General features: G+C 44.2%; 222 protein-coding genes and 1 pseudogene (1 of these 223 cut by a window edge). 126 read left to right on the plus strand and 97 right to left on the minus strand.

Annotation, left to right across the window (positions count from 1 at the left end; genetic code table 11):
- The 10 genes from EHO57_RS07890 to EHO57_RS07935 all read right to left on the minus strand — a co-directional run.
- The coding region (locus EHO57_RS07890) for a protoporphyrinogen/coproporphyrinogen oxidase (protein WP_135698313.1) at nucleotides 1-1246 on the minus strand (1246 nt) is incomplete at its 3' end.
- Between the two features lie 87 nt (nucleotides 1247-1333).
- Entirely contained in the window at nucleotides 1334-2332 is a 999-nt protein-coding gene (locus EHO57_RS07895) for an LA_0442/LA_0875 N-terminal domain-containing protein (protein ID WP_246050601.1), read from the minus strand.
- A gap of 124 nt (nucleotides 2333-2456) precedes the next feature.
- Nucleotides 2457-3806, minus strand: coding sequence for an oxygen-independent coproporphyrinogen III oxidase (gene hemN / locus EHO57_RS07900; protein ID WP_135646528.1), 1350 nt, complete (start codon nucleotides 3804-3806; stop codon nucleotides 2457-2459).
- The gene (locus EHO57_RS07905; protein ID WP_135646529.1) at nucleotides 3803-4825 is read right to left on the minus strand and encodes a uroporphyrinogen decarboxylase family protein; all 1023 of its coding nucleotides are present in this window, start codon (nucleotides 4823-4825) and stop codon (nucleotides 3803-3805) included. The genes hemN and EHO57_RS07905 overlap by 4 nt, the downstream gene beginning before the upstream one ends.
- A complete protein-coding gene (locus EHO57_RS07910) occupies nucleotides 4818-5510 on the minus strand; it encodes a response regulator transcription factor (RefSeq protein ID WP_135646530.1) in 693 nt (230 codons plus the stop codon). Before EHO57_RS07910 ends, EHO57_RS07905 begins: the two co-directional genes overlap by 8 nt.
- On the minus strand, nucleotides 5507-6436 hold the full coding sequence (locus tag EHO57_RS07915; protein ID WP_135646531.1) for a sensor histidine kinase: 930 nt from the start codon (nucleotides 6434-6436) through the stop codon (nucleotides 5507-5509). The genes EHO57_RS07910 and EHO57_RS07915 overlap by 4 nt, the downstream gene beginning before the upstream one ends.
- Nucleotide 6437: 1 nt before the next feature.
- On the minus strand, nucleotides 6438-7733 hold the full coding sequence (gene hemL / locus EHO57_RS07920; RefSeq protein ID WP_135646532.1) for a glutamate-1-semialdehyde 2,1-aminomutase: 1296 nt from the start codon (nucleotides 7731-7733) through the stop codon (nucleotides 6438-6440).
- Nucleotides 7733-8698: a porphobilinogen synthase gene (gene hemB / locus EHO57_RS07925; RefSeq protein ID WP_135646533.1), complete on the minus strand. Its 966-nt coding sequence runs from the start codon at nucleotides 8696-8698 to the stop codon at nucleotides 7733-7735. The genes hemL and hemB overlap by 1 nt, the downstream gene beginning before the upstream one ends.
- Nucleotides 8695-10257 carry a hydroxymethylbilane synthase gene (gene hemC / locus EHO57_RS07930; protein ID WP_135646534.1) on the minus strand — a complete coding sequence of 521 codons (1563 nt, stop codon included), beginning with the start codon at nucleotides 10255-10257 and terminating at the stop codon, nucleotides 8695-8697. Before hemC ends, hemB begins: the two co-directional genes overlap by 4 nt.
- Nucleotides 10242-11129 carry a glutamyl-tRNA reductase gene (locus tag EHO57_RS07935; protein WP_135646535.1) on the minus strand — a complete coding sequence of 296 codons (888 nt, stop codon included), beginning with the start codon at nucleotides 11127-11129 and terminating at the stop codon, nucleotides 10242-10244. The genes hemC and EHO57_RS07935 overlap by 16 nt, the downstream gene beginning before the upstream one ends.
- A gap of 101 nt (nucleotides 11130-11230) precedes the next feature.
- Between EHO57_RS07935 and EHO57_RS07940 the strand changes: the two genes are divergently transcribed.
- Nucleotides 11231-11458 (plus strand): hypothetical protein, encoded by a 228-nt coding sequence (locus tag EHO57_RS07940; RefSeq protein ID WP_246050603.1) that lies wholly within the window; start codon nucleotides 11231-11233, stop codon nucleotides 11456-11458.
- Here EHO57_RS07940 and EHO57_RS07945 read toward each other — a convergent pair.
- Nucleotides 11435-12262, minus strand: a complete 828-nt coding sequence (locus EHO57_RS07945) for a Cof-type HAD-IIB family hydrolase (RefSeq protein WP_135646721.1) — start codon at nucleotides 12260-12262, stop codon at nucleotides 11435-11437. The genes EHO57_RS07940 and EHO57_RS07945 overlap by 24 nt on opposite strands.
- Nucleotides 12263-12423: 161 nt before the next feature.
- Between EHO57_RS07945 and EHO57_RS07950 the strand changes: the two genes are divergently transcribed.
- Nucleotides 12424-13251, plus strand: coding sequence for a 1,4-dihydroxy-6-naphtoate synthase (locus tag EHO57_RS07950; RefSeq protein WP_167882309.1), 828 nt, complete (start codon nucleotides 12424-12426; stop codon nucleotides 13249-13251).
- Nucleotides 13252-13352: 101 nt separating this feature from the next.
- Here the strand turns inward: EHO57_RS07950 and metF are convergent, their stop codons facing one another.
- From metF to EHO57_RS07980, 5 genes are all read right to left on the minus strand, one after another.
- Nucleotides 13353-14225, minus strand: coding sequence for a methylenetetrahydrofolate reductase [NAD(P)H] (gene metF / locus EHO57_RS07955; RefSeq protein ID WP_135646537.1), 873 nt, complete (start codon nucleotides 14223-14225; stop codon nucleotides 13353-13355).
- Nucleotides 14226-14259: 34 nt separating this feature from the next.
- Entirely contained in the window at nucleotides 14260-16767 is a 2508-nt protein-coding gene (locus EHO57_RS07960; RefSeq protein WP_135646538.1) for a discoidin domain-containing protein, read from the minus strand.
- 18 nt (nucleotides 16768-16785) lie between these two features.
- The gene (locus tag EHO57_RS07965; RefSeq protein ID WP_135646539.1) at nucleotides 16786-17667 is read right to left on the minus strand and encodes a helix-turn-helix domain-containing protein; all 882 of its coding nucleotides are present in this window, start codon (nucleotides 17665-17667) and stop codon (nucleotides 16786-16788) included.
- 386 nt (nucleotides 17668-18053) lie between these two features.
- Nucleotides 18054-18893: a ParB/RepB/Spo0J family partition protein gene (locus tag EHO57_RS07975; RefSeq protein WP_135646540.1), complete on the minus strand. Its 840-nt coding sequence runs from the start codon at nucleotides 18891-18893 to the stop codon at nucleotides 18054-18056.
- Nucleotides 18877-19629, minus strand: coding sequence for a ParA family protein (locus tag EHO57_RS07980; protein ID WP_135646541.1), 753 nt, complete (start codon nucleotides 19627-19629; stop codon nucleotides 18877-18879). Before EHO57_RS07980 ends, EHO57_RS07975 begins: the two co-directional genes overlap by 17 nt.
- Nucleotides 19630-19899: 270 nt before the next feature.
- On the opposite strand from EHO57_RS07980, the gene EHO57_RS07985 reads away from it, so the two are divergent.
- The 6 genes from EHO57_RS07985 to EHO57_RS08010 all read left to right on the plus strand — a co-directional run bounded on the left by EHO57_RS07985 (nucleotide 19900) and on the right by EHO57_RS08010 (nucleotide 26308).
- The gene (locus EHO57_RS07985) at nucleotides 19900-21255 is read left to right on the plus strand and encodes a helix-turn-helix domain-containing protein (protein WP_246050605.1); all 1356 of its coding nucleotides are present in this window, start codon (nucleotides 19900-19902) and stop codon (nucleotides 21253-21255) included.
- A gap of 4 nt (nucleotides 21256-21259) precedes the next feature.
- The gene (locus EHO57_RS07990; RefSeq protein ID WP_135646542.1) at nucleotides 21260-22294 is read left to right on the plus strand and encodes a hypothetical protein; all 1035 of its coding nucleotides are present in this window, start codon (nucleotides 21260-21262) and stop codon (nucleotides 22292-22294) included.
- Nucleotides 22295-22389: 95 nt separating this feature from the next.
- Nucleotides 22390-23286, plus strand: a complete 897-nt coding sequence (locus EHO57_RS18885) for a hypothetical protein (RefSeq protein WP_210410055.1) — start codon at nucleotides 22390-22392, stop codon at nucleotides 23284-23286.
- A 44-nt stretch (nucleotides 23287-23330) separates the two neighbouring features.
- Nucleotides 23331-23708 (plus strand): phosphatidylinositol phospholipase, encoded by a 378-nt coding sequence (locus EHO57_RS08000; protein WP_210410056.1) that lies wholly within the window; start codon nucleotides 23331-23333, stop codon nucleotides 23706-23708.
- An 825-nt stretch (nucleotides 23709-24533) separates the two neighbouring features.
- The gene (locus tag EHO57_RS08005) at nucleotides 24534-24749 is read left to right on the plus strand and encodes a hypothetical protein (protein ID WP_100707384.1); all 216 of its coding nucleotides are present in this window, start codon (nucleotides 24534-24536) and stop codon (nucleotides 24747-24749) included.
- 110 nt (nucleotides 24750-24859) lie between these two features.
- Nucleotides 24860-26308 (plus strand): MBOAT family O-acyltransferase, encoded by a 1449-nt coding sequence (locus tag EHO57_RS08010; RefSeq protein WP_135646544.1) that lies wholly within the window; start codon nucleotides 24860-24862, stop codon nucleotides 26306-26308.
- On the opposite strand, the gene EHO57_RS08015 is transcribed toward EHO57_RS08010, so the two are convergent.
- Complete coding sequence (locus tag EHO57_RS08015; RefSeq protein ID WP_246050607.1) at nucleotides 26293-27834, minus strand: hypothetical protein; 1542 nt, start codon at nucleotides 27832-27834, stop codon at nucleotides 26293-26295. The two genes, EHO57_RS08010 and EHO57_RS08015, sit on opposite strands and share 16 nt — an antisense overlap.
- Before the next feature lie 37 nt (nucleotides 27835-27871).
- Here EHO57_RS08015 and EHO57_RS08020 point away from each other — a divergent pair, with 37 nt between their 5' ends.
- The 4 genes from EHO57_RS08020 to pyk all read left to right on the plus strand — a co-directional run bounded on the left by EHO57_RS08020 (nucleotide 27872) and on the right by pyk (nucleotide 34008).
- Nucleotides 27872-29428, plus strand: coding sequence for a hypothetical protein (locus tag EHO57_RS08020; protein WP_135646546.1), 1557 nt, complete (start codon nucleotides 27872-27874; stop codon nucleotides 29426-29428).
- 75 nt (nucleotides 29429-29503) lie between these two features.
- The gene (asd, locus tag EHO57_RS08025; protein ID WP_135646547.1) at nucleotides 29504-30550 is read left to right on the plus strand and encodes an aspartate-semialdehyde dehydrogenase; all 1047 of its coding nucleotides are present in this window, start codon (nucleotides 29504-29506) and stop codon (nucleotides 30548-30550) included.
- Nucleotides 30551-30564: 14 nt separating this feature from the next.
- Nucleotides 30565-32535 carry a hypothetical protein gene (locus EHO57_RS08030; RefSeq protein WP_135646548.1) on the plus strand — a complete coding sequence of 657 codons (1971 nt, stop codon included), beginning with the start codon at nucleotides 30565-30567 and terminating at the stop codon, nucleotides 32533-32535.
- Nucleotides 32536-32577: 42 nt separating this feature from the next.
- Nucleotides 32578-34008, plus strand: a complete 1431-nt coding sequence (pyk, locus tag EHO57_RS08035) for a pyruvate kinase (RefSeq protein WP_135646549.1) — start codon at nucleotides 32578-32580, stop codon at nucleotides 34006-34008.
- Nucleotides 34009-34018: 10 nt separating this feature from the next.
- On the opposite strand, the gene EHO57_RS08040 is transcribed toward pyk, so the two are convergent.
- Genes EHO57_RS08040 through EHO57_RS08050 form a run of 3 tightly spaced genes read right to left on the minus strand, consistent with a single transcriptional unit; the run spans nucleotide 34019 to nucleotide 34991 of the window.
- Complete coding sequence (locus EHO57_RS08040; protein ID WP_135646550.1) at nucleotides 34019-34291, minus strand: hypothetical protein; 273 nt, start codon at nucleotides 34289-34291, stop codon at nucleotides 34019-34021.
- A 25-nt stretch (nucleotides 34292-34316) separates the two neighbouring features.
- Complete coding sequence (locus tag EHO57_RS08045; RefSeq protein WP_135646551.1) at nucleotides 34317-34700, minus strand: LBF_4227 family protein; 384 nt, start codon at nucleotides 34698-34700, stop codon at nucleotides 34317-34319.
- A 12-nt stretch (nucleotides 34701-34712) separates the two neighbouring features.
- A complete protein-coding gene (locus tag EHO57_RS08050) occupies nucleotides 34713-34991 on the minus strand; it encodes an ElaB/YgaM/YqjD family protein (protein ID WP_135646552.1) in 279 nt (92 codons plus the stop codon).
- Between the two features lie 235 nt (nucleotides 34992-35226).
- Here EHO57_RS08050 and EHO57_RS08055 point away from each other — a divergent pair, with 235 nt between their 5' ends.
- Together EHO57_RS08055 and EHO57_RS08060 are read left to right on the plus strand one after the other, a co-directional pair.
- Nucleotides 35227-35640 (plus strand): TraB/GumN family protein, encoded by a 414-nt coding sequence (locus EHO57_RS08055; protein WP_135646724.1) that lies wholly within the window; start codon nucleotides 35227-35229, stop codon nucleotides 35638-35640.
- A 15-nt stretch (nucleotides 35641-35655) separates the two neighbouring features.
- Nucleotides 35656-35964: a 4a-hydroxytetrahydrobiopterin dehydratase gene (locus EHO57_RS08060; protein ID WP_135646553.1), complete on the plus strand. Its 309-nt coding sequence runs from the start codon at nucleotides 35656-35658 to the stop codon at nucleotides 35962-35964.
- Between the two features lie 16 nt (nucleotides 35965-35980).
- Here the strand turns inward: EHO57_RS08060 and EHO57_RS08065 are convergent, their stop codons facing one another.
- Both EHO57_RS08065 and EHO57_RS08070 read right to left on the minus strand, forming a co-directional pair.
- Complete coding sequence (locus EHO57_RS08065; protein WP_135646554.1) at nucleotides 35981-36538, minus strand: DUF1564 family protein; 558 nt, start codon at nucleotides 36536-36538, stop codon at nucleotides 35981-35983.
- 118 nt (nucleotides 36539-36656) lie between these two features.
- Nucleotides 36657-37382 (minus strand): response regulator transcription factor, encoded by a 726-nt coding sequence (locus tag EHO57_RS08070; RefSeq protein ID WP_135587437.1) that lies wholly within the window; start codon nucleotides 37380-37382, stop codon nucleotides 36657-36659.
- A gap of 226 nt (nucleotides 37383-37608) precedes the next feature.
- On the opposite strand from EHO57_RS08070, the gene EHO57_RS08075 reads away from it, so the two are divergent.
- Complete coding sequence (locus EHO57_RS08075) at nucleotides 37609-38049, plus strand: DUF4279 domain-containing protein (RefSeq protein WP_135646555.1); 441 nt, start codon at nucleotides 37609-37611, stop codon at nucleotides 38047-38049.
- Here EHO57_RS08075 and EHO57_RS08080 read toward each other — a convergent pair.
- Nucleotides 38032-38358 carry an STAS domain-containing protein gene (locus EHO57_RS08080; protein ID WP_135646556.1) on the minus strand — a complete coding sequence of 109 codons (327 nt, stop codon included), beginning with the start codon at nucleotides 38356-38358 and terminating at the stop codon, nucleotides 38032-38034. The genes EHO57_RS08075 and EHO57_RS08080 overlap by 18 nt on opposite strands.
- Before the next feature lie 67 nt (nucleotides 38359-38425).
- Between EHO57_RS08080 and epmA the strand changes: the two genes are divergently transcribed.
- From epmA to EHO57_RS08100, 3 genes are all read left to right on the plus strand, one after another.
- Nucleotides 38426-39370: an EF-P lysine aminoacylase EpmA gene (epmA, locus tag EHO57_RS08085; protein ID WP_135646557.1), complete on the plus strand. Its 945-nt coding sequence runs from the start codon at nucleotides 38426-38428 to the stop codon at nucleotides 39368-39370.
- Nucleotides 39371-39557: 187 nt separating this feature from the next.
- Nucleotides 39558-40580 (plus strand): OmpA family protein, encoded by a 1023-nt coding sequence (locus tag EHO57_RS08090; RefSeq protein WP_135646558.1) that lies wholly within the window; start codon nucleotides 39558-39560, stop codon nucleotides 40578-40580.
- Nucleotides 40581-40753: 173 nt separating this feature from the next.
- Nucleotides 40754-43015, plus strand: coding sequence for an aconitate hydratase (locus EHO57_RS08100; protein ID WP_135646559.1), 2262 nt, complete (start codon nucleotides 40754-40756; stop codon nucleotides 43013-43015).
- 69 nt (nucleotides 43016-43084) lie between these two features.
- Here EHO57_RS08100 and EHO57_RS08105 read toward each other — a convergent pair whose 3' ends face one another.
- Nucleotides 43085-43774 (minus strand): TetR/AcrR family transcriptional regulator, encoded by a 690-nt coding sequence (locus tag EHO57_RS08105; RefSeq protein WP_135646560.1) that lies wholly within the window; start codon nucleotides 43772-43774, stop codon nucleotides 43085-43087.
- 233 nt (nucleotides 43775-44007) lie between these two features.
- On the opposite strand from EHO57_RS08105, the gene EHO57_RS08110 reads away from it, so the two are divergent.
- Nucleotides 44008-45684 carry an ArnT family glycosyltransferase gene (locus EHO57_RS08110; protein WP_246050608.1) on the plus strand — a complete coding sequence of 559 codons (1677 nt, stop codon included), beginning with the start codon at nucleotides 44008-44010 and terminating at the stop codon, nucleotides 45682-45684.
- Nucleotides 45681-46031: a Cys-rich protein gene (locus EHO57_RS08115; RefSeq protein ID WP_135646562.1), complete on the plus strand. Its 351-nt coding sequence runs from the start codon at nucleotides 45681-45683 to the stop codon at nucleotides 46029-46031. Before EHO57_RS08110 ends, EHO57_RS08115 begins: the two co-directional genes overlap by 4 nt.
- 3 nt (nucleotides 46032-46034) lie before the next feature.
- Here EHO57_RS08115 and EHO57_RS08120 read toward each other — a convergent pair whose 3' ends face one another.
- Complete coding sequence (locus EHO57_RS08120; RefSeq protein WP_135646563.1) at nucleotides 46035-46604, minus strand: lytic transglycosylase domain-containing protein; 570 nt, start codon at nucleotides 46602-46604, stop codon at nucleotides 46035-46037.
- A gap of 159 nt (nucleotides 46605-46763) precedes the next feature.
- On the opposite strand from EHO57_RS08120, the gene EHO57_RS08125 reads away from it, so the two are divergent.
- Nucleotides 46764-49067, plus strand: coding sequence for a sensor histidine kinase (locus EHO57_RS08125; protein WP_135646725.1), 2304 nt, complete (start codon nucleotides 46764-46766; stop codon nucleotides 49065-49067).
- Nucleotides 49064-49741, plus strand: coding sequence for an LIC_20245 family lipoprotein (locus EHO57_RS08130; RefSeq protein WP_135646564.1), 678 nt, complete (start codon nucleotides 49064-49066; stop codon nucleotides 49739-49741). The genes EHO57_RS08125 and EHO57_RS08130 overlap by 4 nt, the downstream gene beginning before the upstream one ends.
- Here the strand turns inward: EHO57_RS08130 and EHO57_RS08135 are convergent.
- From EHO57_RS08135 to alr, 4 genes are read right to left on the minus strand one after another with little or no spacing between them, the layout of a single operon-like run.
- Nucleotides 49738-50505, minus strand: a complete 768-nt coding sequence (locus EHO57_RS08135; RefSeq protein WP_135646565.1) for a hypothetical protein — start codon at nucleotides 50503-50505, stop codon at nucleotides 49738-49740. The two genes, EHO57_RS08130 and EHO57_RS08135, sit on opposite strands and share 4 nt — an antisense overlap.
- Nucleotides 50502-51401: a hypothetical protein gene (locus EHO57_RS08140; protein ID WP_135646566.1), complete on the minus strand. Its 900-nt coding sequence runs from the start codon at nucleotides 51399-51401 to the stop codon at nucleotides 50502-50504. The genes EHO57_RS08135 and EHO57_RS08140 overlap by 4 nt, the downstream gene beginning before the upstream one ends.
- Nucleotides 51402-51410: 9 nt before the next feature.
- Nucleotides 51411-52559, minus strand: a complete 1149-nt coding sequence (locus EHO57_RS08145; RefSeq protein WP_135646567.1) for a 1-acyl-sn-glycerol-3-phosphate acyltransferase — start codon at nucleotides 52557-52559, stop codon at nucleotides 51411-51413.
- 9 nt (nucleotides 52560-52568) lie between these two features.
- Complete coding sequence (gene alr / locus EHO57_RS08150; protein ID WP_135646568.1) at nucleotides 52569-53702, minus strand: alanine racemase; 1134 nt, start codon at nucleotides 53700-53702, stop codon at nucleotides 52569-52571.
- 147 nt (nucleotides 53703-53849) lie between these two features.
- Here alr and EHO57_RS08155 point away from each other — a divergent pair, with 147 nt between their 5' ends.
- Entirely contained in the window at nucleotides 53850-54338 is a 489-nt protein-coding gene (locus tag EHO57_RS08155; protein WP_135646569.1) for a DUF2505 family protein, read from the plus strand.
- 74 nt (nucleotides 54339-54412) lie between these two features.
- Here the strand turns inward: EHO57_RS08155 and EHO57_RS08160 are convergent, their stop codons facing one another.
- Complete coding sequence (locus tag EHO57_RS08160; protein WP_246050610.1) at nucleotides 54413-54808, minus strand: hypothetical protein; 396 nt, start codon at nucleotides 54806-54808, stop codon at nucleotides 54413-54415.
- 279 nt (nucleotides 54809-55087) lie between these two features.
- On the opposite strand from EHO57_RS08160, the gene speD reads away from it, so the two are divergent.
- The 4 genes from speD to pyrF all read left to right on the plus strand — a co-directional run bounded on the left by speD (nucleotide 55088) and on the right by pyrF (nucleotide 58124).
- The gene (gene speD, locus EHO57_RS08165) at nucleotides 55088-55474 is read left to right on the plus strand and encodes an adenosylmethionine decarboxylase (protein ID WP_008596834.1); all 387 of its coding nucleotides are present in this window, start codon (nucleotides 55088-55090) and stop codon (nucleotides 55472-55474) included.
- Nucleotides 55475-55591: 117 nt separating this feature from the next.
- Nucleotides 55592-56458, plus strand: a complete 867-nt coding sequence (locus EHO57_RS08170; protein WP_135646571.1) for an S-adenosylmethionine decarboxylase — start codon at nucleotides 55592-55594, stop codon at nucleotides 56456-56458.
- A gap of 9 nt (nucleotides 56459-56467) precedes the next feature.
- Entirely contained in the window at nucleotides 56468-57310 is an 843-nt protein-coding gene (gene speE, locus EHO57_RS08175) for a polyamine aminopropyltransferase (RefSeq protein WP_135646572.1), read from the plus strand.
- 1 nt (nucleotide 57311) lies between these two features.
- The gene (pyrF, locus tag EHO57_RS08180; RefSeq protein ID WP_135646573.1) at nucleotides 57312-58124 is read left to right on the plus strand and encodes an orotidine-5'-phosphate decarboxylase; all 813 of its coding nucleotides are present in this window, start codon (nucleotides 57312-57314) and stop codon (nucleotides 58122-58124) included.
- 41 nt (nucleotides 58125-58165) lie between these two features.
- On the opposite strand, the gene EHO57_RS08185 is transcribed toward pyrF, so the two are convergent.
- Both EHO57_RS08185 and EHO57_RS08190 read right to left on the minus strand, forming a co-directional pair.
- Nucleotides 58166-58867 (minus strand): hypothetical protein, encoded by a 702-nt coding sequence (locus EHO57_RS08185; RefSeq protein ID WP_135646574.1) that lies wholly within the window; start codon nucleotides 58865-58867, stop codon nucleotides 58166-58168.
- Between the two features lie 445 nt (nucleotides 58868-59312).
- Nucleotides 59313-60137 (minus strand): hypothetical protein, encoded by an 825-nt coding sequence (locus tag EHO57_RS08190; protein WP_135646575.1) that lies wholly within the window; start codon nucleotides 60135-60137, stop codon nucleotides 59313-59315.
- A 125-nt stretch (nucleotides 60138-60262) separates the two neighbouring features.
- Between EHO57_RS08190 and EHO57_RS08195 the strand changes: the two genes are divergently transcribed.
- The 7 genes from EHO57_RS08195 (at nucleotide 60263) to EHO57_RS08225 (ending at nucleotide 66668) form a co-directional block, all read left to right on the plus strand.
- On the plus strand, nucleotides 60263-60718 hold the full coding sequence (locus EHO57_RS08195) for a YqaA family protein (protein WP_135646576.1): 456 nt from the start codon (nucleotides 60263-60265) through the stop codon (nucleotides 60716-60718).
- 215 nt (nucleotides 60719-60933) lie between these two features.
- Nucleotides 60934-62253, plus strand: coding sequence for an NAD(P)/FAD-dependent oxidoreductase (locus tag EHO57_RS08200; RefSeq protein WP_135646577.1), 1320 nt, complete (start codon nucleotides 60934-60936; stop codon nucleotides 62251-62253).
- Nucleotides 62244-63026, plus strand: coding sequence for a DUF1365 domain-containing protein (locus tag EHO57_RS08205; protein WP_135646578.1), 783 nt, complete (start codon nucleotides 62244-62246; stop codon nucleotides 63024-63026). Before EHO57_RS08200 ends, EHO57_RS08205 begins: the two co-directional genes overlap by 10 nt.
- Nucleotides 63013-64311: an SAM-dependent methyltransferase gene (locus EHO57_RS08210; protein WP_135646726.1), complete on the plus strand. Its 1299-nt coding sequence runs from the start codon at nucleotides 63013-63015 to the stop codon at nucleotides 64309-64311. The genes EHO57_RS08205 and EHO57_RS08210 overlap by 14 nt, the downstream gene beginning before the upstream one ends.
- Nucleotides 64308-64796: a DUF2062 domain-containing protein gene (locus EHO57_RS08215; RefSeq protein WP_246050611.1), complete on the plus strand. Its 489-nt coding sequence runs from the start codon at nucleotides 64308-64310 to the stop codon at nucleotides 64794-64796. Before EHO57_RS08210 ends, EHO57_RS08215 begins: the two co-directional genes overlap by 4 nt.
- Before the next feature lie 18 nt (nucleotides 64797-64814).
- Nucleotides 64815-65606, plus strand: coding sequence for a DUF1295 domain-containing protein (locus EHO57_RS08220; RefSeq protein ID WP_135646579.1), 792 nt, complete (start codon nucleotides 64815-64817; stop codon nucleotides 65604-65606).
- Nucleotides 65607-65636: 30 nt separating this feature from the next.
- Nucleotides 65637-66668 (plus strand): SAM-dependent methyltransferase, encoded by a 1032-nt coding sequence (locus EHO57_RS08225; RefSeq protein ID WP_135646580.1) that lies wholly within the window; start codon nucleotides 65637-65639, stop codon nucleotides 66666-66668.
- Between the two features lie 70 nt (nucleotides 66669-66738).
- Here EHO57_RS08225 and EHO57_RS08230 read toward each other — a convergent pair whose 3' ends face one another.
- Nucleotides 66739-67359: a TetR/AcrR family transcriptional regulator gene (locus EHO57_RS08230; RefSeq protein WP_135646581.1), complete on the minus strand. Its 621-nt coding sequence runs from the start codon at nucleotides 67357-67359 to the stop codon at nucleotides 66739-66741.
- Between the two features lie 84 nt (nucleotides 67360-67443).
- Here EHO57_RS08230 and EHO57_RS08235 point away from each other — a divergent pair, with 84 nt between their 5' ends.
- Nucleotides 67444-69027, plus strand: a complete 1584-nt coding sequence (locus tag EHO57_RS08235; RefSeq protein WP_135646582.1) for a phytoene desaturase family protein — start codon at nucleotides 67444-67446, stop codon at nucleotides 69025-69027.
- A gap of 9 nt (nucleotides 69028-69036) precedes the next feature.
- A complete protein-coding gene (locus tag EHO57_RS08240; RefSeq protein WP_135646583.1) occupies nucleotides 69037-69780 on the plus strand; it encodes an SGNH/GDSL hydrolase family protein in 744 nt (247 codons plus the stop codon).
- Between the two features lie 202 nt (nucleotides 69781-69982).
- Here the strand turns inward: EHO57_RS08240 and EHO57_RS08245 are convergent, their stop codons facing one another.
- From EHO57_RS08245 to EHO57_RS08270, 6 genes are all read right to left on the minus strand, one after another.
- Nucleotides 69983-70738 (minus strand): hypothetical protein, encoded by a 756-nt coding sequence (locus tag EHO57_RS08245; RefSeq protein ID WP_135646584.1) that lies wholly within the window; start codon nucleotides 70736-70738, stop codon nucleotides 69983-69985.
- Nucleotides 70739-70781: 43 nt separating this feature from the next.
- Nucleotides 70782-70988: a hypothetical protein gene (locus EHO57_RS08250; RefSeq protein WP_135587370.1), complete on the minus strand. Its 207-nt coding sequence runs from the start codon at nucleotides 70986-70988 to the stop codon at nucleotides 70782-70784.
- A gap of 77 nt (nucleotides 70989-71065) precedes the next feature.
- Nucleotides 71066-71605 (minus strand): hypothetical protein, encoded by a 540-nt coding sequence (locus EHO57_RS08255; protein WP_135646585.1) that lies wholly within the window; start codon nucleotides 71603-71605, stop codon nucleotides 71066-71068.
- Nucleotides 71589-72698: a KamA family radical SAM protein gene (locus tag EHO57_RS08260; RefSeq protein ID WP_135646728.1), complete on the minus strand. Its 1110-nt coding sequence runs from the start codon at nucleotides 72696-72698 to the stop codon at nucleotides 71589-71591. Before EHO57_RS08260 ends, EHO57_RS08255 begins: the two co-directional genes overlap by 17 nt.
- 260 nt (nucleotides 72699-72958) lie before the next feature.
- The gene (locus EHO57_RS08265) at nucleotides 72959-73279 is read right to left on the minus strand and encodes a hypothetical protein (protein ID WP_135646586.1); all 321 of its coding nucleotides are present in this window, start codon (nucleotides 73277-73279) and stop codon (nucleotides 72959-72961) included.
- A 65-nt stretch (nucleotides 73280-73344) separates the two neighbouring features.
- A complete protein-coding gene (locus EHO57_RS08270; RefSeq protein WP_135646587.1) occupies nucleotides 73345-74253 on the minus strand; it encodes a phosphate ABC transporter substrate-binding protein in 909 nt (302 codons plus the stop codon).
- Nucleotides 74254-74426: 173 nt separating this feature from the next.
- Between EHO57_RS08270 and efp the strand changes: the two genes are divergently transcribed.
- From efp to EHO57_RS08290, 4 genes are read left to right on the plus strand one after another with little or no spacing between them, the layout of a single operon-like run.
- Complete coding sequence (gene efp / locus EHO57_RS08275) at nucleotides 74427-74993, plus strand: elongation factor P (RefSeq protein WP_135646588.1); 567 nt, start codon at nucleotides 74427-74429, stop codon at nucleotides 74991-74993.
- A gap of 27 nt (nucleotides 74994-75020) precedes the next feature.
- Entirely contained in the window at nucleotides 75021-75554 is a 534-nt protein-coding gene (locus EHO57_RS08280; protein WP_135646589.1) for a 1,2-dihydroxy-3-keto-5-methylthiopentene dioxygenase, read from the plus strand.
- Between the two features lie 3 nt (nucleotides 75555-75557).
- On the plus strand, nucleotides 75558-76193 hold the full coding sequence (gene mtnB / locus EHO57_RS08285) for a methylthioribulose 1-phosphate dehydratase (protein ID WP_135646590.1): 636 nt from the start codon (nucleotides 75558-75560) through the stop codon (nucleotides 76191-76193).
- A gap of 4 nt (nucleotides 76194-76197) precedes the next feature.
- Complete coding sequence (locus EHO57_RS08290) at nucleotides 76198-76881, plus strand: SDR family oxidoreductase (protein WP_135646591.1); 684 nt, start codon at nucleotides 76198-76200, stop codon at nucleotides 76879-76881.
- A gap of 105 nt (nucleotides 76882-76986) precedes the next feature.
- Here the strand turns inward: EHO57_RS08290 and EHO57_RS08295 are convergent, their stop codons facing one another.
- The 4 genes from EHO57_RS08295 to EHO57_RS08310 all read right to left on the minus strand — a co-directional run bounded on the left by EHO57_RS08295 (nucleotide 76987) and on the right by EHO57_RS08310 (nucleotide 86025).
- Nucleotides 76987-77982 carry a response regulator gene (locus EHO57_RS08295; RefSeq protein WP_135646592.1) on the minus strand — a complete coding sequence of 332 codons (996 nt, stop codon included), beginning with the start codon at nucleotides 77980-77982 and terminating at the stop codon, nucleotides 76987-76989.
- A gap of 6 nt (nucleotides 77983-77988) precedes the next feature.
- Entirely contained in the window at nucleotides 77989-80973 is a 2985-nt protein-coding gene (locus tag EHO57_RS08300; protein WP_135646593.1) for an MHYT domain-containing protein, read from the minus strand.
- 5 nt (nucleotides 80974-80978) lie between these two features.
- Nucleotides 80979-83495: a histidine kinase N-terminal 7TM domain-containing protein gene (locus tag EHO57_RS08305; RefSeq protein ID WP_135646594.1), complete on the minus strand. Its 2517-nt coding sequence runs from the start codon at nucleotides 83493-83495 to the stop codon at nucleotides 80979-80981.
- Nucleotides 83496-83556: 61 nt separating this feature from the next.
- Nucleotides 83557-86025 (minus strand): ATP-binding protein, encoded by a 2469-nt coding sequence (locus EHO57_RS08310; RefSeq protein WP_135646595.1) that lies wholly within the window; start codon nucleotides 86023-86025, stop codon nucleotides 83557-83559.
- Nucleotides 86026-86785: 760 nt separating this feature from the next.
- Here EHO57_RS08310 and EHO57_RS08315 point away from each other — a divergent pair.
- The 13 genes from EHO57_RS08315 (at nucleotide 86786) to EHO57_RS08380 (ending at nucleotide 98189) form a co-directional block, all read left to right on the plus strand.
- A complete protein-coding gene (locus tag EHO57_RS08315) occupies nucleotides 86786-87820 on the plus strand; it encodes a hypothetical protein (protein ID WP_135646596.1) in 1035 nt (344 codons plus the stop codon).
- 64 nt (nucleotides 87821-87884) lie between these two features.
- Nucleotides 87885-88340: a hypothetical protein gene (locus EHO57_RS08320; protein ID WP_246050612.1), complete on the plus strand. Its 456-nt coding sequence runs from the start codon at nucleotides 87885-87887 to the stop codon at nucleotides 88338-88340.
- A gap of 99 nt (nucleotides 88341-88439) precedes the next feature.
- Complete coding sequence (locus EHO57_RS08325) at nucleotides 88440-89117, plus strand: hypothetical protein (protein ID WP_135646598.1); 678 nt, start codon at nucleotides 88440-88442, stop codon at nucleotides 89115-89117.
- Nucleotides 89118-89269: 152 nt separating this feature from the next.
- Complete coding sequence (locus EHO57_RS08330; protein ID WP_135646599.1) at nucleotides 89270-89899, plus strand: hypothetical protein; 630 nt, start codon at nucleotides 89270-89272, stop codon at nucleotides 89897-89899.
- A gap of 194 nt (nucleotides 89900-90093) precedes the next feature.
- Nucleotides 90094-90711, plus strand: a complete 618-nt coding sequence (locus EHO57_RS08335) for a DUF4145 domain-containing protein (protein ID WP_135646600.1) — start codon at nucleotides 90094-90096, stop codon at nucleotides 90709-90711.
- Between the two features lie 202 nt (nucleotides 90712-90913).
- Nucleotides 90914-91360, plus strand: a complete 447-nt coding sequence (locus EHO57_RS08340; RefSeq protein ID WP_135646601.1) for a hypothetical protein — start codon at nucleotides 90914-90916, stop codon at nucleotides 91358-91360.
- Between the two features lie 257 nt (nucleotides 91361-91617).
- Nucleotides 91618-92928: a hypothetical protein gene (locus tag EHO57_RS08345; protein WP_135646602.1), complete on the plus strand. Its 1311-nt coding sequence runs from the start codon at nucleotides 91618-91620 to the stop codon at nucleotides 92926-92928.
- A 629-nt stretch (nucleotides 92929-93557) separates the two neighbouring features.
- Nucleotides 93558-94448, plus strand: coding sequence for a hypothetical protein (locus EHO57_RS08350; protein ID WP_135646603.1), 891 nt, complete (start codon nucleotides 93558-93560; stop codon nucleotides 94446-94448).
- A gap of 747 nt (nucleotides 94449-95195) precedes the next feature.
- A complete protein-coding gene (locus EHO57_RS08360; protein WP_135646604.1) occupies nucleotides 95196-95438 on the plus strand; it encodes a CopG family transcriptional regulator in 243 nt (80 codons plus the stop codon).
- On the plus strand, nucleotides 95428-95703 hold the full coding sequence (locus EHO57_RS08365; protein WP_135646605.1) for a type II toxin-antitoxin system RelE family toxin: 276 nt from the start codon (nucleotides 95428-95430) through the stop codon (nucleotides 95701-95703). The genes EHO57_RS08360 and EHO57_RS08365 overlap by 11 nt, the downstream gene beginning before the upstream one ends.
- Before the next feature lie 434 nt (nucleotides 95704-96137).
- Complete coding sequence (locus EHO57_RS08370) at nucleotides 96138-96839, plus strand: hypothetical protein (RefSeq protein WP_135646606.1); 702 nt, start codon at nucleotides 96138-96140, stop codon at nucleotides 96837-96839.
- A gap of 742 nt (nucleotides 96840-97581) precedes the next feature.
- A complete protein-coding gene (locus EHO57_RS08375) occupies nucleotides 97582-97797 on the plus strand; it encodes a DUF2191 domain-containing protein (protein ID WP_024864045.1) in 216 nt (71 codons plus the stop codon).
- Nucleotides 97794-98189: a PIN domain-containing protein gene (locus tag EHO57_RS08380; protein ID WP_135646607.1), complete on the plus strand. Its 396-nt coding sequence runs from the start codon at nucleotides 97794-97796 to the stop codon at nucleotides 98187-98189. Before EHO57_RS08375 ends, EHO57_RS08380 begins: the two co-directional genes overlap by 4 nt.
- A gap of 32 nt (nucleotides 98190-98221) precedes the next feature.
- Here EHO57_RS08380 and EHO57_RS19070 read toward each other — a convergent pair whose 3' ends face one another.
- On the minus strand, nucleotides 98222-98281 hold the full coding sequence (locus tag EHO57_RS19070) for a TraY domain-containing protein (RefSeq protein ID WP_135625875.1): 60 nt from the start codon (nucleotides 98279-98281) through the stop codon (nucleotides 98222-98224).
- A gap of 74 nt (nucleotides 98282-98355) precedes the next feature.
- Here EHO57_RS19070 and EHO57_RS08390 point away from each other — a divergent pair, with 74 nt between their 5' ends.
- From EHO57_RS08390 to EHO57_RS08440, 12 genes are all read left to right on the plus strand, one after another.
- A complete protein-coding gene (locus EHO57_RS08390; RefSeq protein ID WP_135646608.1) occupies nucleotides 98356-99084 on the plus strand; it encodes a hypothetical protein in 729 nt (242 codons plus the stop codon).
- Between the two features lie 169 nt (nucleotides 99085-99253).
- Entirely contained in the window at nucleotides 99254-99796 is a 543-nt protein-coding gene (locus EHO57_RS08395; RefSeq protein ID WP_135646729.1) for an SH3 domain-containing protein, read from the plus strand.
- A 204-nt stretch (nucleotides 99797-100000) separates the two neighbouring features.
- Complete coding sequence (locus tag EHO57_RS08400) at nucleotides 100001-100861, plus strand: PIN domain-containing protein (protein WP_135646609.1); 861 nt, start codon at nucleotides 100001-100003, stop codon at nucleotides 100859-100861.
- Between the two features lie 191 nt (nucleotides 100862-101052).
- Nucleotides 101053-101562, plus strand: a complete 510-nt coding sequence (locus tag EHO57_RS08405) for a DUF4365 domain-containing protein (RefSeq protein WP_135646610.1) — start codon at nucleotides 101053-101055, stop codon at nucleotides 101560-101562.
- Nucleotides 101559-102692: a hypothetical protein gene (locus tag EHO57_RS08410; RefSeq protein ID WP_135646611.1), complete on the plus strand. Its 1134-nt coding sequence runs from the start codon at nucleotides 101559-101561 to the stop codon at nucleotides 102690-102692. Before EHO57_RS08405 ends, EHO57_RS08410 begins: the two co-directional genes overlap by 4 nt.
- Before the next feature lie 259 nt (nucleotides 102693-102951).
- Entirely contained in the window at nucleotides 102952-103212 is a 261-nt protein-coding gene (locus tag EHO57_RS08415; RefSeq protein ID WP_135646612.1) for a ribbon-helix-helix protein, CopG family, read from the plus strand.
- Complete coding sequence (locus EHO57_RS08420; RefSeq protein WP_135646613.1) at nucleotides 103190-103606, plus strand: type II toxin-antitoxin system VapC family toxin; 417 nt, start codon at nucleotides 103190-103192, stop codon at nucleotides 103604-103606. Before EHO57_RS08415 ends, EHO57_RS08420 begins: the two co-directional genes overlap by 23 nt.
- A 248-nt stretch (nucleotides 103607-103854) precedes the next feature.
- Nucleotides 103855-104310, plus strand: a complete 456-nt coding sequence (locus EHO57_RS08425) for a hypothetical protein (RefSeq protein WP_135646614.1) — start codon at nucleotides 103855-103857, stop codon at nucleotides 104308-104310.
- A gap of 354 nt (nucleotides 104311-104664) precedes the next feature.
- On the plus strand, nucleotides 104665-104973 hold the full coding sequence (locus EHO57_RS08430) for an RNA recognition motif domain-containing protein (RefSeq protein ID WP_135646615.1): 309 nt from the start codon (nucleotides 104665-104667) through the stop codon (nucleotides 104971-104973).
- Nucleotides 104974-105207: 234 nt separating this feature from the next.
- Nucleotides 105208-105363: a hypothetical protein gene (locus EHO57_RS18775; protein WP_167882310.1), complete on the plus strand. Its 156-nt coding sequence runs from the start codon at nucleotides 105208-105210 to the stop codon at nucleotides 105361-105363.
- Nucleotides 105364-105433: 70 nt separating this feature from the next.
- Nucleotides 105434-106039, plus strand: a complete 606-nt coding sequence (locus tag EHO57_RS08435; RefSeq protein ID WP_425460776.1) for a YdeI/OmpD-associated family protein — start codon at nucleotides 105434-105436, stop codon at nucleotides 106037-106039.
- Between the two features lie 153 nt (nucleotides 106040-106192).
- The gene (locus tag EHO57_RS08440) at nucleotides 106193-106555 is read left to right on the plus strand and encodes a DUF6547 family protein (protein WP_135646616.1); all 363 of its coding nucleotides are present in this window, start codon (nucleotides 106193-106195) and stop codon (nucleotides 106553-106555) included.
- Between the two features lie 9 nt (nucleotides 106556-106564).
- Here EHO57_RS08440 and EHO57_RS08445 read toward each other — a convergent pair whose 3' ends face one another.
- Together EHO57_RS08445 and EHO57_RS08450 are read right to left on the minus strand one after the other, a co-directional pair.
- Nucleotides 106565-107161, minus strand: coding sequence for a dihydrofolate reductase family protein (locus EHO57_RS08445; RefSeq protein ID WP_135646617.1), 597 nt, complete (start codon nucleotides 107159-107161; stop codon nucleotides 106565-106567).
- A gap of 27 nt (nucleotides 107162-107188) precedes the next feature.
- Nucleotides 107189-107605 carry an SRPBCC family protein gene (locus EHO57_RS08450; protein ID WP_135646618.1) on the minus strand — a complete coding sequence of 139 codons (417 nt, stop codon included), beginning with the start codon at nucleotides 107603-107605 and terminating at the stop codon, nucleotides 107189-107191.
- A 166-nt stretch (nucleotides 107606-107771) separates the two neighbouring features.
- Here EHO57_RS08450 and EHO57_RS08455 point away from each other — a divergent pair, with 166 nt between their 5' ends.
- Nucleotides 107772-108347, plus strand: coding sequence for a DUF4256 domain-containing protein (locus EHO57_RS08455; RefSeq protein WP_135646619.1), 576 nt, complete (start codon nucleotides 107772-107774; stop codon nucleotides 108345-108347).
- A 53-nt stretch (nucleotides 108348-108400) separates the two neighbouring features.
- On the opposite strand, the gene EHO57_RS08460 is transcribed toward EHO57_RS08455, so the two are convergent.
- The 3 genes from EHO57_RS08460 to EHO57_RS08470 are packed head-to-tail and all read right to left on the minus strand — an operon-like array spanning nucleotide 108401 to nucleotide 109741.
- Nucleotides 108401-108868, minus strand: coding sequence for an SH3 domain-containing protein (locus EHO57_RS08460; RefSeq protein ID WP_135646620.1), 468 nt, complete (start codon nucleotides 108866-108868; stop codon nucleotides 108401-108403).
- 56 nt (nucleotides 108869-108924) lie between these two features.
- Entirely contained in the window at nucleotides 108925-109398 is a 474-nt protein-coding gene (locus EHO57_RS08465) for an SRPBCC family protein (RefSeq protein ID WP_135646621.1), read from the minus strand.
- Nucleotides 109358-109741 (minus strand): ArsR/SmtB family transcription factor, encoded by a 384-nt coding sequence (locus EHO57_RS08470; protein WP_135646622.1) that lies wholly within the window; start codon nucleotides 109739-109741, stop codon nucleotides 109358-109360. Before EHO57_RS08470 ends, EHO57_RS08465 begins: the two co-directional genes overlap by 41 nt.
- Before the next feature lie 117 nt (nucleotides 109742-109858).
- Between EHO57_RS08470 and EHO57_RS08475 the strand changes: the two genes are divergently transcribed.
- From EHO57_RS08475 to EHO57_RS08495, 5 genes are all read left to right on the plus strand, one after another.
- Entirely contained in the window at nucleotides 109859-110632 is a 774-nt protein-coding gene (locus EHO57_RS08475) for a Pr6Pr family membrane protein (protein WP_246050613.1), read from the plus strand.
- A gap of 3 nt (nucleotides 110633-110635) precedes the next feature.
- A complete protein-coding gene (locus EHO57_RS08480) occupies nucleotides 110636-111007 on the plus strand; it encodes a hypothetical protein (protein ID WP_246050614.1) in 372 nt (123 codons plus the stop codon).
- A 130-nt stretch (nucleotides 111008-111137) separates the two neighbouring features.
- The gene (locus EHO57_RS08485) at nucleotides 111138-111509 is read left to right on the plus strand and encodes a DUF4345 domain-containing protein (protein ID WP_246050615.1); all 372 of its coding nucleotides are present in this window, start codon (nucleotides 111138-111140) and stop codon (nucleotides 111507-111509) included.
- A 23-nt stretch (nucleotides 111510-111532) separates the two neighbouring features.
- A complete protein-coding gene (locus EHO57_RS08490; protein ID WP_135646624.1) occupies nucleotides 111533-112558 on the plus strand; it encodes an alpha/beta fold hydrolase in 1026 nt (341 codons plus the stop codon).
- Between the two features lie 42 nt (nucleotides 112559-112600).
- Entirely contained in the window at nucleotides 112601-112978 is a 378-nt protein-coding gene (locus EHO57_RS08495) for a nuclear transport factor 2 family protein (protein ID WP_135646625.1), read from the plus strand.
- A gap of 6 nt (nucleotides 112979-112984) precedes the next feature.
- Here EHO57_RS08495 and EHO57_RS08500 read toward each other — a convergent pair whose 3' ends face one another.
- From EHO57_RS08500 to EHO57_RS08510, 3 genes are read right to left on the minus strand one after another with little or no spacing between them, the layout of a single operon-like run.
- Complete coding sequence (locus EHO57_RS08500) at nucleotides 112985-113395, minus strand: hypothetical protein (protein WP_135646626.1); 411 nt, start codon at nucleotides 113393-113395, stop codon at nucleotides 112985-112987.
- Nucleotides 113396-113408: 13 nt separating this feature from the next.
- Nucleotides 113409-113906 (minus strand): SRPBCC family protein, encoded by a 498-nt coding sequence (locus tag EHO57_RS08505; RefSeq protein WP_135646627.1) that lies wholly within the window; start codon nucleotides 113904-113906, stop codon nucleotides 113409-113411.
- A gap of 2 nt (nucleotides 113907-113908) precedes the next feature.
- Nucleotides 113909-114277 (minus strand): ArsR/SmtB family transcription factor, encoded by a 369-nt coding sequence (locus EHO57_RS08510; protein ID WP_135646628.1) that lies wholly within the window; start codon nucleotides 114275-114277, stop codon nucleotides 113909-113911.
- A 215-nt stretch (nucleotides 114278-114492) separates the two neighbouring features.
- Between EHO57_RS08510 and EHO57_RS08515 the strand changes: the two genes are divergently transcribed.
- Together EHO57_RS08515 and EHO57_RS08520 are read left to right on the plus strand one after the other, a co-directional pair.
- Nucleotides 114493-114876 carry a VOC family protein gene (locus EHO57_RS08515; RefSeq protein WP_135646629.1) on the plus strand — a complete coding sequence of 128 codons (384 nt, stop codon included), beginning with the start codon at nucleotides 114493-114495 and terminating at the stop codon, nucleotides 114874-114876.
- A 12-nt stretch (nucleotides 114877-114888) separates the two neighbouring features.
- Entirely contained in the window at nucleotides 114889-116445 is a 1557-nt protein-coding gene (locus EHO57_RS08520) for an NAD(P)/FAD-dependent oxidoreductase (protein ID WP_135646630.1), read from the plus strand.
- 32 nt (nucleotides 116446-116477) lie between these two features.
- Here the strand turns inward: EHO57_RS08520 and EHO57_RS08525 are convergent, their stop codons facing one another.
- From EHO57_RS08525 to EHO57_RS08560, 8 genes are all read right to left on the minus strand, one after another.
- Nucleotides 116478-117197, minus strand: coding sequence for a hypothetical protein (locus EHO57_RS08525; protein ID WP_135646631.1), 720 nt, complete (start codon nucleotides 117195-117197; stop codon nucleotides 116478-116480).
- Between the two features lie 67 nt (nucleotides 117198-117264).
- On the minus strand, nucleotides 117265-118833 hold the full coding sequence (locus EHO57_RS08530; protein ID WP_135646632.1) for an FMN-binding glutamate synthase family protein: 1569 nt from the start codon (nucleotides 118831-118833) through the stop codon (nucleotides 117265-117267).
- Nucleotides 118834-118926: 93 nt separating this feature from the next.
- Nucleotides 118927-119724, minus strand: coding sequence for a UDP-2,3-diacylglucosamine diphosphatase (locus tag EHO57_RS08535; RefSeq protein WP_135646633.1), 798 nt, complete (start codon nucleotides 119722-119724; stop codon nucleotides 118927-118929).
- Between the two features lie 180 nt (nucleotides 119725-119904).
- A complete protein-coding gene (locus EHO57_RS08540) occupies nucleotides 119905-120300 on the minus strand; it encodes a DoxX family protein (protein ID WP_135646634.1) in 396 nt (131 codons plus the stop codon).
- A gap of 61 nt (nucleotides 120301-120361) precedes the next feature.
- The gene (locus tag EHO57_RS08545; protein WP_135646635.1) at nucleotides 120362-122296 is read right to left on the minus strand and encodes an AMP-dependent synthetase/ligase; all 1935 of its coding nucleotides are present in this window, start codon (nucleotides 122294-122296) and stop codon (nucleotides 120362-120364) included.
- A 100-nt stretch (nucleotides 122297-122396) separates the two neighbouring features.
- Entirely contained in the window at nucleotides 122397-124193 is a 1797-nt protein-coding gene (locus EHO57_RS08550) for a diguanylate cyclase (RefSeq protein ID WP_135646636.1), read from the minus strand.
- A gap of 132 nt (nucleotides 124194-124325) precedes the next feature.
- Nucleotides 124326-125771: a polysaccharide deacetylase family protein gene (locus EHO57_RS08555; RefSeq protein WP_135646637.1), complete on the minus strand. Its 1446-nt coding sequence runs from the start codon at nucleotides 125769-125771 to the stop codon at nucleotides 124326-124328.
- A 179-nt stretch (nucleotides 125772-125950) separates the two neighbouring features.
- Nucleotides 125951-126463, minus strand: a complete 513-nt coding sequence (locus EHO57_RS08560) for an LB099 family protein (RefSeq protein ID WP_135646638.1) — start codon at nucleotides 126461-126463, stop codon at nucleotides 125951-125953.
- A 698-nt stretch (nucleotides 126464-127161) separates the two neighbouring features.
- On the opposite strand from EHO57_RS08560, the gene EHO57_RS08565 reads away from it, so the two are divergent.
- The 4 genes from EHO57_RS08565 to recD all read left to right on the plus strand — a co-directional run bounded on the left by EHO57_RS08565 (nucleotide 127162) and on the right by recD (nucleotide 137197).
- Entirely contained in the window at nucleotides 127162-128004 is an 843-nt protein-coding gene (locus tag EHO57_RS08565; protein ID WP_135646639.1) for an SDR family oxidoreductase, read from the plus strand.
- Nucleotides 128005-128335: 331 nt separating this feature from the next.
- Nucleotides 128336-131728 (plus strand): exodeoxyribonuclease V subunit gamma, encoded by a 3393-nt coding sequence (locus tag EHO57_RS08570; RefSeq protein ID WP_135646640.1) that lies wholly within the window; start codon nucleotides 128336-128338, stop codon nucleotides 131726-131728.
- The gene (locus EHO57_RS08575; protein WP_135646641.1) at nucleotides 131715-135413 is read left to right on the plus strand and encodes a UvrD-helicase domain-containing protein; all 3699 of its coding nucleotides are present in this window, start codon (nucleotides 131715-131717) and stop codon (nucleotides 135411-135413) included. The genes EHO57_RS08570 and EHO57_RS08575 overlap by 14 nt, the downstream gene beginning before the upstream one ends.
- Complete coding sequence (recD, locus tag EHO57_RS08580) at nucleotides 135410-137197, plus strand: exodeoxyribonuclease V subunit alpha (RefSeq protein WP_135646642.1); 1788 nt, start codon at nucleotides 135410-135412, stop codon at nucleotides 137195-137197. The genes EHO57_RS08575 and recD overlap by 4 nt, the downstream gene beginning before the upstream one ends.
- Before the next feature lie 49 nt (nucleotides 137198-137246).
- Here the strand turns inward: recD and EHO57_RS08585 are convergent, their stop codons facing one another.
- Nucleotides 137247-140090, minus strand: coding sequence for an adenylate/guanylate cyclase domain-containing protein (locus EHO57_RS08585; RefSeq protein ID WP_135646643.1), 2844 nt, complete (start codon nucleotides 140088-140090; stop codon nucleotides 137247-137249).
- A gap of 73 nt (nucleotides 140091-140163) precedes the next feature.
- Nucleotides 140164-140640 carry an STAS domain-containing protein gene (locus EHO57_RS08590; RefSeq protein WP_135646644.1) on the minus strand — a complete coding sequence of 159 codons (477 nt, stop codon included), beginning with the start codon at nucleotides 140638-140640 and terminating at the stop codon, nucleotides 140164-140166.
- 105 nt (nucleotides 140641-140745) lie between these two features.
- On the opposite strand from EHO57_RS08590, the gene EHO57_RS08595 reads away from it, so the two are divergent.
- From EHO57_RS08595 to EHO57_RS08630, 8 genes are all read left to right on the plus strand, one after another.
- A complete protein-coding gene (locus EHO57_RS08595) occupies nucleotides 140746-142632 on the plus strand; it encodes a polysaccharide biosynthesis protein (protein WP_135646645.1) in 1887 nt (628 codons plus the stop codon).
- Entirely contained in the window at nucleotides 142625-143110 is a 486-nt protein-coding gene (locus tag EHO57_RS08600; RefSeq protein ID WP_135646646.1) for a ClpXP protease specificity-enhancing factor SspB, read from the plus strand. The genes EHO57_RS08595 and EHO57_RS08600 overlap by 8 nt, the downstream gene beginning before the upstream one ends.
- Nucleotides 143107-144714, plus strand: a complete 1608-nt coding sequence (locus EHO57_RS08605; RefSeq protein ID WP_135646647.1) for an NCS2 family permease — start codon at nucleotides 143107-143109, stop codon at nucleotides 144712-144714. Before EHO57_RS08600 ends, EHO57_RS08605 begins: the two co-directional genes overlap by 4 nt.
- An 81-nt stretch (nucleotides 144715-144795) precedes the next feature.
- Entirely contained in the window at nucleotides 144796-145710 is a 915-nt protein-coding gene (gene htpX, locus EHO57_RS08610) for a protease HtpX (protein ID WP_135646648.1), read from the plus strand.
- A 93-nt stretch (nucleotides 145711-145803) separates the two neighbouring features.
- Nucleotides 145804-146337, plus strand: coding sequence for an adenine phosphoribosyltransferase (locus EHO57_RS08615; RefSeq protein WP_135646649.1), 534 nt, complete (start codon nucleotides 145804-145806; stop codon nucleotides 146335-146337).
- Nucleotides 146338-146344: 7 nt separating this feature from the next.
- Nucleotides 146345-147805 carry a S1C family serine protease gene (locus EHO57_RS08620; protein ID WP_135646650.1) on the plus strand — a complete coding sequence of 487 codons (1461 nt, stop codon included), beginning with the start codon at nucleotides 146345-146347 and terminating at the stop codon, nucleotides 147803-147805.
- A gap of 4 nt (nucleotides 147806-147809) precedes the next feature.
- On the plus strand, nucleotides 147810-149348 hold the full coding sequence (locus EHO57_RS08625) for a S1C family serine protease (RefSeq protein WP_135646651.1): 1539 nt from the start codon (nucleotides 147810-147812) through the stop codon (nucleotides 149346-149348).
- A 301-nt stretch (nucleotides 149349-149649) separates the two neighbouring features.
- Entirely contained in the window at nucleotides 149650-150003 is a 354-nt protein-coding gene (locus EHO57_RS08630; protein WP_135646652.1) for an LB_289 family protein, read from the plus strand.
- 62 nt (nucleotides 150004-150065) lie between these two features.
- Here the strand turns inward: EHO57_RS08630 and EHO57_RS08635 are convergent, their stop codons facing one another.
- The 4 genes from EHO57_RS08635 to EHO57_RS08650 all read right to left on the minus strand — a co-directional run bounded on the left by EHO57_RS08635 (nucleotide 150066) and on the right by EHO57_RS08650 (nucleotide 153846).
- Entirely contained in the window at nucleotides 150066-150338 is a 273-nt protein-coding gene (locus tag EHO57_RS08635) for an RNA recognition motif domain-containing protein (RefSeq protein ID WP_135646653.1), read from the minus strand.
- A 283-nt stretch (nucleotides 150339-150621) separates the two neighbouring features.
- Nucleotides 150622-151863, minus strand: a complete 1242-nt coding sequence (locus tag EHO57_RS08640; RefSeq protein ID WP_246050616.1) for an AZOBR_p60025 family cell surface glycopolymer formation protein — start codon at nucleotides 151861-151863, stop codon at nucleotides 150622-150624.
- A 1-nt stretch (nucleotide 151864) separates the two neighbouring features.
- Nucleotides 151865-153454 (minus strand): hypothetical protein, encoded by a 1590-nt coding sequence (locus EHO57_RS08645; RefSeq protein ID WP_135646654.1) that lies wholly within the window; start codon nucleotides 153452-153454, stop codon nucleotides 151865-151867.
- Nucleotides 153451-153846, minus strand: a complete 396-nt coding sequence (locus tag EHO57_RS08650) for a Fur family transcriptional regulator (RefSeq protein ID WP_135646655.1) — start codon at nucleotides 153844-153846, stop codon at nucleotides 153451-153453. Before EHO57_RS08650 ends, EHO57_RS08645 begins: the two co-directional genes overlap by 4 nt.
- A 70-nt stretch (nucleotides 153847-153916) precedes the next feature.
- Here EHO57_RS08650 and EHO57_RS08655 point away from each other — a divergent pair, with 70 nt between their 5' ends.
- The gene (locus tag EHO57_RS08655; RefSeq protein WP_246050617.1) at nucleotides 153917-154720 is read left to right on the plus strand and encodes a leucine-rich repeat domain-containing protein; all 804 of its coding nucleotides are present in this window, start codon (nucleotides 153917-153919) and stop codon (nucleotides 154718-154720) included.
- Here the strand turns inward: EHO57_RS08655 and EHO57_RS08660 are convergent, their stop codons facing one another.
- Entirely contained in the window at nucleotides 154721-155464 is a 744-nt protein-coding gene (locus EHO57_RS08660; RefSeq protein ID WP_246050618.1) for a hypothetical protein, read from the minus strand.
- A gap of 137 nt (nucleotides 155465-155601) precedes the next feature.
- Here EHO57_RS08660 and EHO57_RS08665 point away from each other — a divergent pair, with 137 nt between their 5' ends.
- Nucleotides 155602-157200 (plus strand): peptidase M30, encoded by a 1599-nt coding sequence (locus EHO57_RS08665; RefSeq protein ID WP_135646657.1) that lies wholly within the window; start codon nucleotides 155602-155604, stop codon nucleotides 157198-157200.
- Here EHO57_RS08665 and EHO57_RS08670 read toward each other — a convergent pair whose 3' ends face one another.
- The 4 genes from EHO57_RS08670 to queA all read right to left on the minus strand — a co-directional run bounded on the left by EHO57_RS08670 (nucleotide 157201) and on the right by queA (nucleotide 160645).
- The gene (locus tag EHO57_RS08670; protein ID WP_135646735.1) at nucleotides 157201-157509 is read right to left on the minus strand and encodes a YbaB/EbfC family nucleoid-associated protein; all 309 of its coding nucleotides are present in this window, start codon (nucleotides 157507-157509) and stop codon (nucleotides 157201-157203) included.
- Nucleotides 157510-157593: 84 nt separating this feature from the next.
- The gene (locus EHO57_RS08675; protein ID WP_135646658.1) at nucleotides 157594-157830 is read right to left on the minus strand and encodes a hypothetical protein; all 237 of its coding nucleotides are present in this window, start codon (nucleotides 157828-157830) and stop codon (nucleotides 157594-157596) included.
- Between the two features lie 92 nt (nucleotides 157831-157922).
- Nucleotides 157923-159539, minus strand: coding sequence for a S16 family serine protease (locus EHO57_RS08680; RefSeq protein WP_135646736.1), 1617 nt, complete (start codon nucleotides 159537-159539; stop codon nucleotides 157923-157925).
- Nucleotides 159540-159601: 62 nt separating this feature from the next.
- Nucleotides 159602-160645, minus strand: coding sequence for a tRNA preQ1(34) S-adenosylmethionine ribosyltransferase-isomerase QueA (gene queA / locus EHO57_RS08685; RefSeq protein ID WP_135646659.1), 1044 nt, complete (start codon nucleotides 160643-160645; stop codon nucleotides 159602-159604).
- A 135-nt stretch (nucleotides 160646-160780) separates the two neighbouring features.
- Here queA and EHO57_RS08690 point away from each other — a divergent pair, with 135 nt between their 5' ends.
- The 9 genes from EHO57_RS08690 (at nucleotide 160781) to EHO57_RS08730 (ending at nucleotide 170809) form a co-directional block, all read left to right on the plus strand.
- Entirely contained in the window at nucleotides 160781-162094 is a 1314-nt protein-coding gene (locus tag EHO57_RS08690) for a glycosyltransferase family 87 protein (protein WP_135646660.1), read from the plus strand.
- 17 nt (nucleotides 162095-162111) lie between these two features.
- Nucleotides 162112-163233, plus strand: coding sequence for a glycosyltransferase family 4 protein (locus EHO57_RS08695; protein ID WP_135646737.1), 1122 nt, complete (start codon nucleotides 162112-162114; stop codon nucleotides 163231-163233).
- Nucleotides 163234-163250: 17 nt separating this feature from the next.
- Nucleotides 163251-163859, plus strand: a complete 609-nt coding sequence (locus tag EHO57_RS08700) for an LIC20162 family protein (protein WP_135646661.1) — start codon at nucleotides 163251-163253, stop codon at nucleotides 163857-163859.
- Nucleotides 163859-165244, plus strand: coding sequence for a hypothetical protein (locus tag EHO57_RS08705; RefSeq protein ID WP_135646662.1), 1386 nt, complete (start codon nucleotides 163859-163861; stop codon nucleotides 165242-165244). Before EHO57_RS08700 ends, EHO57_RS08705 begins: the two co-directional genes overlap by 1 nt.
- An 88-nt stretch (nucleotides 165245-165332) precedes the next feature.
- The gene (locus tag EHO57_RS08710; RefSeq protein WP_135646663.1) at nucleotides 165333-166832 is read left to right on the plus strand and encodes an MBOAT family O-acyltransferase; all 1500 of its coding nucleotides are present in this window, start codon (nucleotides 165333-165335) and stop codon (nucleotides 166830-166832) included.
- A 7-nt stretch (nucleotides 166833-166839) separates the two neighbouring features.
- A complete protein-coding gene (locus EHO57_RS08715; protein ID WP_135646664.1) occupies nucleotides 166840-168006 on the plus strand; it encodes an SGNH/GDSL hydrolase family protein in 1167 nt (388 codons plus the stop codon).
- Nucleotides 168003-169400, plus strand: coding sequence for an MBOAT family O-acyltransferase (locus tag EHO57_RS08720; protein ID WP_135646665.1), 1398 nt, complete (start codon nucleotides 168003-168005; stop codon nucleotides 169398-169400). Before EHO57_RS08715 ends, EHO57_RS08720 begins: the two co-directional genes overlap by 4 nt.
- A 6-nt stretch (nucleotides 169401-169406) precedes the next feature.
- A complete protein-coding gene (locus EHO57_RS08725; RefSeq protein WP_135646666.1) occupies nucleotides 169407-170480 on the plus strand; it encodes a DUF1574 family protein in 1074 nt (357 codons plus the stop codon).
- Complete coding sequence (locus tag EHO57_RS08730) at nucleotides 170477-170809, plus strand: nucleotide pyrophosphohydrolase (RefSeq protein ID WP_135646667.1); 333 nt, start codon at nucleotides 170477-170479, stop codon at nucleotides 170807-170809. Before EHO57_RS08725 ends, EHO57_RS08730 begins: the two co-directional genes overlap by 4 nt.
- A gap of 5 nt (nucleotides 170810-170814) precedes the next feature.
- Here the strand turns inward: EHO57_RS08730 and EHO57_RS08735 are convergent, their stop codons facing one another.
- Nucleotides 170815-171213: an ExbD/TolR family protein gene (locus EHO57_RS08735; protein WP_135646668.1), complete on the minus strand. Its 399-nt coding sequence runs from the start codon at nucleotides 171211-171213 to the stop codon at nucleotides 170815-170817.
- Nucleotides 171210-171692, minus strand: a complete 483-nt coding sequence (locus EHO57_RS08740) for a MotA/TolQ/ExbB proton channel family protein (RefSeq protein ID WP_135646669.1) — start codon at nucleotides 171690-171692, stop codon at nucleotides 171210-171212. The genes EHO57_RS08735 and EHO57_RS08740 overlap by 4 nt, the downstream gene beginning before the upstream one ends.
- A gap of 135 nt (nucleotides 171693-171827) precedes the next feature.
- Here EHO57_RS08740 and EHO57_RS08745 point away from each other — a divergent pair, with 135 nt between their 5' ends.
- From EHO57_RS08745 to EHO57_RS08765, 5 genes and pseudogenes are all read left to right on the plus strand, one after another.
- On the plus strand, nucleotides 171828-172559 hold the full coding sequence (locus EHO57_RS08745) for a ubiquinone/menaquinone biosynthesis methyltransferase (protein WP_135646738.1): 732 nt from the start codon (nucleotides 171828-171830) through the stop codon (nucleotides 172557-172559).
- 56 nt (nucleotides 172560-172615) lie between these two features.
- A complete protein-coding gene (locus tag EHO57_RS08750; RefSeq protein WP_135646670.1) occupies nucleotides 172616-174559 on the plus strand; it encodes an LruC domain-containing protein in 1944 nt (647 codons plus the stop codon).
- Nucleotides 174560-174633: 74 nt separating this feature from the next.
- Nucleotides 174634-175977 (plus strand): PrsW family glutamic-type intramembrane protease, encoded by a 1344-nt coding sequence (locus EHO57_RS08755; protein ID WP_135646671.1) that lies wholly within the window; start codon nucleotides 174634-174636, stop codon nucleotides 175975-175977.
- A 51-nt stretch (nucleotides 175978-176028) separates the two neighbouring features.
- Nucleotides 176029-176277 carry an AbrB/MazE/SpoVT family DNA-binding domain-containing protein gene (locus tag EHO57_RS08760; protein ID WP_135646672.1) on the plus strand — a complete coding sequence of 83 codons (249 nt, stop codon included), beginning with the start codon at nucleotides 176029-176031 and terminating at the stop codon, nucleotides 176275-176277.
- Nucleotides 176271-176450: pseudogene (locus EHO57_RS08765) on the plus strand (type II toxin-antitoxin system PemK/MazF family toxin); the annotation flags it as partial. The gene EHO57_RS08760 and the pseudogene EHO57_RS08765, both read left to right, overlap by 7 nt.
- Here the strand turns inward: EHO57_RS08765 and EHO57_RS08770 are convergent.
- From EHO57_RS08770 to EHO57_RS08800, 7 genes are all read right to left on the minus strand, one after another.
- On the minus strand, nucleotides 176448-178415 hold the full coding sequence (locus EHO57_RS08770) for a hypothetical protein (protein WP_135646739.1): 1968 nt from the start codon (nucleotides 178413-178415) through the stop codon (nucleotides 176448-176450). The pseudogene EHO57_RS08765 and the gene EHO57_RS08770 sit on opposite strands and share 3 nt — an antisense overlap.
- A 154-nt stretch (nucleotides 178416-178569) precedes the next feature.
- Nucleotides 178570-179022: a TraR/DksA family transcriptional regulator gene (locus EHO57_RS08775; protein WP_135646674.1), complete on the minus strand. Its 453-nt coding sequence runs from the start codon at nucleotides 179020-179022 to the stop codon at nucleotides 178570-178572.
- Nucleotides 179023-179033: 11 nt separating this feature from the next.
- Nucleotides 179034-179186, minus strand: coding sequence for a 50S ribosomal protein L33 (gene rpmG, locus EHO57_RS08780; protein WP_010514486.1), 153 nt, complete (start codon nucleotides 179184-179186; stop codon nucleotides 179034-179036).
- A 126-nt stretch (nucleotides 179187-179312) separates the two neighbouring features.
- A complete protein-coding gene (locus EHO57_RS08785) occupies nucleotides 179313-180278 on the minus strand; it encodes a bile acid:sodium symporter family protein (RefSeq protein ID WP_135646675.1) in 966 nt (321 codons plus the stop codon).
- Between the two features lie 2 nt (nucleotides 180279-180280).
- On the minus strand, nucleotides 180281-181426 hold the full coding sequence (locus EHO57_RS08790) for an aminotransferase class V-fold PLP-dependent enzyme (protein WP_135646676.1): 1146 nt from the start codon (nucleotides 181424-181426) through the stop codon (nucleotides 180281-180283).
- 87 nt (nucleotides 181427-181513) lie between these two features.
- Entirely contained in the window at nucleotides 181514-182242 is a 729-nt protein-coding gene (locus EHO57_RS08795) for a ferritin-like domain-containing protein (protein ID WP_135646677.1), read from the minus strand.
- Between the two features lie 65 nt (nucleotides 182243-182307).
- Nucleotides 182308-182934: a lysoplasmalogenase gene (locus tag EHO57_RS08800; RefSeq protein WP_135646678.1), complete on the minus strand. Its 627-nt coding sequence runs from the start codon at nucleotides 182932-182934 to the stop codon at nucleotides 182308-182310.
- A 104-nt stretch (nucleotides 182935-183038) separates the two neighbouring features.
- On the opposite strand from EHO57_RS08800, the gene EHO57_RS08805 reads away from it, so the two are divergent.
- The 15 genes from EHO57_RS08805 to EHO57_RS08875 all read left to right on the plus strand — a co-directional run bounded on the left by EHO57_RS08805 (nucleotide 183039) and on the right by EHO57_RS08875 (nucleotide 199177).
- Nucleotides 183039-184034 (plus strand): TerC/Alx family metal homeostasis membrane protein, encoded by a 996-nt coding sequence (locus EHO57_RS08805; RefSeq protein WP_135646679.1) that lies wholly within the window; start codon nucleotides 183039-183041, stop codon nucleotides 184032-184034.
- Nucleotides 184035-184044: 10 nt separating this feature from the next.
- Nucleotides 184045-185928 (plus strand): methylmalonyl-CoA mutase family protein, encoded by a 1884-nt coding sequence (locus tag EHO57_RS08810; RefSeq protein WP_135646680.1) that lies wholly within the window; start codon nucleotides 184045-184047, stop codon nucleotides 185926-185928.
- Nucleotides 185925-188105, plus strand: coding sequence for a methylmalonyl-CoA mutase (scpA, locus tag EHO57_RS08815; protein WP_135646681.1), 2181 nt, complete (start codon nucleotides 185925-185927; stop codon nucleotides 188103-188105). Before EHO57_RS08810 ends, scpA begins: the two co-directional genes overlap by 4 nt.
- A gap of 4 nt (nucleotides 188106-188109) precedes the next feature.
- Nucleotides 188110-189153, plus strand: a complete 1044-nt coding sequence (gene meaB / locus EHO57_RS08820; RefSeq protein ID WP_135646682.1) for a methylmalonyl Co-A mutase-associated GTPase MeaB — start codon at nucleotides 188110-188112, stop codon at nucleotides 189151-189153.
- A 241-nt stretch (nucleotides 189154-189394) separates the two neighbouring features.
- Complete coding sequence (locus EHO57_RS08825; protein ID WP_135646683.1) at nucleotides 189395-189781, plus strand: LIC20211 family lipoprotein; 387 nt, start codon at nucleotides 189395-189397, stop codon at nucleotides 189779-189781.
- Nucleotides 189782-189795: 14 nt separating this feature from the next.
- Nucleotides 189796-190212, plus strand: coding sequence for a hypothetical protein (locus EHO57_RS08830; protein ID WP_135646684.1), 417 nt, complete (start codon nucleotides 189796-189798; stop codon nucleotides 190210-190212).
- On the plus strand, nucleotides 190209-190550 hold the full coding sequence (locus tag EHO57_RS08835) for a hypothetical protein (RefSeq protein ID WP_135646685.1): 342 nt from the start codon (nucleotides 190209-190211) through the stop codon (nucleotides 190548-190550). Before EHO57_RS08830 ends, EHO57_RS08835 begins: the two co-directional genes overlap by 4 nt.
- Nucleotides 190547-193096: a TonB-dependent receptor plug domain-containing protein gene (locus EHO57_RS08840; RefSeq protein WP_135646686.1), complete on the plus strand. Its 2550-nt coding sequence runs from the start codon at nucleotides 190547-190549 to the stop codon at nucleotides 193094-193096. Before EHO57_RS08835 ends, EHO57_RS08840 begins: the two co-directional genes overlap by 4 nt.
- Nucleotides 193096-193602 carry a hypothetical protein gene (locus EHO57_RS08845; RefSeq protein ID WP_135646687.1) on the plus strand — a complete coding sequence of 169 codons (507 nt, stop codon included), beginning with the start codon at nucleotides 193096-193098 and terminating at the stop codon, nucleotides 193600-193602. The genes EHO57_RS08840 and EHO57_RS08845 overlap by 1 nt, the downstream gene beginning before the upstream one ends.
- Nucleotides 193603-193668: 66 nt before the next feature.
- Complete coding sequence (locus tag EHO57_RS08850; RefSeq protein WP_135646688.1) at nucleotides 193669-194283, plus strand: MotA/TolQ/ExbB proton channel family protein; 615 nt, start codon at nucleotides 193669-193671, stop codon at nucleotides 194281-194283.
- Nucleotides 194284-194309: 26 nt separating this feature from the next.
- A complete protein-coding gene (locus EHO57_RS08855) occupies nucleotides 194310-194714 on the plus strand; it encodes an ExbD/TolR family protein (RefSeq protein WP_135646689.1) in 405 nt (134 codons plus the stop codon).
- A gap of 14 nt (nucleotides 194715-194728) precedes the next feature.
- Nucleotides 194729-195385 (plus strand): energy transducer TonB, encoded by a 657-nt coding sequence (locus EHO57_RS08860; RefSeq protein ID WP_135646690.1) that lies wholly within the window; start codon nucleotides 194729-194731, stop codon nucleotides 195383-195385.
- A 146-nt stretch (nucleotides 195386-195531) separates the two neighbouring features.
- On the plus strand, nucleotides 195532-196110 hold the full coding sequence (locus EHO57_RS08865; protein ID WP_135646691.1) for a thioredoxin domain-containing protein: 579 nt from the start codon (nucleotides 195532-195534) through the stop codon (nucleotides 196108-196110).
- Between the two features lie 156 nt (nucleotides 196111-196266).
- Nucleotides 196267-196719, plus strand: coding sequence for an LIC_20196 family exoprotein (locus tag EHO57_RS08870; protein ID WP_135646692.1), 453 nt, complete (start codon nucleotides 196267-196269; stop codon nucleotides 196717-196719).
- Nucleotides 196720-196732: 13 nt separating this feature from the next.
- Nucleotides 196733-199177, plus strand: coding sequence for a C1 family peptidase (locus EHO57_RS08875; RefSeq protein WP_135646693.1), 2445 nt, complete (start codon nucleotides 196733-196735; stop codon nucleotides 199175-199177).
- 163 nt (nucleotides 199178-199340) lie between these two features.
- Here EHO57_RS08875 and EHO57_RS08880 read toward each other — a convergent pair whose 3' ends face one another.
- The 6 genes from EHO57_RS08880 to EHO57_RS08905 form a co-directional block, all read right to left on the minus strand.
- On the minus strand, nucleotides 199341-200690 hold the full coding sequence (locus EHO57_RS08880; RefSeq protein WP_135646694.1) for an EAL domain-containing protein: 1350 nt from the start codon (nucleotides 200688-200690) through the stop codon (nucleotides 199341-199343).
- A gap of 78 nt (nucleotides 200691-200768) precedes the next feature.
- Nucleotides 200769-202199, minus strand: a complete 1431-nt coding sequence (locus tag EHO57_RS08885; RefSeq protein WP_135646695.1) for a UTP--glucose-1-phosphate uridylyltransferase — start codon at nucleotides 202197-202199, stop codon at nucleotides 200769-200771.
- Nucleotides 202187-202591 (minus strand): hypothetical protein, encoded by a 405-nt coding sequence (locus EHO57_RS08890; RefSeq protein ID WP_135646696.1) that lies wholly within the window; start codon nucleotides 202589-202591, stop codon nucleotides 202187-202189. Before EHO57_RS08890 ends, EHO57_RS08885 begins: the two co-directional genes overlap by 13 nt.
- A gap of 42 nt (nucleotides 202592-202633) precedes the next feature.
- Nucleotides 202634-203173 (minus strand): CsgG/HfaB family protein, encoded by a 540-nt coding sequence (locus tag EHO57_RS08895; RefSeq protein WP_135646697.1) that lies wholly within the window; start codon nucleotides 203171-203173, stop codon nucleotides 202634-202636.
- Nucleotides 203174-203199: 26 nt separating this feature from the next.
- A complete protein-coding gene (locus EHO57_RS08900; protein ID WP_135646698.1) occupies nucleotides 203200-205341 on the minus strand; it encodes a 7TM diverse intracellular signaling domain-containing protein in 2142 nt (713 codons plus the stop codon).
- A gap of 17 nt (nucleotides 205342-205358) precedes the next feature.
- On the minus strand, nucleotides 205359-206561 hold the full coding sequence (locus EHO57_RS08905; protein WP_135646699.1) for a TraB/GumN family protein: 1203 nt from the start codon (nucleotides 206559-206561) through the stop codon (nucleotides 205359-205361).
- 236 nt (nucleotides 206562-206797) lie between these two features.
- Between EHO57_RS08905 and EHO57_RS08910 the strand changes: the two genes are divergently transcribed.
- The 4 genes from EHO57_RS08910 (at nucleotide 206798) to EHO57_RS08925 (ending at nucleotide 209728) form a co-directional block, all read left to right on the plus strand.
- Nucleotides 206798-207304, plus strand: a complete 507-nt coding sequence (locus EHO57_RS08910) for a chemotaxis protein CheD (protein WP_135646700.1) — start codon at nucleotides 206798-206800, stop codon at nucleotides 207302-207304.
- Nucleotides 207305-207310: 6 nt separating this feature from the next.
- On the plus strand, nucleotides 207311-208162 hold the full coding sequence (locus tag EHO57_RS08915) for an HDOD domain-containing protein (RefSeq protein ID WP_135646701.1): 852 nt from the start codon (nucleotides 207311-207313) through the stop codon (nucleotides 208160-208162).
- Nucleotides 208159-208698 carry a shikimate kinase gene (locus tag EHO57_RS08920; protein ID WP_135646702.1) on the plus strand — a complete coding sequence of 180 codons (540 nt, stop codon included), beginning with the start codon at nucleotides 208159-208161 and terminating at the stop codon, nucleotides 208696-208698. Before EHO57_RS08915 ends, EHO57_RS08920 begins: the two co-directional genes overlap by 4 nt.
- A 136-nt stretch (nucleotides 208699-208834) precedes the next feature.
- The gene (locus EHO57_RS08925; RefSeq protein ID WP_135646703.1) at nucleotides 208835-209728 is read left to right on the plus strand and encodes a tyrosine-type recombinase/integrase; all 894 of its coding nucleotides are present in this window, start codon (nucleotides 208835-208837) and stop codon (nucleotides 209726-209728) included.
- 4 nt (nucleotides 209729-209732) lie between these two features.
- On the opposite strand, the gene EHO57_RS08930 is transcribed toward EHO57_RS08925, so the two are convergent.
- The 7 genes from EHO57_RS08930 to EHO57_RS08960 form a co-directional block, all read right to left on the minus strand.
- Entirely contained in the window at nucleotides 209733-211133 is a 1401-nt protein-coding gene (locus tag EHO57_RS08930) for an MFS transporter (protein ID WP_135646704.1), read from the minus strand.
- 1 nt (nucleotide 211134) lies between these two features.
- A complete protein-coding gene (locus tag EHO57_RS08935; protein WP_425460777.1) occupies nucleotides 211135-212364 on the minus strand; it encodes an alanine racemase in 1230 nt (409 codons plus the stop codon).
- Nucleotides 212365-212468: 104 nt separating this feature from the next.
- Entirely contained in the window at nucleotides 212469-213089 is a 621-nt protein-coding gene (locus EHO57_RS08940; RefSeq protein WP_135646706.1) for a trimeric intracellular cation channel family protein, read from the minus strand.
- A gap of 2 nt (nucleotides 213090-213091) precedes the next feature.
- Nucleotides 213092-213895, minus strand: a complete 804-nt coding sequence (locus EHO57_RS08945) for an SDR family oxidoreductase (protein ID WP_135646707.1) — start codon at nucleotides 213893-213895, stop codon at nucleotides 213092-213094.
- Nucleotides 213896-213916: 21 nt separating this feature from the next.
- The gene (locus EHO57_RS08950) at nucleotides 213917-215026 is read right to left on the minus strand and encodes an MBL fold metallo-hydrolase (protein WP_135646708.1); all 1110 of its coding nucleotides are present in this window, start codon (nucleotides 215024-215026) and stop codon (nucleotides 213917-213919) included.
- Nucleotides 215027-215075: 49 nt separating this feature from the next.
- Nucleotides 215076-215444, minus strand: a complete 369-nt coding sequence (locus EHO57_RS08955) for a hypothetical protein (RefSeq protein WP_135646709.1) — start codon at nucleotides 215442-215444, stop codon at nucleotides 215076-215078.
- 51 nt (nucleotides 215445-215495) lie between these two features.
- A complete protein-coding gene (locus EHO57_RS08960; RefSeq protein ID WP_425460778.1) occupies nucleotides 215496-217706 on the minus strand; it encodes an adenylate/guanylate cyclase domain-containing protein in 2211 nt (736 codons plus the stop codon).
- Between the two features lie 244 nt (nucleotides 217707-217950).
- Here EHO57_RS08960 and EHO57_RS08965 point away from each other — a divergent pair, with 244 nt between their 5' ends.
- Nucleotides 217951-218430: a peroxiredoxin gene (locus EHO57_RS08965; protein ID WP_135646711.1), complete on the plus strand. Its 480-nt coding sequence runs from the start codon at nucleotides 217951-217953 to the stop codon at nucleotides 218428-218430.
- Nucleotides 218431-218433: 3 nt separating this feature from the next.
- Nucleotides 218434-220230 carry a M61 family metallopeptidase gene (locus tag EHO57_RS08970; RefSeq protein ID WP_135646712.1) on the plus strand — a complete coding sequence of 599 codons (1797 nt, stop codon included), beginning with the start codon at nucleotides 218434-218436 and terminating at the stop codon, nucleotides 220228-220230.
- On the opposite strand, the gene EHO57_RS08975 is transcribed toward EHO57_RS08970, so the two are convergent.
- On the minus strand, nucleotides 220217-220981 hold the full coding sequence (locus EHO57_RS08975) for an SDR family NAD(P)-dependent oxidoreductase (protein ID WP_135646713.1): 765 nt from the start codon (nucleotides 220979-220981) through the stop codon (nucleotides 220217-220219). The genes EHO57_RS08970 and EHO57_RS08975 overlap by 14 nt on opposite strands.
- Before the next feature lie 87 nt (nucleotides 220982-221068).
- On the opposite strand from EHO57_RS08975, the gene argB reads away from it, so the two are divergent.
- A complete protein-coding gene (gene argB, locus EHO57_RS08980) occupies nucleotides 221069-221941 on the plus strand; it encodes an acetylglutamate kinase (protein WP_135646740.1) in 873 nt (290 codons plus the stop codon).
- Nucleotides 221942-222059: 118 nt separating this feature from the next.
- Nucleotides 222060-223808 carry a GAF domain-containing SpoIIE family protein phosphatase gene (locus EHO57_RS08985; RefSeq protein ID WP_135646714.1) on the plus strand — a complete coding sequence of 583 codons (1749 nt, stop codon included), beginning with the start codon at nucleotides 222060-222062 and terminating at the stop codon, nucleotides 223806-223808.
- A 17-nt stretch (nucleotides 223809-223825) separates the two neighbouring features.
- Here the strand turns inward: EHO57_RS08985 and EHO57_RS08990 are convergent, their stop codons facing one another.
- Nucleotides 223826-225124 carry an ATP-dependent 6-phosphofructokinase gene (locus EHO57_RS08990; RefSeq protein WP_135646715.1) on the minus strand — a complete coding sequence of 433 codons (1299 nt, stop codon included), beginning with the start codon at nucleotides 225122-225124 and terminating at the stop codon, nucleotides 223826-223828.
- Nucleotides 225125-225247: 123 nt separating this feature from the next.
- On the opposite strand from EHO57_RS08990, the gene EHO57_RS08995 reads away from it, so the two are divergent.
- A complete protein-coding gene (locus tag EHO57_RS08995; RefSeq protein WP_210412601.1) occupies nucleotides 225248-226282 on the plus strand; it encodes an LIC_20087 family outer membrane protein in 1035 nt (344 codons plus the stop codon).
- Between the two features lie 108 nt (nucleotides 226283-226390).
- Complete coding sequence (locus EHO57_RS09000) at nucleotides 226391-227014, plus strand: DUF3157 family protein (protein WP_135646472.1); 624 nt, start codon at nucleotides 226391-226393, stop codon at nucleotides 227012-227014.
- Nucleotides 227015-227032: 18 nt separating this feature from the next.
- Here EHO57_RS09000 and EHO57_RS09005 read toward each other — a convergent pair whose 3' ends face one another.
- Nucleotides 227033-227353 (minus strand): hypothetical protein, encoded by a 321-nt coding sequence (locus tag EHO57_RS09005; RefSeq protein ID WP_135646473.1) that lies wholly within the window; start codon nucleotides 227351-227353, stop codon nucleotides 227033-227035.
- Between the two features lie 6 nt (nucleotides 227354-227359).
- Nucleotides 227360-230686: the 3' portion of a methionine synthase gene (metH, locus tag EHO57_RS09010; protein WP_135646474.1), read on the minus strand. 411 nt of this gene lie beyond the right edge of the window; only the last 3327 of its 3738 coding nucleotides appear in the window; its start codon lies beyond the right edge, outside the window; the stop codon is at nucleotides 227360-227362.

The following is a 230686-nucleotide window of genomic DNA, read 5'->3' on the forward strand; positions in this document are numbered from 1 at the left end:
CGATCCCGTTCCTAAAATTCCCTTCGACCCTGATATCGGGAGGAAGCACTCGATCCAAGTCTCGATTGAACGCGAATAGTTGCGGACCATAAACCGGGAGAGCGTCCTTCCAAACAGTCACATAGTGGTTCAAGGGAATCTCTCCCTCAGGAAATAGTTTCTTTCTATCTTCTTCCACAATGGAAATGATCTCGTCTTCGGATCTTGACGCGATCTCTCGGTCTCCGGCGCCTCCATATATAAAGGTTTCCGAATGTATTCCATCAGAAGTCCTTCCGGAGAATATAAAATCGTTAAACAGGATCCCTCTTGCTCGGATCCCAAGTTCGGAAGAAAAACTTTTATGATCTTTTGGAAATAATACTCCAAACCCTTTCTTGCCGGAAAGAATCGAATCCTTTCCGAAACGAGTTACGCTCACGACTGGGAGTGTGTCCAACATTCCCTGGTATCCTTTGAATTCCTTGAACTCCGCCTTGAGGATCTTAAGGGTAGTGGATAGATTAGTCGCCAAAGTGATCTTAGCTTTCGGATAGGATTTGCGCAGATCCTTTATGCTAAGTATTTCTTGTTTGTATTTGATCTTTCCTTGGCTCGCCACTCTCGCTTCTAGAGCGCCTAGGATAGAACCAATCCCACCTCGGAAACTTACGGTTCCTCTCCTTCCCGGTTGCAATTTAGGTTTTTCTTTGCGCGAGTTTGCATAGGCCCTGAAATTTTTCCAAAGAGGAACATCTTCTCGTAAGAACTTCCCAAGCACGAACTCTGCAGACATTGCGTCCAAGTCCCCCGCATAGATCCCGCCCAATGCAGGCTCTAAGATCTTTGACAAGAAGGCATCACCTAATACTCGTTTGCCCCAACTATATATGGATTCTCCAGGGATAGGCTTAGAAGGAACAGTCAATGCGGAGAAAGCAAATCGAATGATCTCAAAAACATTCAGCGGAAGGCGCTTGAATTTTCTATCCGAAAAGATATAACGCTTCTTTGCGTTTGCATCCGGAAACAATAGATCCAGTCCCAATTTGGAAGAAAGAGCCTCTAACTCCCAACAATTCAGGATCCCGTTAGCTGCAGTCTCTACGATCCCATATTCTGTCGGAACAGAACGGATCAAGCCGCCGGCCCTATCCCTTTTTTCCAATACCAGGACAGACTCTCCTTTTTCCAAAGAAAGAAACGCATGCACTAAGCCGGTGAATCCCGCGCCGATGATTATATGATCCGGAACCGATTTTGCCACAGATACATGCTAAAGAGTGGGAAACTGTTGGCAATTAAATCCTAAGTCCCGATTAGGAACTTTTTCTCAAGGAAAGAGAAGAGGGGTTTAAAATTGGAATCTGTAACCGAGAGTGTATTTGGTCTCCACTCCGGAATAAGAACCGCTTCCCGAATTTGCGAAGCTGGAACCCACGCCCGAAGGAACAGCGGAGAGGATCATCCCCTTACTCTTGCCATCGGACATTTGCATTGCCGACTTAATCGTGTTCGCAAAGAAGAAGGAATCGATCAGGTTGATAAGATAGACCCCACCTAACACAAGCAAGGCGCCCTGGTATTCCTTGAAATCGCGGTCTGCTTCTTCTCTTTTGAGCTTGATCTGGCTTGGGCTGTACTTGTCGGACAAGTATGCTGCCAATGGAGAAGTAGGGGTGCTCGGAATCGAGATAGGATGTCCGGAAAGAGTAAAGATTAGATTCGTTTTAGAATACGGATTTCCGATATTGCCATATTCCTGAACTGCTTCTTTATAAAGACGATACTTATCGTACGTAACATAGGCAGCGGCGGCAAATAGGGTAGGGAAGATCACTCCTTGGAAACTTCGGTCGGAGTAGAACTGCCCCCAGCCTGGGATCACCGCGGATCTCCATAGAGCTTTATAAGGACGGTTGGCCGCTTGCCTTCTTAACTCTTCTTGCTTGCGAGCCTCTTCCGCAGCTGCTGCAGCAGATTCTTCATCTTTCTTGAGTTGTTCCTGCCTCAACTTCTCTTCGTCCAACTGACGTTGAGCTAAGTCCTTGTCTTCCTGTTCTTTTTTGTCCGCGGCTAATTTATCTTCTTCGTCCTTTCTGATCGCTTCTTCCTGATCGTCGTTCACATCATGGAATAAGACTTTTAGAACGGAGTCTTTATCTATCTTTCTCTTGCCTGCTTCCGTTTGCAGAAGAATGGAAGATTGGTTCTGAGTGATGATATCACCTTTGACCCTCCCTCCTTCGCGTAGTAGTACCGTGACAGGAAGTATTCCCATCGGGGCGAATACAAACAAGAAGATGAAAATAATTTTTCGTAAATAAGAAGACATACTATAAGAACGAATCATATCAAAGATCGAGCTTTTCTCTAACCCAGTTAGTCTCCCAACGATTGGACGAAAAGAAATAAATTTCTGAGAGCCCCGATATTAGAAGAAACATCTCAGAATCCTTGATATTTCATTACAGTTCTTAAATTGACTGTGAAAAAACCTTGGTTTCGGGGCTTTTTCTGCGCAATCGAAGATCCAACCCGGTACATGCATTGCGCAAGAAGGGTTTTCCCAAATCGGTCAAGAACAGGGTCTTTCCCTGCCACTCTATTAGATTATCGTCTTCCATAGAGGTCAAATAGAGTCGCACTTCTTCAAAAATCCGATCCGGAACTTCTACCTTGCCCAGAGTGGATAGCTTTAGAATGAGTTCTCTTTGTGCCAAATCTTCCGAATTCAGTTTATGTCCCCTGAGTAGGGCATGTCCGCTCTCGGAGATCCTTCTTTGGTATTTCTTTAAGATCTTTTCGTTTTGATAGAAACAATCCCAGCTATCCGAAATTGCAGACACTCCCATCCCTAAAAGTAGATCCGTGGATTTGGTCGTGTATCCCATAAAGTTGCGATGTAGATGACCGTCCAAAGAGGCAGTGTAAAGCGAATCAGTTTCTAAGGCAAAATGGTCCATTCCAATTTCCTTATATCCTGCGGAGAGGAACATCTCTCTTCCGATCTCGTATAATTCCCTCTTCTCTTCTCCTTTGGGAAGATCGTCCTCAGTGAATAATCTTTGCGCAGCCTTGATCCAAGGCACATGAGCGTAGCTATAGAATGCGATCCGGTCCGGCCTGAGCCCGAGAGTCTTCTCTATCGTTTCCTTCACGCTTTCTTTGGTTTGCTTAGGAAGTCCATAGATCAGATCGAAGTTTACAGATGTGTATCCTAGTGTACGAGCGCCTTGGGTAATTCCTGCAGTCAGATCGTACGGTTGGATCCGATTCACAAGCCTTTGGACTTCCGGATCGAAGTCTTGCACTCCCAAACTGATCCGAGTAAAGCCGTACTTGGCTAAAACTTCTAATTGAGACAATCTAGTCCTGCGCGGGTCCACTTCTAAGGAAAACTCGGGAGAAGGGGCCACATTCCAAGAATCTAATATAGGCTTGAGAAGATTCTCCAAATTGGATTCGGAGAGATAGGTAGGGGATCCCCCGCCCAAATGCAATTCTCTCAGTTCTCTTTTAGTCAGCTCGGGAACTTCTTCCGTATATTTCCTGAATTCCTGAAGAAGGGTCTCCACATACGGATCCTCTACAGTATGGTTCTTAGTGATGGAAGTATTGCATCCGCAAAAGGAGCAAAGAGTCTCACAGAAGGGTATATGCAGATATAGAGCCACAGAAGAATCTTCCGGGACCAATCTCCTACGAATGGCAGCGATCCATTCTTCACGAGTGGGATCATCCTCCCAATAGGGGACCGTTGGGTAGCTAGTGTATCTGGGAGCCGGAACATCGTATTTCCGAATTAGATCAGTTTTTGAATTCATGAGAGAACCTCTCGAATCGTATTTACGAAAGTTCTAATATTCGCTTCCGGAGTCTTGGGCAGGACTCCATGGCCCAATCCGCAGACCCAACCGGCTCTCTCTTTGGGAGCCTTGGCTGCAAAGGGGCGGACCCATTCCATTAAATATTTCTTAAATTGGGACGGCTCCATGAATAGAAGTGCCTGGTCGAAATTCCCTTGAACGAAATGGGATCCGTTGCCAAGCAATCCGACTATATCCGTCCTATGATCCATTCCGAATCCGACTAAACCAGGGATCGATCGAACAGACTCCAAAGAAGCGGGAGCCAAACTCTTCGCATAGTATCCGATCTTTCCCGGGAAAGCAGTGACCAATGTCCGGATCGCAGGCAAGATGGCCTCTTGGAAAAATGCAGGAGAAGCATCCCCTGCAGCAGTATCGAATATCATTACGATTTCCGCTCCTCCTTCCAATTGTAAGCGAATATTTTCTTTGAGTAGGGTCAGGATCTTTTCGTAAAACCCTTCTCTCAACTCGGGAGAGATCTTAGGAAGTATTAAATTTCCATCATGCTTTCCCAGGGTTGCATAGCAGAAGAGAGTCCAGGGGCCACCCACGAACCCGATCAAGGATTTGTTTTCCGCAATCCTCTTACGGGTTAGACGAACCGCTTCCTTCTGAAAGCTCATGAATTCCGCTGCTTCGGAAAGGGACGTAAATCTTTGTAGGTCCTTTGTTTCGGAAAGATGCCATCCAAGCTTCGGACCGTCATCTCCGAACCTAAGGCCCATTCCCAAGGCTTCTAGAGGGAAAAGAATATCGGAAAATAGGATCGCTGTATCGAAATCAAAATCGTCTACTGGACCGAAAGCGACTTCGGCAGCTAACTCAGGGATCTTACATAATTCTTCGAATGTATGCTTCTTTCTTAAATTTTGATAATGCGAATGATAACGACCCGCCTGGCGCATCATCCATATCGGCGGAACAGTTTGAGGTTCAAGCCGGAGCGCGGCCTGGAATCTCTCGTTAGACATCTTTCAGTTCTCCAATCCATTGATAACCCACTCCTCGTACGGAACGGATCGCGTCTTCTCCTTTGTCCCCAAAGGCTTGGCGTAGTCTCACGATGGAATTATCTATGGTTCTATTTGTAGGGAATTTTTCCTCTCCCCAAAGGCGATCCAGGATCTCATCTCTGCTCACTGTTCTTCCTCTTTCTTCGACCAGGAAGTTCAGAAGTGCACAATCTCTCTTGGACAAATGGATCTCTTCTCCTTGGGGAGTATGAATGCAATAACCGAAAAAGTCCAAGAGATATCCTGCATAGGAATACTTGCCCTGCTTTATGGAATGCTTATGAGATTCCAATACATGTTTGACTCGGATCAGTAATTCTTTCAGATGGAACGGCTTGGGAATGAATTCTTCCGCACCCAATTCGAAGCCTCTCAATCTTTCAGGCGCTCCCGAATGTGCTGTTAAGAATAAGAAGGGAGGACAATCCTTTCTGGTCTTTAGCTCTTCCGCTAATTCGAAACCGTCCCCATCGGGCAAACGGACATCCAGTAAGATCAGATCCGGCTTTGCCTCCACCGCAAGGACTCTTGCAGATTGAGCGGAAACGGTCCAGACCATCTCATAGCCTTCCTTCTCCAGCCGCTCCTTTAAGGTCTCTCCCAGAGAACGATCATCTTCGACTAACAAGAGTTTGGCTTTCATGCGTTGCCTTCTCTCTTGGCCGCAGGAGAGGGGAGGGTCCATTCTGCCATGAATCCGCCCGTATTAGAATTACGGACATGAAAGTCTCCGCCCATTGCCTTGGTCAATTTTGTCGCGATATAAAGCCCAACTCCCGTACCACTCGTGCTTGTATGTCGTAAAAATAATCTGCCTAGTAATTTCGGATTCCCGTGGAATCCTTTGCCGTTATCCGTAAACGTAAATCGGATCTTGTTCCCAGGAAGACCTTCGGACTGGATCCGCACTTGGGTAGCAGACCCATGCTGTACCGAATTTTCCAATAGATTCCTAAAAATACTTTCGAGCGCTCTTCTGTCTGCGAGCACCTTTCTCTCTTTCCAATCGGTGAGGATCTTCAATTCGGACCATTCTTCCTTAAGAGTCTCTTCCCAGTTCTTCAGGTCCAATTCTTCCAAAAAGAGTCCTTCGGATCTCATGAGGCTTGCCAAATACAATGCCTTGTTCATCTGGGACTCGATCCGGGAAGCGTCTTTCAACAAACGGTGGAGCAATCGATCCTTGGTGGCATCGACTCCTTCTTCTAATAAACTCTCGGCCTGCAATCTGAGACTGGCTAACGGGGTCTTGATCTCATGGGTTACTGTAGAGAAGAAGTCTTGTATCAGTTTATTTCTCTTTTCTTCCCGAAACGTAAGCCATACCAGAGTGGCTCCTCCGCTCACTAATAAGAAAAGGAAGAAGGTCCCTTCCATCTTGATCATCGAGCTTTGACGATCCAGTTTTTCTAATACTTCCTTCTCGACGTCGAAGCCGATCTTGAACGCAAGCTCTGTCGCCATGCGATTCTGCCTCAAACCTAAAAAGAGCCACCAGGCTCCCAAGGAGACCGTAGTAAGCACCCACAAAACGGGCAAAACGATCTTTTTAGATTTGAAATCGGTCATTTTATACTTTCAATTTCTTTAATGCAGAATCCGCTTTTTCCAAAGTCTTGGCAATGATGGAATCGTCATGAGCGTAGCTCATGAATCCCACTTCGTATCCGGAAGGAGCCAAATAAACCCCCTCGTCCAAAAGGGCATGGAACACCTTTGCAAACGCTTCCTTATGGCCGGCAGGGATCGCATCCACAGTCCGAATGGAAGAAGAAGACGCCTTATGAAGCCAAAACAAAGAAGAATGCACCGAAGAGTCCCAGTTCCCATCCGGATCTCTTTGCTTCAATACGGATAACAGACCGCTCACGAATTTCCGGGTGCGAGATTCCAATACTTGGTATACATTGTCTCTTTCACATTTCTTTAATGTAGCCAAACCTGCCCTCATCCCGAAAGGACTCGCGCTCAAGGTTCCCGCTTGGTATACAGGTCCTTGCGGAGCGACCAGGTCCAATAACTCCGCTTTTCCTGCATATGCTCCCACAGGAAAGCCTCCCCCGATAATCTTCCCGTAGGTCACCAGATCCGGGCGGATCCCAAGTTCTCCGCTCATTCCGGTCAATCCCACACGAAACCCACTGATCACCTCGTCGAATAAGACAAGGCTTCCGTGCTTTCTTGCGATCTCGACGATCTTAGAGAGGAATTCTTTTCTTTGTATCAATAAACCATAATTTGCAGGCAAAGGCTCGATCACGAGCGCCGCAATATTTTTTCCTTCTTTGGAGAAGAGCTCTTCTACAGCCTTCTCATCGTCCAAAGGGAGGACCAAGGTATTCTTGATCAGCTCGGATCCGATCCCAGCGCTATCCGAAGAAGATTCTCCTGCAAGACCGGAACCCGCCTTGACCAGAAGCGCGTCCAAATGCCCATGATAACATCCGTCGAATTTCAGGATCTTATCCCTTCCGGTAGCGGCGCGAGCCACACGTAATGCGCTCATTACTGCCTCTGTTCCGCTGTTCACGAAACGGATCTTCTCTACCCAAGGGATCCTGGAGACGATCCATTCCGCAAGCTCTAGGGAATAAGGCTCCGCAGCACCGAAACTCCATGCGAGTTCCGCAGTTTTGGAAACGATCTCCTGGACCTCTTCATCTCTATGACCCAAGATCAAGGGACCGAAGCTTAAGCAATAATCCAGATATTCCTTTCCGGAAACATCCGTAAGATATGCGCCCTTCGCAGATTGGAAGAAGACCGGGTCTCCCCCTACGGAGCGAAAGGAACGAACAGGGGAGTGCACTCCTCCCGGAGCGACCTTCTTTGCTCTTTCAAATAGTTCTTTGGAACTAGGATACATCAGTACAGGATCTCCTTTCCTCTTCTCGCAGCGTATGTGATCAAATAAGAAGCGCCAGCCCGAGAAAATACCTGCCAGGTCTCACGAACCGCATCTTCGAATTTACAAAAACCGTTCTCCGCAAGCATAGCAAGAGAAGCATATTCTCCACTCACCTGGTATGCGCCCACAGGCAATCCGGTTTTCTCTCGGATCGGTTGAATTAAATCAATAGACGTTATGCCTGGCTTAACCATCAGAAGGTCGGCGCCTTCTTTTGCATCCCTAACGGAAGAAAGAAGGGAATCCTCCCTATTTCTCACATCGATCTGATAAGAAGAGCGATCTCCATGACCGGGTGCGGATTCTGCCGCTTCCCGAAACGGTCCGTAAAACTGGCTCTTGAATTTAGTAGAATAACTCATGATAGGAACATGTTGGAAGCCATTCGAATCCAAAATATTCCGATGACTTGCCACTCTCCCGTCCATCATATCGGAAGGAGAGATCCCGTCCGCACCGGACTGGGCATAACAAAGAGCGAGCTCGGAAAGTCGCTTCACAGAACTTACGTTCTCGATCCTTCCCTTAGGATCCAGAAGACCGCAATGCCCATGGGTGGTAAGAGAACAAAGGCAGGTGTCCACCCAAAGAAATGCTTCCGGAAATCTGGATTTGATCCCGCCGATCGCTTTCTCATAAAAGGATTTAGGGATCGAGGTGTCCGACTTAGTTCCAGGCACCAAAAAGAGAAGGAAATGTTCCACTCCCGCTTTCAGATCGGATTCAATTTGAGAAAGAATACTTTCCGTGCCATCGCGGAAAACTCCAGGCAAAGAAGACATTTTCTCGGGAGAAGATAAGGCTTCCGCGACGAAAATGGGCTGCACAAGCTTCTTAGGATTCAGGCTTTCGGAAGAGACCAAATCTCGAAGAGGAGCGTTGATCCGATTCCTTCTTAAGCCTAATTCACTTGCAGAACTCATAATATACCTCTTTCTAAAAGAAAATCGGGAACCTCTCCCCGGCAGGCCTTGGCCCAAGATTCGTAATTCGGAAAGGCAAACACCTTGGAATCGGAACCTAATACTTTTTTAATATACTTATATGTCGCCCCAGTCCCGCAAGAATGCACCTTATTCGCAAGACTTGGGTCCTTTTTGTACGCGCGATCGAACTGAGAAGCACTCATCCAGAAAAAGTGAGAGTATCCGGAAAGATCAGGCTGCTCCGGATCGAAGTCCACCTTGTAGGTTACGAACCTCTTCCAAACGCCTTCGATAATATCGCTTTCTTCATGAGTCAGTTTAATGAATTCGGGAGAAGTGCCTAGAATACTTACGATCCTACTCGCGTCTTCTTCTCCTAAACCATCCGTGGAGCCGTTGACCCAAACATCTCTCGAAGCAAGCTTCTCCCAAGTTTTGGCGCCTGCTACAATAATGACTGTTTCCGGACCGGGAAGCTCCCATTCTGCAGGCAAAGAATCCGCCCTAGACACGAACCAAAATTTCTCGGAAGGAATAGAAGCTCCCGTAGGAAAACGCTCCATCTTAAATCCTTGCCTTGGCTTCGGAAATATAGAATCGAAAGAAGTCGGAAGAGGCATGGCCTCTCCCTTCCAGCGCTCAAACGCGTCCAGAGCCATGCCCGCATCCGTCTTTCCTCGAACAAAAAGGAAATCCGCAGGTCCACCCAAGATCACGGAAACTCCAATCTTTTGGTGACAACCTCCGCCAAACTGAGAGAGGATCTTTCTCTCTACAGCGACGGCCTCTTCTTCCCTTGTATTAGAAAGAGGAGAAAGAAGCTTTCTTGTCTTCTCATCTCCTTTGCGGATCTCCGCTGCGAGGGCACCTTGTGCGGGTGCATTCGGATTTTTTGATAAAGGAAGCACCATAAAAAGTTCGGATTGAATGGTTTCGCGGATCCCGCTTCGCACTTCTTCGTATTCAGGAGTGGATGCAAACGTAAAATCCTGTGCCAAAAGACGGTCTAACGCAGCCTTCGCTACTACGAGGCCCGAAACGCTCGGATCCTCTTTCCATTTGCGGATGCGAGTTTGCACATTCCCTCGCACAGGATGAAAACTAATAGGTCGATTTTGCAATCGAGAGGGAAGGGCAGTGGGCAAGAATGCGGAGAGGTTATATTCCCTTCTGGGACTGGAAGAATGGATCCTTAATTCTGCAGGAGGATTTTCGAATGAGGATCTCTTCCATAGAAGTACATCTCTTTGGTCGGCGCGAGGAAGGACCATAAACACTTCCGTATCCTTGCGACCATCCAAGTCCAAATCCTTATAGGAATGCACGACCACGTCCACATTCCCGTCCACGAGTTCCTTGGTCAGGTCTTGGGTAAATACGCCTCTAGTTCCCATTTTCCAGAGAGGAGTAGTGAGATCCTGATCCCCACTGGCTTCCTTGAAGAAAAGCGAAAGCTCTAACTGAGGGTACAATTTGCGCAGAGCATCTTGTACTAAGCAGGTCTGTAGTTTAGCGAGGGAACTTTTGCGGGAACCGATTCTCAAAACGTCGGACAAGGTAGGTCATCCCAACCGAATACAATTTGATGAGCTTCCCACTCTCTTTCCTGCAGGAGCTCGTCCAAAACGGATTTTAGTTCTTCCTTCACCTTTTTAGTTCTCTCTTCTGTTTCTTTTAAGGAGGAAAGCATATCTGCAAAGGAAATATAAATAACGTCGGAAGGCCAGGAAGATTCCAAAGGCTCTTCTCTAAAATCCAGGATCAGATTTCCCGGAGCCAGTTTATCCATCCAAGGAGAAAAATCCATAGGCGCTGCGATCACCCATGCTTCTCCGTTCGGAGACCAATCTTCCATCAAATGAGAAGAAGAATTGGAGATGGATGCCAAGTAATCCAAACGATTCGGATTTCTTCCTACGATCTTGGTCTTCTTACCGGAGCCCGAAAGCCAAGGCAGAAGTTTTTCTGCAAGCTGTCCTGTCCCAAAGAGCACCACTTCTTTCGGAGGATTTTTTGCTTCGGACAAATATTTATCCGCCAACCCGCCGTAGGATTGCTCTCCTAAATTTTGCAGATACCCAGAACGAAGAGTTCTGCAGTCTTCGATCAGATTGTCTCTTAGTTTTGCGAGATATTCCCCAAATGCCTCATCCGGAAGCTCTTGGAATCTTTGGCGAAACTGGGCAAGAACCTCTGTCTCTCCGAATAATTTGGATTTCAGACCGGAGATAATTTCGAGCAAGAGACGATAGGCTTCATAGCCGGTCTTACTTTCCCAATTTTTGGGAAGCTCCGAAGGAGAAAGATGAATCCTGGAATCGGAAACAAGAACTGTACGCATACAAGTCTTCCAGGAAAATGAATCCGGAACGGAGAACATATCCCTGTCATTAGCTTCCGAATGGAAAATTTGCAGAGTGGACCACATCTGTAGCTTCGATCATATCTTTTTCAGGGCCCCATTTGTCAAAATACTGTCAGCAAGATCGGAAAATATTCCTCTTGCTTAGATTGAGAACCAATTTCAAAATGACTTCTATGATTTGGGACATAGGAACCCAGGACAAAATCGTTTATCTGATCGTAGGAGTGGCTACGATCTATCTTACCTTCCCTTTGGTTTCTTCCTTCAAAAGTATTTTCGGAAAATCGAAAACGGCAGAGACAAGATTCGGTTGCTACGAAGACGCATGTGCAAGTTGCCATACGATCGCAGAAGAAAAACCTTCTTCTTTAAGAAAAAGAAAGAACGCCTAACTCCAGAAGGGTCATAGCGACCCCATCCTCATTATTTGAATATTTCGTAATATACTCGGCCTCTTCCTTTAATTTGGGCACCGCGTTCTTCATGGCGAACCCATAACCGGAATATCGTAGCATTTCTCTGTCATTCCATTCATCCCCGAAAGAGATCACGCCTTTCCCATCCAAGCCGGAAATCTTGAGATAGGATTCTATCGCAGCCCATTTGGAAACACCCTTCTCCAAAACTTCCAAACAGTACGAAACTCCCGGGATCTTGGTGATCACAGTCCTATATTCTTTTGCCTCGGGAAGGGATAATAGCTTCGATTCTAGATCTTGCAGGTGCTCCTTCTCCAAGGAAAGAAAGCAGACTACCAAGGCCCTGTCCTCCACATGATCCAGGGTATCCGACACAATCTTGGTTCTCTTTGTATCTCCACCGGAATAATTATGAAAGCAATCGTCAGTGATAGAGGACTCCACTAAGATATCCGTGCCTTCTTCGAATCTGTCCACATGCAAGAGGGGAGAGAAGCCTTCCGATTTTCCCAGAGACAAGACCGCACCCGCTGCTTGAGTAGAAAGATAGGTTTCCGAGATCCGATCCCCACTCGGAGAGCTACGAAGCACCTGCCCATTGTTCGCCACCACGGTAACATCCCCTCGGAACTCTCTGGCATAGGGGAGGGCGGAAGAAAACCTTCTTCCGGTAGCGATCAATAAACCGATCCCGGAGTCCAAAGCGGACTGCAGAATATAATGATTCAAGCTGGAGATGGAGGACTTAGAATCCAAAAGTGTCCCGTCCAGATCCATGGCGATCGTATGAATGGGATGGTTTCCGTTTTTTAAAAAAGAAGAAGATTGCAAAACCGACTTGGACCCGAACCCGATACTTCTTTCCAATTTATAAAAAGTGGGGAGATCCCGCCTTCTTTTTTCGTTTCCAAAGAAATCGAAACTGATTGGCTGGAAGAATGGAACTCAGCCTGGCATATTCTCCCTGTCCGAACGACACATTTATCTTCTATCATCTTATTTCCGGAAAAACAAAGGCCCCATTCTCCATCAAAGAAGAATTATACGACGTGGAGCAATTGAACCGATTCGCAGACCAAGGAAAATTCCAAGCTACCAAGATCTCCTTTGCGGCCTTATTCCAAGTGGCGGATAAATATTCTCTCTTAGACAGCGGCTCCGCCTTGGGTAGGAACTGCGGACCGATTATCGTAAAGAAGAAGGGAGCGAACGTAGGAACTCCTACAGGAAAGAATATCCTAGTCCCGGGACTCTGGACCACTGCCAACCTGCTCACACATCTTTATCTAAAGGGCAACTTTACTCCCATCCCAACCCGTTATGATCTCATCTTGGACAAGGTAAAAAACGGAGAAGCGGACTTCGGGATCGTGATCCACGAAGAAAGGTTCACCTACCAAGATAGAGGCCTCGAAAAAGTAGAGGATTTAGGAGAATGGTGGGAAGGCACTACAGGAGCCCATATTCCCCTAGGCTGCATCGCGATCCAAAGAGAAATTCCTTCAGAAACGAAGTCCGCCTTGGACTCGGCAATTAAGGAAAGTTTAGATCTCGCCTACAAGAACCGGGAGGACATGTACGATTACATCCTTCATCATTCCCAGACCACAACAAGAGAAGTGGCCGATGCGCATATAGATCTCTATGTAAACGAGTATTCTAAAAGCCTGGGCGAAGAGGGCAGAAGGGCCATTCGACTCCTGCAAGAAAAGGCGTTACAGACAGGGCTCCTTTCCAAAGAAAAAAAGAAGGAACTCTTTCTTTAAAAAATCTGAATACTTCTGCCAACCTGTAAAACCCAAGCCGGCACGAAATCGAAGTTTAACTAAAATTTTCTATTAGCAAAAGCAGACTTGCCGAGAGATCTCTATTTTTTCAGCTCTCGAACAATATCTAAACTCGCCGGAGATTGGTTGAGAGTGTAGAGATGGATCCCTGGAACTCCCATCTTGACCAATTCCCGGCATTGCCCTACGGAGAAGTGGATGCTTCTTTTGTAAAATTCTTCCGGGTTATCTTTTACTTCTTCCAACTCGGAAACGAGTTCGTCCGGAAATTCGCATGCGGCCAGCATCTTGAATCTTTCGATCTGAGAAAAAGAAGTGATCGGCATAATGCCCGGAATAACCGGCACTTGGATCCCTTTCTTCCGGATCAAATTTAAGAAGGACTCGAAGGTAGGGTTCTTAAAGAAAAGCTGGGACACTAAGTAATCCGCGCCCGCTTCGACTTTCCGTTTCAAATTCTCCACATCTTCTTCCAGACTCTTTGCTTCCGGGTGTTTTTCCGGATAGCAGCCGGCGCCCAGGCAAAAATCGAAACCTTCTTCTCGAATGAAAGAAATGAGTTCGCTTGCGTAACCGAAACCGCCTTCTACTCTTTTAAAATGACCTTCTCCCTTTGGAGGATCTCCTCTCAATGCCATCAGGTTCGATATGCCTGATTCTTGGATCTGCTTCAGGATATTTCGGATCTCATCCTTATTTCCACCCACGCAGGTAAAATGAGCTGCCGCAGGAAGGGCGAATTGCTTTGCAAGCTCCGAGGTCAATCGAATGGTCTTATCCCGAGTGGAACCGCCGGCTCCGTAAGTAACAGTGATAAAACCAGGCTCTACTTTAGAAAGCTCGCGTACCGCTTCAAATAATTTCACTTCTCCCTCTGGAGTCTTCGGAGGGAGAAACTCGAAAGAGTAAACCGGCGACTTGGCCGCTTTATAAATATCTAATATTTTTTTCATTCTAACCTTTTCCCCGCTACAAAGCGGAGATCTTTCAACTATGGCTAAGTAAAACTGGGACGAGTCCTCTTCCGTTTCTTTGTAAGCCAAGCGACTTCGCCACAAGAGAACCAGGCTTCAGATTTTCAGGAGCCACGCGAACCGCATGACCTCCGGTAAGCCCCGAACAAAGCAGATCTCCCGGTTGCACCGGATAAGACTGGGCCTCTACATTCGCAAGTGCTACACCTGCGATCGCAACCAGCCATTGGCCTGAGTCCTGGGCCTTTTCTCCTAAGACTAATGCTGCGGATTTGACGGCAACACCTACGATATTTGTAGCATTAGGCTGACGGGACTTATGCAATTTGCCGTCTTCTCCCATGGCAAGAAGATCTCCTTCTGCAATTACATCCGAGGATTGTACAGGAAAGAATTTCGCAATGCAATCAGTGCCCTTACCGGTCTGCACATAAACGGTTCCTATAAAATCGGAATCTCCTTCCGCAAGGATTGCCTTACCGGAACCTGTCTCATTTAAAAGAGGAATTCCCTTGCCGCTCGCATACACCGCATGTCCGGATCTAGAATGGAACCAGCCACCGAATCCTCTCTTTGCAAGACCTAAGATACCTGCGGAATCTTTTTCTCCGGAAGCGCTATCTCCTCTCGCGCCGAATCTTTCTCCGAATGCAAGGATACCTGCAAACCTACCTGAGCCGACTACACCGGAACCTTTCTCACTCTCATTGCGAGCATAGATCAAACCGGAATTTTCAGGAGGAGGGGAGATATTGGAATAGGGCGCTTCTACAGAGCCCTTCAATCGCAAGAACCCAGTATGCGAACTAAAGTCGTGTTCCTTTGGAGCATATTCATGAGTATGAGGCTTAGGTTCTCTTGCGTCCGACAATCTAGGATCATCGGAAGTCACGGCATGATTCGCGATCGATTTTCCTTTCGGCGCTAGACTTACGATACCGGGATATTCCGTAGAAGCATGACGCAATCTCTCGTCATTTCCTTGGACCACGGAGCCTTCTTTGTTTTCACCGGAAAGTGCGAGCTTCACGATCCCATACGATTGAGGAGTAGATAGCTTTAATCTCTTATCATTTCCTTGGACTGCGGCTTCTGCCGATTCTTCGCCATTGGAAGCAAATCTCAAGATCCCTGGACTCTCCGTACTCGCATGACGCAATCTAGGATCGTCCGAGGTAACTACTTTGCCCGGGGTCTTTTCTCCTGGGCCGGCCAATTGCACTAAACCGAATTTTTGCGTAGTAGCATGCTTGAGACGATCGTCATTTCCTTGGACAACTGTTCCTTCTTTTGTCTCGCCATTTTCCGCAAGCTCCACAATTCCCATGCTCTGGGTAGAAGAAGGTTTTAAACGATCATCGTTCCCTTGGACGACTCGATCTGCCCGATTTTCGCCATTGGATGCAAGGCGAACCAGACCATAGGAAGTCTCAGTAGAATGCTTTAATCTCTTATCATTCCCTTGAACAACCACGCCTTCTTTCTCTTCTCCATCCGAAGCGAGCTCAACAATCCCTTTGTATTCAGTGGAACCGTCACGAAGCCTTCTATCGTTTGCCTGTACCGCGGCACCTTCGGATGTTTCTCCATCCACCGCCAAGCGCACCAAGCCTGAACGAAGCACGGTGGCATAGGGAAGGGGCTCTGCAGTGGGTTTATGAGTAAGATCACTTAAATACGGGGCCGCATATAATTCCACTTCCGCGATGGAAGTCCCGTATTTCTCCTTACCCTGCACTTTAAGAGGACGGGATACGAATTTCAAAAATCGAATATTCGCAGGAAGGAATCTCCACTGGTACCAAACCCCAGGCTCGGATAAGAATTGATTCTCCTCCAAGAGTTGGTTCCAAGTGAGATCGTCCTCGCTATAATACACAGTAAACGTTTCCGGGAAGGATAAATGACTGTCTTTGGGCGAGAGCAATCTAAGTTCATTCACTCTACTGATAGACCCCAGATCCATTAAGAAGAATTCTTCCTTAGGCTGAGCGGACTCCAAAGAAGACCATCCGTAATCAGGCCTCTCATCGATGAGATTCTCTTTTACCAAAAGACGATCCTTCTCGGAGCTCACTTCCAGCTTAGTAACGCCGGAAATACCGACTTCCAAAGCACCAATAGCCACTTTGAATTTGGATCCTTCTTTCTCCGAAACCTTGCTGACCAATTTTAGAAAATTTGCACGCACGAGAGAGAAGTTCCATTGACCGACTCTCTTGTTCAAACGCCTAAATCCGGTCTCTTGCAGAATAGGTTCCCAAACCTTTCCATCCAAGGAGATCTCAAACTTGAATGAGTCCGGGAAGAACGCACTTTGCGAGTCCGACTGGTGTAATTTGATCTGATTAAAACTGGAACCAGGATTCAAGATTAGCGTGAGGACTCCCACACCTGCATGATCCAATTGTTCCGAATAAGAGCGAAGTCCCCCTTCTTTTAATTCGAACGTGCCCTTGGTCTTGATCTCGTTAACTTTAACTTGTCGGGGATGGCTGATCCGGATGGATTCTTCATTCATAGAGTTGGAGTGGTCCTTTTAAACATGTACCCGGTTTTCTTCGGCTTTTGCAGAAAATATAACCAATATCGATGGGTGGATTTTGTCTGTGAAGTACTTTGTAATGATCAATCTGAGAGAGTCCGGCACCGGATCTAGGATCAAAAGTGTATTGCCATCCGGCTCCACTCTAGTTTTCTCCAATAGATCCAAACTACTCTTGGATAAATTTCCTTGGCACCAGATCAAGAATCCTCTCCAAGATCTCTCATTGTCCGGAGTAGAAGAGGGGGCCTTTGCCCTATGCTCAAAATTCGGCTGCCTCTGTCCCGAAAGATTCTTACAAATCCCTCTGATATAATGTAAGTTTTCATCAAAGCCCTGAGCCTTTGCAATTTCAATCGCCTCGTTCAAGATAGGATCTCCGTAATCTGCAGCTAAGGAATCTAAACTTAAATCCTTCTTAGTTCCTGTTGGTTTTTGGTTCTGGGTATTGTTGATGGTTATATTAATATTGTTCGGGTTTCCCGGGTACCCCCTCTCAGGGGTAGATTGAGAAGCCCCCGAGGCATCCTCAGCTCCACCCCCGAGGGTTCCAAAAATACCCCCCTGAGGTGGAATCTTGGAACCGGGGTAGTTGAAGCAGAAATAATACATGGAATTCTTATGCCCAGTCCCCGGAACAAACTGTAGGAGCCCAGCCCTTACTAGGTCTTTCTTGCCTTCATTGATAGATTTCTTAGTCTTCAGACCGGTGAGTCGGATCAGGCTTTCGTTGCTGGGCCAGACGGGCTTAAAGGTGTGGTCACTAAATTTAAGCAGCACAAGATACAGGGTCTTAGCCGCAGGAGATAGATTGGCCCAGATCCCGGATTCTATGATATCCGAAAGGAATTTTATATATGGATAATGCTCGCCCATACCTCGGTTCCTTCTGTCCCTGGAAGACAGAAAAAATTAATTTTAAGCAAAAAATCCGAAGGTAGTTGACATTTATCCGACATAAGGTTACTTATGTCTCATCCAACAACATTCCTTCGGGAAGGTCCGGCCCCTGGATCACCAGGGGAGTTTTTTTATTCCGGACACCAGAATATGCAATCTCCTTCTCTCTTCCAGGCCGGGAGAAAGTACTACATTTCCGTTTACAATATTATGTCACATTATTCGGGCTTTTCCAAGCTCGTCAATCTCATTCACCCTTTTTCTATTTCTTCTCTATAAAATCTTTTGCTTAGTACATGTTTGTACTGGTAAAGATTTCTCTTAACAATATGCGTTAGTCTCTATTTGAGTAGAAGAAAGGACTATTTCCCGAATTTCTTGGAAATTTCTTTTTTCACGAATTTATGCAATTCGGAAAGGAACTCTTCATCCTCGGTCGAGATGATGACCGAGTTTCCCTTCTTCGTAATTTTATAAGGGAAGGGGGGAGCGGTTGCTTCCGATTCGGAAAGAGGGATGGTCTTGATAGAAGGGAAGAGACTATCTTCAGCACGATTGAATGTCTTTGCGTCCTTGACAGTTCGGAGTTCGCCAGAATTGAATTTATCTAGAAAATCTTTGAGAGTGCCTTTTTTGGCAGCGGAAGCTGCCTGAACTAAAAGGTTCTTAGTTTCAATTCCTGCTTCCTTGCAGATCCTAAGATCTTCTTTGGATAGAGAGGAGATCCCTAAGAGCTCGGTCATATAGCTACGACTCTTGCCGAAAAGATTTCCAAGTTCCATATCCGTATAAGAAAAGGAGGTCTTGAGATGGGTCATCGCCTCTATTTCTTCGTAAGGAGAAAGATTTTCTCTTTGCAGGTTTTCGATAATGGCCAGACGGAAAGTTTCTTTTGCGTCTCGGTCTAAGATCTTACATTCGATCTCAGGCCATTTAAGAAGACTCGCAGCATGGTATCTTCTTTCGCCGGCGATGATGGTATAGACTTCATCGTCAGCAGTTTTGGTAACCAGGATGGGTTGCAAAAGGCCATCTTTCTCCAAGCTCTGGGCGAGCTCTTCTACGCCTTTTTTCCTTTCTTGTCTAGGCTGACTTTCAGAAGGCCGGATTTTTTCCAGGCGGATCTTTCGGATCGTGCCTTCTAATTTCTCCGCTTGAAAGACATCTGCAAGAGTCCCTAATCTTTTACTTTTTGAGCTCATTCAGGAACTCCTCAATGAAGCTTTCGTATTCTTGGGCCTGGCGGCTGGATTTATTATATTCGAAAACAGACTTCCTTGCCAGGTGAGATTCTCCCACTGCCACGCCATCGGAGATGCTGGCCTCAAAGATCTTAAAGTACTTAGTTAGAACTGGGATAATGGTTTTAGTAAGAAGGGTTTGAGGCTTGAGTTGGGTCACTAAGGCTCCCATAATCTCTAGTCCTGGGTTAATCCTTTTTTTAATACTTTGTATGGTCTGCTGTAGACCTAGGATCCCATCCACGGAAAATTTTTCTGCCTGCAAAGGAATGATCACATAGTTAGAAGCTACCAAGGCGTTGATCGTAAAAATGGAAAGGCTAGGAGGGCAGTCGATCACGCAAAAATCAATTTCCTTTTCCAGGTCTGCGAGAGAGTCCCTCAGAATATAAGGGGCGTCTACAATAGCCGCGATGGTTTCTGCTTCTGCAAGGGTCAGACGAGAAGGGGCGATGTTTAGATTTTCGACCTGAGTGGGGAGCATGACTTCTCTGATCTTTGCCTTCGACTGAAAGATATTATGCATGGATTTTTCCAGACCTTCTGGGTTCAGGAAAATTCCCGTAGAATTTGCCTGCGGATCGATATCGATCAATAGAGTTTTCTTCCCTCTGCGAGCGAGACCCCAGGCCAGATTCAGAGAGGTAGTCGTTTTACCTTCTCCTCCCTTTTGGTTTGCAATAGATACAACAATCATTCGTTTCCCTTGTATTTCAATTGTCGGATGTCCGACATCCCGTCCTTTACTCGCAGATCCGGAATCGGAGGAATAAATGCTAGGATGCTGAAGAAAAATAAAAGTCAAGAAGCAAGATCGAGTCAGAGCGACCTTGCATATTTCCATTTCAAGGAAGGGGAAGAGGGCTTCAAACTAATTCTTAAAAATTACTAAAATTCGGATTCCTCCGGCTTAAGAATGTCGGACGTCCGACATGGACGAGAAAAACACAGGTACATGGTTGACACCATGCTTAAATTTAAACATTTTCCCTCCATGCCATCCGCAGCAGAAGAGCTAATTTGGGGGAATCCGGATCCGGGAGATCTTCGCCTTCTTTTGCCCTTAGCATTTCCGGAATTGCTTGGATGGATGGGCGGGCTTGCTGGTTTAGCGACCCTTCTTTCCGAATCGGATCAAGACGCCTTAGAAGAGGCAGCTTCTTGGGGATATGGAGAAGAAGGTTTCTTCTATCCTTTTTTGGCAAAGGGGTCTTCGATCCGAAATAAATTAGAATTAAGCAATTCTCCCTTCTTCCTTCCTCGCTCGAATGAGATTGAATTTTACAGAGAAGATGCCAGGGGCTGCTTACTCGCTCCCGTTCGGGTCCAGGAAAAATTATTCGGTTTTTTCCTCTTGGAATTGGGTTCGGTCCCGGATGAAAGACAGATCCTTTTGCTCGGACTCTTCTGCCAAAAAATATCCGGATTATTGATCCCCTCTTTTACCTCCAAAGAGAGCAGGTCCAAGTCAGGAAAGGGAGAGGATTCCTTGGGAGCCTTACTCTTTCAATTGAGCAGGGGGGAAAATTCCCAACTGGAAAAATTCCAAAAAACCGGGACAATTTTTATCCAGGGTCCTCCTGCTTCCGGAAAGAAAACCTTGGCAAAGTGGATCCATAGAAAGTATTTTTCCGACCGATCTGCTCTCTCGGTTTCGGTCCTCCCGGAGCAAATTTTAAAGTTAGAAAAGAGCCTGGCCGAATGGGAAAAAATGGCCCAATTCGGGAGCATCATTTTTGAAAATTTGGAAGAATATTCCCTGAACCAACAAAGAATTTTGTATGAGTATTCTCAGAGAAAGACTGCAAAATGCCGTCTTATTTTTTTAGAGAAGCAGGGGTCTCAACCTAGAGAAGAATTTATATATTTTCGTTCTCTTTTACGAGAGAATCGGTTAGAATTACCCGCCTGGAAAGAGTGGGGTCGGGCCGAAAAAAGATCAGCGATCCTGCCGATATTCCAAGAGGTATGCGAGATGCACGGAAGGCCGGATTTGAATCTTTCTCAAGGAGCTTTGGATTCCTTGGTGGATGGGAGTTCCTGCCAAAATCTGGAAGATCTTCGAAACGCCATCGAGGAAGCGGTTCTCAATTCTGGTTCGGGAGAGATTCGAAATTCCGAACTGAATCAAGAAAAGGCTAAGGGGGTTTCCCTGCCGGATCCGGAGGACTTGGATTTGAGGAAGGCGGTCGAGGCTGTGGAACGCCAGAAAATACTTTTGGCCGATAAATTATTCGGGGGCAATCAGATCCGAATGGCGAAGGCCCTTGGGATCTCTCGTGGATCCCTGCAATATAAATTAAGAAACCTGGGTTTGGGTTAAAAGATTGGAATTAGATTCCTTATACGAAGAAAGAAAAACGCCGGCGGGTTACCTGGTCAAGGTCCGCTTGGCCAAAATGTCCTATGTTGTTTTTACCTCCAAAGGGCCTGAAGTTCCGAAAGGAGCGAGAAACCAGTCTATCGTGGTTCCGGTGCCAAGGATCGTATTCCTAGGAGAGGATTTCGATCTCTCCCATTTTAGGCTGGGGGAGCTCAGTTTTGTGAACGTAAAGCAGAGCAAACTCGTAATCCCATACCAGCATTCTAGTTCCGGAAACGAGGTACGGACTATCTTTCTCAATAGTGGGAGCGAATGTGATATCTTGCCTGTAATGATCTATCATTATAACAGGATCGAGGAGCTTCTCCAGGCGAGAGAATCCGGGGTGGAGATGCATCACTTAGTCTTGGACGAAGAATTCCCAAGGCAGGATCTGGTCGCCTTAAAGATCCGATTCCCGTCCTTGAACATGCTCATCATCAAGAGAAAGGTGGCCCAAAAAATCGGGCCTGGCGCAGGAGCTCCTCCGCCTCCAAAAGAGGTACTGGAAAAAAGCCTGAGAGAAGACTCGAGCATAGTCGACTTCAATAAGGTTCGGGCCACAGATCTACTAGAAAAGGGGAACCTGAACATGCATTCCATGAACCCTGTGTTCTTGGCTCGGGTTCACCTTCGAAAAATGGAACTAGAGAAAGTAAAACAGCTGCTTTTGGACTTCGCGCTCAAGCCGGAAGAGGTCGCCTTTATTCGAACCTTCTTGGATGTAATGGTCCGCAACGAAGACGATAAGGATGAGCTAAAGGGCTGGACTAGTAAATTACAAAATCTTGATGAAGGGTTTCGATTGGCCGGCTTAATTTTGGAGACCAAGGAAGATGAGTTCGAGGCAGAGCTAGATAAAGGGTTCTCCAAGGATATCGCTAGCATGGTTTATGCACTCCTGGAAAAAGAACAAGACCGAGCCACTTCGAAAGAGCAGGAAATTGTGCTCTGGGAATGGAAACTTAGAGCGAAGCGTTTGTTCCGGAAAACAGCCTAAAATCCCCGAAATTCGGTAAAAAAAGCTTCCTTTTCTGCCAAAAATGGTTAAAAATGGGCTATACTCTTATGTTTTTTCTAAAGAGACATAAATTTTTGGCACAGTTTTTGCTTATCTCTGCCCTCGGAGGACTTCCTGTCTTTGCAGAGGCGGGGTCGGATGCGCAAGCGAGCGATCCGGAACTTGCTGCGACATTATCTTTAGAGGAACGTAAGTCCATTCACCAAGAAGAGGTGGATCAAGTCTTGGCGGAGGAAATTTCTTATTCGGAAGAAGAGAGGCTTTCCGATTTTCCGGATCTGGATCCTCTTTTTAAGAGTGCGCCGAAGCACAATGCACTTGCAAAAGAATATCGAAAGGAGAAGCTTCCGAATCTGGAAATCGTTCTCTCCGATTGCGATTCATATGCAAAGGCTTCCGAAAGTATTTCGAATACCATTCGGAAATCTTCTTCCGGTATGCTCCTGAAAATCGGGGCTCCTGGGTTCCAGTTGAGATCCGGAATTCCGGTCTTTGCCTTCTCTCCGAAAGAGAAGGGGTTCCTACCTGATGCCTGCGGATCGGATCCGTTTTTATTTGGCCTTGGGGGAGAGCTGTCTTTTCAGGGGAATGGCATCTTCTCCTTTGCATTTTATTGTTCTGAAGTTTCTCACAAGGCCGCGGAGGGCGCAGGACCTGTTTCTGGAGAAGGAAGGAACTCCTTCGAAATCAGCAAGAATGGGCGAAATCCACTGGTGGGCAGCGAAGGATTGGCTTTCGGCCTGGATAAGCAGCTTGGAAGTGGGGTCCTGATGGCTGAGAAGGGCAGGAAGGCAACGGCACCTGTTTCTCGGAGGAAAGCTCGTGGAGCAAGACTCGCCATCATAAACCAACTATCGGAGAGGGAGATCCTACAAGGGAAGTCTCCTATCTCGTCCGACCTCACTAGGACAGGAAAGCCATCCTACGCTTTTCAGAAACCGATAGCGGGAGACCCGAATTGTCTCTCCTAAATTTTCTGGTCGCCGCCCAGCCCACAAAATTCTAAGTTAACTATATGGCTGCGAAAATAAAACGGACTTCTTTTCAGAGGCTCCTGAATGCGATGAAAAAAGTCACGAGCGAAGTGAATGATCATGAAATCCTTCGCAGGCTTGAGACCTTAATGGTCACTAGCAAAGAAGATCTAAACCAAGCAGTCATCCGCACCCTTCTTGAAAATCCCTTGGACTTTGATCCCAAATCTGTTCCGGAGCCATACGCTCAGTACGTTAGGCACTTCGTGTATATGGTGAAGCGGAATAAGAAAATGGGGTTGGATATAAATTTCGATTCCGGTCCTGGAGATCAGAAAAAAGAAAAGAAGAAGATAACTGTAGCACCCAAAAAGGCTCTTCCTTCTAAAAAATCCCTTCCGGCTCGCAAAAGAGCCTAAATTCCCAAAACTGCCCTGTATGTAGCACAGGGCAAAATTTCAATTTTAAAAATCGGCATCTGGCGCCCTTATCTGCCCAATTTTCGACTCTTATCTTGAAAAACTGGCAAAATCCGCCCAAAAACCGACCTTAGGGGCCGGGACAAGGGCTATTAGGTATCTGCCTAATAATAATCAGTAAAATCCGTTAACTGACCTTCCGCAAAGAGCTATTCTTCAGAGCGTATAGACCGAGAACCAAGGCGAGAGAATGCCGCGGGAGTCGACTTTTAATGACCTTTCTTCTCTATTAAAGCACGGCTTGCAAATGCTTCCATTGAACATATTTCCCATTTGGGATCCTGCATAAACTTCTATCCTTCTCGATGTGGTAGCTGAAAAGAGCTGCCTATTATTGAGCAGATAGCATGTATGGGGGCAGGGGTAGTTGAACCCCGAAATGGCCGCAAAAGGAGCAGTATCAGGAGGGAGGCAGTGATCCGTGAGACGATTCGTGGCTGACTTCGTATCAGCCTCTCTCGAGGCCTATATTTACGGAATCTTAGAACTCATTGGCTTCCCTATGGGAATGCTAGATGCCTCGCGGCATGAGAATCAACGCCCAGAGCTCGGCAGTATACCCTAAATTTCAAATGAGGGGGCTCTTCTTTGGCCCTGGGAGTAGCTTTGACTATGTAGCAAGGAAATACATGAGTGCGGATCCTAAAAACGATAGAATAAATGACATAATGTCATGTGTATCCCAATTACACCCTCATGCGAAGATGGCAGCTTAGGGAAATGGCTTTATTCTTGCGAATTCCTCCGCTCGGAGGATTGTAGGGTATGGCCGAAGTTATTAAGTTACGTGTTAAATGTCATGCCTGCTCAAATTTAATCGAAGGCTCGGCAAAGTACGGTGGCGGGCACTATGTTCCGGAAGGTGTAAATTTCGAATTTGTTGCTATCGGAAAGATAGAAACCCCCAAAGGAAAGAGGGTGAAGGCCGAGATTACTGCGGATTGCCCGAACTGTGGCGTCCGGTGTAAATGGACTATTTGATTAAAATTAATCTATATTTCTATCTAATCAATGATTATAAATGGTCATTTAATGGATTAAAAATAGAATTCGATTTATTATAAACATTGAACTGATTAATATTAATCTTAATGAATTTCACCACTTCTCTCTATTTCTTTTTCTTTTTAGGCATCTTTCTTTTGCGGTGGATTCTGCCCGTATTTCGGTTTTTCCCAGTATGGATCCCCAAGCCTTTCTTATTGATCGGAAGCTATTTTTTTTATCTCTCTTGGGATCCTAGATTTGGGCTCCTTCTTTTTGGGAGTAGCGTGCTCGATTATTTGGTAGGGCTAGGAATGGGAAAAGCAAACCCTTCCGGACGGAAGAAATTGCTTTTGGTTTCTTTACTTGGAAATCTTTCCGTTTTAGCCTTCTTTAAATATTTTAATTTCTTCATCGAGAGCGGAATCGCCCTATTTTCGGCATTTGGACTGAATTTGCCTGTTCCTGTATGGCGCATTGCTCTCCCTGTAGGGATCTCTTTTTACACATTTCAGTCCCTCAGTTATACGATTGATGTGTACAAGAGGGAAATTTTGCCTGAAAAGAGCTTTTGGAATTACGCGTTATTCTTATCCTTCTTTCCTCAATTGGTTGCGGGTCCCATTGTCCCTGCCCGTGTTTTTCTTCCGCAACTTACGGCTCTTTCTTCCTGGAAGGACGTGCCGCTTCGAGAAGGTTTGCTCTTGATCGTGCTAGGTGTTTGGAAGAAGGCAGTATTTGCGGATTCTATTGCTGTTATTCCCGATCTTTTTTTTAAATCGCCGGAGATCTTTTCTGCTTCGTACGCTTGGTTGGCCGTTTTAGCGTATTCCCTCCAGATCTATTTTGATTTTAGCGGGTATACGGATATTGCTCTCGGCTCTGCTCTTCTTCTTGGTTTTCATCTGATCGAGAATTTTAGGATGCCCTACCTTGCCTCCAGCTTTTCGGATTTCTGGAGAAGATGGCACATTTCTCTTTCTTCTTGGCTTAGGAACTATTTGTACATTCCCTTGGGAGGGAATCGTAAGGGAGAGGCTCGAACCTATATTCATTTATTCTTAACTATGCTTTTGGGCGGTCTCTGGCATGGGGCGAGTTGGAATTTCGTGATCTGGGGTGGCCTGCACGGTTCCTTTTTGGCCTTGGAGAGGATGGGCTCTTCTTTCTTTTTTGGTAGGAATGCGGAGAAGAATGTAATTTCTCCCGCTATTTTGAAGTACCTCTATCGTGGATTTGTGGTTTTTTCCGTTGTTCTTGCCTGGATCTTTTTTCGTTCTCCGGATTGGAAGACTACAGGATTGGTTTTTGGGAAATTATTCTCTTTTTCTTCCGGCCAGGAACCGAATCGGGAAATTCTTAGGATGTTCGGTATGGTCTTTCTGTGCTTCTTGATTGCAACATGGATTGGAGTGAAGGACGAGCAGGATTCTCGTTTCCGGAGATGGTACGAAGGAGTTCCTTCTCTTTTATTTGGGGCCGGGATCGCTTTTGCGTTTCTTCTCGCAGTTTCTTTGGCTGCGGATTCTCAGCCCTTCCTTTATTTTGTTTTTTGAAACGGTCTTTGCAATAGTTCTATGATCTTTTCTGTGTTTTCGTAGACCAAAATTTTTGAGATCCCGTTCGGGCAATCCAAGATACGAGTCGGTTCTCCGTAAAAGGATTTGATCCTATGTTCTCCTAGTCCGTCCGGTAGAACTGCGATCGGTCCTTCGGGAGGGAATAAGAACCATTCTTTATTTGAGAGTGTATGAGTTCCTTCTAGAGTGCTGAAGTCGATCGGATATGCGAGTGTCTTGGTCTCGGAATAGATAAAGATCCTCTTTGCCTTTCTTGCTTCTGCGAGCACTAATACAAAAGAATCCTTTTCCTTCCAATGGTCCACACAGGTAACCTCGTCCGGTCGGGAGAAGGAGATGGGTGCCCAATTTCCCTCCATCTGTCTGCGATATCCTGTAAAGATACCAAGCCCGATCAAGAGCCCTAATATCGCGAAATTCCTGGAATTGCTTCTTTCTACAGGATTTTGAAGAGAAAGCAATACTCCGAAGAGCGCTGGGACCATGACGAATGCGGGAAGACTGATTTTCAGTCCGTTTTCGCCGGTGTAGATGCCTGTTAAAGGCGGAAGTAATAGAAGTATGAGTTGGAAATATCCGATAAAACCCAGGCTATGGCCCCATTCTTTGCTCTTCTTGAGGCACCAAAACGCTGTGATAAAACTGAGGACTAGAAAAATCCCGGGGAGATCCAATCGGATGAGAGAAGAGACTAGATCCTTCCACCACATTAGAATAGAATCGGCGATCGGGATCTTGTTTGGGGATTGGATGGTGAGCAGAACTCTGAGCACCATGTTCAAAGCGATCCCAATTGCTCCCGCAAAAAAGAACTTCAAGGAGATCATTGGAAAGGAGATCCCCCATCTTCCGTACCTTCTCGCCCAAGTAAGGGCTGCGGCAAAATACAGTTCGAAGACCAAGATCCGATCTGATAGTGTGATCAAAGATAGGATCGGAAAGACTGAGTTCTTCGGGACCTTCTCCTTTCTTAAATAAGGCCAGATCCAAAGGGTTGTGATAAATGCACTAATATGTACGGAAGGAAGATATAAAAAGTACAGAAGAGAAAATTTCTCGGATAATATGAATAAAAAGGAAAGGGAGAGGAAGCTGAGCGTATAACTTTGTGATTTTCCCATCTTCGGTTCCAAGGTTCGGATGAATCTTCCCATCACCAAGGCAAGAACGATCACTTGAAGGATCGCATAGGCCACTAAGGTTAGGAAGATATCTCCAGTTGCGTATCCTAGTAGGAAGATCGCAGGAAGGTCCGGAAAAAAATAAGGAGTAGGAGCGAAAGACCATCCTCGGAGTGGGCTGCTATCCCGCAAAACGTCGAGTAGGATTGTAGGTAAATATAGTGCTTCGGTATTCCAAAACAATTCTTTAGGAAGACTGATCACAGAAAAGGCTAGGGAGACAATGAAGATTAGTATGGAAGTCCAAAGCCAAATCACTCTGGAAGCCTGGCCAAACTTGCATTCGAGGTAAAGAAGAAAATGGAAACTAATTCTGGACAAAGTAGGATTTACGAATTAGTTTGGGGAAGCAGCACAAATGAGTTCTTCTAATCCGAACTACTCCAAAGTCTTTCTCCTTCTTTCCGGCATTTGTTTTGTAATTCTTTTGGATGCTTTCTTCTTTAAATTCGGGTTATGGATCCTACCGAACGAATCTTCTTGGGGCTCGGATTATTTTTATAATTTTCTCCAGGAATATAAATCCATGGGAGCTAAGAAAAAGGAAAAATTCCGGCTCCTTCTCTTGGGCTCAAGCGTTACTCATTACTCTTTAAATCAAAAAGATCTAGCTTCGGAAATTTCCAAGCTCTCCGGCAAAGAGGTCGATGTGGAGATCCTATCTTACGGCGGTATGGCTCCTTTGGATGCCTATCTTTTGAGAGAGAAGATCGCAGACCTAGATCCGGATCTGATCCTATATCCTGTGAATTTCGTGGATTGGAGATTGTATAGGACCTATGTTCTGGAACCCGAAACCGGAAAGAACGAGACCATTGCCGAAGACAAATTACTCCGGGATGCTTTTGATTGGAGCGATGCTCCTCAATCTAGATTTCTTTTTCCTTGGGAAACAGTATCCGAATTTTGGAATATTCTCGGAATAGAAAAAGATGCGGAACTCTTAGCCGCATCCTTATTCGGATCTTATCGATACAAAGGGATCTATTGGAAGATCCTAAGCTCTCTTTGGGAGCATCGTTTCGGTAGGAACTCCAGCTATAGAGAATACAACGGAGTGCAGATCCCGGAAAGGGTGACTTCCAGAGGTTGGACCGGAAAGAATTTCTCGTTCTTTCCGAAAGAATACATGGCCCGCCGAGGATTTTACATCCAAATCGTGGAAGAGATCTTGCAAGAAGGAGAACTGAAACTCGAATTTCGAAATTCTTCGGGAGTATCCCAATCTTTCGAATTTTCTTCTCCCGGATGGAAGAAGATCCTTTTGGATCCTAGATTTTTAAAAGAAGGTTCCGAAGATCCGGATGCGCTCGTGAAAGCCGAGCTTTCAAATACTTGGACTCCGTATGAGGCCGGCCCGGAGCATAAGGACTGGATCTTGGATCGATTGGGAGTTCGATTGCAGCAAACCTTTGGAGAAGAAGGGTCGAGGCAAGGAATGCAATTCACTCGAGAAGAAAGGACAGAGGATCTGCGTTATTTGGGGATGTCGGAAAAGGAATACGCGGAGTATTTCCAGTTTCGGATCTTTGCGGATCCTAAGCTCAGGCCGGGGACCCAGTATTTGAGGGTTCTTGCGGATGCTAAGAAGAGAATAGCGACTGAGAGTTTCCGTCCGGTATTGCATTTTCGTTATATGAAGGAGCTCCTACAATTCCTAAGGGAGAGAAGGGTCCCTGTTCTTCTCATCAATAATCCGGAGAATCCGATCAGTCTTTCCTGGTACGAGAAGTCTAGTTGGTATAAGGAGCACTTAGACTATTTGAGAACGATCAGCGGAGGAGATAATTTCTTTTTGGATTGGAAGGATGAGTTGAGGCCGACTGATTTTTGGGACTTCCATCATTTCACTTATCAAGCAATGACAAAGATGAATTCTAAGTATGCACAGGCGGTATTGAAATTTGTCGAATGACAGTCTATGTGCATGCAAAAAGATAGAGAAAAACTGCGGGCTTGTGGAAGCTCCGCGAATGGTTGAATAAGTTCTATGGCCAAAATCAATGTCGCCGTTTTGGGAGCCACTGGCTCCGTCGGGCAGAGGTTCATCCAACTTTTGGAGAACCATCCTTATTTTCAGGTTACCCATCTATGCGCTTCCGAGAACAGCGCAGGCAAAACATACGCTGAAGTGATGAAGAAACGTTGGAAAATTTCCTCCGACATCCCTTCTTACGCTCGCGACATAATTATCACGCTTCCGGATCCTAAGCGGACTCCTGGAGTGAAGCTTGCTTTTTCCGGCTTAGACGCCTCCGTTGCCGGAGAAGTAGAGACGAGCTTCGCTGAATCCGGTATACATATTATTTCCAATTCCAAGAACCATAGAATGGTGGAGAATGTTCCTCTTCTTTCGGCAGAAGTGAATGCGAATCATTTGGATGTGATCGCCAATCAAAAGACTCCTGGAAAGATCATCACTAACTCGAACTGCACGATCATGGGAGTTACTATCTCCCTCAAACCGCTCTTTGACAAATTCGGACTAGAGTCCGTTATGATCTTCTCCATGCAGGCCATTTCCGGCGCCGGCTATCCTGGAGTTCCTTCCATGGATATTTTGGGCAACGTGGTTCCCTTCATTGGGGGAGAAGAAGATAAGGCCGAGATCGAGCCATTGAAATGCCTGGGCAAGGTGGAAGGCGGAAAAATTTTGAATGCAGATTTCAAAATTTCCGCTCACTGTAATCGTGTGCCGGTTTTTGACGGGCATACTGTTTGTGTTTCCGTTAAGCTCAAGAAGAAGGTCAGCGAATCCGAAATTTTAGAAGCCTGGTCTTCGTTTAAAGGCGAACCTCAGGAATTAAATTTGCCGCTGGCCCCGAATCCTCCGATTCTTTATCGTCAAGAAGAAGATAGGCCTCAGCCTCGTCTGGATCTAGAAACCGGAAAGAGTATGACCACCGTTATCGGCAGATTGCGTCCCGATCCGATTTTAGATTGGAAATACGTAGTCCTTAGCCATAATACGGTCCGTGGGGCTGCCGGAGCCGCGCTTTTAAACGCGGAACTGATGTATCGTAAGAGCCTACTCTAAAAAGAGGATGACCCATGCTGGATCCCCAATCACCGGAACTAAAGGTAGCTGACTATAATTCTACGTTACAGTTAACTCAAGCTTTAGAAGCCCGTGGGGATTTCCAGTACAAGGGAATTCATAAGCTCGTCCTGATCATCGGGGATTGGACCGAAAAATACGTAGCAAATAAGATCCTTCCGAATACGGAGCAGTTAGCCAGGGAGCTTACCTTGGATAAGGAAAGGGTTTCCGCCTATCTCAAGGAGATGACTGCTCGCCATAATCCTCCTCTAGTAAAGAAGATCTGTATGGTGGATTATAATCCGACTGGGGATTCTTCGGATGGAAGGATCACTTCTTTCTTAAGACTGATCACCGTCTTTGCTCGGCCCTCACAGACGGATGCAGGTTCCAGTCACCGATATGTGGATGGGGTCAATCTAACTTCTTTTAGTTCCATCCAGAGATGGGTTAAGGAGAAGAGGCAGTTCCCTGGAAAGGAAAACTTCCAGAGATGGGTTTACGATTGCATCGATAATAATAAACTGAGTGAGACCTACGCTTCTTCCGAAATTGGGAACTTATTCCAAGATACTTTCGATGTGACCCCTGTCTTGAAGCAGACTACGATCAATATCCATCTCAAGCCGGTCTTGAAGAAGTTGGTGGATAATCGGACTCTCTATTTCTATAGAAATGAAAATGCACTGAGTCCCGGGAATCGTTCCGTATTTTATTATAATATTCACGATGAGATCATCGCAAGATTAGAAGCGTATAAGAAGTATCTGGTTGAGAAGATCATTCCGGAATTACAAAGGATCGGAGTGTTAGGAAATTTTTCGGAGCAGGATCTGGAAAATACAAGATCCATAGCGACCCAAGTGTTGCCTTTCTTGAGCCCGGCATACGGGGATCAAAAAACCGCTGTAGAAGAATTGCTTTCTTTGATCCATTTCGAAGAAGAAGAAAAGGACAAGAAGGAAAAAGAGGAGAAGAAAGCGAAGCTTTCCGAACTTCTGGACTATATTAAATCCGCGAATCGACTCGTGGATCTGAATTATTTGCGCTTTCGCGGGGAAGCGATCGGAGAAGAGATCAGAAACCTGATCATCAATCACGATATGATACTCCATGCAGAATTTGCGGATAAAAAAAGCCTGTACACATTTGTCTTACATAAGGAATGCATTAACGGAGCCATCGAGACTGCAAAGAGGGTGAATATCGCGACCGGAAACGACACAGAGATCCGAGTATTAGCTAAAATGAATATTCGGGACTTTCTGGAGTCGAGAGAGGCAAGTTCTCAGTTCGAAAAACTGGAGTATTCTTCTCTTTTTAAGTATCTTCCTTTCATAACCCGCTTCTTCCGATCCATTTTCGGGAATGTAATGGTGCATCGATTCGAGGCGGAGGAGATCCGAGCTCGTCTTGCCGCCGAGCAGAACAAAAAAGTCTTAGAAGCTAAGACCAAAGCGGCCCAAGAAGAGAAGGTGCGTCTGGCAGAAAGAAGAATTAAAGATAAGGAAGCGGCAGAAGCGACTGCAAAGGCAAGAGCAGTGGCGGCGATGGCGGCTTCCAGTTCGGAAAATTCCCCTTCTCGTAGCGCTGCAAGTCCCGAGCAGGATGCAGAAACCAAGCAAATGCTCACATCGGTCCTGGACATTTTGGATCATGCCTGGAATGGAGGAGAGTATCCTGATCGGAACTATCTAGTACAGGCATTAGGTGGATCCCAAGACGAAAATACGGTCATTAACTTTCTGAAAAAGAATGCAAAAAAGGAAATCCATTCCTTTATGGTAAGAAATCAGGAAGAGCAGTATTCTTTTCCGGTGCTTGTGACGAGAAGGTTCTTGAAGAAGAACGGTAGAGGCTTATTGGATAAAGCCAAGAAGATCGTAGACGAGCAAAAGAATGCGGGAATGCCGGAGCAGGAAAAGTTCGATTTTTATATATCTTTGGAAGATTTCCTGAACAGAACCCTTCCTAAGATCTGACTCCGTCTTTTTATTATAGAAAACTTATATAGATCACCCCAAATGAAGAATGAATTAGTCAATTATAGAAAAACAAAGATCATTTGTACGATCGGCCCAGCGACCGCAGACAAGAAAATGATCCAAGCCTTGGCCGAATCAGGGATGAATATTGCCCGACTGAACATGTCTCATGGAAATCATGATTTTCATAGATCTGTGATCCGCTCCATTAAAGCACTGAACAAGGATGTCTTAAAGCATCCGATCGCAATTCTTCTGGATACCCAAGGGCCTGAGATCCGTACAGGAGATCTCCAAGTGGACCATTTGGATCTAAAAGTGGGGGAATCATTCACGTTCCATATCATTCCCGGAGAAGAATCGGAAGAGCAGTCCGTTTTCGTAAATTATCGAGACATCGTAAACGATCTAAAGATAGGGGATCGAGTTACCGTAGATAACGGTCTGATCAATCTTGTTGTGGAAGAAATACAAGAAACCGCTTTAAAGTGTAAAGTGGTGGATGGTGGTAAATTAGGTTCTCGTAAACATATTAATTTACCTGGGATCCGGGTGAATTTGCCTTCTATCACTCAGAAGGATCACAAAGATATTCTCTTCGGTTTAGAAGAAGATGTGGACTTCATTGCACTTTCTTTCGTGCGCTCAGCAGAGGACATACATCAGCTAAGACAGATTATCGAAGAGAATAACGGGCATTCTGCGATCGTTGCAAAGATCGAAGATCAAGAAGCAGTCAAGAATATGGTTGAGATCGTAGATGCTGCGGATGGGGTCATGGTGGCGAGAGGTGATCTGGGTGTCGAATTGCCGATCGAAGAATTGCCTTTGATCCAAAGAGCGATCATCAAAGAATGCGCGATCAAAGGAAAGAGAGTGATCGTAGCGACTCACCTTTTAGAGTCTATGATCAATAATCCTTCTCCAACTCGCGCAGAAGTGACTGACGTTGCAAACGCAGTCTTCGAAGAAGCGGACGCAATCATGCTTTCCGGAGAAACTGCTGCAGGAAAATTTCCTGTCCGTTGCGTGGAGATGTTACATAAAATTTCCGAAAGAGTTGAGAAAGCGCCCGGACTTGGATACGTTTTGGAAAGAGTTCCTTCTACTAAAAAGGAAGAAATGGCTCGATCTGCTGCTCTTCTTTCCGATTCGATCAAGAGTCCCGCAATCATTGTGATTACCAGAAGAGGAACTACTGCATTAAATGTGGCCTCCTTCCACCCGAGACATCCTTTGATCTATGCTTTCACGAACATGACCACTGTCAGACGTAAACTTTGGCTTACTCGTAGTGTGATTCCCTACAGGATCGATTTTTCGAGCGATCCTGAGAAGACGATCAAGCTTGCAATTGAGACCTTAAAGACAAGTGGCCGGGTAAAAGAGGGAGATCAGGTCGTGATCCTGTCGGACATTATTGCAGGTGCAGACCGGGTGGAAACAATCCAGGTCAGGGATGTTAAGTAGGAAGGAACTCCTATCCCTCGGCTTGGTTAGAGACTTGTTGATTTAACCAATTTAGGACCCATTCTTGTAATCCAAGGCTTTGAAAGGCTTCGAGAAGCATTCCGGTATAGCTAATTGAGGATTGCAAGCGTTCAAAATTAAGTCTGACCTGGAGTTTCTTTATCTGAAGGTAGAGCTGGAGTTCCTGCTTGTTCATTTCGGAAGGGTCTTTCCAGGGGGTATAGTCAGCCCCGGAAAGTGGGTTCAGTTTGAAAATGTCTCCTGGAGAGGGTTTTTTGCTCATTAGTAAGGTGGAGTTCCTTCTTCTGCTAACTTTTAAACTTTTTTGCGACTAGCAGAAACGAGATAAGCGAGATTCCAAAACACAATCCTCCTGTTCCGAGAAGGGCAGGTAATGGATCTCCTCCTGATATCCTTTGCAAATATAGGAAGAATGCGCCAAGTAAGAATAGGATACTGAGGCTAATAAAAAATAGGCCTACTCTTAAGAATAGGTAAGCCTGAACTCCGTTAATAATTTGTTCGACTGCTACCTTTTTTGCATATAGGAGCAGCGTCTCGAAATACTCGGCAATAGAATTAATGAATGCGAGCAGGTGTTCCTTCAGTTCAAAATTAATGAATGAGGGCCCATCCTGCTTGTCAGTGCCGTCCTGAGAAATATCTTCTGAACTTGATTTATTTGAAGCCAAGCGTTGTTCCGATTACTTTCTTCGACCGATTAACATTCCAATAATGACGCCAAGCCCGACGCCTACACCTAAGCTAATCAAAGTAGCTTTTTGCGGGTTTTCTTTAATATAAGCACCGGTCTGATCTATGATTTGCTTAGCTTTCTCGCTAGTCTCGCCGGTGACCTGCTTTAGTTTTTCTTTCAAATCTGATACGTGTTCCAAATATTCCTCCCTGGCCTTTCCAGTGATCTGTTTGGCCTTATCTTTTAAGATCTGGAGTTCCTCACCTAAATTCTCGGCTTTAGACATAAGAACGTTCCTCCATGGACTTTTATGATGGTATATAGCTTCAATTTCAAGAATTTTACATTCGGAAATCATTGATTCGTAAAAATTGCAGACCTTAAATAAGAGAGTAGGGATAAATAGGTCGATAAAAGTGGTCTAACAGGGAAAATGGCGAAAGGGGATCTTCGGAGAATGAAACGAAGAAGCCCATTTCAAGCGAATCCATTCCTGTTGATTAAAGCCTAAGGTGAATGGCATGAATTTAATTTCCAAAATTGCTAAAATTCGAAGAACGCAAAAGCAAAGAATATATAATCGCGCTTATCGACAAGCGTTGAAACACCTTAAAAAAGAATTTAAGGCTGAGGCTGACCGCCACGCCCAGGCGGAGAAAGAATTAGAGAAGTACTATAGAAAGGATGTTGATAGCGAGGCAAAGAAGACTCGCAAAAAGATCCAAGAATTAGAGAACTATAAGCTTCTTTTAGAACGTAAAGAAATGGAAATAGAATCTAAATTGGCTTTCTTGAGTGACCAGCTTCACAAGATTGAGGAATTGAAAGCAAGAATGGACGGAGCAGTGAACCTAATGGCGAGAGCCGGCTCCCTTTCCAATGGTGCGATTGATGACGCCGAGAAAATTAAACAGGCCTTGAAGAAGGTTCTGTAGTTTTAGGATAAATTGATGGTTGATTCTCCTAAACTACTTTCGATTGAGGAGTTGAGGAAGGAACTCCCTCAGTTTTGGACAATCATCGAAAACTCTGATATTCCAAAAATTCAACGAATTTATAATTTCAATAGATATATGGATTGTTTAGCTATGGTGAACCGACTCGCTGAACTTGCGAATGAGATGGATCATCATCCGGATATTCTTTTAACTTACGGCGCGGTTAAGGTTGAGATATTTACTCACTCTTTAAAAGGCGTATCTACTTTTGATTTGCAATATGCGAAATTTGCTGAAAAGCTTTTCGCGTCAATGCCCTGAATATAAAAGCTTATTTTTATGAGGCTAGTTTCGGGCCTGCCGGCGCTCGCTTGTTCGAAATAGGCATATAGTCAGTATCAGAATATTCTAATATCCAAAGTTCCCGGAAGAAAGTGTGCTGCCTCGTATTCAAACAAATGGCCGCTTTTATCTGCCATAGTGGGTTGGCGTCGCTGGAAAATTGTTTTCCTTTGTATTCTTCTACCAGAAATACGAACAAATAGCACATCGAGACCCCGTGACTGAGGGCCAAGTTTCGTAATTGTGCCCAATCATTTTGTTCCGGCCTGAAGTTGAATTTTACATATCTTTCTTCGAGGAGCTTTTCCCGCATTCGCTGATATCTTGTATTTGTGGAATAACTATTTATTCTTTTCGGCGTTTTAAGAATGTTTCTTTGCACCCTTAACGTTTCTTTCAATAGTCGCGTTACGCCTTGTTTTCTTACAAATTTCTCTAAATGAGGAGGGATCAAAAGTGTAGAAACTGGACGTAACCTGGAAGGGCGTCGTTCTACAGAGATGCTTTGCGAAGTCGATTTATAGAAGGTGTGTTTATTTCCTGTTCTGCTCATAACAGAAGCAGGTTATGGAACGTTATAATGCGCGTACTTTTTTAGCGATGTTACAGTCAATTTAGATGATTATTTAGTAATAGAAGAGGAAGGAGTTCCTTCCTCTTCTATTACTAATCTAGTCTAGAATAACAATATTATCATAATTGTCAGTGAACCTATAACCAATTCCCCAGATTGTTTCGATCCATTCAGGCTGCGCTGAGTTCTTCTCAAGTTTGGAGCGAATTCTTTTAATGTGGGAATCGATCATTCTTTCGAAACCGTCCCATTCCATTCCCCAAACTGCCTCAAGTATCATTTCTCTGGAGAAAACCTTGCCTGGAGAAGTTGCCATTAATTGCAGAATATCGAATTCCTTACGCGAGATATTGATAACTTGATCTTTCAAAGTTACTCTACGACGTACGGGATCTATTTTCAACGAGCCTCGAATGATTTCTCCGCCGCTGCCTATATTGGGCTTAATTCCGGCTTTCTTATCCCATCTACGAAAAAAGACATCGACCCTTGTTTTCAATTCTCTTACTGAAAAAGGTTTTGTGATATAATCATCTGCACCTAATTCAAGACCCATAATTCGATCGATCTCTTCATTTCGGGCTGTAACGATAAAGATAGGTGTGTTTTCATCGTTACGACGGACGGTGCGACATACATCCATTCCATCTATATCTGGCAAGGAAAGGTCAAGAATTAACAAATCAGGGTGGTTCGCTTTATAATATTTAAGCCCTTCTTCCCCGGAGGTTTGAATCGTCGTTCGATAATGAGCAGAATCCAGAGACTTTCGGATTAAATTACCGATGTCTGGATCGTCTTCGATTACCAAAATGTTCTTCATAAGAGCCTCAGGATTATTGGATGTTAAATTTAACCTCATTACAACATATTATTCGCATCAAAAATGCTACATAGCAAAAAATGAATTTTTAAATCAATTGATGAAAAGTTGCCGGTCTTGAAAATCGAGAAGATAGGCTTTTCTCTCAGATTTCGCAATAGTTGCTGGGCGATATTTTATATTTTTTTTCATATATAAGTCTTTGAAGGCGTAATTTAGGCAGTTGATGAAAGCGGATACTCCGTCATTTCCAAGAAGTTGGGCTTTAATAGCGATTTCGGATCCCGGGCTTGATGTTCACAACTTGACTCGTGAGCTCGGAATTCGTCCTGATCTATCAGTTAATAGAGGAGTTCCTTCCATTTCTGGAAACCAGATCACTTCTCCGTTGTGGCAGATACACTCAAAGAAGGATGCAAATCTTCCCCTGGAAGAACATATTTGGGAACTTTTAGAGCGAATAGCTCCTCATCGAAAAGAATTTCAGAATATCTGCTCTAAATATCCTGTAATTCTATATTGTTCAGTAGAATATAATAATGGTAGCTTGGACGAGACTACTCTAAGTCCTAAAACTTTGTTACTTATTGGAAATCTTGGACTTCGGCTTGCGTTTCATGCATGGAAGCTGCCGGAAAAAAGAAGGAGATCAGAGGATCAGCAATAATTCGTCTAGGGAAAAGGTACGAATGTACTTTCGAATTTGGGGCGAGGGTTTAGATAAAATAAACACTCGATTCTTTTCTCTTAAATCCATTGCGAATTTGATTAATTTTTCCACTACTGAGAACGGTAAACTTTCGAATTTGGACATCTCCAACTTCACGTGCCGGTTTGTTTCGTAGAAAGCCATCGCCAGGACTGATCTGAGTTCGTTTATTATTTGGTCGTTTATTTCAGATGAAATTGGCTCGATTTCTACCACCTTGGCTTTTTTTCTTATTTCAAAGTAAGTATATTTTCTAATGTTCTCCATATAGGAGTTCCTTCTTGCGGAAGAATAGAATGACCAATATCTCTCTTCCGCTTGGGGTTATCGTAGAATGAAACTAACCAATCTGGAAATCCTGAGCCGACGGTCTCAATTTTTGCAAGCGATTCGAACTTTTTTTGCAGAAAAAGAGTTCTGGGAGTTGGACACTCCCTCACTCAAGAAAATTCCCGGGATGGAACCCTATCTTGATCCATTTATAGTGAATTCTCCGTCTGGAGATGAAAAGGGATATCTGATAACTTCTCCTGAATATTCATTAAAGCAGGCTTTGGCTTTGGGAGCGAAGCAAGTATATGAATTAGCGCATACTTTTAGATCTGGCGAGAGAGGGAGTTCCTTCCATACTGCGGAATTTCTCATGTTAGAGTTTTACAAAACCGATTCGAATTTGGATCAGACTATGGATCTGGTTGAAGAACTAATTCGTAACGTGTCAGCAAAATTAGGCCTTCCAATGCAAAAAGGGCCCTTTAATAGAAGATCTGTGAAGGATCTCCTTCAAGAATTTGTCGGTATCGATTGGGATAGAAAGTCTCTCGAATCAAAAATATCTGAATTGGCTCTCACTAATCTTCCTTTGGAGAAAATGGAATATGAGGACTGCTTTTTCCTAATATTCCTGAATTTGATTGAACCTAAATTTCCTTCGGAATTTCAATTCATCTACGACTACCCACCGGAAATGGCTGCACTTTCTCGAATTGAGGACGGAGTAGCAAAGAGATTCGAGCTGTATTTCGGACAAATCGAATTATCGAACGCCTTTTTCGAGTTGCTGGACCCAATCGAGCAAAGGGGGCGTTTTGAGCGGGAGCAGGGGACCCGTAAAAAATTGGGAAAGGAAGTTTTTCCTATGCATGAGGAGTTCCTTCTCGCCCTGGAAAAAGGACTACCTGAATGTTCTGGGGTCTCCATCGGGCTCGATCGCCTTCTCATGGTTTTACTGGGTTGCTCTTCGCTTGCCGAAGTTAGCCCTTACTGGAGAGAGATCTAAAGGACGAATTCTTGCTAATTTAGTATATTTTGAATCAAGAAAGTATATATGCGGGTTCGATAATCCAATTAGACCTCGTAAAACTTTAGTTGCCGAGATAGCCTGAAGGATTACTTTAAGAACCGTTCGAAAAAGTGGTTTTAGTAAAATTGAAAAAACCCTTAGCCTTGGAAGATGGACCGGAAAAATGACTAAAAAGCAAAATTACTACGTCACTATCAAAGGTAAGAAGTTTGATCGCGGCTTGATTGAACTCGCGGATGAGGCTACTTCCGGTAAGAGAGATGGTAGGATCTCCATCAACGATGCTAAGAGGCTTCTGAATGCGGTTAAGGATAATAATACATATACTGACATCGAAAAGAAGACGATGGAGTATATTCGAGAGAATTACAAATTCACTGAAAAAGCGGATGAGTGGTTCAGAACCGAAATTCGCAAATGGGCTGCAGAAAAATCTTCACATTCAAAATCCGGGGAACAAGAGGAATATACATCACATGACGAGGCAATTGGTTTAATGGTTCCTCATTCTTCAGATTTACACTCGAAAGGCTATTCAGGCTATATTCCAACTCCTTCCGCCGGTCAGCCGAAGAAACAAAGTCGGATTCCAGTTTTAATTCTTTCTCTTATTATCTTATTTGGGTTCGGTATCGGAGTTTATTACGCTTTCAGAAAGAAGCCTAATTCCCATGTTCCGAGTTCAGAATCGGTCGAAGCTAAGAAGAAAGCTCCGAAGGTAGAGCCGGAAGTTGTTGAAAAGAAAAAGTCGGAAGGAGTTCCTTCCTCTGAAAATAAGGGATTCTTTGATTTTCTTTCTGATAAGAAGGAGCCGGCTCAGTTAGCCGGAAAAGACGCCGAACTTGCTGCAAAAATTCAATCTTCTCCTATTTTCTTTGATAAAAATGATATCAAGGTTCCGCATTCTCACAGAAGGGCATTGGATTCTTTGAGTTTTCTGCTAAAAAAGCATTCTGATATAAAGGCCCTGCTGACCGGGCATGCCTCCCAGGAAGGGACAGAAAGAGCAAATCTGAAAGTTTCTCGTTTACGGGCGGAAATGGTAAGAGATTATCTCCTTGGGAACGGAATAGAAAGTTCTAGATTAATTCTCGAAGCAAAAGGCTCCGAGCAACTTGGGCAGAATAAAAATTCGGAAGCTGCAAAAGAGAAAAGTCGAAGAGTCGATATTCAAATTGTTAAATAAACTCCCCTACTTATTTAACGGAGCAGGAAGGAACTCCTTCTCCCAAGTTTAAAATTTCCTCAGATCGATAGTAAACAAATATTCCGTATCCCCAAAATTGTCCTTTTGGCGGAAAAATCCTATACAAGCACCCCATGCCTGAGAGACGATGAAACCATCATCGGAGATGACAAATGGCATTTGATATAGATATGATTCGCGCCCGGTATGAAAAGCTCGGGTCCTTGGTCCAGAAAGCGAGGGAATTGGTCGGACGCCCCCTAACGCTGACTGAAAAGATTCTTTATTCTCATTTATGGGAAGGAACTCCCACCGCAACCTTCGAAAGAGGAAAATCCTATGTCGATTTCGCTCCCGACCGAGTTGCAATGCAAGACGCAACCGCCCAGATGGCACTTTTACAATTTATGTCTGCCGGTCGTAACAAGGTAGCAGTTCCTTCTACAGTACATTGCGACCACTTGATCACCGCTAAAGAAGGTTCTTCTTCGGATCTTGCTTCTGCCTCTACCGAGAACAAAGAAGTCTATGACTTTCTTTCTTCTGTTTCCAACAAGTATGGGATTGGATTTTGGAAACCTGGTGCAGGGATCATTCACCAAGTAGTATTAGAAAATTATGCTTTTCCTGGCGGGATGATGATCGGGACCGATTCTCATACTGTAAACGCTGGCGGTTTGGGAATGGTGGCTATCGGAGTCGGTGGGGCGGATGCTTGCGATGTGATGGCTGGACTTCCTTGGGAATTGAAATGGCCAAAGTTGATCGGAGTGAAGCTGACTGGAAAACTTAACGGTTGGACTTCTGCGAAAGATGTTATCTTGAAAGTTGCGGGCATTCTTACCGTTAAAGGTGGAACCGGGGCCATCGTTGAATATTTCGGAGAGGGGGCTTCTGCTCTTTCTTGCACTGGTAAGGGAACCATATGCAACATGGGCGCGGAGATTGGAGCTACAACTTCGACTTTTGCCTATGATGAATCGATGGAGAGATACCTACGTTCTACTGGTAGAGCGGAAATTGCTGATCTTGCAAACGGAGTGAAGGAACACCTAACCGCGGATAAAGAAGTTTATGCAAGCCCTGAAAAATTCTTCGACCAAGTCATCGAGATCAATCTTTCCGAGTTAGAGCCTCACGTGAATGGACCGTTTACTCCCGATTTGGCGACCCCAATCTCTAAAATGAAGGAAGAAGCTAAGAAGAACGGTTGGCCTACGAAAGTAGAAGTCGGACTGATCGGTTCCTGTACGAATTCTTCCTATGAGGATATTGCAAGAGCGGCCTCTCTTGCAAATCAAGCAGCTGAAAAATCTCTGAAGCCTAAAGCGGAGTTTACTATCACTCCTGGTTCAGAGTTGGTTCGCTTCACGATCGAGAGAGACGGGTATATTAAGGTTTTTGAAAAGATCGGCGCGAAGGTTTTTGCAAACGCTTGCGGTCCTTGTATCGGTATGTGGTCTCGCGTAGGTGCGGAGAAGAAGGAAAAGAATACGATTGTGCATTCCTTTAACCGTAACTTCCAGTCTAGGAATGATGGAAACCCGAACACATACGCATTTGTCGCTTCTCCTGAATTAGTGACTGCTCTTGCAATTGCTGGGGATCTTACTTTCGATCCGAACAATGATACCCTTGTAAATGAGAAGGGTGAGAAGGTAAAATTGGATCCTCCGAATGGGGATGAACTTCCTAAAAAAGGATTCGATGTGAAGGATCCGGGTTATCAAGCTCCTGCAGCAGATGGCTCAGGGATCCAAGTGATCGTAAATCCTTCTTCTAACCGTTTGCAGCTCTTGGCTCCATTTGCTAAATGGGAAGGAACCGATCTATCGGATCTGAATCTTCTCATAAAGGTAAAAGGAAAATGTACTACAGACCATATTTCTATGGCAGGTCCTTGGTTGAAGTTCCGTGGGCATTTGGACAATATTTCAAATAACCTTCTGATCGGTGCTACCAATATCTTTAACGAGAAGATCAATAGCGTGAAGAATCAACTCGACGGTTCTTACGATGAGGTTCCAAAAGTCCAACGTCAGTATAAGGCAAAAGGGATCGGTTCTATCGTAGTAGGGGACGAGAATTACGGAGAAGGTTCTTCTCGTGAGCATGCCGCAATGGAGCCTAGATTCTTGGGAGTTCGCGCGGTACTTGTGAAATCTTTTGCTCGTATCCACGAAACTAACTTGAAAAAGCAAGGGATGCTCGCCCTTACTTTCGCCGATAAGGCTGACTATGATAAGATCCAGGAAGACGACAAGATCGACATTCTCGGATTGACTAACTTCAAGGAAGGAGCTCCTCTTACTTTGGTCTTACATCATAAGAATGGAAGTAAGGAAGAATTCAAAGTAAACCATACTTATAACGCTCAACAGATCGAGTGGTTTAAGGCGGGGAGTGCTTTGAATCTGATCGGAGGAAAGAAATAAAAATTAAGATTTTCTAATCTTATTTCTTAGATCTTGAAAAGGTCGGATCGCGAAAGCTTCCGGCCTTTTTTATGCTCTTGATTCCGGTTTGAGCCCCTTATGCAAAAGCCGCACCATTTCCTTGATGGTCGTCTTTACTTCGGCTTCCGGGATCTTATAAACGACTTGAGCCATGAATCCCAGTGCGAAGGTAAGAGAAGAAATCCCGAAAGCGACGGATTTCAGATCCGCTTTAGAATCGATCTCTCCTGCTTTTTTGAATCTCTCTAGCTCCTGGATCATTTCGGGAAGGGCTTTTGTGTAGATTTTTCTTTGGATGATCCTACTTACATCCGGATCCAGTATGATCCTGCTTACTGCAACCTTCATAAAGTCCGAATAATGACTATAGTCGGAACATTTTTCGTAAATGGATTCTACCAAAGCTTCATCTAGATGTGTATAGTCCTTCGCTTCAGCATCTTTGTTATGCGAAATCGACCTATCAAAGTCTTCGGTTCTAGTGAGGATTGCCTCAAGTAGTCCCTTCTTCCCGCCGAAATAACGCATAATAAGCGCTTCATTTGCTCCGGCAGTTTTTGCGATATCTTTTGTGGTGGCTGCGTCGTATCCTTTTTCCGCGAATACTTGGATCCCTGCCCTCATCAGTGCACGCTCAGTTGCAGTTCTATCTCTTTTCTTGGGATCTTTACGAGAGGCGGCGGCTGTGCCTTTGGAAGGTTTTGCTTTCTTCGTTTTCTTTTTAGCTGCTCGGACCATCTAAACTGCCTATATGAACGTATCCCGACCTTTGACTAATCAGCCAAGCGGATTTTATTTTCTTAGCTTAGTTTAATGTTGATTAATCAAATAGCTGTGAAATAAAGGTTTTAAGTAAGTAAACACTTACTTAAAAGTTAGACCCAATGCCGAGTTCAAATCCTCAAAATGACAATTCTGTTTCTAAAAAAAAGGGAACCTTTTTCGAATTTGTAACTAACAAGATTTCCGTCTTGTTCCTCTCAGGAAAAGATTCATTTTATTTCTCTCTGTTAGTAATATTAAACATTATCTTGCTTTTGCCCGGTTCGGGCGGGAATGCATTGCTTACTCAGGGAGATGAGTCCATGCATATCGCTACAATAAGGGAGAGCTTGGCGTCTTCTTCTTATCTTTTTCCGAAATTTGAAGGCATCTTGAACTTATACAAGCCTCCCGCACTGTTCTGGGTGGGAATGGCTTCCGACGCCTTACTCGGAGTAGGTTATTTCTCGGAAAGATTCCCGTCCTTTTTGCTTTTCTGCGGAACTTCCGTTTTGATCTATATCGGACTTCGTAGAGCAAAGGGGAGTGTGAGGAGTTCCTTCTCCGTAGCTCTAGCATACACGTTAACCCTTGGAGTTTTCAAATTTTCCAGATTGGCGATGATGGAATCCTTATTGGCCTTCTTTATCACGGCAGTTTCCGTATCGATTCTGGAATTTAGATTATTCGGGAATCGTGTTTGGCTATTTGTAGGTGGATTACTCTCCGGAATGGCGATTTTAATTAAAGGACCGGTTTTTCAGGTCTATAGCGGAGTCATTTTAGCTTCTTATTCCGTGATCCGGATCTTCCTGATCTCAGAGAAAGGCAGATGGAGTGGGAAAAGAAGAATTGGGAAGGAACTCCTCAACCATATTGTATTCCATTCTTCTTCTCTGATCGTTCCTGGAATTTGGGTCGGTGCACTTCTTTTCTATTCCGAATTGGGTAAGGAGTTCCTGAAGGTCTTCCTTTTCACAGAAAACTTCGGAAAATTCTCCGCAGCCACTGTGAATCAGCCAGAATGGATCATTCCTGGCGGATTACTTCTCTACAGTTTTCCATTTTGTATTATCTTGGCTGCCGCTTTCTTCTCCAAACTTTTATACAAGGTTAGAAATACTGCGGAATTGGTGGGGAGTTCCTTCTTATGGTCGACTACCGCTATCTTACTCATCCATCTTTCCCCAAATCGGAAGGATTTTTATTACCTTCTACCAATGATCCCCCTCGCATTCTTGGGACTGGGATTGTTCTCTATTCGGAAAAAAGGGGTCGAATTTAGTCGGTCCCTTCTCTGGAATTTCTTCTTTAGTTTAGGATTTTCTATTATTCTTTTAGTGGGAATGGGCCTTTTCGATATGATCATGGAAGATCCTTTCTGGCAGGAAGCTCTATTCTTCGTCTTTCTTTTGGGAATGATCTGGTTTTTTAGAAGAAGTTTTACTCGAGAAGGAGTTCCTTCCATCGTAGTTGCGAATTTGCTTATGGGTTTGGGGCTTCTCTCTTATATACAATTCTCGATTTTACCTAAATTGAGTCTGTACGAAGTTCCGCAAGAAGGTCCATTACGTCTTGCAAAGCAGATCTGTATCGTCTCTGAGAATCCCTGGACAGCCTTAAATTTTAAAAACGATCTGATCGGGGCAGATATCGTGCATTCAGTACCAGGTGCGGAAAGGAACTGTGCCGATGGTACAAGATTCTTGGTTGTTTACCAAAAAGGCTTCATAATTCCACCGGGATATAGTCATGTGCAGACGCAAGAGGTATGGAAAAGGGATATATCATCTGTGCAGGAACTGATCGGACCTTCCAAGGGTAAAGAGCAGATCTATATTTTTGGGCCGAACCGTAGAATAGATTCCAAATCGGAGAGTCGATGAAACAGATTTCTTTTAGAAAATTTTTTCCTTATCTACCTATTTTCTTATTAGGTCTTGCGGTAGGGACATTTATTGCATTCAAATATTCCAGAAGTTCAGTAAGCCATTCGAATCTGGATTGGGAAGGAAAAGAGATCTGTTTAGATTATTGCGACAATCTTGCAAAATGCACGAAGAAGGAACTCCCTCAGAGTTCCGAAGATCAACTCTATAAGATCGAGAATTCTTGCTTACGTGGATGTAGAAAGCATTTCGACAAAATGCAAGTCTGTTTGCAGCCGGAGAAAATGGCCTCATGCTCTGAACTTACGGCCTGCTTATTCGGGGAATTAAAGAAATATTATTAATTTCTACTTTTCGCCCTTCCAATAACGATTCACTTTCTTAATATAATCTTTGGTCTCTCTGTAAGGAGGGACCCCGTCGTATTTTTGAACGGCTCCTGGGCCCGCGTTGTAGGCGGCCAGGGCGAGATTCGTATCTCCAAATTTCTTCACCATATCTGCCAGAAATCTTGTTCCGCCGGCGATATTGTCTTCAGGGTCAAACGGATCTTCCACTCCTAAGGCCTCGGCGGTTCCTGGCATCAACTGCATCAGGCCCATTGCTCCCTTCGGAGAAACGGCGGAAGATCGAAAGCCAGATTCGGCCCGGATCACCGATTTTACAAGGTTCGGGTCTAAATGGTTTTTAGCGGCTTCCTTTTGGATGATTTGGGCCAGATCCTTCTGTCCGGGATCTGCATCCATTCCAGAAAGCTCTTTGAATTTGGCGTCCAGCGTATCGGCAAATCCGGACTCGGCTGGTTTTTTTGTAGGATCTCCTTCCTGCTTCTTCGGCTGAAATCTCTCGGTGATCCCTTCAATCTCCTCCATCCTGGCTCGAATTCGCTGATATGACTCTAAATCGGAGAGTTTCATCCCTTTGCCCCCGAAGGAGTTCCTTCCTCCCGGAAGAACTGCCTCTATATTATGTCTCTCGACAACAAAAGGGTTCTACTGGAGTCTTTTTTCTAGCTTTTGCGACCGGATTCCAAGGGTTTCTTGAAAAAAGGCCAGGGTTAAGGAACGATGGGTGCCGTGATAGAAATAGAGATCGTCACAACGCCTCGGTTAACGTCTTTTCCGATCTTTCTCGCATTTACAAGAGGGTATTTCGAAGAAGAAGGAGTACTCGTACGAGTCCGAGCATTAAAAAGTTATGAAGCTGTTTTAGCTCACCTGAGAGAAGGTCGGGCCGAAGCCGGTGAGATCCCTTTTACTGTTTGGGTGGACCAACAGCTACACAAGACCTCTCCTCACTGGACTTTCTATAGAGGGACTGTTCTCTCTTGCTTGGTGCACGGTTTTTATTCTGCTTCTTATATGGAAGCGGAGTCTATTCGCGATTCTTATCATAGTTTTCTTCCTATTTTGCATCCGTATTCTCTGGATCGTTTCGTTGCGGAGGAATTTTTTCGCTCAGAGAATTACCATCGTAGAAAACCGGTCCCGTACCTGACCACAAGACCTACCTTGCTTACTCACGAATTTATTCGTGCGGAATGTTTGGGAGTTGCGGCATCCTTGCAAGAGTTCCCGTTCTTTGGAGAGAAGGGATACTGCCTAACGGTAGAGAATGAGATCCCTCCGTTCTATCTTCCGACTAATATGATGGTCTTCACAGGAAGGTTTGTTTCTAAATTCCCGGACGAGGCCAATCGTGTTTCTCGCGCATTGAAAAGAGCCATGGAAGATCTTGCAAACCATGTTGCGTATGAAGGTGATTCCTATGTGGCAGATTGGGTCGGGCCCTGTCCTTGGAAGCCAAGCGACTTGGACGGTTTCTATCGCCGTCCTGTCCCCGAGCTAGGAAGGATCTTATCCGGTATGCCTTCTTACGAAGATCTTAGATTCGTAATGGAGATTTACGGCAAGACCTTCCCGGGTCTGGAAGGGGGAAGAAAGATCCTAAACGATCTAGCTCATTCGGTAGCAGACGATCCCTTTCCGAAATTTCCGGAGGCCTTCTCCCAGGCGAATTCCGTATCGAATCGAATGTATTATTCGAACGGAAAACTACCTAAATTAGGTGGGGTCGTAAAGGATATAGCTCCTTTGAGAAGCTTGGTTTCCGAAATGAAGGAGTTCGCTCTGGCACTTCTTTCCGGAAAGAGAGAAGTTTCCTTGGACACTCAGCTTCCTAAGAGCCCTTATCTCTTCATCAGGTCCACCGTCAATGGCATATTAGATTATTTGAATCAAGAGATCCGTGATATTGAGGAGAAGAACAAAAGGTTGTCAGAGGACAATTATCTCTTGGAAACCCGTTTGGATATCAGCGACTTAAAGCGTCAAACCACGGAAGAAAGATACAGATACATGTTCGAATTTGCTACGGATGCAATGATCATCGTAAATGCGGATACCCGAATGATCGTGGATGCGAATCGAAGATTTAGGGAAGTCTCCGGATACCAGATCTCTGAGATAAAGAATATCCGTTTAGCCAGGGTATTACCGGATATCTTGGAGCAAACAGAACTCAAGGCGCCTAGCGGAAAGGACCAAAATATGACCTTTATTCCGGAAGCTACCTTGATCTTAAAGGATGGGACCAGATTCTCCGTTGGCTTAAGTGTTACCGGTTTCAGTGCGGAAACAAAGAGATTCTATCAGATCCAAGTGAACGACAATGCATTGATCTTGGAGTCCGAAAAGATAAAACATGAATTCATATCAAATATTTCGCATGAACTTCGCTCTCCGATGACGAATATCCAAGGATATTTCGATCTATTATTCTCCGATCCTGTTCTTTCTTTGAACGAGGACCAGAAGGGAATGGCGGATGTGATCCGCAAGAATGTGAGGCGACTGAATTTTCTCATAGATAATCTTCTCCAATTGGAGAATAAGAACTCCCAGACCACGGAAGAGATGAACGAGATCTTCGATCCTTTGATCGTGATCGAAGAAGTGGTCTATATCAATTCCCCTCCTGCTTCCGAAAAAGGGATCACGATCAGCATGGACCTTCAGTCCGGTCTGAAGTTGAAAGGTCTTCGGTTCGAGTTTTCTCAGATCGTTACGAATTTCTTCGTGAACGCTGTAAAATATACGGAAAGAGGAGGAGTCGATGTCTCACTTAAGAAAATATCGGATAAGAAGATAGAGGTTCGCTTTACCGATACCGGCGTGGGGATAGATCCGAAATACAAAGAATTGATCTTTGAAAGATTTTTCCGGATTCCGGACCAAAGGAATAGAACTGTGGGAGGGACAGGCCTCGGTCTTTCCATCAGCCGCGCGCTCATCAACAAAATGGGTGGTGAAGTTATCGTCGAACCGAATCTAAAAGGTGGCAGTATTTTTAAGGTAATTTTACCCTTACATTCAGAATGACCCGTAAACTCGTATATTTTTTTGTAGCACTTGCATTCCTGATCCTCGCAATTTCCTCTTATTTCCTCTTTAACCCTTCTTCCGAAGAGAATGAGGCCTCTCTCCAGGGCGGTCTCTCTAGAGAAACAGTATTAAGAAAAGAGAATTCAGTCTTCGACGGAGGAGGATTCCTGGAATTCTCAGAATCTTCCGAAGGGTCTGTAATAGACCAAACCCAAAATGCAAGCGAGGAAGAAAAGCCTGCTAAACCTAAATCATACTTGGACGGCCTTTCTCCGGAAGAGAGGGCCAAATTGTATGAAAAGATGTACGAAAGGTTCAAGCCTCTGGTCGAAAAATTCCCGAATAATACTTTGATCCCTCGCAAACTTACGGAAGCGGAAGCCCAAAAAAGAAAGGAAGACGAGGATCATTACTATCGGATCCAAGGAGAGATCCTGGAAAGAAGGGATGTTCCTAAGGAAGAAATGACCTTCTACTTGAATTCGAAGCTCAAGAGGTCCGACGACATGCTGGAGATCCTACAATATGGTCTGGACAATTACAAGAAGATGGTCTCCGAGAATTCACAAAGTCCGAATCTAGAATATGAAAAAATGGTAAATGAGAGACTGGAAAGTATTACAAAGAGTAAGGAAGAAGTATTGAGCGCAAAGAAGGGAATGGATCGTTAAGAATTCTTTCTCTTGCTTTTGGGCCGCTTGCCCTTGCTCGAAGAGGCTTTATTCTTTTTGGGCACGGACTTTCTAACGGAAGGCAATTTCATCTTATTTACCGTATTCACCAATACCACCAGCTCTTCCATATTCAAGATGGAAAGAAGGGAAAGCACTTTCTGAAATCCGATCTGTTGCAAAAGCGTAAGGGCGTTCTTGGTGCCGAACGTTTTTAGAAGTGTAGGTATCTCTCCGACGGATCGTTTTCGGATCCATTCCGCACATTCATTCGGGGTCAATGTCTTGGTCAAAGGAACGAAGTCCTTGACCGGGACTGCCTTTGCGATCTCTAAAAAGGAATCCGTCCCGATCGCATTCAGATATTCTAATGCTTCTTCTGTTCCTATATTAGTGATGATCTCTACGATGGTCTTGGAGCCGATGGTGCTGTTGATCCTGGCAACGTCTTCCGGAGACAATGCTTCTGCCAGGAGTTTGAGTTCCTTCAGGCCCAGATGCTTTACATAATAGACTAGATCTCCGGGGACAGTGTTTCGGATCAGCTCTACTAGAATGGATTCAGGGATAGACTGAAGAAGGCTTACAATTTCCTGTTGGGTCAGGTTTTGGCTTAGGAATAATAGACTTTTATGATCCACCTTCTCCGAAATGGAGAATAGTGCCTCGTAACCCAGGTCCCTGAATAACTGAAAGGACTTCTGGGGTCCGAGTTTATCCAGATATTCTAATGCATTCTGGATGGTGGAAATGACCTTTTTCATCCCAAGATATCCCCTAGAATATCTAGAACAAGCGGAGTGACCGGTTTTTTAGAATGGACCTTTCTTAGATTATGTGCGGTATCGCTCGCTATCTTTCCGATCCAAAGATCCAATTCCGTTTGGGACAGGCCTACGAATTCCTTTAAGGATTCCTTTCTATAATGATTTAATAATGTATCTCGACCGATAGAATAAACATTCTCCATAGAGGCTCGCACCTTTTCGTCGCTTGCGATCGCTCTTCGGATCCGATCCGTACCGGCCCCGAACTGAGAGGTTTCCATTCTTCCCAGATCCTTAAAGCCTGTTTGCAATAGGATCTTTAAGGTATTCCGGATCACCGCTTGGATCTCTTGTGTCCCAGAGCCTATGGATACGAAGTCCGCAATTCTTTCCGTAAATGTCGGCAAAAGAGCAGAGAGGAATTGTGAGATCTGTTTTTCCAATCCAGCGGCCTGGAATACTCCATGAAGAGGATTGATCTTCTTATGGAATTCGCTTAATACTTTTTCCAAACCTTGGGCGAAGATCTCCTGCACTTCCGCTTGGTTTAAGATCCCCATCAGCAAGGTCTTGGAGGGGGCAGCCTGTGCCCCTGCGATGAACTCTACGATCGCATCCCTTGACTCTTCCGAAAGAAGTTCGTCCAAAGAAGAATACGGGAAGGCTTTCTCTACGGGAAATTCTTCCGCGAGCACTTTTAATTTTTCTTCCGGCAGACGGAATAACCCAATCGCAGAAGGAGATAACGCGATCTCTCCCGGTAGGATCTCCTCCAAGGTGGAGGAGAATAGGAAATTCAAACTTTTACTGATACTCGCTTCTAGTTTACCGGGAGCTGTGATCCAGTTTTCTACTTTGGTCTTGCGAGAACCGATTCTTTTCCAAAAGGCCAAAAATTTCTCCTATACGGTTACAGTAGACGCCCACACGGCATCCAGTTTTGGAAGATGATAAGTAAGTTGGTTCTTATGATATAAGACCAGATTCTTTTTCTTCAAATTATGAAGATCTTTCGGAATCTGAAAGAGCTTCTCCAGAAATACAATATCGTTCCCTTCTAATTTCAGGAATCCGCTTTTCTTTGCCTTCTCCAAGAAGGAATCAAATGCATGCTTCAGATTTTCCGTATGAAATTTTTGCGATATATAGATCTCAGGATGTTTTGCACGGATCGTTTCCGCAAAGGACTTCAGGTTTTGGAAGAATTTCTCTTTGCTTTCCTTGGCCTTTCCTTCGAATTTCAAGACCATATAAGAAGCGAGATTTCCTGCAGTCACGGTGTATCGGCTACCCAATCTGTCCTTTACGATGCTTGCTACTTCGTCCGAGTCCGCACTTTCCGGAATAGGGAATTGGTCCCCGTATCCGATATGAAGCTCTGCTTTCTTGGAGGAGAAATAATCGTAGGTGAGCGTGAAGGAAGTGAAATTCAGCCCTTTGAATTTAGTTCTAAGGAAATAGACACCCTTCTTGATCTGGTTCATGTATCCGTCATGATTGAAGGTCCCTTCCGGGAACATGAATAAGTTCCTACCTTCCGAGATCCTGTCGGAGAGATAGCTCCATTCCTGGTCTACCAAATCTCTAAGAGTTCCTTTCTTGAGGAGTTCTCTTGCATTATCACGGAACGGTCTCTTGATAGGAACGCATCCGATATAGTTCATGTATTTCGGGATGATCATGGATTTATCGATCAGGAAGAAGATCCATTTCATGATCCCCTTCGGTTTGAATTCCTTGGTCAAGAAATCCTTTTTCATTAAATCCTCTCTGGCCGGGATCGCAAACTTGATAGAAGGATTTACGTGAGGATAAACCGCTGCGAGTGCGGGAACATCTCCTTCCCAAACGTGATTTGCCATCAGAACGGAAGGATAGGGAGCAGAAAGCAATTGTTTCGGATTGCTGGCAGGAAAATATTCTTCGAAAGAATCGAATAGAAGTCCTCTTGCCTTGAATACCAGTCTGATCATGAGACTATAGGTCTTAGTGGTATAAACCGGGGTCACTTCCTTTCCGGTCTGTGTTTCCTGGGATCCTGTATGATTCATAAACTCTCTTTACTCTCGGATTATTTTTGGCACCGACTCGCTGATCCGAGTGGTCACTTCGTAGTTGATCGTATAAGTCCAATTCGCATGATCGTCTGCACCGATCTCTTCTTCTTTATCTTTTCCTAAAATAGTAACCACGTCCCCGATCTCTACATCGTGAATATGAGTGACATCCAACATGGTCATGTTCATGCAGATCCTTCCCAGGATCTTGGCTCGTTTTCCTCGAACCAACATGACTCCGTTGTTCGAAAGCTTACGATCCAATCCTTCGTAGTAGCCTACGGGTACGACCGCCACCTTGGTTTCCGCACTCGTCTGGTACGTGGAACCATAACCTACGAAACTATCTTCAGGCACCGTCTTCAAATGAACGATCTTTGCCTTCCAGCTCATTACCGGGGAAAGTTGAAAGTCCTTCTTCCCACTTAGATGGAGAGAGAGTCTTGTCTGTAAACTCGGCCAAAGCCCATAGAGAGAGATCCCAACTCGAACCAGATCGTAATGCGCTTCCGGAAAGAGCATGGTAGAAGCGGAAGCACAAGCATGCTTGATCAGATCCTTGAATCCGAATCTTTCCGCCATTTGGATGGCATCCGCAAAATTCCTCATCTGTTCTTTGGAATATTTCTGTTCTAACACATCCTCTGTGCTCGCGAAGTGGGTCGCTATTCCATGCAAGGGAAGATTTTCGTCTTTGATCTCAGAAAGCGTTCTTTCTAGATCCTTTCCGGAATAGCCGAGCCTAGCCATTCCCGTATCTACTTTGAGATGGATCTTAGGAGAAGGTTCACATTCTGAAAGAATGCGAACACTTTCGGTCCTAGAAACGATGATCCAAAAATTCGGGTCGGAGACTTCTTTCTTTCTGGAGGATAAGTCTGGGATCTCTCCCATGATGAGAATGGGAAACGCCGGATACTTTGCCCTAAGAACTAGAGCTTCTTCTAAAGAATTCACTCCGAATAAGTTTGCACCTCCCTGAAAGGCGAGTGCAGCTGTTTCCAGGAGTCCATGGCCGTACGCATTGGATTTGATGATGGCGGCGATCAATGTTTTGGGAGAAAGAAGAGATCGAAAACTCTTTAGATTCTCGGCGATAGCCTTGGCGGAAAGTTCAATCCAAGTTCTTTCTTTCATTCTTAGGATTACATATCGCTTCCTTTCTTCCTGCCTGTCATTCTGATTTTTCCTTTCCAGCGAAACTAAAAAAAGGGTTTCCCGAGTGGAGAAATGCATACAAACTGCCCGGGAAACGGCTAAAACCAACAGTTCTAGGAACCCTGGATGAAACAATACAAAGTAGTACAAACCTTTCCCGTACCCTTGCAAGACTTACTTCGAGCCAGAGAAGATAGATACAAGTATCTGGATCGCTTTCCGGAGTTGAAAAACGTAGAACTATTGGAGGAAAGAAAAGAAGGGAACAAGGTATTTCAAAAAAGAAAGGTAAAGTTAGCCGAATCCTTACCGAAGGTGCTCGCTACCTTATTATCGGATCCTTCTCTTTTGGAAGATTCCGTATTCGATCTTTCCACCAATACCCATGAGTTTACGATCGCACCTCCCGGAAATGATACAATTGTAACAATCAAAGGCTTCTCCGTGTATAAGGAGATCGGCCCCAACGAGTCTGAAAGAAGTTATGATGTTAAGGTTAGCTCAGGAGTATTCCTCATGGGCTCTGTCATCGAGACAGTGATCGAAGAGATCCATCGCCATTCTTTGGACAAGGACAAGAACTCTATCTCCGAGTTCCTGAAGAAGGGCGACTAAGCCCTTCCTTCCTTCTTATTCTTTCTTTAAAGCAATCGACTGCCTCGATCTTAAGTACAAGGGCCCTGAATTTTTCAGGGTTCAGGGCTTTGCTTTGTGGAGCCGGAGAGTTTTTGGATAAATGCTTTCTCCGGTACTCCTGGCTCCAGAAGAAGGAGCTCCTCTCCTAGATTCATGATCCCCCAAGAAGGCTTACCGCTTCGAACCAAGGAGAGAGCCTCTAGAAATCTATCGTCGGAGAGAATTCTTTCGTATTCCAAACTTCCTTCCGACACGCGGAGAAGAGTCCAACCAAGGCCATCCAAGTCCTGCAAGACGTTTGTCTCCAAGCCGCAGTCTCCGCATCCAAGAGGAGTGATGAAAAAAATGATCCCTTTTTTTCCGGAGGTTTCTGCGTCGGAGATGGCTTCTTCTCGAGTGGTAAAGACCGAGTAAGAGGTGAAGAAGCGCGATAGTCGATCTCTCTTCATATAGATGAGCGTACTCAAAAGGGCACAAAAAACCCCGAAAAAGCTCAAAAGGACCCATTTTTTAAATCGGTGATTTTCGATGATCTTGCTCCTCGTGGAAATTCAATTCGTGTCTCGTCTCTAAAAATGTAACGTTATCAGTTTCTAGGATCTTCCGATGCTAGAAAAAGCTGTACGGAAAAAATAAATATAAATTTACGTAGAGAGTTGACAAAAAAACATAGTCATACGCATGCTCGGTTACTAAACCAAAACCGGTTCGGAGGTGTCAGGCAGTAGATGAACGCATTGGGAAAGCACGTAATTGCAGAGTTTTATGAGTGTGATTACGAGACCATCAACAATCACGAATTGGTAGAAGATATCATGTTGAAGGCAGTCGACCTCTCCGGTGCCACCACAGTTAAATCTGTTTTTCATAGATTTAGTCCGTTTGGTGTGAGCGGTGTAGTGGTCGTGAGCGAATCCCATTTCGCCATACATACCTGGCCCGAATACGGTTATTGCGCTATCGACGTCTTCACTTGCGGAGACTTAATCGATAATCAGGCAGCTCTGGAATATCTCAAGGAACGCTTCGGCTCGAAGAGCATCTCCGTTGTGGAAATGAAGCGCGGTTTGTTGAAACTTGGCGTAGACCTACCTCACAAACCAGTTGGGAAATAGAGACCTTCTCTCCGGCAGAGCCGGAAAAACCCGAATTGATAAAGATGAATTCCCCTCTCCAGGTGGGTGGGCAGTAATTTCATACGTTCAAATTAATACGAGGAGAGGTACCAGAGCATGAGCCTTAGGACCCAAGATAAACTTAAGATCGTTAACCGTTTTTCTTATCTAAGAAATAGCATTGATATTAATACTACCGACAAGGGAGAGCCTTTCGTTTACACTAAGGAAAGGATCCCTGCCGGAGAAGTTGTAGCAGTTTGGGGAGGCAAGGCCGTCCATAAGGACGAGCTGACTGGTCTTTCTGGACTTTCCACTCCTCACAGAGTGCACAGGGATTTCTATCTAGTATCTCCTCTGCACGATGATGGGGTTGATACAGTGCATTATATCCGCCAAAGCTCCGATGCAAACTGCGGTTTCCAAGGGGATATTACCCTAGTAGCGCTAAAGGACATCGAAGCAGGGCAAGAAGTTACCTTCCACCCGGCTATGAAAAATCCGGAATTGGCATGGGCTCGTAATGAAGAGTCTGAGATCGTTCGTAAACGCTTCCAAGGAAACTTCCCTACATATATCCAGTCCAAGATCGATTCCGATCCTGAACTGAAAGTATATGAGCCTTTCAAAGACGGAGCTTGGGGACTTCTAACTTCCATCGACTTGGAAGAATGTGACGCTGCATTGATCCGAGACGCAGATGCGATCAAACAATATGTGATCGAGCTTTGCGAACTTATCGAAATGAAGAGATTCGGAGAGACCCAAGTGGTCTACTTCGGAGAAGACGATAGAGTTGCGGGTTACTCCATGGTGCAGCTGATCGAGACTTCTTGCATCTCCGCTCACTTCGCGAATGATACCAATACTTCTTATATCGATATCTTTTCTTGCAAAGGATACGATCCGAAAGTGGCGGCTGAATTTACTCGCAAATTCTTCAAAGGCGCAGCAATGCGTCTCACAGTAACAAACCGCTTCTAAGGGGATCCATTGGAACTTTGGTTAGACGAGGCACTCGAACTTCCGAACGGGAGAGCCCTCAAGATTAAGGTGAAGGAGTTCTTGCACACACGCAAGACTCCTTTTCAAAAAATAGACGTATTCGAATCTCAAGGTTTCGGCCGCATGTTCACTCTCGACGGGGTCGTGATGATGACTGAGGCCGACGAGTTTGCATATCACGAAATGATAGCTCATGTTCCCATGATGAGCCATCCGAATCCCGAAAAGGTCCTAGTGATCGGTGGAGGAGACGGAGGAACAGTCCGCGAGATCTTAAAGCATCCTTCTGTGAAAGAAGTGCATTTGTGCGAGATCGATAAGGGAGTCGTGGATGTTTGCTATGAATACTTCCCTGAGATCGCAAACGCAATGAAGGATCCGAGGGTCAAACATGCGTACGAAGACGGAGCGAAATACGTTCAGGATTATAAAGAATACTTCGATGTGATCTGTGTGGATTCTTCCGATCCGGTCGGCCCGGCCGAAGTGCTATTCAAAAGACCTTTCTATGAGACCATGGCCGCTTCCTTGAAGAAGGGAGGGATCTGCACCACTCAGGGAGAGAGCTTCTATTATCATGGAAAAGTGATAAAGGAATTATTCCAATTCATTCCTCAGGTATTCGATCATTGTGGTTATTATTTCACCGTGGTGCCTACGTATCCTTCCGGGATTATTGGATTCACCTATTGCTCTAAGGGACCGGATCCATACAAAGTGGAACCGGATCCGAATCGGGTTCCTAAAGGATTAAAGTATTATTCTGCCGAAATGCATAAGGCTGCTTTTACGCTTCCTCCTTTCGCGCAGGAATATATAGTACGTAAATAAGATGGATTTCTATTCCAAATTCGTAAAGAGAAGGGAAAAGCTAAACTCCCTTCTCTGCGTTGGAATAGATCCGGACGTATCCAAACTTCCTGCCTCCTTAGAAAAATTCCCGGATAAACTGTTCTTATTCTCGCGAGAGATCGTGGATGCGACTGCGGATTATGCTGTTGCATACAAACCGAATATCGCTTTTTATGAAGCATTCGGTTCCAAGGGAATAGAACAATTCGAGAAGTTGGTCTCTCATATCAAAACGAATCATCCGGAGATCCCGATCGTAGCCGATGCGAAACGAGGGGATCTGGACAATACTGCAAAGCAGTATGCGAAATTCTTCTTTCAGGAGTTGGGAGTGGATTCCTTGACTCTTTCTCCTTATATGGGCTCGGATACCATCAAACCGTTTATAGAAGACGAGTCCAAGCTGGTGTTCCTCCTTTGTCTGACATCTAATCCGGATTCTGCCGAATTGCAAAAGAAGACATTCTCTGAAACTGGAAGGACCTTATACCAAGAAGTTGCCGCTTTAAGTGAGAAGTTCCCCGCAAGGAATGTAGGCCTGGTAGTGGGTGCTACTCATCCGAAACAATTATCAGAGATCCGTAATACACATCCGGACCGCATCCTGCTAATCCCTGGCTACGGGGCCCAGGGAGCCTCTTTAGAAGAAGTGGTCGCGGTTTGCGGCAAGAATGCGCTTGTTAATTCTTCTCGCAGTATTATATTCTCTTCTTCCGGTCCTGATTTCGCAGAAGCCGCTCGAAAATCTGCCGCTTCCATTTCGGAAGAGATGAAGAAGCTTCTGAACGTTTAAAGGAACAGAGTCTTCTTCATCTACTTTATTAAACGAATCTCCTAGCGAAACGCGAACGGCTCCGATTGGACCGGTTTTCTGCCCGTACTAGGATCTGCATCTGTAGAAGGCTCCATGGATCCTAGATACATACCGACTCCGACCCATCCATTGTAATCATGGTAGGTCCAATGTCTGTCCACATAGTTACGATTGATATTGGAAGCTTCTCCCTCGAAGTAAACGAAGGCTCTATCCATATTCACTCTTAGACCCAAGCGGCTATAGGCTCTGTAGGAACCGCGATCCGCTATTCCAATGCCTATAGAAGCATACGGATCGATTGTCTTTCCCGGTCTAAAGTGAAGAGTGGGTCCTATATCTACGTAGTTTAACCTAAAGAACTCTCCTTTGTCTATCCCTCGATCGAAATTTCGATAAGCGATGTAATTGCCACCATTTCCGTTGCTGTAGGCAAGGGCGGAGGACTTATCCAGGGATTCCTCTTTCTTGATCGAGTAATTTCCTTGAGTGATCCCCAATTCCAAACCGAAATATCGCGGATTATATTCCGCAGACATTCTATATGCCGACGAGGTCCCGTAACTATAGGAACCGTCTCGCACTTCGCCCCTTCCTGCCCCGAGCTTCAAGGTCCAAGCAGTGTTTTGCTTTGTCTGCATATCACTACTTTTATTTTGAGCGACTGCCGGCAAAACCGGAAAGCAGATCGCTAGTCCTAAGACCAAACGTTTCATTTTCATAAACAACCACCTAATGTTTGTTAAACGTCTTGGATCTTTTTGTATATTACTCGGTTCCATAATGGATCGATTTTTATTTGTTCCGCTAATAATAATTTTATATCATACTAAATGAGATCTTTGCACTAAGGGAGACCTGACTCGGCTTAGGGTTTGTTTCGAATGATCGGAAAATCATAAGTTCTATTTAGAAAAAGAGATTTGTTTTTAAAACAGAACTTATGTTCGAGGCAATAGCGATCGATCGATAATTTATAAATTATTTACTCATTTGGAAATTTTGGGAAAATTCTCGGATCTTATACTTTGTGCAAACGATCTTGGCGAAACGTTATTCTGCGCTTGTAATTTTTCCTATACCAGGAAGACGAGATTGAGGAGATCATGAAATCAAATGCTTTGCGATCTCCTCAATCTGCGACTCTAGGATGAAACATTAAGATCTTTACGGATTCGAATTTTCTTTCTGCTCAGCAGGAGAGGTTGGCTCTGTCTGATTTTCGGTAGGTTGCGATTTCGCATCTTCTTTCGAAGGGACTTGCTCTTCCTGCGATTTCGATTGGTCCTCAATCGTTTTTTGTCTTTCTATGCTTGCAGGAGGAGAAGATCCTGCGGCTCCAAAATAATATCCAAACCCGAAAACTCCGGAACCTTCGCTATATACGTATTGGTTCCCGCCGTAGTGACGGTTGACGGATGCTCCTTCCAATTCCAAGTAAAGAAAGCTCTGTTGAAAATTGATGCGAACGCCTAGTTTTGCATATCCTCGTATTACGGACTGTTTCGAACCGATATCGGCGATTCCCGCACCGATCCCAATATATGGATCGAATTTGGCTCCAGGTTTTAGGTGAAATGTAGGTCCAAAATCCAAGAAAGTCTTTGAGAATGTGATTTGATCTACTTTGGCGGCGGTGTACAGAGTGTAGCCGAAACCTTCTGGAGCTCCGGCTCCCGCAGATAGAATATATGCCGCAAAGAATTCTGTGTTTTTATCTGAAGGAACAAAATAATTCGCCCGATTGATCCCAAGTTCGAAGCCCCAGTTTTTAGGATTGTATTCAAAAGATCCGCGATAAGAATCGGATCTTCCCGAATTTCCATATTGGTATTCTGCTTGGCCAAACCCAATGCCGAGTTTTATCGTGTAGGGAGATATTTGAGTTCCATCTCCGATCAAATTATCAGCACTAAGGGAAGAGGGCGCAAAGCAGAGAACGGTTAAAGTAAAAAGTAAAATTGAATTGTATATGTATTTTAGAATTCTCAATTGCTCGTCGCCTAACGTTTCCTCGTTTTTGCCATTCTATACGAGGCTATTATATTTCCATCTTTCTTCTATCTTGACGAGTAATTCATTTCCTTAATATAGTACTTCTACAATAAGGCCTGGACATTTCTTTGGACTTCTTTTCCTCTCTGACCCAACTATTCCTGAATTACGGAGGGCTTAGCCTTCTTCTAGTTTCCTTTGCTGCCGCTACTATCTTGCCTTTTAGTTCCGAAGCCGCCTTGATGGGAGCGATCTGGTCCGGACTTCCCGCTGCGGAAGCGATTCTTTGGGCCTCTATTGGAAATTGTGGAGCCTGTGCATTCAACTATGGACTTGGTTACTGGTTTGGAAAAACGATCGAGACCAGGATCGCCGAATCTAAGACGTATTCCGCTTGGGCAGAAAGAACGGGCCGTTGGGGATATTGGGTGCTTCTGTTTTCCTTTTTGCCATTTGTAGGAGATCCGATCACGGTTCTCTCCGGTTTCTTTCGCCAAAAATTTTGGATCTTTGCATCGATCGTTTTCAGTTTAAGGATATTAAGATACATTGCCTTGGTATACGGCCTCAGCTTGTAATATTACAGAATACAAGAATTTAATTTGAAGAGTTCTCTTTCGGTGAATAAGCCATCTTCAGGTTCGTAAAAAAGTTTTTACGAAATCCTCCGAAGCCTATTTAATGACCGAACTTCGGTTGTTTAGAAAATTTTTTCCAAACAGATTTGCTTCCTATTAGTCTATAATAAAGTTCCTGGTCCGCTTTAAATGGGACCAGTACGTCGGATACTTTTTTGAAACGAACTCTTACTAAAAAGAAAACTTCCAAGAAAATTACTCCTCGCAAGAAACAAAAGTTGGCCATTGTGGGCACAGGCATTGCAGGAATGGGCTGCGCTCATTTCTTGCAGAATGATTTCGATCTTTCCATTTTCGAAAAAGGGGATTATATCGGTGGTCACACGAATACGGTGTTTGTAAAGGAAGAAGGGGAGAACCTTCCTATCGATACTGGATTCATTGTATTCAACCATGTTACTTATCCGAATCTGAAACGACTTTTCGAAGAACTGGATGTTCCTACTAAGAAGACGAGCATGTCTTTCAGTGTGCAACATGTCCCGGATAACCTCGAATTTTGTGGTTCGGGCTTGAACGGTCTATTCGCTCAGAGAAAAAATATATTTAACCTTCGATATTTGCGCTTACTCTTGAATATTAATAGATTCAATGAAGAAGCTCCTAAAATACTAAAAGACCCCAAGTACAAAGACTATTCCTTATCGAGATACGTAGACGAAGCAGGCTTTCATCCGGATCTATTGACATACTATTTAGTGCCCATGAGCTCCGCAGTTTGGTCTACTCCGGAAGATCTGATGCTGGAATTTCCGGCGTATTCTTTGGTCCGCTTCTTCTTGAACCATGGATTTTTAGGGCTGAACACCCAACACCAATGGTATACGGTGCATGGCGGATCCATAGAATATGTTAAGAGGCTCACTCAACCGATCCACAAGAGATTTAAGATCGGATCCGCTGTCCAAGGAGTAGAGACTGTTTCCGGAGGGAAGGCGAAACTGCTCTTTAAAGGCGGAAGATCGGAAACCTTTGATAAGGTAATACTTGCCTGTCATGCGGATACTTCCTTATCCATATTAAAGAAACCGAATTCCTTACAGAAGGAACTCCTTTCTCAATTTAAGTACCAGGAGAATATCGCGACTCTGCATACGGACGATTCTGTTATGCCTAAGACCAGGTCCACCTGGTCCTCTTGGAATTATAGAATGGACGAAATTGAAGGAAGGATCTATCCGCATACGATCTATTGGATGAATAGCCTGCAGGATGTTTCTAGGAAAAAGGATTATTTTCTATCGATCGGGGATCCCGGAAAGATCGATCCTAAAAAGGTCCTTCGTAGGATCCGATACGAACATCCTTTATTTCACGTGGGTTCTTTAAAGGCGCAAGAGCGATTATCGGAGCTGAACGCAAAGGGCCCCGTCTATTTTTGCGGCAGCTATTTTAGATATGGATTTCATGAAGATGGGCTTTGGTCCGCGAGAAATCTGTCCGAGCAATTACTTGGTAAAAAGGTATGGGACTAAATTCCAAGATCATAGAAGCCAAGGTAATGCATGACAGAAGCGTTCCGAAACGAAATCGCTTTCGGTACGGGATCTTTACCTTTCTACTGGATCTGGACGAGTTGGACGTACTGAACGATCGTTCGCTTTTGTTTGGAAAGAATAAATTTCGGACCTTCTCCTTTTATGATTCAGACCATTTGTCTTTTGGAAAAGAGGGTCTCAAGGAAAATTTTTTAGAGTACATTCGGGGACAGGGAGTCAAAGAAAAGGTAGAAAAGGTTACGCTAATCACCAACCTGAGAGTCTTCGGTTACGTCTTCAATCCCGTCTCCTTCTACTTTGCAGAAGGGCCGAATGGAGATCCGGTCTGCGCTCTCGCAGAGGTTGGCAATACGTTCGGAGAAATGAAATTGTACTTCCTGGGAAAAGAATCCCTGGAACAAAAAGGATTTCGAAAGAGAGAAGAGAAGTTCTTTTACGTTTCTCCCTTTGTTAGTTTGGATTCGGAGTTTGATTTTTATTTAAATCCTCCTTCCGGAGAAAGGATCAATTTACGCATCGACGCCTTCGAAAAAGGAGAGAGGGTGATGGTGACTACGTATACCGGAAAGGCGCGAGAACTAACCGATCCGAATTTGTTATGGATGTTCTTTAAGTATCCCTTCGTGACTTTGAGGGTGATCGGACTTATCCATTGGCAGGCTTTCCTTCTTTACCTAAAAAAGATCCCCTTTATCAAAAAAGATGATGGGCAAGATCAACAAAGAGGATTGCATCTTGGAAGGCGATAATCTAGTAAAAGTAGAAACATTACAAGGATCGACTAGTTCTGCAATTGGAGGATATCGTTTTTATGAAAGGATATTCTTTGCAGCTTTATCACGAATGCAAAGAGGCTCCCTTCGGATCTTATTTCCTGATGGAGAACAAAGATATTTAGGGGATCCTAATTCTTCCGAGGCTTCCGAATTTCACCACGCTATCATTCAAGTAAAAGACAGAAGATTCTTTAAAAGATTGGTTCTCTACGGAGATATAGGTCTCGCGGAATCGTATATGGACGGGGACTGGGATACGGATGATATTAGAGCTATCATTTGCTGGTTTCTTTTGAACGTGGAAGAGGCGCCTTCTGTTAGCGGGTCTCAAAAAAGCTTTTTGCATCTTGCCTTCATGAATCTGGGAAATCGTCTTCTTCATTTATTTAGGAGCAATTCTCTCAGAGGAAGTAAGAAGAATATAGTGGAACACTATGACCTAGGAAACGAGTTCTATAAGAAGTTCTTGGATCCTAGCATGACGTATTCCTGTGCTTATTTTCAGGAAATGGATCGTAGCCTAGAAGAGGCTCAGATTGCAAAGATAGAGAACCTATGCAAGAAGTTAAGGCTAAAGTCGTCGGATCATCTCTTGGAGATAGGAACGGGTTGGGGCGCCTTCTCCACATACGCCGCATCTAAATACGGATGCAAGGTTACTTCCTATACGATTTCTGAAGAGCAGTATAAATTTGCTGTAGAAAAGATCAAAAGCATGGGCTTAGAAGATCGGATCGAAGTGAGACTGAAAGACTATAGAAAGGTCGAAGGTTCTTACGATAAGATCGTTACCGTGGAGATGTTGGAAGCGGTAGGCCACGAATACTTCGAGGATTTTTTCTCTATGTGCAACCGTGTGTTGAAAAAGGACGGGTTGATGGCACACCAGATCATTACTTGTCCGGATCCTAGATATGATTCCTTTAGAAAAGGTATAGACTTTATTCAGAAGCATATTTTTCCGGGATCGCTTCTTCCTTCGATCGCACGTATCAATCAGGCAGTGAATCGGACGAGTGATATGTTCCTATTCGAGTTAGAGGATATAGGTCGTAATTACGATAAGACCCTGATGAGCTGGCAGAAAGGATTCGAAGAGAATCTTTTCTCTATCAGAGATATGGGTTATAGCGAATCGTTTATCAGAAAATGGAGATATTACTTTTCATATTGCGCGGCTGCGTTTTATATGCGTAATATCAGCGTAGTACAGGTCGTGTATACTCGACCAAATAATCGCGGGCTGAATCCTCTGTGATCGACTCAGAAACTCAAAAGAAAGAAACCAAGCCTTCCTTCCTTGCAAAAGCAAAGGATCGTATTCTAGAAGAATTGAAGACAGGCACCAGTCCGGAAAAGATCGCACTTTCCTTGGCTCTGGGTGCTGCCATTGGGGTCTTTCCGGTTATCGGGACTACCATGGCATTATGTGCGGTACTAGGTTTTCTTTTAAGACTGAATCCTGTGTCCATTCAGATCGCAAATTACGCTGCATATCCATTTCAAGTTTTTCTAATCATTCCTTTCTTAAGATTGGGATCCTATCTTCTCGGAAAAGAGATCGATCTTGGTTGGGCATATCGATTGGCAGAAGGAGATACCTCCCAAGTGATCGATGGCCTTTCTCGTTCGGCAGGTTATGCGGTCTTAGGTTGGACAAGCACCGTGCCTTTGGCCGCGTTTTTATCATATTTTTTGTTCCTTCTCCTAATCAGAAAAGTGAACGGCATCATTCGAAAATAAATCGGACCGGAGAGTTCTATGTACGAAAAAGCCCTATCTTTGATGTTCACAGCCTGGGTAGTCGTTTTTTTTCTAATGAGTCTTCTTTGGTTGATCGGAAAGATCATCCACAATTACGCGATCGTAGACGTTGGTTGGGGACTTTGTATCTCCACGATAGCCATCGTTTACTTTCTTCTTGGAGACGCTTACTCTGTTAGAAAGGCCATCTTTGCCTTCATGGCAACGGTTTGGGGTTGGAGACTTTCTTATTTTATATTTACGACCCGTGTCTTAAGCGGACATGAGGATGCAAGATACGCCGCCTTCCGTAAGGATTACGGGGATAAGGTAGATATAAAATTCTTCACGAATGTATTTCAGTTCCAAGGGGTCCTAGGAGTTCTCTTGAGCCTTCCGTTTTTATTCCCTGCCCTTAACCCTTCCGTTGTGACTGAGCCTTTAGAGATCGTCGGACTGATATTGTTTACATTGGGGCTACTCGGGGAATCGGTTGCAGATTTTCAATTAGCCGAGTTCAAGGCAGATCCGACAAACCAAGGCAAGGTCTGCGATGAAGGACTCTGGAAGTATAGTAGACATCCTAATTATTTCTTTGAATGGATAATTTGGATCTCCTTCGGACTCGTCTCTCTGGCGTCACCTTGGGGATGGATCGGATTAATTTCTCCTTTCATTATGTACATTCTTCTTACCAAGATCACCGGAGTTCCATTGAACGAAGTTGGTCAATTGAGATCCAAAGGAAGACTATATGAAGAATATAAGTCCAAGACCAGCTCTTTCTTCCCTTGGTTCCCTAAGAAATAAGTCCATTAGAAATATGGAAAGGACTGATCTATGAGACTTATTTATTCCTTAATGGAAAAAGATCTATTTCCGGACTGGCTAATCCGATTTAGGATACGTCAACTTCTTCGCTTACGATTGAAAGAAGAGGAGAAGGGGAACTTAGAGGCGAACCAAGAGCATTTGATCGCGTATGTGAATTCTCTCAAGAAATCTCCGATCGCGGTCCATACTTCCGCTGCGAACGAGCAACATTACGAAGTCCCTGCGGCCTTCTTTCGTTTAGTAATGGGAAAGCATATGAAGTACAGTTGCGGGCTCTGGACTTCTCCCGATGTCAGTTTTGATGAATCCGAAAGGGCCATGCTGCAACTGAGCTGTGATCGCGCCAAATTAGAAAATGGGATGAGCGTTTTGGATCTAGGCTGCGGCTGGGGCTCTCTATCCTTGTATATCGCAGAGAATTATCCGAAATGCAAGGTCACGGGAGTTTCCAATTCAAAGAGCCAAAAAGCATTCATAGATTCAGAGGCAAAGAAAAGAGGTTTAAAAAACCTGAATATTTTGACCATGGATATGAACGTATTCAAAACAAGCCTTAAGTTTGATCGGATCCTTTCCGTAGAAATGCTCGAGCATATGAAGAACTACGAGCTTCTTTTTGAAAGACTATCGGGTTTCCTAAAACCGAAGGGCTTATTCTTCGTTCATATATTTACGCATAAAAAGTATGCCTATCCGTTTGAGGTGGTGGATGATACGGATTGGATGGCCAAGTATTTCTTTACGGGAGGGCAGATGCCTTCTCATGATCTTCTTCTATACTTTCAAAAAGATTTCTTGATCCAAGACCAATGGGTAGTGAACGGCAAGAATTATGCGCTTACCTCGGAAGCCTGGCTTGCAAATCAATATAAGAACAAGGATGAGGTAATGAGGATCCTTGCGGATACATATGGAAAAGATCAAGCGATCAAATGGTTCGTGTACTGGAAAGTCTTCTTTATGGCCTGCGCAGAATTATGGAAATATAATAAAGGAGAAGAATGGATCGTCTCCCATTATCTCTTTCGTAAAAGGTAGTATAAATAGAGGTTATCTATTCTCGAGAAAACTAGAATGGGTTGTGTATTCCTGCGATTCGATCCGCAAACTAGGCTTTCAATCCGGTGTATAAGAACTGGATCAGGTCCTTAGTGATCTTTCTTGCCTGCGTTATCTCGATACCTCGGAACATCATCTGCTGGCCTGATAATAATACCGCGACTCCATGAGCCATTGTCCAAGCAGAGGTGGCTACTTTTTCCGCATTTCCTTCCGGGATCAACTTTGTTTTTTGGCAATCTTTGATTATCTCAACGATGATCTGAAATGTTTCGTCCTCGGTTTTGATTAGAGAATCGTATTTTAAATGGCTTTCGATCTGGTTTCCGTACATGATGCGGAATAAATCGGGGTTCTCTAATGCGAATTCCACATAGGAAACTCCGGATTCCCGAAATAGAAGTAGGGGTCTCTTCTTGTATTTTACTCTTAGTTTCTTTTGTCTTTCTGCAAGTAATCTAAACCCCTCTTCTGCGATATCCGCATATAAGGATTCCAGATCCGGATAATGTCGATAGGGGGCGGATTGGCTAACTCCCGCTAGGGTTGCGGCTTTTCTGAGGCTGAGCGCCTTGTATCCTTCTTCCTTTAAGATCCTAATGGATGCGTCTATTAAGGCCCTTTTTAGGTCTCCGTGGTGGTAGGAATTTTTTTCCGGTGGATTTTTCATGTTGACAGTTATTACATCTACGGCATTGATTAACTTATTCAATGTGTTCAGTGTTCACATTAAAAAAGTCTCGAGGTTTTGTCAATGAATATAGATCAGATAGACGACCAATATGATATCATCTTCATCGGTTCAGGGATGGGGAGTCTTTGCACCGCCAGCCTTTTGGTCCAACATGCCGGCAAGAAAGTCCTAGTCTTAGAAAAGCATTTCCAGCCCGGAGGATTCACTCATGAATTCCAGAGAAAGCAGGGCAAGTATCATTGGGATGTGGGCATTCATTACGTAGGCGATATGCATGAGGGAGGTCTTTGCAGAAGGATCTCGGATAAGATTACCCGAGGACAACTCGCTTGGAAAAGATTGCCTGAACCATTTGAACGCTTGGTCTTTCCTTCTAGAAACTTTGATATCTACGGCGATCCGGAAAAATTCAAATCGGATCTGATCAGCCAATTCCCGGAGGAAGAGGAAGCCATAGAGAAATATCTCAAGGATATCAAACGGACCTCCGCGCTTTTCGGAAAGGCGATCATGATGAGGCTTTCTCCTCCGCCTTTAGATTCGCTGACCGGACTTTTGGGAGAAGGGAACGTGGTAACTCTCAAGGATTACTTCGATAAGAATTTCAAGAGCGATGAACTGAAGGGAATTCTCGCTGCACAGTGGGGAGATTACGGTCTTCCTCCTTCTAAAGTTGCTTTTGCGATGCATGCTACATTGGTTCAGCACTATATTAACGGTGGTTATTATCCGATAGGAGGCGCCGGTAAGATCTTCGATACGATAGAGCCTATCCTACAAGAAAAGGGCGGGGCAGTGCTTTCTTCCGTAGAAGTGAAGGAGATATTGATCCAGGACGGAAAAGTTGCCGGAGTCAAGGCAAAGGCACTGAGAGGAGAAGGTCATGAAAGAGACTTCTTCGCGCCGATCGTGATCTCTTGTGCGGGAGCTTATCCTACGTATACTAAATTGATCCCGGATACCTATCCCATCGCTTTCAGAAAGGATCTAAAAGATTTTTATAATAGAGAAAGAATGACTACAAGTATCTGCCTCTATCTCGGTCTTTCCGAGAGTCCGGCAAAGCTTGGTTTTAAAGGAGAGAATTATTGGATCTTCTCTTCCAGCGATCACGATAAGAATTTTTCCGAAAGGAACGATTGGTTTTCCGATACTGGAGAGATCCCGAATCTCTATCTTTCCTTTCCGAGCCTAAAAAATCCGGAGGCCAAGTCCCATACCATGGACGTGATCACCTTTACGGATTATTCTAATTTTGCGGAATGGAAGGACGAACCTTGGAAGAAGAGGGGAGAAGATTATAAAAATCTAAAGGAGAAGATCGTCAATCGTATCCTTTCCACTTTGGAGCAGAGATTCCCAGGTCTTTCCAAGATGGTAGAATTCTCCGAACTTTCTACTCCGATTACGAATGAACATTTTACTTCCCATCCGGACGGAGCGATCTACGGCCTGGCCTGTGTTCCTGAAAGATATAAGAAGGAAAAATGTCCTTGGTTCGATGTCAGAACTCCAGTTGAAGGTTTGTATCTCACCGGTGCGGATGCCGCCTCTCCTGGAATTGCTGGCGCGATGATGGGTGGCTTGGCGGCGGCCCTGGCTGTGACCGGGAACGCGGATTTGCTGAGAGAGTTGAGGAATTAAGAAATCTTAATGAAAGAGATTTCTTTCTATACTACGAGCCTTCTTTTATCTCCTGTGCTTCTATGGCAAGGGCTGAAGGCTCGCAAAACAATTCCTCGTCTTCCGGATGCTTCCGGTCCTGATTTCGGGGAATTACCTGGTGCAGATCCGTTTTCACTCTTGGTCTTAGGAGAATCTACCGTTGCAGGGGTAGGAATTCCGGATTATAAGAGTTCTTTGACCGGTCAGATCGCTTCCGTTCTCGGAAGTAAGAGTGGTCGAAAAATTCTTTGGAAAGCGATTGGAGAAAGTGGGATCACTTTGAAAGAGGCAAAGGAGAAGTTTGGATCTCGTTTGCCCGAATCTTCTCCAGACGCGATCGTAATTGCTTTGGGTGCGAATGACGTTGTGAAATTGAATACTCAGAAAAGATGGTCTTCTGAGCTGCAAGATCTGATCGATATTTGCAAAAGCAAGTATTCGGATACTCCTATCTTTATCGCAGGTGTACCGCCGCTAGGAATTTTTCCGTCTTTGCCTTCGACCATGCGATTTGTTCTAGGATGGAAGGCGCGACTTTTGGACCAGGCTTCTTCTTATCTTTCAGCGAGACTAGAGAATGTATTTCATATTCCTATGAGAAAGCTCAGCTCCATTTCTGCTGAAGGGATCTTTTGTTCGGATGGGTTTCATCCTTCGATAAAAGGATGTTCTATTTGGGGAGAAGAGATCGCGGATTCTATTTTAACTGTGTATAACAAGCGATTTTTTTAGGGAACAGTTCGGCAAAATTTCTACTATGCAATATTTGGATTTTCTGATATAGCGGGAACGCGAACCCACGGGCCACACCCCCCACCCAAGAAAGGGTGGGGCTACCCTGCTAGCATTTGATTTGAAATTTGACTTCACTTTGTTCAGTCACCCATTGGGAATCTCGCTTCCTATGGGTCGTTCGATTGGGCGGGACCCTTTCTCAGTAATTCAACTTAAGGATCCGAATTTCCTTTTCTTCGAATCGCAAAGTTTCTTTCAACTGATTGAATCTCTCCACGGAGAAATGAGAATCCGGAGATCTGAGTTCCTTCTTCAATTTTAGGACTTCTTCGTAGAGATCCAGAAGTTCGAGAGTATTTCCTTTTGCCTCTTTAGCATAAAGGCTCTTGAACATGGTTCCTATGCGAGAAGGGATGTCCGAGTTTACGATCTCTGCAACGCCCAGATCCTCTATATGACGGAACATCCAATTCTGCAAATAAACCGCGAGGAGTCTTTCCATGCGGACCACGTCTTCCTTGGTGTTTCTTGGGACTATGCCCTTGTAGAATCTATAACGTTTTCTTAAATACTTTCCCGCACTCACTGAGTCGATCTGTTCGGACTTAAGTTTGTCCCATTCTTCTTTGATGATCGGGAAATATTCGGAGCCGAAATAAGGCTCTCCTAATTCGCAGATATGGATGGCTCCCGGATCATAACTCTTCATTCGAGTTCGGAACCCGTCCCAGTCCGCCGCCAGAAGATTGACCTGGCCTTGGGATTGCAATGGCTCCATGGCACGATTGATCTCGCGGATAAAATTCCCTTTGAGCTGGTCGGAAGGATCAGCCAACACTAGGAAATTGAAGTCGGAAGATTCGTCACCTTCTCCCCTTTGTCTTGAACCAAAAAAGATGAGTTCGAACGGCTTTAGGGAAGAGACGCTTGAGAGATTTTCTTTAATTCGTTCCATATCTCGATTGTTCGACCGCGCGAAGGGAGAATTGGAAGTAAGATTATTCAAAGAACAAACGCATTCTGGAAAGATTTTCCAAAATAGCTTTGTAAGCCCGATCTCTATCTTCCGGGTCTCCGAATGGAAGCGATTTTACGTGGTTGAAGTCATGGTAGGTGATCTCAATAGAGTTCGCCGTCAGATTCTTTTTAATGGAGGATATATAGTCCAAATTAATGACTTCCGTGTCCCCCAATTTCAGCCACATTATTGCTTTTTCCCTGAGCCCTCGTCCCCGCCGGATAAAATACTTTCTCGGTACAATTCGGTCAAGAAAATACCCCTTTAAAAAGCTTTTATTCCCCGGCTTACGAATTCATGGAATTCTTTCCCGAGTTCCAGACTAGAGAGTCCCTTTCTGTTTTCGACCTCGGTTTCAAATACGAAAATAAAGGCTTCCTTTTGCCATTCCCATCGGACATAGCAGTGTTCGGCAGAGGATTTCTTGAAGCAGCCGGAAAATACGGTGGCCCTGGAATTTTCTCCCATGGGGAAGTATTGGAATTGGCGGTTGCTGAGTTTGGCCTGTTCGGTTTCGGATACCAAATGTCTGAAATCTATGGAATTGTCCTCAGTGTAAGAGGTGACTCGGAAGGTATCGAAATTCGATTTGGTATCCGAGATCTTACATTCGTAAAATAGTCCTCTTGCGAACATTCTTCCCGAATTCAAAACGACCGCGTTCCCGCTAGTATAATATACTACATCATAATTCAATCGTAAGACCGAAGGGTTCTCTGCGACCACCGCATTCGGGTTCTGGTCAGTGGTCTTACATTGGAAAAGAAAGACTAAAACGCAAAGAATACTAAAAGCCGATTTCATACAGGTCTCCCTTATAATTCCTAAATACATATGAAGAATCCTTGGTTTCTTCCAGATAGTTTGCGGGAAGAGGAACCTTTCCTCCTCCTCCGGTCAGGTCCACGACGTATAACGGTACGCTGAGCCCGCTCACACTGCCTCGGATCTGTTTCATGAGTTCCACACCTTCTTCGATCGGTACCCTAAAATGAGAAGAGCCAAAGATCTCATCACATTGGTGGAGATAATACGGTTTGATCCCGATCTTGGTAAGTCCGTAAAAGAGTTCCTTTAAGGTCTCTACGGAATTATTCACTCCTTTTAAGAGAACGGATTGGTTCAGAACGGTAACGGCACCTTCTTTGCAAAGCATCTCTATTCTTTCCTTCACGAGAGGGGTCAGTTCCTTAGGATGATTGAAATGAGTGACTAGATAGACTGGAAAATGTTTCTTTAGAACGGAACAAAGTTCCGGAGTAATCCTCATAGGCAAGGTCACCGGGTAGCGGGAATGGATGCGGACCTGATTGATATGAGGAACGGATTTCAATTCTCCCAATAGAAAATCCAATTTAGAGTCCGAAAGATTGAGAGGATCTCCTCCGGATAGGATCACTTCCTTGATCTCGGAATGTTCTCTGAAATATTGCAATGCCTTTTGCCAGTCTTCTAAACCGGGAGTGCCCGAAGACTGAGAAACCTTTCTCTTGCGAGTGCAGAATCTACAATATACTGCACATACATGAGAGAGATACCAGAGAGCCCTGTCTGGATAACGATGGGTGACTCCTTTGACCGGCATATAGGATTCTTCTGCCAATGGATCTTCTCTGTCCCACGTACGCACAGAGAGTTCTTCCTTGCGGGGAAGTACCTGGAGTCGGATCGGGCAATTCGGATCCTTCTCATCCGCCAACTGCAAATAATAGGGAGTGGTAGAGAAGCTAAAGACTTGGGAGCAACTGGCGATGGCCTCTCTTTCTTCCGAACTGATCCGGATGTATTCGGAGAGTTCTTGCTCATCCTTGATCCGATTTTGGATCTGCCATTTCCAGTCCAACCAATCCGCTTTGGGAACAGTCGTACCTTGTCTTTGAGAAGAAGTAAGTTCCAGAGGTATGCTCCTCTTTCTGATTGATTTACAAATCCTTCTCCCAGTCAACCGAGTATCCGGATAAAAAAAAGGAAACCTAGACGATTTCCCTCTGAATTCTATCTTTATAACCTCAGGAGAGAACGCTCATCTTTTAAAGTTGGAGACTTAGGAGAAGGATGAGCAAATCCCTGCTCTATATATTACCGAACGGAATTTTTGCCCGAAACCGTTCGGTATCTCCGGGAAAATCCCCCCGAGGACTTACAGAATGAAAGCCACTAGGCCGGAGGGGGAAGAAAAAGATAACGATATTCTAAAGTGTGAAAAGAAAGAATGCGATCGGAGCAGTTCGGAAGATAGCGACTTCCTAAGCCTAGGATAGAATGAAAGAGTTCGTCGGCAAGGCTAGTACCTGCATCGTCCGAGGAAGAGGTAAATAAGGAGGGAAGGGCTTGACCCTCGGATTCTCGGAACGACTGGACCTTTGCTTTCTTTGGTAGACCGATCGTCTTAGCCGTTCTGAAATCTCTAGCAACCACCTCGCTGAACAAGGCAACTACCAAGAATAGAACCAAAGACAAAAGCCCGAGCCGTTTCATATCTTACAGTTTATTTGACGAAAGAAAAAGTCTTTCGCAACCCTTTTTCGGGCAAAAAGCGGATTTTACTGCTTGGACGCGTCCACTTCTACCGTGCTTAACGTACTTCTTAAGTAACCGCTTTTGAGGACCATCGCTTGGCCTTCTTCAGAAGTGATAAAAGTCACAAACTCGTCTATTTTCTTTCCTCGATCGGAAAGATAAAAGAGATAGAGTCCTCTCGCTAACCTGTACTCTCTATTGGAAACATTCTGGATACTAGGTTCTACGAAAGGGTCCTTGGCGGTTCGAGCATACGGGACTGCTTTCACTTTTCCCTTGTTCTGGATCTGGGCGCTTCCCATTCCCATGAATCCGATCGCAGCCGGATCTTTTTGGATCTCGTCGGCCATCACATCGTTATCCGTAACTACTTTTGCGTTAGAAACATATTCCTTTTTCTTGGCGGCTTCGTACGCCTTCTCTCCTAGATCTCTTTGTCTTAGGATATGGGTCTCAAAGTAAGCGGCAGTACCGCTCTTATCGTTTCGAAGCAGAACATGGATCGGTCCCGGTTTACCACCCAACTTGGACCAATCATTGATCTCGCCGGAGAAGATCTTGGAGACTTGATCTAAGGTAAGTTTGTTCAGTGGGTTCTCTGGATGGACTACGATCGCAATTCCATCGTATCCGATCAGAATACTCTCGAATTTGCCTTTTCTTTCCAGGCGTACTTGTTCTTCGGGGGTAAGAGGCCGAGAAGAGGCAGCTATATCCGTCTTTCCTTCGAATAGCTTTTCGATACCTTCGAAAGATCCTCCTCCCAGGACTTCTACCTTAATGTTTGGCTCTTTCTTGGAGTATCCAGAGGCAACCACGTTCAATAAAGTGTGCATGGTCTCGGATCCAGTGATCAAAATGGTTTCTTTCTTACAATTGGCACCGCTCAATCCTAATGCTAGGATAAGAATAGGCATTAATTTTTGTTTCATCGGCAAATGGGTTCTCCGGAAATCTTTTCCAATCGGGGAATCTCTTTTACAAACCCCAAAAGTCGAACTGATTTTGTGTTGGAAATATTACAAATAGCGGTAGAGTACATCGCTTGACACCTCGCCTTCCTACAAGGATATAGAAGGAGCGTAATCTTTATTTTAGGTCGTATATGAACTTAGGTATCACTGAAGTTAGAAAAGGGATGGTTCTCAAGGTTGAAGGAGAATTATATTCCGTAGTTAAAAGCGAATTCGTAAACCCAGGAAAGGGCTCCGCCTTCATTCGGACCAAATTAAAAAACCTGATCCGAAACAGTTCCATAGAAAGGACGTTTAAGGCAGCCGAGAAATTAGAATCTGTCGAATTGGAAAAGAGACAGATGACCATCTGCTATACTGAGGGTGACGATATCATCTTCATGGATACCAACGACTTCGAACAGCTTCCGGTCTCCAAAGAATACTTGGACGATATCCTTCCATTCTTAAAGGAAGAAACCGCTATGGAAGTTTCCTTCTATGAAGGCAAGCCTATCGGAGTGATCCCGCCTAACTTTGCAGTTCTAGAAGTCACTTATGCTGAGGAAGGTTTGAAGGGAGATACTTCCGGAACCGCTCTCAAGAGAGTGACCGTTGAGACCGGTGGAGAGATCAATGTCCCTATCTTTGTGAAGCAAGGGGACGTGATCAAGATCGATTTAAGGGACCTTACCTACGTGGAGAGGGTCAATAAGTAATCATACCTTACTGGGGGAGAAACAGCAATGGCTACCATCGTCCAAAGACCGGGATTGCCGGAGATCAAGGATAACGCGGAAGTGAAAGCCTTCTTGAATCAAAGAGGGATAGAATACGATCATTGGCCAGTGCCAAGCGAGTCTAACGCGTTGACCGACAAGATGACCCTTGTTGACGAGGAGAAGGAAGCTCTTCTGAAGAATCTGGATTATCGCTTTGCCGTACTCAAGGAAAAAGAAGGTTATCAATCCAGGGATTTGATCGTGCTTCATCCTCAGGTCCCAGGCCTGAATGAAATGCTTGCTAAGTTCGACAAGGTCCATTATCATACGGACGACGAGGTTCGTTATATCGTGGATGGTACTGGGATCTTTGGATTCGCTCTGAACGGGGAGAAATTCCTGGTCAAGGTAGAGAAGAACGATTTCATTTCCGTTCCTAAAAACACCAACCACTGGTTTACCTTGGATGAGAACAAAAGGATCAAAGCGGTCCGTTACTTCCAAGACATGAGCGGCTGGGTTCCTAACTACGTAGAAGAAACAACGGCACTCGTTTAAAGAATGTCCCAAAAGAAGATCCTGACTCGCTTAGCCGAGTCGGGAGTGTTGTATCACTCCAAAGGTTGGATGCCTGGAACCGCAGGCAATCTCTCCGTTAAAGATTCGAAAGATCCTAACGTCTTTTGGGTGAGCGGGAGCGGCCTGGACAAGAACGGACTTAGTCGCAAGGACTTCCTCCCTGTTCAGATAGAAACTGGCAAGGTATTAGAAGGTTGGAAGGGCAGAGAAGGTTTGAGACCTTCTGCAGAGACTTCTATTCATAGAGCGGTTTACAAGGCATTTCCTGTGATGGGTTGTTCCTTGCACGTGCATACTCCCGAATCCAATCTTGTGGAGATAGGTGTCTCCAAGGAAAATCCGATCGAGGAACTTCCACTTCTTCCTCTGGAGATCATCAAGGCGTTTGGGATCTGGGATGAGAACCCGAATGTATCCGCTCCGGTCCTCTATAATTATCCTTCTGTCCAAGAGATCTCCGATCATTTGGAGAAGTATCTGATCGATCACAAGCCCCGTGTTCCTTTCTGCATTATAGAAAAGCATGGGATCACTGTCTGGGGGAAGGATCTAGTCCAGGCAAATAGACATCTAGAAGCGGCCGATTTCTTGTTGAAAGTCCGGGCCATGTCCAAATAAGCCGATGGATCGCAAAAACATCCTGGTGATCGGTGCCGGTTCCGGAATAGGCAAGGCTCTATTAGAAAAATTGCATGCAGCTCCTGGGATCAATGCGATCGGGATCTCCAGAAGGGGGATCTCTTTCGAGAGTACATTCGAATCCGGAAAGAACTATCGATGCGATCTGAACGACCGCAAAAGCCTCGCCGATTTCTGTGGGGACCTGACTTCTTCTTGGTCGGAGATTGCTGCGATCTACTTTCTAGCAGGAGACGGTTTATTCCTACCTATCGAAGATCTGGAAATCGAGGATCTGGAAAAACATCTATTCTTAAATCTTATCTCCCCTATGTTCCTGACTTCTAAACTGATCTCTATGTTGCGACCTGGTTCCCTTCTCTGTTATCTTTCCTCTACTGCGGGAAGACAGGGATTTCCGGAATCTTCTCCATATTGCGCTTCTAAACATGGTCTGGCAGGTTTTGCAAAGTCCATCCGCGAAGAATTGAAACCAAGAGGGATCCGAGTGAGCACCATATATGCTGGAGCCATCGATACTTCTATTTGGGATGGACGGGAAGGTTTCGATCGAAAGGACATGATCCCTGCAGAGGATGCGGCGATCTTTCTCGCGAGTTTATTCTTTCAGCCGGCTACTTTCAATCAGGACGAGATCCTATTCTTGCCACCGAAAGGCGTTTTATAACCTTCTTTGCCTAAGGTCCGGTCCTTCCGGATAGGTATAGATGAAAAGCGGATTTTGGAGTTATTGATGTCAATCAGAATATTAAAATATTCTAAAATTAGATCCTTATTTTTCGGCCCAGCGTTCCCGGATCTCCAGCAAGTTTGGCATGAGATCCAAAAAGACGGGAACTAGCCCAGGATCGAAATGTTTTCCGGAATTTTCTCGAATGTACTCGATCGCGTCTGGGATCTCCCAGGCTTTTTTGTACGGTCTTTCGGTGGTCAAGGCGTCGAATACGTCCGCCAGGGCGACGATCCTCGCTTCCATAGGGATCTCTTCTTCTTTTAATCCATTTGGATAACCGGTCCCGTCCCATTTTTCATGATGATTTTGGGCAATACTCTTTGCGATCTGCAATAGATGGGAATCATGATCACCGATGATCTCGGCTCCGATGCTTGGGTGTTTTTTCATGATATCCCATTCTTCGGGAGTAAGTTTACCAGGTTTTTGTAATATACTATCCGGTATCCCGATCTTTCCTATGTCGTGCATCGGAGAAGCGTGCAGTATATTTTCCGCAACCTCGGGACTATAGCCCATCGCGGAGGCCAAGGTCTGGGAATAATGGCTCATCCGGATTACGTGCAGGCCGGTTTCATTGTCCTTATATTCTGCGGCGAGCCCGAGCCTTTGGATGATCTGCAGACGAGTCTCCTTTAATTCGTCGTTACGTACTAGGGAAAGATGGGTGCGGACCCTTGCTTTTACGATCGCCGGACTTACCGGTTTCGTAATATAGTCCACCGCACCGGATTCGAATCCGTCGGTCTCGTCTTCTTCTTCTGCCATGGCTGTCACAAAGATCACAGGAATTCGGGAAGTGGCAGGGTCGTTCCTTAATTTTTGGCAGGTCTCATGCCCGCTCATCCCGGGCATCATAACGTCCAAAAGAATTAAATTCGGTTTTTCTAATATTGCTAATTCGATCGCCTTCGCGCCGTCCTTGGCGAAGAGTAGAAAGTATTCGTCCTGCAGGATCTGCCGGAGTACCTGGAGATTTGTGGCCTCGTCGTCGACGATCAGTATTTTGGGCCGGACATCGACGAGACTGCTCATATATTTTTACTTTTCTCTTAATCCGAGTTTGTTTGCAATTCCGATTAGGATCGCAATTGCATCTTCGAACTCGAATTGTTCGATCTTTGCGCCTAGTTTTTTCAGTTCTTGTGGATCTGTTTGAGACCGGACCAAACGGAAAAATTCCTCCAGATGCTCTTCTTCGATCGCACCTCTTTTGAAAGAATCGGAAAGGGATTGGAACAGGACACTGGCTCGATCAGGATCCCATTCTAATCCGTTGTTTAAATGGGAATCTTCTACTTCTGTCTTTTCCAGATTGGAGGAATATCCTAAGACCCTTCCGATCTCGGATATCATTTGGTTGAGTTCGACCGGTTTTGCGATGAATCCGTCCATACCGGCTTCTAAGGCTAAGTTCTTATCCTCTTCGAAAACGCTAGCAGTAAGTGCTAGGATGGGAATCCTATGGATATTTTCCTGGATCTCATGCATTCGGATCACTTTGGTTGCCTGTCTTCCGTCCAAGCCCGGCATCTGCACATCCATAAGTACTAGATCGAAGGTCTCCGCTTCTACTTTTTTGACCGCATCTTCTCCGTTATACGCTACAGCGACGGTATGCCCTTGGTTCTTCAGAAGAAGTCCGACTAATTCTGTATTCTTCTCGATATCGTCCACAACCAGGATCCTCAGGGAAGGTAGACTTACATTGCCTTGAGAGGAAGCCTCTACTTTATGATTTCCTAATTCTAAAGGAAGAAGCACATGAAAGGTACTTCCTTTCCCCAAGACACTTTCTGCCCAGATCTGTCCGCCCATGAGCTCGGTTAACTGTTTGCAGATCGTAGTGCCAAGCCCGGTACCTCCGAATCGTCTCGTGGTGGAAATATCGGCTTGAGTGAATGGCTCGAAGATCTTCTCCAATCGATCTGCACGGATCCCGATCCCGGTATCCTGGACTGCAAAATGTAAGGGACCGTTCTCTTTCGATACCTTCAGGGTCACTTTCCCATGATCCGTGAATTTCACAGCGTTTCCGATCAGATTCAATAAGATCTGTCTGATCCGAAGCGAGTCGCCTAGATAGAATTCGGAGAGCTCCGGAGCTTGTACTACTTCGAATTCCAGATTCTTCTTTCTGGCACTAATGCCCAATGTGGATTTTAGTTCTGCGATCAATTTGAAAAGGGAGAAGTCCAGGTTCTCCAATTCCACCGCGCCCTTTTCCAATTTGGCGGTATTTAGAATATCATTCAAAAGTCTTAATAGAGATTTTGCGGATGCCTTGACCGTTTCGAGATGGACTCTTTGTCCCTTCTCCAGATCTTCCGAAAGAAGTACTTCGGTGAAACCTAGAATGGAATTCATAGGAGTACGGATCTCATGACTCATATTCGCTAAGAAAGAAGTCTTGGTGATCGCGGCCAGTTCCGCTTTTTCCTTTGCAGCACGAAGAGCCTCTTCTATATTTCTGCGCTCCGTAATGTCCAGAATGACACCGTCTAAGAAGAGAACCTCACCGTTGCCTCCGTATACTCCGCAGCCGTTCCCCCAAAGCCAACGAATATCGCCGCTCTTATGTACGATCCTATATTCCAAGGTAAAGGCTCTTCTCTCGAAGATAGCGGCTTCCACTTCTTGCTCTACTTTTTTCAGATCTTCCGGAAGGATAATGTCTTTGAAGGAGCGTGCCGGTTCCATTCTTGCGAAATCGGATGCGGGATAACCTGTGATCGACTCGGAAGCGTCACTCATGAACAAGATCTTCCAGTCTTTTCCGGGAAGGCAGCGATAAGTAATTCCCGGGATATTTTCGATCATAGAACGGACTTGCTGCTCGCTTTGTTTGAGTGCGGACTCGATCATCTTTCTTTCGCTGATATCCGTCACGAAACCCACGAAAAGATCTTCACCGGATAACCTTGCATGGCCGATCGCAAGACGTATCGGGAAATCGGATCCGTCTTTTCGAATGCCGATCACTTCCTTACTCGAACCTACGATCCTCGCAAACCCTGCACTGAGAGAATACTTGGAATTAGGTTTCTTAGAGGAATAATACGGATCGGGCATGAGTTCCCGGATATGCTTGCCGAGTACTTCCGATCTTTCGTAGCCAAAGATGAGCTCTGCAGAAGGATTGAAGTCACTGATCCTTCCTTGAGAATCGAGGATCATGACCCCGTCGATCGCGGTAGTGATGATCGTTCTCAATCTGGATTCGCTGGCTCTAAGATTTTGGACTAGGACCCTATACCTCAGGAACCAGTTTACTGCAAAGGAGAATAACGTAAAAACGATCGTAGTCAGAGTGATCGCAAGAGCGAGAAAAGTAGGATCGTTAAACTGTGTATTCAGGTCCGTCTCCGGGGTCCCGATAAATCTGGAGGAAACCATTCCTGTATAATGCATTCCTGATATTGCCAAACCCATGGTACAGGCGGCGATGACGGAAAGTCTCTGAGAGCTCAATTTGAATTCTGCGAGCCCGAATCTTACCCAAAGAGAAACGATCGCTAGAATGATCGCCACTATAATGGATAAGGAGAAGAACCAAGGATCGTATCTAAGTGCGGCTGACATTTGCATAGCCGCCATCCCAGTGTAATGCATGGTCCCGATCCCGGCACCTACAAGAATCCCGCCTAACACTAATTCTGTGACAGAGATCCTGGGTCGATTCACGAAGGAAAGTGCGACTACGGATGCAAGAAGGCTAGGGAACATGGAAAGGATCGTAAGAGTCTTATCATATTTCACCGTAGTGCAAAGGGAGAAGGAAAGCATTCCCACGAAATGCATGGCCCAAACCCCGCAACCCAAGGCAAGACTTCCCGCAGCAAGTACCAGATATTTGGTGAGAGGAGGAGAGAATTCGGGAACGGTTTGGCTTACGATCTGCAATGCGATATAGGAGGCAAAGATCGCGATGAGTATGGAGAGTACTACTAGCCAAGGATTATACGTTTCAATTAATAAGGGAGAGTTCGGATCGAATGTAAAAAGGCTACGCAAAGATAGGAACATTCGGTCTATACCTCGAAGGGCAACCCCACATAAAAGATTGTATTTCCGGGAGAAGACTCGAACCAGATCCTTCCTTGGTGTTTCTCTACGATCCGTTTCGCGATGTCTAATCCGAGTCCGGATCCTTCTCCCAATGGTTTGGTTGTGAAGAATGCCTCGAATACTTGGTCTGCTACATTCGGAGGAATACCGGGTCCATTGTCCCGAATAGAAACGAGCACTTCTTTTCCTTGTAGGGAAGCGTCAATGTTCAAATTTCCCTTATAGTCCATAGCCTGGACCGAGTTCATAATCAAATTGGTCCATAGATGCATGAGATCGTCCGGAAATCCCAGGAATTCGGGAATAGAATCCAGGTTTGTGGAAACTTCTACGCCATGTTTAAACAAATTTTGGTATAAGGTCAGAACGGTATCTACATTCTCCTTTAAGGAGAATTTCCTTTTCTTATGGGACGATTCAAAGTGAGCAAAGCTACGGAGAGCGTAAACGATCTTCGAGGATCTCTCGACTGCGGTCTTGATCGTGTCGACGCATTGCTCGGGGCCGAGCAGATCCAGGAAGAAAGGAAGAAGCTCCCGAGTATTCGAATTATTTAATATAAGAAGGAACTCCTTCCAGCCGGAAGAGATCCCGTAGTCTACGAAAAATTCCGCAGTCTCGTCCGGGGAAAGGATATTTTCCGATCTCATTTCTTCTTTCAAGGAGGAGAGGGTCTTTCTTCTTTCCAGACCGATCAATACTTCCTTGGAAGAGATCCCTTTCTGGATCAACTTTCCGAATAGATCCCATTCTTGATCGGATAATAGGGAAAGTTTAGGAAGTAAGGAACGCAAATCGTTCTTCACTCTATGCAAATAAGAAAGTATATTGAAACCTGCGGCTTGGATGGCTCCGATCGGGTTATTGATCTCGTGAGCGATCCCGGCGGCCAATTGTCCCAGGTCCGCTAGTTTGGAAGCCTGGATCAGTTTTGCCTGAGTGCGTTTCACGCTTTGGATGGCTTCTTCCAGATCGGCTTTTTGGGTCTCGATGATCGAATTCTTGGCGAGGATCTCTTCATTCACTCTTTTTAATGTATCGATCCGGATCTCCGCTTCTTCCAAACCGGTGGTATCCGTTCCCGTAGAGATCACATACTGTAGATTGCCGGCCTTATCCCGTACTTCCTTATGCTCCCAGGCGGTATGACGCGCTTTTCCCTCTTTGGTCTTTAAGAGGATGCTCGTCCTGTTCGGGAAATGTTTCTTAGCGAAGCGACTCTCGAAAACTCTCGCGACCCTGGCTTTGTCTTTCGGATGGATCACTGCCTCCCAAAAGACTTTTCCTTCCAACTCCATGAGATCGAAGCCGGTGATCTGCAAGCAGGCTTTGTTCAGGAGAATGAGTTTACCTTCTCCATCAAGAACTAGGAATAGAATACTCGTCGAATCCAAGATGGTCTGTAAGACGTCTCTTCTCTCTGAAAGTTTTCTCTCGGAAATCGCTCTTTGGGTCACATCCCTTAGGGCGATGATCTTAAAATGGGAACCGTCCTCGTCCAAAAAACGAATTAAGATATCGTAATACTTACTGCCGGTTCTCCATTCGCTGCCCGATCTTCCGCTCAGGGAACATTCGTCCAGAATAGAAGAAAGCTCCGGTAGGAACTCCGATAATTTTGTGTCGCCTCTGAGTCTCGCGGTGCCAAGAAGATTTAAAGCAGCAACATTACAATCCAAGAGGAACCCATCCGGATTCAAGACGAATACTGCGTCTTGGATCCATTCGAAGACCTGGTTCCTGGCCATAGGGATGAGGTCTAAAATCCTAAAATAATAAAGTCCATACATCCAAACCAAGAGAGCGAAGCTCGCAGCAAGCGGAAAGATGTCTAACTTAGGATGCACGAAGGGAATGAAGCCGCCAACAGTCATGATCTGGCTTCCGAACGGAATGGAAAGGCCGATCAGAAATACAAGACTCCGTACCCTGTGAAAAGCCCTTTGGCTCCAAACCCCGTATGCGAGTACCAAGATACAAAAGAAGAAGGTGCCAAGAAAATTTACTACGAATACATCCATCCAGGGACCGTACTCGTAGATCAGTGCTAGCCAAGGAGCGGAGTTATCGAAACGAATAGAAGGGCGGATCCATTCCTTTTTCCCAAACCAGACCACGGATTCGGTAATGATAGGAAGGATGGAAAAAATAAAGACGCTGCCTGTGCAAATGAACTTGCTCAGATTCGCTACTCGAAAGCAGAGAAACGGAAGAGAAGCAATCAAAAGATCGCAGCCTATGAATTGGAAGTCGTCCCAGAAAATAATGGACTTAGGTTGTGTGCTTACGATCTCGAAAAAATAGCCGAAGCTATAGAGAGTCATCCCGATGGAGACGAATAAGAACTCTATAGAACCGGGAGTCTTTCGATTCTTGAATGCGAGTCTGACGGTGATGATCGAAAGAATGAAACTGAATAGGGGAAGGATCGCATATGGAGTCCATCTGAACCAAGAGAGAGACTGGACTTCCGGAGCCATGCGACAATTTTTGAAAGCGAGCGCTCGCGCTCAAGGAAATAAAAAATCTACTGGAGCGTGATCAACTGGCGATCGCTTCCTGCTTGGTTCCACCGATCGTAAAATAGAATGACGCACCTTCGCCCAATTTGCCTTCAGCCCAAACGGAGCCCTTGTACCTAGTGACGATCCGATGAACGATCGCAAGACCGACCCCGGTTCCCTCAAACTCGTCTTGTCTATGCAATCTTTGGAATACACCGAAAAGACGATTATAATATTTCATATCGAAGCCGGCACCGTTATCCTTCACGAAGAAGGTCCTACCTTTCTCGGTTTGAGTGACGCCCACTTCGACTACTGGATTTTCCTTCTTAGAAGAATACTTCACCGCATTGGAGATCAGGTTCTGGAAAACATAGGACATCAGATCCTTGTCGGAAGTTACTTTGGCCAGAGGATGGATGATGATCTCCGTCTTGTTCTGTATTTGGTCCTTGATCTGGTTTGCGACAGATTCTGCCACTTCGGTCAGATCGAAGGTGGAATCCTTGAGCTCCTTTCTGCCTACTCTGGAGAATTCAAGTAGGTTATCGATGAGGTTCTCCATTCTCCGAGTGGATTCGATGAGAACGTTCAAGAAACGGATCCCATCCTTATCCATTACGGAACTGTAATCTTCGATCAGCATTTGCGTATAGCCTTGGATGGCGCGAAGGGGAGCTCTTAGATCATGTGAAACTGAATAGGAGAATGCTTCTAACTCTGCATTCGCAAATTCCAACTGGAAGTTTTTCTGTTCGATGGACTCCATGATCTTCTTGCGATCTGCGGCCATGGAGAGAAGGGATTTTACTCGAGTGATCAATTCTTCCGGATGGAAAGGCTTGAATAGATATTCGTCTGCTTTTGCTTCCCAGCCTTGCAGCATGGCTTCTCTATGAGTTAAGGCGGTAAGAAGGATCACGATCGTCTTGGCGGCTTCCGGATCGGATTTGATCATCTTACAAAGTTCGATCCCATCCGTCTCAGGCATCATCACATCCGAGAGAACTAGATCCGGTCCCCAAGAAAGAACATGGTTCATTCCCTCCTTGCCGTTCTTAGCAAGCTTCACGCGGGCAAAGGGACTCAGGAGAGAAGAAATGAATCGAGCCAGATCCTCGTTGTCTTCGCATACTAGGACTTTTGGGAGATCGGAATCTTCTTCCGAGAGAGCTTCTTCTTGGTTGGATTCGGAAGAATAGAACTTGGGGGAATAAGAAACAAATTTGCTTCCGGCTAACTCTTTGTCGTTGGGAGAAGATTCTATCAATTCAGCGGGAACTTCGATAGTGAAAGTGCTACCGACTCCTAACGTGCTCTCGACAGAAACTTGGCCGCCCAAGAGCTCGGAGAATTCTTTCACCATAGCAAGACCAAGACCGGTGCCTCCATATTTCCTGGTAGAAGAGCCTTCTACTTGCTGGAATTTCTGGAACAATTTACCGAGATCATTCTCTGCGATCCCGATCCCGGAGTCTTTTACGCTCAATTTCAAGAAGCCTTTTTCCCAGGAAAGACGGACAAAGATATTTCCTTCCTTAGGAGTGAATTTCAATGCGTTGGACAGCAGATTGAACAGGATCCTTTCAAAAAGATAGCGATCCATAGAAAGAGAAGGATTCGAAGCGATCAGATCGCACTCTATATGGATCTGCTTCTCGGAAGCGACAGGCTCGAAATCCCTTAAGATAGTGCGAACAAGGTTGCAGACCGGAACGGATTCCTTTTCGACCTTCATCTTCCCTGCTTCAAATTTAGAAAAATCTAATAAACTATTCACTAATTGAAGAAGGCGGATAGAATTGTTGTGTACGATATGGAGTTTTTGTGTCTGTTCCGGTTTTAGGTTAGAGGTCTTTTCCGAAAGAAGAAGGGACTCCAAAGGGGCAAGGATCAGAGTGAGAGGGGTCCTTAGTTCGTGAGAGACGTTGGCAAAAAATTCATTCTTGATCGTTTCTGCCTCGCGAAGCTTCTTATTGCTTTCCTGCAATTCGAGAGAGCGACGAACAATCTCTGATTCCATCTGAGTTGTGCGTGATTGCAGTTCTTCAGTGATCTTGCTAAGCTCGGTACCCTTTTGCTTGAGTTGAACAAACTCGGTCACATCTTCTACTTTATGAATGATATAAGTAACTTGGCCTTTCGCATCCAAAAGAGGGGAATTGACCGGGCTCCAATATTTCTCTCGAAAACCGCCGCCCTCCGAATCAGGAAGTTGGATGGAATATTTTTGGACGGCCATGGTGTCTGGCTGCTTCTTCTCCAAGACGCGTAAGAGAGAAGTGCGAAGGTTCGCGACCCCGGTCGCATCCGGATCGTTCGGATCATCGGTAAAGACATCGAAGATACCGTTGCCCAAGAGATCCTCTCGTTTTGTAAGAGTAGCATTCAGATAGGCGTCCGTGACGGCTAAGATTTTGAGTTCCGCTGAGAGAATGAGATAGAGTCCGGGAGAGGATTCGAAAAGAAGACGAAAATCAGGCTTTGGAGAAGAGGACTGGTCCATTCTGTACCGGAATTTAGAAGGAAACTAAAGAAACTCCGAAATGCGTAGCGAAATCGGGAATTTCGAAGAACAAAGCTATCTGGTTTCGAAAAATAATTCAATCAGATTCTGGGTGAAAATAGGAATAGAAACGGCGTAGAAAGTCGGAAAAAGAGTAAGCAAAAGGATGTATTTCCTCTGCGGGGAAGAGCGGGACCATGGGAAACCGCCGAAAAAGAAGCTGCCTCCGAATATTTTTTGTGCCAGTTCACAAATAATTTCCAAAAATAGAAAGCGTATCCGCTCAAAAAAGCAAAACCAGATCACATTTTCATTATATACCGTTTTAGGAACTAATCTTCAGTAACGAAGCGAGAAGGATAGTCCTTTTCGCAGTGCAAAAAAATACAAACCACTTTCAATTTTTCTAATCTTCAAATATATAATTAAGAATCTTTCTCAACGGTTACAAAAGAGCATCCTCTGCTCCTTAAAGAGTAAATTACGCAAACGAAAGAGAGGCGTAACGTACTTTATTTTCTAGATAAAACCAAAAATGTCAAAATCTCTCCACAAAAGTCAAATCCGCTTGACGTATTTTTCTAATATATGATTTTTTTCGCGCCCCATGGGACTCAAGGGGCGAAGCTGCGTACGGGGTGGGGAAATGGCGAGAAAAGGACAAATAACTTTTGAGAAGATAAATTCGATCTTTAAAGCGCTAATCCAGCTAGATTCGGACAAATACGACCTTCGGATCTCAAAATTTGAGTATGAGAAGGTGAAAGATAAACCAAGCCTGATGAAGGAATTGGTGGGAAATCGGAAATTTGATACATGGGAAACTTTCAAGGCCTCTTTTGTTGAAAATCAGTCGCAATATAATGTAAGTTGGCGCCAGGCCCAAGGAGGGACTCTTTATTTAGAATCACTCACTCTCACTGAAGACATGGGTTATGAGATGGGTAATAAGCTGATCGATAAATTAGATTCTAAAGGAGTGGAATACAATATTTACGATTATATTAAGGAATATATCCCGGAAGCCACGAACTACGTTGGAGACAACGGTTACATTGTCCTGAGAGAATTCAGAGAAGGGTTTAAAGCCGTAGATAAGAAAAATTTCAGCTTTAAATTCAAACAAGGACGTAATAGTTCGATTTTCATTAAAACCACAAACATCTATACCTTTGTAAATAAAGAAGGATCTCAAGACGAAATATTATTAGGAAACGAGATCCTTTCGGAATTAAAAAGCATTACTGCCTTAGATTCTTTGGAGCACACTCAAACGGAAAGAACAGGTGGTAAATATCAGAATTACGACTTTATAGGGTTCAAAAGGGAAACGAATCCTTTCAAAGATCATCTGGAAATCTATACGTTCGAGTTAAAGCCTTCCAACAAGATCGAATATGTATCCGATGCGATCAGCCAGGCGATCAATTATAAGACGACATCCGACTACGTCTACATAGTGATCCCGATGTTTGACACGAGGCTTTTCCACGATGAGGCGAGGTTTGATACCTATTATGAGATCTGCAGGGATAATGGGCTCGGCATCATTACCATCGAAATCGATACCTCTAAACATCGCATATTAAGTGTATATGAGGTCTTAAACCCGAAGAAAAATGAGATTAGCGATTATAGCCTCCTAGGAGATATCATGCGCGAGAAGCAAATGGAGCTTTGTCCGCTTTGCAGACGGGTCGTGATCGGAAACGAAGAGAGAAAGGGATGTGGCTGGCTTTCCGATCGAGACTCAAAGTGTATGAAAAGGGTCTTCGAAGAACGTTTGACACTATGATCTTGGGAAACATATGAATTCGCCAAATGAAAAAATCAAAAGTTTCATAAAGTCGAATGAAATCTTGAGTCTCGCAACGCAGTTCATTCTTTTACTCTGCGAATTGTTTCTTAAGATCTTTCAATATTTCTATGATCCGCTCAGAAATCTTAGTATTTTCCTCACAGGTTTAGGTTTAGTGATCGGCTATTTTTATTACGGCGGCTATTGGAGCTCGATAGCCAATAGGATCCTCCCTCCGAATCCGGTACTGGTGAGTAGGAGTTGCGATGATAAATCGACAAGTGTAGGTAATTTAGAATATAGCGTACGTGTAGTTACAAATGTAAGGAATACAGGCGGGTCCGGAAAAGTGGTTATTGAAGCTGCAATTCAACAGGGGGATGAGCAGTGGACGAAATCAGAAATGATCGATATGGAACCTCATCAAACCACCGAGTCTGTAATCGTCTTTGACGAGGTTTCCTTGTTTGATGTTACACCAAGTTGTAGTGTTAAGGTCTTTGCTTACGGTAAGTGAATCATGCGAGTTGCTAATAGTGTTTACGCTCTTGATTCTGAAGAGCCGTGAGTAAGGTGGAAGAAAGAATTAAAGGTTGTTAAGGGAGTGGGAAGGCATATGCAAAAAAAAGATCAAGGCATGAGTAAGCAAATATTTGTAGCATACTCTTATAGACTCTATGCCAAACGAGACTACAGAAAGATATTTTCAAATCTTGAATCAATATATAAAGTTAGGTTTATATTTGCGGATGAAAAGATAACCAATATGCACATCATGCAGAAAATTATTAGCTACATTAAAGGAGCCGACTACTCAATCTTTGATATTTCCGGTTGGAATCCGAATGTTACTCTAGAGTTAGGATTTGCAATGGGGGCAAGTTCGAATTGGTATATTGCATTAGACCCGGATAAAACCGAAATGAAAGAGGTGCCTTCGGATTTAAGGGGAATCGATAGGATTCAATATTCTTCGTTTTCAGATTTTGAAGATAAATTGACCATACTTTTAGAGCAACTGTATCCAAAGCGAGAAAACAGTTCCATTGATAGTTATCTGGACTCAAAGAGAGAAGATCTATTGAAATTTTTAGCGGGCCAAACAGAGGGTCTAAATATTAAAGAAATTGCTCAATCAATGGGAGTAGAGCAGAGGGTCGCTCAAATTTTAATTTCACCTTTGATAAATAATAAAATCCGGACATCCGGACAACGCAAAGGAATGAAATATCATATCGTCAAACGTGGCCCAACTAAAGGAACAAAATATACTAAAAAACAACGTACGGTCTGACATGAGCTTAGCAATTATGCTAAGGTTCAATGAGCAAATTCTTGCAGAAGGACGTTTAAGCCATTGCCAGTAAACATTATTTTGCAATTCAAATGGAAACTACCTTTTTTCAAACTTTAATTACTCTTACCATAGGCATTATCCTGGGGGGCATGAAAGATTTTTTCTTTGATAGACAGTCTAGGAAAAGGGCTCTTCGAAAAGCATTGCTTTACTTAATAGAAGTGTGGGCGGATATCATTAGGTTTCAGAGGAAAACCCTTTCATTAGAAATTTACGTTGATGAGTTGATCAAGCGATTTCCGGGACTATCGCCTGATGTGCTGCTTTCAGTAAAAACTTCAATAGGATTATTTAGTGAGATAGCTGATTCTATGTTCCTAAGTAATGAAGAATTTGAAGATGAATTATTTTTAGATAATCTATCGAAAATTGCGGAGGACGACCCGCTCCTCGCTTTTGAGTTAGAAATTCAGGTTTTCGCATTGGACTATTTAACACTTTTGCAAAATAGATATAAAGAAATGTTGAAAAGCGCAAATTGGGGTAAGATAAGCGAATTACTTAACCTACTGACCTCTAGTAAATTTCAAGACAATATAGACGGATTGGAAAAGAATATTCTTTTGCTAGCAGGCAAAATTGGATTCGTAACAAAAATAAAAACCAGAAAATTACTTACTGGCAATTCTAAGCTCTCAGAAAACCAAATAAAAGACAGCCTCAATGAGATTATTGAATCAGCGGCTACAGCTCTGAAATCAAGAAGCAATACTAACTAAAAATTGTCGCGGCGCTTCAGGGTCGCTTTTGCGACCCTTGCTTCGGGCTCCGCCGCATTTTGCTTTGTCACTCGCCTTGCCGGGCAAGTCTCGCGCCAAGTGCTTACGCACACGCGAAACGTCGTCAAGCCTTGGTCATTAGGCGTAATGCACATGAAAATGCAGTTCTAAAAAAGGAATTTTATATGCATCAGATGTTAGCAAATCTAGATTTAGAAAGATGTCCACATTGCAATATTAATAAGCCAAATTTGCAAAGAATAAATCTCTATCAAACTATATCTTCTGATCACAGGATTCGACGTGACTGGGTGAACTATCAATGTTCTCGTTGCGGTGGAATAGTGCTTGGTGAAGGTCGTACAGGCGTTCGGACTCCTAATGAGAAAACATTCATAGAGGCAATTTATCCAGATAATTCCTTAACTCTTTCGGATTTTATTCCAGTTAGAGCAAAAGAATATCTAAAGCAAGCAATCGACAGTATTGTCGCTCCTTCTGGGTCTATCGTTTTATCAGCAAGTAGTGTAGATGCGATGCTTAAGAGTAAGGAATACAAAGATGGCTCGTTATACTCCCGAATTGATCAAGCTGCCAAAGATCATTTAATTACTAAAGAAATGGCTAATTGGGCTCACGAAATTAGGCTACATTCCAATGAAGAGCGACATTCAGATGAGGAACAAGAACTACCAAATGAAGAAGAAGCAAAAAAATGTATAGAATTTGCTTTGGCATTAGCCGAATTTCTCTTTGTTCTTCCTTCTCGAATAGAAAAAGGGCGTAATACGAAAGGCGAAAAACCAAACTAAAGAAATGTGCACTACGCATAACTTGGCTCTGACGCTTCGCTTCGAGATCGCTGCGCGACTCTCGCTTGGGCTACGCCACATTTGCTTCTGTCACTTCGCTTGCAGAGCAACCTCGTGCCATCGCAAACGTCGGAACACCTTGGTCGTTAGGCGAAATCGCTTTCAAAAATATTCTAGCAAAAGAATTTAAATTGGAGTTGAAATGGAAATAATTAAAGAAATAGCCAATTTTCCAGTTATCGTACAAGGAGCTTTAGGCTCTGCATTATTTTGGATTATTTTCGTAATTGGCCAAAAGGTTATTAAATTTTTAAATCAGTTTGGAAAGGAAAAGGAAATCGCGAATGCATTTTCATTGATGGCTGAACTCTATGATGGGGAAGAAAGACATACTTCTTTTCTCGTTTGTCTTTATGGCGGACTTCATTATTTAATAAAAGCCTTAATAGCCATATCTATTTCCTTGCTTCTGTCAAATATACTCGAGATAATCTCTTCAATAGGTTACTTTCTCTCTTTATATTTTCTTTTTCGTGCTTTATTCTTTCTTCCTTACTTTAATCGATTTCCCACCAAAGAAGAGAAACAAGAGAAATTAAACAAGGTGCTCAAACAACTTGTCAATAAGAACAAAGATAAAAAGGAATGAATTCATTAAATTGAGTCGTTGTAATAATGACTCAAAAACTGCTATCGAATATTCTGGACTACTTTAAAAAAAGCGACTTCGCCTAACTTTCGGTGCTTCCGCGTCGCTGCGGGCTTGCTTCGCAACCCTTGCTCGGCCTTCGGCACATTTTGCTTTATCACTCGTCTTACATGGCAAGCCTCGTGCCAAGTGCTTCGCACTCGCAAAACGTCGGAACACCTTGGTCGTTAGCCGCAATCTTAAATTTGATCCGTAATATGAAAGAAAACATTGAAAAACGCATTTTCGACTATTTCACTAATTCGAGTGACTTTAATGGCATGCCTCTACGGCAAATTAGTGAAGAGTTTAATATTGATTATAAACTCTCGATTGATATCTTAAAAGATCTCATTAAGGAAGATAAGGTAATAATACAATCGAGCACAAATCCGAATATTATAAGTTTTCATCATTACCCTATAGAAGCTCAATTAGAGGTTTTGGACAATGCGCGGGATATTAAGATCGAATATCAAAACCAGGAAGATATAACGATTATTTATGAAAATACTGAATATCCGATCTGCCTTTACCCCTCACAGAGCAAGCTTAAGTCAGATCGAAGTCTGAGTGAATTTGGATATTCATGCTATTCAATGCAACTGGCTTACGGACAGCCGCAGTTAAAACCTTTATTCTTTGATATTGATGTTTTAGATAGATATTACAATGATCCGAGATTCAATTTTGATTTTGGAGATTATTCTGGAAACATCTCTTGCAAATACGATGAATTCTATAATCCGTTAGTAAGAAAGGAAGACAATGTTCTCATCAAATCTTTTGGAATTGGCTTTGATGATCAGATGAATCGGGTTGTCGTCGTTTATTTGCGATATTTGCATAATCTAACCGGAGAACATCAAGTCTATTGGAAAGGAAAGGAACGGCATCAAAAATGTACGATTCTGAGCGAATACTACCAAAGTACAATAGAGGGGGCTTGGACATCTTCGTATTCAATATTTTCAGCCTTTTTAATAGAGCTTAAGTGCCTCAACGAACTTTCATTTTTAATATTTAATATCAATCTATTCTATGAATCATTTGAAAATGAAAAAAAGCCAAAAGAATTTACCTTTTTCTTTACACCTACTACAAAGAACTACTATGACTTCATTCTTCTCCTTGATAAAATGATATCGGAAAATATAAATAAATCCTTCTTTAATGATAAAATTGATTTGTTTGATATAAAAGAAGAAAAGGGCATTTATATTAAAAAAGATAAGGGAACATTAGTGTTACTAGAAGAATGGTTAACTTCGATGTTTGTGATCGAAGAAGATGGCTCAATTGCTGAAATTATTTTGCCATTAAAGAAAGTCAGAAAAGAGAGACAGATTCCAGCCCACAAGATTAATGAAAACTACTATGATTTGGCTTTAATAGAAAAGCAAAAAGAAATAATATCTGATGTATATAATTCAATGCGTCAACTTAGGCATATCTTTTACCTGCATCCAAAGGCAAAAAGATACATCCTTCCAAAGTCAATGGAAGAAGCTAAAATAATATCTATATAGGCTAAGACTGCGGCTAACTATCGGTGCTTCCGCTTCGCTTCGAGCTTGCTTACGCAACTCTCGCTTGGGCTACGCCACATTTGCTTCTGTCACTTCGTTTGCATATGCAAACTCGTGCCATCGCAAACGTCGGAACACCTTGGTCGTTATGCTACATGACTACCAAATCTTTTATTGCTTTAAAGGGTTTGAAACTCGGAAGTTTTAAGGATCCTTTCTTACTAATTATTCGAAAGTTTTTGTAATAGCATCCACTTCATCGCGTTTTTCTTCTTTTGTACCTTTAGTGCATGTAGAAGCATTTATCTGTTCAACGAGGACCTTCTTTAAACAAGCAACAATGCGCGCGATTTGAAGCGGATGGGAATTTTTAGAAAGAGTTTGATTAGATTGTATTGAATTTGATTGAATAACCTGGTTTAGTTCAATCTTATTGTGTCCGGGTAGTCACGCCGCCTAACTTCCGACTTGTCGCATCGCTTCGGGATCGCTTTGCGACCCTTGCTCGGCCTTCGGCACATTGGCTCAGTCATTCGAATTGCGTGGCAATTCTCATGCCTGTCTTCGCTTTGCTCAGCGCGCCAACGTCGCCAAGCCTCGGTCGTTAGACGCCATTTTGAAATGAAACAATGTACAATTTAATTATCACAGCAGATCCAAAAGCGTGGAATCGGTTAAGATATGAAATTTCTGAAGATCGTTTTCTGGAATATACCCATACTGGAATTATTAAAGAATTCAAATCTCTTGAATTTCATACTTTAGAAAAGTTGAAATCTATTCCAACTCTTTTGGCATATGAGAAGGGGGTTGAAGGGAAAGCTAAACTTTCTTTTATAAAGAATATTAGCCGATTATCGAGCGGTATCGTAATTCAATATGAATTTATTGATGAAGTGTCGCCGATTACATTTACTACTTTGCAAAAGCTAAGTGATGATCTGGACATTTCGAACTATGAATTTAATAGAACTCATTGGGCAATCAAAGATGTCGATCTTCTGGGGGTTTTGTTCCGAAAGAAAATCATTTCAAAGGAGCTATTTGACAGAATGAAGAATTTTGATATCAAACAGGCGGAAAGCATATTTATACAACCAAAAGAATTTACTATACCAAGTAATTCTCCACAATCTGATTTAGTTGCAGTGATGATGCCTTTTGACTCATCCTTTAATGATGTATATAAAGCCATTAAGAGTACCTGTTCTGAAGTAGGCTTAAAGTGTTTGCGTGCGGATAATATATGGCAAGAAACAAAGGTTATTCAAGATATATTTAACCTCCTTTATAATAGTTCTATCGTTATTGTGGACTTTTCAAAAAAGAATTCTAACGTAATGTATGAGACAGGTATTGCACATACACTAGGTCGCACCGTTGTTCCAATATCTCAATCTTTGGAAGATGTTCCGTTTGATTTGCGTCACCATCGAGTCTTAAAGTACCTTCCCAATAAGCAAGGTATTACTGAAATGAGGGAAGCTTTAAAAGAGCGACTATTATCTTTAAAAAAATAGTTAGAGAAAATTCAAAACGGCGTCTAACTTTCGGTGCTTCCGCGGCGCTTCGAGCTTGCTTCGCAACTCTCGCTTGGGCTTCGCCACATTTGCTTCCGTCACTTCGTTTGCAGAGCAAACTCGTGCCATCGCAAACGTCGGAACACCTTGGTCGTTAGGCTACATGACTACCAAATGTTTTATTGATTTTAAGGATTTGAAACTCGGAAGTTCTTGAGGATCCTTCTTTATAAATTATATGGAATTCTTCGTCTTAGCATCCACTTCATCGCGCTATTCTTCTTTTGTGCCTCTAATGCATGTAGAAGCATTCTTTCGTTCAAAATGGACTCTTTCCTAAGAAGTAACAATTCGCGCGATTTGAAGCGGATGGAATGTTCGGAAAGAGTAGAATTCTATTGTATTGAATTTGACTGATTAATTTGGTTTGGTTCAATCTTTTTGTGTCCGGGTAGTCACGCCGCCTAACTTTCGACTTGTCGGGTCGCTTCGAGCTTGCTACGCAACTCTCGCTTGGGCTGCGCCACACTAGCTCAGTCACTCGAATTGCAGAGCAATTCTCATGCCTGTCTTCGCTGACGCTCAGCACGCCAACGTCGCCAAGCCTCGGTCGTTAAGCGAAACGACCGCAAAATTCTTTTTTAAAAGAAGACTTATTTACGAACTTAATTTCGAAAATCTCAAAAAAGCAATTTGACATCTGAATTATAATGCTGTATTTTGAATAAAAATGCAGGTCTAATGAGTATGTCTAAGACAATTACATTGCGTATTGAAGATCCGATTTACGATATATTTAAGAAAGCCGCCGAAGGCGAAAGACGCACTATTTCAAACTTTGTGGAAAATGCTGCCATCCAATATCTTACAAATGAATTTTATGCTTCAGATGAAGAGATGGATGAAATTCTTTCCGATAAACATCTTATTTCGTCTTTGAAAAAAGGACTTAAAGAAGTAGCTCAGGGAAAATATAAAGTTGTCCGTTGAATATAAAATAGCGGAGACTGAACAATTTCAAAGTAAACTTAAAGAACGTCAATTTTCCCATCTTCAGAAGAAATTAGCGGATTATGTTTATCCAATACTTAAGAAGAATCCATTTTTTGGACCGAATATCAAAAAACTGAAAGGGGAGTTTGATGGTCTTTATAGATATCGTATTGGTAAGTATCGCTTGTTCTATTTGATTAAAGATAACGAACTATTAGTAATTTTTGTCGATGTAGATCAAAGAAAAGATAGTTACAAGTAGGTGCGGTCGCATCGCCTAACTATCGGCTCTGACGCTTCGCTTCGGGATTGCTTCGCAACCCTCGCTTGGGCTACGCCACATTCGCGTCCGTCACTGCACTTGCTTACGCAAGTTCGTGCCGTTGCGAACGTCGTCAAGCCTTGGTCGTTAGCCGCCATTTTGGTTATGGCTTTTTTGACTTAGAATAACTTCTGTTTATTTATATGTGCGTGCTCGATTTCTTATCCAAGATATTTATATCAGACTACTCTTCACTTAAAAGCTTTAACGAAACTATTCTCAGATGCATTTCGATTATTTTCCCGTTAGCTATCGGGTTTCTTCTAAATTATCATTTTGACATTAAGAAATTGAGACGGGAAAAATTTCAGAAATTTATATCGCTACAAAGTGAGTTGAAACTTTGTTCGAAGATAATTTGGAATCTATATGATATGCTTATTCGGAAATATCCTTCTGCAAAGACTTGGGGTGAGCGAAAAAGTAGGGAAAATTTTATAGAAGCACTTTTTTCGAAAGAAAATCCGAGAGAAGAAAATGTTCAAGCAAAAATATTTATGAATGACTTGTTTGTTGCTGGGAGCAAATACTTAGGAATAGAAAATTTTGAAATTAATCGAAAGCTAATTGAGCCTGTCGATTTATATGAGCTCCGTGATTATGCGAGAGGAGCACTTAATAGGCTATATGATGGGAACGCATTCTATGGGTTGAGCTTAGAATTTGGATGTCCAGAAGAAACGAGCATGAGTGAATTCCCGGTTACTTCAAATACAGAATTGCTAGAATATGCAGTATCTGAAATTCCGGAGAAAAAAAGAAGAGCAAAGAACTTTAAATATATTGATGCATGGATAGATCTAATTGTCGAAGGGGAGGAAATATCGCAAAAGATGATTAATTTACTTCCTTATGTTCATGATTTTACGAATGAATTTGTGATTAAAATTAATAAGAAATTAATGAGGCTGATGCTTTTTGGTTTCTTTCTTCCTTTAATTTCCTTTGTAATAAAACTACCATTATTTCTCCTCATCATTCTTAAGTATCTTTCTTTAATCGCATTAATTTATTATATTGCTGCGATTTTGTTAGATATAATGAAAGAATTAGGTTCTTCAAAATTAGAAGTATAATATTTTTCAAGAAACCAAAACAGGCGGCTAACTATCGGCTCTGACGCTTCGCTTCGGGATTGCTTCGCAACCCTCGCTTGGCCTCCGGCACATTTCGCTTTGTCACTCGCCTTGCAGGGCAAGGCTCTTGCCAAGTGCTTGCGCACTCGCGAAACGTCGTCAAGCCTTGGTCGTTAGGCTACATGACTACCAAATGTTTTATTGATTTTAAGGATATGAAACTCGGAAGTTTATAAGGATCCTCTTTTTACTAATTATGTGAAATTCTTCGTCTTAGCATCCACTTCATCGCGCTATTTTTCTTTTGCGCCACTAGTGCATGTAGAAGCATTTATCTGTTCAACGAGGACTTTCTTTGAACGAGCAACAATACGTGCGATTTGAAGCGGATGGGAATATTTAGAAATAGTAGAATTCTACTGTATTGAATTTGACTGATTAATTTAGTTTGGTTCAATCTTATCGTGTTCGGGTAGTCACGCCGCCTAACTTCCGACTTTTCGCTTCGCTTCGAGATCGCTGCGCGACTCTCGCTTGGGCTACGCCACATTCGCTTCCGTCACTTCATTTGCAAAGCAAACTCGTGCCGTTGCGAACGTCGGAGCACCTTGGTCGTTAGCCGAACATGCTTGCCAAATCTTTCTTTAAGAATATGAATTTGAGAAAGAGAAGTTTTTAAGATTATTCCAGAATTTCTAATTAAAAGCTTGAAAATACGAACTAATATCGTATATTATATCGTATGAAAGTGACTGCGATATTGCCAGATGATCTAATTGCAGAGGTCCAAAAATATTCTGGCGGGAAAAACATAACTGATTCACTCCAGAAAGCCCTCTCAGAGTGGTTAAAACAGGCCAAAATAAGGAATTTGAATGCTAAGCTACATAAATCACCACTTTCGTTCCAGGAAGGCTTTTCTGGGGAAAATATCCGAAATCTGAATCGTAACAGATGATTCTCGTAGATACGTCTGTTTGGATTGAATTCTTTAGAGGCAATGAACCTTATTTCAATGAACTTAAAGAGTTAATCGAGTCATCCGAAGTAATAGTTCATGAAGTTGTTTTTGGTGAATTGCTTCAAGGATGCAAAAATAAGAACGAAGTATCTTTTATTCTAGAATATTGGGAAAATTTAAATACCTTAACTTCAGAAGGTAGCTTTTTGTTAGCGGGCAAGCTTTCATTTGAAAACAAGCATATTGATAAGGGAATTGGATTAATTGATTCAGTTCTTATTAATGAAGTTAGAAGTAAAAAACTTCAACTTTGGACATTAGATAAAAAGGTTCTCAAAGTATTAGATAAGAAAGAGATCTATTCAAGTAAAGGCAAGCACGTCGGCTAACTATCGGTGCTTCCGCTTCGCTTCGAGCTTGCTTACGCAACTCTCGCTTGGGCTTCGCCACATTTGCTTCTGTCACTTCGTTTGCAGAGCAAACTCGTGCCATTGCAAACGTCGGAACACCTTGGTCGTTATGCGAAATTTTACAAAATAGAAGCTAAAGAAAGATATGTTTGAGGAAATTAAAAATTCAGTCCAGAAGGTATTATCAGAACGAGCAGTAAGTCCCTTGGCGGGTACGTTTATTATCTCCTGGTGTCTCTGGAATTGGGAGATATTTATTCTATTCTTTTTCTCATCTGATGATATTTCAGTTTTGGATAAAATATTCTATATAAAATATTTCGGTAGCAACGCGTGTAATGTATTTGTTAAACCGATCATTTCCACTATAGCCATATTATTATTATATCCATTATTCTCAAACTCTACCTATTGGTTGTGGTTAAGATATGATGTTTGGAAGAAAAAAATTAAAGATGAAATAGAAGGTAGTGAGTTGTTAACTTTGAAGGAATCTGCAGAAATTAAATATGAAGTTGAACAACAATTTCGCAAAGCGGCAGATATCTTAAATGATAAAGATACTGAGATTAAGTCTTTAAATGAAGAAATAGCACATTTGCGGACATTTATTGTTCGAGAGCCAATTGAAAAAACTTTATTGGAGGAGATAAAAAGAAAAGAGGACGTGTATATGAGACTGAAAGAAGTGTTCGATTCATATTCGCTTGGAACTCCCATTGATATTTCTAAAATTCCAAGTACTATAAAAAATTATTTCATAAATGAGAATATAATATATCGTCCAGCGGGCGACTTGTCAAAATTCGAGCTCGGCAGCATGGGCCTCAATATGTATAAGCTATACATAAAAGAAGCGATAGAAGAAAAGTAAAACTTCGCATAACTTTCGGTGCTTCCGCTCCGCTTCGAGCTTGCTTCGCAACTCTCGCTCGGGCTTCGCCACATTTGCGTCTGTCACTCGTCTTGCATAGCAAGCCTCGCGCCATTGCAAACGTCGGAACACCTTGGTCGTTAGGCGTCATCCAATTAAGAATTTATTTATGCTTGGAATATGCTTTTCGGTTTGTTTAATAATCTTTACGGTTCCACTATCTGCGGAAGAAAGATTTCTGATAAATGGTACGAATGTTAATTTACGTGAAAAGCCCTCCGTAAAATCAAAAGTAATCCATATTTTAAATAATGAAGATGAATTGCTTATTCTTCAATATGAATCGAAATGGGAAAACATTACTGGTATAGATGACAGATGGGTAAAAGTTAATTATCAGAATAAGGTAGGATTTATTTTTAGTGCGTTTTTGAAACCTTTTGAGTTTAAAAATAAACTCTATATTTCTATCGAAAAGGCTCAATCTTGCTGTTATAAGATTTGTAGAGCTGAAATTGCTAAAGCAAATTGTTCAAAGAAGCCGAATTATCCAGACTGCGATTGTGGTGAAGCATGTGAGGGTGGTGGTCCTCCTAGTATGTTGGAATACGGTTGGACACCGGATTTAGAGGATAAGAAAAGATATTTTCAGAGTCACAAGGATGTTCAAACAAACTTTAGACAGTATAATGAACAATGTCTTTTAAAATAATTTCGACTATTCTTGAATAATTGGACGACGCCTAACTATCGGCTCTGACGCAGCGCTTCAGGATTGCTTCGCAACCTTCGCTTGGCCTTCGGCACATTTCGCTTTGTCACTCGCCTTGCAGAGCAAGGCTCGCGCCAAGTGCTTGCGCACTCGCGAAACGTCGTCAAGCCTTGGTCGTTAGACGCAATTGCAAGAAATAAAGCCATGACACAGAATATAAAACCAAAATTACTTTTTGTAGATACAAATATTCTTTTAGACTTCTATCGAGTTCGAGATAGTAAGGTTAGCAAAGAACTAATTAACAAGCTTATTCAAAGTAAAGATAAGCTTATTTTGACTGAGCAAGTCGAGATGGAATTTAAGAAAAATAGGCAAAAAGCAATACTTGAAACAATCAAATCGATTAAAAGTCCGAATTGGGATGGCCTAATCATTCCTCCTATTATGGAAGATTCTGATCCTTCTCGAGTGCTAAATAAAACAAGGGAGCAAAGTAAAAAGCAGATTCAGAATTTAAAAAAAAGAATTATGGACATTCTAGTTGCCCCATCTTCCAAAGATTCCGTTTTTACAGGAATGAATAAAATTTTCGAGTACCAATCGGATTTGAATCTAAATCGTGGTAATAAACTAAAATATACAGTCCGTAAATTAGCAAGAAAGAGATTTGCGTTAGGGTTTCCTCCTCGAAAGGATTCTGAAATATCATTAGGTGATGCTATAAATTGGGAGTGGATTATATATTGTGCCAAAGAGAAATCTGCAGATGTCATTATAGTTTCACGGGATTCAGATTTCGGTATTTCATATGAAAATCATACCGTCATTAATGATTGGTTGCATAAAGAATTCAAAGAACGAGTTGGCTATAAAAAAATAATATTAAGTAATAAGTTAACAGAAGGACTTAAATTTATTGATGTCTCGCTTTCTGAGAAAGCCAAAAATTTTGATGCTGAAGTGCAAAAGGAATACTCAAAGAGTACTCCTGAGGATCTTTTGCGAATTAGCCCAGTTGCTTACAATCGCTTATTAGATACGTTAAATCCCTTGGACGACTAGGTTGCAACGTCGTCTAACTTTCGGCTCTGACGCTGCGCTTCGAGATTGCTTCGCAACTCTCGCTTGGGCTATGCCACATTTCGCTTTGTCACTCGTTTTGCTGAGCAAAACTCGCGCCAAGTGCTTACGCACTCGCGAAACGTCGTCAAGCCTTGGTCGTTATGCGCAATCGTGCGAAATACTAAATTAATATGTCAATAAAGATACAAGCAATAGAAGAAGCTCTTTCGGTTTCATATGTTAGTGCCGTAGTTTCAAAAGCCGGGCACACTTATGATATAATTCAGCGGGATTATGGGGTTGATATTTCGATTAGAAAAATCGACTTCTTTAACGGACAACAAATTGACATGGGTGCAGTACTAGATTGTCAGTTGAAATCTACAATAAACTGGTCAATAGATGACACGCATATAATTTATGATATGGAGGCTCCTGCTTATAATAAATTAATTTATAGAAGTCAAAATGGCGCATATCCGTGTCTACTGGTGCTCTTATGTCTACCGCGAGATTCTGCAAATTGGGTTTTATTGAATGAAGAAAAATTGGAACTAAGAAAATGTTGTTACTGGATGTATCTTTCTGGAAATCCCACTGAAAATACTCATACAATTCGAATTAGAGTACCTCGTTCCAATACATTTACACCTGATGCAATCCCAGAGATTTTGAGTTCCGCAATGAGAGATGAGTTATGAAGATGCAACTCTCAGAACGAGAATTGTCAAAGATTACTTTAACGGATCTTACTCGATTTCTTGAAAATAAAGGATGGAAATTGGGGGAGTTTGCTGATTCAAGGCGTTTGCTGTTTTATGGGCCTGTTTCTGACAGAGGAAATCCATTGCAAATCGTGGTTCCTTCATCAGATAGTTATATCGATTATTATGAGCGAATTAACGACCTTTTAAATACATTATCAAATATATATTCTGAATCAATTGAAACTATCCTTAGTAGAATTGCTTTAGTTTCTCATGATCTATTACGTATGAAGGTGATGAGTAGCCTTACTGAAAATAATACTATTCCGCTTGATGTAGCAGTAAATGAAGTTAAAGGCCTCAAAGGTTTATTTTTATGGGGGGCTTGTTCTGAATATACTAGTAAACCACATTTCGATAAAGCTATAAGCCTTGCAGAAAAACATGTAAGGAACTGTAGATTTGGTCATACTTTTGAAGGGAGTTTCGGTTTTACAATTTCTTCTCCACTATTGTCCGATTATAGTCAATTAAGTTTGTATACAGGTGAAGTTGAGCCCCCCTATGAGCGTAGGGTTATGGAACGAATAGTCAGAGGATTATCTATAATGAAAGAAGCTGTTATTGAAGACAATGCGGCGATGTTTGTTGATAATTTTACGATTGGTTTTAATGCCAGAATGTGTGACGCTTTAGTCGAAATGAGTAATGAGCAGAAAAACTTACTTTCCTTTGAAATTGATTGGAGTTATCAAATTAATCCTTCGCCAGGTCTTTCTAAAATACGGTGGATTGAAATAGGCCCAAAAGAAATTGAACTCGCAAAATACGCTTCTGACGAACTAAAAAAAATTGCTCCATTTCAAGAAACTATAATTGGAAAAATTACGACTCTGCATTCTGTGATCGAGCCTTTGAGTGATATCGAGATTCCTCGCTCTGCCGTTATAAAGTATAAATATGAAGATCATTCGGTTGATGTAAAGCTAGAGCTAAATAAAAATCAATACCTTCAAGCTTATGAAGCTCACGGAGCAGGTAAGACAATTCGTGTAAAAGGTGATCTATATAGAAAGGGTAGTATTTGGAAAATGGATAATATATCATCGGTTGAGATTTTATAAATCTATTTTGCGCACGACTACGCATAACTATCGGTGCTTCCGCAGCGCTTCGAGATGCTTGCGCACTCTCGCTTGGCCTTCGGCACATTGGCGCAGTCACTCGAATTGCAGAGCAATTCTCGCGCCTGTCTTCGCTAAAGCTCAGCACGCAAACGTCGGAACACCTTGGTCGTTAGACGCCAGGCTGGCAAAATCAACTTTTTAAGAATAATTGTATAAAGTTCTTGTATGTAATACCAAATTGTGATACATTCTATTTGTGATCAGTTTAAGAATACCGCCGGAATTAGAGAGAAAGTTGGACTCGTTTGCAAAATCTGAGGGGAAAAGTCGCTCTGAAATTGTAAAAGAGTCAATTCTTGAATATATAAAGAATCATAGTTCAAGTAAAACTCCCTTTGAGTTAGGGGAAGATTTATTCGGTAAACATTCAGCCAATGACAAGAAATTAGCCGAGAATAGAAAAGTTACCTTAAATAAAATATTAAAGGACAAGAATGAAAAACGCCGCGCTCGTTGATTCTGGTCCGATTATAGCATTATTCAATTCATCTGATGATTATCATAAATCAGTCTTTAAGTTTCTAAAAGGGTTTAAAGGTTCTTTATTTACGACTTGGCCAGTAATAACTGAAGTCATCTACTTACTCTCCTTTTCAATCGATGCTCAATCCGATTTCTTAGAATGGATAGAACGTGAGAGTGTGCAAATTTTAGATGTAACATTGGATGATCTAAAATATATTAAGAGTCGGATGCAAAAATATTCAGATTTGCCAATGGATTTAGCAGATGCGTCATTAATGTGCATCGCCGAAAGGGAAGGGATTTATAATATTATTAGTATAGATTCCGACTTTTCTATATATAAAACTCTAAAAGGCAAATATCTAACAAATTTATTTAAGAATTAAGCCAGCCCAGCTTATAACTATCGGTGCTTCCGCTTCGCTTCGAGATTGCTTCGCAACTCTCGCTCGGCCTGCGGCACATTGGCTCAGTCACTTGAATTGCATGGCAATTCTCGCGCCTGTCTTCGCTGACGCTCAGCGCGCCAACCCTTAGTCGTCGGGCGCAAGCCAGACCAACATTTTATAAAAAATCGCTGCCCGTAACATATAAAAATTGTATGATTTCTATTTTAGATGATTAGGATACGATAATGAAAGTAGAAAATTTTTATTGGACTTTTGAAACAGATGAATTTCCTATTTTACACGTTAATAATGGATATTGTAATGAAGAGCGAATCCTGGGCGAAAGATTGTACGACCATTTTAATGATAATTCATTAAATCCCGAACTTCCTAGCTTTACAGATTGGGGATTTGTATTTAATTTTAAATGTCAGAACAACTATTTTGTTTTCATCATAAGATGTTTAAATGTTAGCGATAAACTATTTGGAATCATGATTTATAAGAGAGACAGCTTAATAACTAATTTAGTAGATAGTTTATTCAATAAAAAAATTAATATCGATAAGTTAGTACATCTAATCGAAATTATTCTCAATTCAGAAACTTCACTTTATAAGATTCGAAGATATTCGGAAACTGAATGGAGAAATTTTTTTAAAAATACGAACATTGCCGAAGTGGAATATTGTAAAGAATAAAGGAAATCGTTGCCGCCCCCTGTCTTTACTTTGCACTCTCGCTTGGGCCGGGCCTCCACCACATTTTATTCTCCACTTTTCCGCAGCGCTCGCTCGCGCAAATTAGCTATCATTAAGAGAAACATTGCGATGGATCACAAACTTCCCGAACGGAAGCGAGATTAAACGTTTCGCGATGGTGATCTATTTTCTTAAGTTAGTGTCAAATCTTTCTTGTAGGATATTGACTCTACGAGTATCATGGCATTAAAGTTCTTTACTCGTTCTGTTTTCACTGCATAGCCCGTACTGATCTAAATTAATTTATCATACGGATTGTTCATATCATCTCTGTATGGAACGAGGATAAAATTCATGTCATCCAAATTGTTTGTAGGCGGCCTTAGCTGGTCAACCACCGATCTCACTTTACGCCAAGTGTTTGAAACTCATGGCGCGATCCAAGAAGCGAATATAGTAGTCGATCGTGAGACCGGAAGATCGAGAGGATTCGGCTTTGTTACCTTCGTGGATCAGCATTCTGCGAAATCAGCGCTTTCGGAACTCAATGGTAAGGATTTAGACGGACGCAATATCGTAGTCTCCGTTGCAGAGGATAAACCAAGATCCGACCGCAATAGGAATAACAATAACAATAGGAAGTTTCAGCGCGATCGCTGGTAGTCTATCTACATTTACAATTTCTATAAAGAATCTTCTTGCTCTAGTATATCTCGCGGTGTGATTCAATATACTCGAGTGTTAGCAGCAAGTAGATTCATCTGAAAACATTTGGCTTCTTTTTTTCGTTAAGGCGATTACTTTTATAGAGGAGTCTACATTATTCTTCATACTTTCTTCTTTAAAGCCCTATGCAATTCCAAGAGCAAAAGTCGAATTTTTCAATAGGAGAGCTTTATGGCTAAAAAAGATAACTTGTCGTTTGTAAAAAGACAACGCGAATTAAAAAAGAAGGCGAGTAGGCAGGAAAAATTAGAGAAGCGCAAGATACGCAATGAAGAAAAGAAAAGTAATCATTTAGAACAGGAACCTTCTCCAGAAAAAGAAGAGTAGCGTGAAATACGTTACAATTTTCTATTTTTTCTTCAGCCACTAAATTCGTAATTCCCGGGATTTATACGCCATGCCAGACTTGGATGGGTATCGTATGCCTAAAGATCTCGAGACTCCCATCCAATCATTCGTCTCCTCAAAGAAATGGAAAGAATGGCTCACAAAAAATCATGCTATAGCTAACAAGGGTATTTGGCTCCGAATTTTTAAAAAAGATTCCGGTGAGGAAACAATTACTTATGATGAGGCATTGGATGAAGCACTTTGCTTTGGTTGGATCGATGGTCAGAAAAAAAAGTATGATGAGAGATCGTGGCTTCAAAAATTTACTCCTCGCAGATCGAAAAGCATATGGTCCAAGAGAAATAAAGAGCGGACGGTCCAGCTTATTAAGGAAAAGAGAATGCAACCATCCGGACTCAAGGAGATAGAGTCCGCAAAGAAAGACGGTAGATGGGATAAGGCCTATGATTCCCCCAGCCAGATGGAAATTCCTGCTGATTTTTTAGCAATGTTAATAAAAGACGAGCAGGCATACGAATTTTTTAAAACTCTGAATAAGACAAACGCCTATGCAATTGCCTGGCGACTAGCGACGGCAAAGAAGCCAGAGACCCGGGAAAAACGGATGCAAATTCTTCTGGAGATGATGAAGAAACAACAGAAATTGCATTAATTTCTCTTATATCATTTCTGAAATACAGTTCGCCCAATGATTCATACAGGGAACGCCAATATATTTCGCCTAACCGTTGTGATGTTTGCTGTTTAGAATACCGACTATCTTATTGAAAATCTACTAGCACGTCTTAATATAGGTGAACCTCCTATGACACTTAAATCCCAAAAATATCGGAATATTATCGATTCGCTTGTTGGCATATGTAAAACCGGGCAAGGTAAAATCGGATCAAACCGTATTCGATCCGGCATTTGGAACAGCAATGCGAAGTCGGATTCCGACGATCTCTCAGATGAATATCATATGAATCAATTGCTTGCCCGATTATCCGAAGGCGATCGATCGGTCCTTGCAAGAATGTTGGAAAACGAAGTGATTGTTGGCATTTTTGAAACACTTAAAGTTCTCGAAGAATATGAAATAGATCCGTTTGATACCGGATACGAAGGATCCCCGTATCATGATTTTATCGGTCGTCTTTCGGGTGATTGGGAATGGCCAGAAAAATAATTACAAAAATCAATAACTTCCCGTCTGAACATCTCCTGCACGTTTGTAATTCGCAATAATGACTCCACTCGGAGAAATCTGACTTTCCGTTACTTTGAATGCGGCAGGGATTGTGCCTTCGACAAATAATCGCTTTCCGCTGCCCAATGTTATCGGATAGATCTTTAGCCAGAATTCATCGATCAAATCATGTTTCATAAGGGTCTGAACGAGATTCGCACTTCCGTACACATGCAGATCCGGTCCTTCTCCTTGTTTGAGTTTGGTGATCTTCTCTACAATGTCTCCGCTTAAAAATACGGAGGGTTGCCATTCATGAGAAGTCATTGTATTCGAGGCGACGTACTTTGTTGCCGACATGACGCTTGGCCAGAAGTCTGCATGCTTTGGCCAGTAAGGCGACCAAATTTCAAAAGTCTTGCGCCCTAATAAGAGATCAAAAGGAACATTCATCTGCTTATTCATAACTAATCCAACAGTCTCGTCAGAATAGGGGACTTGCCACCCACCATATTGGAAGCCACCACTGGTATCTTCCTCTGGACCACCCCCGGCTTGGATTACACCATCAAGGGTGAGGAATTCGAGTACAATGACCTTTCTCATGATCTTAATTCCCTGCGTATAGATCTCTTAATTCGCCTCTGTATATTTCTTGAAATTGTCTAATATCGCCTGCCAGCCACCTCTTTGCATCTCGAGAGGATTCATTTGTTCCGGATCGAAGGTTACGGTCACTAGAGTGCCATTACCTTTATTCTCGAAATGGACATCTGCCTTCCTGCCGTCTAACATCGTATACGCAAAAGCTTTTTGATCTACGATTGAATCGTAAATCGCCTCGAATTCAAAACCGAAGCTCCCGTCTTTCGCTTCCATTCTCGCACTGTACTTACCACCAGGCTTCATATCATTTTTAGCCCAGGGGCATTGCCAATCATCCGAGGCAAAGTTCCAGCCGATGATATGCGCAGGGTTCGTATAATATTCCCAGACTTTTTTGACGTCTGCCGCGATGGTAGATTGAACAGTGATTTTGTTTGAGCTCATTTTAGGGAATATAATCGATTTCATCTTAAGTAGAAAAGCATTTTCGGTGTGTCGAAATATTACTTTATGGAAAAATTAAAGAAGAATATTGATGTATGAAAATCATTCCTTGTATTGTAGATCCATAGTGTGTAAAACTTTTATTGACAGAGTGATACCCTAAAGTATGAGCAAAACTAAACCGACTAAGAAAGAATTATCCCCAAAACAACAAGAAGATCTTCTCAAAATATTAAAAGATCGCTTCGAAAAGAACAAGGATCTTCATAAAGGCCTGGACTGGTCCAAAGTGCAGACAAGGTTGGCCGCAGCTCCTGAAAAGCTCCGGTCTCTCAGTGAAATGGAAGATACGGGAGGCGAACCGGATGTGATCGGGTTCGATAAGAAGTCTGGCCAATTTATTTTTTGCGATTGCTCGGAAGAAACTCCTAAAGGACGCCGAAGTCTTTGTTATGATCGCGAAGCGTTAGAGGAAAGAAAAGAACATAAGCCTAAAAATAGCGCCGTCGATCTAGCAACTTCTATGGGCATCGAGATCTTGACTGAAGAGCAATATAGAGACTTGCAGAAGCTAGGGGAGTTCGATCTGAAAACCTCGAGTTGGGTGCAAACGCCTTCTCCTATCAGAAAGCTAGGCGGAGTTCTTTTTTGTGATCGTCGTTATGATACTGTTTTCTTGTATCACAACGGTGCTTCTTCGTATTATGCTGTGAGAGGGTTTCGCGGTTTACTTAGGGTTTAATCGAACGACTATCTCGCTTTCGGGTTGTCTTGCGACAACCCTCGCAGTATGGCTTAATTCCAATCGTCGATCTTCATATCGTTCGGTGCCGGTTGGCCTTTGCCGGTTTCTACAAGTGATCGTAAGCTTAGCAGGAACACTGCCCATTTCATACTACAATGAGCTGTCATTTCGTTCTCCCTCTTCCAGTCTTGGTGTTTGAAAAAGACAACTGTCATTGGTCCTCCATCCGGAGCCTTGCTTTGCGTAAGTTTAAAGTCTATATGGGATCCGACCCATTCTTCCGGTCCGATCGTACATTCCCAGAGCACTCGATCCGATGTGAGTTCTTGGACTTTCATGTCAAAGCTTCCTTTTCCGAAATGGAAGCGGATAGTCTCTCCGGCTGGCGAGATCCCGTCCGGAAATTTTCCTTCTACTTCGTTTGTCCACCATCCTTCAAGCCCTGCTTGGGTAGATATTGCCTTAATGACTTCCGGAAACCCGGCACGTATTCCAATTTTGTGATATATTCCGTTCATACTGTATATCCTTCTCCTTTTGTTTTCCTTCCGGCTTTGCCGATAAAGACGTTGGTTTATTCCTTGTTTCCCCATGTAGCGAGGCCGGCGAGTATGCTTGTCCATCCGAAGCGATGTTTTTCGATCGATTCTGCGTTCGCTAGATTCTCATGGATCAGAGTGACAAGTGTTTGAGGCTTTCGCTTGGCAGAAGTGGAATTCTCCGTTTCTGCGTCCATTAGCTCCGTGAATGTAACGGTAACTAACGTATCTTTTCCTCCGGTTGCATCGGATCTCCAAGTAAAGACCAGTTTTGTCGGTTCTTCAATAATATGATATTCGCCTTCGTGAGGTAGGATCTTTCCGTTCAAGAGCATATTGATCTTGAACTTTCCGCCGGGACGCGGATCTATCTTTACCGATTCAATGCTGACTTCTGCTTCCGATAGAAACCATTTTGTGACTGCTTCCGGTTTTAACCATGCGCGAAACAATCGAGCCGGTTCGGCGTTAATTTTTTTTTCTACTTTTAGTATCTCTGTGGGTACCATGATCTTCTTCCTCTATAAATGATTCGAGTCTATCGAGTTTGTTGGTCCAGAATTCTTGGTGGTAGGTGAGCCATGCCGATGCTTCGGTAAGTGTTCGGTTCTGTAGCTCCAGTTTATAACTGCGCCCATCTTCCGGATCTCTTACCTTACGCACTAATCCTGCCGCGGTAAGCACATCGATATGCTTGGCTACTCCTGCAAAAGACATTGAGAACGGTTCCGCCAATTCGGAGATCGTAAGGGCCCGCTTTCGTAATCGAGCAAGCATCTGCCTTCTCGAGCTATCCGCAAGCGCCGCGAACACGCGATCCAGTTGCTCTTCGCTTTTCTTTAATTCAACCATTTAGTTGAATAAATGCCTCTCGATCTCCCTTTGTCAACTATTAAACTATTTGGTTGAGTAAATTTTCCCGATTTTTATTCGTTTATTCCCCACTAGATGTTCCTATAAAGTTAGGGATTGAGTTCTTCTCGGCTTCGTAATTGCTTGCATTGGGTGATCGATCATGCATTTATGAAGCGCCTTTGTTTTGAAATAGAGAAGAGAATGGAAACAAATATGGATCATTTGAATCAGAAGCTTGCTCGTCTATGCTTTGCCGTAACTGCCGTTTGTTGTTTGTTTGGGGTAGTATTAGAACTTTGGTTCTCATACTTCCATGAATCTATTCTGCCGCCGAATGCAGGTTTCACTCGCACTTTCGGTCCTGGATGGGGTAGCTTCTTCAACCAATTCGTTTTTTTTACCACTCAATCGAATATTATTCTAGGTATAACGACTCTTCTTCTTGCGTTGGAACCTCGTAGATCTTCTGATTCTTTCCATATCTGGCGCTTGATCGGTTTGATCGACATATCGATCACCGCTATCGTTTTCAATTTTGTTTTGGCAAACGGTCCGAGTAGAGGCCCTATTTCACATTTAGCGAGTATATTCGAGCACAGTATCAATCCTATTCTTGCGATCCTAGGTTGGTTCGTTTTCGGTCCTTCCGGATCAGTAACGGTACGAAGGATTGTAATAGCGGCGATGTTTCCCATCGCCTATGCGGCATTTACTTTGATCCGCGGCGCGATCCTAATATGGTATCCTTATAATATTCTAGACGTAACGAATCTCGGCTATTCTGGAGTTTCGATCTATATCGTAGCGATCTTTATTCTCTTTCTTTTGATTGCAGGAGTTCTGTTCGTATTTGATCGATGGATCCGATCTAGGCTTACTCGGACTTAAGTAATGGAAATGACAAAGAAGGAAAAGATCCTTTATCATCAGATCCATCCCTTTAAACTTTTTACCGATTTCTTTACCGGGTTCTTAACCACGTATTTTGCGTGGGAGCATTCCATTCTCTGGTTTCTGGCTTTCTTTCTTCTTCCGTCCATCGTCGTGACTTTGATCGTTATTCGATTTTCCGATCTAGATAGACTGAAGGATTCGGCTTTCGGGAATTACGTAAGAAAGTATATGGATTACAAGATGCAGACGATCAGAAGTGTAGGGCAACTACTCATGTGGTGCTCAGCCTGGTTCCATCTTCCTTTTTTGATCTTACTTGGATTCCTACTGATCATGAGTGGTTGGATGAACGGATTAATTCGTAAATAATTCGGATCGATCGGCTGGCAGTGTAACTCGTCCTCTATAGTTTCACGATTCTCTTTCTTTGTATTTTTGATTTGCTATTGACAAGTAGTTGATTTCACTTCAGGATCGGCCGATGCAATCGAATTCTAGTATGTCTATAAGCACTCGCATTGTGCAGATTTGTTTATTCTTCGCAGCTGCTATCGCAATATTTGGCGGATCCTTGCAAATGTATCTAGGGGAGCCGACGACGACTCCTCGTTTGGACAATGTGCATCGGTTTATGGCGGGAATTTACTTATCTACCGGACTTATCTGTTTTTGGGCGGCGTACACGATACGAGCCCAGAAGACGTTAGTCTATTTACTTGCGTTCGGTATTCTTCTTGCCGCTTTAGGAAGATCTATCTCTATTTCTATCGTAGGTCTTCCCGAACCTGCGAGTCTTTGGATTGGATACCTGGTTCCTGAGATACTTATTCCCATCATTATGGTCCTCGCTCAACTTAGAAGAAAAGATTAAATCCGGTGCTAGTATCGAATTGCATGAAAGGTCTTCGCTTTTTTCAAGCCGTCTTAGTCTTTTCGATCCTTGCATTTGATTGCAGGACCTCGCAAGATATCTCGCAGGAAGTTGGTCCATCTTCCAAAGCGGTTTCTTCTTTAGAAAAAGTTGAAATAGGAGGGACAAGCCAATGGATCCTGATGAGAGGGAAGGATGCGCATAAGCCGGTCCTTCTGATCTTGCACGGTGGGCCTGGTGCGGCTTCGATCGGATTTGCACGCTACTTCTATAAGGATCTAGAGAACGATTTTATAGTCGTGAACTGGGACCAAAGGGGCTCCGGTAAGTCTTTCTCTTTCTTCCTTCCTGATCTAACTCCGGACGACTATGTTTCCGATACCCATGATGTGGTGAATTTCTTAAAGAAGAGATTCGATACTCCTAAGGTCTTTCTTATGGGGCATTCCTGGGGAGGATACATCGGGGCTCTATATGCGAACCGGCACCCGGAGAATTTGCATGCCTATATCGGCATTGGACCGGTGGTACGAGGAGAAGAAGGTGTTCGCATCTCCTACAATTATATTTTGGAACATGCGAAGAAGGATCCGAAACTCGCAGACCAAGCCAAGGATCTCTCCTTCGATTCCTATATGCAGGATCGAAGACATTGGTTAAATGCGTTAGGTGTCGGATTATTTCACGGAGAGCATACGAAAGACGAGTCTTCTTTTCTAAAGGGCCTCATGTCGGATTCGCCTGAATATTCTTTGCTGGATATAATCACATACCTGCCCGGCATTTGGAAGTCTTCTTCTCGGATCCGTCCGTATTTCTTTCAGATGGATCTATTCAAGCAAGCGCCTGAGATCAAGGTGCCGGTTTATTTCTTTTCGGGTCGTTACGATTATTATACCCCGGTTGAGATCCTAGAACGTTACACGAAATTCATAAAAACCCCTAAAAAGAATATCTCTATTTTTGAGAATTGTGCGCATGCTCCTCATTTCGAATTGCCTAAGGAGTTTTCGGAAAAATTGACTACCCAATTGCTTTTAGGAAAATAGATCTATTATTCGGATCGGTCCAAGAATATTCCGGAGATCATTATGCCAACCAAAGAAACATTGGAAAAATTCATAGAGCTTGTAGAACAAAATAAGCATGATATTGCGATCGAGGAATTCTACACAGAGAATTCATCCATGCAAGAGAACCTGTCTCCTCCGAGAGTCGGTCGAAAATTACATTTTGATAATGAACGAAGAGTTCTTGCGAGAGCAAATTCCATTGTTTCGAAATGTGTTCGTCCTGTATTTGTAAACGGAGATTATGTTGCGATCCGATGGATCTTTCATTTCGAATGGAAGGATGGGACTGTCACTCATATGGAAGAAATGGCCCACCAGCGTTGGGAAGGGGAACGAATTGCGGAGGAGACTTTTTTCTATGATCCTGCGCAACGCGTCCCTGTTCCTAAGAAATGATATGGATTAGGCAGTCTTCGGTCTTCTTCCTTGTACTAGTATCCCTCCTGCCCAAGCGGAAGGAAGAGCGATAAGTATGATCAGTATGGAATACCAAGCAGGACCCTTGTCTCCCATCATGATCGCCCCGGCTATACTGATCACAAGACCAACGGATCCTAGGATCATTGCATGGAACATGGGACGAGAAGGCGCTAATCTTGCCGCGATATAACTTCCTAAGATCCCGTACGCCAATCTGTAGGAAGCAGCCAATATAAAAAGAGGATCCGACATTATGATTCCAAATGGAGGATATACATTCGTGAAATGTAATATCATATCCGTTCCAATGGAAAGAACTATGATAAAAAAGAAGCCGGCGAGTAGTGCGCCGACACTCTTCAGAGTTTGATTGGATCTTTTTGTTTCACTCATTGTATTTCCTATTTTAACCTTTTGCTTTGCTGCTGATAAGTAGATCTTCCAAACGATTATAACTGGCCGCGACCCCGCTTTCCATCGGAGATTTGAGTACCATGTCCCTTGTTTCTTTGGAATTATAGAGAATGGTGACTTTCAATGTGGTCCTTTCGTTCTTCTCAGTAAAACTGCTTTGGACTAAGGCTTCTCCGGCATACCATGCCTCGTCGAATATCTCGGTGCAATGAATGCTTTCCGGGCGAGAGACAACCTTATAGGTCCCGCCCATTCCCATCATGGTTCCGTCCGCGATCTTCTTCCAGACGTATCTGTATTTTCCGCCAACTCTTAAGTCCACGTCGCACACGTCCATGATCCAACCGTCAGGTCCTAGGAGCCAACGCTTGATCAATTCCGGCTTGGTATGACATTCGAAAACCAGATCCCGAGGCGCATTGAATTCACGCGTCATTAGGATCTCTCTTTCTCCCTGTGCTTCTACTTTTACACCACTTTTAGTTTCCATCCTTAGCTCCTTGGGCGCTTTCCGCGCTTCGTCTTGATCTGTTTAGAGACTTTTAATTCATCTAATAGAGCGTCCAATTGCTGATATCTTCCTTCCCAAAACTTGCGATAGTTCTCCAACCATTCGCTCGCCTCTCCCAATGGCTTTGCCTCTATGCGTCTTGGCCTTTTTTGCGCATCTAAGCCTCGAGAGATCAATCCAGCCTGTTCTAATACTTTAAGATGCTTGGAGATCGCAGGCTGGCTCATGGAAAATGGTTTTGCCAAGTCCATCACTGTGGCGTCTCCCTTTGCCAAACGAGCCAGAATGGCCCTTCTTGTAGGATCTGCTAGGGCGGCAAAGGTGGCATCCAATCTATCGGAACTGCTCATTCTATAATTCATAAGTTATATAACTGTATGGTTATATAAAAGAAAATGTCAACCCGTTTTTTAGGAATAATCTCGTCTTTTTGTGGGGAAGGCGCCTTCTTCCGTAGTTCTAGATCTGGTCCTTGGAAGGGATAAATCTAAGACCTTAAATCACTTGTCAGAGAGAATAGCCTATAAATACTCCAATCTAGCCGCTCCTAAACGGCGATCCTTATATGAAGATCAAACTCACTAGCATTTTTGTTCATGATCCTATCCAAGCATTTCGTTTTTATACCGAAACACTGGGCTTTATCAGCAGGCTCTATCTTCCTCAGGCAAAGCTTGCCATTGTGGCTTCTCCCGAAGAACCGAATGGGACGGGTCTCTTGCTTGAACCGAACGACAACCCGCTCGCTAAGACCTACCAAGAGGGATTGTTCAATGCAGGGTTTCCGGTGATCGTATTCTCCACAGAGGATATCCATAAGGAATTCGAAAGACTGAAGCAGAACGGAGTGGTTTTTAGAAGCGAGCCGACCAAGTCCGATATAGGAATAGAGGCGGTCTTTGAAGATGCTTGCGGAAATCTGATCCAACTCTATCAACTCGTTCCATAGTATTAGAGAAATATGATACAAGAACTCGAGCTGAGGCTCTTACCGGAGATTGCGGAGCAACCCGATCAACTTCGGAACTATATCAGTAAATCCAAAAAGATCCCCGACGAAGAGATCCGGTATGTCGAAGTGGTCAATCATTCCATAGACGCAAGGCAAAGGACAGTAATCGTCAATCTCAGGGTCAGAGTGTATCTGGGAGAGGATTTCAGGGAGAAGGAGATCCGACTCCCTGATTTTCCGAATGTCCGGAATTCGAAAGAAGTCCTGGTAATAGGCGCCGGACCTGCCGGCCTGTTTGCCGCTTTGGAGCTGATCCAATTGGGTCTAAGGCCGATCATTATAGAAAGAGGGAAGGACGTTAAGACCAGGCCCAAGGATCTACAACAGATCAACGCTCACCATCTTGTGAACGAAGACTCCAATTATTGTTTTGGGGAAGGGGGAGCCGGAACGTATTCCGACGGCAAACTATATACCAGATCCAAGAAAAGAGGGAATGTAAGACGTATTCTGGAACTTCTGGTCGGCTTCGGAGCAAATAAGAATATTCTAATAGAGGCTCATCCTCATATCGGCACGAATAAACTTCCCGGTATCGTAAGGAATATCAGAGAGGCCATCCTTTCCTGCGGAGGAGAGGTCCATTTTAACCAAAGAGTGGAGGATCTGATCTTAGAAGGAGACAGGGTCCGAGGGGTCATCACAAAGAACGGAGACCGTTTTCTGGCAGACCAGGTGATACTCGCTACCGGACATTCTGCCCGGGATATTTTCGAATTACTTCATAGAAAGGGAATAGAGATTGATCTGAAGCCTTTGGCGGTCGGAGTTCGAGTAGAACATCAACAATCCTTAATAGACTCCATTCAATATAGTTGTGAAGTGAGAAATCCTTTTCTGCCTCCTTCTCCCTATAGTGTTGTCAGACAAGTGAATGGAAGAGGAGTATACTCTTTTTGCATGTGCCCTGGAGGCGTGATCGCCGCATGTGCCACAAAACCTGGGGAAGTGGTGACTAACGGATGGTCTTCTTCTCGTCGTGCGAGACCGACTGCAAATTCTGGAATAGTTGTAGAACTTCGACCTGAGGATTTTCGTCCTTTTGCGAAGCATGGCCCCTTGGCAGCCATGGAATTCCAAAAGGCGATCGAGAGAAAGGCTTGGGAGGCAGGAGGCAAACGGCAAACTGCTCCGGCCCAGCGCTTAGAGGACTTTGTGAATGGAAAGATCTCTTCGGATCTTCCAAAGACTTCTTATCCGCCTGGGATTGTTTCTGTGGATCTTGGTTCCGTACTGCCTGATTTTATTCATAAGTCTCTGCAAGTAGGCTTTAAGGAATTCAATACATCCATGAAAGGATACCTTACAAATGAAGCGGTGGTGCATGCTCCTGAGACCCGTACCTCTTCTTCTGTAAGCATTCCAAGAGATCCGAAGACATTGGAACATATACGGATCAAAGGTCTTTTCCCTTGTGGAGAAGGGGCCGGATACGCAGGAGGGATCGTTTCCGCCGCCATGGACGGGATCAATTGTGCTCAGGCCTGCGTTCCTAAACGACCTTAAGAGTTTTTGCAGAGAAGAATATTACGTTTAACTTAATCGTTATAACCTTTCGCTCTTCTGGCATCCTCTAATTTGCGAATGATCTCTTGGGCTTCCTGGATCTTTTCCTGTTCTTCTTCCGGAGTCATGAGTTTCGGTTGAGTAGGTATGATGAGATTGTCCATCTGTCTATCATCATGAAAGAAGAAGAACCCGTACAATACGAGTCCGAGCGCTAAGCCGCCGATAATACTGGTATTCTTACTTACCCTTACCCCATAAAAAAGACTGAGAATAATAAGATACGTCGCATATATAAAGAAAATCAGATATATAATGAAACCAAAGACCCGAGTAAAATCGAATAGGACCAAGAGACCCCAGATCGGGACTAGGAATGCGATCTTGGAAGCGAGTCCTAAGGAGAAGTCGATCTCTGCTCTTCCTGAAAAAAATTTTCCGACCCCATAGAATATCCCTCCTGCTAATAAAAGGTACAAGGCTGCATACAGGATCGCGTAGAAGGTGCCGACCAATAGGCTCGGTAATATGAGTTGAAAGATAAATCTGCCGATAGATCCGCCCAAGAAAACGTATTCGAGCGCGAGAGCCTTAAAGGAGAGATGAGAGAACAAATAACCTGCTAGGATAGGAAGCAAGGCTCTTATATAGATCTCGAAATAGCCGCTATAATGAGTAGGTTTTTCGAATTCGGATTTAGGAGAACGGATCAGTCTCCAGGTTTCTTGCAGATAGAACTTTAGGAATTTCATGAAGGGCGCACTTACATTAAGATGCGCCCCGGTTCTGGCAAGCCATTCTCCTTTGATCAGTTCCTACTTATTTCGGAAGGGAAATATGATCCGTATAATCCATCATTGTGGTGAATTTAACAGGATCTCTATCGTATTCCAAAACCTCGGAGAGAGTCTTAAATCGATTGAGGCCGGCACCTATCTCGATATCCAAGCCGGTGAATTGCAAAGGATGCTCATATCCGCAGGCATGGGCGACGGAAAGTAATTCCTTTCGGAAGCCTTTGATATAATTCGCGGCTCTCTTTGCCTTCATTTCCACATCCAATCCTGCTTGTAGCCATTTACTTTGAGTGGCCACTCCTGCAGGACAATGTCCGGTATGGCATCTTTGGGCCTGGATACAGCCTATGGACATCATAGCCTCCCTGGCCACATGGATAAGATCGCAACCCATTGCGAATGCGACTATGGTTCTATCAGGAAATCCTAATTTACCACTTCCGATCCAAATTACCCTTTCGGAGAGATTCGCATCCTGGAAGATCTTATAGACCCTAGCAAAACCTACTTTAAAAGGAAGGGATACGTGATCGGTGAAGGTAAGGGGAGCCGCTCCGGTTCCTCCTTCCCCTCCGTCTATGGTGATGAAGTCAGGACCTCCTCCGGTTTCCTTCATCCTAAGAGAGAGTTCTTCCCAGAATTTGATCTCTCCTACTGCGCTCTTGACCCCAACCGGAAGTCCGGATGCGTCCGCTAATCTTTCTATAAAGTCGATGAGACTGTTTACATCGTCGAATTCGGTATGAGCGTTAGGCGAAATACAATCTTCTCCCACTTGGATGCCTCGAATGGCGGCAATCTCCTTTGTGACCTTTGCTCCGGGTAGTATCCCACCTTTGCCGGGTTTGGCTCCCTGGGAAAGCTTGATCTCAATAGCCCTTACATTCGGATTGTCGCTGAGTCGTTTGCGAAAACTATCGATGGAGAATTTCCCTTTCTCATCTCTAGCGCCGAAATAACCGGTTCCCAATTGCCACATAACGTCTGCACCGAAGCCGTGATAGGGAGATAGTCCACCTTCGCCGGTATTATGATAGCAGCGAGCGAGTCTTGCGCCTTTGTTCAGGGCGGAGACGGCTCTTTCTCCTAAGGATCCGTACGACATGGCGGAGATATTCACTACGGAGGCGGGTCTGTATAATTTCTTTCTTTTATGAAATTCGCCCATGACCTTTAAGGAAGGGATCATGGACGCATCTCCTTCCACATATCTGGCCTTGCTGTCGGCAAAAGGGAAGGTGGAGTGCTTGATAATAGGGTAACCCGCGTCATATAATAATTCGGTCGTTCCGAAGCCGAAATTATTATTCTGCATTTTAGCGGTAGCATAGACCCAAGATCTTTCCGCTCGATTGAAAGGCATTTCTTCCTTATCGTTAGCGACCCAATACTGTCTTAGCTCGGGACCGATCTTTTCGAAGAGATATCGGATATGCCCGACTACTGGGAAGTTATGTTTGATCGTGTGTTTCTTTTGAAGTATATCGTGAATGAAAACGGAAAGTAAAAAAATAAAAATGATCGCCGATACGAACAGCCACGCGTGCTCACCTATAAGTTCCAACAGTTCGACAAATTGATCTTCTGACATGGGCCGAAGTATAGCCACATGGCAAGAAATTGCAAATTAGTTTTTCTTTTCCGAATATAAAGGATCGCGAACGATCAAAAGTGCAAGAAGGTACTAGAGTTTTAAGACGAATTCTCTCTTGAATTCTTTTCGAGCCACCATTCGGATCCCGGAAAATTTCTTATTTTCCTGGATCACGAAACTATTACTTTTCACCCAGTCGCCCGTATTGATGATATTGATCTTGGGGATGCAAAGGAAATCGTGAGTATGTCCCGAGATCAATACCTTATGACCTTGGTGGGTAAGCCTGGAAAGCCTTTGATAATAATGTAATGTTTCCTCGGTCGTGCTCGGGTCCTGTCGGTTCAAATGCTTATGATAGAAGTTCTCCGAGAATTTGAACAAGGCCGGAAGGATGGAAGCGAAAACATGCAACAATCGGAGCACTAGAATGGATCCCATCCAGGTGAATTTATTGTACTGACCTTGGTGGCCGTGGATCGCGATCAGTAGTTCGTTCTCCGCCTTTTCGCAAATGACCCAATCCCTTTCTCTCAGATAATTTTCTACCTTAGGGGAAAGCCGCATCAGATACGAAGTGGTGTCATGATTGCCTACGATATAATATTTCTTCCCGGCACCCGAGGCTAGCTTGTCCAAGCGATCGAATAGCTTATTGAACCTCTTCTTTCCCTTAACTCTTTGCAGTCTTCGGTCCGCGCTGAAGAACCAATTCTCGATAATGTCTCCGACCAAATAGACATTGTTGAATTTGATCTCTTTCTTTCCCAAATGATCCAATAATTGGAAGAGCTCTTTATGTTTATGGGATTTTATCTTCTTGTTCAGAAGATAGTGAATGTCCGAAATGAAAAAGGCCTCGTAAATGCTTCCTCTTCGAAATTTCATCTAGTTGAATTGCACCTTAATTCCATAAGACGTGAATCCACGAGTTTGTCAACGGATTCGAGGTTAGAATCCGTTACGTAGGAATTGAGTAGATAAAAAAACGATTACAATTTTCCGGAGGAAAGGATCACAAAATGTTCGGATCGATGCAGGCATCGGATGAGGCCCGCCGGCAAAATCTCAGGTAGGGGGTTTACTTCGATCCCATTCCAGATTTAGGATCGCAATACAAGCAAGAAGCACAGAAACCGCAAGAGTGAATAATAGGCCTCCATCGTTATCTACTACTATTCCTATGAAAGCGATATGGGAGAAGACCGCTCCCACCATAAGCCCGAATCCTCCCACCGCTCCTAAGAATCGAGAGATAGGGAACAGGAGTAGTCCAGCTACGATGAACTCTATCGTGCCGGTACCAATTCTTCCCCAGGGTTCTACTCCTAGTGTGCTGAAGATCTTCACCGATTCGTTGGATCCGGAGAATTTGAAGAACAATGTCTGTAAAAGAACCAAGGCCGCAAAAATAGAAAGTATCGTAGACAACCGACTCTTCATAGTCTGGGTTAAAACCGGCATGCAAGACTCCTTTTCGATAGGTTCGGATCTCTTCCGAAATTGTTACATTTAGGTCCGGAAATTATTTATATAATTCTTCTATCTGTATTCTGTACTTATCCGCGACCACATTCCTTCTCACCTTCATCGTCATTGTGAGCTCATCCCCAGGCTCGAACTTCTTGGGTAGGAGATAGAAATTAGAGACCTTTTCGAAATTTTTAAAACCGTTTTTTGAGGAGATTTTCTCCTTAATTTCCCTTTTGAAAAGCTCTCTAACGTCGGGATCTAAATTCGGATCGGCGACTTCTTGTAGTAACTTCGACTTCCAATTCCGGAGTTGCTTGTCTAAGGCATCCCAATCCGGTACCAAAAGAGCACCTAGTGCCTTCTGATCGTGACCAACGACCATTGCCTGTAGGATCAACTCGCTTTGGGTAAGAGCAAACTCGATCGGCTCAGGTTCCAAATTTTCCCCGCCCAAAAGAACGATCGTATCCTTGGCCCGACCGGCATATTTCAATTCTCCTTGCGCAGTCCAAAGAAGGAGGTCCCCCGAATTCAACCAACCGTCTTGCAGGGTCTCTGCGGTCTTTTCCGGATCTTGGTAATAGCCCTGCATGATATGGTCTCCTCTATGCCAAGCGATTCCCTTGAGCCCAGGTTCGTGGATCTCTTCTCCTTTTTCGTCTAGGATCTTGATCTCCACCCCCGGAATGCATTTACCTAGAGTTCCCACACTGATCTTGTTCAATCTTCTTCTGGTAGAAGCTCCGCTTGTTTCAGTCATTCCGTATCCTTCTAAGATAGGAACTCCTATGGAGTTGAAGAAACGATCCACGTATTCCGGTAGCGCACCCGCACCGGAGATGGCGAATTTGATCCTTCCCCCAAGATTGTTCCGTATTTTAGAAAAGAGTAATTGAGCGAATAGATTGGGGATGAAGAAGAAGGTTAATCCTAAGAGAGCGCTTCCTCTATTCCAGACTTCGGAGAAGAAGGATCTGGGTTCCAAAGAGAATTCCAAACCAAGTAAACGGCTCTTGTACATATAATAAGAAGAAGCTACCGATTCGAATGTCCTGAAAATGAATCTACTCAGAGGAGAAGCGTCCCGTAATTTGTCTTGCACCTTATTATAGAAGCTTTCCCAAACCCTTGGCACGGAAAGTAGGAAGGTCGGTTTGATATCTTGCAGATCCTGAGCTAAACTGGAAATAGAAGTGAATGCTTCGGCGGCTCCCGCTCGAATGCAAGCCGTCTCGATCAATCTTTCCGCTATATGCCAAGGAGGCAAGTATGCCATCGTCCTATCTTCCGGGGTGACCCTTACATCGTCTAGGGCCAAGGACATGTTTACGTTAAAGATGATATTCTTATGTGTGAGCATGACCCCTTTCGGTTTTCCGGTGGTTCCCGAAGTATAGACGATGGTAGCAAGATCCGATTCTTGTACCGATTCCCCTCTAGAATGGAACTCCAACTCTCCCTTCTCTTGGATCCAATCTTTCCCAAAAGAGATCAGATCGTCGAGGGTCAGTATCTTCCAAGGAGACCTTTGGTCTATATGAGAAGAAGGTTCGAATAATATTACGGTTTTTAAATGTGGGAATGACTCCGGAGAAGCGCTTAACTTCCTTGCCACTTCCGAATTGCCCGCGAAGCAGATCCTTGCCTTGGAGTGATTGAGTATATAGATGAGATCTTCTAGAGTGGAGTCCGTTCCTCTAGGAACATCCACGCTTCCGATATTCGTGATCCCCATGCTAGCCCACATCCAACGATGTCCCGAGTCTGCGATGAGCCCGATATTCTCACCCTTCTTCACACCCAGAGAAATTAGGCCTAAGCCAATATGAAGCACAAGATCGTTCAGGTCCTGGAAAGATAGGGCCTTGTATGTTTTACCGTCGGGTTTGAAAAATTGGGCCGGATGGTCCTTGTATGTTTCGGCGGAAGACTTAAGCATCCAGTAAAGAGTTTGGGAATTTAAGAAGGGGAGTCGAATCGGTTCCATGCGGGGATCGATTTTAATCCTAAGGGAGCGGAGGGTCGAGGAAAAATTAAAATTTTATGATGTAGAATTCTCCTTTGTCGAACGATCGTTTCGCAAAACGTTAGTGACGGATATGGTTTCTACCGAACGCCTTTGCATCGTATAGATTTTTGTCCGCCAATCCCAGTAATTCTTGGTACGAATGAATATCTCTATCCGTATTTGTAGACACTCCAATGGAAACAGTGACCCGAGTGAACGTACTTTTAGAATGAGGGATCCCCATATCCTCTACAGTTTGCAGCATATTCAACGCGACTACGATGGCCCCTTCGACAGGAGTATCCGGAAGGATTACGCCGAATTCTTCCCCGCCGTAACGTGCGATCATATCCGAGGAGCGATTCAGGCAATCTTTCAAAGACTGAGCTACCTGTTCTAAGACATGGTCTCCCTTTAAATGCCCGTAAGTATCATTGTATGCCTTGAAGAAGTCCACATCTATCATGAGAAGGGAAAGAGGACGTTCCGTTCTAACGGAGCGGTTCCATTCTCTCTCCAATTCCTGGTCGAAGAATCTTCGGTTAGCAACTCCCGTTAAAGGATCTAAAAGGGAAAGTTCTAACAACTTGTCGGCTTTCTCTTTGTATTCCTCTTTTTCTTTTCGAAAGGTATTGATCCGATCCACGAGACCGAGAGAGAGAAGGATCACATTGCTCAGTATTCCTAATTTCAATGTGCCGGAAGCGATCGCATCCGAATCGTAGAATCCTAATTTGTTCAAGGAGAAGATGACGATGCCGATCAAGCTGAGCACCCAAGCGCTCAAAAAGATCCTGGCTTTTCTATCTCTTCTTACGGATTGCAGAATGGAGATCACGATGAGCAGAACGATCTCGAAAATTGGCAAGATGGCGCTTGTAGGAAAAACGAACTGAGCCGGTAAGAAAGGAGTAAGTATTAGGAAAATTCCCCAAAGATAGCTGAATCCTCTAACTGCTTTGTGCAGGTTCGGATGGGAATTCTTGGTTTGCAGATATTCTTCGGCAAAGAGCCCCAAAAACACCATGGCAACGCAGGTCGACAATAAGAACGAGGCATTAATAAACTTGGGAGAATTGGGAAGAAGGAACCAGAATCCGTATCCCGAAGTCATGATGGTAAAATATGTAACGGAAAAAATTAGAATTACGTAATATATATAGGTCTTTTCGCGTATCCCGAGAAACAGGAAGAAATTATAGAAGATCATCACCCCCAATGCACCGAAATAGATCCCGTTCAGCATGAGAGACATACGAGAAGAAGATTCCAAAAAGCCTTTCGTGACCAGGCTCAAAGGAATGGAAAGGGAACCGTCGGACTTGGCTCTCAGAAAAATATCGATCTTTCCCTTGTCCTCTAAGGGGAGGGGAAATACAAAATAACGATCAGCTACTGGTCTTTCCTTGAAAGGCAACATGTCTCCCGTATGGAATTCGCCTTCTTGCCCTTTGGCGTCCTTCCAATAGAGATCTACATAATCGATATGAGGGTATTCTAAAATGAGGAATCTTTCCGAGGAAAGAGGTTCTTCGACTTCTACGGAGATCTTAAACCAATACGGAGAAGCATCATAACCAAAGCCCGGAACTCTCTCCGCATGCTTTTTGAATTTGTCATCGAAATCTCCGTTAGAGATCTCTTCCCAAGTAGCATCGCCGCTACTGTCCTTGAAGAAGGAGATCTCTCCCTTCAATTGGATCTTTTCGGCAGAATGGGAATCCAGTCGGATGACCGGGCTTTGCTCCGGAGCTTCTTGTGCAAGAAGAGGACAGAAGAAAAGAAGGAGGATCAGGGAAATGCCCCAAACAGACTTAAGGCGAGAGAGGATCCTAGAAAACGTAAGGGATTTTGATCTTTCAGGATCCTTTGGCATACCGAAAATTTTCTTACCTACGCAAAGATGTCAAAAACTTTAGCGAGTCGCTTTCGATTTTGGAACATTCTTCTTTGGGCGATTTTAGTATGCCTGGAGTATCAAGACCGCCGTCGATCGGGACTAGGAAGATCAGTCTGGATCTCTTTTAAATTCTCTCCGATTTACGAATAAGAACTGGGTCTCGCTTCTTAGCTTTCCTACCGAAGTCTTGCCTAGTACGACCATGGCGGGATAGCTAGTCGTCTTCTTAAATTCAGGAATTCTAATAATGTATTCCGTATCGGATTTCTTCTGAGCGATCGCTTCTTTTCCGCTGATCTTAACTGCAATGGAATTCGGATCCAATCCTTCTATCGTTGCAGAGAAGGTCTCTCCCGGTTTTACCCAGGAACCGTCCGGAACTCCCAAACGGATCTTTGTAGGAGGACTTGCACTCAGAATGGAATTGAATCTGGACTGGGACTGGCCCCAAGGGATCAAGGAACGATGCACAGTATATGCGTAGGTTCCCGGCATATTCTTTCCAGGGTTCACTGTGAATGCCATTCTATAACCGGCGGATTTGGCTTCTTCGATCACTCGTACGTCGAAGAGACCGAAAGGATAGGCGAGGTCTTGGACCTTTCTTCCTGTCTTGGCCTCTAAGGTTGCCTTGGAATCTCTCAATTGCTGTCTGATCTCTGCACGAGTCATCGCAGGTAATTTAGGATGATACACAGTGTGCGATCCTATATCCAGGACTCCGCTGTCCAAGGCTTCTTTCAATTGGGCCCAGCTTAAGTAGAATTTGTACCTTGGGTTCGAGATCACAGTGGGGTAGATGAATACGGAAGCACGGAAGCCGTACTTTTTCAGAAGAGGTACGAGAACATCTCTATGAGTTAATGATCCATCGTCGAAAGTCAATAGGATGGATCTTGCCGGGAAATCGCTTCCTGCCTTGCCTTGGATGTACTGATAGAATTGATCCAGGCTCAGTGTTTGATAGCCAAGAGACTTGAGGTATTTGAACTGTTCTTCCAGAAGACTAGGATCTAAATTATAACCTCCCATCGGATTTCCGTTATCCGACAAATGGTGATAACATAGAACAGGAATTCCCTTACCATGACCTTCTGCTCCTCCTTGCTTCTTAGGATCGTATTCCGTTTTAGCAGGAAGTGCAGAGACTCCGGGAACCGCATTCTCGTATTTCTTAGGAGCCTCTTCTTTCTTCTCTTTTTCCTTGGTCTGTTTCTTAGCGGAGGCCAGGGCCTTGGATCTCTTTCTACGTTGTACGCGTTTCGACTTAGAAGAAGATTCCGGATCCGAAGCAATTTGCTCTTCCTTCTCTTTTTTTACTTTGGTCTCCGATCTAGGAGGAGAGATATCTTGAGAAGAAGGTTCCTTCTTCTCCGGCTTTCTTTCTTGCTTAGCAGGAGGATTCGAAGTGGACGGATCTTCTTCTCCACTTGGCTTAGAGCGTTTTTCGGATCTAGGTCCAGGGCTCATGAAGTCCTGCACGGGACCGGCATTCAGACTGAAAGAGAATAAAGAGATTAGAAGAAGAGAAATTCGAAGGATTCGTTCAAGCATTTTGTATATAAATTTCCAAAATTACAGGGGCTTGTGACTCTGCAACCGTTTCGCAGAGATGAAAAAGCCGCAAAAAGAAAAAGGCTCCTGCTTCGTATGGAAGGGAGCCTTTTTTTGATCCTCAGATCGGACTTTGTGCGATGATCCTACTTTGTATCTGTAGTAACAGTTTCGAGAGATTATTTTCTCCCTTTTTCCTTGATTAAACGCTTCAGTACCGATTCAGAATGGGTGCTTAACTTAATGACTGTGGCCTTGCTTGGTTTCTTTTTTTCCAGTTCCAATAGAGTAGTTGCAAAACGGAATTTTCTGCGAATATGGTTCACTGCTGGGATGGAAGTTTTAAAGATCCTTGCCAGCTCATGATCGGCATTCCCTTCTTGGTTCAGGTCGTAAAACTTGGAAAGTTTTGCGTCGTCCCAGACGATCTTTTCATCCGACTTATAGTAGTTATGGTATTCAAGTCTGCGGCTGTTTCTTTCGTAAGAACCTTTGTTTCTTTTTTCTCGCCAAAAAGGATGCCGATTTCTTGCATATTTTATGTCATCTATTGAATAACCGGATTTATTTAACCATTCTGTGGTAATACTGGACTTCTTTGGCCCTTCTAGTTTTGATTTTATGGAAAATTCTATGTACTGCTCTGGTGTTTTCGCAGAGAGAAGTTTCTTTTTTTCCTTTTCGTAATCCATATCCTTGCCTTGCGATTTTTGATCCCACCTGGAGGTGAAATTTTCTTTGTAAGTCGGAGGATAGTGTTCCTTACCTGGATCAATACCGAAACTCTTTTTCAAAATACGATGGGAAAAAACAAAAATACTCACCGACAAACGGGTTAAATGCGGATCAAAAGAGCAAGCCTCCTTTAAAGTATACTAAGTCTATCTCTATCTTTTATCTCCAATGCTCTCTGTCCCTCGAAGGACTACACTCGGTCGTTAGCATGACCTCCTTATTTTGCAGAAATATCATATAATAGAAAGATTGTGTACGAATCATTATTATTAATCGAAGTATGAAACATTTACTATAATCTGTCTTTGTTCCGACGAATAATAACGTTGCTGTTTCGGATCTCCTGGCCCTGCTTATTAGACACTGGACTCCTAGGAAGGACTGAAATTCCTCTCGTCAAGAAATTGAAAAATAAAGGAAACTTAGCTTAGCAACTTTGGTCCGATATCTCAAGTCCATTTTTGTCTTCGCTTAAAAACGAGTGAAAGCCCGAGAAACGAGTCGTATTCTCTATTTCTCTGATGTAAGTCTTTCCGTTACTCATCTATCTAGGTTGATACGATCCGTCTAAGAAGGCAAACTTTGGTAGAGTTGTTTCCCAGAGCGAAAGAAGAAAATTCGGATCTTGTAACTAAGATCCTTTCAGGAGAAAAGAATGAAGCGGGCAGTCATCACAGGCGGAACAGAAGGGATCGGTAAGGCCACAGTCCAAGGACTCGCAGAAAGAGGATGGGCTATTACTCTAGTAGCTAGAAATAAGGATAAGGCGGAGAACACTGTACGTGAAATTTCCGCAAAGACAGGAAACAAAAATTTAGAATATATTTTAGGAGATCTAAGTTCACTGGCCGAAGTGAAACGGATCGCTCAAGAGTTGAGTCAAAAACATTCTTCTATAGATTGTCTGATCAATAATGCGGGAGTCATGTCTCCGGAAAGAAAAGAAACTAAAGATGGTCATGAATTGAACTTCGGTGTAAATCATCTCTCTCACGTACTTCTGACCAGGATGCTTCTTACGAATATTAAGAAGTCGCCCCAAGGAAGGATCGTGATCGTAAGCTCCAAGCTGCATAGGAATGCGAAGCCTGATCTGGACGATCTGGAGCAAAAATCCAAGTATGACTGGATGAAGGCATATTCCGACTCAAAGCTATTCAACGTATACTTTGCCCAGGATCTGTCGGAGTTACTACAAGATACTTCCGTGACCGCAAATGCCTTGCATCCTGGGGTCGTGAATACGGAGCTCGTGCGGGATCTGCGGGGCCCTGTCGGTTTCCTCTTTGGGCTCGTCAAGAATCTGATCTTTATTAGCCCTACAAAGGGCGCCCAAACATCCATATATCTTGCGGACGCTCCCGGTTTGGAGAAGACTTCCGGGCAGTATTTCGAAGACAGGGAGAAGGTTCGTTTGAAGGGCCTAGCCTTGGATCCGGATCTGCGTGCCAAGATCCGAGAGAAGACGGATCAGATCCTGAAGCCTTTCCTGAACTAGGAGACCGGAATTTCGAAGAGGCTCGATCAGCGAAAGAAGATCGGGCTTCTTCGTTTGTAGTATCTTCGACAGCCCTTACTTCCGATAATCAGGATTATGTCGCATTATATAAATTTGGTCAGGATTGCCGATCCTATAGCTTTTAAGAGCTCCCCTCTCGACGCGAAATGCGATTTTTGAGCCTTCTCAAAATCGATTTACTTCCTTTCAAAAATGGAAAGGGCTAAAAATCGAATGCCTAAGAACTTTTTGTTTTACCAGTTTGGAATGAGAGGATCATTGGATAGAAATCTTTCGAAAACGCGATCCCGGCATGCGGGCGCTCTCGAGTATGCCGACTAAAGTCTTTAGTTCCCACAATCTATTCGATCTTTCGGAAGCTCTCTCTATTTCCCTGAAACAGGAGATCCGAGAGTCGGACGGACTCTATTCTCCCGTAGTCATTATCCCGAACAAGAGCATGGAGACCTGGCTGAACCTAGACCTGGTCCAAAGGTTCGGAGTGGTGTTCAATATCCGCTTCCTCTTCTTGGAGAAGATCCTAGAAGAACTATTACTCCAAAAATTCTCTCCTGAGATGGATCTGAGATCCAGACCTTTCCTCCGAGGCGAAGCTCAAAAATTCCAGATCTATGAGACCTTGCTCAAAAACCCGGAGATGATAAAAAAATATCCGTCTCTCAAAACCTATCTTCTTCCTGCGGATAGAAAGAATATCGATCCGATCCGTCTCTGGGATCTTTCCGGGCGGTTAGCAAAGTACTTTAAAGATTACGAATTACATCGTCAGGATTGGATCAAGAATTGGATCGGGGATCCGTATGCCATCCTTCGTTTGCCTGGAGAGGATATTTGGGAAGAGATAGCGACTCAATCCGAGATCTTCTTCTTTCAAAAAGAATTATATTCTCTGATCACTAAGTCTTCTTCCAAAGAAAGCCTGATCCAATACTCGATGAGAATGTTAGGAACTAAGGACAATCCGCTTGGCGCCTCTCACAATATATATTTGTTCGCGCTTTCCCAGCTCTCGAGTACATATGTTTCCATCTTTAGAAGCCTATTACCCGAAGTAGAGCTACGAGTCTTTCAATTCGGAGTTCCCGCTGACGAAACCGTAAGCGGATTGGGAAGAGATCAGATCTGTAGAGGTTGGGCGAACTCTTTTCGAGCGCTTCGAAAATCCTGGGTGAACGCAGACTCGGAATTCATAGAAGTATCAAGTCGCGAAAAGGAGAAAGATCCTAACGTTCTAAACGTATTTCAAAAATATTTAATATATGGGAAGGGTGGCGTCTCTCAAAAAGTCTCTCCCGACGAAAGCCTGCAAGTCATGGAGGCCCCTAGCAAACTGAGAGAAGTAGAAGCGGTCTTTCATCATATGCTCGCTCATCTTTCGGAGACCTCCGAGACTAAGCTGACTGATTTTGGGATCTTCTGCACGGATCTTTCGGCGTACCGACCCGCAATAGAATTTATTTTCGAAGGTGGGATCCTCACTAAAACAGGGAATCGGGCCCAAACCAAGACATTGCCGTATACGATCCGAGATGTGATCGCAGGAGATACGAGCAAATACCTGAATGCGATCTTATCCTTGTTCCCTCTTTTGTCCGGAAAAAGATCCAGAGCATCTCTTTTTTCTCTCTTCTTAAATCCTTGTTTCCAAGAGAGATGGGAATTGGACTCGTCGATCGTCAAGGAATGGGCTTCGTTTGCGGAAGACTTGGAATTGTACCAAGACGATTCCAAGGACGGCTCCCCTCTTTCATTCTCTTTTCGAAAAGGGTTTTTGCGTTTGGCGGTCGGAAATATTCTCTCCGATCTAGAGGAGGAAAATTCTCCCATCTCTCCGTATGATCCCGAGAGTCATTCTTCCGCAGTATGGATCGGAGTTTGGAAAAGGGTATCTTCTCTTTTGGATCGTTTTTCAGAGAAGTTAAACGATCCTAAGACTTCGGGAGAAGAATTGATCGATTCCCTCATTGCGCTTTTACGATCGATCCTTACTTCCCAAATCTCGGATCTAGATGAGAGTGAGATTGAAAAGGCGATCTTAGATTCCTTATTCGAATTGAGATCCATCTCTTGGGACACGAAGGACTCAAAGGATCGGATCCGATTCTTGGAAAAATTCTTAAAGCAATCTTCCGGAGAGATCCAGGTTAGAAAAGGCCAATATTTAACCGGAGGAATTACGGTCTCCGCGTTGCAGCCAATGCGACCCATTCCGTTCAAGCACGTATACGTTCTAGGTTTGGGGGAAGGATTATTCCCAGGCACAGACGATACTTCTTCGTTCAATCTTAGATATCTTTCTCCAAGAGAAGGAGATATAGGCCTAAGGGAGCTGAACCAATCCCTCTTGTATGAGACAATCTTGTCGGCTCGCGAAAGTCTGACCCTTTCCTTTGTCGCAGAAGACATTACAAAAGACGAAAGTATTGCTCCTTCTTCTTCTCTGCTTCTCTTGGAACAAGCATTGAAGGAGAATGTGTTGGTGCCGGAAGCAAGCGTTCGCATCCAAATTCCTTTAAATAAGCATAGTAGGGAATATTTCGAGCCTAAGGAGGCTTCTTCTCATAAGAATAACGAGAAGTTCTTAGCAAATTTCGATCTTTCCTCTTCTTTGATCTACGGAAAGAAGGAAGATAAGGATTTCTATTCCAAGAATGTGATGCAATCCTTGCGCTCTCCGGAAATTATCCCTAAGAAGCCAACCTTGGCTCAGGATTCTTTAGATTGGAATGAGCTAGTACGATTTGCTCGCTCTCCTCTTTCCTTTCATTTGCAAAAGCGATTCGGCCTGTATGTGGAAGAGATCTCAGAAACGGAATCTAAGAGAGAAGAACCGTTTCGTATCTCAGATGAGTTCGAATTCATGAACGATCTTTGGAACCATTCTCTGCAAAAACGTTCATCTTTGGAGTTAAAGGACTCTTTAGATCCGATCTATGGGCTTTGGGAAAAGAAAGGAAAGATCCCGAGAGGAGTCTTCGGCGACGCAGAATTCCTGATCAAAGCGGAAAAGATTGCAAAGATCTCGGATTCTCTCTCGGAAGAATTAGAAAATTCTAAAATTCTAACCGGGATCTCTTTTGGGGAATCCCCGAAACAAGGAGATCTTCTCCGTCTTTCTCCGATCTCTCTTCCTATCTCCGATGGGGCGAATATAAAGGTCGTCGGTTTGAAGGAAAATGTACTGCTCCGGAACGAAATGGATGGTAGTAATTCCCTTTTCTTAGTCTATCCGAACTCATCTAAGCGGTTGAAGAATTTGATTGAGCCTTTTCTACTTCAATGCCTACTTGATTCTTCTTCGGAGAAGAATATTCCAAAATCTGTATATGCGATCTTGGGGTACGGAGACAAACCTGTTATACTGAGAATGGATCGAGAAGGACAAGAATCCCTTAGGAAGGAGTTCTTATCGGATCTAGTAAAAGAATTCCTAAAGCCGTTTCTGTCCCTGGTTTCTCCAAGACTCTGGGAGGATTTTCCGGAGAGAGAAGAGTTAAAGGATTTGGATGCGGAGTCTTATCGAAAATTCGCGACTGAATACAAGGTTTGGGCAAGCCAATCCGTTCAATACGATCCCGAAACCTATTTGGATAGCGTGTTGAAACTCCTTCCTCATCCTCAAAAATATATTAACGAATCCGATTTTACGTTTTGTATGAAGATCTACCAATCCCTATCGAGTGTGCTTCATGTCGAAAAGTAAAATAGAAAGCGCCGGTTCGGGATCCTTTGCCGACGGGATCGATATCCGAAAGAACGGATTTATCGGAGCTTCCGCAGGAACGGGAAAGACGCATACGATCGTATTCTTAGTCTTAAAGATCTTACGAGATTCTTTTTTGTCCTCTCTCGAAACAAATGAGCCTCCTATCGGCATCGATTCCATTCTAGTATTGACCTTTACCGATAAGGCAGCATCCGAGTTGAGAGGAAGGATACGGGCAGAGGTCCGGAATAAGATCCAAGAATTGGAAAAGATCGAAAACCCTAGTTTAGAAAATTCTAAAGAACTAGAATACTTTTTGTTCCAATCTTCTCGTTTGGACCAGGCATATATTTCCACAATCCACGGATTTGCCCATAAGATCCTCCAAGAATATTCTTTGGAACTGGGACAGGGAGAGAACGCGGAATTGGTGGATGAATTCTCCGCAATATCAAAAGCACTCTATGCGAGAATGCGTTTGGAATTTCAGGATCGTTACCCAAGAGAACTCTTGCCCTATATACTGACTCAAGCAAACGATTCTTATAACGACGGTTTTGCCCGAACCACTTGGGAGAGTTTTGTGGCGAATCTTGCGGTAAAGAAAGTATCTTCGCCGGATTCCATAGAATTGCAGCCTAGACCGAAGGAGTTCCCGGATCTAGATCACATTAGAAATGTATTTCAGGAACTTTCGATTGCATTCCCGAAATTGCTCCAATCCCAAGAAGGGATCAAGAAGAAGGTACATGCGAGCACTTATAAGGCTCTTTCTTCTAGACAAGTTGAATTGCAAACGCTTCTACTTGAGATCAATCGTAAGAAAGGGAATTTTGATCCTCTTTCATTCACGCTAGTTTTAAAATCTATTTTGGATCTAAGAAGAAGCAAGAGCAAAGGCCTGGATGCTGTTCTTCTTACGGAAGATGAATTGAAGAATGCAAACTCGGAACCTTCTATCGCCGCGTATCGAATAGAAAAAGTTCAGTGGGAACGGATCTCCTCTCGTTTGGAAGCTCTGTATTCCACTCTCCCCTCGTTTATAGTTTCCTTGGTGGAAGATATCGCTTCTGATTCGGTGCAACTTAAGTCGGAGGAGAACTCGATCACGTACGGGGACATGATCCTTAAACTTTCTGAGGCTCTTTCTTCTCATCCTAGTTTTATAGAAACTTTAAGAAGAAGGTTCCGTTTCGGGATCATAGACGAATTTCAGGATACGGATCCGGAACAATATCATATTTTCAGAATACTCTTTTTAGAGAAGGAGCCGAGCTCCGTTCGGGGCGGGAGTCTCTTCTTGATCGGGGATGCAAAACAGTCCATTTACGGTTTCAGAGGAGCAGACCTAGGCACGTATCTTTCCGCAAAACAAGAGTACGATACGAACGGTGCTTTTTCGGACTCTTCTATCGTATATCCGGAGCTGGACACGAACCGAAGATCCTTGCCGGAGTTGATCTCTTCTTATAATACTCTGTTCTCTTCCGCAAACGGGGATTGGTTCCCTATCCTAGAAGAAGGTTTTCCGCCTATCTCTTATCGAGAAGTCCATGCTCCCGAGGTCGCAGGAAAGGCAGTTTTGTATTCCGACAAAAGTGATAGAGCCGCTCTTAATGCGTTTCGTCTTTCGAAAGAAGCAAGTTCGGAAAGGATGAAGGAAGAGTATTCTAAATTCTTGGCGGAAGAGATCTTGCATTTGGTTTCGGAGAGATCCGATATCTCTTGGAAGAAGGATACGAATCCTAACGTTCCGGAAAAGATCCGTTGGTCCGATATTGCGGTGCTGATCCGAGGCTGGAACGATGCAGAACTTCTGCAGAGACAATTCAGGACCAGAGGGATTCCATACACATACCATAAGCAAGCCGGACTGTATAGATCGGGAGAAGCGATCCGTATTAGGGAAATCTTATCTTGTTTGGACCAAGAAGGAAGCAGGGATTCGTTTTATAAACTGTTGGTTTCCGATCTGTTTTGTATTTCTCCGGAGGATCTGCAAAATTACGAAGAGTATCCGATCGAGTCGGGAGAGAAACGTCTCTTGGAATCCTGGAGAAGGTTCGCAAGAAAACGGGACTATCCGGGGCTATTTCGTTCTTTACTAACGGAGAGTATGTTAGCCTCCCCTTTGGAAAACGAATCGTTGCAGGATTGGGAAAGAAAGATCACGAACTTCCGACAGTTATTCTTCTTCTTATCCGAAAAGGCTTCTAAGAGCGATCTATCCTTGTCCGAACTAGTTTCGTATTTAGAATCCAAGATCGTCTCCGAAGAAGAGGAAGATGATTATCTGGAGAGAGACTCCGAAGAGGATCGAGTCAAGATACTTACCATGCATGCATGTAAGGGACTCGAATTCCCTATCGTTTTCCTATTCGGCGGATTTTCAGGTTGGGGAAATACTAAAAAGAAATTCTCGGAATACAGATCGGATCTTGTTTCTTCCGAGGGAGAAAAGATCAGTAAGCGCATCTTGGATCTGGAAAATAAGAAAGAAGAGACTTCCGTAATCAATCAGATAAACGAGGACAAACGCTTGTACTATGTTGCCGTAACTCGCGCAATGTATAAGTTTTATTTTCCGTTACTTGCAGAAGAAGATAAAAAACGTCCTTTAGAATTATTCAGAAAATCCTTCCAAGTGGCCTTGCATTCTTTTCCACCCTCTTCTTCGGTTGCGATCATCCACGAAAAGGAAAGAGGTTCATACGAGTCAGAATGGATCCAAAAAGGAGGAACGTTAGTCGGCATAAACCCATCTGCTACGAGGGAAGTCCTGCAAAAGACGAGTCGTTCCATTGCGATCTGGCCGGACCAAGCAGAAAGAAGGAAGATCCAGCTTGAAAGCTATTCTTCTTTGGATCTGTTTTTCCAAGAAGAAGGTAAGGCCTTCCATTTGGACGAAACTAGATCGTTCAAGACAGATGAGGAACCGGTTGCGATCACCGTCTTACAGAACGATCTTCCTTCTTCCAATCAAATGGGGAATCTTTTGCATCAGATCTTAGAGACGGCGGATTTTAATATTTATCAGAAGACAGCTTCTCCTGAAAAACTCCCTAAGGAAATTAAGAAATCATATAAAGATATTCTAAAGTCTTACGGTTATGGGAATAGCGAAGATCAATTGGAATTCTTTGCGGATCGGATTGGGTTCTTCCTTTGGAATAGCTTGAGAACTCCCCTTCCGGATCTGCAAAATAGTATCTCTCTTTCTCAGATCAAAGCGAAGGATAGAAGGCATGAAGTCGACTTTTTCCTAAAGGTTCCGGAACAAAAAGGCGGGTCCGATCTTTTGAAAGGAACCCTGGACTTGATCTTCTACCAAGAAGGAAAGTATTGGATCCTGGACTGGAAGTCTAATCGTTTGGAATCCCATTATTCCATCGATCCTTATTCGGAAGCACATCTAAAAGAAAAGGTAGAAGGGACCTATTCTTTGCAACTTGCGATCTATTCCGTGGTACTGGACGACTGGCTTAAATTCAAATATGGAGACGAATATGATCCGGGACTTTTAGGAGGAATGTACTTCTTATTCTTAAGAGGAGCAGATGAAAAGATGCCTGGCAATGGGATCTTCTTCCAGAAATTAGATCCCGGCTTTGTGCAGGATTCCAGAAAAAAGATCCAAGAAACCTTGTCCCTGAAGAATCTCTACTCGGGAGAAAAAGAATGAAAGAAGAGACTTTAGAAGAAGTTTTGGATTCCGAGTATGCGAGTTTTCTGACCGAGGAGCTCTCTATCTATTCAAAGGGGATTCAAAAGGAAACTTTATATGATCTGAATCTTGCTCTGATCCGAGCCTCTAAGAAAGGAAGCCTCGCTATTCCGTATGAGAAATCGGATGCTTCTCTTGGGATCTTCTTCCAAGAGAGAAATGGATTATTATATTATAATAAAGTATTTCATCAACTGAACGGAGTAGAGCGAGGTTTCGGAAAATTATTGGATCTTTCCTTAGAGACGGAGCAGAGTGATAAGATCCAAGATGTATTCCAAGAGTTGACCCAAACAAATCCTCTCTCCATCCGAAAAGGATCTCAAGAATTCATTCTCTGCGGAGAAGGAGAACAAAAAGAAGCCTTGGAGAGCGCTCTTAAGAATCCTTTCTTCGTTCTGACCGGAGGCCCGGGCACAGGAAAGACCACGGTGATCACCAATATGATCCGAGGACTTCTTCGTTTAGGATATAGATCGGACCAGATCGGTCTTGCGGCTCCAACAGGAAGAGCGGCTCAAAGATTAAAAGAATCCTTAGAAACCACCCTCTCCCATGTGAAACAAAGGAATGAATTGGATGATTCTATTTTGGGGATCCCGGCGTCCACTCTACATAGATTATTGGAATACAATCCACGTAGGAGGTCCTACAAGTACAAAGAGGATTTTCCACTTCCCTACAGTGTGATCATCGTGGACGAGGTCTCCATGGTCGATCTGAACATGATGTATCGATTGATGAAAGCGGTGCCTTTCTTCCGAAAGGAATTTCGGCTCATCCTGCTCGGGGATTCCAATCAATTGCCTAGTGTGGATGCAGGCGCCATTCTTTCGGATCTAGTGGGATCCTTGGCGCAGAGAAAGTCCAAGAACCTAGTTGCCTTGCAAACGAGTCGTCGTCAAGAGCAGGAATCCGTTTCTATATCAAGAGCAGCTAACGTATGCATGAGCGATCCTGTTTCTATTTCCGGGTTCTTGCAGAATTCCCGGGGAAAAGTATCGGTTTCCTCTTCTTCTTTTCAAAAAGAAGTACTGGAAAAGCAAGGATTCTTTCAGTTAGAGCTGGATCTACGCAAAGAATGGAATTTGTTCCTAAAGAGAATGGCGGAAGATCTGATCCTTCCTCAGTTAAAGCATTTGCCGAACCCGACGAATTCTTCGGAGGTCCAGGAATATCTGAGTAAGGATATCAATCGCTCTAAGATTCTGACTATTCTTAGGAATGGGATATATGGAAGTGAAAGGATCAACTCGGAACTGACCCGTATCCTTCTCTCTCATCGAAAGGAAAGAGTAGCGAATATTGGCAACCGATTGTATTTTGCGGGGATGCCTATTATGATCACTCGGAATGATCGGGTCAGAGGTGTATTTAACGGAGATACTGGGGTTGTGCTAGAGTTAGAAACTCCGAACGGAGAAAAAGAACTCAGGGCATTATTCGTGATCGACGGTCAGATCCGGGACTTCGCGTTAGACACTCTTCCTCCCCACGAACCTGCATTCGCGATCACCGTACATAAATCACAGGGCTCGGAGTACGAATCCGTATTCATCGTTTATCCTCCCGATCCTAAAGAAGAAGGAACGGATCTCTCTCTGGAACTATTCCGGAAAGAGATCCTATATACCGCCTTAACTCGAGCAAAAAGATCCGTATTCCTAGCGGCAGAAGATAAGCTTTTGGAATATTCTTTGCAAAACCGATCCGATCGTCTCACCGGATTCCAGTTAGACTGATCCATAACGCCATGATATTCCCCATCTCTCGAGTGGAGCACATTCAGTTTTACTTATGCGTTCTGGTATAGACCCCGTCCCAGGAGTCAGGCGGAGGAGTCTTTTTGTATTCCTTACAACGTTCCACAAGGATCTGGACTGCCTTATCCTCGCCATTGCTGTTTGCCTTTTCGGAATCCTTGAACTTTTTGATCGCAAGATCCCATTTGCGTTCCAAGTAAAGAGCTAAGCCTTCTTCATAGGCGCCGACGAGTTCTTTGCGGGCGGAATTGACCCCTTTCAGTTCGGAAATTGCCTCGTACAAGATGACCGGTTCATTCTTTCCTTTGACTCGAACCAGATCCAATTTACGAGTAAAGATATGATCCTTGATCTCCATATGCACAGCATCCGAAACTAAAATAGAGACCCCATAATCCTTTCCTGCCGCTTCTAAACGAGCCGCAAGATTGACCGTATCTCCCATCATTGTATAAGAAGCTAACGCGTCCGTTCCCATGAAGCCAACTTTTGCGAGTCCGGTATTCAATCCGATCCGGATCTTCATGTCTCTTGCTTCCGGAATGTATTTATGGGATTTTTTCCAACCAGCTTTCAGTTCTTCCAGCTTGCCAATCATTTTCAGAGACGCTTTGGTCGCTTTGAGGCAATGTGTATCCACTTCCACAGGAGCGTTGAAGATCCCTACGATCGCATCGCCGATATACTTATCCAATACACCTTCGTGTTCTTTTAGAATAAGGGTCATCGCGGAAAGATATTCGTTCAATAATTCTGCAAGTTCTACCGAGCTTAGCTTTTCGCTAATATCCGAAAAGCCAGCCACATCCGAGAAGAATGCGGTCACCCTTTTCTCAGAACCTCGTTTCAGTGCGGCAAGGTCCTTCATTGCCTCTCCGATCACAACCGGATCGATCATGCTCCCTAGAATGCCTTTGATCTTTTCTCTTTCTCGTAGACCGGTTACCATTTGGTTGAGTGCGACAGATAGATTTCCGAACTCGTCGCTTCCTCCCGGCTCGAACTCTACGTTGAGATCTCCCTTCCCTACTTGCTCTGCGTTGCGAATGAGTCGTTTGATCCTTTGTACTACGAAACCTGATATGAATACTGCTAAGAAAATGGAGAACCCAGTGATCCCCAATGCGGAGAGCACTGCTCTGTCCCGATTGCTTCGAATCGATTCTAATCCTTCTGTTCGATCTACGATCGTGCGAATGATCCCTGCGAAATTAGAAGAGAGCACAACGCTAGGTAGGTCGTCCAAGGTCTCCGAAAGCAAAGGAGTGGAGTCAAGTTTCCAAAGGATCTGTTCGGCTTCCGTTCTACTATTCCCTATGATCCCATCTTGGAATAATGCTTTTAATTTAGGAGTGGGAGTCTCGCTTTCTCCCGCGTAGATCCATTCTCTCAGGGAGTTCCATCTTTTCTCGAAGAGCTCCTTTCCTTCTTCGGATTGCACCGATCTAGAGTAATCGGAACCGTCCGGTCTGAATCTCAAAAGGATCTGATCCTCCAAAGCGGAGTTGCGAATGGAACCGATGGCCTCTACTTGCAGTTCCTCTTCTTCTTTAGAAGGATTGTTTCTCAAATAGGTCGCATAGAGAAGATTTCGTTTGCGGACAAGGCTTGCATACTTCGCATATTCGGCCTTGAACTCTTTATCCTTGAATGGAGGAATGGGCGGCTTCTTCTCCTTTAGGTGCTTGAGCCTTGCATCTAAGAGTGGAGGTATCTTGGAGAGTTCGGTCAGGATCTCCCCTTCTTCTTGCAGGTAACCGTTCCAGGCTCCTAAATTCCCTCGTTTCGATTCTACGAGCCTAGCCCTTTCAGTAGATGCAGGATTTCTAAAATGCGGGGAATACAATGCCTGCAATTCCAGATTGTTTTGTTGGAAGGAAGTGGCCGGAACTTCCGCCATGATACCTGCTCCATCTATAAGAGAGGATAAGGCGCCTTTCAGTCCTTCTTCTAGATTGTCCTGCATAGGAGCCTGGTTTAAAGGAGACTCCGAATCGAAGATCTGAGTGTCCAAGGTAGGCTCGGAAGCTTCTCCCGGAATGATACCCGAAAGAGGAAAGGTCTGTAGTCGAAACCTTCCGGTATCCAAGCCCAGGTCCTTGATCTTTCTCTTTTTGGATTCGGCCAGGATCGTAACGATATTCTCATCCAACTCGGATCTGAGTTTTCTGGAGAGAAGTGACTTTTTACGAAGTTCCTCCTCTGCGGCGGAGATCTCCGTTTGGTCCGGTTTCTCTTGGTTTTCCTTTAATTCAGAAAGTCTTTTTCGGATGATGCCTATTTCTCTGTCAGCGAAAACGAATTTCTTTGCCATGAACTGCAAACGAGAAAATTCCTTGTCGGTGATCGGTTTTTCTCCGCCAAGTTGGAGCTGTTGTCGGATCGTTTTTTCGAGTACCTGGATATCGTCTTTGGACAGATAGGTGGAATAATACGTGTCTAACTTCTTATGGACTTTATTTTTTCCTAATGCTCCAAATAGGCTCGTCTTGATCCCGAAAAGAGAGACTTGATTTTCCCGGACTAGGGTTTTGGTCGTTTTATATTTTTTTAATGCTTCTGTCTGTTTACTGACCCGGTCCCGGAATTCCTCGATACGGATCAAGCTCTGGGAAATATTGTCCAATTCCAAGACTAAGGAAGAGATGTATTTTCGGGAAATAGCAGCTTCTCTATCGTAACTTTCGGTGAGGATCGCAGTTTGCTGTCTTACGTAAATAACAGAGAGAATGAAAATGGTGAGTACGATCAAACTTCCCGTGAAGATCGCGAGTTTGGCCCGTATCCCTGAATAAAATACCTTCGGAAGAAGAAGAAATGCGTCGAGTATGCGTTTGGCGATTGACGGGCGTTCCGAACTATTTTTATTCATATAGAAACTGCGCCAGTCCGAATTTTTCTGGCAAGCATATTAACTGGAAATTTCTTTATAGAGATTTCGGATCTTAGAACAATTTTTCGTAGCTTGCCGTTCTGTAGTCTGCGGTCAGGTAGAATGTGTGAGAACAAGCAGGACAACGATAATTCCCTTTGCCTCGTACTCTTAGGATCTGCAAACAAGCAGGACAGGCCGCAGTACTTTCCACGACCTGGGTCTGTTGGCCGTCCGATTTTGCGGAAAGAAGATAGGCTTTTGCTTCTTCTCTAGTAGTAAAATACGGGATGGTCGAACTGACTCCTAAACGATCCCAATCTTTGGTCAAGGCTTCGGATAAACTACAGGCGGCGTAGATAGAAGTTGCGTGAGAAAGAGAGGAGTTTTTCAAGGAGGTCAAGCCTGCCTCATCCCAGTCTTGTAACTCTCTTGCGTCCAATAAGATCCTATGCGGAATATTGTGTAGGACATCGTCCGTCTTTTCACGAAAGGTGCTTCCGAGAATGGAATCCAGTTTGCCCTGAAGATTGACGATTAATTCTTTCACGAGAGTTAAAGACCTATTGAGCTTCGATCTGGTACCGGTTTTCGGCAACCTAAAAAATTCCCAAAAAGATTGGACTTTTCCTCTTTCAGACATTTTTTTTACTTAATGGGTCAATGGAATCGTCGTAGTCTTCTTTTCCCTCTCGACTTGTTCTTCATGGTGCTCTCTTATTTTCTAGCGCACCTGATCCGATTCGAATCCTTAGGTTTTTTGAATCGTCCCGAAGATTTTCTCATCCCACTTTGTATCGTAGTACTATGCAGATCTGTAGTATTCTTGTTTTCGAATATATACAGATCCATCTGGGCCTACGCTTCCATCCATGATCTGGTGGAGATCATCAAGACTACTGTTCTTTCTTCTCTTATTTCCAATACCGCATTACTCTTCTATAACGGTTTCGAGCATCTCTCTAGAATGATCCCGGTGATCGACACCCTTCTTCTTTTGGGATTTCTCTGCATCCGAAGTCTTTCTTGGAGACTAGTACGAGATCAATACATTCTCAGGAAGAAACAGGGAGTAGGAATTCCCACATTGATCCTAGGCGCCGGAAAAACAGGAGCGACCCTTCTTACCGAATTAAGAAGGCATAACGATCTGAACCTGAATCCAATCGCTCTATTGGATGACGATGAGAGTAAACTAGGAGCTCATATCCAAGGAGTTCCGGTCCTAGGAAAGATCGATCTTGCCGAGGAACTCATTCGTTCTCTCGGGATACAGAAAGTACTCATCGCATTCCATCATCCGGACGGGAAACTGATCGGAAAACTGATCAAAACCTTCGAATCCACCCATGTGGACTTCAAGATCCTTCCCTCTCTCGGTTCTTTGTTCTTCGATCCACCCAAGATCCAGCAATTGAGGGAGATCCGGGTAGAAGACGTACTAGGTAGACCTGTAGTCGACTTGGAGATAGAATCCATCCGTTCCTATATCGCAGGAAAGACAATCGTGATCACCGGAGCGGGAGGATCGATCGGTAGCGAGCTTTGCAGACAGGTGGCGGTGTTCCATCCTTCCAAAATGATCCTACTGGATTCTGCCGAAACCCCGCTGTACGAGATCGACTACGAGCTCAGAAAAGTATTTAAGGATTCCGGAATACAGTTCAAAGCAGTGGTTGCGGATATAAAGAACCCTTCTCGTATTTCTTCCGTGTTCGAAGCGAATCGTCCTCAGGTGGTATTCCATTCTGCCGCCTACAAGCATGTGCCTATGATGGAGAGCAATGCTTCCGAGGCCGTTTTAAATAATGTACTAGGGACCAAGAACTTAGCCGATATCTCTCGCGCTACAGGTGTAGAACGTTTCGTTTTGATTTCCACAGACAAGGCAGTGAATCCAGTGAATATTATGGGTGCTTCCAAAAGAGTTGCGGAACTATATTTGCAGACCATTTCGCCCGAGACAAAGACCAAATTCATCACTGTGCGTTTCGGGAATGTATTAGGCTCCAGCGGTTCCGTTATCCCTCGTTTCCGGGAACAGATCGGGAACGGCGGACCTGTAACTGTGACTCATCCTGATATTATCCGTTACTTCATGACCATACCGGAAGCGACCCAGCTCGTGCTCCAAGCAGGAGCCATGGGAGAAAAGGAAGAGATCTTTCTCTTAGATATGGGAGAGCCCATCCGGATCTTGAGTTTGGCGGAGGACATGATCCGTCTCTCCGGCTTTCGACCTTATACGGATATTGCGATCGTGTTCACAGGACTTCGACCGGGAGAAAAACTCTTCGAAGAACTGCTGTTAGATATGGAAGGAATTAAAAAAACACATCATCCTAAAATCAGGATTGCAGCTCCCTTAGAGGATAGAGATCCTAGCAGCTTCCAGGCTAGGTTCCAGGCGCTGATCGACGCTGCCAGAGCGGATCGGGAAGAAGAGATCTTCTCCTGTTTTAAGGCCTTGGTTCCTGAATACAGAACTCATAAGGATTATATCAGCGAGGAAGCTTCTCGCAAGATCGAAACGAATGGATAATCCGAATTTAGAAGACATACAGGCGCTTCGCGAATTCAAAAAACAACTTTTCTCAGTATATTGGGAAAGGTTCGGCACCTTCTATGTACATGCAATGCCCCATCCGGATCTGAAAATAGGCAAACGAGGACTCGTGGGCGAAGAGCCCGAATCCGGCATTATCCTAGTCATAGGCCCGCGCGCCGCCAGGGATATCCGCATCGAAGAAGAATGGGTCTATGCAGAACTGCAATTCGGTTATACTTGGGAAGAAGTCTTTCTTCCTTGGGATTCCATCTTCCGATATTTTGATAAGTCTCAGCAGACTGTGACCCAGATGCGAATCTTCTTAGGAAAGGTAGAGGTGCCTTCTTCCAAACCGGAAGCTCCTAAAGAAGAAATAACGGACGAAGCATCCAGATCGGAGACTTCTTCTAAGAGTAAGAAACGAAAAGATAATGTAATCCAAGTCGACTTCGGGAGTAAATCTAAGAAATGAGCAAATACAAATGGTTTGTTGCCGGAGACCTAGACGGGTTCTTCGGGTTAATGATCGATAACCTGATCCAAATACTGGTTCTAGTCGGGTTATGTATCGGACTCTGCGGAATGCCGCAAGAATTCGTGTTTAGTGTCGTGATCCCTGGAGCGGCAATTTCTCTCTTAGTCGGAAATGTTTTCTATGCCTGGCAGGCCGCGAGACTTGCTCATTCGGAAAACAGAAGCGATGTGACCGCACTTCCTTACGGGATCAATACGGTTTCCTTGTTTGCATTCGTGTTCTTTGTGATGTTCCCGGTCTACCAAAAGACAAACAGTTATAAGGCGGCCTGGTCTATCGGACTACTTGCTAGCTTTATCTCCGGTCTCATCGAATTCTTAGGAGCGTTCGTCGCGGAGAAGATCAGAAAGGCGACTCCTAGAGCGGCTCTTCTTTCCGCACTTGCAGGGATCGCACTTACTTTCATCTCCATGGATTTCTTGGTAAGAACCTTTTTGAATCCATTGGTAGCATTCATTCCTTTCGGGATCATTCTACTCCAGTATTTTGGGAAAGTGGTCTTTCCATTCAAGATCCCCGGAGGATTGATCTCTGTGATCGCAGGTACCTTACTTGCTTGGTATTCTCCTTATTTCTCGGGAAGGACTTTAATGGATGCGGATGCGTTACGCTCTTCTTGGAACATAGGGCTCTATCTTCCGATTTGGAGCGGAGGAGAATTATTCTCTGCCTGGGGGCATGCGGACATTAGAGAATACCTTTCTATCATTCTACCCATGGGAATATTCAACGTGATCGGTTCCTTGCAGAACATAGAATCCGCAGAGGCCGCAGGAGATAAATTCAATACTCGCAATTCTCTCATGGTAAATGGACTCGGGACCATGGTTGGATCCCTTTTCGGATCTCCCTTCCCTACAACCATCTATATAGGACATCCAGGCTGGAAGGCTCTTGGTGCAAGAGCAGGATATTCTAGCTTGAACGGAGTGTTCATGACCCTGGTCGCGTTCTTGGGACTCATCGGATTCGTTTCCAAACTCATTCCTGTCGAGGCGGGAATGGCGATCGTTCTCTGGATCGGGATCGTGATCGGAGCACAAGCATTCGAAGCGACACCGACTCGACATGCACCAGCAGTGGTGATCGGACTTCTTCCTGCGTTAGCAGGCTGGGGAGTATTGCTGATCCAAAGCGCATTCAATTATGCGGATCCGATCCTCTCTAAGGCGATCGAAGGAACGACAGCCGCTTCTATGACCCCGAATATTTGGTTGTCTTCCGTGCCTTTGGACCAACCCATCTTTCCGTATTCATTAGCGGGACTCTTGAGCCTTTCCCAAGGATTCTTATTATCTGCCATGGTATGGGCCTCTATCGCTACTTTCGTGATCGATCGGGATTTCAAGAAGGCGATCATCGCAAGTTTAGCAGGAGTTTTACTCGCTGCCACCGGATTTATCCATGCATACGCCTTGCGGGGAAATGCAATTATCACGCCATTTGAGCTAAACTTTGGTCCATTTGTGCAAGGATATCTATTACTTGCAGGACTTTTTCTATTGGCTTCCTTCTTGAAAAAGGAACCAAGATCGGTCTAAGAATTACCGGAAATTTAGAAGACCGGGGAGTCGAGGATATACCGAGATTCAAAAACCTTCTAAAAGGAGAATGATTCGCCTATGGCGCTTTTTCGTAGATTCGGATTGTTTGCGATCACCAATATCGTAGTAATTTCCACGATCGCTTTCTTAGTAAGAGTTTCCGGTTTAGGGGAATACCTGGAACGTTCCGGAATTTCTTATTCCGGATTATTATTATTCTGCACGATCTGGGGGATGGGAGGAGCCTTCATTTCTCTTCTTCTCTCCAAAGTAATGGTAAAGATGTCGATGGGCGTGCAGATCATCGACCCCAAAAACGCATCCGGATGGCAAAGAGACCTTCTCGTCCGAGTGCAAAGATTGGCGCAAGGAGCGGGACTCCCTATGCCGGAAGTAGGATACTATCAGTCTCCTGAGATCAACGCATTTGCAACCGGTCCAAGCAGGGACAGCGCTCTCGTTGCAGTTTCAACAGGGCTCTTGAATGGAATGGATAGTGCAGAAGTGGACGGCGTTCTCGGTCACGAATTGACTCACGTCGCGAACGGAGACATGGTTACCATGACCCTGGTGCAAGGAGTAGTGAACTCCTTTGTATTCTTCTTTGCTTGGATCGTAAGCCAGATCATCGCATCCCAGCTCTCTCGTAGAGACGACGAGGGAAGAGGAGGCGGAGGCTTCTTCATGCAGTACATGATCCAACAGGTATTGGTCATGGTATTCGGGCTTTTAGGATCTATAGTAGTAGCCTACGTATCCAGGGCTCGTGAGTTCAGAGCGGATGCAGGCGGTGCAAAGCTCGCAGGTCGCGAAAATATGATCCGGGCCTTGGAAAGACTGAAAGTCGCCTTCACTCATGATCCTGTGGACCAAAGAGGAGAATCCATCGCCACGTTGAAAATCTCCAATAGAGGCGGAGGACTTGCATCCTTATTTGCGACTCACCCACCTTTAGAAGAAAGAATTGCCGCTCTTAGAGCGAGAGCATACTAAACGAGATCGGCTCTCTTCGGAGAGCCGTTATATTCCCGCCTGAAAAAAGAATTGTTAGTTCCTTTTACAAAAATGGAATTGGACTTCGAGCCCATGTCCATCGTCAAAAGTAAAATTCGCACCATTCCGGACTATCCCCGAAAAGGGATCATGTTCAGAGATATCACGTCCTTATTATTAGATCCTGAGGGTCTCGCACTTACTATCGGGACCTTCGTGGATCGTTATACCGGCAAAGGAATTACCAAGGTAGCCGGAATAGAAGCCAGAGGATTCATTATAGGAGCGCCCCTCGCCTTCCAACTCGGAGTGGGATTCATTCCTATCCGAAAAAAAGGAAAGCTTCCTTCTGAGACAGTTTCCCAAGAATACGATCTGGAATACGGCAAAGACGTGATCGAGATCCATAAGGACTCTGTCGTTCCTGGAGATCGCATTCTTCTTATGGACGATCTGATCGCTACAGGCGGAACAATGATCGCTGCGGCACAGCTGCTCCAAAAACTGGGTGCAGAAGTTCCGGAGGCAGGAGTCATTATCGATCTTCCGGATCTAGGCGGAGCCACAAAGTTAAGCAAGGATCTAGGTGTGAACGTTTTCTCTATTTGCGAGTTTGAGGGTCATTAGACTTTCTATGCAAATCCTGAAATCGGGTCTTCTAGTATTTGTAACCCTAGTCTCTTTTGGGATCCATTCGGAGGAAAAAACCGATTTCGATCATGTCCGAAAAGCAGTCGTTCAGATCAAAGTCTATTCCCAAGCATTCAGCGCTTACACTCCTTGGGCAACCGAAGGGGTCCGTGCCAGTTCAGGCACAGGATTCCTGATCGGGAACAAAAGAATATTAACAAATGCTCATGTAATTTCTAATGCAAAATACATTCAGGTCCAAAGATACAACCAGACCGAATGGTACAGGGTCAAGATCCTGCATGTGGCTCATGATTGCGATCTTGCTATCTTAGAAGCCGAAGATCCCGAATTCTATAAGGAATCCACCGAGTTGAGCCTGGGAGAGATCCCGGAACTCAACTCCCCTCTTATTGTGGTAGGATATCCGATTGGCGGGAATAAGGTCTCCGTCACAAGAGGGATCGTTTCCCGAAAAGAGCAATCTAAGTATGAGCATTCTTCCGTAGACAGTCATTTGGTCCTACAGGTGGATGCGGCAATCAATCCTGGTAACTCCGGCGGACCCGCAATCCAGGACAACCAGGTAGTAGGAGTCGCCTTCCAGGTGGCGACCAAGGGAGAGAATATAGGATATCTCATTCCCACCAAGGTCATCCGTCATTTCCTGAAAGATATTGAGGACGGAAAATACGACGGCTACGTAGAGCTTGGGATAGGTACATTCAATTCTTTTAATACTGCTCTTCGCAAAGCCAAAGGGATCCCGGATGGACTCGAAGGAGTATTCGTGAATCGCATTCTTCCTCATGGATCTGCGGACGGATATCTAAAGGAAGGGGATTATCTCACCCAGATCGACGGACTTACGATCGGTCGCAATGGAACCATTACCTTGGATAAGGACGCTAGAGTGGATTTCACGGAAACCGTGGACAATAAGAACTCCGGAGAACCGATCCGGTTCAAAGTATTCCGCGATGGTAAGTTCTTGGATGTGGAATTCAAGGCCAGAAGAATGCCTGATTTCGACTTTATGAGAAATCGTTACGATACTCCTTTCGATTATGCAATGATCGGAGGACTTCTGTTCCAAGAAATGTCCAGGGATTTACTGGGAGCCTGGAGCAGAGCCGGAAATACTTCCGGAGGAAGCCAGTTCCTATTTAGATATGATTATTTCATCGAAGACGGAATGAATAGCACTAAGAAAGCGGATGTGGTCTTGTACAGAAAACTCGCTCATCCTGTGAATTCTTCTGCGGATTATTTCTTGAATCTGGTCTTAGAATCGGTGAACGGAGAGCCTGTGAATAGTCTCGCAGATCTGAAAAAGATCATGTCCGAATCCAAATCCAGATTCCTTAAATTAAAATTCTTAGATATAGAATTACCTCTGATCTTGGATAGAGAAGAGTCCAAGAAAGCGGACTCTCAAATCCGAAGCACGTACGGTCTGGAGTAAAGCATTGTACATTCGTATTCTTTCTGCGATCTTAGTATTCGGATTCGGGGTCTCATCCGTCCAAGCAAAGACCAAGACTTCTAAAAAGAGCAAAGAGACAAGACTCGAGTCTTCTAATTCGGTCCCTTCTTCCAAGTCGGAAGAGGAATTCAAGAAGAGTATCGTTCAAGTTAAGATCTCTTACCAAGAGCAGGACTACTTCAATCCTTGGAAAAAGAAAAACCCGAAAGTACGAAGAGGGGTCGGGATCGTTGTCTCCGGAAATCGGATCATTTTGCCGGCACATCTTCTCTCCTACTCCACTCTGATCGAAGTCAAAAAGCATTCTTCGTACGCAGAGACAAAGGCCACGATCTCTAAGATCGATTACGAAACGAATTTAGCATTACTAAAAGTAGACGAGGAAGGTTTCTATAAGGATCTGGCTCCCCTAGAATTCCATTCTAATATCAGTTATCCGAAACAAGTCTCTATTTACCAGTTGGACAATTCCGGTTCGATCCAATCCGCAGTTGGCGCTTTAGTCAGTATGGATCTCGATCAGTATCCCCAAGGCTTGGTAGAACTCCCTATTTTGGACATCAACTCCACGGAAACATTGAACGGAAATGGAGAAGTAGTACTAGAAGATGGCAAGGCCACAGGGATCCTATTCGATTTTTCCGGAGACAAGAACTCCGGGAGAGCAATTCCTTCCTTTCTGATCCAGAAATTCCTGGGGAAATTCGGAACATCAGAGATCTCTTATAAAGGATTCCGTTATAGACCGGTTACCGATCAGGCGACCAAGGATTATTATGGGATCAAGGAGAAAGACCAAGGCATTCTTGTAGCCGAGATACTTCCGAATAGCTCCGCAGATGGAGTATTAAAGATCGGCGATGTGATCTTAGAGTTCGGCGGCAAGAAGATAGACTCCAAAGGATATTTCGATCACCCTAAGTACGGCAAACAGGTACTGTCTTATATCGCGCATATAGGAGACGAATTCGGTTTCCAAACGGGCAAGTCAGTCCCTCTCAAGATACTGAGAGAAGGAAAGCCTTTGGACATCGCTCTTCCTCTGAAGCCTTTCCCGTATACTTCCGTTCGAATTCCTCATAAGAATCCTTCTTTGAGATCCGATTACTATTTCGACGGAGGCTTCTTATTCATAGAGCTTTCCGAAGGATATTTGTTGGAATGGGGAAAGGATTGGAGGTCCAAAGTAGATCGCAAACTACTCTACTCCTTCGATTACGATAAATTCAGTTCCCCCGGAAAAGAAGCAGGCAAGATCGTACTCTTATCCCAGGTCATTCCTGACGAATCGAATAACGGATACCATGAGGTCTCCGGTAGGATCGTGATCAAGGTAAATGGCAAACCGGTCCGTGCGGCGAAAGACATTTCTAAGGAAGTCAAAGAATCCAAGTCACGTTATGTGATCGTTCTTCTGGACGATGGGACAGAGATTGTTTTGGATAAGAATGTACTTTCCGAAGCCAATGCGAGGATCCAAAAAGAATACAGGATCCCAGCTAGCGGAATGGGCGAACATTAAGCGTTCTTGGATCGCTCTTTCCTTCTTTTTATAAACGTTTGTCCGAAAAAACCCCTACTAAGACGATAGATCCCGGAAAGAATTTTCCGTTTGAATCGGTCTAATTCTATAGGAAGCAAAGTTCGTAGTGGTTTTCTCCTTTTTTAGCCAGAATTCCTACCTGGATCGGTAAAGCTTCGAACTTTATGCCAGATCGGCAGAACTCGCCAGGTTTTCTTCCTCGATCCTCCCAGGGTTTTTTCTTTGCCGGGAAAGAGGATTCGAAATTATGGCAGGGAACAGCCGGTAAGAGAGGGTTCTTATGAAACGGACCGAATTGGAGAGACGAGAAAGAGATCTCCGTAAAGCGCAAAAGAAAGAAGAAGCCCTGGAGAAACGCTCCGGACAAGGGGCTAGCGTTGGTGATTTTATAGACCAACTATCCGGATTATTTCGCCACGATGCTACCGAGATCTTCAATACAAAAGACGATATCAACGTATTGGAAGTCCTGGAAGAAATGCAGGCGATCATCCCACAAAAGAAATGGGACGATGTGCTCAAGAAAGCCATCAAGAAAACCGGAGTGGTTGAGAAAGACAGAGCTTATAAAGAGCTCACTGAATTGCTTAGCCTAGACGAAGAGGAAAGCGAAGAAGAAGAGGTAGGAGTTTAAAGATTTCCTAGATCCGATCAAAAGAGATCTCCGAGAAGCCTAAGCCTCTCGGAGAAACGGGATTAGCGTCTTCCGCCGCCGCCGTTACCTCTTGGTTTGAAAGTCTGAGGCTTAGCGATATCGATATTCAAAGTTCTTCCTTTGAAATCGGTTCCGTTCAGGCTATTCTTAGCGTTATTAGCCTGTTCCTCATTTGCCATTTCTACGAAACCAAATCCCTTCCCTTCGATAATTTTCGCGTAAGAGACTTCTCCGTAATTTGAGAACAATTCAGTGATCTCGTTTTGACCAACTGAGTAATTAAGATTTCCAACAAAAAGTTTGCGATTCTGCATGCTTTCCTCGAACAAAAATTTTAGGTAGCTAAAGACTTCGCAAGGGAACTCAATTCGCCTTCCAAAAAGACCATTTACTCTCTATAGAACGCGGGGATTGATTTGAACGACCGATAAATCCGGGAGAGAGTTTAAAACCCTACTTAGGATCTAGGCGGCAAGAACTATAACACGTGCGGATTTCTGAACAGCGGACCTACAATAAAGCCAATGTAAATCCTTTTCAGGAAGAATCAAGTCTAAGAAATTTTTTGCTCTTCCTTTCTCCAAAAAATATCAGGATCTACCATACGACGTAACGCAGAGGCTTGGAGATTAGGGCTAATTTGATCAAAAATCCGGCAAGTACGATCGCGACCAAGTACCAGTATGGATTGGCTGTTAGACTCTCGTCTTCTCTTTGCCAGAGGATTAGGAGAGGAACGCTGATTGTAAACATCCTGGAAACGTTCTCGTATGTAGCCCAATATAGGACATAGCCTCCCGCAAACACCGTCAACATAGTAATCCCGAATCCAATCCGGAAGGCCAGTCCTTGTCTCCAATTCCCTTGGAAAACAAGAAAGGTCCCATAGAGCAAGAGCAGAAGCAGAGGAAAACGGGAGAATTTCTTGGCGAGCCCAACCAATCCCTGGCCTCCCCCGCCGATTGCCTGTTGGAGTTCCGACAAGTATCCGAGTATGCCGGCAAGGGGGTCGAAAAAGTTCCCCAGGGATCCTGGGGTCCATTCTGGGAATTGGGTTCTCAAATATAAACTCCAGCAAACCGGAAGAAGTAAGGAAGAAAGCACCCATAGGCTCTTTTTATAGTCTCTTTGATAAAGGGTCTCTATACCAAGGGGGAATAATAGGAAAACGGCCTGTTCCTTCGTTAGAATGGCGAGTCCTCCGAAGATCGAAAAAGCGAGGAACTTCTTCTTTTCGTAGGACCAATAGGAGAGAAGAATAAGGCCCATCATTATCGTGTCGGAAACCAAAAGTATATAACTTCCCAGGGCAAAAGGAGAAAGAAGATAGATCGCACTTAGGTATTCTTTCCCTTCCGGCAAAATATTCCGAAGGGCAAGATACGAAAGATAGAATAGGCCTAGATTCAATATGTACATCCCGAAAATGGTTCCCTGCTGCCCGAACCAACCGAAGGGCGAAACCAAAAGAGGGTATCCGATCCTAGGAGCTCGAAAGCTTGTCTCGAATCCCTTGGGCCAGTTCAAACTCCATTCGGATAACATTCTGGAATAATAATAGAAGATCTGACCGTCGTATCCAGCGCCTAGATTTCCTTCTTCCCCCAAGAACACGATGGCTCCTTTAGGAGTTTCTTCCGCGTTCTGGTCCGCAAATTCCTTTCCGAAATTGATCTGGGAACTAGGACGAAATTCATACTTCTTCCAAACAAAGTAAGAGGAGATCGAGTAGAGAAGGATAAATACGAGAGTCGTATTCCTTCTAGACCCGAAGATCCTTGCGGCATTCGCTCTCAGATCCTTTTCGATCGTACGTATGGTTTGGAAGAAGGTAGGCATTTTATTTTTTGTCCAAGGATTCCCGGATCCATCTTGCAAACAGATCAGAGGATCTTTCGGAAGCCATATAGGTCAAATGATGTGGATCCAAAAAAGAGTTCTGGTTCGGAAATTCAGCGACTGCATTCTTAAAGGAATAATCCGCCGCTCCTAAGGTTTCTAAAAACTGAATATAACCGGAATACCAAGGACTATTCTCATACACTTTTCTCTCAAATGGGTTCTCGGGAGAATTGACGATCACAACTTTGATCCCTTTGGACCCTAAGTATTCTATTCCCTTTTTCAGATACTCCAGCTCGGACCAGGCAAAGAATCTTGGAGAAGCGGCTAACTTGATTTTCGCCATCCGCAATGTAACCAAACGGGACATCTTTGCTCCCGATTTAAAAGCATACACTCTTTCCTGATAGTCTTTGGAATACGTTTCTTCGTCCATATTAAAAAGTCTAGAATCGTCTAAGCCTAGGATCCTAATATAGGAAATATCCTTTTGGATCTCTCTTCTACAGAAATTCCGTGAGAGACGGATCCCATACGTTTCTTCTAATCCGAATAATCTCGCATCTACCTGGGAAGAGGAGATCTTCTTGTCGGTAGAGAATTTTAAAGGTACTGTCTTTTGGTCCTTGGAAAATTCCAAACGGATCATATGCCATCCGGATGTAGGGAAGGTTTGGTCGAATAGGACCTTATCCCCTTCTCCCCGGATCTTTAGATTTGCTCCCTTCTCTTGGAAGAATACGCTTTCTTGAAAAACTCCTTTGTTCAACTCGCAATTGATTTCGAATTCAGGCTTTGCCCATCCTCTTAAATAGATCCCTTCTTTCGGAAGAATGCCAGTATAGTAATGATAAGATCTTCCGCTTCGGAGATGGTTCTCTATCCAGATATCGAAAGGGTCATACATAAAACTGCGATATCGGACCACTAGGAAAAGAGATCTGGACAGAAGGGATAAAAAGGAGGATTTCCCCAACCGGATCACATCTGAATATCTCTCTTTCAGATACTCCCAAGGATAAATGCTTCGGTTTTGGTGTCTGGTTTTTACCTCCATTTCCGTAAGGGCATTTTCATCGTACTGGATCTTTTGCAGGTCGAGAACGGACTCGTCCTGGTACATAATATTTTTCTCATATTGTTGGAGCCTAGCCTCTGCCTCCTTTTCGGAGATGAGAAAATCCAGTTGCAGATCGGCAGGATTTAAGACGTAGAAGACCAATTTAGGATTTTTAGAGGCAATATCTTCCCGATAGAAATAGAAATCGGAAGGAGTCATTGCCGGATGGGCATAAAATTCCGCCCGAATAGGCAAGGAATCCTTCCGGAAGCTTTGATTCATCCGTTCCGGAAGAACGGAATACAGCGCGACGCTGCTTCCAACTACCAGAACCCCTTCTTCGTTTGAGGAAAATTCGATCCTTCTTCTCTTCTCTAAGAAGTTAAACCAGGGAGACGTATCCCATTCCTGTTCATTCGGGAATCCGAATAGCACCTGATCCAAAAGGAATCGATCCAGGACGGCAAATGCCGCGAATAATATTAGAGTTATATAAAGTATCTTGATTTTTATGGGAGTGTTTTTCATTTCTGTTGGTTGCATTCGGAACAAATGCCATAGAGGATAATTTCATGAGAATCTAATGTGAATCCCTTAGGTAGATTCTCTAATGGGAAAGGACAGACCCCCACATCGAAAACACGATCGCAGATCTTGCAATGAAAATGGTGATGATGTCCCAAATGACTGGTCTCAAAACGGGAAGATTCTCCAGGAAGTTGGATCTCATGGATCAAACCGGATTCCAGCAGATGATTGATCACTCTGTAGACTGTGGCTATCCCAATATTCTGAACGGATCTCTTGGAGATATCGTGGATTTCTTTTACGGAAAGAGGACCTTGCGCATCCTGAATGACTCTCAGGATCTCTCCTTTTTGTTTCGTATTTCGGGAGGCGGATTTTTTATCTTCTTCCATCAGGAATCCGAGCGGTTTAAAGAACCTTTTCCAAAGGCTCGTATTAGATCCTGCGCTAAGAACGAGGTCTATGTCAACCCCGATTAGTTCCTTAGAACTCTCGCAAGAATCAGAGGAGTCGAATGATTTTCTAGTTTTCCTTTCTTGGAATTCCATTAGATTGGATCGTATGAAGAAAGTATTTTCTCTTCTTCTGTTTTTTACTCTTTGTGCTCCTACGGAGTACCTGGTACAGATACGAAATCCTTCCGGACATATCATCGGCGAATATTACAAAGATACTCGTTGGTTGGGCTTAAAAGAAACTCCCAATTGGAAAGACCTCTCCTCTTTTTCTAGACTGGAAGTCCTGGAATTCAATGCGGGAGACCTAAACTCTCTTCAGGATATTCCTGAGCTCCCTAGATTAAGATACATTCAACTCGACAGCGCAGAGATCAAAGATCTGAGCCCTCTGCGAAGGTTCCCTAAATTGGACAGCCTGATCTTGAATCGCACAGAGACAAACGATAAGATCATGCTTACCTATCCGAATTGGAATCAGTTGACTCGATTGGAACTCGCTTATACGAACGTCTCTAACTTGAATTTTCTTGGTCCTGGTTGCAGCCTGCGTCATCTTCATTTGAAAGATACTAAGGTAAGCGATCTAGGTCCGCTTGCTAACTGTACCAAGTTGACAGAACTGTATCTGAGAGGAACGAAAGTAAAGGATCTGAGCCCTCTTTATGGGATCACAGGTTTGATCCATTTGCAGACTGCAGGAAGCGAAGTCTCAAACGAAGAGATCCGTAAGATCCGGACAGTTCTTCCCTATTTAAAGATCATGCCCGGATTGCGTAAGATCCTTGATTCGGAAACCGGTGCGGACTGATCATAAGGCCAGAGGCTTTGCATCTCCACTCGGATTTGTGTACAGAATAAAGTCCCCCGGAAACACTCCTTGTTTTTCGGTCTTGATCTCTCCTGTGGTTTCTACCGTTTGCAAGGATTTGAGATCTACTTTCTTTCCGTCCGACCTTTCCATATAAACGCTCGCCCCTCTTCTTACTCGAGACAGTCTCATTCCCCAGACACTAGTGATCAGAGAATCTACCTTGAGTACAATGGCGGCGATCTGAGAGGAGTTCCCGGATTTCGGTCGGACAAGTTTCAGCCCGTCTTCTTCGCCTTCGGGTCCTGGAACCAATCGCATCTCCCCGTTCCCGGATTTCCATATTAAGAATTCATAATGGTCGCATTCGTATGCCCGAGTAAGAGTCCAGCGATCTCCCGGGTTCTTACTTGTGAATATCCTACAAAGACGGGGCCTAAATCTAAGATAGTTCCCCGAAGGATCTACACTCAATTTTCCCTCGAAGCGGATCTCTTCCCAGTTCTTTGCCTCTGAAACGGTAAGCTGGCTGATGAACATTTCCTGTTTGGAGATGGAGTTATTCAGATATACTTGTCTAACGTAGAAGCCTGTGGGGATCTTTTTGATCTCCGAAAAATATTCTCCGCTTTCTGGAAGGGATACGAAGGAAGGGATATTCGGACCTTGGGTGAGATTTCTTTCTAAGGGAGAAGGACGAAATCCGCAATTACATCCCAACGAAAAAAGAATGATATATCTCAAAAAATTGGAAAAAAATTTCCTGATCTCGGAAACCGTAAAGGTCAATGGTTCTTGCTCCTCTTGGACCACTCTCAAGAATTGACGATAAAGAAAGGAATCATGCAGTAAAGCTAGTTTCCTTTTTTAAGAAGAAGACCATGAAAGTTTCTCTTCGAGAAAAGAATTCTGTTTTACTATCCCGACTTCGGACCATCGTTTATGTTCCGTTTGTCTGGCTTCTTCTTCTCTTGAACTGCGTTGCTTCAGGTTCTTTCGGATCTTCTCAAGACGATTCTAATCCGTCGCTCAGCGATATTCTTTCCTTTAGCAGAACGGGTCCCTCCTGTTCCGGCAATGGGAACTTTTGGGTCCGTAATCTAATCACAAACTCTTCTTCCTGTACTCATTTTACTAAAATGTCCTCAGGCCAATTCACGGATGTATACGGTTCTTCCGGCTTAGAAACCGCTTTAGATTATGGGAATGTCTCACAAGAATTCGATACCAAGATCTATCCTCGATTAGGGGACGCTTTCGGTTATTCGGAGGATATAGATGGGGACGGGAAAGTAGCCATCCTAGTCACGGATATACAAGACGGAGCCCAGCCAGGCGGTTCCTTCGTAGCGGGTTTTTTCGATCCTGTGGATTTTTATCCGGACAATTCAGCGTACCCTGTAAGATCAAATTTTTCTAATATACTCTATATGGACGGAGTTCAATTGGTAGACCTCCGGAATACGGATATGCTCCAAGGTAAGCCGGATACCTTTCTTGCCACTGTGGCCCATGAATACCAGCATTTGATCCGATTCCAGTATGAGTCCAGGATCCTAGCCTCCGGCGGAGGTAGGGATGAGACCTGGATCAACGAAGGAACAAGCGAAGTAGCGGCAGATATCGCCGGATATTCTCCTCAGATGAGCAGGATCAATTGTTATCGAGGGAGGACATCCGGTTCCTGTGCAAGAGGAGTGAACGGCTCGGCTATCTTTGGAACGGAGAATTTCAGTAGCCTAGTCGATTATGCATTCGCCTACTCCTTTATGAAATATTTATATATGATCTCCGGCACGAGTACTACCAGCCGAAACTCGTATTTTAGGAATGGAGTCCAGGGCCCGAAAGGAAATCGAGCTTCCGATTCTATCGGCCTATTCCATCTATTCCGTCTCACTTCTGAGGCGTATACAACCGCTCCTTCCGACGTGAAATCTATATTAGGAAATACGGATACTTCCGTTTTTCAAAAGATCTATCCTAGCTTCGTTTGGTTGTCCTTGGGAGATGCTGTGCCGGATTATGCGCAGAGCGGAACGAACCAGGCAAGTGCGAACACATATTTGCAAAACATGACTCGCATCATTCAGTATTTTCCTTTTCCTGCGGCGGGAACGGATGGGGATTTTTTGCGTAAACTATACGATCCTCAGAGACTTCCTGAAATTACTCCATTGAGCCAATTGGGTCCCGGACAGATCCAATTCGTAAAGGCAGATCGCTCCAACGCAAATGCGATCTATAGCTTGGTCTTACTGAAAAAAACCTGGGATACGAATCTATATTCTTTACAGATCAGTACGGAAACAAAGAGATCGGGAGATGTTTCCGTTTCCTTAGGAATTGCGGAAGGAGATGAGGAAGGACAAGAAGCGATCCATCTTCCGGATGCGAAAGAGCCACTCCCAGTCTGTCCTCATCAGTTCTTTAAATTGGCGAGAAGCCGCACGAAAGAAAAGATCTATCGTGCATTTTGATCAAGGCATTCCTGCGAGTAAGCCTTTGAATTCTCCCATTCTTTCTTCGGCAACTTTTTGGGCCGCTTCCATGGATTGGTTCACAGCCTGCTTAATGCTTTTCTGAAGAAGTTTCTTATCGTTCTTCGCTAATAATTCGTCTTCGATACGAATGTCTTGCACTACTTGTTTTCCATCCGTGATACAGGTAACCAGTTCGTTTTTGGATTTTCCCTCGAAGGAAAGAGCCTCTAGCTCCTTCTCCAAACGCTTCATTCTCACTCGCATTTGGTTCATTTGTTTTAGATTATCAAGACTTTTGCCGAACATCATCCTCTCCGGTCATATAACTAATGATACGATCTTGGATAGAATCGGAGACGCAAGAATAAAGCGCGAGAGAGTGACAAGGAATTAAACGAAAGAAGGACCCGGTTCCACCGTTCTTTCCGGAAGATCTCGGATCTGTTCGGAAGAAGGTTCCCAGGAAAATTGGTCCGGCAGCAATTCGTCCAGGATCGGTTGATCGGTCAGAAATCCGTCTCGATCCGTTTTGAGAGGCGCAAGTCCCAATAGCAATACGAACCCTAGACTAGAAAGCAGGGTTACTAGAAGAGAGGACTCTATATTGATGTTTGCCTTGGGCTTCATCCTTCTAGAGTATCGGTTGTTTTGGGGGAGTCTGATTAGAGGATTTCTGAGGAAAATCCAGTTCGGAGGAGGTTTTCGAGCGGGAAACCGACTTAATTCTCCTCCTCGTCCCTCTTTTTATCGATCCTTTCCTCTATGATCCGGAAAAGACTTCCGCTAGGATATTTGCCGGATTTAGACATCTTGCCCGCTTGGATCCCGAAAATCTCAGGGATCAGATCTTCTACATGGGAACAGGAGAGGATCTGAAACTTACCCTTCTTCATGAGATCCCTGATTTCGCGGGGAAGGTTCAGATCCCTCACATTGTCTTTGGGAATAAAGATGCGGTACTTTTCCTGAGCGGAACCTGCAAGCCGAGTGACGTCGTACCAGGCTTGGATCTTTGTACTCACAGATCCCACCGGAAGAATGTCCCCGTACTGGGAAAGCGCTCCGGTCACCGCGATATTACAAGGGATCTCCAAACCGGAAAGAGCAGAAAGCAAGGCTAAGAGTTCCGCGCAACTTGCGGAATCTCCGTCAATCGGAGAACTGTTTTGCTCGAATAAGATAGAGGCGTCCAAGCCGAAGGATTGGATATGGGAGAACATTCCTTTGATATAGGATTGGAGGATAAAGACTCCCTTATCGTGTAAATTCCCCGAGAGATTCACTTCCCTTTCTATATTGATCAGATTCCCGGAGCCTAAGGATACTCGGGCCGAGACTTGGTTTACCTGACCGAAATCCAATAAAGAAGATTGCAGAAGAATGACCGAAAGTCCGTTGATCCGACCGGTCTTCTTTCCTTTGAGTTGGACGGATATTAATCCTTCTTTGATATTCTCCACATACTTTCTCTTGTGGATGGCTGTTCTTTTTTGGATGAGAGAAGGACCCGCCTCTATTTCGGATCTTCCTACTGCCCTCTTTCCTTTATTATTTAAAGCTAATATTTCTCTCACGAAAGACCGAAGCTCCGACAAATGTAGGGACAATCTGTTTTGGCTATCGTTCCATCTCAGGGCCAATTCCAAGAGAGAATCCAAAGCGGCCTGGTCCAAAGGAGGATAGCCCGGCTTCTCCCAGGATTTTACGAGTCCTGAAAAGATCGGCAGAGAAGATCTGTCTAGACTGATCTCGTACGGCATGTGGATCTTGAAATCGAAACTTCCATAAAAGTCGGCATCTATCTCGGAAATGGAATCCACTTCCGCTTCTTCTCCTACTAGGATCAGTCGAAATACGGAATCTATGCTTGGATGAAAACGATTGATCGCGGAATCCGAATCTTCCGGAAGAGAAAGGAAATCTATCTTTCCTGTGAGAAGGACTCCCTTCAGGAAATAATACATATCGGGATCTTCTACAAACGGTTTGATCGGAAGAAGTAAAAGTCCTCCGTTCGCTTCCGCAATCCTTCCCGCTCTATACATGTCTTTGAGAGGGAATCCGGCAAGAGAAAGTAAGGTGGGGTTCGGTTCCGCAACGACAGGTTGGTCCTTGACGATCTCTTCGAGATATTGTCCGAAGCGAAGAAGATTTGATTCTATCTCAGGGCCTGTGATCAGAATATGCCGAAATAATTTCGGATTCTCCAAAGCCTGGCGGAATGTGCGCACCTCTTCCTTATGAAATACCAAAAAATCAGGAAGACCGTTCAATCGGATCGGTTTTGCCGCCTTAAATCGTATTTCTGTTTGGGAAGGGAGGACTTTACGTAGCACCATTCCCATTCTCCGTACGAGCTTAGAATTGCTCAATTAAATAAGTACGGATCGCCTTGTTTTTACGGATCTAGGATCAGCATGGAATCTCCGTACGAAAAGAAACGAAATCCTTTTTGTACCGCATATCTGTATGCGTCCATGAGCCTCTTCTTTTCGGAAAAGGCGCTTACTAAGAGAAGAAGACTACTCTCCGGTAAATGGAAATTCGTGATCAAACCTTCGCAACTCAAGATGGGATCTCCCGGTTGTAAGAATAATTTGGTAGTACCTTCTCCCGCTTTGAATTCTTTCTTTTCTTGGTAGGATGCTTCTAAGGCTCTTAACGTTGTAGTTCCTACGGAGATGATCCTTCTCTTTTCTTTCTTGGCTTGGTTTAAGGCTTGTGCAGTTCTTTCCGGGAGAAGAAAGAACTCTTCGTGCAATTGTTTCTGGGAAAAATGTTCTTCTGTCAAGGGTTGGAAGGTCCCATACCCTACTTTCAATTCCAGATCCAAGAATTGCACTCCTTTCTTTTGGAGTTCTCCGATAAGCTCCGGAGTAAAATGCAAACCCGCAGTGGGAGCCGCTACGGATCCTAGGTTTTTAGAATAAACGGTTTGATAACGAATATCATCCTCGAAAGAACTTTCTCTTTTGAAATAAGGGGGAATAGGGATCCTTCCGATCTTCTCGAAAGACATTTCGTCAAATTGCGACTCTGCTTTTAGAAGCGTGAACTCTTCTTGTTTCCCAACTACCGAAAAAACGAAACTTCTACTCTCTTCATCGAAGATCCGATCCCCTGTTCTTAGTTTTTTGGAATTTCTAAGAAGTGTTTTCCAGATCCCAGGTTCTAGTTCGGATAAGAAGAGCGACTCATGTCTTCTTCCCGAGCTTGTAACTAAGAAGACCCTACGTTTGGAAACTCTAGTATGGTTCGCAACTAGTACGTCTCCCTCTTTTAAATATTTTAAGATGCCTGTGAACTCCGGTTCTTCTGTTAGAAAGTCCTTGGTCCTTCCGAGAACAAGCAGTCTACTCTTGTCCCGTTTGGATGCGGGGAATTTTGCGATCTGCTCGTCCGGCAATTCGAAATCGAATTCGGAAAGATCCTTGAATTTCATTCTTCCAGAGAATCAAATTACTTGCATACGGAAATCGATTTTTGTTCTAGATCCCTAAAGTATGGGTTCTTCTTGGTCAGGAACAGAGGGATTTTATTTCTTGGCTTTTTGGGCCTACGATAAAAGAGTACCTGAATGCGGATCGATGTAAAGAAGAGATGGCCTATCCTTCTATTTATTCTATTCTTAAGTCTGCTCTATTCCAACGGGATAAGTCGTATAGGACAATCCTCCGATTTCTCCGACTATTATCAGGCGTCTCTGAATTTTCGGGACCAGAAAGATCTGTATAGCTTGGATGTTCTTTCGGAGGTGATCCAAGATTTCGAAAGCGGAAAGATCAAGATGGAACAGATCTTTGAGCCTTCGGTATTCTTAAGTCTGAAAGCTAGAATAGAGAATGTAGGATCTTATATTTATCCTCCTACCTTTGCCTTTCTACTCATACCTTTTTCCTATTTGGAATTTGAAACTGCCTCTGCGATCTTCTTTACGCTTAATTTTATCTGTCTAGTTTGCAGCTTATTTTTGATCGGAAGACTGCTCGGAAAAGAGAGATCCTTCCTATTCCTTTCGACCACACTTCTTCTTTCTCTTCGTTTTGTGGAGAATCATCAGAACAATAATCAGGTCGGCTTCTTACTTCTCTTCTTGATCCTTCTTTCTGTGGCGTCCGATAAGGATTGGTTGTCCGGACTTCTTCTTTCTCTTGCGATCATTATTAAGATCACTCCTGCCGCCTTTCTATTCTATTTTCTGTATAAAAAAAGATACGCAGTGATCGCATATACCTTGGCCTTCGCTTTGATATGGTTAGCTCTTCCCGCTCTCGCATTTCCTGAGTTTACTTGGAAGATGAACCAAACCTGGTACGATTTGGTCTTGGACAAGTATATGAAGTCTCCTGCATTGCGAGCCTGGAAGAACAACCAAAGCTTAAGCTCTACTCTTTCCAAATACTTCCTATCTTATTCGGATCTTCTTAACCAAGGAAGGTTCGGAATGCCGTTTGTAAGTTTAGCAGTATCACAAGTAAAGGGAATCATACTCATACTAACTCTAGGTATCTCATTGCCCTATTTGTATAGAGTATACAAAGGAGCCTCGGAAGGATTCGTGCTCTCCGGTCTCTTCTTCTTTTCAGTGATCTTTAGCGGGATCTCCTGGATACATGCGTTCGTGTTTCTACTATTCCCGATCGGCTATGCTCTTTCCCAACTCTGGATGGATGATCAAGAGGACGGTTTCGTTTGGGAGAAATGGAAGAAGAGAATTTTGACTTTCAAAGCGGCGAGCCTGTTTATCGGAATTGCCATCTTCGTTCTACTTATGAACCGAGGGACTATCGGCAATATCGCCGAGGAAGCCCTTTTGATGTTCTCTTTTTTACTTTATACTTCTTTAATACAATACGCTTGTATCTTTTATATCGATAAGGCGAGATCCTAGTGGCCAAAGAGTCCCGACTGAATACGGAAGTATTGAAGTATAAGCCTCGCGTCGCGGTAGACGCAAGGCCTCTTGCTTACGGGATCACGGGAAATTCCAGATATCTGGCCGAAGTCTTGCAGAGATTGATCCGTCCGGATTCTCCTTTAGAATATTATTTATATTCGAATAAACCCATCCATCCAGTATTTCAGGATCTGATCCGACAAACCCCGGTCTTCGTGCCGAGCAGGCTGCCCGGATTTATTTGGCTGAACTGGACCGTCCCTTCCGTAGTACGAAAACATAGGATCGATCTGTTTTGGGGAACGATCCAGCTATTACCTATAATAGGTTTAAAAGTCCCGACTGCCGTAAATTATCACGACCTGAACTTTAAATCGGCGCCGGAGACAATGACCACTGCGAATTACTGGCAGCATAGATTTCTTTCTCCTCTTACATTAAGAAAAGCAGATACAGTCTTTTGTCTTTCCCAAAATACAAAGAACGATATAGAACATTTTTTCCCAAAGATAGGGCCTAAGTTAAAAGTGATCTATCCTGGAGCGCAAGGTTTCTCTTCCATTGCTCCTCCTTCCAAATCTTTGCCGGCAAAATTCCTATTCTCCGTGGGAACTTTGGAACCTCGGAAGAATCTTTCTACTTTGGTGGATGCTTATCTTTCCTTAAAAAAGGAAGAACCGAATTTTCCTCTGCCCTTGGTTTTGGCGGGAAGACTAGGCTGGAAATCGGAAGGGCTTACCCTTCTTCTCAAAGAAGGCTCTTTGGAAAAAGACGGAATCTATTTCGTAGAAAATCCGAACGATTCCCAGTTAGGATGGTTGTATCAGAATTGTTCCTACTTCGTTTTCCCTTCTCTCCATGAAGGCTTCGGTCTTCCTCTCTTGGAGGCGATCAAGATGGGTAAGCCTTGTATCGTTTCCGATATTCCCGTATTCCATGAGGTTCTGGACGTTCTCACGGATTCCTTTGTTCCTCCCAAGGATATGGAGGCATGGAAAAATGCGCTTTCGCTTGCCGGTAAGAAGGGAATTTATGGGAGAAAGCCCAGCTCCAACTCCTGGTCCTGGGACACGACCGCAAAACAGGTCGAGGAATCCCTGGTAGATCTCTGGAAGAATAGAAAGAAAAAATAGGTCCGAGGAAAGATCCGATGCAAACTCATTCAAAGCGAAAATCTTCCGCCTGGTGGGATTGGGAGACTTCTAAACCGAGCATACGAAGAACCAATTCAGGATCTTCTAAATTACAGAATAATTATATTCCTCCAGCTATTGCAGTTCTATTGTATCTCGTTTTTATCTGGTACTTGTACCCCGTAAAAGATCTGGTATCCCTTTGGATCTTCAAATTTGTCGAGCTATTGCAGATCACAAAGGTACTGAAACTTTCCCTTTTAACGGATAAGAGACTCTACGACTATACCGCTCTTGTTATCATTCTGTACATAGGATTCGCATTCTTCTTGGATCTTTTCCGCTTCTTGAGTAAGAACCTCCTACAAAAACTAAGCTGGGATGGCGAAGCAGTCGTTTTTTCCAGATGGGGACTGTTAGGCAAGATCACTGTTCGTTGGAACCCGAACCAGACTGGTCTACAGATCTTGCATAAGGGAGGCTGGGTCCGTAAAATCCTAGGATTAGAAAAGATCCTCTTCAGAGTGAATGTGACCGGTACGGAAGAATCTACTTTGGCCGAGTCCCCTTTCTTCTCTTCTACCCGGAACAACGCATTCCTTTCCTCTATCTTTAAGAATTCGTAATGCTCAAGCGTTCCATCGAAAGCCTGGAATTCGTCGCAAGAGTTAGGTTCATATTCGAGTCACCGTCTCTTTGGTCCGGCTTTTTGTTCCTAGTTTGCTTAACGATCGCTTTATTCTTATTCGATCTTAGATTCCTTTCCCGACATTACGATTGGGATTCCATCGTTTATACTCATAACATATTAACGGATAAATATTGGAAGGTATTCTTTAACCCGCATCATATCGGCTTTGAGAGCACGGGGTATCTTTATCTAAAACTTTGGCATTGGATCCATGGCGTGGATTCCGCGATGTTCGGGCTCAGGCTAAGAGTGTTAGTCTCTGCATTGCTCTTCGTTTTCGTTTTGATGTTGGCATACTGGAGATTGTATCACGATCTGATCGGCGCGGTGCTCTTAGGATTTGCAGTACATTGCACCCAAGGCTTTTGGTTCTACGCTCAGCACAATGATACCCCGCTCATCCATTCTTGTTTGACCGCTTCTCTCTATCTGATCTGCGTATGGAATTGCAAGAAAGGATGGTCTCCCGGAAAACTCTATCTCTCCGGTTTTTTACAAATTTGGAATATTTACTTTCACCAATCCGATACGATCTTTCTGACTTTCGTTCCGATTTCCCTTCTTCTCTCTCATCGATGGAGAGGAGGTACCTTCACGTATGCCCATAAATTAAAGCTTATCTTCGTTTATCTGACGGCGGTGATCTCAATCCTAACTTTATCCTATCTCTATGTAGGATTTATAGTTCTAAACCGGGATCTTGCATCTCTTCCAACGAGTGAAAAGAATTTCGCAAACTGGCTCTTCTTGTACGCATCCCAGGAAAAATGGGGAGCCGCTCCCGGAGAGAAAAACTATATTATGAATTTCTATAGAGGAATAGGAGACGCCTTCTTGAACTTCGAAGGGGTAAAGAATGGACTTAGGATCAATCCGAATCTTCCAACTGCGCCCAGGAATTTTCCTTACAATCTGAATCTAGCCTTCTGGATCGGGATACTTGCCTTAGCAGCTTTGAATATCATTCGACTTTGGAAATCATACAAGCAGGAACTAATACTTCTATTCTTCTGGTTAGTACCTTCTATTATTTTCTATACTTGGTGGGAAGGTTACTTTTTCGAATTCTGGGTCTCCGCAGTGATCGGTCTCATGATCTTTGCCGCATTGGTACTGCATTCCTTACGATGGGAAGGACTAAAATTTGGGATCCGTTCTCTAAGCCATATAGCCTTATTCGCGTATCTTCTGTTACTTTTTCTAGTCAACTTCAGTTATTCTACTTATCCTAGGTCCCAAAGATCCCAGGCGAGTTTTATTGAAGGAATAGAAGATAAGTACAAAGATATCACACCGGAAAAAGTGTACAAAGACGAGTAAGTTCCTGTGCCTTCTTCCTACCTAATAAAACGCTTGTGGGTTTCCCTCCGTCCAGAAAACTGCACAGGAGTCGAGGGAAAGCAAACGAATGCTGTTTAATTCAGCCCATTTTATAGTGTTTTTGCCGATCGTTCTGATCTTAGCAAAAATCTTAAAGGGAACGTATCAAAGAGTCTTTCTTCTACTCGCGAGTCTTTATTTTTATAATGCCTGGCATCCTGCCACCATTCATTGTGACGCTCCCAGAACTGCTACTTGGTACGAGTCCTGGATAGATTATTCTTTCTGTAATTTTAATATTAACTTATATATCATCATCCTGATAGCTTCCATGATCGTGGATTACGTTGCAGGAAGGTTGATGAGTAAAGAAGGAGTCACGGAAGGCTTCCGTAAGCTCTGCTTAGTTGCTTCTCTCGTAACGAACCTCGGGATCCTAGCCTATTTCAAATATACGAACTTCATCCTGGATGTTTTCGCTGATATTTTCACTTTAGGAACTCTTAAAGTGGAGCATTGGAAGATCATTCTTCCTGTGGGAATTTCCTTTTATACCTTCCAGTCCATGAGTTATTCGATAGATGTGTATCGTAGGAACTTGGAGGCGAGAAAATCTTTCTTAGATTTCTCATTATACGTATCCTTCTTCCCACAACTAGTAGCGGGACCGATCGTACGAGCCCATACTTTCTTCCGCGATCTGGACGATCCTCCGACTGTTACTACCAAGGACGTAGAGATCGCTTTCGCTCAGATCCTAATGGGTTTCACAAGAAAGATCGTTTTCGCGGACAACTTGGCCAAGGTAGTCGACTATACTTTTACTTATTATAAAATTCTAAACCCCGTCGAGATCTGGGTCGGGGCTCTTGCATTCGGCTGGCAGATCTATTTCGATTTCGCAGGTTATACCGATATAGCGATCGGGGTCGCGAGATTGTTCGGATACAAATTCGATCCGAACTTCAATTTTCCGATGGTTGCGCGAAATATCGCAGACCATTGGTCTCGTTGGCATATCTCCTTCTCCACTTGGATCCGGGATTATATCTATATTCCTTTGGGAGGTTCCCGAGTCACCGTGTTGAAAGGATATAGAAACCTTTTCATCACTTGGTTGTTTGCGGGAGTATGGCACGGAGCCGCGTACCATTTCGTGAGTTGGGGACTCTGGCAAGGGGTCATGCTTGGGATCCATAGGGAATATTCTAAGACAAAAGCTGCCGCTTGGTTGAACGAGAAAGGCGGAATGCCTTACAATATAGCCGCAAGAGTGTTTACCATGTTCTGTTTGGCTTTCGGATTCATCATGTTCCGAGCAAAGACGATGCAGGACGCCTGGGCCATGATGAAGTCCCTCGTCTTTTACGTTCCAAACGGGATCTCTTCCGTTAAGACATTCGCAAATTACGATTACGGATTATTATTGGTGCTCTGCTTTGCACTCTCCTACTATTTCTCCAAGAACACCATAGAGTCCATGGTCGAAAATGGAAGAAAGTTCGCCCTATTCTTCGTAGTTAATGTTTTCTTGATCTTCTTCTTCGGCGTTACGGAAAGTACGAACTTCCTGTATTTTGATTTCTGAGGTAACCGTGAGTCCTTATCTTCAATTGATACGACAAAAAAAGTTTTGGGTACCGGTCCTCATATTCTTATGTTTCGACCTTTGCCTCCAGACAGGGATCTATAGGCCTTATCTGAAGAAGGGATCTTTTGCAGCGAATGTTGTGCGGAATACGGAATACATTCTGGAGAAGAAGCCGGTATTCGAACCGACTATCCTGGTGCTCGGCACGTCCGTCGCCTACCAAGGTCTTTCTCTGGAGACTTTGAACAAGGCATTAGAGCCTTATGGGGAGAAGGTCCAATCTCTTGCAATGGAAGGGACCGAGCTAGTAGTGCAGGATTCTCTTATCCGGAACCTTCTTCCAAAATTCCCAAAAGTGCATACAGTGCTCCATATTCTGGAGATCTCCACTCCTTGGGTGGACCAAGAGTTATTGCAGATCCATACTCTTGCAATGTTAGGAGAATTGGATCGAAGAATTGCATTCCCGATAATATTCGATTTTAATTATAAAGTTAAGTATGATGATATCGGTTTTTTGACCTTTAAGAGCATCGCCTATCGCAGGGACATCCGTGATTTTCTACTCGATCCGTCCAAACGCCTTAAGGACATCGGAAGAAGAAGGAAGGAACCTCGCCTGACTCCTTGGCCTCACGAGAATACGAATCTTCCGAGCATCAGTATGTATCCGGAAGTGAAAGATATCGCTTCTTGCATTAAGATCACTAACCCGAATAACGGACGTCCTGCTCCCGAAGGTTCGGATCAATTCCATAAGAAGGCGATCTGGGATACTTGCGATCTAGCAAGGACGAATTCAAAAGACATCACAAGAACGAAACGAGCTCTTAATTATTTCCATAGATTAGAAATACTTCATGGAGATATTCGCCGGATAGGAAAGGAAAACGGACATGAGATCAAGATCATCGGTGTGATCGCTCCCTATAGCGAGCTGATCAAGGATTGGAGAAATCCGGAAAGAAACCGGATCTGGCAAGAAGAGATCCAAAAGATCCATCCGGATACGGTTCTATTGGACTATCAGGATAGTTTAGACGGCGCGAATAACGGAGATTATTACTACGACCTGATCCATTTAAATAAGGCGGGTATGCATAAGTTCTCGGATATCTTTGCAGCCGATCTGCCTTCCATTCTAGGCATAGGACAGAAGAAAGCAAAATGATATTCACATCCACACTCTTCTTTCTTTTCTTTCTAGTAGTTTATATCTGTTATTGGCTTTGGGAAGATCGCAAGTACAGAGAATGGATCCTGATGATCGGCTCCCTGGTCTTCTATGCATCCTGGAACCCGCCCTTCTTATTGCATCTTTTGGGTATCGTACTTCTTAATTACTTATTCTTAAAGCCGATCCTTCGCACCAAGAGCAAGAAACTTCTATGGATCATAGTTTCTCTGGATCTGATCAATCTGGGGATCTTTAAGTATTTCTATTTCTTTACTGATAATTTGTTCTACGTTACCCATTGGTCCGTTTTCGACACGAGCACTATGACGTTTCGGATCATTCTTCCTCTTGCCATCAGCTTTTACACCTTCCAGGTCATGGCCTACGTGATAGATGTTTATAGAGGCAAGGTAGAGGAGATCCCGAGCTTCTTCCATTTTACTTTGTTCTTGCTCTTCTTTCCGCAGTTAGTCGCAGGTCCGATCATGAGATCCAGGGATTTCTTTCCTAGACTAGATCATATAAGGATCCATAAAACGGCGATCTATACGGGACTATTCCTGATCGGTCTCGGAGCTTGTAAGAAGATCCTGATCGCAGACAATCTGGGTTCTTTAATCGATCCTGTCTTTATGAGACCGAAAGAATACGGAAGCCTTTCCATGCTCTTGGCCTCCATCGGATTTTCTTGGCAGGTGTATTCCGATTTCTCCGGGTATACGGATGTGGCCAGAGGTTGCGCTTTATTATTCGGATTTAATATACCTAGGAACTTCAACGCTCCCTTCTTCAGCAGGAATATACATGAGCTTTGGAGAAAATGGCATATTACCCTGGGGAGTTGGCTCAAGGATTATATCTATATTCCTTTGGGAGGGAGTAAGGTCTCCGAAGTCCGTACAAACATGAATCAAACGATCACTTTTGCGTTAGGCGGGCTTTGGCACGGGGCGAACTGGACTTTCTTGGCTTGGGGACTCGCTCATGGATTGTTTCTCGCAGTAGAAAGGTTCTTGGAAAGGAAAGAGATCAAGATCCTTCCGGAAAACGGGAAGTTCTTCACAGGGGTCCGTATCCTTTGGACCTATGCTCTCTTTGTGTTGGCTGCAGTGTTCTTTCGGTGCTTTACGATCCAAGATTCCATGTATTTCTTTAAGAGTTGGTTCTATTCTCCCATCTCCGAACAGACTAATACACTTTCCTTCAACCTGGTCCTTCCTTATTTGTTAGGCGGGCTCCTATTCCATGCCGCGGAAGCTCCTAAGAACTACCCTCTTTGGTTCCATAGGAATCGGGTAAAACTTTTGATTGCATTCGTCATTATTGGGGCTTTGATATTCGGTAATTATGCCGGAAAAGGCCAGGACTTCATTTACTTCGCTTTCTGAGATATTATGAAAACCAGCAGAGTTCCATTCTTAAAACGTAAAATACTTTGGATCCCTCTTGGCATCGCCGTGTTGGTCCTGGCCTGGGATAGGATCCTTTCTTCGGAGTTCGTTCGACCTTATACGGAAAGCGGAGCCGAATACTATTTTTATAATATGAAAGACCGGGTCCTGAACACGATGAAGAAGGAGACGGATGCCAAAAAGCCGGAGCAAAAAACTCTGACCTTCTTCGGGACCTCTCATATGGGCGAATTTTCCCTGACTGAATTCGAAAAGAATAGTCCCGGATTGATCGTTTATAATCTATCCGGACCTTCCGCTCCTTATTCCTTTCATAATTTCACTTTGGAAAAATTGATCTCTAAGAAAATCCCATTGGACTACGCGATCCTGGAATACTATCCGGATTCTGGGACAGACTTTGCGAATCGCTATCCTCTCAGATACTCTTACGATCTTCCATTCTTCTTGCGATATTGGAATATTTTCTCCACGAATGAATGGGACAGTTTCCTAAAGGCAAGAGTCTTCAGGACTTCCGTTTTCCCTCCTAGATTCAAAGAAGCGTTTGCTAGGCTTAAGAACCCTTTCGAGGTCAAAAAACTATTATATATTCGTAATATTCTGATCAATGAATCTGACAAGTTCAAGGGCGGGATCCCCAATACACTTCTCGCAAACACCCCGGAAGACCAATTGGGCTCCGAATCCGATCGGATCTTTAACGAGTCATACAAGAATTATAGAAGTTCCAAGGTCCAGGAATTCTTCCTCAGGAATTTCTTAGAGACCTCTCGTAAGAATGGGATCAAGGTAGTTCTCTGGACTCCATTGCTATATTCCAAATTTTCCGATAAGGTACGGTCCGCCGCCTTCTTCCAGGAATGGATCCGAATGAGGGACTCTCTCGTAAAAGAATATCCGGAGACTTTAGTCTTGGATATGGAAGACTATAGAGACAAGATGAAATGTCAAAAATTCATCGACCCGCATCATCTAAGCGGTGGATGTTATGCGGAACCCACTCGTTATCTGATAGAGTTCCTGCAAGAAAAAGGAAATCTTCCTAAGCCATGACCTTTGAAGAGGCTCAAAAGGCTGTAGACGATTGGATCCAAACGATCGGAGTGAAATATTTCTCCGAACTCACCAATCTAGCCATCTTGATGGAAGAAGTGGGAGAATTTGCTCGCTTAGTCGCTCGCAAGTATGGAGATCAATCCTTTAAGAAAGGAGAAGATCCGGACGCATTGCCCAAAGAATTCGGGGATATCTTGTTTGTATTGATCTGTCTTGCAAATCAAATGGGGATCTCTATGGAAGAAGCGCTTCGTGCAACCTTAGAAAAGAACACAAGCAGAGACAAGGACAGACATAAGAATAACCCAAAGTTGCAAGAACCTTAATATACTTACTTTGCTCCTTGCACTGCAAGCTCTAAGGAAGAAGTCCCCGATCTCCTAAGCAGATCCAAAGTTCTCACGGTTTCTCCATAACTTGCGGATTCTCCCGCAAAGAATCGGACCTCTTTCCCTTTCACGAATCCCGATCTGAGCTTAGATTCTATTCCGGCTTTATCGAATCTTTCTCCGTTCAGCGAGAATTGTCCTTCTCCCAATAAGGCGAATTCCACCCTTTCTCCTTTGGGATCTTCTCCTTGGCCTATCTTAGGGAGCTCCAATGGAATGGAGCGGATCTCTTTTCGGAAACTCACGGCAAGCATTACGAAAATAAGAAGAATGAAAACTACATCGATGAAGCTAGTAAGATCGATCCCGACATCTTCGTCCTTTAATAAGGATTTTCTCATATAGAATCCGTGGGAGGGATCTTCAACCAGGAAAGGGCTTCTCTTTCCAGATCCAAAACCCTATGTTTCAAGAATTGATATGCAAATAAGGAAGGAATGGCTACTGACAATCCTAGGATCGTAGTCACTAGTGCGAGTTTGATCCCACCGGCAAACGCATCCAGGCTCACTGTTCCTGCAGCTTGCAAAGAAGAAAACGCTTCGGAGATCCCGAGCACGGTACCTAGCAATCCCAGCATGGTGGCGATACTCGCTAGATGTTTGATCCAAGAAAGCTTTGTTTCTATCGGGAACAAGACTGCGGACAGTTTCTCTTCCCAAATCGAAACGTCTTTCGTTTCTAAAAAATCTGTGAGCAGGGACTTTCTTCTCTTTGGGAGAATGCTCCAAACATGCAAAAAAGTCCCAAGATTCCAAACGGATAGAAGCCCGATCAAGGTGGAGACCCAATCCCATCCATGCAAAAAATTCCCACTCATAGTTGTTCCAAATTCCTTAGAGTATCTGATCCAGGTTCGCCGAAACAATCGGATCTGTCATCCGAACAAAATCCTAAATCCCTCTTGCACTCTGAAGAAACCGCAAAATCCTAAGGGAAAATGAGCTCCTTCCAAATGCCTTCTCAAGAAACGAAGGCAAGCTTCGTCCGAGAAAACTTCGATAAGATCGCAAGTAAGTACGATCGATTCAACGATTGGAATAGCTTCTTCCTACACCGAGCTTGGAAAAACAGAATGGTTCGGGAGATTGAGAAAGAAGTCCAAGGTCCCATCCGAGTTCTGGATCTTTGCTGCGGCACGGGAGATATCTCGGTTCGTTTGGAAAGATCGCCCAGGGTTGAATCCTTATTGAGCCTGGACTTCTCCGAAAAAATGCTAGCAGTCGCTCAGAATAGACTGCAGATCCCGATCCAAAATGGAAGAGCCAAGGTCGAGATCGGGGATGCCACCCATCTTTCTAATGTACCAAGCGAAAGTCTGGACGCGGTCAGTATCGGGTTTGGACTTAGAAATGTGAACCATTTGGACAAAGCCTTGTCGGAGATACTACGAGTTTTAAAACCCGGCGGTGTCTTTGCAAATCTGGACGTGGGAAAGGTAAAAAACCCGATCATTCGATGGTTTGCGAATTTCTATTTCTTTCGGATCGTGCCAATATTCGGTTATATTCTCTGGGGAGGGAAGAACGATATGTTCGATTACCTTCCCGTATCTTCCCTCTATTATCCGGACCAAGAGAGCCTAAAACAAAAACTAGGTGCCTTAGGCTTTGAGAAGGTGCGTTATACCAATTTTGTGTTCGGAAACGCAGTCTTACATATTGCAAAAAAGCCCATTCTATCGTAGTATTCTTCCCTAAAACCCGTCTCCTACCCTAAAGAGATAGTTTTGGGATGTATTCGATGAGAAGATTTCTAGCCTTCGCCCTGATCCTGGGGTTTACTTATAATTGTACGCATAAGAAAAAAGGCCTTCTATTTCCTTTCTTCTTCTTAGGAAATCCACATAGCGGAAGCGGAGTCCCTGGAAACAGCGGAAGTCCCGGAGTAGTATTTGTTCCAGGAGATGGTTCCGGAAATCCAACAACAACTCCTAGTTCAGGAACACCGACCGATCCTTCTGGATCATCCGGATCCTCTGGAAATACCGATTCTGGTAATTCTAGTTCTGGCTCCAACCAATCCTCTGGAGATACAAGTTCTAACTCAGGGACAAATTCTTCCGATCAAACTTCCTCCAATAGTTCCAACGCAGGTTCAGGCAGTGGAGATGACTCTTCTAATAATTCGGGATCTTCTTCCGGTTCTAATGCCTCTAACTCTTCAAATTCATCGGCTGACAATTCGAACAGTACTGGTTCATCAGGATCCAACTCCACGAGTAGCAATGCAAGCTCCGGATCCTCTAACTCCGGTTCGGATTCTTCCTCCTCTTCCGGAAGTTCTTCTTCCGATAATTCCACAGCTTCTAATACGAGCGGAAGTTCGACGGACACTGGTTCAGGCAGTACCCCTAATTCAGATCCTAACACTTCGAATACAGGCTCTAACAGTTCGGGGACTCCTACCGTTGCAGTGGTAGTCGTAGAAGATCCTACAGGAACCTCCGCTTTCAATTATAATACCACGATCAACATCCCGCTGAACTTGACTGTAGTGGATAAGGACTCACGTTCTGTTGCCGGAGCGACTGTCCTCGTATACGATGAGAATAATAATATACTCTTCCAAGGAGTGTCCGATTCTTCCGGAAAAGTAAGCGGATCCCTGACAGTTCCTACTTCTGTCGGAAATATCACCATCGATATCTCCATAGGAGGAGACTCTATTTCCCAATACATCAGCTTACAGGATATTCTTGGGATCAATCGGACCATCCGTTATGCGGTCACTCTTCCCACCGTGCAAATTGCGGATGCGGACGGAGACGGAGTTCCTGACGAAACAGATATTTATCCGAACGACGCCACCCGCTCCACAGAAGTGGCTTATCCGAATGACGGAGTATTTACTCTAGCATTCGAAGATCTCTACCCTTCTGCAGGAGATGCGGACTTAAACGATTATGTGATCCAATTCAAGAATGAAGAAGATCTGAACGCGCAAGGAAATATCGTTCGATTGAGAGGTGTTTACCAACACGTGGCAAAAGGTGCCGGTTATAAACACCAACTGTATATCAAACTGCCGGTTAACGTTGGAGCTTCCATAACATATTCCCTGACCCAAGCGGACGGGAAAGTAGAGGTAGCAACCAATACTGTTTCCGTTACTGCCGACTCCTTAAAGTCCGGTTATCAGATCTTTCCTGACTCGAATAAGACGATCCGTGGGCAAAACGTGCATCCTGGGGACGTATTCAAACCAGGCTTTATCGCAAAATTAGAGATCGTATTCGACTCGCCGGTAAGCAGGAGCCAACTAGGTTCCTTCCCATACGATCTGTTCGCATACGTGATCAATACCAACCAGCAGATCCATTTCCCAGGTTTGTATAAGAACGCAAATGGAACGGACAAATATCTGGATTCGACTGGGTTCCCTTGGGCAATCATCATGCCGGGTCCTTGGAAGTATCCGTACGAAGGCTACGATATCAGAAATCCATCCCAAACCGGTTATGCTGAATTCGTTTCCTGGGTATCTTCCGGCGGAGCAAATTATAAAACTTGGTATTTCGATGTGACCAACGATTCTAAGGTCTTCCCAGTGCCGAGCACTAGCAGTATCGTAGGTTATCTATTCTTATCGGTAAAGAAATTTGCGATATTCTATGCAATCGGTTTAGTGATCGCAGGCGCGATCGCAATCTTCTTCTTGCGAAGAAGACAGAGCCTGACCATCTAGAATCCAGTTTTTCCCGACTCTAAAAGTTGCGGAACTAAGGGCATCGCCTAAACTTGTCGGGCGGTGCTTTTTTTATGAATGATTGGCTGATCCTTTTCAAACCTGCAGCTGCTATCCTTGCCGCTTGGTTCTATTGGGATTTCTATCGTAAGACCTACTATGCCGGACAAGGAAAGACTTTCACAATATTAGCTTTTTCTTATGGAATGATAGCCACTGGCATCGCCCTCGCCTGGGAGATCGGAGTATCCGATCTATTCGAGGCTTATCATCCGTTCTACCGAGCCGTTTTATTAGGGGCCTTACCCGAAGAAGCTGCCAAGGCGATCCTCATCTATCTATTTCTTAAAAAGGAAAAGACCTCATCCAATCTAGCGGACGGTCTGTATTTCGGGCTCACTGTAGGCGTAAGCTTCGGTTGCATAGAGAATGTTTTCTATTCTTTCCAACTGGACTTTTGGCCGGGAATATTAAGATCCGGGACTTCCCTTCCGTTTCATACATTCTCCGGAGGTATATTAGGATTTTTTATATTACAAACATTGCAATCTCGAAAGGGAAATCTCTCCGGATTGGACTTTTCCCTTTCCATCCTATTTTTAGTACTTCTACACGGTCTTTATAATTTCCTATTGTTAGAAGGCGGATTGGGAACGGTTATGATCCCGTTGATCCTGGGCCTTTCCTTTTTGACCTTGGAATTGATCGTAGTACAAGCAGAGATCACACTCCCATTCGAATTATTGCAGTCGGAAAACCTATTTCTAGACGACTACGCAATGATCCGAAAATTCTCCCGATACGATTCCTGGTTGAGAGCCGCACAATCCGATGAAAACATCCAAAACATTCCCTTACTCAGAGATCTTTCTTTAGGAAGAGCCATAATCTCCGTATTCCTTTTCGGTATTCCTCTATTCTGTTTGAACTTCTATCTGTTCGTTCCGGAACAGATCCCAAACTATCTGGAGAATATTAGTTCTTTGGAATTCATCACCTTGTTCATGGAATATCCTGCCTGGCTCGGATTTCTATTCTTGGTAAGAGGACTCATAAATCCCTCTTTCTTTAGAGAAAGGATATTGAAAATCCCTCTCTTTCTTTCCGTGAATCTAGGCACAGAAGGAGAAGAAGAGCCTAGCTTGGCCTACTCTCTTTCTAGAAAAGGATTCTATTCCCCTGTGATCCGAGAACCGGAACTCAACCGAGAAACATTCGTTTCCTTTTATATTGCGGGGAAGAGTTTCGAGAAGATCCAAGTAGTCCCTATATGGAAGAATTTCAGAGAGAATGATCCGAATCATGAAAGTGGTGCCTTGTACAGATTTTCCCGAATTCCTTGGGGACTCCTATCCTGGAGATGGTTCATTCGGATCAAACAACAGTATAGAAATGCAATGGAAGCAGTTTTCCGCTAGTCCTCCATTTTTTGCATCGACATTCCTTTTTGTAATTACATTATAATTACCATGAAGGCCGCAATTGTACAAATTGGTAATTCAAAAGGAATCAGAATTCCTAAAACTGTCCTAGTTGAATGCCAAATTGAGGATGAGGTGGATCTGATAGTGGAAAAAAATAAACTTATCGTGGTTCCATTGAAATCCAAACCCAGACAAGGATGGGAAAATCAATTCAAGGCTATGGCCGATCATAAAGACGATACTCTACTCATTTCCGATTCAATGGATCTCTCCGATAAGGATTGGGAATGGTAATATCGCAATATGAAGTTTATCTAATCAACTTAGATCCTACAGTCGGGCATGAGATCAAAAAGTCCCGACCTTGCTTGGTGGTTTCCCCGAATGAGATGAACCATTCCATCGGCACAATTATCATTGCTCCGATGACAACTAAATCCCGCCATTATCCTACGAGGATAGATCTAGCGAATCCGATTCAATCCGTCAAAGTCTTCCGTAGAAATAAAGAACTCAGAAGGCCCGGCCTGATACCAAGTAGTTCTCAGGACCTTTGCCGTTAAGAATTTGGCTCCGCCGGGAACTCCTAATCCGACTTGGCTTGCGATGCTAGTCAAAGGAGTATTCCTGGATTGCAATTCCACTCCGTTTTGGTCAGAGAAGATCCAACGAATATAGACCGGTTTTCCTGGTTTAGGCCCTTCGTCCAAAGCGATACGTAAACTGATATTTCCCTTATCGCCCAAGATCCAAGAAGCGCCAGAACGGAAGCTATGGAATCTCGCTCCTAGTTTCTCCACATTCTTTGCTTTAGCAGAGAGTTGGTAGGTCTTTCTTTCTTCGTAGCGGAACTCAGGTCCTTGCAATTGAGAAGAAAGTTTTACGAAAGATCTCACTGTGAGTGCGAGTCCAAAAACGAGACAGACTAAATTAAATGCAGGGATCATCCACCATTTCGGCAATGTATTCGTAGAGGCCGCCGAGGAACTTAAAAGCCAAATCAAGAAGAAGGCCAAAATTCCCGCACCTCCGGTCCAAGGCTCGAAAAAGCAAACCGGGAAAAAGAGCAACGGCAAGAACCAATAATTGGACCTTGTATACGCTTCTAAACCGACCCAAACAAAGAATAAAAGGAAGAAGAGTAATCCTCCTTCGCTTAGCAAAAAGATCCAGGAAGTAAGTCCGAAGTCTTGGATCCCGTTTGCAGGATATCCTCCTCTAGGACCGGATTCTATCCAATGCAGTGCAAACCCTCCGAATCCCTGTCCGAAGAAAGGCATTTCTTTCCACCAATTCCAAGCGGAAAGAGTCTGGATCCATCCGTCCTTCCAGAAGAATTCCAGGAATTTAGAGAATGTCTTTCCCTTCACCCATGCGTTAGACGCATCTTCACGAAGTAATTGCCAAGAGGTAAAGGACCAGTCCATTCCCCCGATCATATAGACACCCGCAAGCACCGCACAGGTTCCCAGGATCACAATCGGAATGAAGGAATACTTTAGGATAGGATTTCGGAAACTTCTTTGGTAAGAGAGTCCTACTACTAAAGCGGTTTGGAAAATAAGAAGAAGCCAATAACCAGTGCTCTGGTACCTTCCCGCAAGACCGAGAGCCAAGAAGACAGCGATACTCAAGATAGCTCGAGAGAATCTGCGCCAGTTGCGACTATGGATCTGATAGAAGAAGAATCCAAACAGAATGGGCATTCCTAATCCGAAGGAAGCCGCATCCGGAAAGAAGCCGGACACTCCGAATGTCTCCGCATTTCCAGCGGTGAAAGGAAAGTCTGTTTCCGGAGCGAGTCCTTGCATGGCTCCCAAGATCAGATTTGCTGTAAACCCAGCAGTGATCCCAGTCTTCCAATGTTTGCCGGGGGGATCGGTGTCATGAGAACTGGTTTCTTCTGCAAGGAAATAGAGTAATGCGGAAAGCCAAGATCCAATTCCATCCAAAGTAAGTGCGAATGCATACTTAGAAGAGATCCCAGCGGAATATTCCAGATCGGGAAGAATCCAAGAAGTGATGGGGTCCGTTCCGAAATACGCAAGCAATCGATCGAATAGTAAAAAGACACCGATGAGTAAGAACCCTGTCTTAGGATTCTTAGTAAACTCCAAGGAATTCTTATAAGGACGGTTTATATAAAAATATCTTAAAACAGGATCGTCGTCGTTTGCCGTATGCGCATAAAAAGTGGATACATACTGTCTCAGAAAGATCCCGAAGACCGCTCCGGAGAACAATGCGGAAAGATAAAGATATCCCCCTTCTCCATATAATAGGAGCCCAGGGGAAAGAAGAGCAAATGCAGCGGTAAAGATCCTACCCGATTTGCGATGATGCAAATTCGGGATCATCCCCGCTAAGAATTGGATCCAAACGATGCCTAGATTTCCATCCGGGTCTCGCACAAGCAAGGTCCAACGCAACAATACGTAAGACAAGATCACCGTTAATATAAGGGTAAGAAAAGTAGGAGTTCTAAGAGGCCTCAATCGGGCGAAAAGATTTGGCACGAATTGGAAATGCTCGCCGAAAACGAGGAGATTTCAATCTAAAAAAATCGGATGGAATATAAGATTTGGATTAATCGTCCAGGGAATCCGGATCAGAAGGGATTTTGTACGTTCCCGTCAGAGTCGCGGACAAAGGACTTTTTTTGCCGGAAGCCTTGTGCTTGGAAACCGCTTCGGCGTATTCTACAGTGTAACGAGTCCAGGGAATGGCTTTCAATCGGGCGAGAGGAATTTTTTTACCTGTCCCTTCGCAAATACCGTAAGAACCGTCCTCAATCTTTTCCAGAGCGACATCAATCTCTCGAATGGTGTCTATCTCGGATTCGGTAAGAACGGAACTCAACATCTCCTCGTTAATTTCCGAGGCGATGTCAGCGATATCTCCCATTTCCTTTAAACCGGATGGTTTGCTATTGTCTTCCCATTTTGCATACTTCTCCAATAGAGAGTTTTTTCTCTCCATTAGAAGGTCCGTGATCTCAGTCAGGACCTTTTTATCGTATGCGGCTTTTTTAGCTACCATCTGGTTTGGGATTATACCTTGGATTCCTTATGTTCGACGTGTGCGCGGCAAAATTTACAGAATTTTTTCGTTACCAATTTCTCGGATTTCGCCTTTTTATTCTTTGTTTGGAAGTAAGAATTTTTCTTACAAACCTGGCAAGAAAGCTTAATGATCTCTCTCATGACGAATGATTCTCTTAGCTAAGTTTAAGTCTGAAACAGGCTTTCTAGGATTTAGACGGAATTTTTCCACCCTCTCCCCGGCCCACAGAGCTTGATTATGCTATAAAAAAAAAGAGATTCTAAAAATCAAGGAAGATCGCTTTGCAACTGCGTTTTTTCCTCGAATCCACCAGGAATGGACCTACGCCAGATCCCCGCCAGAACGCTTCCGATTAAAGAATGCACCAAACTGGAGATCGCAGCCGGAATAGCGACCAACGGGTCGGAAAAATTATTTCGAGCTAAAACCGCTCCCAAACCGCTGTTTTGCATTCCCACTTCGATCGAAACAGTCCTGGCAACGATAAAAGAACGGGTTCCCAGAAATGCCACCCAGTAGCCAAAAAAGTAACCCGAAATATGGAGCAGGAATACGCAGAAGATCAGATGCAATCCAGAACGGATCACCGCTTCTTTTCCGGAACCTATGATGGAAGCGACGATCAGAGTAATTAAGAGTACTGCCACGAGAGGAGAGATGATCTTTACCTTCTCTGCGAATCTGGGTGTATAACGATTTAATAAAATACCTAGGATCACAGGAAGGATCACTACTTGGATCGTATCCAAAAATAATCCGAGAGCGTTTGCTCCCACACTATTCCCCGCTAAAAACAAGGTAAGAAGAGGAGTCATCACTACGGAGAGCACCGTGGAGATCGCAGTCATAGTAACCGAAAGCGCCAAATCCCCTCGAGCTAAGAAAGAGATCACATTAGAAGCCACACCGCCGGGACAGCAGGAGACCACAATGATCCCGATGGCCAGAGGAGTCGGTAACTGAAAGAAATTCCCCAAGACCCATCCGGTAAGAGGCATGATCGTATATTGTCCGATCACTCCGATCAAAATGGGTTTAGGCGCCTGGAAGACCCGAGTGAAATCCTCCGTCCTCAAACTGATTCCCATTCCGAGCATGGTAAGCCCTAAGCTATAAGTGATCCAAGGTCCCTTGAACCAAACCAGAGCCGTCGGGAAGATCCAAGTGATCGTAACTCCGATGATCACCCATAGAGGAAAGAGTAAGGCTGCTTTTTCTAAGACCCTTGCCACGATTACCTGGAAAGAAGTTCCACTACTCGGTCCAATTGTTCCTTGGCCAGGTAGATATGAGGGGAAAAGCGAACCCTTCCTAAGCGAAGCGCACACATGACCCCGTTCTTCTTGAGAGAAGAGACCGTATTCTCCATAGAGAGTCCATCCTTCTCAGCGACCACAATGCCTGTCTTGAAATCAGGGAAATGGTCCGAGGCAAGTTTCCAACCGGCGTCTCTCAGCTTGTCGGAAAGATAATCCGCAAGCTCGTAGATCCTTTCCATGGAATTATGGAATCCTATCGTATGCAACATTTCTAATGTAGATTGGAAGTATACCCAGTCGATGAAATTCACTGTGGAGATCTCATAACGGTCTGTGCCTTTCAATTCTTCTCTGTATGGCAGATAAACCTCGTCGTTGACCACGGAACCGGTTCCCTTGAAAGGGAAACTCAATCCTTCCAGCTTTTCTTTGGCAACGTATAGAACTCCAAGCCCCAAGGGTCCAAGCAACCATTTCCAAGCAGGGAATGCCATATAAGAAATCCCCATTTCTCTTGGGCGGACCGGAAGAAGTCCCACTCCCTGGGCTCCATCCAATACGAATTCGATCCCCTTCTCGGAGAGAAGAGAACCTATTTCCTCCAAAGGGAAAGGCATGCCCGTGCACCAATGTACTGCTGAGAGGCTCACGACACGCACGTCGGGAGTGATAGTGGATTTTAAATTTTCTAGGAATGCCTCGGGAGTTTCTGCCATCGGCACAAAAGAGATAGAGACCCCTTTTTCTTTCCAATGCTCCCAAGGATAAATATTAGATGGATATTCGTTTTCCAAGAGCAGGATCCGATCTCCCGCTTTCAGCCGAAGTCCCAAGGAAATGAATCCGATCCCCTCGTTTGTATGATGGATCAAAGAAAGTTCCTCTGTGTCTACGCCCAGAAGTTCTGCGAGTATGCTTCGGATCGCTTTTTTAACGCTAGGATAGCGACGAACATCTGTCTGTCCTCCATGCGCTGCATACCCTTGCAAGTATTCATTTACCGCGTGGAGCGTATCCGTGTTGGCAGGAGTGGTCCCGCAATTATTCAGCCAGATCATTTCCCGATTTACGGGATATAGATGTTGTATTCTCGCCCAATCCGGACTCTGAGTCGTTTTCATCTGGGTCCAACTTGGATCGGATGCTAAGAGCGAAAACTTTTTTTTCGCCCGAAACCGGGAAACATCAGCTTCCCGGCTCTCTAGTTCTTATCTTTTTTTCTTAGCAGCGGCCTTTTTCTTGGGTGCAGCTTTCTTAGGAGAAGTCTTCTTCTTAGCGACTACCTTTGCTTTTTTAGCAGGAGCCTTTTTCGCCGCTTTCTTAGGTGCAGGTTTCTTTGCCTTTACCGGCTTCAGGCTTTTAGCAGCCTTAGAAGGGGTTTGGGTCGCCTTGGCAACTTCTTCCGCTTGCTCGTCCCAGAAATAGGCCCCCCTTCCGGAGCTAGTTTGGTCGAAAGAGTTCAACTCAGCTTCGAGTAAGGATTGATAATTGTGATTATAATCCATTAGCTTACTGAACAATAATTTAATATTCTCATCGTCGAACTTGGTAGTCAGTTTCTCATAGAATGCGACCGAGTTCTCCGCTTCTCGGATTGCCAGCTCCAATGCTTCATGAGCATCTTTGGAACCGGAACCGGTAATGGTGCGCTCCACCTTATTCATGATCTTTTGAATGGTAGTCTGATGGAACTTATGGATTGCGGCTAACTGCTTCAGGTTAGGGAGCTCGGATCCCTCTGCGACCTCGTATACTTCTTGGATGAATTTGATATGCTCGTCTACTTCTTCCGCTAGATTTTCAAATAGTTCTCTAGTTCTTCCTGGAGGAAGCTTTTCGTACGTATTCATGTAGAATTCGAAGTAGTCTTTTTCATGTTGGATGGCGGCGGCTACTGCTTCCAAGAAAGTAGTTTCTTTTAAGGGTTTAATAGTCATTCTGCATACTCCGGTCGCGACAATTCTAGGGGATTTTCAAGCTCGTTCAATAATATTTTTTTCAATTATTCTTCTTCTTGAGAAAGATAAATAAGTACCTGAGCCAAATAATACGTTCCCATGATCCAAACGCCATGAAGAGGAAGTCGGACCGAAGTGAATTGTCCTAAAGCGATCAGGGAATCGGAAAGTATGAAACTCAAAGCACCTAGAATTCCGAGGATCCGATCTCTAGGAGAAACTTCCCGAGCTGTGGATCTCCATCCCATAATGCAGATGGCTGTCACGTAAACCGCTACGGGGATTTGCAATGCGGCTCCGATCCCTGGAAGCAACCAGGAATAATATCCAGCACCGAAGATCAGGAAAGGAAAGAGTCGAATCAAATGTACAGGGTTCCCGATGGAGAAACAGATCGCATAGGAAACCTGCGCGATCAGAAAACTTCCGAGTCCAAGAACGAAGTAATTATCCGGAAGAGCCAAGAAGGTATCCCCGATCAATGAGAACACCAAACCGATGACGAGCCAGATCCCTGCTCTCGTTTTCCATTTTTCTTCCCAAACACTGCTCACAATAAGAAGAACGATGGGCGCTATCTTAGAAAACAAACGAAGTAGAAACACATCGGGCCAATATGCGACTACTACCAAATGAAAAAGGGCTAAAATTGGGAATGCAATGTAAATCATAACTAGCTTTTGAATACTCCATCCAAGTCGATTTGGGATTGTCTTCCAGATCGAACCGAGGAACCTGTCTTTCGAGGACAGTTTTTCCTTCCTCAGAAGCTGCGATGATTTCGTTTAGCCAAAAAGATTCTACACTTTTTCTGATTTTTTCCGTTCTGGTAGGCCTTTTGATCTATTTAGATCTATTTGTTCTAAATAAAAAGGCACATAAGCTCTCTATCCGAGAGTCTGGCTACTGGACTATGTTCTGGGTGACTCTGGCCTTCAGCTTTGCCCTGCTTGTTTATATCTTTCACCAAGATCCGAACCAACCGGGACTCGCGAAAGAAAAGACTCTGGAATTCCTAGCGGGATATCTTCTAGAATATTCTCTTTCCGTTGATAACCTTTTTGTGTTCATCATGATCTTCGCGAAGTTCCGGATATCGGCTCAGCACCAACCCATGATCTTGAAATGGGGGATTATTGGCGCACTTATCTTTAGAGCGATCATGATCTTCTCCGGTGCGGAACTTGTTTCCCGTTTCGAATGGATCCTCTATCTGTTCGGACTTCTCCTTTTATATTCCGCTTGGAAGATGTTCTTTCATAAGGAAGAGGAGGATGAGTTCGATCCGGAGAAGATGAAACTTCTTATGTATGCCAAGAAGATCCTACCGATGACTCATACCTTCCATCCGGAAAAGTTCATGGTGAAAGAGCATGGCAAACACGTCTTCACTTCTACCTTCCTCATTTTGATCGTGGTGGAGTTCAGTGATATTCTTTTTGCGGTGGATTCCATTCCTGCGATCTTCTCAATTACCCAAGACAGTTTTATCATCTATACTTCGAATGTGTTCGCCATTTTAGGTCTTAGATCCTTGTTCTTCCTCTTAGGAGGAGTGATGGAACTGTTCGTACATTTGAAGAAGGGAGTGGCACTTCTTCTTGCGTTTGTGGGAGTGAAGCTTCTTCTTCCTTCTTTCTCAGGTTACTTGTTCGGAAGAGTGATCCATGTCTCTATCGAACTTTCTTTGATCGTGATCCTGGCTACCTTAGTGATCTCAATCCTAGTCTCCCTTCCCCATTACATGCAGACAAAAAAGGAACGTCCGTAGGCGGCAGTCGATGACATCTAAAAAACTCTTTTCCGAATTTCCACCCATCTCTACGGAAGAATGGACCAATCTGATCCAAAAGGATCTGAAAGGCGCGGACTTTGAAAAAAAACTGGTCTGGGAAACCCAGGAAGGATTCAAGATCCGACCCTTTTATAGAAAAGAGGATTTGAAAGGAAAGGAATGGCTCCTTTCCAATTTACCGGGAAAATTCCCTTATGTTCGTTCCACTCGCAAGCTTACAAACGAATGGAGCATTCGCCAAGATATTGACTCCCCCGATCTAAAGACTGCAAAGACATTGGCACTCGAAGCGGTGCATAACGGTGTTTCCGCGCTGGGTTTTGTGATCTCGAATTCCACTTCCGGCAAGAAAGGCATCCCGGTCGAAGGCCCGAAAGATCTGGAGTTCCTTCTTCAGGATCTTCCATTAAAGGAGATCACCGTCCATTTCGTTGCAGAAGAAAGATCTCCCGAGATCTATTCCTGGCTTCCTAAGAACCAAGAGCTTGTAGGAGGACTGGGCTATGATCCGTACAGGATCCTGGCAAGGCAGGGTCATTCTGCCGGACATGGTCCGGAAACCTTACAGCCGATCCTTTCCGAACTCGCAGGAAAATGGAAACATTTCCGCGCACTTAGCATTCACTCTTCTTCGTTTAGGGACAGCGGTTCCACGATCGTGCAAGAGCTTGCCTATACGTTGGCTCTTGGCTCCGAGTATTTGTTCAGATTAGGGGAATTAGGGGTCAGTCCTGAGGTGGCAAACTCGCAGGCGATCTTCCAGTTCACAATTGGTCCGGATTATTTCTTAGAGATCGCTAAGTTCAGAGCGGCAAGAACTCTTTGGGCTGAAATCTTCTCTTCTTATTCTTCGGACAAGGGAGAGGCAAGTCTTCCGTTTATCACTGCGGAGACTGCAAGATTCAACTATGGGATCTACGATCTTCATAATAATATTTTGAGAGGGACGACGGAGGCGATTTCCGCAGCCATCGGAGGCGCAGAAGTCATCAATGTATATCCGTTCGATCATCTCTTGCAACCTGCAGACTCCTTCTCTCTTAGGATCGCCAGAAATGTCCAGCTTCTCATGAAGCATGAGTCCTATCTGGACAAGGTTACCGATCCTTCTTCTGGTTCTTATTATATTGAGTCGATCACGGACGCAATCACCGAACAAGCATGGAAATTATTCTCCGAAGTGGAGAAGGACGGGGGCTTCTTGGAATGCCTGAAATCCGGTAAGATCCAATCTTCTATCCTTGCTTCCAGAAAGAAAAAGGAAGAAAACTATTCCACTCGTAAAGAGTTCTTCTTGGGGACCAACCAGTACCCGAATGCAAAAGATCGGATCAAGAACAAGGATCTGAATAAGAATCTGAAATCTTCTCCGCTTCCTAAGGTAGAAGGCGAGATCGTTTGCGAACCTCTTCCTGATTTCTTTGCGGGAGACGCATTAGAAGGGATCAGAATGGCTACGGAGGATTGGGAGAACGAGAACCAAACTACCGTAAAGGCGCTTCTTCTTCCTTTGGGAGATCTAAAAATGAAGAAGGCAAGAGCCATCTTCTCCTTGAATTTCCTAGGCTGCGCTGGGCTAAGCGTGATCGATCCAGGAAGTTACGAAACCGCCCAGGAAGCAATATCCGGAATTTCGAATGAGAATCCGAATGTGATCGTGTTCTGCTCTTCCGACGAGGAAGTTCTTTCTTATGTAAAAGAGATCCTACCACAAGTAAAACAAAAGTCCAAGGCTCTCATATATGTGGCTGGTTATCCGAAAGATCAAGTCCCGGAACTTGAATCTCTAGGAGTGAACGGATTCTTACATGTCCGCTCCAATCTGTTGGAAACACTTTCCGATCTCCAAAAAAGGCTGGGAATCAAATGAAACGACCTACCTTCTCCGCAAATCGTTCTCCTATCGTAGGCGATGCAAAATTCGAATCCTGGTCCAAGGAAGCCTTGGATGAATTAGGTTTTTCTAAACTAGAAGAAACCGTTTGGAATACTCCCGAAAAGATCCCGGTTAAACCAGTCTACGTTCCAAAAGATGCGGAATCCCTGGAACATTTGGATTATGCGGCAGGACTTCCTCCTTTCTTGAGAGGGCCCTATTCTACTATGTATGTCCAACAACCATGGACCATCCGTCAGTACGCGGGTTTCTCGACCGCCGAAGAATCCAATGCATTCTATCGTAGGAACCTTGCCGCAGGACAAAAGGGTCTTTCCGTCGCATTCGACCTAGCGACTCACCGAGGATATGATTCCGATCACGAAAGAGTGGTGGGAGATGTGGGTAAGGCAGGAGTGGCAATCGACTCCGTGCTAGACATGAAGATCCTATTCGATCAGATCCCATTGGATCAAATGTCCGTTTCCATGACCATGAATGGCGCGGTCATCCCTACTCTTGCATTTTATATCGTGGCCGCCGAAGAGCAAGGTGTGAAGCCGGAACAACTTTCCGGAACCATTCAGAACGATATCCTAAAAGAGTTCATGGTACGGAACACTTACATTTATCCGCCGGAACCTTCCATGAGGATTATTGCGGACATCTTCCAGTACACAACCCAGTACATGCCTAAGTTCAATTCCATCTCCATCTCCGGTTATCATATGCAGGAAGCAGGAGCGACTGCGGACATCGAGTTAGCATATACTCTTGCGGATGGATTGGAATACCTACGCACAGGCATCAAGGCAGGAATGGACGTGGATAGTTTTGCGCCTCGCCTCTCCTTCTTCTGGGCGATAGGAATGAACCATTTCATGGAGATCGCCAAGATGAGAGCGGGAAGATTGCTCTGGGCGAAACTAGTAAAGTCATTCAATCCTAAGAATAGCAAATCACTGGCCCTTAGAACCCATTGCCAAACTTCCGGCTGGAGTTTAACGGAGCAGGATCCTTTCAATAATGTGGGAAGGACCTGCATAGAAGCATTGGCTGCCGCTCTCGGACATACTCAGTCCTTGCACACGAACGCGTTAGACGAAGCAATCGCTCTTCCTACCGACTTCTCCGCAAGGATCGCAAGAAACACTCAGATCTATTTGCAAGAAGAGACCAATATCCACAGAGTCGTGGATCCTTGGGGCGGTTCTTATTATGTGGAATCCCTTACCGCACAACTTGCAGAAAGAGCCTGGGAATTGATCCAAGAAGTGGAACAACTAGGCGGGATCGCAAAGGCGATCGAGACCGGTATCCCTAAGATGAGGATAGAAGAAGCCGCTGCCCGTAAACAGGCACGCATCGATTCCGGAAGGGATGTGATCGTAGGGATCAATCGGTATCGCCCAGACAAAGAAAATCCTTTGGATATTTTAGATATCGATAATACTGCCGTTAGAGAGTCCCAGATCAGAAAGCTGAACGAACTCAAGAAGAATCGGGACAGTGCAGCGGTAGAAGCCGCTCTCCAAGCGATCACAGAATGTGCCGAGACAGGAAAAGGAAATCTGCTCGCATTTGCGGTGGACGCGGCTCGAAAAAGAGCTACTCTCGGAGAAATTTCGTACGCGATGGAGAAAGTGTTCGGACGCTATAAATCCGTCACTCATATGATCACCGGAGTGTATTCGGAAGAAATCATGGACGATCCCGATTTCAAAAAGGCTAAGGAACTCTCTGCAAAATTCGCTAAGCTCGAGGGAAGACAACCTCGTATCATGGTGGCGAAGATGGGACAGGACGGTCACGATAGAGGTGCCAAAGTGATCTCTACTAGTTTTGCCGATATGGGATTTGACGTCGATATAGGTCCTCTCTTCCAGACTCCTGGAGAAGCCGCAAAGCAAGCGATAGAAAATGACGTGCATGTGCTCGGGGTTTCCAGCCTTGCGGCAGGTCATAAGACCTTAGTGCCTCAGGTCATCCAAGAACTCAAGAAGCTAGGCCGCGAAGATATCCTAGTCATTGCAGGCGGTGTGATTCCCCAACAAGATTACGATTATTTGTATAAAGCGGGAGTGAACGGGATCTTCGGACCCGGTACCAAGATTTCCAAAGCGGGAGTGGAGATCCTAGAACTCCTGATCAAAAGCGTAGAAGGCCAGTAATTCTATGCCGGCAACGGAAGGATCGGACGATCACCTAGTCAGAGGCTCGGTTAAGAAGAAGACCCTTCCGGATCAGGATACTTTCGTAAAAGGTATCCTTGCCGGGGATATCGTACTTCTCAGCCGTGCGATCACTCTGATCGAAAGCACTCTCCCCGCTCACCAAGAATTGGCAGAAGCTATATTAGAAAAATGTCTTCCTCATTCCGGGAAAAGCATTCGAGTCGGCATTACTGGAATTCCAGGCGTGGGCAAGAGTAGTTTCATTGAGACTTTCGGAAATCATCTCATAGACCAGGGAAGAAAGATCGCAGTCCTTACTGTAGATCCTTCTTCTCAATTATCCAAGGGTTCCATACTGGGAGATAAGACTAGAATGGAAACTCTCTCTCGTAAGAAAGAAGCATTCATTCGTCCGTCTCCTTCCGGGGAATCCTTAGGCGGAGTCGCACGCAAGACTAGAGAGACTATTTTTCTCTGTGAGGCGGCAGGATTCGATACGGTCTTAGTCGAAACAGTAGGAGTAGGACAATCCGAAACAGCGGTTTACTCCATGGTGGATCTCTTCCTTCTTCTTCTCATCGCTGGAGCGGGAGACGAATTGCAAGGGATCAAGAGAGGGATCATGGAGATGGCAGATCTGATCGCTGTCACCAAGGCAGACGGAGAGAATATTATGCGCGCTAATCGTGCGAAAAGTGAAACGATTTCCGCAGTGCATTTTCTCCCTTCTCATGAATCAGGAATGAAAACAGAGGTCAGGACCTGTTCTGCGCTCACGGGAGAAGGGATCCCAGAGATCTGGACCGAGATACAAACCTTTATCCAAGCGATCAGAGAAACAGGTTACTTGGATAAAAAGAGAAAAGAGCAAGCAAGGCATTGGCTCCACGAATCCGTTCAATCAATGCTCTTGGATGATTTTCATTCCAAACTAGGACAAGAGTTTGCAAAAGAAGAAGAAAGAGTCGTGCAAGGATTATCCGGCTCGTACCAGGCGGCTCGTAAACTAGTTGCGTCTTATAAAAAAACGGGCGGCCCTTCTTAAAACTTCCAATCAAGATACAAAATCATAGTTTTGTAATATACTCCTCTTTCTTTCGTTCGACTTCGGACTAATTCAATTTATTTCCAATTCCGGGACCTTCCTGGAGACAAATTTTTTCCTTGGAAAATAAATCTTTTCCCTCCTTGATGGCGGTAAATTCTACAAAGCCTGATCCTTGGATCGTTTTGTGTTCTAAGTCGGAAAGATTTGGACTCAGGTCGGTTCCCGGAAAGGAAAAAACATGAAATCTCGTATTTACGGACTAGTCTTATCCTTATTCCTAGCCCTTCTTCTTTCCGGCTGTGCCACATCCAGTGCGGGGCTTGCTACAAGCACGATCCCTATGGCCGATAAGAAGTACAGGGTAATCGCTCCCGTCGAAGGAATGAAGTACTGGTTCACATTCGATATCGCAATCATAGGGGTCCCTCTCGGAGAACCGCCTATCGATCGCCTGTTGGATGAGCTCAAAAAAGAAAAAGAAGCGGATGCTCTCATTAATGTGAGATATTGGACGGATAAGATCATCGTTGCGTTTGTTACTGTGAACAGATTGCATATCTCTGCGGAAGCGGTAAAGTTTGAGGAAGAATTACCGCAACCAGATCCGAGAAGAAAGGGCCGCTAATTCCCCTACTCTTTATGATTCGATTTCAGATCGGCATAGTTTTCCTTCTCGTTTTTTTTCTAAACGAGTCCTGTTCCGGCACCATTTCTAGAACGGAAGTGGGAGGAAGAGTAACAAGCACTCGATATGCTGAGTCCGCGACAATCATTCGTTCTTCCGATTATATAGAGCTAGGCGTCTCTAGCGGAGAAAGTTCCGTATTCTTCTTATTCGGTCTCTTCCCCATGACGAATCCTATGAATATGGATTATGCGTTAAGCGACGCTGTCCAAAGGATCCCAGGCGGAAAGGGCCTAGTCAAGATCAAGTATTGGCATGAGACCCATCTATTCTTCCCGGTAGGAACTGTGAGCGTACTGAAAGTCAAAGGGACTGTGATCGGCTCTCCCGAAACAAATCTAACACCGCCCCAGGAGCCCACAAGAAGATGAAGACCAGAATATTGATCTTCGGCATTTTCATCTTCTTCTTTGCGGATTGTATTCGCCAAGATACCGTTCCGGAAGGAGACGCAAATAGCCAGATCTATGCTGCCGCAAATTTTCTCTCCCAAAAATGCGGAGATCCGATCCCTCCTCATTTTCCAGTAGCGATAGGAGACGTGCAGAGAAGGAATTTGGATCTATGCAGTATTGCGATCACCAAGGCGGAATGTCCGTTTGTGTCTTATCCGGTTGCTTGTCTTCTCATCTATTACGATAAGTCCTTGGGTGAAATTCCCTGGTACTTGAACTTCAAAGACGCATTTGTAGATCCGAAAATCCCATGAAGATGAAACGAGTACTGATCAAATTAGTCTTTCTAGCCGCGTTCGCGCCCGTGGATGTCTTCGCAGAGGTGGCATTCAAAGCGCGTCTATTCTCCAGACAGAAAAACCAAGGGGAAGCTCGTACTCAGGTACTTCTATTCGAGACCAGGAAATTGTATAGAACGGATGCGGAAGGTTATTTCGACGCAGTTGTCCCCGCTCCGGGAATGTATACGTTCCGTGTATTAAAAAATGATGATATGCAGGATCTCAAGGGGAATGTGGAATCTTCCGGACAGATCATCACTCTGTATATGGATGCGGGCGCAAACTCTGGGGGAATCGGTTCTTCGGTCCCTAAGGCTCCCAAAGGAGCGATCACCATCTCCGCAGAAAGAGAAAAGCCGATCATGTCCCGAACCACCCTTAAGTACGATGAGATCAAGAGGATGCCCGGAACCTTCGGCGAACCTTTACGAGCCATCGAGACAATTCCTGGCGTTGTGCCTACAGCCGCATTCGGTGGGGGCGCAAATAACTATGTGATCCGAGGTTCGGATCCGAACTCGAACTTATATTTAGTGGACGACCTTCCTATCTTATATCCGTTCCACTTTGACGGATTGAGCGCTGTGGTAAACGCCAACCTGATCAAATCCATGGACGTGTATACGGGAGTATATCCCGCGAATTTCAATAACGCCTTAGGTGGGGTGATCCATATCGATACCGTAGACAAGGTGGACAAGTCCCAGAAAAACCTGATCATGTCCGCTTGGTCGAGTAGCATCAGTTATATGAGCCCTACCTTCGGAGGAAAAGGCTATATGATCGCCTCCGTCCGCGTGGGTTACTTGGATCGTTTCGTCCAAGGATTGAGTTCTGCCTTAGGCGCAAATTTTCCGGAAGGAGTACGATTGCCTAGGTTCGTGGACTCTCAGGTAAAATTCGTTCATAATTTCAATGAGAAGCACCAGATCTCTTTCCATTCTTTTTATTCCAAAGACGACTTTGCAGCGGACATTCCGAGCAAGTATAAAAACGACCCTGCAAACGATTCCACGGCTGCCTTTGCCGGAGGAAATATTTCTGCAGGACAAGGATTCAGGACCCAGGCTCTTCGTTATACTTGGAAACCGATCGATACCTTCTCCAATCGGATCACTTTTATTAGCTATGATCCGTTTACCGATTTTAACGTTTCCTTAGGCTCCATCAAAGGGAAGAGCCAGGCAAGCGGCGCGTATAACGGAGTACGCCAAGATGCATTCTGGGACCCGAACCGCCATTTCAGCGTTGAGTTCGGTTCCGAATTCAGACAACTGAATTATTACTCTAGAGGATCTAGTATTGTACAAACCGATCCGACCAATATGAGTCCGAATCCGTATGATACTCAAAGCCCTGCATTCACTACGATCCCAACGAATATCACTGCAAAGGGAACGTACTATAACTCTTATGTTACCACTAAGATCAAGTTCGGTGGATTTCAGATCGAGCCTGGTGCAAGGTACGACTATATCCCGTACGTGCATCATAGTGCTCTAGGTCCGAGGGCTCAGGCTTCTTATAAGTTTGAAGGGATCGGAAAAGGAACCACAGTCTTCGGGGGCGGAGGAGATTTCTATCGATTCCCTCTCGACACTCGTTTCAACAAGGACAGCGGGAACCCTCATTTGAATTTCGAAAAGGTATTCAAGTATGGGGGCGGTATCGAGCAACTCTTAGAGGGAGACTATCAGATCAAGGGAGAAGTATTCAAACAGGAATATTCGAATTTGATCGTGGACGATCCGTACGCTACAGATCTGATCGGAGTAAATCCGGATCCCTATTCTGCAGTAACTCAGCCATATGTGCTGAACAAGAAACTGAATTATTCCAATAAGGGGACCGGCTGGTCTCACGGTTTCGAATTGGTGCTTCGGAAGAATTCCAGACCTGGAACCAGGCATTGGTTCGGATGGATCACGTATACCTGGTCCCAAACATTCAGAAATAATAATGTTTATATGCAGTATCCGAATACTCCTGCGCTCACCCAGCAGCAGATCGAGCTGACTTCTCAGGTTTATAATAATTCCAAACAGACCTTATACGATTATGATCGGACCAATGTGATCAACGTAGTATTCGGCTGGAGATGGAGCCAGGAATGGCAATTCGGCTTAAGATGGTCTTACCTGACCAGTATGCCGTTTACGCCTATTGTAGGGGACGACGGAGGCAAATTCAGTAACCCCGCCAATGGGCAGACATATTGGGCCCCTCAATACGCCAATAATCCGGCCCTAGGACAATATATCAATAGTCAAAGATTAAAACCTTATCATCGACTTGACATCCGATTCGACCGGTTTTTCAATTATGAATGGGGGTATGTGAATACGTTCTTGGAGATCATCAACGTCTATATGCGTGAAAACGTAAATGGAGAGAGTTTCGATAATACCAAGCCTTATTCCAAAACCAACCCAAGCCCGAATCCTACGTTTGGGACCATTCCTCTTCCAGGAGGAGTTGTGATCCCTTTCTTTAACGTAGGAATAGAGGTTAAGTTTTAATGAACGAGCAAAGCATATACCAACCTGCCTTCCGCAATCTCGCACTAGCGATCGGGATACTTGCGCTTTCCTTCTGTTCTCAGACCGAAACGGATCCGAAAGGCGAAGGGTTTATATTGCAATCTCTCATCAATACTTCCGCCCAACCAGTATCTGCATGCAAGAGCTCCGCAGAAGAAGCAGAGAATTGTCTAAGCTCCACTTCTGATCTATCCGGTTCGGGAGAAGGTTCCTTGGCAAAGATCTTCTCCGGAGGTTCGGCTTCTTCTTACGAATCCTATTGCAATCAACTCTTAGAACAGGGTCAGATGTCGAAACTGGGAGCCAAGGTCCAAGAATGTATTTTTAACTGCAATGCAGCCTATTGGTCCAGAGTTCAATCCGAGGGCAGTTGCGAAGGGGACGGAACGGAACTCATCACCGGATCCGGGGTCGAAACCTTAAACTGTCTCCGAAATTGCAAAGAACTCTATCTTTCTGAGCCGGAACCTTCTTCCGGGAATTAAGGAACAAAAACAGAATGACTGGGATCATACCAGGCAAAAAAACAGAATGTAGGAAGGATACCTAGAATGAATTTTGAGAGTTTCATCGAGTACGGTGAATCAGCTGTATTCGTGATCATGATCATCGCGAGCATTCTCGCAATCGCAGTAGTGGTCGAAAGAGCTATCGTATTTACTAAAAATACCAAGGATTCCAAATCCTTACTCTCCGAAATCATCGAAACCGTCCGCAAGGGAGAACTTTCCGAAGCGCATAAATTCACGGAGACCCATCCTGAAAATGTATACGCGAGATTCGCCGGCTTCTCTGCAGAACATTCCAAAAAAGGAAAAGAAAGTCTAGGTGAACTGATGGAAGGAAAGGCAATCGGAGAAAGAGTCGAATTCGAGACCAGACTTTCCATTCTAAATACTCTAGGAAACAACGCCCCCTTTATCGGACTACTCGGAACAGTATTTGGAGTGATCAACGCATTCTATCGTTTAGGAACCTTAGGAAATACCGGAGCGGACGTAGTGATGAGGACCATCTCCACTGCACTCTTGGCAACTGCAGTAGGTTTGGCAGTGGCAATCCCGGTGGTAATGGCAAATAACTACTTTACTCGCAAATTGAAGATCATCCAAGCAAACCTGGATATACTTTCCAGAGAATTCTTAGCGAGCCTCTCTCGGAAATAACTCCCGAGAAATTTAAGGAGTAGAAGATGGCAGGACAAAGTTCTTCCGGAGATGGAGAAGAGATAGGTAGCATTAATATCACACCGATGGTGGATGTTATCCTAGTGCTCCTAGTGATCTTCATGGTAACTGCAAACTTCCTGAAAAAGGAATCCATCAATATCAATTTACCTAAGGTAGATTCCGCGGATCCGAATGTGGCGCAATCCGTTCAGGTCGCATTGACCAAGGACGGCAAGATCATGTTAGAAGGAGCGGAGACGGACGGTCCTCGTTTGCAAGCACAGTTGCAAAGAGATCTGAAATTCAGACCGAATATGAGGCTTACCCTGTCGGCTGATTCTTCCATTCCGTATGGAAAGATAGCGGAGACCATGGGATTGATCCACAAGGCCGGAGTGACTCGGATCGCTTTATCGGTGAAAAGATAAATTTAGGCTTAGGAATGAACCAAGGCTTAGAAAAAATAAAGACCGCAACACTGCAAAGAGTGAAGGAACTTACTCTTTGGGAAAAATGTTTGTACGGCTCGATCGCAGCCCATATTCTTTCTTTCGGGATCTATTATATAGCCACTCATACGGATGTTTCCATCGTAGATTCGGAACAATTAGAGATGAATGTCGAAGTGGATATAGAGGACATTCCCCCTGAATTATTAGGAGGAGAAACTTCCCCTACCCATGTGGAAAAAGAAGAATGGGTAGAAGGTTCTAAAAAAGACGGGGAAGATCCGGACGAGGCAGAAATCGATCCGAACAAATTGAGTGGGGACGGCACAGACAAGGACGGATTCTTGTACGCCTTTTTAGGAGACAAGCCTCCGGCAGCTATTATAGATTTCGACCTGAACGATTTCTTTCCGGAGAATGCAAAGGCCCAAGGGATCTCCTATGCAGACATCACTTTAGAAGTACAAGTAGATGAAAGAGGAAATCTGGTGCAGGCCAAAGTGGTTCGATCCACAATCAAAGGCTATGGCTTCGAGGATGCCGCTGTCAAAGTCGTTAGGATCGCGAGATGGAGCCCTGGCTATGCAAAAGGACGTCCGACTAGAATGAACCATAGAGTCCCTGTCCACTTCGAGCTAAGAGATAATTAATTTCCCGACGTCATAATTAAGGCAATTCCTTCCGGAAATTTCTGGAAGATACCTTTTTTAGATATAACATTCCCTAAAAATCCAAACATACATTCTAAGAATACTGCTGCGGTTTTAAGGCCCCTCCCGTCCATTGTAATAAGGACATGGAATCAAATCGCTGGAAATTCTCCTTATTAGGAACGATTGCGATCATTCCCTTACTCTTTCTATTATCTCCTAAAGACCCGGAGATGATACTTGCGGAGAAGGAGGTCCCGAACGAGATCCTATTCTTAGGCCAAAAGAAGGAATCCGTTTCTCTCAAAAATATCCTAACAGGAAAGCAGACCTTATTGTATTTCGGTTCCTTCGATTCCCCCGAAACGAATCAAAAAGACCTTCAGAAGTTCCTGACCCATTTCCAAGAGTCCGCTCCCTTAGGAGCGCAATTCGTATTCATCACCTTGGCTCCGAATAAAGATCATTATAAGAATCTAAAAAACCTTTTCGGAGACTTAGGGGAGAAGATCATATTCCTAAGTCCAAACGGACCGAGTGCGGGAATGGAACTAGCAAGAGCCTTCGGTATCCAATCCTATATCATTCCTGAAATTGAAAGAATGAGATACCAACCTGCTCTCATCTGGGTAGATGATTCTCCTAAGATCAGAGGCATCTTTCCGCATTTTGCAGAGCATCCGGATTCCATCAATATTCCTGAATTGCTAGTCCAAGCAAAATAATCCGAAGTTCCCATAAAAATCCACATCTCATTTCTTTTACTAAGAATTTTCATCTTCGCTAAGCCGTTTATAGCTCGGAAAATCGTTGATCAACTCGGGGATTTCGAAGTAAAGTGGAAAGCCGTGTTAAAAACTTCTTTCCCGGAGCGACTCACAATGCAAAGAAAAATACCTTTGGTATTCTCGCTTTTGTTCCTAATATTCATTCTTCCCTTATCTGCACTTACTCCTCCTCCCCCCTTGGAGTCCCAGGTCAACGCTTCCAATTATATTGCATTTGCACGGCTCTCCAACGTAAAGGAAAGTAAGATCTCCTCCAATTCCATCTCGGTCACTGCGACTGTAGAAGTGCTAAAAGCGTTAAAAGGAGGAAGCGAACTGCCTCAAAAATTCGACCTGGCATTCTTAGTATTTCCGGAATTATTCGGCAAGTGGCTGAAAGCCACTCCTCAGGAAGGAGAATATATTCTTTTTCTAATAAAGAAAAAAGTAAAGGATAGCAAAGGAACCGAGTCCGAGACCATTGCCCTTTACGAACCTCATCCTTATGCTTTCAGGGAATACAGCAAAGAACTGGAAGAAAAGATCCTATCCCACGTTAAGAACTAAAAGGTATCCTAGAATGAAATTGAATCTTCGTATATTATCAGTATTTACCTTCTTATTTTTCCTTTCATCGCCCGGCTCATTTGCCCAAAGCATTCCTACTTTAGGAATGAAACAGGAGCCTGCAGAATTGATCGCTTCCCTTAAAGAAGCCAATCCTTACAGGATCGCACATAGAGGACTTCCCTCTTCCGTGGACCTTTCTTCTTATATGCCTCCTGTGGGAGACCAGGGACAGCAAAGTTCCTGCGTGGCCTGGTCTACGGCCTATGCCACGAAGTCTTATCAGGAATACATGGAAAGAAAGAATTCCGGGTGGAAACTAAGGGACTCTTCGGGTTCTCCCAATTATTCCAATATTTTTTCTCCCGCATTCATCTATAACCAGATCAATGGAGGAAGGGATAACGGTTCTCTCATCTCCGACGCAATGCGTTTGGTCGTCGAAAATGGTGCGGCTCCTTGGAGCAGCATGCCTTATAATCCGAATGACTATTTGAGCCGCCCTTCTTCGGCTGCTTTTAATACTGCATCCAATTATAAGGCGAAGGAATTCCTTAGGGTCCGACAAACCGATCCGAACGAAGTAAAGAACCAGCTCAATGAGGGAAGACCGGTAGTCGCAGGTATCTTAGTTTACGAAAACTTTATGAACCTCAAGGGCAATCAGATCTACAAGGAAGGGATCGGTAAGACATACGGAGGACATGCGATCGCAATCGTCGGATACGACGATTCGAAAGGAGCCTTTAAATTCATCAACTCCTGGAGCACCCAATGGGGCGACAATGGTTATGGATACATCGAGTATAAATGGTTCTCTAAGATCTGCCAATCGGCGTTTGTGATGGTGGATGATACTACTCCGGCTGCGACCACCACGACAACAAACTCGGATACCACTAGTACCACTACTACTACGGATCCGGTTCTTCCTCCTGCAACCGATACAAAGCCTGTACCTCCGGAAAAAGTAAAACCTCTTCCTCCTAAGGAAATCTCCGCTTCCCAAGGTTCGTTCTCAGATAAGGTGACCCTGACATGGGAGTCCATTCCATTAGCGATCGGATACGAGATCTACAGAAAAGGATCGGGGGATTCTTCTTTTTCCAAGATCGGTCTTTCTCAAACAAACGGTTTCACTGACGATGGGGTGCAGAAGGACTACGCTTATTCGTACAAGATCGCGACTCTGACAGACACCGATTCTTCAGACTTATCGAATGGAGAAGTGATTGGCTACGCTAAGACGGAAGAAGCTAAGGCTCCTCCAAAAGTAGTCGGCCTCAAAGCAAGCCAAGGACAGTTCTCCAATAAGATCGACCTTACTTGGGAAGTAATAGACGGAGCAAACGACTATTCCATCTACAAATGGAGCGCAACTCAAAAGAAATATCTTTCTCTGGGTAAGGCAAAAGTCGCAACATATTCCGATAACGGAGCAGCCAAGAATGGGGTCACTGAATTCTATGTGGTTGCTGCAATAGGCAATGGCAAAACAGGAGAACCTTCTGACGCAGCATCCGGCTTTACTGCTAAACTTGCCGCTAAACCTTCTAAACCGATCGGGCTGAAGGCTACAAAAGGATTATATAATAGTAAAATAGATCTGCATTGGCAGAAGGTAGCTGGTGCATCCAAATATCTGATCTACAGATACAATATCACCGGGATTTTCGGAGGCGGGGCATGGTCAAAGTTAGCCGAAGAGTCCAGAGAAAATTTTAGCGATGAGAAACTATCCGGACAATACGCATTCTACGCAGTGGCGGCGGTGAACAAGGACGGACTTGCCGGACCATTCTCAGACTACGCGTACGGCTTCATAGACCCGAACAAGCAGAGAGGCGCTAAATTACCTACCCCTGAAAATCTGAAAGGGAATACGGATCCAAAAACCGGAAAGATCTCCCTAAAATGGGATCTGGTCAAAGGTGCTAACGAATATTACGTTTATAGAAAGAAGAGAGGATCTTCTTCTTGGGATTTCCTATCCGCAACGAACGATAAAACAGCCGTCTATACTGCCGATATTCCGGAGAAGGAAACCTTATATCTATACTCGGTCACTGCCAAAACAGACCTCGGGGGAGAAAGCGATAAGGCAACTCCTGTTTCTGCGGTCCTTTCCAAGGCAAAGCCTGCCGCCGCAATGCGCTCCTTTGGAGGAGATTCTAGTTTAGAAAAATTTAAAGGACCTTGGACTGCAATGTCTTGGGACGGATCCAAGGGAGTAAACCAAGTCCTTCTGGAGATCGAAAGCCAAGATAACGTGAATTACGTAGTGAAATTCAATAAGCAGAAAATCTTCGAGGGAAGATATGTAGAGAATAGCCCGATCATCGACAAGGAAGGAAAATTCAAGATCGAGATCGAGAATTCAGGAGACGCACTTCAGGTTACATTAAAGGACAATGGGATCATCAACCAAAAGGCCACTTTGAACTTCCTGAAAGAATAAAGGCTGCTCAAAAGAGTTCCCACAGGATTGAAGGCGAAAATTTTAGCTTGTGAGATCGCAGTTTTTGTGATATGCGAGATGAGCGATCCCACGAGCCACTCCCCCCTCCCGAAACAGGGCGGGGGCCGACCAAAAAAGCTGTAGGAGTTCCTACAGCTTTTCCTTAAAACAGATCCAGGTCTCTAGCTAAAACGAATATATTCCCGACACTCTTCAGTCTTTCGGTTAACTCGGGGGAACTTAAGATCTTAGTAACAACGGTTTCAGGAAGCTTCTGCATCTCCTTGAAGCGTTCCTTATAATCTTCTATCCAGATCTTTCTACAGAATAGATTGGCTTGGAAATAATACACTTGGTGAGTAATGAGAAAGTTGAGAGAGTCTATATCTTCCAGCGCTTCCGCGGTGATGATCGCTTCTCTATTATCGGAAAGTCTTCTGCAATAATCTATAAATGCAAGGTTGTCGAGGAATTTCGTTAGATCCTGATCCGCTTTGAACTTGAAGCTGATCGGATCCAACTTGAATTCTTTGATCATCTCTCCTAAGTCCAAAACCACCTGGTGACTTTGGCTTTTAACTCCAAAATCATCCGCAGCAAAGCTAATCCCGAAATTCCAAAACCTTCTGCACACCGATTTTAGAGTGGCTTCCGATTCTTCATAAGGCTTTTCGATCAGCTCCATACGGATATTCTGAGGATTTAGATTCTGCTTCAATAGTAGCTCATGGAACCGAGTTACCTTCTCATCTGTATCGAAGGTATCGATGAGGGTTTGGGGTGAAATATTAAATTTCAATAATCCAGGAGAGCCGTTGCAAGACATGATCAACTTTTCGATGATCAGAAGCTCGATCCGATTCAAGTCTTGGTCGTGAGGAATATCACGGATCAGGTCGGAGTAACCCGCATACGCTTCCCCGCCTACGAAGACCTCTCCCCCTTTCATGGAGAAGGTATGGTCCCTATGATTATAGTGAATGATAGGCTGGATAACTGCGTCTGGACGATCGTTGGCAAAATAGTCGTTTACCCGATTTAGGTAAGTCCAACTCCAACGGACCAAATTGTCCTTTAGATTCTTTAAAGAAGAAGAATCCAGTTCCCTAAAGATCTCTTCAACATAGGAGATAAAATTACATTGGGTCCTTCCGATCCCGAAATCGAAATTCAAGGATCCTGAACGCACGGACTGATCGTGAAACCTTCCCATGGCGGCATCAAAATTCGCCAGATTCTCCATACCGGAATGGTCGATCGGAGCCACCCCGATCAATAGGTTCTTCTTGTCCCCATAGGCATAATAACGGAAGAGCTCTCTGTGAGAAGGTTCAATATCCGAGATCCTTTGAGGGATCAATTGGATAAACTCAACTAGAGAGATGGTAGAGATATTCTGAAAGCGAAGAAGGAAGATAGGCTTCCCTCGATTCTCATTTATGAATACCGTCTTAAACTGCTCGAGATCCCCCAAATCGAAGGATCTTAGTTTTAAGTCAGAGGTATCTGTCATTTCGTTTTCAGCATGAATCGGCATAGGGACGGATTTTGCAAGCGTAACCCGTGGACTGGATTTTAAACGACTGTTGTTTTATGTAAAGCGGAATCGCAAACTCTCATTTGTAATCCGATCCTTGCCTAATTCCGATAATTTTCTTTGTCCAGGACCATCATTTACTAGAGTAATATCCCCTTCCATTATTACTTTTGTATCAAACAAAATATCTCCCTGCACTTTTAAAGAGGTGCAGCGCACCAAAGAGGGAATGATCTGCATTCTTTCATTAAAGTCTCCTACCTTCTTATAATAGGATTCATCCAAAGAGACTACTAACTCCGCAAGTCCTGCTTCCTTTCTTTCCCCGGACATGGTTACGGAAAAATCATGATTTAAGGAATAGGCATCGGAGCGGCGCACTAGATAATCTTCGCATTTCTTTACCGGAGCGAATCTATCTCTTGGAATAATAATGCCCTTGGCTTTAGAGAAGTTTTGGATCGCTGAACCCATCGCTGTCTCCAGCTGTAGGACCTCCTTCCCTTCTACCTTTTTAGGATTTACGATCAAGGAGAGTTTGAACTTTTCTGAAAGAAGCTTTTGTTTGAGAACATCCAATCTGATCCAAAGATTATTCGTGGAGAATGTTCTAAATTTTCCTAAGCCTTCAAACTCATGCATATGTTCCGCTGGCACTTGAGCCGTCTCCAGCAATTGTAAGTTCTTTTTTTCTTTGCCGACTACTCTTCTGAAGATCGCTCCTCCTTTCTTGTCGGCAAGAGTCTTAGGAGTCATCTCCATACAGAACTCCAGACCCTCTTTCAGAATGTATTCCAAAATTCCTGCATGTACTGTAGCGCCCAAATTGTCTCCGTTGGAAACGAATGCGACCTTATACCCTTTCTCTAAGAGCTGATCCAGTAGACCGGTCTCCAAAAGAGTGAACCAAATGTCCCCGTGTCCGGGAGGACACCATTCTTCGTTCTTATCTTTTTCCGATTCGAGAGGAACCAAGTTCGGGACCACAAGCCTCGGCACCTTATGCTGCAAGAAACTCATAGGATAATTTTGGGTGAAGCCGATCTTCTTTAATTCGGAGAGGCTTTGCTCTTGGGTACTGAAACTGTCCATGAGCACAAGCGGAACTTCTAATCGATATTGCTCTCTGATAAATCCGATCTGCCTGCAAATGATCTCTAAAAAGGACATTCCGTCCTTGATCTCTATCAGGGATTTGGGCCCGGATAGACCCATACTGGTACCAAGCCCGCCGTTCAATTTGATAACGACTAGTTCTTTGAGATATGTAGGATCTCCTACATACGAGGACTCAATTTTTTCCAAAGAGATCTCATCGGAAGAAGGATCCAGATCCCCAACTTCTTCCCATTTTACGATCCCAGTCTCTCCGTTCCGGACCTCTTGGATCTTAGATAGAAAATCGGAAATGAATTCGGAAGAGAGACCTTCCTTTAACATCTTCTCTCGGATCAATTTTTCAGATTCAGCGATCATCGGATCCATCTTATAATTCCTTTCGCATCATATATTTCATCGAACTCGCCTAATTCAATCGTATATTTCTCTTCTTGGGAAGAAGGGTCATAGATCAATTTGAGTTTTATCTCCCTTCCTCCTTCTTTCTGTACAGGCCTCTCACCTTCTTCCGCATAGAGAGGAAGAAATACTACAAAGGAATAGATATATACCGACTTCTTTGCGCTTCTTCTATAATAGAGCACGCCCTTGCCTGAAAGATCCCTTTTGAGGATCCTTGTATACGGCACGGGAAAAGTCTTGTTCCAAGTGTTTAAAAGGATTTTATCCATCTCCGAATGCTTTGGAACCTCGGAATACAGATCTGTTACAAAGATCAAAAGAAAAACAAATACGATCGGGCGAAGAATAGACTTCATAAACCTTCTAGACAGGTTGAGATACCCAGCCTATCCTTCAAGTTATTTAATAGATTCTTTATATTTAGAGTAGGTATCGTCGTCCGAATCGAACAAGATGTCGGCAGTAGCGCAGATGACTCCGCTTAAGGATACGATCCTGATATTTAGGAGAAAAACCTGATCTTGGAATACGACCTGACCGAGAGTTAGATACTCTGCTCCGAATAATTTCCCCGCGGAAACGATCTGATCGCTTAGCACTAACCCCGTTTCCTGAAACGTCTGCTCTCCTACGACTCGATTCAGCCTATCTCTCTCTAAGAGTATAAAAGTCTTAGGGTCGAATAATTCCTTACTCAAACGATCCGAGATCATTCTGCCCAATTGGGAGTTTTTTCCTTCTTCGTTAATAATGTCCAGAATACCGAGTCTCGCAGGTAGTTTTCCTCCTTGTGCCTTAAGAGAAGCTAAGAACTGGTATCTAAGCTCGGAGGCGATCGTTGCAGTCGCCGAATTCGGATCCTTTGCCTTAAGCTTAGTTCCAGGACCGGAAGCACAGTCGATCAGCAAGAACAAGAAAACGAATGGGAAGAGAAACATGTTATTTTTCATTTGAGAACCTAATATTAAAAATACTTAATTAACGTGACCTGATTTCCGGGACTATTGAATTTTACCAGATCGAATGTGGATAGGGTAAGGGTTAATCCCCTTCCATGAGTGATCCCTTCCGAATTCAATTTCTCCATGCTGTTTTTCATGAGTCTGGCATGGTTGAATCCCTTTCCCTCATCAGTGATCCGAACTCCCAGTCTGTCCCGGGACAGGGAATATTCTACTTTTACTTTTTTGGATTTATAATACGGATCCTTCTGTCTTTCCTGGACGAATCTGAAATAACTTCCATCCGTCATTGCCCTGGTCTTTTCCTCAAAACTGATATTCAGGTTCCCATGTTCGATCGCATTGATGATCATTTCTCTCAGGCAGTTTCGGATTGCAGTAATGGTCCCTGGATCGGTGAATCTATATAGATTCGTAGTCATTCTTTGGCTTAAGAGTTCGGCATTTTGCAGGTAATTATTCGCGGAATAGACTGTCTTCTCGTCATCCACGTATCTGGACATTAAATCCTGATCCGGCTCATACGCCCTTCCTAGGATCTCTCTTTGGCCCTCATACTCCAATACTTGGAATTGGATCTGTAATTCCTTCGGCTCTCTTAGATACTTCTGTAAAAACTCCCCTAGAAAACGGACAGGCTTCCCTTCCGAGGCAAGCTCTTCCAACTTCTCCAAGACATACAATTTCTTGTATGCATCTTGGAGTTCACCCGCCTTGTAGATGAGCTCCATAAAGTTCTTCCCTATGACTTCTTGCGGTTTAAAGCCGATATGCTTAGACACGGATCGATTGGCTGCGAGTATGTTCCAGTTCTGATCCAAGGAAAAGAGAAAGTCCTCTTCTACTTCGAAAAGACTTCTGTATTTTGCCTCCGATTCCTCTGCCTCGTTACGTATTCTGCCTAGCTCATTTACTCTGGACTTAAGTTGATCCGAGAGTCCTTTGATCCGATCTGCCAACCCTAGGGAAAGTAGGCTTACTTCCATTACAGAACCGACTTGGATCCCCCAAAGTGTGAAGAAATTATTAGGCAAGATCCCGAAAGATTTCAATCCGAACAAGAAGGTAAAGAATAAGAAGAAGGACCAGGCGAGTAGGAAGTATTTTGCTTCTCTTCTCCCGGCAAGCAAACATTGGACCCCATTCCCGATCAGAAATCCGAGAGTCACAAACATCAGGATAAGACTCGCCATGATCGCGGTTCTGTATTCCCAAAGGAAAAGCGTGGAGAACATCCCGAACCCGCATAGACCGAATAGAACATAATAGAATCGAGAAGTCTTAGGTGTGTATTTGGGTGCGTTCAAGAAAGATCTTCCGAAGGCCGCTCCGGTCAAAAGCGCGGTAAAAATAGAGAACGGAAGACTATAATTCGCCCATAAGACCGAATTCCTCCATAAATACTGGAAGGACAATCCGTTCAGAGTAAACTGAAAAAGTATATACGATAATATGTATAAAACGTAATATAAATAACTTCTGTCCTTTGTGGAGAATAAAAGAAAAAGATTATAGATCACCATGATCAACATCGACCCATAATACAGCCCCAAAAAGAGTTGTTCTAAGAATGCGTGTTCTGTGAATTCTCCCTTTGTGAATACGATAAAAGGAAGGAGTATGGAACTCGAACTGGAGATCCTAAAATAGATCTCTCGTACCGAGCCCGGTTTATCACTGAATGAATAGGCAAAATTCCGATGTTCTATAGGACGGAATCCGAACTCTCTCATGTCTCCGGACCGATTGGTCGCGTTTTCGGATCCTCTTCCGGAGTACAATTCCACATAGTCTAACAACGCATAGTCGATCTCTAAGATCCAATCTATGGTCTTGTTTGTGGTATTTTCTGTCTCGATCTTGACCCAGATAGCGGCCTGAGAATAACCCAAGCTGTTTTGGTCCAGTTTCTTGTATTCCCCTCTATCAAAAGCCTTTACGATCTCAAAGAAAGGCTTCTTTCCCGTATCGTCCTTATATACGGAAAGATAAGGAAGCAAAGAGACTCCGTTCATCTCCTTTGTTAAGGGGAATCGTTCCGAATTCTCTTTAGAATAAAGTTCTTGGTTAGATAGAAGGAAGGAAAGAAAACCGAATCCTAAAAGCAAAACATTTGCGATCCGAGAACGTTTTTCTTTCCGCATAGTTTTTCCATCCCCGATCAGGAGAAGAAGCTGCCGAAGATATGAGGGATTTTTTCTATGATCTGCTTAGAGACGATAAAAGTCCCGATACTACTTCCAATCTGAGGCAATGTGAACACGAGGAAAATACGTATCACATTATTCCTCCAATATCCACGAAAACTTTCGGTATCCTCTCCTATCTTCTCAAAATCTTCGACCAATGGCTTACGAAGCCAGGACTCGGAAAGAGCGGCGAGCCAACCCGGCTTGATGATCGGATTGAAATTCCCTACTGGAGCGGCCAGAAATGCGAGAACAATAGAGACCGGATGAGCAAGAGCGACCAGAGCGCCTAACGCGGCAAGTGTACCTTTTACTAGTATCCAACGTAGCAGGAACTCCTGTCCCTCTTCTCTTCCTCCATGCCAATAAACGAAACCGAAAAGGCTGAGTATCAATGCAGGGAATAAGATAGGACGGATCACATCCCATACGCTTTTCTTAGGCAGGATATCCAGAGGAGAGATATCTTTATCCTCCGTGATATTCTTCATGATCCCTTCTAAGTGCCCGGCACCGACGACTGCAAAGATCTTTTTGCCGTCTACTGCCTGTTCGCGGATCCTCTGGGCGAGATATTCATCCCTTTCGTCTATGATCACATTTTTTACGGAATGATAACGGTTCGGCAATTGAGAGAATAGATCCTTGAGCACGTCGTCGGACTTCATCTCTTCTATCTTCTCCGGAGTGACTTCTTCCTTGTAGAGCAAGGAGGTCAGAAGAGTGGAGAAGAGGAACATGCGGCTCCAGAAGCCCACATTCCACCAGGCTCGTTTCAAGGTGACTGAGATCTCTCTGTCGACCGGAGCGATCTTGGCCCCTATTTTTCCGCCCTCTTCGATTGCCTTGCGCATCTCGTCGCCGGGACGGATATTCCCATGGCCCAATTTCTTTTGAAAGGAAGAAAGGATGAGGCTGGAAAGAAGAAGCCACATCTTCCTTTCTTTGAAGACCTTGAAGATGTCCAATTTCTTCCAATGATCCGGATCCAAAACGGATCTCATTCTGGACGGACAAAGCTCTACACAGACTATGTCCGGCTTTTCTTCTTGGATGATCTTGGAAACTGCGTCTATACTCTTCTGGCTAATATGAGCCGTCCCGAGAATAGTAACGGAGGAACCGTTGAGCTGGATGGTTCGGATCGGTTCGGATGAAACGGTTGCTGCTTGCACTGGAAATCGGTTTCCTTTCTGTTTCCATACAGTTTCCCTTCCCCTCCGAGACTTGAAACTCTATTTTTGATATATCGCAGGGATTTTCCTCTTGGATTTTTTACGATCCGAACCGTCACATAATTCGGATCAAACATCCGGTTTTTTTCCAGGAAAAAGATTTGATGTAAGTCTTAGGGCCGAGAAATATTTGTTCGGCCTATTCATTTATCCGAGATGGGAAATTAACTTTCAATATGCTCAATAAGGACGTAAAAATTATTAACGTCGGTATCGCGGATATCCAAAGCGGACAGTCTCCCTCCGTGATACGCACCACTTTAGGATCTTGCATCGGGGTAGTATTCTACGCTCCCGAGAAAAAGGTCGGAGCCATGGCTCATATCATGCTCTCCAAGGACTCTTCTGGAAAAGATTCCGCAAAGAACCCTTTCAAGTACGCGGACACCGCCCTTCCCCAGCTTGTAAAAAAAATGGAAGAGTTGGGATGCGCTAAGGGAGAATACTACGCTCGTCTATTCGGAGGAGCCTCCATGTTCAAAGGAATGAACTCCAGTTTTTTACAGAACATAGGCGACTTGAACGTAAGCGTAGCGAAAGAATTTCTAGATAAAGAGAAAATAACGTTACTCGTAGAAGAAGTGGGCGGGCATGAAGGTAGAACGATAAGTCTCTACTTGGATGACGGTAGGATCCTCCTGAAAAAAGGCGGATTCGAAAAATACCTCTATAAGGTCAGGTAGGCGGAAATGAAAGAAAAGATAGACCAACTTTTTCAGAACGAAGCCCAACTCCCCAAAATGTCCTCCGTGGTCAGCAAAGTCATGGAAATGGCAAGCAAACCGGATGTGGTGATCGCGGACCTGGCAAAGGAAATCTCCAAGGATCCTGGCCTTACTGCGGCTGTGATCAAGCTTTCCAACTCGGCATACTTCCGTCCTTCCAAACCGGTAAAGACAGTGCAAGAATCCCTCATGACCCTTGGGATCAAGACTGTGAGGGAGATCATTCTTTTAAACGAGACCAAGGGTATCCTCAAGAAAGAACTCAAAGGATACCAAGTGGACGGCGAAGCGAATTGGTTGCATTCCTTGATCGTCGCAGAACTTGCGATGAGGATCGCTGTTCAGAAAAAACTGAAGATAGATAAGGACGTTGTTTTTACCGCAGGACTCTTGCATAATATTGGCAAGGTCATCCTTTCCGAATTCTTCCCGACCGTGCTTATGCAATTTAGGACCGAGTTGCAAAACTACGAAGGCCTTTATACGGAACTGGAAGCGAAATTCTTCGGTTATACTCACCAAGAGGCAGGCGCTAAACTTCTGACGAAATGGAACTTCCCTGAAGAACTGATCGAAGTCGCAAAATTCTATACGGAGCCTGAAAAGGCTGTGCATTTCCCTGAATTAGTTTCCGTGGTGCATATCGCGAATTGCATCGTGTTAGTCGGTGGAATGGGAATTGACATAGGAGGTTTACGAATTCCACTTTCTCCTAAAGCCTTACAGATCACGGGCGTGACGGAGGGAGACTTACAGATGTATTATACTCTTCTGCCCGAAATGGCTAAGCATATAGAAGAGCTAATCTCAGTTTGAAAAATATCGCCCTGATCGGTCCCAGAGGGGTCGGAAAGTCCAAAATCTCTCGCAAGCTATCCAAGCTCACAGGAAAGCCGGTCCTATCTACGGATATGATCGCGGTCTATCTCACAGGCGGCCTTTCCATTCCTGATTTCGTAAAGTCCCATTCCGGGAACTGGAAGCCGTTTCGGGATCTGGAATATGAGATCCTGGAAAAAATTGCTTCGGCTCAAAACCTGATCTTGGATTGCGGAGGCGGGATCCTATTCGATCAAGACGATTCCGGAAAAGAGATCGTAAGCGAGAGAAAGGTCCGTATCTTAAGAGAGAATTCGTTTGTGATCTCTCTCTCCAGAAAATCGGAATACTTGATCGAAAAGATCCAGAACGATCCGACCAGACCTCCTTTAAGTTCTGTCTTATCGTACAAAACAATTTTGGAATCCAGACTACCTCAGTATAGAGCGCATTCAGACATTCAAATTGCCTTGGATGACCGCAGCGTAGAGGAAGTCTGCGAGGAAATACTACGCAGATCCGGCTGGGCCTAACATAAAAAGGGCGTTCTGCCCTTTTGTTGAACTCCCTAATTTTCAGACTTCTAGTAAAATCAGAAATATCTTTACGGCATTTCACCTTCGGGAGAAAAAAAGATAAAAATGATAAAGATAGAACTAGAGGTCCGACATGATAGAAACGGAGGTCCCGAGGAAGAATAAGGCTTCCTTCGAGAAACTGATCAAAGTTATTCGGCAGAGAAATTATAAGAAGGCTACCGAATACACGTATCTTAGATACAATCTTGACTTCCTTTTATTCGCAAACAAACCAGCGGAAAAAGTAGTTACCAAAGATATTGAGAAGTACATCGACCATCTGCGTAAGAAGAAGGTTTCTTCTTCTACCATTCAAATTAATATCAGCTCTTTGAAAATGTTCTTCGAAGAAGTATTGGATATGAATATATTCGAGGACTTCAGAAGGCCCGCAAGGGAATACAAAACTCCTAAGGTCTTAAGCCAAAAGGATATTTCTATTCTATTGGATTTTGCCTCCGAATCGAATCGGTCTCATCTTCTTTGCGCTCTCGCCTATTTCGGCGGCTTAAGAGTGGGAGAGATCATTCGTTTGAAATGGGGTCAATTCGATCTGACCAAGAGAACGATCAAAGTGGACTCCCCGATTCCCACCCAAAACCGAATTGTTTTGATGGATGCGGAATTGCAAAAAGTACTGAAGAAGTTTGAGAAGGAAGTAGGGACCGAAAAGTCCGCCTTCCTATTCCCCGGGAAATATGCAGGGACCCATCTTACTTCCAGGAACGTGGAGAGATTGGTGGGAGACTTGGCAAAGGCAGCGGGTATTAAGGCCCAAGTGACGTTATTCACTCTGCGCCATAGCCGGGCCATTCATCAATTGGCAGAAGGAAAAAGCCTCGAGGATATCAGGGATTTTCTGGGACACAAGAGCCTTGCAACCACGGAGAGTTATCTTCCGATCCGCAAGAATCTTCGACCTCAGGTGAGACAGAAGCATATCCAAGACGCTTTGAAGGAGATCAAGAGAAAGTACAAATACTGAATTCTCAGCCGGCGGAAACGCCGGCATTCGCCTTCTTGCGAATGCTACGTTTGCGTACCAAAAGATCCTGTATCCTTTTATAGGTCTCGGATGTTAATTGCAATCTGGAGAATATTAAGGATCCTGCAATAAAGAAACATCCCACCACCGGCCCGAATAGGATCGTAAGATTATGGCCCAGCTCCGGATCCTGGATTGCGGAGCCTTCTTTATAACCGATCGCTTCCAGTAGGAAGCCGATACAAGCGAATCCGATCGCCCTCACGATCTTAGTGGCCATTTTCCAGAACCCGAAATAGGCACCTTCCCTCTTTTCGCCCGAGAGTAACTCGTCATAATCCACTATATCCGCTACAAGGGAATCGAACAAGAGAATGGAACCCGCAAAGATCCCTCCAAAGAATGCAGCGATCAACGGAGCCTCATACGATCCCGGAGGCAGATTCGGATATAAGAAAACGGTCATGACCCCTAAGAGAAAGCTCCCCCAGAAAGCCGGCCATTTCTTGCCGAAGTGATTTGCAAGATAGATCCAAAGAGGAATGGAGAGGATCAAAAAGAACACGAATGGAAGAAGGATACGAGTAACTACTTTAGAATCTTCTAATAATAATCTTTGCTTATAATATAAAAGACCGATAGAAGAGTTCAAGGTCCTTGCAAATGTAGCCACGATAAATGCGAATAGCAAAGGTCTAAAGAACCTATTCTTCCAGATAGAGCGAGTGGATTGAAGGAAGGCAGAAAAGCCACCGGAAACGATATGATCCGGGTCCTTCTTCCATTTTTCCAAGGGTTTATCCTTTCCTTTTGTGGAAACGTACGAAAGAAGAGACACAAAGATAAGAAGTTCTCCCACTACCAAGGCGGAAGAACTTCTGGATTCGAATAGATCCGCTCCTGCTCCCACCCATAGTGCAGGTAAGAGCAATCCAGCCAAAAGTCCTAGATTCGCAAAGAATAGTCTCCATCCGAAGACCTGATTCCTCTCGTCGGTCCGGGATGTAAGCTCCCCTCCTAACGCGATATGCGGCACTGCGATGATCGTCATGAAAGTATTCGTTAAAAAATATAAGGAGAGAAGATAAATAAACTTAGCCGTTTGTGATTCTAAAGCTGGAGGGGTGAAAAGAAAATAGACTGCGATCCCGAGGAGCAGCCCTCCTACTATAATATAGGCCCTTCTTCTCCCCGTCGTGAAAGAAGTTCGATCCGAAATGAATCCCATGATCGGATCGCTGATCGCATCCCACAGAATCGCAATGAGCATGGCCAACCCGAACAAGGAAGGCTTGAGCCCTATTATGGAAACGTAAAATTCCAGAAGATAGATCTGGGCCATAGTTTCCACAGCCGTAATCCCCATCTCCGCAGAAGCATAACCTGCAATCGCTCTTATATTCATTTTAATTAATAAAACATTTCCAGATGCCGAAGAGCTTACTTCCCCTCAACAAATGGATCTCTCCCATCTCAGCCATCACTTTCTCGCTTTGCGTAGGTCGAAAGAATACGTAATCGTCCGGCTGTAGCCGAGTTGCCTTAGAGCCGTTTAGAATCCCTTGGTTCGTGCTCGCGCCGAATAAGGAATTATCCTGCAAACCCTTAGGGGATTCCTTCTTCGCGGAGTAGGCTCCTCCGTAAATGAAATAGGTCAACTCTTGGTTCGGATCCCAAAGGGGAAATAGAAAAGAAATAGACTCCAAGAACGGGATCTTTGTGCCTTCCAATCTTTTCAAAACCGGAGTCGCTATAAAAACTGCAGGAGTATGTTCTTCTAAGCTATCCACATCGAAGTCTGTGGGTTTTACCAGGGCCGAGCCTAAAGAGACATCGTTAACAACTCCAATGTGTTTTTGATAGAACTTATAGGTCTTACTCCCCCCTCCATTGAAAGTGAGATCGGATCCAAATAGTTCCGGATATTTACGTTTTCCTAATTCTATATGAGAGGAGTATCTCTGGAGAGATTCAACTAGGGATCCCTCCATCGCGGAGACCTTGTCTCCGAAGATCACCGGCACAGAGGCGACATGTGGCTCATAGCCCATGTATCCGGAGAATTGCAAACGATCCGGATTCTTATGGATGAGTTCCAATCCTTGCAGAGAAGCCTCCGGGTCCGCAAACCCTCCCCTATGAAGTCCTATATCGATCTCCAAATTAAGTCTTAGTTTTAGATCCTTCTTCTTTGCAAAATCCAAGTATTGCTCTATTCTAGAAGAAGTATCCGAAAGCCATTGTACTTTTTGAAAATTTTCTTTCTTGGTCTTGGAATAGATATCGGAGAGTGCCGCGACAGGCATCGGCTTTCCTAAAAGTATATCAAATTTTTGGAATTCAGGATCGCCTAGAAGCATGATCAGGTCTCCCGAATGAAAGACCATCAACCGTTTAGAGCCTGTTTCTCGGACGATATATCTCAGAAGATCGAGAGATGGAAGGGATTTTACCACTACCCTATACTGCAAAGGAGGTTGGATCTTTTCTTTTAAGACCTTTAAATTCGCATCCAATCGATCCAGATCTAATAGAACGATGGGTTTTCCGGGACCAGAAGATCTTAATTCCTGATTCAGTTTTTGAAAATAGTCGGAATATCCGGCTCCATTGTCCTTAGGTTTAGCTAAGAAGATCGCTATCACTGCGATCAACAATACCCAAAGGACTTTGTTTTTAGAACTTTCTTTACGCACTTATCCTCTCCAATGAATCCGGATATGGATCCTAAGACAATGCTCTATTCGGGCAAACGGAATTTCGGCAGGGAAAGATTAAATCTTACTGCGATGATCCGAGCGAGTATGACTGCAAATGCAGAAACTGCCGTATTGATCTCTACGTTGACTTCTAGTCTTTCCAAGAGAATATACAGGACCGCTCCCACAAGACAAGCGGTTGCATAGATCTCCTTTCTAAAGATCATAGGGACTTCGTTGATCAGAGTATCTCGGATCACTCCTCCGAATACGGCCGAGATCATCCCTAAGATTGCAGCCGCAAACGGATTCACTCCCGCTAGTAAAGAGATCCTCGTTCCGATCACCGTATAGATCCCTATTCCGATCGTATCGAATAGAAAAATACCGGTCTTCATTTTTAATAAGTATCTTGGGAACACGATGGTGATCACGAATCCAATGAAGATCGCCCAAAGCACATTGGAATCGGATACCCAAGAGACAGGATAATTCCCCAAGGTAATATCCCGTAGCGTCCCGCCTCCGATAGCGGTGATGAATCCAGTAAAGAATACGCTGAATGCGTCGTTATGATGGGTTTTCTTTTCTGCGGCAGCGAGTGCTCCGGATACTGCGAAGACTGTGACCCCCGCTAAATTGAAATAGTATGCCAGATCCAATTTCAGTGACCGTATTTGGCCTGCTTTTTCCTTCCCTTGTTCTTAAGAGAAGGACCGAGTAACGCATTCACTCCAGGCAAGAAGCTAGCGACCTTTGCCAAAAATCCACGAGATCCAGGGATCAATACTTCTAAAGGCTTTTTAGGGATTACTTTCTTAAAGATCACGTTCACTACGTCTTCCGTCTTGAGATAGCGATTCCCGGAAAAGGTCATGGATGCTTCTTCGTAATCTTTTTGTAGATCTAACATCGGGGTTTGGATCGCATCCGGACAGACCACGCTCACGAATACATTCTTTTCTCTTAATTCCTGGGCTACCGCGAGGGAGAATCCGCGAACCGCAAATTTAGAAGTAGAATACAATGAGATCCCAGGAATCGGAGCGACTCCCGCTAAAGATGCAATATTTATAATATGCCCGTCGCCTTGCGCCACCATTCTGACCGATGCCTCTCTGGTGCCGTACATCAACCCTTTCGCATTGATGTCCATATGGCGATCTATGTCCTTAGTAGTGACATTATAGATATATCCTGGAAGAAGATAGCCGGCCACATTCATCAGAATGTCCAGTCTCGCCCATTTCTTGTAAAGAAGGTCCATGCACTTCTTCCAATCGGAAGGAGAACTTACGTCCAGCTTGGAGAATGCTACTCTATCCTTATCCCATTTATGTTGTGAGATCAGGTTTTTCAGAGCCTTCTCATTGATATCCGTAAGAAAAAGACGATTTCCTTCCGTGTAAGCTCTCTCCGCCAGGCTCCTGCCCAATCCCCCGCTCGCGCCAGTGATAAAAATATTCATAAAAAAACTATAATATACTTCTTATTTAATGACTGGGGTCCCGAACTCCAGTTGCCCGAAGGAGAATGTGGGGCTCGTCCCCGGAAAAAGCCAGAACCCGCTCATCTCGGAAGAAGGCATAACGTTATAAAAATCAGGGTTCCTTTTGGAGACCCCGGCAATCTCCTTCTCCAAGACCATAGAAATGTACTGATCCAAACCGAGCTCCAGGGTGTTCCCGTTCAAGATGACTTCCATTCCGCTATTCTTTGCGTATTTACGGACTCCAGGGATCCTGGAATTCAGAGGATTGTAGCTATCCGCGCTCACTCCATTCTCGCTACTTACGAAAATCCCTTCCGGAGTATTTGCGACAAGGCTATGATTTCCATACGTATGTCCGGGAGTGCGGATCAGTGCAAGACCTCCCCCGAGTTCCGTGTCCGAATCCAATAGAACGATCCGGTCCATTGAGATCCCACCGGAACCGTTCGGACAGTACCAGTCGGATTGAGGAGGAAGAAGTCCTTGGATAGAATTCCATTCTTCTCTCATCACAAGCAACTTGGCATTTGGGAAATAACCCGGCTGTCCGTTCGCACCCAACCATTTGCGAAGATCTTGCGTGTGCAAATGATCGTACGAAATATAGTCCACTTGCTCGGGAGAGATTCCTACCTTCTTCAAACAATCTTCGACTGTATTGAGAGTCGGAGCCATGATCCTACGACCTAGATCCTGAAACGGCCCAAAGCTCTGGGACAGTCTCTTAAAAAAAGGTGTCTCCGCGTTTGCGTCCACATCCGACGGAGAGAATAGGAGGGTCTTGACCCCGTTTGAGCTCTTGTATTGGATGATGAAGAGGCGGTTGATAATATGCAGAAACGGTGTGGGAAGGGAAAAGGCATTCAAGAGCGCATACTTCGTAGGATAAGGCACCCGGACCAGATCAAAGGATTTGTAATATAGTATTTGAGGTCCGGAGAGAAATCTCTCTCGGAACCTTCTTGCCCTTCTTCTTACATCTTCCAGACGATCTACTGGAGCAGGAAGATCTCGGGATCCTATGAAATCCTGGATCGGTTTCAGGTCGGTAGCCTTCTTTACGGAAGTAGAAGCCTTTTTACTCTTAGAAGCGATCGTCTTTGCCATACTCATCCCCCACTAGATCGTTTTTTATAGAATGATCCGATCCGTTCGATCAGAAAGGTTTGTACAATGCGAGGTATGCGGAGAATGTACCTAATATAGGAAGTCCGTACCAAAGCACTTTTGCGAAGTTCGGTTTTTTGTAATATACGGTCAGAGCCCCGCCGAATACTAACCAAAGAACGATCTTAGCGATCACCCAACCAGGAAAGGCAGTCAAGATCCCGATACGGGCTAGCATCCCGAAACCGCCTAGGAGGATCAGTGTCATTCCTATGCCGTGAGCAAGAGCGATCAATTTTCTAGGAGCGTTTTCTTTCGTGCCCCCGCCTATAACATGAAGTGCCAAACCGCCGTACGCGGAGAATAAGAATAAGATTCCAAGTATATGGATCAGTTTATAAACCGGATAAGAAATCATAGGGGTTAGTTTCAGGATTTCCTAACCGGTTGGAAAGCGAAAAACGAAACTCTATTTCTCTAAAAGGTGTTGGACCCCGATCCAATTTCCTAGAGGAGGGGATTCAATATATTCTTGGCAACGCTTTCTATACAAGATCGCAACAATATCTTCCGGATATACTTTCAGAGCTTGTTCAAAATTGAGAAGGGCCTCTTTGAAATTTCCCACCTTGTATAGAATGATCCCTCTCGAAATGAGAGGAAGGGTTGCGTCCTTGAGTTTTCGGATATGCGGATCGTCGGATTCGTAGATCTCATAGATCACAATCGGTTGGCTTTTTCCTTTGACTACGACCGAATCCACTTCCCTCACGGCGAGCTCATCCGCGATCGTGAGACTGGAGAGAGTATTCTGAGTGACGAGTATATCTGCCTTGTACAAATTCGTTAAGCTCTCTAAGCGAGATGCCACATTCACTGTGTCCCCGATCACAGTCGTGTCCAATCTATGGGAGGATCCAACCGTTCCTAACATTAGATTTCCTGTATTGATCCCGATACCGATCCGGACCCCTTTGATATGACCGTGGCCTTCCTTGACTTCTTCCGTTAATTCCCTCACTCGCCTTCTCATCTCAATGGCAGCGAGAACGGCCCGGTCCGCAGCGGACTTCCCATCCCAAGTAGTATCTGAAGTAGCGGATTTTTCGGAGGAGAAGAGAGCGAGGATTGCGTCTCCCATGAACTTGTCCACAAAGCCCTCATACTTCTGGATGAGAGGCTCCATTCTTGCAAGATACCCGTTGATAAAGCGAAAGTTCTCTTCCGGAGTCATCTTCTCTGAAATAGTGGTGAAGGAACGAATATCCGTAAACAGAACGCTCATTTCTCTTAGCGCGGAGTCTCCCAGGTTCACGTCCACTGCGGAATCCTTTCCAAGCACGCTTAAGAATTGCATAGGAACGAATCGGAAGAATGCGTTCTTCTGTCTAGCCAATTCCAGTTTTTGATGACTGAGCTCTATATTCAGATCCTCGGATTGTCTATACAAAGCGATAAAACGATTCGCCAGGATCGTAGTTAAGGATATTACAAAAAGAAGATATGCAAATTGCATGAATCTGAATCCCAGTCGGAAGAACATGGAATCCAATAGATCGTAAACCGCCAAAAATACGATGATGAAGAGACTGATCGCCATCACGGAAGAATCCTTCTTCTTCAGATAGACTGCCTTTCCCATGAAGTACAACATATATACCAAGGAAGGAATGATGGAGATCTGCCATATCCTCAAGCTCGTGATCAAATACCGGAACGGCGCCAATAAGGAAAAGAAGAAGATCACAAAACTAAGACTAGAAATAGAAAGGATTGGCCATTTAGGAAGAGTAGACCCGTAAAAATAATCATGCAAGAATAGAAGGAAGAGAGGGGCCAAAAGTGCGACCGATCCATATTCCATTCTTGTGATCAAGCTAGTGTCCTGTACAAAATCAAAAATGATGGAGGACCGACTGAGGGAATAGATCGCCATGGAAATGGAGAAGACCCCGAAATACAGATTGTACTTATCCGCTCTTCTCTTGGAAAAGATAAGAAGATGGTAGAGACCGAAAAAGATATAGATCGTATTCAAGCTCAGGTTGATGAGCATTCCGATCTGTCTGGAAAAATCGTATTCTATTCCCAGAGTATAATCCCCGTTCACATAGAATCCCAGATCCAGATTCGTAGGAGTCAGGAAATTATCTTGTGAAAGAAGGATGCCCGGAGCGTCCCCAAGCAAATGGAAGACGAGAGTATTCTTCCCTTCTTGCAATAAACTAGAGTCTACTATGAGTTCTAGATCCCGAAAGGATCTTCTTTCCTTCATCTTTCCTTCCGGACTGAGATGGATCTCCCTGCGAAGAAGATGACCGTTCAGATAGATCTCCCAATTCTCCCCGATAAAACTTAAGAACAGTCGGATGGGACTTACAAATATGTCCTTCTTGGTCTCTTCAGTTAGCTCGAAAGAGGTCTGGACGGTGAACTCTTGCAACTTGTCGGAAACTGGGGTATTATAGAGTTGGTTTAGGACGATAGGGAATGTTTCGATCTTCAGAACGGAGGGACCGCTCTCATTAAAGCCCTGGATATATTCTTTTTGAAAACCTTGGATGGAATACCAATCCAATCTTTTTAAGTCTATGTCCTTCCATTTGGATAGGGATCCATTCTCTTGAGAGAAGAGGAGGTTCGGCAGAAGGACCAGAGATACGAATGCGAGTAGGAAGATTTTCCGAGCTGAAAGAGTTTTGTATATTTGCGCCATGCGTTATTCGTCTTTTTTTCGTTTTTTACGAAGAAAGAGATCTCTTTCCTTCGTATGAAAGCCCTTGGTTTTGAAAACATATAATCGAATTCGAGAGCAGTATATTTGATGTGAAAAACCTCGATAATTCAAGGTTTTTAGCGGTTTTTTTCCTTTTCTCTAAAACGATTTTGGATGAAACTATCCGTAGAGAAATCGGGAGGCGTTTATGTCCGACACATGGGAAGGAAAGAAGCTACCAGAGGTGAGCCTGGAAAGTTCAGATGGAAATACGGTGCATCTTCCTAAAGATTCTGCCGGTTCTTGGACATTATTATATTTCTATCCGAAAGACGATACTCCTGGTTGTACAAAGCAGGCTTGTTCGTACAGAGACAATCTAGACGAGTTCAAGAAAGCGGGAGCAAGAGTATTCGGGATCAGTTCCGACTCCCTGGATAGCCATAAGCAGTTTATCGGCAAATTCAATCTCAGCTTTCCCCTCTTATCCGATCCGAAACAAACTCTGAGCGGACCCTTAGGTGTGTACGGGGACCAAGAATGGCAGGGTCGAGTCTTCAAAGGACTGTCCAGAGACAGCTTTCTAGTCGGACCGGACGGCACCATTCGCAAGGTTTGGAGAAAAGTAGATCCTACCAGAACCGTAGCCGAGACCTTGGAGGCTATTTTGAAAGAGGCCGGTGCCTAAGGCGTGATCGTAAAATATTCCCTAGACACGTACAAACCTCATCAACATTTACTTCGGGTGGAAATGGAAGTCCATCCAGACAAACAGGAAACTCTTCTTTGCATTCCGAACTGGTCTCCCGGTTCGTATAAGATCCGAGATTATTCCAAGTCGATCCATAAACTGGATTTCGTGAGTCCCGGACCAGGCTGGACCTTAGAGCAGATCGAACTGGATACTTGGAAAATACATTCCAAGGGTGAAACATTCAAAATTTCTTATTTAGTATACGGATACGAACATACTGTCCGTACTAATTATTTCACGAGCGAATTGATACTGGTACATCCGCCTGCTACCTTTCTCTATCCCAAAGACAAACTCTATCTAGAGGTCGAAGTCTCCTGGAAGAATCTCGCTCCATTCCGTTATTGTCATACAGGATTAAAGAAGAAGGAAGGCTCCAAGAATACCTGGAAAGCCAAGAACTTCGACGAATTCTTTGATGCACCTCTCCTTCTCTCGAACGAGAAGGAGATCACCTTTTCTGTCCAAGGCTGTGCCTTCGATCTGGTTATTCTAGGGGACGTCCCTTCTGCCGATAAGAAGAAGATCGCAAAGGATCTGGAAACGATCATGAAAACGCAGATCACCCATATGGGAGGGACCGAAAACCGGTATTATCTGTTTATCCTAGACATGACTGAGAATCTGTACGGCGGATTGGAACACTTAAACTCCAGCGTCAATCAATACGATCCGAACGGTTTTCGTAGTCCGGAAAATTATAGAACTCTAATGGAGCTCCTTTCTCACGAGTACTTCCATCATTGGAATGTAAAGCGGATCCGTCCTATCGCATTAGGGCCCTTCGATTACCAAAAGCCGAATCTCACCAAGGAATTATGGATCGCAGAAGGGATCACAAGCTTCTTCGATGCCTATTTCCTTCTTCTTTGCGATATCTATACTCCCCAGCAGTATCTGAACAAGATCTGGAAGGATATTCTGGAGCTGGAAGAATCCGCCGGAGAATCCTGGATGAGCCTGGAAGATTCCAGTTTCACCGCTTGGACCAAATATTACAATCGCCCCTTCGATCCGAATTTTTCGAATACGGGTATCTCTTATTATACGAAAGGAGCTGTGCTCTCTATCGCAATGCATCTTTATATTCTTTCCGAAACCAAAGGAAAGAAGTCCTTATTCGATGTGATGCAGGCCTTAAACAAGCAATATCACCAAGAAAAGAAGAGAGGATTCACCAAGGCGGAGTTCTTCCAAGCCGCTAAGAAGGCCACTGGTTTGGATCTAAAATTAGAATTCGACGCCTATATCGGCGAGCCCAAACGGATCCCGATCGAAGCCTATTTACATCTCGCCGGGATCGAAAGAACTCCTTCTAAACCGAAACTGGAACCTGGCTTTAGAGTGAAGGAAGACAGAGGAAAACTGATCATAACCAAGATCCTACTAGGCAAATCCATCCAGGATACCGATATCAATGTGGGCGATGAATGGATCTCGATCGATGGAAGAAGGACCCTTCCGGAAACATATAAAGAATTACTAAACCAATATCAGCCAAAGAAAGGGGCGGAGATATTAATATCCAGACGAGGACAGATCCTAAAGAGGAAGATCAAGTTCGATTCTTCTCCTTCGAATTGCGAGCTTTGGATAGACGAGAAGGCAAAGCCGGAAGCTCTTGCGATCCGGGAAAAATTCCTACATTGGAATAAGGAAATTAAGGTCTCCGAGACAAACTCCAAGAATAGCAAACAGAAACAGGCGTCTCCAAAAAGATCTAGATCGAAGTAATCCCTCCGTCCACGGTCCAGTTTGCAGAGTTGATATAACCCGATTCCGGAGAAAGTAAAAAAGCAACGACCCTGGCGATCTCACTCGGATCTGCAATCTTCTTTACGGGAGTCATATCTATTATCTTTTTGCGATGGTCGTTTACTTGGTCTTCTTGGATGCCCATCGTAGTTTCCATATAACCGGGACTGATCGCATTCGCAGTAATCCCATTTTCTCCCCATTCCGCTCCGATAGATTTAGCAAAACCTACAATACCGTGCTTAGAAGAAGAGTAAGCAACAGATAACGCACTCCCTTGCACGGAAAGAGAAGAGGCAATATAGACCAAACGACCGTATTTTCTCTCTGCAAAGACGGGAAGCAAAGACTTGGTGATCTGAAATGCGGAACGAAGATTGATCGCAAAGATCCTTTCCCATTCATCAAGAGAGACTTCTGTGATCTTGTGATAGGGTCCGCCGTATCCTGCAGAATGCACGAAACCGTTCAGCGGCGACTCCTTGGGAGAAGGTCCCGAAAGAAATTCGGCCTTAAGCATTCCACATGCCTTATCCAATTCCGAGACGGAGGTCAGATCTATTTTATAATAAGTCTCATTCGGAAGAATAGACTTAGGAGGCAATACATCCCAGTTCAAGATTTTGTAATTCAGATCGCTTAGAAGGGAAACCAACGCCCTTCCGAGACCGCCACTTCCCCCGGTAAGTAATATAGTTCCGGGATTTTGCGGATTTTCTTTTGGGTTCATTACGTTACTGTTTCAGAGTTTTAGAAGAAGGAAAGCTTTCGGATTTCGGAATCGACAGCTCAGGGGCATGTGAATTCTCTGTTTGGTATGGAACATTCCTTCGAAAGGGTCAACCATATTCTGGAAGCCCTTCCCTATATCACAAAATACTCGGGCAAAACAGTGGTGATCAAGTACGGCGGAGCCGCAATGGCAAAGGCCGACTTAAAGGAATCGTTCGCGAAAGACATCGTACTCCTCAAATACGTAGGCATCCATCCAATCATCGTTCACGGAGGCGGACCCGAGATCAATAGCCTTCTGGATACACTAAAGATCCCGACAGAGTTCGTGCACGGGCATAGGGTCACGAACGCCGAGACCATGGACGTGGTAGAGATGGTCCTCACAGGAAAGGTCAATAAACAGATCGTTTCTATGATCAATACCCAAGGTGGAAACGCAGTGGGTCTCTCCGGCAAGGACGGAAATCTTGCAGTGGCTTCTAAGACCAAGATAGAAGTGGACGTCGAAGGAAAGTCCGGAGAGCTGATCGATGTGGGTCTCGTAGGTAAGATAGACAAGATAGATCCCACAGTCATTCTTTCCCTTCAAGAAAAAGGATTTATCCCGGTGATCTCTCCGGTGGCGGAATCCGCAAAGGGAGAATCCCTGAATATCAATGCGGACACATTCGCGGGAGAACTTGCAGGTGCCTTGAAGGCGGAAAAACTCATCCTTCTTACGGATACGAGCGGGATCCTGATCGATGGAAAACTTGTGACCGGCCTGAACAGAGCTTTAGTAAAGGATTATATCAAAAAAGGTGATATTACTGGAGGAATGATCCCTAAGGTGGAATGCTGCCTCACCGCAATCGACCAAGGAGTTCGCAGAACTCATATCATTGACGGAAGAGTCCCTCATTCTATTCTGATCGAGATCTTTACCGACCAAGGGATCGGTTCCTTGATCGAGTAAGTGGAAAATCAAGTAGATCCGAGAGAAGTTTCGAATCTCCTTGACAAGCTTTGGATTTAGATTTGAATAAACCCTCCGATTCTAAGATCATACAAAAACAGAAGAACCGCGACCCCAAATGAGTTTCAAACAGCTCTCTCTTGCACTGATTTCCGACATAACAGCTCGTATCAACTCTACGGACGACCTAGAAGAACTTCTTGGGATCATCATAGAGACAACCAAAGATGTCTTAAACACGGAAGGCTGTTCCCTACTTCTTTACGATAGAGAAGAAGATTGCCTAGTCTTTCAGGTGGCCAAGGGCGACAAGGGAGATTCTCTTACAGAGTTAAAAGTTCCTAGAGGAAAAGGGATCGCCGGAATGGTTCTCGAAACTTTGGAACCGGTGATCGTAAACGATGCAGCAAACGATCCTAGGATCTATAGAGATATAGACGACGCCGTCGGATTCACCACAAGAAACCTGATCTGTGTTCCCATGAAGGCGCAAGGCGAAATGCAGGGAGTCCTAGAAGCCGTCAATTCCATGGAAAGGCCGGAGTTCACGAGCAAGGATATTAAAATATTAGAATATCTTTCCGATCTAGCGGCAATCTCCATCAGGAACCGAAGATTGATCCGGGATCTGAAAGCAAGAGCGAGAGAACTGGACTGTCTCTTTCAGATCAGTCAGGCCATTTCGAATATCAGCGAATTAAACGAATTCTTAAATCTTACTGTGCATTCCATCTCCGACGTACTGGGAGCGGAAAGAGTTTCTTTGATCTTCCAGAATCCAAGGACCAAGGCCTTCGAGTTATCCAAGTCAGTCGGCTTCAATTTGGAAGAAGAGTCCCATCTAGTGGACGAGTCCAGAGGGATCCTGAACCAGATCCTTTCCGAGGGAAAGGCACTGCTCGTGCAGGGAGTGACCGATATCAGTCCTACCCTTCTCAACCCGAACCGATACAAGACCAAATCCTTTGTTTCAGTACCGATCCGACAAGATGGGACTATCATCGGGATATTAAACGCAGCAGATAAGAAGAGCGCAGACAGTTTCTCTCACCAGGACCTCTCCATTCTAAGCACGATCTCCAACCAGATCGCGGAAGCATACAATAGCCTTCTTGCAAAGAACCAAAAGGAGAAGTTAACCTCTATCCGAAGGGATATGCAGATCGCTTCTCAGATCCAGATCAACTCTCTTCCCAATATCCCGAAGAAGATGCATCTACTAGAGATAGAAACTTCCTATACCGCTTCCAAGGAGATCGGAGGAGATTTCTACGATCTGGTCTATCATAACCCGGACGAAGTAAGTATCCTGATTGCAGACGTTTCCGGCAAAGGGATCTCCGCAGCATTATTCATGGAGTTCTCCAAGACGATTATCGCGGGTGAGGTCGCGAGGAATTCTTCTACAAGCATCAGCCTTATGGGAGCAAACCGGATCATCCAAGAGAAGTCGGGATACTTCATGTTCGTGACAGTGATGCTAACCCGGATCAATATGCTCAAGAAGAGGATACGTTATTCTAGCGCCGGCCATAACGAGCAATTATTGTACAAGGCCAAGGACAAGAAAGTGATCCTTCTTTCCGGAAAGGGAATGCCTCTGGGGATCAAGGAATCCGAGATCGAAGAGCATGAGGTAGAATACCAACCGGGAGATCTACTCGTTCTTTATACGGACGGAGTGAGCGAGACCACAAACGAAGGCGGAGAAATGTATTCTTTAGAGAATCTCGCCAAACTCGTGGAACGCAACGGGGATATGCCGGTCGAAAACCTAAAGGATCTGATCCTGGATACCACTGATGCGTTCCGAGGAGAAGCGGATCCTCACGACGACTACACTCTAGTCTTAGTTCGACTCAATTAGAATATTCTAAACTTCTTCTAATCCTCTGCATTCATGTGGGCAGGTTGCCCGGTTGATGCAAGTAGGGTTCTCCACAAAGTGCTTCTTGTAGGCTGCAAAACCTTCCTTTCCTGGATCGCAATATCGATAGGGAGATGGGTAAATACATTATTCCACATTCCGATGACTATATCCGTCTTCCCCGCCATTCCAGCATGGACAGCATTCTGGGCCAGGAAGCCGCAGAAAATAGAATCTTCCGGGTTCGCAGGAATAGAACGAATGATATAACTAGGATCGATGTACTTTACGTTTACCTCGATCTTCTCCGATTTGAAAAAATCCTGGATGGAATTCTTGAGATAGACGCCGATATCACCCAACTTCAGATTTCCGGAGGCGTCTCTTTCTTCATTCTTTCCGAAGAATTTTTGGCCCGCACCTTCTGCCACAATGATGACAGCATGTTTGCGTGTTTGGATCCTCTTCTTTAAGATGTCCAAGAAGGCGCCCTTCCCTTGCAGATCAAAATCAACCTCAGGGATCAAACAATAGTTCACATTCTGAGAAGCGAGAGCAGCATTCACTGCAATAAAACCGGAATGACGGCCCATAAGCTTGACCACACCGATCCCGTTCGGAGCTCCCTTGGATTCCACATGAGCGCATTCCACCGCTTCCATTGCCTTGGAAAATGCAGTAGAAAAACCGAATGTTTTTTGCACGTAATTGATATCGTTATCGATGGTCTTGGGCACGCCGATGACGGAGATTTGCTCCCCCCTTCTCTCGATCTCCTTTACGATCTCCTTGGCTCCCCTCAATGTCCCGTCCCCTCCTATACAGAAGAGGATCTTTACACCGTACAAGGAGAGACGATCCACCATATCCGTGGCCTCTTGGTTCCCACGAGAGGAAGCGAGGATGCTTCCCCCGTCCCTTCCTATATGGGCCACGTTTTCCGGGGTCAGCTCGATCGGCTTATGATCGTATTTCTTGACCAAGCCTTGGTATCCGTATGGAAAACCAAGGATCCGTTTCACTCCATATCTATAATTTAATTCCATCACGATGCCGCGGATCACGTCATTGATCCCGGGACAAAGACCGCCGCAGGTTACGATCCCCGCGGTCACGTCCTTGGGATTGAAATAAATTTCCTTTCTAGGCCCGGCTTGCTCAAAGAATTCCACCCCGGCGCTCTTGTATTCTTGCCAACTTTCATCCGTCTCAAAGACGGTCCTAAAAATGACCTTCGATTCGTCAGCAGTATAATATTCGTAACCAGCGGGACTTTCTATCTTGCAGGGTCCGAAGTTTTTGATCCGGGTATTCATGCTAGCTCGCTTCCAAAAGAATTTTCAAAAGGACATTTTTCGGAGAATAAGACGGATTTTTCATTGGCAAAGCAGATAATTTCGTCATATATCAATAAATATAGGGTGGAAACGAATCCAAAGATGGCAGATGATCTCGATTTCCATATGCATACGCCCGGACCAGGCCCCAAAAAAAAGACCCATCCATATCTCCCTATTTTAGGCCCCTTTCTTCTCAGTTTGTCGGTGCTATATGCAGAAAGCAATTCCCCTTTTTGGGATTCCTTCGGAGTATTTTCCTCGAAGAAGTCTCCGATCCAGCTAAAAGGGTCCTCTAACGAAACAAATGAGAAGAAGGAAGAAGAAACACCAGTGCGTTTCTTCTCCGCGGCTACATTCAAACATCCTTATGAAATGAAAGTCTTCGAGGAATATTTCCCGAACGAGCCTTCTGCCTTAGAATCCATCCCAGGATTTACAACCAAGGCACCTTCTCAACCGAGAGTCCATTTACAAAAGAGAGAATTCTTTTCCTTATATCCTGCATTCGGAAGAGAAGAAATATTCGTGATGGGCTTAGCCATGAGCCAAAGCAAGGATTCGAAGACAGAAGCCTACGTAGGAACTGCTTCGGAAAAGAGAGCGTACGATCCGTTAACCGACGTTCGAAGCACTACGGCTGCATTGCCCGGAGGAAACCAAAACCTTTCCAAAGGATTGGATAACCAAGCGGGGAATATACTCTTCGGTTATCTATTGGGACGCGCCGGGATCCAAATGGACGTGGGCTGGAGAATGGCAGGGAATAACGTGGGTTTGGCGATCCCCGAATCGGCAAAGTCTTCTATCGGGATCTCGTATTCATTGATCTCGAATACGAGCACGCTGAACAAAATGGATTTCTTTTTACAATTTTCGGGGATCAAACGCTTCAATGACAAGACCTTCTTAGTCGTCGACACACCTCCTGCATTCAGGGGCTGGCAGCAAGGCTACGAATATTATGTAAACCCAGGCTTTTCCATCTCCACAAAGAACCTGAGCTTCGAAGGATTGGTCAGACTACCGCTCCACCAGCCATTCCCCAATACGGACGGATTGTTGACCCCGGAAGTCCAAGGCCTTTTGGGAGTGAAGTATAGATTCTCCGAAAGTTCTCCAAATAGCCCGAAATAGAGTGGATGGTTAGGTCGGATTTTGTAGTAACTTCGACGGCTTTTGGGTGCTTCTTTTTGTATATTCCCTCAATCCACCGGATTTTCAGAACATTCTAAAGCGTTAATCATGAAAAAAACCTCTGTATTGCTTCTGATACTCTTCTCTTTGTCTCTACGTTCGGAGGAGTCGGTTTATACCAAAGCAGGAAAGAAGGTTCTGCTTAAGGACGACTATACCTGGCAATATGCTCCAGATCCAAAGTCGCAGATAGAAAAGAAACAAGGCTCGGCCCGAAATTTAGCAAAAAACAAGGACATGAGTGCGAGCGCAAAGAGTAAATTCGGCAAATATTCCATCTTCTTTAATCCCAACGATTGGAACCTTGTGGCGAGCAATCCTGAATTTGCAGAGTTCCATTTCGTCAATCCGAGCAAAAGTTCGAATGCAATGGCGATCTATGACGGAGCAGAAATTCCGCTCGAAAACTTTCCAGAATTACTCATTCTAAGCATAAACCAATCCGACCCGGAAGCACGGATCCTAAACATTGAGGATTGCTCCATCAACGGAACATTAGGCAAAATAGTGACCTATAAAGCTCATACCAAGGGCCTTAAATTGATTTTCTATACTTTCATTACCAGTGGATCCTTCGGTTCCATCCAGTTCTCCACCTTCACTTTGGAAAACCAGTTCGACAAAGAGAAGGCGAACTTTGAGAAGTTATTGTCTGGATTGGTTGTGGATTAGGAAGGTTTGTCGAAGATACTACAAATTCTTCTTTCGATCGAAGGCCAACTGTAGATCGAGCTTGTTGATTTGCTCTTTTTTTCTACCAAATCTCAAAAGTAGAACGGAGTTTGCACTCTGGTCGATCACATCTATCTGAGTTTCCGTTACTGGGCAACTCACCTCGTCGCAGCTGATCTCACGGACCTTCAGCCAAAGATCTTCTCGACCGATCTTTTCTCGGATTTTCGAGGCCAACCAAGGGTGGAATGCAAATTCAGCCCCAGGAGCCAGTTCATAAGAATATTCACTATGAGCTACGTGCCCGGGACCTGTAGTAACTTCGACAAAAGGCTTCATCTCTAGTTAGACTTTCGAAACTGCCTCTTGGGGGTCATACGCCAAATTTGGAGCGAGCCATCTTTCTGCTTCCGAAACGGAAATTCCCTTCCGTTTGGCATAATCTTCTACCTGATCCTTATTGATCTTTGCAACGGCAAAATACTTCGCTTCCGGATGCGCGAAATAAAGTCCACTGACAGAACTCGCTGGCCACATCGCAAAATGTTCGGTAAGGGTGATCCCAGTATTGTGCTCCGCATCCAGCAAATCGAATAAAGTCCGTTTTTCCGTATGGTCTGGACTCGCAGGATATCCCGCAGCAGGACGGATCCCACGATACTTTTCGCGAATCAATTCCTCGGCTGAAAGATTCTCATCTGAAGCGTAACCCCAAATCTCTTTACGGACCTTCAAGTGCATGTATTCGGCGAATGCCTCGGCAAATCTGTCACCGAGCGCTTTGGACATTATAGAATTATAATCATCTAATTTAGAATCAAATAAAGCAGCAAATTCTTCCACGCCATGGCCCGCAGTAACCGCAAATCCACCGATATAATCGGCAACACCGCTTTCTTTCGGAGCAACATAATCCGCCAAGCAATAATTAGGTTCTTCTTTGCCTTCCTTACTGATCTGTTGACGAAGAGTATGAAAGACCTTCTTTATTTTTGTTCGACTTTCATCTTCATAGACTTCTATATCGTCACCTACGCTATTTGCGGGGAAGATCCCGATCACCCCTTTCGTGCGGTAGCGCTTATTCGGAATAATATCTTCCAATAGCTTCTGAGCATCCTTAAATAGCTCTCTTGCTTGCTTTCCATAAGTTTCATTCTCTAGGATAGAAGGATACCTGCCCTTTAACTCCCAAGCCTGGAAGAAAGGAGACCAATCTACATAAGGAAGAAGCTCATCTAAAGATATCTCTTCGTCAAAAACCCTTACTCCAACGAAATTCGGCTTAGAGACTTTAGTGACATTCCAATCAGTCACATAGCGATTTTCTCTTGCATCTTCGATGGAGACTAACTTACGATCGCTTCTAGTATTAAAATAGATCTCTCTTTGGGTTTTTTGATCCTCTTTGATTTGCTTCACATACTCTTCTTTTAGGGAAGGATTCAAAAGCTTTCCAACTACGTTTACTACGCGAGAGGCGTCGATCACATGCACCACAGGCTGATCATATCTTTCGGAGATCTTAACAGCAGTATGGGCGGAACTTGTAGTGGCTCCACCGATCAATAAGGGAATATCAAAACCGGTTCTTTGCATCTCCGCAGCCACATGGACCATTTCATCCAAGGAAGGAGTGATTAATCCGGATAAACCGATAATATTTACGTTATGAAGTTTGGCTTCTTCCAAGATCTTCTCGCAAGGAACCATCACTCCTAGATCAATGACCTCATAATTATTACATGCGAGGACTACACCCACGATATTCTTTCCTATATCATGAACGTCCCCCTTTACTGTTGCGATTAGGAATTTCTGTTTGGCAGAACTCTGAGTACGTTTACGATTCTCTTCTTCCATATAAGGAAGAAGATACGCCACAGACTTCTTCATTACTCGGGCGCTCTTAACCACCTGAGGAAGGAACATTTTCCCTGAACCGAATAAGTCCCCTACCACTCTCATTCCGTCCATAAGCGGGCCTTCGATCACATTTAACGGCTGATCGTATTTTAGTCTCGCTTCTTCAGTATCTTGATCGATATACTCGATGATCCCTTTGACGAGAGCATATTCCAGTCTTTGTTCGACCGTTCCTTCTCTCCAGGCTTCTTCTTTCTTCTCAACCTTATCGCCTGATTTGACAGATTCCGCAAACTCGATCAATCTTTCAGTAGCGTCCGGTCTTCGATTCAAAAGTACATCTTCTACTTTCTCTAAAAGGTCTTTCGGAACCTCTTCATATACAGCAAGCATTCCAGCGTTAACGATCGCCATATCCATTCCTGCACGGATCGCATGGTATAGGAATGCAGAGTGCATCGCTTCTCGAACCGGATTATTCCCGCGGAAGGAAAAAGAGATATTACTCAGACCGCCACTGATCTTCGCACCAGGGCATTTCTGCTTAATTTCTTTAATCGCTTCGATAAAATCGACTGCGTAGTTATTATGCTCCTCGATCCCTGTTCCTACAGTCAGGATGTTCGGGTCGAAGATGATATCGAACGGAGAGAAATTTGCCTTCTCTACTAATAAATTATAAGCGCGCGCACAAATACGGACCTTATCATCTTTGGTAGCCGCCTGGCCCTGTTCGTCAAAAGCCATTACTATGACTGCCGCCCCGTACATCTTAACCAAGCGCGCCTGAGCTAAGAATTTCTCCTCCCCTTCCTTCAAAGAAATGGAGTTAACGATCGGCTTTCCTTGGATACATTTTAATCCAGTTTCCAGAACGGACCACTTCGAACTATCGACCATGAAAGGGACTTTTGCAATATCAGGTTCTACTGCGATCAAGTTTAAGAAATGTCTCATGGAGGCTTCCCCGTCCAAAAGAGCTTCATCGAAGTTGATATCGATCACGTTAGCTCCAGCTTCCACCTGTTGAAGGGCGACTGAAACTGCTTCTTCAAAATTTCCTTCTAGGATCAACTTCTTGAACTTCGGAGATCCAGTTACGTTAGTTCTCTCTCCGATCAGAATAAAGCCCGTATTCTCATCAATATTCAAAGGCTCCAAACCTGATAGTTTAGTCTTCTCTTGAATAGAAGGAATGATCCTAGGCTTCTTATTCCGAACTGCCCTTGCACCTGCAGAAATGTGAGCAGGAGTCGTTCCACAGCAACCGCCAGCAATATTTAACCAACCTTGATTGGAAAAATCGTCCAAGTAATTCCCGAATTCTTCCGGAGTTTGATCGTATCCACCAAAAGCATTTGGAAGACCCGCGTTCGGATAACAGCTTATATAACAACTCGATATTCGAGAAAGCTCCTCGATATAAGGCCTCATTTCACCTGCGCCTAACGCACAGTTGATGCCCACAGAGAGAGGATTTGCATGATAAATAGAATTATAAAATGCCTCAATCGTTTGTCCCGATAGAGTTCTACCGGATGCGTCTGTGATAGTTACGGAAATTGAGACAGGAATTCTTACCTGCAAATCATGAAATACATTTTCAATCGCAACAATGATAGCTTTGAGATTTAAAGTATCGATATTTGTTTCAGTCAGAAGAATATCGACTCCTTCTTCCACAAGTGCTCTCACTTGCTCATAAAAAGACTCAACCAGTTCATCGAAAGTCACTGCTCTAAAAGCCGGATTATTTACATCTGGAGAAAGAGAAGCGGTTTTAGTAGTTGGACCAATCGAACCTGC

This window comes from Leptospira langatensis (assembly GCF_004770615.1).
GTDB classification, from domain to species: domain Bacteria; phylum Spirochaetota; class Leptospiria; order Leptospirales; family Leptospiraceae; genus Leptospira_B; species Leptospira_B langatensis.

Bases quoted from the DNA above. Each gene is read 5' to 3' on its own strand.
- EHO57_RS07895 (WP_246050601.1), bottom strand. From the start codon at position 2,332: ATGATTCGTTCTTATAGTATGTCTTCTTATTTACGAAAAATTATTTTC.
- hemN (WP_135646528.1), bottom strand. From the start codon at position 3,806: ATGAATTCAAAAACTGATCTAATTCGGAAATACGATGTTCCGGCTCCC.
- EHO57_RS07905 (WP_135646529.1), bottom strand. From the start codon at position 4,825: ATGTCTAACGAGAGATTCCAGGCCGCGCTCCGGCTTGAACCTCAAACT.
- EHO57_RS07910 (WP_135646530.1), bottom strand. From the start codon at position 5,510: ATGAAAGCCAAACTCTTGTTAGTCGAAGATGATCGTTCTCTGGGAGAG.
- EHO57_RS07915 (WP_135646531.1), bottom strand. From the start codon at position 6,436: ATGACCGATTTCAAATCTAAAAAGATCGTTTTGCCCGTTTTGTGGGTG.
- hemL (WP_135646532.1), bottom strand. From the start codon at position 7,733: ATGTATCCTAGTTCCAAAGAACTATTTGAAAGAGCAAAGAAGGTCGCT.
- hemB (WP_135646533.1), bottom strand. From the start codon at position 8,698: ATGAGTTCTGCAAGTGAATTAGGCTTAAGAAGGAATCGGATCAACGCT.
- EHO57_RS07935 (WP_135646535.1), bottom strand. From the start codon at position 11,129: ATGTGGTCCACTCTGCAAATTTTCCATTCGGAAGCTAATGACAGGGAT.
- EHO57_RS07940 (WP_246050603.1), top strand. From the start codon at position 11,231: ATGACTTCTATGATTTGGGACATAGGAACCCAGGACAAAATCGTTTAT.
- EHO57_RS07945 (WP_135646721.1), bottom strand. From the start codon at position 12,262: ATGGATCTGGACGGGACACTTTTGGATTCTAAGTCCTCCATCTCCAGC.
- EHO57_RS07950 (WP_167882309.1), top strand. From the start codon at position 12,424: ATGGAACTCAGCCTGGCATATTCTCCCTGTCCGAACGACACATTTATC.
- metF (WP_135646537.1), bottom strand. From the start codon at position 14,225: ATGAAAAAAATATTAGATATTTATAAAGCGGCCAAGTCGCCGGTTTAC.
- EHO57_RS07960 (WP_135646538.1), bottom strand. From the start codon at position 16,767: ATGAATGAAGAATCCATCCGGATCAGCCATCCCCGACAAGTTAAAGTT.
- EHO57_RS07965 (WP_135646539.1), bottom strand. From the start codon at position 17,667: ATGGGCGAGCATTATCCATATATAAAATTCCTTTCGGATATCATAGAA.
- EHO57_RS07975 (WP_135646540.1), bottom strand. From the start codon at position 18,893: ATGAGCTCAAAAAGTAAAAGATTAGGGACTCTTGCAGATGTCTTTCAA.
- EHO57_RS07980 (WP_135646541.1), bottom strand. From the start codon at position 19,629: ATGATTGTTGTATCTATTGCAAACCAAAAGGGAGGAGAAGGTAAAACG.
- EHO57_RS07985 (WP_246050605.1), top strand. From the start codon at position 19,900: ATGCTTAAATTTAAACATTTTCCCTCCATGCCATCCGCAGCAGAAGAG.
- EHO57_RS08000 (WP_210410056.1), top strand. From the start codon at position 23,331: ATGGCTGCGAAAATAAAACGGACTTCTTTTCAGAGGCTCCTGAATGCG.
- EHO57_RS08005 (WP_100707384.1), top strand. From the start codon at position 24,534: ATGGCCGAAGTTATTAAGTTACGTGTTAAATGTCATGCCTGCTCAAAT.
- EHO57_RS08010 (WP_135646544.1), top strand. From the start codon at position 24,860: ATGAATTTCACCACTTCTCTCTATTTCTTTTTCTTTTTAGGCATCTTT.
- EHO57_RS08020 (WP_135646546.1), top strand. From the start codon at position 27,872: ATGAGTTCTTCTAATCCGAACTACTCCAAAGTCTTTCTCCTTCTTTCC.
- asd (WP_135646547.1), top strand. From the start codon at position 29,504: ATGGCCAAAATCAATGTCGCCGTTTTGGGAGCCACTGGCTCCGTCGGG.
- EHO57_RS08030 (WP_135646548.1), top strand. From the start codon at position 30,565: ATGCTGGATCCCCAATCACCGGAACTAAAGGTAGCTGACTATAATTCT.
- pyk (WP_135646549.1), top strand. From the start codon at position 32,578: ATGAAGAATGAATTAGTCAATTATAGAAAAACAAAGATCATTTGTACG.
- EHO57_RS08040 (WP_135646550.1), bottom strand. From the start codon at position 34,291: ATGAGCAAAAAACCCTCTCCAGGAGACATTTTCAAACTGAACCCACTT.
- EHO57_RS08050 (WP_135646552.1), bottom strand. From the start codon at position 34,991: ATGTCTAAAGCCGAGAATTTAGGTGAGGAACTCCAGATCTTAAAAGAT.
- EHO57_RS08055 (WP_135646724.1), top strand. From the start codon at position 35,227: ATGAATTTAATTTCCAAAATTGCTAAAATTCGAAGAACGCAAAAGCAA.
- EHO57_RS08060 (WP_135646553.1), top strand. From the start codon at position 35,656: ATGGTTGATTCTCCTAAACTACTTTCGATTGAGGAGTTGAGGAAGGAA.
- EHO57_RS08065 (WP_135646554.1), bottom strand. From the start codon at position 36,538: ATGAGCAGAACAGGAAATAAACACACCTTCTATAAATCGACTTCGCAA.
- EHO57_RS08070 (WP_135587437.1), bottom strand. From the start codon at position 37,382: ATGAAGAACATTTTGGTAATCGAAGACGATCCAGACATCGGTAATTTA.
- EHO57_RS08075 (WP_135646555.1), top strand. From the start codon at position 37,609: ATGAAAGCGGATACTCCGTCATTTCCAAGAAGTTGGGCTTTAATAGCG.
- EHO57_RS08080 (WP_135646556.1), bottom strand. From the start codon at position 38,358: ATGGAGAACATTAGAAAATATACTTACTTTGAAATAAGAAAAAAAGCC.
- epmA (WP_135646557.1), top strand. From the start codon at position 38,426: ATGAAACTAACCAATCTGGAAATCCTGAGCCGACGGTCTCAATTTTTG.
- EHO57_RS08090 (WP_135646558.1), top strand. From the start codon at position 39,558: ATGACTAAAAAGCAAAATTACTACGTCACTATCAAAGGTAAGAAGTTT.
- EHO57_RS08100 (WP_135646559.1), top strand. From the start codon at position 40,754: ATGGCATTTGATATAGATATGATTCGCGCCCGGTATGAAAAGCTCGGG.
- EHO57_RS08105 (WP_135646560.1), bottom strand. From the start codon at position 43,774: ATGGTCCGAGCAGCTAAAAAGAAAACGAAGAAAGCAAAACCTTCCAAA.
- EHO57_RS08115 (WP_135646562.1), top strand. From the start codon at position 45,681: ATGAAACAGATTTCTTTTAGAAAATTTTTTCCTTATCTACCTATTTTC.
- EHO57_RS08120 (WP_135646563.1), bottom strand. From the start codon at position 46,604: ATGAAACTCTCCGATTTAGAGTCATATCAGCGAATTCGAGCCAGGATG.
- EHO57_RS08130 (WP_135646564.1), top strand. From the start codon at position 49,064: ATGACCCGTAAACTCGTATATTTTTTTGTAGCACTTGCATTCCTGATC.
- EHO57_RS08135 (WP_135646565.1), bottom strand. From the start codon at position 50,505: ATGAAAAAGGTCATTTCCACCATCCAGAATGCATTAGAATATCTGGAT.
- EHO57_RS08145 (WP_135646567.1), bottom strand. From the start codon at position 52,559: ATGAATCATACAGGATCCCAGGAAACACAGACCGGAAAGGAAGTGACC.
- alr (WP_135646568.1), bottom strand. From the start codon at position 53,702: ATGAAAGAAAGAACTTGGATTGAACTTTCCGCCAAGGCTATCGCCGAG.
- EHO57_RS08155 (WP_135646569.1), top strand. From the start codon at position 53,850: ATGAAACAATACAAAGTAGTACAAACCTTTCCCGTACCCTTGCAAGAC.
- EHO57_RS08160 (WP_246050610.1), bottom strand. From the start codon at position 54,808: ATGAAGAGAGATCGACTATCGCGCTTCTTCACCTCTTACTCGGTCTTT.
- speD (WP_008596834.1), top strand. From the start codon at position 55,088: ATGAACGCATTGGGAAAGCACGTAATTGCAGAGTTTTATGAGTGTGAT.
- EHO57_RS08170 (WP_135646571.1), top strand. From the start codon at position 55,592: ATGAGCCTTAGGACCCAAGATAAACTTAAGATCGTTAACCGTTTTTCT.
- pyrF (WP_135646573.1), top strand. From the start codon at position 57,312: ATGGATTTCTATTCCAAATTCGTAAAGAGAAGGGAAAAGCTAAACTCC.
- EHO57_RS08185 (WP_135646574.1), bottom strand. From the start codon at position 58,867: ATGAAAATGAAACGTTTGGTCTTAGGACTAGCGATCTGCTTTCCGGTT.
- EHO57_RS08205 (WP_135646578.1), top strand. From the start codon at position 62,244: ATGGGACTAAATTCCAAGATCATAGAAGCCAAGGTAATGCATGACAGA.
- EHO57_RS08220 (WP_135646579.1), top strand. From the start codon at position 64,815: ATGTACGAAAAAGCCCTATCTTTGATGTTCACAGCCTGGGTAGTCGTT.
- EHO57_RS08225 (WP_135646580.1), top strand. From the start codon at position 65,637: ATGAGACTTATTTATTCCTTAATGGAAAAAGATCTATTTCCGGACTGG.
- EHO57_RS08230 (WP_135646581.1), bottom strand. From the start codon at position 67,359: ATGAAAAATCCACCGGAAAAAAATTCCTACCACCACGGAGACCTAAAA.
- EHO57_RS08235 (WP_135646582.1), top strand. From the start codon at position 67,444: ATGAATATAGATCAGATAGACGACCAATATGATATCATCTTCATCGGT.
- EHO57_RS08240 (WP_135646583.1), top strand. From the start codon at position 69,037: ATGAAAGAGATTTCTTTCTATACTACGAGCCTTCTTTTATCTCCTGTG.
- EHO57_RS08245 (WP_135646584.1), bottom strand. From the start codon at position 70,738: ATGGAACGAATTAAAGAAAATCTCTCAAGCGTCTCTTCCCTAAAGCCG.
- EHO57_RS08250 (WP_135587370.1), bottom strand. From the start codon at position 70,988: ATGTGGCTGAAATTGGGGGACACGGAAGTCATTAATTTGGACTATATA.
- EHO57_RS08255 (WP_135646585.1), bottom strand. From the start codon at position 71,605: ATGAAATCGGCTTTTAGTATTCTTTGCGTTTTAGTCTTTCTTTTCCAA.
- EHO57_RS08265 (WP_135646586.1), bottom strand. From the start codon at position 73,279: ATGAAACGGCTCGGGCTTTTGTCTTTGGTTCTATTCTTGGTAGTTGCC.
- EHO57_RS08270 (WP_135646587.1), bottom strand. From the start codon at position 74,253: ATGAAACAAAAATTAATGCCTATTCTTATCCTAGCATTAGGATTGAGC.
- efp (WP_135646588.1), top strand. From the start codon at position 74,427: ATGAACTTAGGTATCACTGAAGTTAGAAAAGGGATGGTTCTCAAGGTT.
- EHO57_RS08280 (WP_135646589.1), top strand. From the start codon at position 75,021: ATGGCTACCATCGTCCAAAGACCGGGATTGCCGGAGATCAAGGATAAC.
- mtnB (WP_135646590.1), top strand. From the start codon at position 75,558: ATGTCCCAAAAGAAGATCCTGACTCGCTTAGCCGAGTCGGGAGTGTTG.
- EHO57_RS08290 (WP_135646591.1), top strand. From the start codon at position 76,198: ATGGATCGCAAAAACATCCTGGTGATCGGTGCCGGTTCCGGAATAGGC.
- EHO57_RS08295 (WP_135646592.1), bottom strand. From the start codon at position 77,982: ATGAGCAGTCTCGTCGATGTCCGGCCCAAAATACTGATCGTCGACGAC.
- EHO57_RS08300 (WP_135646593.1), bottom strand. From the start codon at position 80,973: ATGTTCCTATCTTTGCGTAGCCTTTTTACATTCGATCCGAACTCTCCC.
- EHO57_RS08305 (WP_135646594.1), bottom strand. From the start codon at position 83,495: ATGGCTCCGGAAGTCCAGTCTCTCTCTTGGTTCAGATGGACTCCATAT.
- EHO57_RS08310 (WP_135646595.1), bottom strand. From the start codon at position 86,025: ATGGACCAGTCCTCTTCTCCAAAGCCTGATTTTCGTCTTCTTTTCGAA.
- EHO57_RS08325 (WP_135646598.1), top strand. From the start codon at position 88,440: ATGCAAAAAAAAGATCAAGGCATGAGTAAGCAAATATTTGTAGCATAC.
- EHO57_RS08330 (WP_135646599.1), top strand. From the start codon at position 89,270: ATGAAAGATTTTTTCTTTGATAGACAGTCTAGGAAAAGGGCTCTTCGA.
- EHO57_RS08335 (WP_135646600.1), top strand. From the start codon at position 90,094: ATGTTAGCAAATCTAGATTTAGAAAGATGTCCACATTGCAATATTAAT.
- EHO57_RS08340 (WP_135646601.1), top strand. From the start codon at position 90,914: ATGGAAATAATTAAAGAAATAGCCAATTTTCCAGTTATCGTACAAGGA.
- EHO57_RS08345 (WP_135646602.1), top strand. From the start codon at position 91,618: ATGAAAGAAAACATTGAAAAACGCATTTTCGACTATTTCACTAATTCG.
- EHO57_RS08350 (WP_135646603.1), top strand. From the start codon at position 93,558: ATGTACAATTTAATTATCACAGCAGATCCAAAAGCGTGGAATCGGTTA.
- EHO57_RS08360 (WP_135646604.1), top strand. From the start codon at position 95,196: ATGTCTAAGACAATTACATTGCGTATTGAAGATCCGATTTACGATATA.
- EHO57_RS08370 (WP_135646606.1), top strand. From the start codon at position 96,138: ATGCTTATTCGGAAATATCCTTCTGCAAAGACTTGGGGTGAGCGAAAA.
- EHO57_RS08375 (WP_024864045.1), top strand. From the start codon at position 97,582: ATGAAAGTGACTGCGATATTGCCAGATGATCTAATTGCAGAGGTCCAA.
- EHO57_RS08380 (WP_135646607.1), top strand. From the start codon at position 97,794: ATGATTCTCGTAGATACGTCTGTTTGGATTGAATTCTTTAGAGGCAAT.
- EHO57_RS08390 (WP_135646608.1), top strand. From the start codon at position 98,356: ATGTTTGAGGAAATTAAAAATTCAGTCCAGAAGGTATTATCAGAACGA.
- EHO57_RS08395 (WP_135646729.1), top strand. From the start codon at position 99,254: ATGCTTGGAATATGCTTTTCGGTTTGTTTAATAATCTTTACGGTTCCA.
- EHO57_RS08400 (WP_135646609.1), top strand. From the start codon at position 100,001: ATGACACAGAATATAAAACCAAAATTACTTTTTGTAGATACAAATATT.
- EHO57_RS08405 (WP_135646610.1), top strand. From the start codon at position 101,053: ATGTCAATAAAGATACAAGCAATAGAAGAAGCTCTTTCGGTTTCATAT.
- EHO57_RS08410 (WP_135646611.1), top strand. From the start codon at position 101,559: ATGAAGATGCAACTCTCAGAACGAGAATTGTCAAAGATTACTTTAACG.
- EHO57_RS08420 (WP_135646613.1), top strand. From the start codon at position 103,190: ATGAAAAACGCCGCGCTCGTTGATTCTGGTCCGATTATAGCATTATTC.
- EHO57_RS08425 (WP_135646614.1), top strand. From the start codon at position 103,855: ATGAAAGTAGAAAATTTTTATTGGACTTTTGAAACAGATGAATTTCCT.
- EHO57_RS08430 (WP_135646615.1), top strand. From the start codon at position 104,665: ATGTCATCCAAATTGTTTGTAGGCGGCCTTAGCTGGTCAACCACCGAT.
- EHO57_RS18775 (WP_167882310.1), top strand. From the start codon at position 105,208: ATGGCTAAAAAAGATAACTTGTCGTTTGTAAAAAGACAACGCGAATTA.
- EHO57_RS08435 (WP_425460776.1), top strand. From the start codon at position 105,434: ATGCCAGACTTGGATGGGTATCGTATGCCTAAAGATCTCGAGACTCCC.
- EHO57_RS08440 (WP_135646616.1), top strand. From the start codon at position 106,193: ATGACACTTAAATCCCAAAAATATCGGAATATTATCGATTCGCTTGTT.
- EHO57_RS08445 (WP_135646617.1), bottom strand. From the start codon at position 107,161: ATGAGAAAGGTCATTGTACTCGAATTCCTCACCCTTGATGGTGTAATC.
- EHO57_RS08450 (WP_135646618.1), bottom strand. From the start codon at position 107,605: ATGAGCTCAAACAAAATCACTGTTCAATCTACCATCGCGGCAGACGTC.
- EHO57_RS08455 (WP_135646619.1), top strand. From the start codon at position 107,772: ATGAGCAAAACTAAACCGACTAAGAAAGAATTATCCCCAAAACAACAA.
- EHO57_RS08460 (WP_135646620.1), bottom strand. From the start codon at position 108,868: ATGAACGGAATATATCACAAAATTGGAATACGTGCCGGGTTTCCGGAA.
- EHO57_RS08465 (WP_135646621.1), bottom strand. From the start codon at position 109,398: ATGGTACCCACAGAGATACTAAAAGTAGAAAAAAAAATTAACGCCGAA.
- EHO57_RS08470 (WP_135646622.1), bottom strand. From the start codon at position 109,741: ATGGTTGAATTAAAGAAAAGCGAAGAGCAACTGGATCGCGTGTTCGCG.
- EHO57_RS08480 (WP_246050614.1), top strand. From the start codon at position 110,636: ATGGAAATGACAAAGAAGGAAAAGATCCTTTATCATCAGATCCATCCC.
- EHO57_RS08485 (WP_246050615.1), top strand. From the start codon at position 111,138: ATGTCTATAAGCACTCGCATTGTGCAGATTTGTTTATTCTTCGCAGCT.
- EHO57_RS08490 (WP_135646624.1), top strand. From the start codon at position 111,533: ATGAAAGGTCTTCGCTTTTTTCAAGCCGTCTTAGTCTTTTCGATCCTT.
- EHO57_RS08495 (WP_135646625.1), top strand. From the start codon at position 112,601: ATGCCAACCAAAGAAACATTGGAAAAATTCATAGAGCTTGTAGAACAA.
- EHO57_RS08500 (WP_135646626.1), bottom strand. From the start codon at position 113,395: ATGAGTGAAACAAAAAGATCCAATCAAACTCTGAAGAGTGTCGGCGCA.
- EHO57_RS08505 (WP_135646627.1), bottom strand. From the start codon at position 113,906: ATGGAAACTAAAAGTGGTGTAAAAGTAGAAGCACAGGGAGAAAGAGAG.
- EHO57_RS08510 (WP_135646628.1), bottom strand. From the start codon at position 114,277: ATGAGCAGTTCCGATAGATTGGATGCCACCTTTGCCGCCCTAGCAGAT.
- EHO57_RS08515 (WP_135646629.1), top strand. From the start codon at position 114,493: ATGAAGATCAAACTCACTAGCATTTTTGTTCATGATCCTATCCAAGCA.
- EHO57_RS08520 (WP_135646630.1), top strand. From the start codon at position 114,889: ATGATACAAGAACTCGAGCTGAGGCTCTTACCGGAGATTGCGGAGCAA.
- EHO57_RS08525 (WP_135646631.1), bottom strand. From the start codon at position 117,197: ATGAAATTCCTAAAGTTCTATCTGCAAGAAACCTGGAGACTGATCCGT.
- EHO57_RS08530 (WP_135646632.1), bottom strand. From the start codon at position 118,833: ATGTCAGAAGATCAATTTGTCGAACTGTTGGAACTTATAGGTGAGCAC.
- EHO57_RS08535 (WP_135646633.1), bottom strand. From the start codon at position 119,724: ATGAAATTTCGAAGAGGAAGCATTTACGAGGCCTTTTTCATTTCGGAC.
- EHO57_RS08540 (WP_135646634.1), bottom strand. From the start codon at position 120,300: ATGCCGGTTTTAACCCAGACTATGAAGAGTCGGTTGTCTACGATACTT.
- EHO57_RS08545 (WP_135646635.1), bottom strand. From the start codon at position 122,296: ATGGAACCGATTCGACTCCCCTTCTTAAATTCCCAAACTCTTTACTGG.
- EHO57_RS08550 (WP_135646636.1), bottom strand. From the start codon at position 124,193: ATGCCAAAGGATCCTGAAAGATCAAAATCCCTTACGTTTTCTAGGATC.
- EHO57_RS08555 (WP_135646637.1), bottom strand. From the start codon at position 125,771: ATGCTTGAACGAATCCTTCGAATTTCTCTTCTTCTAATCTCTTTATTC.
- EHO57_RS08560 (WP_135646638.1), bottom strand. From the start codon at position 126,463: ATGGATTACGAAAAGGAAAAAAAGAAACTTCTCTCTGCGAAAACACCA.
- EHO57_RS08565 (WP_135646639.1), top strand. From the start codon at position 127,162: ATGAAGCGGGCAGTCATCACAGGCGGAACAGAAGGGATCGGTAAGGCC.
- EHO57_RS08570 (WP_135646640.1), top strand. From the start codon at position 128,336: ATGCCGACTAAAGTCTTTAGTTCCCACAATCTATTCGATCTTTCGGAA.
- EHO57_RS08575 (WP_135646641.1), top strand. From the start codon at position 131,715: ATGTCGAAAAGTAAAATAGAAAGCGCCGGTTCGGGATCCTTTGCCGAC.
- recD (WP_135646642.1), top strand. From the start codon at position 135,410: ATGAAAGAAGAGACTTTAGAAGAAGTTTTGGATTCCGAGTATGCGAGT.
- EHO57_RS08585 (WP_135646643.1), bottom strand. From the start codon at position 140,090: ATGAATAAAAATAGTTCGGAACGCCCGTCAATCGCCAAACGCATACTC.
- EHO57_RS08595 (WP_135646645.1), top strand. From the start codon at position 140,746: ATGGGTCAATGGAATCGTCGTAGTCTTCTTTTCCCTCTCGACTTGTTC.
- EHO57_RS08600 (WP_135646646.1), top strand. From the start codon at position 142,625: ATGGATAATCCGAATTTAGAAGACATACAGGCGCTTCGCGAATTCAAA.
- EHO57_RS08605 (WP_135646647.1), top strand. From the start codon at position 143,107: ATGAGCAAATACAAATGGTTTGTTGCCGGAGACCTAGACGGGTTCTTC.
- htpX (WP_135646648.1), top strand. From the start codon at position 144,796: ATGGCGCTTTTTCGTAGATTCGGATTGTTTGCGATCACCAATATCGTA.
- EHO57_RS08615 (WP_135646649.1), top strand. From the start codon at position 145,804: ATGTCCATCGTCAAAAGTAAAATTCGCACCATTCCGGACTATCCCCGA.
- EHO57_RS08620 (WP_135646650.1), top strand. From the start codon at position 146,345: ATGCAAATCCTGAAATCGGGTCTTCTAGTATTTGTAACCCTAGTCTCT.
- EHO57_RS08630 (WP_135646652.1), top strand. From the start codon at position 149,650: ATGAAACGGACCGAATTGGAGAGACGAGAAAGAGATCTCCGTAAAGCG.
- EHO57_RS08635 (WP_135646653.1), bottom strand. From the start codon at position 150,338: ATGCAGAATCGCAAACTTTTTGTTGGAAATCTTAATTACTCAGTTGGT.
- EHO57_RS08640 (WP_246050616.1), bottom strand. From the start codon at position 151,863: ATGCCTACCTTCTTCCAAACCATACGTACGATCGAAAAGGATCTGAGA.
- EHO57_RS08645 (WP_135646654.1), bottom strand. From the start codon at position 153,454: ATGAAAAACACTCCCATAAAAATCAAGATACTTTATATAACTCTAATA.
- EHO57_RS08650 (WP_135646655.1), bottom strand. From the start codon at position 153,846: ATGGAAGAAGATAAAAAATCCGCCTCCCGAAATACGAAACAAAAAGGA.
- EHO57_RS08655 (WP_246050617.1), top strand. From the start codon at position 153,917: ATGTCAACCCCGATTAGTTCCTTAGAACTCTCGCAAGAATCAGAGGAG.
- EHO57_RS08665 (WP_135646657.1), top strand. From the start codon at position 155,602: ATGAAAGTTTCTCTTCGAGAAAAGAATTCTGTTTTACTATCCCGACTT.
- EHO57_RS08670 (WP_135646735.1), bottom strand. From the start codon at position 157,509: ATGTTCGGCAAAAGTCTTGATAATCTAAAACAAATGAACCAAATGCGA.
- EHO57_RS08675 (WP_135646658.1), bottom strand. From the start codon at position 157,830: ATGAAGCCCAAGGCAAACATCAATATAGAGTCCTCTCTTCTAGTAACC.
- queA (WP_135646659.1), bottom strand. From the start codon at position 160,645: ATGAAATTCAAGGATCTTTCCGAATTCGATTTCGAATTGCCGGACGAG.
- EHO57_RS08690 (WP_135646660.1), top strand. From the start codon at position 160,781: ATGCGGATCGATGTAAAGAAGAGATGGCCTATCCTTCTATTTATTCTA.
- EHO57_RS08700 (WP_135646661.1), top strand. From the start codon at position 163,251: ATGCAAACTCATTCAAAGCGAAAATCTTCCGCCTGGTGGGATTGGGAG.
- EHO57_RS08705 (WP_135646662.1), top strand. From the start codon at position 163,859: ATGCTCAAGCGTTCCATCGAAAGCCTGGAATTCGTCGCAAGAGTTAGG.
- EHO57_RS08710 (WP_135646663.1), top strand. From the start codon at position 165,333: ATGCTGTTTAATTCAGCCCATTTTATAGTGTTTTTGCCGATCGTTCTG.
- EHO57_RS08720 (WP_135646665.1), top strand. From the start codon at position 168,003: ATGATATTCACATCCACACTCTTCTTTCTTTTCTTTCTAGTAGTTTAT.
- EHO57_RS08725 (WP_135646666.1), top strand. From the start codon at position 169,407: ATGAAAACCAGCAGAGTTCCATTCTTAAAACGTAAAATACTTTGGATC.
- EHO57_RS08730 (WP_135646667.1), top strand. From the start codon at position 170,477: ATGACCTTTGAAGAGGCTCAAAAGGCTGTAGACGATTGGATCCAAACG.
- EHO57_RS08735 (WP_135646668.1), bottom strand. From the start codon at position 171,213: ATGAGAAAATCCTTATTAAAGGACGAAGATGTCGGGATCGATCTTACT.
- EHO57_RS08740 (WP_135646669.1), bottom strand. From the start codon at position 171,692: ATGAGTGGGAATTTTTTGCATGGATGGGATTGGGTCTCCACCTTGATC.
- EHO57_RS08745 (WP_135646738.1), top strand. From the start codon at position 171,828: ATGCCTTCTCAAGAAACGAAGGCAAGCTTCGTCCGAGAAAACTTCGAT.
- EHO57_RS08750 (WP_135646670.1), top strand. From the start codon at position 172,616: ATGAGAAGATTTCTAGCCTTCGCCCTGATCCTGGGGTTTACTTATAAT.
- EHO57_RS08755 (WP_135646671.1), top strand. From the start codon at position 174,634: ATGAATGATTGGCTGATCCTTTTCAAACCTGCAGCTGCTATCCTTGCC.
- EHO57_RS08760 (WP_135646672.1), top strand. From the start codon at position 176,029: ATGAAGGCCGCAATTGTACAAATTGGTAATTCAAAAGGAATCAGAATT.
- EHO57_RS08775 (WP_135646674.1), bottom strand. From the start codon at position 179,022: ATGGTAGCTAAAAAAGCCGCATACGATAAAAAGGTCCTGACTGAGATC.
- rpmG (WP_010514486.1), bottom strand. From the start codon at position 179,186: ATGAGAGAGATCATTAAGCTTTCTTGCCAGGTTTGTAAGAAAAATTCT.
- EHO57_RS08790 (WP_135646676.1), bottom strand. From the start codon at position 181,426: ATGAAAACGACTCAGAGTCCGGATTGGGCGAGAATACAACATCTATAT.
- EHO57_RS08795 (WP_135646677.1), bottom strand. From the start codon at position 182,242: ATGACTATTAAACCCTTAAAAGAAACTACTTTCTTGGAAGCAGTAGCC.
- EHO57_RS08800 (WP_135646678.1), bottom strand. From the start codon at position 182,934: ATGATTTACATTGCATTCCCAATTTTAGCCCTTTTTCATTTGGTAGTA.
- EHO57_RS08805 (WP_135646679.1), top strand. From the start codon at position 183,039: ATGATTTCGTTTAGCCAAAAAGATTCTACACTTTTTCTGATTTTTTCC.
- EHO57_RS08810 (WP_135646680.1), top strand. From the start codon at position 184,045: ATGACATCTAAAAAACTCTTTTCCGAATTTCCACCCATCTCTACGGAA.
- scpA (WP_135646681.1), top strand. From the start codon at position 185,925: ATGAAACGACCTACCTTCTCCGCAAATCGTTCTCCTATCGTAGGCGAT.
- meaB (WP_135646682.1), top strand. From the start codon at position 188,110: ATGCCGGCAACGGAAGGATCGGACGATCACCTAGTCAGAGGCTCGGTT.
- EHO57_RS08825 (WP_135646683.1), top strand. From the start codon at position 189,395: ATGAAATCTCGTATTTACGGACTAGTCTTATCCTTATTCCTAGCCCTT.
- EHO57_RS08830 (WP_135646684.1), top strand. From the start codon at position 189,796: ATGATTCGATTTCAGATCGGCATAGTTTTCCTTCTCGTTTTTTTTCTA.
- EHO57_RS08835 (WP_135646685.1), top strand. From the start codon at position 190,209: ATGAAGACCAGAATATTGATCTTCGGCATTTTCATCTTCTTCTTTGCG.
- EHO57_RS08840 (WP_135646686.1), top strand. From the start codon at position 190,547: ATGAAGATGAAACGAGTACTGATCAAATTAGTCTTTCTAGCCGCGTTC.
- EHO57_RS08845 (WP_135646687.1), top strand. From the start codon at position 193,096: ATGAACGAGCAAAGCATATACCAACCTGCCTTCCGCAATCTCGCACTA.
- EHO57_RS08850 (WP_135646688.1), top strand. From the start codon at position 193,669: ATGAATTTTGAGAGTTTCATCGAGTACGGTGAATCAGCTGTATTCGTG.
- EHO57_RS08855 (WP_135646689.1), top strand. From the start codon at position 194,310: ATGGCAGGACAAAGTTCTTCCGGAGATGGAGAAGAGATAGGTAGCATT.
- EHO57_RS08860 (WP_135646690.1), top strand. From the start codon at position 194,729: ATGAACCAAGGCTTAGAAAAAATAAAGACCGCAACACTGCAAAGAGTG.
- EHO57_RS08865 (WP_135646691.1), top strand. From the start codon at position 195,532: ATGGAATCAAATCGCTGGAAATTCTCCTTATTAGGAACGATTGCGATC.
- EHO57_RS08870 (WP_135646692.1), top strand. From the start codon at position 196,267: ATGCAAAGAAAAATACCTTTGGTATTCTCGCTTTTGTTCCTAATATTC.
- EHO57_RS08875 (WP_135646693.1), top strand. From the start codon at position 196,733: ATGAAATTGAATCTTCGTATATTATCAGTATTTACCTTCTTATTTTTC.
- EHO57_RS08880 (WP_135646694.1), bottom strand. From the start codon at position 200,690: ATGACAGATACCTCTGACTTAAAACTAAGATCCTTCGATTTGGGGGAT.
- EHO57_RS08885 (WP_135646695.1), bottom strand. From the start codon at position 202,199: ATGGATCCGATGATCGCTGAATCTGAAAAATTGATCCGAGAGAAGATG.
- EHO57_RS08890 (WP_135646696.1), bottom strand. From the start codon at position 202,591: ATGAAGTCTATTCTTCGCCCGATCGTATTTGTTTTTCTTTTGATCTTT.
- EHO57_RS08895 (WP_135646697.1), bottom strand. From the start codon at position 203,173: ATGTTTCTCTTCCCATTCGTTTTCTTGTTCTTGCTGATCGACTGTGCT.
- EHO57_RS08900 (WP_135646698.1), bottom strand. From the start codon at position 205,341: ATGCGGAAAGAAAAACGTTCTCGGATCGCAAATGTTTTGCTTTTAGGA.
- EHO57_RS08910 (WP_135646700.1), top strand. From the start codon at position 206,798: ATGCTCAATAAGGACGTAAAAATTATTAACGTCGGTATCGCGGATATC.
- EHO57_RS08915 (WP_135646701.1), top strand. From the start codon at position 207,311: ATGAAAGAAAAGATAGACCAACTTTTTCAGAACGAAGCCCAACTCCCC.
- EHO57_RS08925 (WP_135646703.1), top strand. From the start codon at position 208,835: ATGATAGAAACGGAGGTCCCGAGGAAGAATAAGGCTTCCTTCGAGAAA.
- EHO57_RS08930 (WP_135646704.1), bottom strand. From the start codon at position 211,133: ATGAATATAAGAGCGATTGCAGGTTATGCTTCTGCGGAGATGGGGATT.
- EHO57_RS08945 (WP_135646707.1), bottom strand. From the start codon at position 213,895: ATGAATATTTTTATCACTGGCGCGAGCGGGGGATTGGGCAGGAGCCTG.
- EHO57_RS08950 (WP_135646708.1), bottom strand. From the start codon at position 215,026: ATGGCAAAGACGATCGCTTCTAAGAGTAAAAAGGCTTCTACTTCCGTA.
- EHO57_RS08955 (WP_135646709.1), bottom strand. From the start codon at position 215,444: ATGATTTCTTATCCGGTTTATAAACTGATCCATATACTTGGAATCTTA.
- EHO57_RS08965 (WP_135646711.1), top strand. From the start codon at position 217,951: ATGTCCGACACATGGGAAGGAAAGAAGCTACCAGAGGTGAGCCTGGAA.
- EHO57_RS08975 (WP_135646713.1), bottom strand. From the start codon at position 220,981: ATGAACCCAAAAGAAAATCCGCAAAATCCCGGAACTATATTACTTACC.
- argB (WP_135646740.1), top strand. From the start codon at position 221,069: ATGGAACATTCCTTCGAAAGGGTCAACCATATTCTGGAAGCCCTTCCC.
- EHO57_RS08985 (WP_135646714.1), top strand. From the start codon at position 222,060: ATGAGTTTCAAACAGCTCTCTCTTGCACTGATTTCCGACATAACAGCT.
- EHO57_RS08990 (WP_135646715.1), bottom strand. From the start codon at position 225,124: ATGAATACCCGGATCAAAAACTTCGGACCCTGCAAGATAGAAAGTCCC.
- EHO57_RS08995 (WP_210412601.1), top strand. From the start codon at position 225,248: ATGGCAGATGATCTCGATTTCCATATGCATACGCCCGGACCAGGCCCC.
- EHO57_RS09000 (WP_135646472.1), top strand. From the start codon at position 226,391: ATGAAAAAAACCTCTGTATTGCTTCTGATACTCTTCTCTTTGTCTCTA.
- EHO57_RS09005 (WP_135646473.1), bottom strand. From the start codon at position 227,353: ATGAAGCCTTTTGTCGAAGTTACTACAGGTCCCGGGCACGTAGCTCAT.